199 protein-coding genes, 5 tRNA genes, 1 other RNA gene, 9 pseudogenes and 2 riboswitches (2 of these 216 only partly in view) are annotated in these 230,686 nt (G+C 40.1%); of the genes and pseudogenes, 110 read left to right on the top strand and 104 right to left on the bottom strand.

The annotated features are described in order from the left end of the window. Both EXH44_RS01330 and EXH44_RS01325 read right to left on the bottom strand, forming a co-directional pair. Positions 1-1,311, bottom strand: partial view of a bifunctional 2',3'-cyclic-nucleotide 2'-phosphodiesterase/3'-nucleotidase gene (locus EXH44_RS01330; RefSeq protein ID WP_162855939.1) — the 5' portion only. It extends 642 nt beyond the left edge of the window; 1,311 of the gene's 1,953 nt are visible here — the first part of the coding sequence; the start codon lies at positions 1,309-1,311; its stop codon lies off the left edge, out of view. A 65-nt stretch (positions 1,312-1,376) separates the two neighbouring features. Then, complete coding sequence (locus EXH44_RS01325; protein WP_135673644.1) at positions 1,377-1,886, bottom strand: peptidylprolyl isomerase; 510 nt, start codon at positions 1,884-1,886, stop codon at positions 1,377-1,379. A 140-nt stretch (positions 1,887-2,026) separates the two neighbouring features. Here EXH44_RS01325 and EXH44_RS01320 point away from each other — a divergent pair, with 140 nt between their 5' ends. From EXH44_RS01320 to queF, 9 genes and pseudogenes are all read left to right on the top strand, one after another. Next, a complete protein-coding gene (locus EXH44_RS01320; protein WP_162855938.1) occupies positions 2,027-2,203 on the top strand; it encodes a hypothetical protein in 177 nt (58 codons plus the stop codon). A 316-nt stretch (positions 2,204-2,519) separates the two neighbouring features. Continuing rightward, positions 2,520-3,899 (top strand): cysteine--tRNA ligase, encoded by a 1,380-nt coding sequence (gene cysS, locus EXH44_RS01315; protein ID WP_162855937.1) that lies wholly within the window; start codon positions 2,520-2,522, stop codon positions 3,897-3,899. Between the two features lie 287 nt (positions 3,900-4,186). After that, the gene (locus EXH44_RS01310; RefSeq protein ID WP_162855936.1) at positions 4,187-5,416 is read left to right on the top strand and encodes a serine/threonine transporter; all 1,230 of its coding nucleotides are present in this window, start codon (positions 4,187-4,189) and stop codon (positions 5,414-5,416) included. Between the two features lie 78 nt (positions 5,417-5,494). Continuing rightward, positions 5,495-6,874, top strand: coding sequence for an L-serine ammonia-lyase (locus EXH44_RS01305; protein ID WP_162855935.1), 1,380 nt, complete (start codon positions 5,495-5,497; stop codon positions 6,872-6,874). A 205-nt stretch (positions 6,875-7,079) separates the two neighbouring features. After that, positions 7,080-8,189 (top strand): radical SAM family heme chaperone HemW, encoded by a 1,110-nt coding sequence (gene hemW / locus EXH44_RS01300; protein WP_244238734.1) that lies wholly within the window; start codon positions 7,080-7,082, stop codon positions 8,187-8,189. A 273-nt stretch (positions 8,190-8,462) separates the two neighbouring features. After that, a pseudogene (gene bcp / locus EXH44_RS01295) lies at positions 8,463-8,926 on the top strand (thioredoxin-dependent thiol peroxidase). A gap of 5 nt (positions 8,927-8,931) precedes the next feature. Beyond that, positions 8,932-9,477: a D-glycero-beta-D-manno-heptose 1,7-bisphosphate 7-phosphatase gene (gmhB, locus tag EXH44_RS01290; RefSeq protein ID WP_162855934.1), complete on the top strand. Its 546-nt coding sequence runs from the start codon at positions 8,932-8,934 to the stop codon at positions 9,475-9,477. Between the two features lie 424 nt (positions 9,478-9,901). Beyond that, entirely contained in the window at positions 9,902-19,813 is a 9,912-nt protein-coding gene (locus tag EXH44_RS01285; RefSeq protein ID WP_162855933.1) for a YadA-like family protein, read from the top strand. 113 nt (positions 19,814-19,926) lie between these two features. Then, complete coding sequence (gene queF, locus EXH44_RS01280) at positions 19,927-20,766, top strand: NADPH-dependent 7-cyano-7-deazaguanine reductase QueF (RefSeq protein WP_162855932.1); 840 nt, start codon at positions 19,927-19,929, stop codon at positions 20,764-20,766. Positions 20,767-20,807: 41 nt separating this feature from the next. Here queF and EXH44_RS01275 read toward each other — a convergent pair whose 3' ends face one another. Then, positions 20,808-22,343, bottom strand: a complete 1,536-nt coding sequence (locus tag EXH44_RS01275) for a phosphoethanolamine transferase (protein ID WP_162855931.1) — start codon at positions 22,341-22,343, stop codon at positions 20,808-20,810. A gap of 141 nt (positions 22,344-22,484) precedes the next feature. Here EXH44_RS01275 and pyrH point away from each other — a divergent pair, with 141 nt between their 5' ends. From pyrH to EXH44_RS01240, 7 genes are all read left to right on the top strand, one after another. After that, positions 22,485-23,198, top strand: coding sequence for a UMP kinase (pyrH, locus tag EXH44_RS01270; RefSeq protein WP_162855930.1), 714 nt, complete (start codon positions 22,485-22,487; stop codon positions 23,196-23,198). 68 nt (positions 23,199-23,266) lie between these two features. Then, positions 23,267-24,091, top strand: coding sequence for a D-alanyl-D-alanine carboxypeptidase family protein (locus tag EXH44_RS01265; protein WP_162855929.1), 825 nt, complete (start codon positions 23,267-23,269; stop codon positions 24,089-24,091). A gap of 769 nt (positions 24,092-24,860) precedes the next feature. Continuing rightward, complete coding sequence (locus tag EXH44_RS11100) at positions 24,861-25,802, top strand: sigma 54-interacting transcriptional regulator (RefSeq protein WP_162857505.1); 942 nt, start codon at positions 24,861-24,863, stop codon at positions 25,800-25,802. After that, the gene (locus tag EXH44_RS01255; RefSeq protein ID WP_162855928.1) at positions 25,803-27,455 is read left to right on the top strand and encodes an ABC transporter substrate-binding protein; all 1,653 of its coding nucleotides are present in this window, start codon (positions 25,803-25,805) and stop codon (positions 27,453-27,455) included. Between the two features lies 1 nt (position 27,456). After that, positions 27,457-28,419, top strand: coding sequence for an ABC transporter permease (locus EXH44_RS01250; RefSeq protein ID WP_162855927.1), 963 nt, complete (start codon positions 27,457-27,459; stop codon positions 28,417-28,419). 20 nt (positions 28,420-28,439) lie between these two features. Beyond that, positions 28,440-29,330 carry an ABC transporter permease subunit gene (locus EXH44_RS01245; RefSeq protein WP_162855926.1) on the top strand — a complete coding sequence of 297 codons (891 nt, stop codon included), beginning with the start codon at positions 28,440-28,442 and terminating at the stop codon, positions 29,328-29,330. Positions 29,331-29,338: 8 nt separating this feature from the next. Beyond that, positions 29,339-30,376, top strand: coding sequence for a peptide ABC transporter ATP-binding protein (locus EXH44_RS01240; RefSeq protein WP_162855925.1), 1,038 nt, complete (start codon positions 29,339-29,341; stop codon positions 30,374-30,376). A gap of 27 nt (positions 30,377-30,403) precedes the next feature. Here the strand turns inward: EXH44_RS01240 and EXH44_RS01235 are convergent, their stop codons facing one another. Then, positions 30,404-31,294: a LysR family transcriptional regulator gene (locus tag EXH44_RS01235; RefSeq protein WP_162855924.1), complete on the bottom strand. Its 891-nt coding sequence runs from the start codon at positions 31,292-31,294 to the stop codon at positions 30,404-30,406. A 137-nt stretch (positions 31,295-31,431) separates the two neighbouring features. Between EXH44_RS01235 and topA the strand changes: the two genes are divergently transcribed. Next, positions 31,432-34,044: a type I DNA topoisomerase gene (gene topA, locus EXH44_RS01230; protein ID WP_162855923.1), complete on the top strand. Its 2,613-nt coding sequence runs from the start codon at positions 31,432-31,434 to the stop codon at positions 34,042-34,044. Positions 34,045-34,149: 105 nt separating this feature from the next. Here topA and nth read toward each other — a convergent pair whose 3' ends face one another. From nth to proB, 3 genes are read right to left on the bottom strand one after another with little or no spacing between them, the layout of a single operon-like run. Beyond that, positions 34,150-34,785: an endonuclease III gene (nth, locus tag EXH44_RS01225; RefSeq protein ID WP_162855922.1), complete on the bottom strand. Its 636-nt coding sequence runs from the start codon at positions 34,783-34,785 to the stop codon at positions 34,150-34,152. A gap of 3 nt (positions 34,786-34,788) precedes the next feature. Next, the gene (locus EXH44_RS01220) at positions 34,789-35,562 is read right to left on the bottom strand and encodes a TSUP family transporter (protein WP_162855921.1); all 774 of its coding nucleotides are present in this window, start codon (positions 35,560-35,562) and stop codon (positions 34,789-34,791) included. 22 nt (positions 35,563-35,584) lie between these two features. Beyond that, positions 35,585-36,685 carry a glutamate 5-kinase gene (gene proB / locus EXH44_RS01215; protein ID WP_162855920.1) on the bottom strand — a complete coding sequence of 367 codons (1,101 nt, stop codon included), beginning with the start codon at positions 36,683-36,685 and terminating at the stop codon, positions 35,585-35,587. A gap of 80 nt (positions 36,686-36,765) precedes the next feature. On the opposite strand from proB, the gene EXH44_RS01210 reads away from it, so the two are divergent. From EXH44_RS01210 to EXH44_RS01195, 4 genes are all read left to right on the top strand, one after another. Beyond that, positions 36,766-37,254 carry a dihydrofolate reductase gene (locus tag EXH44_RS01210; RefSeq protein ID WP_162857504.1) on the top strand — a complete coding sequence of 163 codons (489 nt, stop codon included), beginning with the start codon at positions 36,766-36,768 and terminating at the stop codon, positions 37,252-37,254. Between the two features lie 76 nt (positions 37,255-37,330). Beyond that, positions 37,331-38,062 (top strand): (Fe-S)-binding protein, encoded by a 732-nt coding sequence (locus tag EXH44_RS01205; protein WP_162855919.1) that lies wholly within the window; start codon positions 37,331-37,333, stop codon positions 38,060-38,062. Between the two features lies 1 nt (position 38,063). Beyond that, complete coding sequence (locus tag EXH44_RS01200; protein ID WP_044008905.1) at positions 38,064-39,470, top strand: LutB/LldF family L-lactate oxidation iron-sulfur protein; 1,407 nt, start codon at positions 38,064-38,066, stop codon at positions 39,468-39,470. A 4-nt stretch (positions 39,471-39,474) separates the two neighbouring features. Continuing rightward, entirely contained in the window at positions 39,475-40,176 is a 702-nt protein-coding gene (locus tag EXH44_RS01195; RefSeq protein ID WP_162855918.1) for a LutC/YkgG family protein, read from the top strand. Between the two features lie 43 nt (positions 40,177-40,219). On the opposite strand, the gene pyrD is transcribed toward EXH44_RS01195, so the two are convergent. The 8 genes from pyrD to EXH44_RS01155 form a co-directional block, all read right to left on the bottom strand. Continuing rightward, on the bottom strand, positions 40,220-41,224 hold the full coding sequence (gene pyrD, locus EXH44_RS01190) for a quinone-dependent dihydroorotate dehydrogenase (protein ID WP_162855917.1): 1,005 nt from the start codon (positions 41,222-41,224) through the stop codon (positions 40,220-40,222). 44 nt (positions 41,225-41,268) lie between these two features. Continuing rightward, the gene (locus EXH44_RS01185; RefSeq protein WP_162855916.1) at positions 41,269-42,219 is read right to left on the bottom strand and encodes a ribose-phosphate pyrophosphokinase; all 951 of its coding nucleotides are present in this window, start codon (positions 42,217-42,219) and stop codon (positions 41,269-41,271) included. Between the two features lie 23 nt (positions 42,220-42,242). Beyond that, positions 42,243-43,088 (bottom strand): 4-(cytidine 5'-diphospho)-2-C-methyl-D-erythritol kinase, encoded by an 846-nt coding sequence (ispE, locus tag EXH44_RS01180; RefSeq protein WP_162855915.1) that lies wholly within the window; start codon positions 43,086-43,088, stop codon positions 42,243-42,245. Then, positions 43,088-43,720, bottom strand: coding sequence for a lipoprotein insertase outer membrane protein LolB (gene lolB, locus EXH44_RS01175; RefSeq protein WP_162855914.1), 633 nt, complete (start codon positions 43,718-43,720; stop codon positions 43,088-43,090). The genes ispE and lolB overlap by 1 nt, the downstream gene beginning before the upstream one ends. Positions 43,721-43,784: 64 nt before the next feature. Further along, on the bottom strand, positions 43,785-46,355 hold the full coding sequence (gene glnD, locus EXH44_RS01170; RefSeq protein WP_162855913.1) for a bifunctional uridylyltransferase/uridylyl-removing protein GlnD: 2,571 nt from the start codon (positions 46,353-46,355) through the stop codon (positions 43,785-43,787). Between the two features lie 79 nt (positions 46,356-46,434). Then, positions 46,435-48,087 (bottom strand): bifunctional UDP-sugar hydrolase/5'-nucleotidase UshA, encoded by a 1,653-nt coding sequence (gene ushA / locus EXH44_RS01165; RefSeq protein ID WP_162855912.1) that lies wholly within the window; start codon positions 48,085-48,087, stop codon positions 46,435-46,437. Positions 48,088-48,123: 36 nt separating this feature from the next. Then, positions 48,124-48,714 (bottom strand): L,D-transpeptidase family protein, encoded by a 591-nt coding sequence (locus EXH44_RS01160; RefSeq protein ID WP_162855911.1) that lies wholly within the window; start codon positions 48,712-48,714, stop codon positions 48,124-48,126. A 1-nt stretch (position 48,715) separates the two neighbouring features. After that, a complete protein-coding gene (locus tag EXH44_RS01155; RefSeq protein WP_162855910.1) occupies positions 48,716-49,078 on the bottom strand; it encodes a diacylglycerol kinase in 363 nt (120 codons plus the stop codon). A 271-nt stretch (positions 49,079-49,349) separates the two neighbouring features. Here EXH44_RS01155 and sstT point away from each other — a divergent pair, with 271 nt between their 5' ends. From sstT to EXH44_RS01135, 4 genes are all read left to right on the top strand, one after another. Then, positions 49,350-50,558, top strand: coding sequence for a serine/threonine transporter SstT (sstT, locus tag EXH44_RS01150; protein WP_162855909.1), 1,209 nt, complete (start codon positions 49,350-49,352; stop codon positions 50,556-50,558). A gap of 136 nt (positions 50,559-50,694) precedes the next feature. Continuing rightward, complete coding sequence (locus EXH44_RS01145) at positions 50,695-52,971, top strand: DNA internalization-related competence protein ComEC/Rec2 (protein WP_162857503.1); 2,277 nt, start codon at positions 50,695-50,697, stop codon at positions 52,969-52,971. A 48-nt stretch (positions 52,972-53,019) separates the two neighbouring features. Continuing rightward, entirely contained in the window at positions 53,020-53,346 is a 327-nt protein-coding gene (locus EXH44_RS01140) for a type II toxin-antitoxin system RelE/ParE family toxin (protein ID WP_162855908.1), read from the top strand. After that, complete coding sequence (locus tag EXH44_RS01135) at positions 53,339-53,626, top strand: addiction module antidote protein (protein WP_162855907.1); 288 nt, start codon at positions 53,339-53,341, stop codon at positions 53,624-53,626. Before EXH44_RS01140 ends, EXH44_RS01135 begins: the two co-directional genes overlap by 8 nt. On the opposite strand, the gene queA is transcribed toward EXH44_RS01135, so the two are convergent. From queA to EXH44_RS01115, 4 genes are all read right to left on the bottom strand, one after another. Continuing rightward, entirely contained in the window at positions 53,618-54,712 is a 1,095-nt protein-coding gene (gene queA, locus EXH44_RS01130) for a tRNA preQ1(34) S-adenosylmethionine ribosyltransferase-isomerase QueA (protein ID WP_162855906.1), read from the bottom strand. The two genes, EXH44_RS01135 and queA, sit on opposite strands and share 9 nt — an antisense overlap. 102 nt (positions 54,713-54,814) lie before the next feature. Beyond that, positions 54,815-55,723 (bottom strand): gluconeogenesis factor YvcK family protein, encoded by a 909-nt coding sequence (locus EXH44_RS01125; protein ID WP_162855905.1) that lies wholly within the window; start codon positions 55,721-55,723, stop codon positions 54,815-54,817. Between the two features lie 3 nt (positions 55,724-55,726). After that, the gene (locus tag EXH44_RS01120; protein ID WP_162855904.1) at positions 55,727-56,797 is read right to left on the bottom strand and encodes an AI-2E family transporter; all 1,071 of its coding nucleotides are present in this window, start codon (positions 56,795-56,797) and stop codon (positions 55,727-55,729) included. Positions 56,798-56,869: 72 nt separating this feature from the next. After that, positions 56,870-57,625, bottom strand: a complete 756-nt coding sequence (locus EXH44_RS01115) for a class I SAM-dependent methyltransferase (RefSeq protein WP_162855903.1) — start codon at positions 57,623-57,625, stop codon at positions 56,870-56,872. A gap of 208 nt (positions 57,626-57,833) precedes the next feature. Here EXH44_RS01115 and EXH44_RS01110 point away from each other — a divergent pair, with 208 nt between their 5' ends. After that, a complete protein-coding gene (locus tag EXH44_RS01110) occupies positions 57,834-58,067 on the top strand; it encodes an alternative ribosome-rescue factor A (protein ID WP_162855902.1) in 234 nt (77 codons plus the stop codon). Here EXH44_RS01110 and ispF read toward each other — a convergent pair. From ispF to ftsB, 3 genes are read right to left on the bottom strand one after another with little or no spacing between them, the layout of a single operon-like run. Continuing rightward, entirely contained in the window at positions 58,050-58,526 is a 477-nt protein-coding gene (gene ispF, locus EXH44_RS01105) for a 2-C-methyl-D-erythritol 2,4-cyclodiphosphate synthase (protein ID WP_135673329.1), read from the bottom strand. The genes EXH44_RS01110 and ispF overlap by 18 nt on opposite strands. A 4-nt stretch (positions 58,527-58,530) precedes the next feature. After that, positions 58,531-59,211, bottom strand: a complete 681-nt coding sequence (gene ispD / locus EXH44_RS01100; RefSeq protein ID WP_162855901.1) for a 2-C-methyl-D-erythritol 4-phosphate cytidylyltransferase — start codon at positions 59,209-59,211, stop codon at positions 58,531-58,533. After that, complete coding sequence (gene ftsB, locus EXH44_RS01095; RefSeq protein ID WP_162855900.1) at positions 59,211-59,492, bottom strand: cell division protein FtsB; 282 nt, start codon at positions 59,490-59,492, stop codon at positions 59,211-59,213. The genes ispD and ftsB overlap by 1 nt, the downstream gene beginning before the upstream one ends. Positions 59,493-59,672: 180 nt before the next feature. On the opposite strand from ftsB, the gene pckA reads away from it, so the two are divergent. Beyond that, positions 59,673-61,283, top strand: a complete 1,611-nt coding sequence (gene pckA, locus EXH44_RS01090; protein WP_162855899.1) for a phosphoenolpyruvate carboxykinase (ATP) — start codon at positions 59,673-59,675, stop codon at positions 61,281-61,283. A 58-nt stretch (positions 61,284-61,341) separates the two neighbouring features. Here the strand turns inward: pckA and EXH44_RS01085 are convergent, their stop codons facing one another. Both EXH44_RS01085 and yjgA read right to left on the bottom strand, forming a co-directional pair. Continuing rightward, complete coding sequence (locus EXH44_RS01085; protein ID WP_162855898.1) at positions 61,342-61,686, bottom strand: SirB2 family protein; 345 nt, start codon at positions 61,684-61,686, stop codon at positions 61,342-61,344. A gap of 6 nt (positions 61,687-61,692) precedes the next feature. Then, on the bottom strand, positions 61,693-62,226 hold the full coding sequence (gene yjgA, locus EXH44_RS01080; RefSeq protein WP_162855897.1) for a ribosome biogenesis factor YjgA: 534 nt from the start codon (positions 62,224-62,226) through the stop codon (positions 61,693-61,695). A 130-nt stretch (positions 62,227-62,356) separates the two neighbouring features. Here yjgA and pmbA point away from each other — a divergent pair, with 130 nt between their 5' ends. The 10 genes from pmbA to lacD all read left to right on the top strand — a co-directional run bounded on the left by pmbA (position 62,357) and on the right by lacD (position 72,264). After that, complete coding sequence (gene pmbA, locus EXH44_RS01075) at positions 62,357-63,706, top strand: metalloprotease PmbA (RefSeq protein ID WP_162855896.1); 1,350 nt, start codon at positions 62,357-62,359, stop codon at positions 63,704-63,706. A gap of 369 nt (positions 63,707-64,075) precedes the next feature. Further along, positions 64,076-64,837, top strand: a complete 762-nt coding sequence (gene agaR, locus EXH44_RS01070; protein WP_162855895.1) for a transcriptional repressor AgaR — start codon at positions 64,076-64,078, stop codon at positions 64,835-64,837. Positions 64,838-64,888: 51 nt separating this feature from the next. Continuing rightward, a complete protein-coding gene (locus EXH44_RS01065; protein WP_162855894.1) occupies positions 64,889-66,019 on the top strand; it encodes an SIS domain-containing protein in 1,131 nt (376 codons plus the stop codon). Positions 66,020-66,035: 16 nt separating this feature from the next. After that, positions 66,036-66,509, top strand: coding sequence for a PTS sugar transporter subunit IIB (locus EXH44_RS01060; RefSeq protein WP_016528132.1), 474 nt, complete (start codon positions 66,036-66,038; stop codon positions 66,507-66,509). 13 nt (positions 66,510-66,522) lie between these two features. Beyond that, the gene (locus tag EXH44_RS01055) at positions 66,523-67,398 is read left to right on the top strand and encodes a PTS mannose/fructose/sorbose/N-acetylgalactosamine transporter subunit IIC (protein ID WP_012621601.1); all 876 of its coding nucleotides are present in this window, start codon (positions 66,523-66,525) and stop codon (positions 67,396-67,398) included. Next, complete coding sequence (locus EXH44_RS01050; protein WP_005713835.1) at positions 67,385-68,221, top strand: PTS system mannose/fructose/sorbose family transporter subunit IID; 837 nt, start codon at positions 67,385-67,387, stop codon at positions 68,219-68,221. Before EXH44_RS01055 ends, EXH44_RS01050 begins: the two co-directional genes overlap by 14 nt. Positions 68,222-68,381: 160 nt before the next feature. After that, the gene (locus tag EXH44_RS01045) at positions 68,382-68,975 is read left to right on the top strand and encodes an HAD family hydrolase (protein WP_162855893.1); all 594 of its coding nucleotides are present in this window, start codon (positions 68,382-68,384) and stop codon (positions 68,973-68,975) included. Between the two features lie 2 nt (positions 68,976-68,977). After that, complete coding sequence (locus EXH44_RS01040) at positions 68,978-70,768, top strand: glycoside hydrolase family 35 protein (RefSeq protein WP_162855892.1); 1,791 nt, start codon at positions 68,978-68,980, stop codon at positions 70,766-70,768. A gap of 160 nt (positions 70,769-70,928) precedes the next feature. Beyond that, positions 70,929-71,315: a PTS sugar transporter subunit IIA gene (locus tag EXH44_RS01035; RefSeq protein WP_021110571.1), complete on the top strand. Its 387-nt coding sequence runs from the start codon at positions 70,929-70,931 to the stop codon at positions 71,313-71,315. Positions 71,316-71,325: 10 nt separating this feature from the next. Beyond that, positions 71,326-72,264: a tagatose-bisphosphate aldolase gene (lacD, locus tag EXH44_RS01030; RefSeq protein ID WP_162855891.1), complete on the top strand. Its 939-nt coding sequence runs from the start codon at positions 71,326-71,328 to the stop codon at positions 72,262-72,264. Positions 72,265-72,365: 101 nt separating this feature from the next. Here lacD and EXH44_RS01025 read toward each other — a convergent pair whose 3' ends face one another. Continuing rightward, a complete protein-coding gene (locus EXH44_RS01025; RefSeq protein WP_162855890.1) occupies positions 72,366-74,030 on the bottom strand; it encodes an ABC transporter substrate-binding protein in 1,665 nt (554 codons plus the stop codon). 375 nt (positions 74,031-74,405) lie between these two features. On the opposite strand from EXH44_RS01025, the gene pnp reads away from it, so the two are divergent. From pnp to tadA, 4 genes are all read left to right on the top strand, one after another. After that, positions 74,406-76,535 (top strand): polyribonucleotide nucleotidyltransferase, encoded by a 2,130-nt coding sequence (pnp, locus tag EXH44_RS01020; protein WP_162855889.1) that lies wholly within the window; start codon positions 74,406-74,408, stop codon positions 76,533-76,535. 101 nt (positions 76,536-76,636) lie between these two features. Further along, entirely contained in the window at positions 76,637-77,566 is a 930-nt protein-coding gene (nlpI, locus tag EXH44_RS01015) for a lipoprotein NlpI (protein ID WP_162855888.1), read from the top strand. 310 nt (positions 77,567-77,876) lie between these two features. Beyond that, the gene (locus EXH44_RS01010) at positions 77,877-79,715 is read left to right on the top strand and encodes a DEAD/DEAH box helicase (RefSeq protein ID WP_162855887.1); all 1,839 of its coding nucleotides are present in this window, start codon (positions 77,877-77,879) and stop codon (positions 79,713-79,715) included. 132 nt (positions 79,716-79,847) lie between these two features. Continuing rightward, positions 79,848-80,378 (top strand): tRNA adenosine(34) deaminase TadA, encoded by a 531-nt coding sequence (tadA, locus tag EXH44_RS01005; RefSeq protein ID WP_162855886.1) that lies wholly within the window; start codon positions 79,848-79,850, stop codon positions 80,376-80,378. Between the two features lie 6 nt (positions 80,379-80,384). On the opposite strand, the gene priC is transcribed toward tadA, so the two are convergent. Beyond that, the gene (gene priC / locus EXH44_RS01000) at positions 80,385-80,897 is read right to left on the bottom strand and encodes a primosomal replication protein PriC (protein WP_162855885.1); all 513 of its coding nucleotides are present in this window, start codon (positions 80,895-80,897) and stop codon (positions 80,385-80,387) included. 464 nt (positions 80,898-81,361) lie between these two features. On the opposite strand from priC, the gene EXH44_RS00995 reads away from it, so the two are divergent. From EXH44_RS00995 to cmoB, 4 genes are all read left to right on the top strand, one after another. Further along, entirely contained in the window at positions 81,362-82,426 is a 1,065-nt protein-coding gene (locus EXH44_RS00995) for a porin (RefSeq protein WP_162855884.1), read from the top strand. A 663-nt stretch (positions 82,427-83,089) separates the two neighbouring features. Then, positions 83,090-83,187: signal recognition particle sRNA small type (gene ffs, locus EXH44_RS00990), an RNA gene on the top strand. Positions 83,188-83,309: 122 nt separating this feature from the next. Next, the gene (locus EXH44_RS00985; RefSeq protein WP_162855883.1) at positions 83,310-84,176 is read left to right on the top strand and encodes an acyl-CoA thioesterase; all 867 of its coding nucleotides are present in this window, start codon (positions 83,310-83,312) and stop codon (positions 84,174-84,176) included. Positions 84,177-84,680: 504 nt separating this feature from the next. Further along, the gene (cmoB, locus tag EXH44_RS00980) at positions 84,681-85,643 is read left to right on the top strand and encodes a tRNA 5-methoxyuridine(34)/uridine 5-oxyacetic acid(34) synthase CmoB (RefSeq protein WP_162855882.1); all 963 of its coding nucleotides are present in this window, start codon (positions 84,681-84,683) and stop codon (positions 85,641-85,643) included. A gap of 334 nt (positions 85,644-85,977) precedes the next feature. Here the strand turns inward: cmoB and EXH44_RS00975 are convergent, their stop codons facing one another. The 3 genes from EXH44_RS00975 to EXH44_RS00965 all read right to left on the bottom strand — a co-directional run bounded on the left by EXH44_RS00975 (position 85,978) and on the right by EXH44_RS00965 (position 90,467). Continuing rightward, positions 85,978-86,844 (bottom strand): tyrosine-type recombinase/integrase, encoded by an 867-nt coding sequence (locus EXH44_RS00975; RefSeq protein ID WP_021112578.1) that lies wholly within the window; start codon positions 86,842-86,844, stop codon positions 85,978-85,980. 27 nt (positions 86,845-86,871) lie between these two features. After that, entirely contained in the window at positions 86,872-88,797 is a 1,926-nt protein-coding gene (mobH, locus tag EXH44_RS00970; RefSeq protein WP_021112557.1) for a MobH family relaxase, read from the bottom strand. Positions 88,798-89,567: 770 nt separating this feature from the next. Continuing rightward, a complete protein-coding gene (locus EXH44_RS00965) occupies positions 89,568-90,467 on the bottom strand; it encodes a tyrosine-type recombinase/integrase (RefSeq protein WP_021112548.1) in 900 nt (299 codons plus the stop codon). A gap of 161 nt (positions 90,468-90,628) precedes the next feature. Here EXH44_RS00965 and EXH44_RS00960 point away from each other — a divergent pair, with 161 nt between their 5' ends. Next, positions 90,629-91,063 (top strand): DNA-binding protein, encoded by a 435-nt coding sequence (locus EXH44_RS00960; protein ID WP_042905715.1) that lies wholly within the window; start codon positions 90,629-90,631, stop codon positions 91,061-91,063. Here EXH44_RS00960 and EXH44_RS00955 read toward each other — a convergent pair. From EXH44_RS00955 to EXH44_RS00920, 6 genes and pseudogenes are all read right to left on the bottom strand, one after another. Then, positions 91,053-91,364: a helix-turn-helix domain-containing protein gene (locus EXH44_RS00955; RefSeq protein ID WP_052157455.1), complete on the bottom strand. Its 312-nt coding sequence runs from the start codon at positions 91,362-91,364 to the stop codon at positions 91,053-91,055. The two genes, EXH44_RS00960 and EXH44_RS00955, sit on opposite strands and share 11 nt — an antisense overlap. Before the next feature lie 331 nt (positions 91,365-91,695). After that, a pseudogene (locus tag EXH44_RS00950) lies at positions 91,696-92,572 on the bottom strand (IS30 family transposase). A 193-nt stretch (positions 92,573-92,765) separates the two neighbouring features. After that, positions 92,766-93,557: an ANT(3'')-Ia family aminoglycoside nucleotidyltransferase AadA1 gene (aadA1, locus tag EXH44_RS00935; RefSeq protein WP_001206316.1), complete on the bottom strand. Its 792-nt coding sequence runs from the start codon at positions 93,555-93,557 to the stop codon at positions 92,766-92,768. A 72-nt stretch (positions 93,558-93,629) separates the two neighbouring features. Then, a pseudogene (gene estX / locus EXH44_RS00930) lies at positions 93,630-94,406 on the bottom strand (macrolide esterase EstX); the annotation flags it as partial. A gap of 195 nt (positions 94,407-94,601) precedes the next feature. Further along, on the bottom strand, positions 94,602-95,576 hold the full coding sequence (locus EXH44_RS00925; RefSeq protein ID WP_162855879.1) for an IS30-like element ISApl1 family transposase: 975 nt from the start codon (positions 95,574-95,576) through the stop codon (positions 94,602-94,604). Between the two features lie 180 nt (positions 95,577-95,756). Beyond that, positions 95,757-96,767: a hypothetical protein gene (locus EXH44_RS00920; protein ID WP_021112546.1), complete on the bottom strand. Its 1,011-nt coding sequence runs from the start codon at positions 96,765-96,767 to the stop codon at positions 95,757-95,759. 40 nt (positions 96,768-96,807) lie between these two features. On the opposite strand from EXH44_RS00920, the gene EXH44_RS00915 reads away from it, so the two are divergent. Next, positions 96,808-97,530 (top strand): C45 family autoproteolytic acyltransferase/hydrolase, encoded by a 723-nt coding sequence (locus EXH44_RS00915; protein WP_021112540.1) that lies wholly within the window; start codon positions 96,808-96,810, stop codon positions 97,528-97,530. 153 nt (positions 97,531-97,683) lie between these two features. Here the strand turns inward: EXH44_RS00915 and aph(3')-Ia are convergent, their stop codons facing one another. Next, a complete protein-coding gene (aph(3')-Ia, locus tag EXH44_RS00910) occupies positions 97,684-98,499 on the bottom strand; it encodes an aminoglycoside O-phosphotransferase APH(3')-Ia (protein WP_000018321.1) in 816 nt (271 codons plus the stop codon). 136 nt (positions 98,500-98,635) lie between these two features. On the opposite strand from aph(3')-Ia, the pseudogene EXH44_RS11095 reads away from it, so the two are divergent. Further along, positions 98,636-98,737, top strand: a pseudogene (locus tag EXH44_RS11095) (IS5/IS1182 family transposase); the annotation flags it as partial. A gap of 97 nt (positions 98,738-98,834) precedes the next feature. Here EXH44_RS11095 and EXH44_RS00900 read toward each other — a convergent pair. From EXH44_RS00900 to tet(B), 13 genes and pseudogenes are all read right to left on the bottom strand, one after another. Continuing rightward, positions 98,835-99,671 (bottom strand): aminoglycoside O-phosphotransferase APH(6)-Id, encoded by an 837-nt coding sequence (locus EXH44_RS00900; protein WP_000480968.1) that lies wholly within the window; start codon positions 99,669-99,671, stop codon positions 98,835-98,837. Continuing rightward, a pseudogene (locus EXH44_RS00895) lies at positions 99,671-100,273 on the bottom strand (APH(3'') family aminoglycoside O-phosphotransferase); the annotation flags it as partial. The pseudogene EXH44_RS00895 and the gene EXH44_RS00900, both read right to left, overlap by 1 nt. A gap of 126 nt (positions 100,274-100,399) precedes the next feature. Further along, complete coding sequence (gene aac(3)-IId / locus EXH44_RS00890; RefSeq protein ID WP_000557454.1) at positions 100,400-101,260, bottom strand: aminoglycoside N-acetyltransferase AAC(3)-IId; 861 nt, start codon at positions 101,258-101,260, stop codon at positions 100,400-100,402. A 132-nt stretch (positions 101,261-101,392) separates the two neighbouring features. Next, positions 101,393-102,133, bottom strand: a pseudogene (locus EXH44_RS00885) (IS3-like element ISAba14 family transposase); the annotation flags it as partial. Further along, a complete protein-coding gene (gene aph(3'')-Ib, locus EXH44_RS00880; protein ID WP_001082319.1) occupies positions 102,109-102,912 on the bottom strand; it encodes an aminoglycoside O-phosphotransferase APH(3'')-Ib in 804 nt (267 codons plus the stop codon). The gene aph(3'')-Ib and the pseudogene EXH44_RS00885, both read right to left, overlap by 25 nt. A gap of 69 nt (positions 102,913-102,981) precedes the next feature. Further along, positions 102,982-103,623, bottom strand: a complete 642-nt coding sequence (locus tag EXH44_RS00875; RefSeq protein WP_005826111.1) for a type A-3 chloramphenicol O-acetyltransferase CatIII — start codon at positions 103,621-103,623, stop codon at positions 102,982-102,984. Positions 103,624-103,689: 66 nt separating this feature from the next. Then, positions 103,690-104,505 (bottom strand): sulfonamide-resistant dihydropteroate synthase Sul2, encoded by an 816-nt coding sequence (gene sul2, locus EXH44_RS00870; protein ID WP_001043260.1) that lies wholly within the window; start codon positions 104,503-104,505, stop codon positions 103,690-103,692. Positions 104,506-104,725: 220 nt separating this feature from the next. Further along, positions 104,726-104,947 (bottom strand): annotated as a pseudogene (locus tag EXH44_RS00860) (helix-turn-helix domain-containing protein); the annotation flags it as partial. Positions 104,948-105,068: 121 nt separating this feature from the next. Beyond that, positions 105,069-105,986 carry a broad-spectrum class A beta-lactamase ROB-1 gene (locus EXH44_RS00855; RefSeq protein ID WP_005618523.1) on the bottom strand — a complete coding sequence of 306 codons (918 nt, stop codon included), beginning with the start codon at positions 105,984-105,986 and terminating at the stop codon, positions 105,069-105,071. Positions 105,987-106,043: 57 nt separating this feature from the next. Next, positions 106,044-106,385, bottom strand: a complete 342-nt coding sequence (locus tag EXH44_RS00850) for a DUF5713 family protein (protein WP_025288854.1) — start codon at positions 106,383-106,385, stop codon at positions 106,044-106,046. Positions 106,386-106,435: 50 nt separating this feature from the next. Beyond that, positions 106,436-106,912: an acetyl-CoA carboxylase biotin carboxyl carrier protein gene (gene accB / locus EXH44_RS00845; protein ID WP_025288853.1), complete on the bottom strand. Its 477-nt coding sequence runs from the start codon at positions 106,910-106,912 to the stop codon at positions 106,436-106,438. A gap of 160 nt (positions 106,913-107,072) precedes the next feature. Next, positions 107,073-108,047 carry an IS30-like element ISApl1 family transposase gene (locus EXH44_RS00840; protein WP_012478345.1) on the bottom strand — a complete coding sequence of 325 codons (975 nt, stop codon included), beginning with the start codon at positions 108,045-108,047 and terminating at the stop codon, positions 107,073-107,075. A 161-nt stretch (positions 108,048-108,208) separates the two neighbouring features. After that, positions 108,209-109,414 carry a tetracycline efflux MFS transporter Tet(B) gene (gene tet(B), locus EXH44_RS00835; RefSeq protein WP_001089068.1) on the bottom strand — a complete coding sequence of 402 codons (1,206 nt, stop codon included), beginning with the start codon at positions 109,412-109,414 and terminating at the stop codon, positions 108,209-108,211. A gap of 81 nt (positions 109,415-109,495) precedes the next feature. On the opposite strand from tet(B), the gene tetR(B) reads away from it, so the two are divergent. Further along, the gene (gene tetR(B), locus EXH44_RS00830; protein WP_000088605.1) at positions 109,496-110,119 is read left to right on the top strand and encodes a tetracycline resistance transcriptional repressor TetR(B); all 624 of its coding nucleotides are present in this window, start codon (positions 109,496-109,498) and stop codon (positions 110,117-110,119) included. Here tetR(B) and EXH44_RS00825 read toward each other — a convergent pair. From EXH44_RS00825 to EXH44_RS00815, 3 genes are all read right to left on the bottom strand, one after another. Next, on the bottom strand, positions 110,097-110,720 hold the full coding sequence (locus EXH44_RS00825; protein ID WP_001280391.1) for an ArsR/SmtB family transcription factor: 624 nt from the start codon (positions 110,718-110,720) through the stop codon (positions 110,097-110,099). The two genes, tetR(B) and EXH44_RS00825, sit on opposite strands and share 23 nt — an antisense overlap. Positions 110,721-110,790: 70 nt before the next feature. Further along, positions 110,791-111,177 (bottom strand): hypothetical protein, encoded by a 387-nt coding sequence (locus tag EXH44_RS00820; RefSeq protein ID WP_000460651.1) that lies wholly within the window; start codon positions 111,175-111,177, stop codon positions 110,791-110,793. After that, the gene (locus EXH44_RS00815; protein ID WP_000562370.1) at positions 111,170-111,490 is read right to left on the bottom strand and encodes an antibiotic biosynthesis monooxygenase family protein; all 321 of its coding nucleotides are present in this window, start codon (positions 111,488-111,490) and stop codon (positions 111,170-111,172) included. Before EXH44_RS00815 ends, EXH44_RS00820 begins: the two co-directional genes overlap by 8 nt. 158 nt (positions 111,491-111,648) lie before the next feature. On the opposite strand from EXH44_RS00815, the pseudogene EXH44_RS00810 reads away from it, so the two are divergent. Together EXH44_RS00810 and EXH44_RS00805 are read left to right on the top strand one after the other, a co-directional pair. After that, positions 111,649-112,230 (top strand): annotated as a pseudogene (locus EXH44_RS00810) (IS6-like element IS26 family transposase); the annotation flags it as partial. Between the two features lie 235 nt (positions 112,231-112,465). Then, the gene (locus tag EXH44_RS00805) at positions 112,466-112,858 is read left to right on the top strand and encodes a pyridoxamine 5'-phosphate oxidase family protein (RefSeq protein ID WP_000084745.1); all 393 of its coding nucleotides are present in this window, start codon (positions 112,466-112,468) and stop codon (positions 112,856-112,858) included. 319 nt (positions 112,859-113,177) lie between these two features. Here EXH44_RS00805 and bleO read toward each other — a convergent pair whose 3' ends face one another. Continuing rightward, a complete protein-coding gene (gene bleO / locus EXH44_RS00800; protein ID WP_063102497.1) occupies positions 113,178-113,564 on the bottom strand; it encodes a bleomycin binding protein in 387 nt (128 codons plus the stop codon). Between the two features lie 265 nt (positions 113,565-113,829). Further along, a pseudogene (locus EXH44_RS00795) lies at positions 113,830-114,927 on the bottom strand (IS4 family transposase); the annotation flags it as partial. 136 nt (positions 114,928-115,063) lie between these two features. Between EXH44_RS00795 and EXH44_RS00790 the strand changes: the two are divergent. From EXH44_RS00790 to EXH44_RS00775, 4 genes are all read left to right on the top strand, one after another. Further along, a complete protein-coding gene (locus EXH44_RS00790) occupies positions 115,064-115,954 on the top strand; it encodes an RHS repeat protein (RefSeq protein WP_162855877.1) in 891 nt (296 codons plus the stop codon). A gap of 51 nt (positions 115,955-116,005) precedes the next feature. Beyond that, positions 116,006-116,434, top strand: coding sequence for an RHS repeat protein (locus EXH44_RS00785; RefSeq protein ID WP_162855876.1), 429 nt, complete (start codon positions 116,006-116,008; stop codon positions 116,432-116,434). 124 nt (positions 116,435-116,558) lie between these two features. Next, complete coding sequence (locus EXH44_RS00780; protein ID WP_416118546.1) at positions 116,559-117,449, top strand: IS256 family transposase, variant Zn-binding type; 891 nt, start codon at positions 116,559-116,561, stop codon at positions 117,447-117,449. A gap of 31 nt (positions 117,450-117,480) precedes the next feature. Continuing rightward, the gene (locus EXH44_RS00775) at positions 117,481-117,744 is read left to right on the top strand and encodes a hypothetical protein (protein WP_042905580.1); all 264 of its coding nucleotides are present in this window, start codon (positions 117,481-117,483) and stop codon (positions 117,742-117,744) included. Positions 117,745-117,973: 229 nt separating this feature from the next. On the opposite strand, the gene EXH44_RS00770 is transcribed toward EXH44_RS00775, so the two are convergent. From EXH44_RS00770 to hflD, 8 genes are all read right to left on the bottom strand, one after another. Continuing rightward, positions 117,974-118,552: a hypothetical protein gene (locus EXH44_RS00770; protein ID WP_021112589.1), complete on the bottom strand. Its 579-nt coding sequence runs from the start codon at positions 118,550-118,552 to the stop codon at positions 117,974-117,976. 189 nt (positions 118,553-118,741) lie between these two features. Beyond that, complete coding sequence (locus tag EXH44_RS00765; RefSeq protein ID WP_052157437.1) at positions 118,742-119,053, bottom strand: hypothetical protein; 312 nt, start codon at positions 119,051-119,053, stop codon at positions 118,742-118,744. Between the two features lie 302 nt (positions 119,054-119,355). Continuing rightward, positions 119,356-119,907, bottom strand: coding sequence for a ParA family protein (locus EXH44_RS00760; protein ID WP_162855875.1), 552 nt, complete (start codon positions 119,905-119,907; stop codon positions 119,356-119,358). Positions 119,908-119,964: 57 nt separating this feature from the next. After that, positions 119,965-120,050: transfer RNA gene (locus EXH44_RS00755), tRNA-Leu, on the bottom strand. Between the two features lie 126 nt (positions 120,051-120,176). Continuing rightward, on the bottom strand, positions 120,177-121,049 hold the full coding sequence (gene ubiA / locus EXH44_RS00750; protein WP_162855874.1) for a 4-hydroxybenzoate octaprenyltransferase: 873 nt from the start codon (positions 121,047-121,049) through the stop codon (positions 120,177-120,179). Positions 121,050-121,051: 2 nt separating this feature from the next. After that, positions 121,052-121,816 (bottom strand): DeoR/GlpR family transcriptional regulator, encoded by a 765-nt coding sequence (locus EXH44_RS00745; protein ID WP_162855873.1) that lies wholly within the window; start codon positions 121,814-121,816, stop codon positions 121,052-121,054. A gap of 84 nt (positions 121,817-121,900) precedes the next feature. After that, positions 121,901-123,271: an adenylosuccinate lyase gene (gene purB / locus EXH44_RS00740; RefSeq protein WP_162855872.1), complete on the bottom strand. Its 1,371-nt coding sequence runs from the start codon at positions 123,269-123,271 to the stop codon at positions 121,901-121,903. Between the two features lie 14 nt (positions 123,272-123,285). Continuing rightward, positions 123,286-123,915, bottom strand: coding sequence for a high frequency lysogenization protein HflD (gene hflD / locus EXH44_RS00735; RefSeq protein ID WP_162855871.1), 630 nt, complete (start codon positions 123,913-123,915; stop codon positions 123,286-123,288). Positions 123,916-124,062: 147 nt separating this feature from the next. Here hflD and lon point away from each other — a divergent pair, with 147 nt between their 5' ends. Beyond that, positions 124,063-126,468: an endopeptidase La gene (gene lon / locus EXH44_RS00730; protein ID WP_162855870.1), complete on the top strand. Its 2,406-nt coding sequence runs from the start codon at positions 124,063-124,065 to the stop codon at positions 126,466-126,468. Between the two features lie 57 nt (positions 126,469-126,525). Here lon and EXH44_RS00725 read toward each other — a convergent pair whose 3' ends face one another. The 3 genes from EXH44_RS00725 to znuC form a co-directional block, all read right to left on the bottom strand. Next, complete coding sequence (locus EXH44_RS00725) at positions 126,526-127,323, bottom strand: class II glutamine amidotransferase (RefSeq protein WP_162855869.1); 798 nt, start codon at positions 127,321-127,323, stop codon at positions 126,526-126,528. Positions 127,324-127,487: 164 nt separating this feature from the next. Then, positions 127,488-128,273: a zinc ABC transporter permease subunit ZnuB gene (znuB, locus tag EXH44_RS00720; protein WP_162855868.1), complete on the bottom strand. Its 786-nt coding sequence runs from the start codon at positions 128,271-128,273 to the stop codon at positions 127,488-127,490. Between the two features lie 9 nt (positions 128,274-128,282). Continuing rightward, a complete protein-coding gene (gene znuC / locus EXH44_RS00715; RefSeq protein ID WP_162855867.1) occupies positions 128,283-129,068 on the bottom strand; it encodes a zinc ABC transporter ATP-binding protein ZnuC in 786 nt (261 codons plus the stop codon). Positions 129,069-129,222: 154 nt separating this feature from the next. Here znuC and mepM point away from each other — a divergent pair, with 154 nt between their 5' ends. From mepM to dapA, 7 genes are all read left to right on the top strand, one after another. Then, on the top strand, positions 129,223-130,815 hold the full coding sequence (gene mepM / locus EXH44_RS00710) for a murein DD-endopeptidase MepM (protein WP_162855866.1): 1,593 nt from the start codon (positions 129,223-129,225) through the stop codon (positions 130,813-130,815). A 15-nt stretch (positions 130,816-130,830) separates the two neighbouring features. Beyond that, complete coding sequence (gene dsbC, locus EXH44_RS00705; RefSeq protein WP_162855865.1) at positions 130,831-131,520, top strand: bifunctional protein-disulfide isomerase/oxidoreductase DsbC; 690 nt, start codon at positions 130,831-130,833, stop codon at positions 131,518-131,520. 73 nt (positions 131,521-131,593) lie between these two features. Further along, a complete protein-coding gene (gene recJ, locus EXH44_RS00700) occupies positions 131,594-133,309 on the top strand; it encodes a single-stranded-DNA-specific exonuclease RecJ (RefSeq protein WP_162857501.1) in 1,716 nt (571 codons plus the stop codon). A 133-nt stretch (positions 133,310-133,442) separates the two neighbouring features. Further along, a complete protein-coding gene (locus EXH44_RS00695) occupies positions 133,443-134,291 on the top strand; it encodes an OmpA family protein (RefSeq protein ID WP_162855864.1) in 849 nt (282 codons plus the stop codon). An 83-nt stretch (positions 134,292-134,374) separates the two neighbouring features. After that, entirely contained in the window at positions 134,375-135,190 is an 816-nt protein-coding gene (locus tag EXH44_RS00690) for a pyridoxal phosphatase (RefSeq protein ID WP_162855863.1), read from the top strand. An 11-nt stretch (positions 135,191-135,201) separates the two neighbouring features. Beyond that, a complete protein-coding gene (locus EXH44_RS00685; protein ID WP_162855862.1) occupies positions 135,202-135,717 on the top strand; it encodes a GNAT family N-acetyltransferase in 516 nt (171 codons plus the stop codon). Between the two features lie 117 nt (positions 135,718-135,834). After that, on the top strand, positions 135,835-136,722 hold the full coding sequence (gene dapA / locus EXH44_RS00680; RefSeq protein ID WP_162855861.1) for a 4-hydroxy-tetrahydrodipicolinate synthase: 888 nt from the start codon (positions 135,835-135,837) through the stop codon (positions 136,720-136,722). Between the two features lie 133 nt (positions 136,723-136,855). Here the strand turns inward: dapA and EXH44_RS00675 are convergent, their stop codons facing one another. From EXH44_RS00675 to dacB, 3 genes are all read right to left on the bottom strand, one after another. Next, positions 136,856-137,368, bottom strand: a complete 513-nt coding sequence (locus EXH44_RS00675) for an IS256 family transposase, variant Zn-binding type (protein WP_244238733.1) — start codon at positions 137,366-137,368, stop codon at positions 136,856-136,858. 20 nt (positions 137,369-137,388) lie between these two features. Beyond that, the gene (locus EXH44_RS11160; protein WP_244238732.1) at positions 137,389-137,784 is read right to left on the bottom strand and encodes an IS1/IS1595 family N-terminal zinc-binding domain-containing protein; all 396 of its coding nucleotides are present in this window, start codon (positions 137,782-137,784) and stop codon (positions 137,389-137,391) included. Positions 137,785-137,890: 106 nt separating this feature from the next. Then, positions 137,891-139,330 (bottom strand): serine-type D-Ala-D-Ala carboxypeptidase, encoded by a 1,440-nt coding sequence (gene dacB, locus EXH44_RS00670; RefSeq protein ID WP_162855860.1) that lies wholly within the window; start codon positions 139,328-139,330, stop codon positions 137,891-137,893. A 115-nt stretch (positions 139,331-139,445) separates the two neighbouring features. Between dacB and greA the strand changes: the two genes are divergently transcribed. The 3 genes from greA to murQ are packed head-to-tail and all read left to right on the top strand — an operon-like array spanning position 139,446 to position 142,021. Then, positions 139,446-139,922 carry a transcription elongation factor GreA gene (gene greA / locus EXH44_RS00665; protein WP_135673363.1) on the top strand — a complete coding sequence of 159 codons (477 nt, stop codon included), beginning with the start codon at positions 139,446-139,448 and terminating at the stop codon, positions 139,920-139,922. Positions 139,923-139,976: 54 nt separating this feature from the next. Then, positions 139,977-141,092, top strand: a complete 1,116-nt coding sequence (locus EXH44_RS00660; RefSeq protein WP_162855859.1) for an anhydro-N-acetylmuramic acid kinase — start codon at positions 139,977-139,979, stop codon at positions 141,090-141,092. Between the two features lie 11 nt (positions 141,093-141,103). Beyond that, entirely contained in the window at positions 141,104-142,021 is a 918-nt protein-coding gene (gene murQ, locus EXH44_RS00655; protein ID WP_162855858.1) for an N-acetylmuramic acid 6-phosphate etherase, read from the top strand. A 28-nt stretch (positions 142,022-142,049) separates the two neighbouring features. Here murQ and EXH44_RS00650 read toward each other — a convergent pair whose 3' ends face one another. Further along, complete coding sequence (locus tag EXH44_RS00650) at positions 142,050-142,673, bottom strand: histidine phosphatase family protein (protein WP_162855857.1); 624 nt, start codon at positions 142,671-142,673, stop codon at positions 142,050-142,052. A 61-nt stretch (positions 142,674-142,734) separates the two neighbouring features. On the opposite strand from EXH44_RS00650, the gene EXH44_RS00645 reads away from it, so the two are divergent. Together EXH44_RS00645 and EXH44_RS00640 are read left to right on the top strand one after the other, a co-directional pair. Next, a complete protein-coding gene (locus tag EXH44_RS00645) occupies positions 142,735-143,349 on the top strand; it encodes a TIGR01621 family pseudouridine synthase (protein WP_162855856.1) in 615 nt (204 codons plus the stop codon). A 204-nt stretch (positions 143,350-143,553) separates the two neighbouring features. After that, complete coding sequence (locus tag EXH44_RS00640; RefSeq protein ID WP_162855855.1) at positions 143,554-144,201, top strand: OmpW/AlkL family protein; 648 nt, start codon at positions 143,554-143,556, stop codon at positions 144,199-144,201. A 95-nt stretch (positions 144,202-144,296) separates the two neighbouring features. On the opposite strand, the gene EXH44_RS00635 is transcribed toward EXH44_RS00640, so the two are convergent. The 4 genes from EXH44_RS00635 to EXH44_RS00620 all read right to left on the bottom strand — a co-directional run bounded on the left by EXH44_RS00635 (position 144,297) and on the right by EXH44_RS00620 (position 148,360). Continuing rightward, a tRNA-Val gene (locus EXH44_RS00635) sits at positions 144,297-144,373 on the bottom strand. 69 nt (positions 144,374-144,442) lie between these two features. Then, the gene (gene apaH, locus EXH44_RS00630; RefSeq protein WP_162855854.1) at positions 144,443-145,261 is read right to left on the bottom strand and encodes a bis(5'-nucleosyl)-tetraphosphatase (symmetrical) ApaH; all 819 of its coding nucleotides are present in this window, start codon (positions 145,259-145,261) and stop codon (positions 144,443-144,445) included. A gap of 95 nt (positions 145,262-145,356) precedes the next feature. Further along, a complete protein-coding gene (locus EXH44_RS00625; protein ID WP_162855853.1) occupies positions 145,357-147,336 on the bottom strand; it encodes an exoribonuclease II in 1,980 nt (659 codons plus the stop codon). Positions 147,337-147,571: 235 nt separating this feature from the next. Further along, positions 147,572-148,360 (bottom strand): enoyl-ACP reductase FabI, encoded by a 789-nt coding sequence (locus tag EXH44_RS00620; RefSeq protein ID WP_005714049.1) that lies wholly within the window; start codon positions 148,358-148,360, stop codon positions 147,572-147,574. A gap of 268 nt (positions 148,361-148,628) precedes the next feature. On the opposite strand from EXH44_RS00620, the gene rlmE reads away from it, so the two are divergent. Together rlmE and ftsH are read left to right on the top strand one after the other, a co-directional pair. Further along, entirely contained in the window at positions 148,629-149,255 is a 627-nt protein-coding gene (gene rlmE, locus EXH44_RS00615; RefSeq protein ID WP_135673620.1) for a 23S rRNA (uridine(2552)-2'-O)-methyltransferase RlmE, read from the top strand. Between the two features lie 73 nt (positions 149,256-149,328). Further along, entirely contained in the window at positions 149,329-151,260 is a 1,932-nt protein-coding gene (gene ftsH, locus EXH44_RS00610) for an ATP-dependent zinc metalloprotease FtsH (RefSeq protein WP_162857500.1), read from the top strand. 119 nt (positions 151,261-151,379) lie between these two features. On the opposite strand, the gene ispA is transcribed toward ftsH, so the two are convergent. Then, on the bottom strand, positions 151,380-152,273 hold the full coding sequence (ispA, locus tag EXH44_RS00605; protein WP_162855852.1) for a (2E,6E)-farnesyl diphosphate synthase: 894 nt from the start codon (positions 152,271-152,273) through the stop codon (positions 151,380-151,382). After that, positions 152,273-152,497, bottom strand: a complete 225-nt coding sequence (gene xseB / locus EXH44_RS00600) for an exodeoxyribonuclease VII small subunit (RefSeq protein ID WP_135673614.1) — start codon at positions 152,495-152,497, stop codon at positions 152,273-152,275. The genes ispA and xseB overlap by 1 nt, the downstream gene beginning before the upstream one ends. Before the next feature lie 100 nt (positions 152,498-152,597). Here xseB and EXH44_RS00595 point away from each other — a divergent pair, with 100 nt between their 5' ends. Beyond that, the gene (locus EXH44_RS00595; RefSeq protein ID WP_162855851.1) at positions 152,598-153,386 is read left to right on the top strand and encodes an MOSC domain-containing protein; all 789 of its coding nucleotides are present in this window, start codon (positions 152,598-152,600) and stop codon (positions 153,384-153,386) included. A gap of 5 nt (positions 153,387-153,391) precedes the next feature. Then, positions 153,392-155,332 (top strand): LTA synthase family protein, encoded by a 1,941-nt coding sequence (locus EXH44_RS00590; RefSeq protein WP_162855850.1) that lies wholly within the window; start codon positions 153,392-153,394, stop codon positions 155,330-155,332. 60 nt (positions 155,333-155,392) lie between these two features. Here the strand turns inward: EXH44_RS00590 and EXH44_RS00585 are convergent, their stop codons facing one another. The 4 genes from EXH44_RS00585 to efp all read right to left on the bottom strand — a co-directional run bounded on the left by EXH44_RS00585 (position 155,393) and on the right by efp (position 157,919). Next, complete coding sequence (locus EXH44_RS00585; RefSeq protein ID WP_135673601.1) at positions 155,393-156,154, bottom strand: FNR family transcription factor; 762 nt, start codon at positions 156,152-156,154, stop codon at positions 155,393-155,395. Positions 156,155-156,365: 211 nt separating this feature from the next. Next, a complete protein-coding gene (locus EXH44_RS00580; RefSeq protein ID WP_162855849.1) occupies positions 156,366-156,944 on the bottom strand; it encodes a thymidine kinase in 579 nt (192 codons plus the stop codon). A 60-nt stretch (positions 156,945-157,004) separates the two neighbouring features. Beyond that, positions 157,005-157,223: a cell division protein ZapB gene (gene zapB / locus EXH44_RS00575; RefSeq protein WP_162855848.1), complete on the bottom strand. Its 219-nt coding sequence runs from the start codon at positions 157,221-157,223 to the stop codon at positions 157,005-157,007. Positions 157,224-157,352: 129 nt separating this feature from the next. After that, positions 157,353-157,919 carry an elongation factor P gene (gene efp / locus EXH44_RS00570; protein ID WP_016528144.1) on the bottom strand — a complete coding sequence of 189 codons (567 nt, stop codon included), beginning with the start codon at positions 157,917-157,919 and terminating at the stop codon, positions 157,353-157,355. A gap of 161 nt (positions 157,920-158,080) precedes the next feature. Between efp and EXH44_RS00565 the strand changes: the two genes are divergently transcribed. The 6 genes from EXH44_RS00565 to EXH44_RS00540 all read left to right on the top strand — a co-directional run bounded on the left by EXH44_RS00565 (position 158,081) and on the right by EXH44_RS00540 (position 164,188). Continuing rightward, positions 158,081-158,626, top strand: coding sequence for a hypothetical protein (locus tag EXH44_RS00565; protein ID WP_162855847.1), 546 nt, complete (start codon positions 158,081-158,083; stop codon positions 158,624-158,626). Between the two features lie 24 nt (positions 158,627-158,650). Further along, the gene (gene epmB / locus EXH44_RS00560; RefSeq protein WP_162855846.1) at positions 158,651-159,655 is read left to right on the top strand and encodes an EF-P beta-lysylation protein EpmB; all 1,005 of its coding nucleotides are present in this window, start codon (positions 158,651-158,653) and stop codon (positions 159,653-159,655) included. A gap of 99 nt (positions 159,656-159,754) precedes the next feature. Further along, positions 159,755-161,770, top strand: coding sequence for an excinuclease ABC subunit UvrB (gene uvrB, locus EXH44_RS00555; protein ID WP_162855845.1), 2,016 nt, complete (start codon positions 159,755-159,757; stop codon positions 161,768-161,770). 1 nt (position 161,771) lies between these two features. Next, complete coding sequence (locus tag EXH44_RS00550; RefSeq protein WP_162855844.1) at positions 161,772-162,317, top strand: tetratricopeptide repeat protein; 546 nt, start codon at positions 161,772-161,774, stop codon at positions 162,315-162,317. A 169-nt stretch (positions 162,318-162,486) separates the two neighbouring features. After that, positions 162,487-163,710, top strand: a complete 1,224-nt coding sequence (locus EXH44_RS00545; protein ID WP_162855843.1) for an ATP-binding protein — start codon at positions 162,487-162,489, stop codon at positions 163,708-163,710. Between the two features lie 133 nt (positions 163,711-163,843). Continuing rightward, the gene (locus EXH44_RS00540) at positions 163,844-164,188 is read left to right on the top strand and encodes a YegP family protein (protein ID WP_135673769.1); all 345 of its coding nucleotides are present in this window, start codon (positions 163,844-163,846) and stop codon (positions 164,186-164,188) included. 47 nt (positions 164,189-164,235) lie between these two features. Here the strand turns inward: EXH44_RS00540 and trmJ are convergent, their stop codons facing one another. Continuing rightward, on the bottom strand, positions 164,236-164,949 hold the full coding sequence (gene trmJ / locus EXH44_RS00535) for a tRNA (cytosine(32)/uridine(32)-2'-O)-methyltransferase TrmJ (RefSeq protein ID WP_162855842.1): 714 nt from the start codon (positions 164,947-164,949) through the stop codon (positions 164,236-164,238). 124 nt (positions 164,950-165,073) lie between these two features. On the opposite strand from trmJ, the gene EXH44_RS00530 reads away from it, so the two are divergent. Next, positions 165,074-166,111, top strand: a complete 1,038-nt coding sequence (locus EXH44_RS00530; RefSeq protein ID WP_162855841.1) for an ABC transporter substrate-binding protein — start codon at positions 165,074-165,076, stop codon at positions 166,109-166,111. A gap of 43 nt (positions 166,112-166,154) precedes the next feature. Here the strand turns inward: EXH44_RS00530 and EXH44_RS00525 are convergent, their stop codons facing one another. Together EXH44_RS00525 and EXH44_RS00520 are read right to left on the bottom strand one after the other, a co-directional pair. Further along, complete coding sequence (locus EXH44_RS00525) at positions 166,155-166,925, bottom strand: Nif3-like dinuclear metal center hexameric protein (RefSeq protein WP_162855840.1); 771 nt, start codon at positions 166,923-166,925, stop codon at positions 166,155-166,157. A gap of 41 nt (positions 166,926-166,966) precedes the next feature. Continuing rightward, positions 166,967-168,886, bottom strand: coding sequence for a MacB family efflux pump subunit (locus EXH44_RS00520; RefSeq protein WP_162855839.1), 1,920 nt, complete (start codon positions 168,884-168,886; stop codon positions 166,967-166,969). A gap of 448 nt (positions 168,887-169,334) precedes the next feature. Between EXH44_RS00520 and EXH44_RS00515 the strand changes: the two genes are divergently transcribed. Further along, positions 169,335-171,341, top strand: coding sequence for a BCCT family transporter (locus tag EXH44_RS00515; RefSeq protein WP_425266849.1), 2,007 nt, complete (start codon positions 169,335-169,337; stop codon positions 171,339-171,341). Positions 171,342-171,387: 46 nt separating this feature from the next. Then, entirely contained in the window at positions 171,388-173,277 is a 1,890-nt protein-coding gene (locus tag EXH44_RS00510; RefSeq protein ID WP_162855837.1) for a BCCT family transporter, read from the top strand. Between the two features lie 77 nt (positions 173,278-173,354). Here the strand turns inward: EXH44_RS00510 and cpxA are convergent, their stop codons facing one another. The 3 genes from cpxA to mazG all read right to left on the bottom strand — a co-directional run bounded on the left by cpxA (position 173,355) and on the right by mazG (position 176,409). Then, on the bottom strand, positions 173,355-174,731 hold the full coding sequence (gene cpxA / locus EXH44_RS00505; RefSeq protein WP_162855836.1) for an envelope stress sensor histidine kinase CpxA: 1,377 nt from the start codon (positions 174,729-174,731) through the stop codon (positions 173,355-173,357). Between the two features lie 70 nt (positions 174,732-174,801). Beyond that, positions 174,802-175,527, bottom strand: a complete 726-nt coding sequence (locus tag EXH44_RS00500) for a response regulator (RefSeq protein WP_162855835.1) — start codon at positions 175,525-175,527, stop codon at positions 174,802-174,804. Positions 175,528-175,632: 105 nt separating this feature from the next. Beyond that, on the bottom strand, positions 175,633-176,409 hold the full coding sequence (gene mazG / locus EXH44_RS00495) for a nucleoside triphosphate pyrophosphohydrolase (RefSeq protein WP_162855834.1): 777 nt from the start codon (positions 176,407-176,409) through the stop codon (positions 175,633-175,635). Between the two features lie 121 nt (positions 176,410-176,530). Between mazG and pepP the strand changes: the two genes are divergently transcribed. From pepP to hisC, 3 genes are all read left to right on the top strand, one after another. Then, positions 176,531-177,850, top strand: a complete 1,320-nt coding sequence (gene pepP / locus EXH44_RS00490; RefSeq protein ID WP_162855833.1) for a Xaa-Pro aminopeptidase — start codon at positions 176,531-176,533, stop codon at positions 177,848-177,850. A gap of 66 nt (positions 177,851-177,916) precedes the next feature. After that, positions 177,917-178,999, top strand: coding sequence for a 3-phosphoserine/phosphohydroxythreonine transaminase (gene serC / locus EXH44_RS00485; protein ID WP_162855832.1), 1,083 nt, complete (start codon positions 177,917-177,919; stop codon positions 178,997-178,999). A gap of 32 nt (positions 179,000-179,031) precedes the next feature. Further along, a complete protein-coding gene (gene hisC / locus EXH44_RS00480; protein ID WP_162855831.1) occupies positions 179,032-180,129 on the top strand; it encodes a histidinol-phosphate transaminase in 1,098 nt (365 codons plus the stop codon). Between the two features lie 131 nt (positions 180,130-180,260). On the opposite strand, the gene EXH44_RS00475 is transcribed toward hisC, so the two are convergent. Continuing rightward, a complete protein-coding gene (locus tag EXH44_RS00475) occupies positions 180,261-180,578 on the bottom strand; it encodes a DUF496 family protein (RefSeq protein ID WP_162855830.1) in 318 nt (105 codons plus the stop codon). A 217-nt stretch (positions 180,579-180,795) separates the two neighbouring features. Between EXH44_RS00475 and EXH44_RS00470 the strand changes: the two genes are divergently transcribed. Beyond that, positions 180,796-181,437 (top strand): glutathione S-transferase N-terminal domain-containing protein, encoded by a 642-nt coding sequence (locus EXH44_RS00470; RefSeq protein ID WP_162855829.1) that lies wholly within the window; start codon positions 180,796-180,798, stop codon positions 181,435-181,437. After that, complete coding sequence (locus tag EXH44_RS00465) at positions 181,437-181,853, top strand: ClpXP protease specificity-enhancing factor (protein ID WP_162855828.1); 417 nt, start codon at positions 181,437-181,439, stop codon at positions 181,851-181,853. Before EXH44_RS00470 ends, EXH44_RS00465 begins: the two co-directional genes overlap by 1 nt. A 50-nt stretch (positions 181,854-181,903) precedes the next feature. Here EXH44_RS00465 and EXH44_RS00460 read toward each other — a convergent pair whose 3' ends face one another. Then, positions 181,904-182,689 carry an alpha/beta fold hydrolase gene (locus tag EXH44_RS00460; protein WP_162855827.1) on the bottom strand — a complete coding sequence of 262 codons (786 nt, stop codon included), beginning with the start codon at positions 182,687-182,689 and terminating at the stop codon, positions 181,904-181,906. A 107-nt stretch (positions 182,690-182,796) separates the two neighbouring features. Between EXH44_RS00460 and seqA the strand changes: the two genes are divergently transcribed. The 6 genes from seqA to EXH44_RS00430 all read left to right on the top strand — a co-directional run bounded on the left by seqA (position 182,797) and on the right by EXH44_RS00430 (position 192,391). Continuing rightward, a complete protein-coding gene (seqA, locus tag EXH44_RS00455) occupies positions 182,797-183,357 on the top strand; it encodes a replication initiation negative regulator SeqA (protein ID WP_162855826.1) in 561 nt (186 codons plus the stop codon). A 6-nt stretch (positions 183,358-183,363) separates the two neighbouring features. After that, a complete protein-coding gene (menE, locus tag EXH44_RS00450) occupies positions 183,364-184,779 on the top strand; it encodes an o-succinylbenzoate--CoA ligase (RefSeq protein WP_162855825.1) in 1,416 nt (471 codons plus the stop codon). Continuing rightward, positions 184,772-188,068, top strand: a complete 3,297-nt coding sequence (mscK, locus tag EXH44_RS00445; RefSeq protein ID WP_162855824.1) for a mechanosensitive channel MscK — start codon at positions 184,772-184,774, stop codon at positions 188,066-188,068. Before menE ends, mscK begins: the two co-directional genes overlap by 8 nt. A 12-nt stretch (positions 188,069-188,080) precedes the next feature. Then, positions 188,081-189,172: a chorismate synthase gene (aroC, locus tag EXH44_RS00440; protein WP_162855823.1), complete on the top strand. Its 1,092-nt coding sequence runs from the start codon at positions 188,081-188,083 to the stop codon at positions 189,170-189,172. 228 nt (positions 189,173-189,400) lie between these two features. Then, positions 189,401-190,903: a lysine--tRNA ligase gene (gene lysS, locus EXH44_RS00435; protein ID WP_162855822.1), complete on the top strand. Its 1,503-nt coding sequence runs from the start codon at positions 189,401-189,403 to the stop codon at positions 190,901-190,903. Between the two features lie 96 nt (positions 190,904-190,999). Next, positions 191,000-192,391, top strand: coding sequence for a DHA2 family efflux MFS transporter permease subunit (locus EXH44_RS00430; protein ID WP_162855821.1), 1,392 nt, complete (start codon positions 191,000-191,002; stop codon positions 192,389-192,391). A 44-nt stretch (positions 192,392-192,435) separates the two neighbouring features. Here EXH44_RS00430 and lysC read toward each other — a convergent pair whose 3' ends face one another. After that, a complete protein-coding gene (gene lysC / locus EXH44_RS00425) occupies positions 192,436-193,788 on the bottom strand; it encodes a lysine-sensitive aspartokinase 3 (protein ID WP_162855820.1) in 1,353 nt (450 codons plus the stop codon). Between the two features lie 91 nt (positions 193,789-193,879). Then, a riboswitch (Lysine riboswitch) is annotated at positions 193,880-194,066 on the bottom strand. A gap of 215 nt (positions 194,067-194,281) precedes the next feature. Here lysC and mepA point away from each other — a divergent pair. The 4 genes from mepA (at position 194,282) to EXH44_RS00405 (ending at position 197,587) form a co-directional block, all read left to right on the top strand. Then, entirely contained in the window at positions 194,282-195,106 is an 825-nt protein-coding gene (gene mepA / locus EXH44_RS00420) for a penicillin-insensitive murein endopeptidase (protein ID WP_162855819.1), read from the top strand. 7 nt (positions 195,107-195,113) lie between these two features. Beyond that, entirely contained in the window at positions 195,114-197,033 is a 1,920-nt protein-coding gene (locus tag EXH44_RS00415) for a DNA topoisomerase III (RefSeq protein ID WP_162855818.1), read from the top strand. A 125-nt stretch (positions 197,034-197,158) separates the two neighbouring features. Next, the gene (gene secG, locus EXH44_RS00410) at positions 197,159-197,488 is read left to right on the top strand and encodes a preprotein translocase subunit SecG (protein ID WP_162855817.1); all 330 of its coding nucleotides are present in this window, start codon (positions 197,159-197,161) and stop codon (positions 197,486-197,488) included. Between the two features lie 13 nt (positions 197,489-197,501). Continuing rightward, positions 197,502-197,587 (top strand) — tRNA-Leu (locus EXH44_RS00405). Between the two features lie 176 nt (positions 197,588-197,763). On the opposite strand, the gene metF is transcribed toward EXH44_RS00405, so the two are convergent. After that, positions 197,764-198,645 carry a methylenetetrahydrofolate reductase gene (gene metF, locus EXH44_RS00400; protein ID WP_162855816.1) on the bottom strand — a complete coding sequence of 294 codons (882 nt, stop codon included), beginning with the start codon at positions 198,643-198,645 and terminating at the stop codon, positions 197,764-197,766. 297 nt (positions 198,646-198,942) lie between these two features. On the opposite strand from metF, the gene icd reads away from it, so the two are divergent. The 3 genes from icd to EXH44_RS00385 all read left to right on the top strand — a co-directional run bounded on the left by icd (position 198,943) and on the right by EXH44_RS00385 (position 204,369). Beyond that, positions 198,943-200,193 carry an NADP-dependent isocitrate dehydrogenase gene (gene icd, locus EXH44_RS00395; RefSeq protein ID WP_162855815.1) on the top strand — a complete coding sequence of 417 codons (1,251 nt, stop codon included), beginning with the start codon at positions 198,943-198,945 and terminating at the stop codon, positions 200,191-200,193. A gap of 204 nt (positions 200,194-200,397) precedes the next feature. Beyond that, a complete protein-coding gene (acnB, locus tag EXH44_RS00390) occupies positions 200,398-203,001 on the top strand; it encodes a bifunctional aconitate hydratase 2/2-methylisocitrate dehydratase (RefSeq protein ID WP_162855814.1) in 2,604 nt (867 codons plus the stop codon). A gap of 84 nt (positions 203,002-203,085) precedes the next feature. Then, positions 203,086-204,369 (top strand): citrate synthase, encoded by a 1,284-nt coding sequence (locus tag EXH44_RS00385; RefSeq protein ID WP_162855813.1) that lies wholly within the window; start codon positions 203,086-203,088, stop codon positions 204,367-204,369. 48 nt (positions 204,370-204,417) lie between these two features. On the opposite strand, the gene fdhD is transcribed toward EXH44_RS00385, so the two are convergent. Next, a complete protein-coding gene (gene fdhD / locus EXH44_RS00380; RefSeq protein ID WP_244238748.1) occupies positions 204,418-205,191 on the bottom strand; it encodes a formate dehydrogenase accessory sulfurtransferase FdhD in 774 nt (257 codons plus the stop codon). A gap of 259 nt (positions 205,192-205,450) precedes the next feature. Between fdhD and fdnG the strand changes: the two genes are divergently transcribed. From fdnG to EXH44_RS00365, 3 genes are read left to right on the top strand one after another with little or no spacing between them, the layout of a single operon-like run. Beyond that, positions 205,451-208,516, top strand: coding sequence for a formate dehydrogenase-N subunit alpha (fdnG, locus tag EXH44_RS00375; protein ID WP_162855811.1), 3,066 nt, complete (start codon positions 205,451-205,453; stop codon positions 208,514-208,516). Between the two features lies 1 nt (position 208,517). Beyond that, complete coding sequence (gene fdxH / locus EXH44_RS00370; protein ID WP_162855810.1) at positions 208,518-209,426, top strand: formate dehydrogenase subunit beta; 909 nt, start codon at positions 208,518-208,520, stop codon at positions 209,424-209,426. Next, positions 209,419-210,093, top strand: coding sequence for a formate dehydrogenase subunit gamma (locus tag EXH44_RS00365; protein ID WP_162855809.1), 675 nt, complete (start codon positions 209,419-209,421; stop codon positions 210,091-210,093). The genes fdxH and EXH44_RS00365 overlap by 8 nt, the downstream gene beginning before the upstream one ends. A 302-nt stretch (positions 210,094-210,395) precedes the next feature. Here the strand turns inward: EXH44_RS00365 and EXH44_RS00360 are convergent. Both EXH44_RS00360 and EXH44_RS00355 read right to left on the bottom strand, forming a co-directional pair. Beyond that, positions 210,396-210,469, bottom strand: a tRNA-Cys gene (locus EXH44_RS00360). Positions 210,470-210,483: 14 nt separating this feature from the next. After that, positions 210,484-210,559, bottom strand: a tRNA-Gly gene (locus tag EXH44_RS00355). A 206-nt stretch (positions 210,560-210,765) separates the two neighbouring features. On the opposite strand from EXH44_RS00355, the gene efeO reads away from it, so the two are divergent. From efeO to EXH44_RS00340, 3 genes are read left to right on the top strand one after another with little or no spacing between them, the layout of a single operon-like run. Continuing rightward, positions 210,766-211,578, top strand: a complete 813-nt coding sequence (gene efeO / locus EXH44_RS00350; protein ID WP_162855808.1) for an iron uptake system protein EfeO — start codon at positions 210,766-210,768, stop codon at positions 211,576-211,578. Positions 211,579-211,587: 9 nt separating this feature from the next. After that, a complete protein-coding gene (gene efeB / locus EXH44_RS00345) occupies positions 211,588-212,784 on the top strand; it encodes an iron uptake transporter deferrochelatase/peroxidase subunit (protein ID WP_162855807.1) in 1,197 nt (398 codons plus the stop codon). Beyond that, the gene (locus EXH44_RS00340) at positions 212,741-214,459 is read left to right on the top strand and encodes an FTR1 family protein (RefSeq protein ID WP_162855806.1); all 1,719 of its coding nucleotides are present in this window, start codon (positions 212,741-212,743) and stop codon (positions 214,457-214,459) included. The genes efeB and EXH44_RS00340 overlap by 44 nt, the downstream gene beginning before the upstream one ends. A 49-nt stretch (positions 214,460-214,508) precedes the next feature. Here EXH44_RS00340 and glnS read toward each other — a convergent pair whose 3' ends face one another. Further along, positions 214,509-216,197, bottom strand: a complete 1,689-nt coding sequence (glnS, locus tag EXH44_RS00335; protein WP_162855805.1) for a glutamine--tRNA ligase — start codon at positions 216,195-216,197, stop codon at positions 214,509-214,511. Positions 216,198-216,379: 182 nt separating this feature from the next. On the opposite strand from glnS, the gene glpX reads away from it, so the two are divergent. Continuing rightward, positions 216,380-217,399 carry a class II fructose-bisphosphatase gene (gene glpX / locus EXH44_RS00330; protein ID WP_162855804.1) on the top strand — a complete coding sequence of 340 codons (1,020 nt, stop codon included), beginning with the start codon at positions 216,380-216,382 and terminating at the stop codon, positions 217,397-217,399. Positions 217,400-217,541: 142 nt separating this feature from the next. Here the strand turns inward: glpX and EXH44_RS00325 are convergent, their stop codons facing one another. From EXH44_RS00325 to moaA, 11 genes are all read right to left on the bottom strand, one after another. After that, positions 217,542-218,477, bottom strand: coding sequence for an IS256 family transposase, variant Zn-binding type (locus EXH44_RS00325; protein ID WP_244238730.1), 936 nt, complete (start codon positions 218,475-218,477; stop codon positions 217,542-217,544). A 151-nt stretch (positions 218,478-218,628) separates the two neighbouring features. Then, complete coding sequence (gene mglC / locus EXH44_RS00320) at positions 218,629-219,639, bottom strand: galactose/methyl galactoside ABC transporter permease MglC (RefSeq protein WP_135673527.1); 1,011 nt, start codon at positions 219,637-219,639, stop codon at positions 218,629-218,631. A gap of 17 nt (positions 219,640-219,656) precedes the next feature. Beyond that, positions 219,657-221,174 carry a galactose/methyl galactoside ABC transporter ATP-binding protein MglA gene (gene mglA / locus EXH44_RS00315; protein WP_162855803.1) on the bottom strand — a complete coding sequence of 506 codons (1,518 nt, stop codon included), beginning with the start codon at positions 221,172-221,174 and terminating at the stop codon, positions 219,657-219,659. Between the two features lie 54 nt (positions 221,175-221,228). After that, a complete protein-coding gene (gene mglB, locus EXH44_RS00310) occupies positions 221,229-222,221 on the bottom strand; it encodes a galactose/glucose ABC transporter substrate-binding protein MglB (RefSeq protein ID WP_162855802.1) in 993 nt (330 codons plus the stop codon). A gap of 126 nt (positions 222,222-222,347) precedes the next feature. Next, the gene (locus EXH44_RS00305) at positions 222,348-224,207 is read right to left on the bottom strand and encodes a GNAT family N-acetyltransferase (protein ID WP_162855801.1); all 1,860 of its coding nucleotides are present in this window, start codon (positions 224,205-224,207) and stop codon (positions 222,348-222,350) included. A gap of 1 nt (position 224,208) precedes the next feature. After that, positions 224,209-224,862, bottom strand: coding sequence for a hypothetical protein (locus tag EXH44_RS00300; RefSeq protein ID WP_162855800.1), 654 nt, complete (start codon positions 224,860-224,862; stop codon positions 224,209-224,211). Between the two features lie 95 nt (positions 224,863-224,957). Further along, entirely contained in the window at positions 224,958-225,446 is a 489-nt protein-coding gene (gene ybeY / locus EXH44_RS00295) for an rRNA maturation RNase YbeY (RefSeq protein WP_162855799.1), read from the bottom strand. A 31-nt stretch (positions 225,447-225,477) separates the two neighbouring features. Beyond that, positions 225,478-225,930, bottom strand: a complete 453-nt coding sequence (moaE, locus tag EXH44_RS00290; RefSeq protein ID WP_162855798.1) for a molybdopterin synthase catalytic subunit MoaE — start codon at positions 225,928-225,930, stop codon at positions 225,478-225,480. Further along, positions 225,931-226,176 carry a molybdopterin synthase sulfur carrier subunit gene (gene moaD, locus EXH44_RS00285; protein WP_012621727.1) on the bottom strand — a complete coding sequence of 82 codons (246 nt, stop codon included), beginning with the start codon at positions 226,174-226,176 and terminating at the stop codon, positions 225,931-225,933. A gap of 99 nt (positions 226,177-226,275) precedes the next feature. Then, the gene (gene moaC / locus EXH44_RS00280) at positions 226,276-226,755 is read right to left on the bottom strand and encodes a cyclic pyranopterin monophosphate synthase MoaC (RefSeq protein ID WP_162857498.1); all 480 of its coding nucleotides are present in this window, start codon (positions 226,753-226,755) and stop codon (positions 226,276-226,278) included. A gap of 271 nt (positions 226,756-227,026) precedes the next feature. Further along, entirely contained in the window at positions 227,027-228,046 is a 1,020-nt protein-coding gene (moaA, locus tag EXH44_RS00275; protein WP_162855797.1) for a GTP 3',8-cyclase MoaA, read from the bottom strand. Beyond that, positions 228,036-228,171: riboswitch (molybdenum cofactor riboswitch) on the bottom strand. (Overlaps the previous gene by 11 nt.) 120 nt (positions 228,172-228,291) lie before the next feature. Between moaA and EXH44_RS00270 the strand changes: the two genes are divergently transcribed. The 4 genes from EXH44_RS00270 to alaS all read left to right on the top strand — a co-directional run. Further along, positions 228,292-228,690, top strand: a complete 399-nt coding sequence (locus EXH44_RS00270) for a DUF423 domain-containing protein (RefSeq protein WP_162855796.1) — start codon at positions 228,292-228,294, stop codon at positions 228,688-228,690. Further along, positions 228,690-229,766 (top strand): 23S rRNA (cytidine(2498)-2'-O)-methyltransferase RlmM, encoded by a 1,077-nt coding sequence (gene rlmM / locus EXH44_RS00265; RefSeq protein WP_162855795.1) that lies wholly within the window; start codon positions 228,690-228,692, stop codon positions 229,764-229,766. The genes EXH44_RS00270 and rlmM overlap by 1 nt, the downstream gene beginning before the upstream one ends. 125 nt (positions 229,767-229,891) lie before the next feature. Next, positions 229,892-230,317, top strand: a complete 426-nt coding sequence (uspA, locus tag EXH44_RS00260; RefSeq protein ID WP_162855794.1) for a universal stress protein UspA — start codon at positions 229,892-229,894, stop codon at positions 230,315-230,317. Positions 230,318-230,540: 223 nt separating this feature from the next. After that, positions 230,541-230,686, top strand: partial view of an alanine--tRNA ligase gene (gene alaS, locus EXH44_RS00255; protein ID WP_162855793.1) — the start only. It continues 2,479 nt past the right edge of the window; the window shows 146 of its 2,625 coding nt (coding positions 1-146); the start codon lies at positions 230,541-230,543; its stop codon lies off the right edge, out of view.

Below are 230,686 nucleotides of genomic sequence, written 5' to 3'. Positions count from 1 at the left end.
ACGGAAGCTTAAATCACCTTTTGGCACTTCAACGAATGCAGTTGCATCATTTTTACGGCCGCCTGATTTAAATGGTGCAGCCGCACTTAATACAGGAATACCTTTCAATTCAGGCAAATTCTGAACTACTTTTTCCACATAATCTTTTTGTGCAAGACTTACGATTTGTACCGTAGGATCATCTTGCACTAAAGAGAGATAGCTATACATATCTGCAGAAGATTTACCGATAGGTTGAGAGACGAATTCACGGGTCGCATCGTGGTAAGGTTTCATTAAATCCACTAAACCTTGATCGTTTTCAACCAACGCTTTCTTCTCTTTACCATCAAAGATAGGACGGATTTGTGCTTTACCCTCTACCACTTGCCATTTACCCGATTTATCACTTAAGGTTAAATCGATCACACCAATGTGGCTACCAAATTGACCTGGCATTGTTGCTGGTGTGCCGTTGATTGTACCTTTCGCAATATCTACGCCAGCTTTGCCTTCAAAATCTTTGCCTGGGAATTGACCGTGAGAGTGGCCAAAGGCAATCGCATCAATGCCTTTCACATTACTTAATGCGACGGTGGTATTTTCTTGACCTTTTTCATAAGGTTTATCAAAAGAACCTGAACCGCTGTGGTTTAATGCAATAATGACATCAGCGCCTTCCGCTTTCATTTTTGGCACATATTTTTCTGCGGTTTCAACAATATCGGCTACCACCACTTTGCCTTCAAGATTCGCTTTATCCCAAATTAAAATTTGTGGTGGAACAAAACCGATAATCCCCACTTTGATTTTATGTTTTTTACCTTCTGTATCAGTCATTTCACGTTCTTGAATGAGATACGGCGTATATTTCGGTTCATTGGTTTTTGGATCAAGCACGTTAGCACTTAAAACTGGCACTTTCGTATTTTTTAATGCGGTGTCTAAAAAATCTAAACCATAGTTAAATTCATGGTTACCTAATGTACTTGCGACAACATCTAAATATTCAAGTGCGATATAACTAGGGTGTGCATCTTTCTCTTTTAAGCCTTTATTGGCAACATAGTCACCGATTGGCGCACCTTGGATTAAATCACCATTATCGACATAAATGCTATTTGGCACTTCCGCTTTTGCTTGTTTAATTAAGGTAGCAGAACGAGTTAAGCCATATTTTGCATCTTGTTTATCTTTGTAGTAATCAAAGTCTGTTAAATTGGTGTGAATATCAGATGTTTCAATCACACGGAATTGAATATCCGCTGCGAATGCGTTAACAGAAAGAAAAGAAGAAACAGCCAATGCTGCACAAGAAAGTTTAAACTTCATAATAATGTCCTTTGTAAAACAAATGAAAAAAACGACCGCTTGTTACCAAGCAGTCGTTTGGAAAATTAATCAACAGTGACAGAGTTAATGATCACATCTTCTTTTGGTACATCCGCGTGCCAGCCTTTGTTACCTGTTTTTACGCCTTTGATTTTATCGACAACGTCCATGCCTTCAACCACTTCACCAAAGACCGCATAGCCCCATTCTTGAACCACAGTTTTACCGAACATCTCTTTTGAACGGTAATCTAAGAAGGTATTATCTGCCACGTTAATAAAGAACTGTGCTGAAGCAGAGTGTGGATCTGAAGTACGAGCCATCGCAAGTGTGCCACGTTTATTGCTTAAACCGTTACTTGCTTCATTTTGAATTGGTGCGCGAGTCGTTTTTTCTACCATACCCACTTCCATACCACCGCCTTGAATCATAAAACCATCAATCACACGGTGGAAAATCGTGCCATTATAGAAACCGTCTTTACAGTAGGTTTCAAAGTTTTCTGCGGTAATTGGTGCTTTTTCATAATTTAAAGCGATTTTAATATCACCAAAATTGGTATGTAATGTAATCATTTATTATTCCTTATAGGGATTGAAGTAAATTTCGGGTGGTATTATTAAAAAGTTTGGCAGAAATTGCAAAATTTTTCCCAAAACAGACCGCTTGTTTGTTAGAATTTTGTGGAGTTTCGCTGAAAGGTAGGAGACATATTATGTTGAAAGAAAAAGGTTATGATGAATTTTTAGCAGAAAAAGTTCGTCAAGGACTTAGTGATGTTGAAATGCAAAGAGGATTATCCCTTGAACAATCGAAAGAACGAGCAAGAAAGGTGATTGAGCGTAAAGCTCAAGAATTAGCAACGTTTGATCGAGAAAATGTCTATGTCTAAAATACCAGTATTATGTAGTAGTTGCACAAAAGTCAATTTTAGGAAAATTTATGTAGGGGCGGGGTTTATCCCCGCCCGTAAGTCCTGATGTTTGAACGAGATTCGGGCGGGGATAAACCCCGCCCCTACGAAAACATTTAATGTTTGTGCAAGTACTACATAATACCGCTAAAATCTAAAAAAGAATTTGATGATGAAGTATGGATTATTACCGTGATTCATAGCAGTCGAATTTATCCTAGACCATCATAGCCAATGAATAAGGCAGATTAACGAACCGCCCCTTAAAACAATTATACGAAAATACGAGGAACCTATGCTCAAAATTTATAACACCTTAAAACGTGAAAAAGAAGAATTTAAACCGATCCACCCTGATCACGTTGGAATGTATGTCTGTGGTGTCACGGTTTACGATCTCTGTCACTTTGGGCACGGGCGGACTTTTGTTTCTTTTGACGTGATCGCACGTTACCTTCGCTATCTCGGCTATAACTTACGCTATGTGCGTAATATTACCGATGTGGACGACAAAATCATCAAACGTTCGTTGGAAAATAATGAAACTTGCGATCAGCTTGTGGATCGTATGATTACCGAAATGCACAAAGATTTTGATGCGTTAAATATCCTTCGCCCTGATGTTGAACCTCGTGCAACGCAACATATCCCTGAAATTATTGCGATTGTCGAAAAACTCTTAGCGAAAGGCCACGCTTATGTGGCGGAAGATGGCGATGTGATGTTCAATGTCGAGTCTTTCCAAAAATACGGTGCGTTATCTCGCCAAAATCTTGAACAGCTTCAAGCAGGGGCAAGGGTTGAAATTAAGTCGGTCAAACGCAACCCGATGGATTTCGTGTTATGGAAAATGTCAAAAGCGAACGAACCAAGCTGGGATTCCCCTTGGGGCAAAGGTCGTCCAGGTTGGCATATCGAATGTTCGGCGATGAACAGCAAAGAACTCGGCAACCATTTTGATATTCACGGTGGCGGTTCGGACTTAATGTTCCCACACCACGAAAACGAGATTGCACAATCTTGCTGTGCTCACGGTGACGATTATGTGAATTATTGGCTACACACGGGAATGCTTACGATCAACGAAGAGAAGATGTCAAAATCGCTCAATAACTTCTTCACTATTCGTGATATTTTAAACAAATATGATTGTGAAAGTGTTCGCTACTTCTTCTTAACTGCCCAATACCGTAGCTTGTTGGATTACAGTGAAGAAAATATCGGCTTGGCTCGCAAAGCGTTAGAACGTTTATATACGGCATTGCGTGGCTGTGATTGGAATGTCGAACTTGCAGAAAACGATCAGTATGTGACCGCTTTCAAAGAGTCGATGGACGATGATTTCAACACTCCAGGGGCTTTAGCGGTGTTATTTGAGTTAGCCCGTGAAATCAACAAACTCAAAGCAGAAAATCAGGCGGAAGCGAACAAACTTGCCGCACGTTTAAAACAACTTGCAGGCGTACTAGGTTTATTAGAGCAAGATCCAGAAACCTTCTTACAAGGCGATGCCAATAACGATGAAGTCGCAGAAATCGAAGCTTTAATTAAACAACGCAACGAAGCAAGAGCCAGCAAAAACTGGGCTGCTGCCGATGAAGCACGCAATAAGCTTACCGCAATGGGCATTGTGCTTGAAGATGGAGCAAATGGCACGACGTGGCGTAAGGCATAATTAAGATAATACAAGCGGTCGGATTTGATGAAAATTTTACAAATTCGACCCTTTGTTTATTTGGGCAATTATCTTCTTTTTCAATCATAAAACATTGCTTTTAATCAAAACTCACTCATATTCTGAGATTTTTGTTTTCATTTCTTTACACGCTTCACATTTTTGACATTTTTTGGTTGTGAATTCAAACAAAACCATTAAGATCGCGACTGATTTGGTGGTTTGAGTTATGTTTGCATTGTTGACCCAATCCTCCAAACGATAAATCTAATTATTCAGGAGGATCTATGGATCAACATTCATCTAAACGTTTTTCGCTTACATGGGTATTAAACTTATTCGGTACCGCAGTAGGGGCTGGCGTACTTTTCTTACCGATAAATGCGGGTATGGGTGGTTTTTTACCACTTGTTGTGATGACAATTTTAGTCGGGCCAATGACCTATTTAGCGCACCGCGGTTTAGCGCGTTTTGTGCTATCTTCTAAAACACCGGGAAGCGATATTACGAATGTGGTACGTGAACACTTTGGTGACGGTGCGGGCAAATTAATTACATTACTTTACTTTTTAGCTATTTTTCCTATTTTATTAATTTATGGTGTGGGTATTACCAATACAGTTACTTCATTCTTAGAAAATCAATTACACGTGGCTGCGCCACCAAGAGTGATCCTTTCTTTTATTTTGATTGCGATCATGATTGGGGTTATGTTGTTAAATGAAGAGATGATGCTGAAAATTACGACTTATTTGGTTTATCCATTAGTCGCAATTTTATTTGGCTTATCTATTTACTTAATTCCAGAATGGAATGGTGCAGCGCTTAGCCAAGTTCCACAAGCGAGTGATTTCTTAGTCACTTTATGGCTGACGATTCCGGTTTTAGTCTTTGCTTTCAACCATTCTCCAGCAATTTCATCTTTTGCCCTTTCACAACAAAAATTCTATAAAGATCCAGAGCAAACCGATAAACAAGCGAGCAATGTATTACGCTCAACGGCGATGATTTTGGTCTTGTTTGTGATGTTCTTTGTCTTTAGCTGTGTGTTAACCCTAACACCAGAAGAATTACTGCAAGCCAAAGCACAAAATATTTCGATTTTGTCTTACTTAGCGAACAAATTTGATAACCCAATTATTTCTTACTTCGGCCCATTAGTTGCATTCTTAGCGATTGGTAGCTCTTTCTTTGGTCACTATCTTGGCGCACGTGAAGGTTTAGAAGGATTGGTCAATCAAATGCGTAAAGAGCCGATTGAGCCTGCGAAATTCAAAAAAATCACCGCCGTTGTTTTCTTAATTACCTTATGGATTGTGGCAACCTTGAACCCAAGTATCCTTGGTTTCATTGAAAGCCTTGGTGGCCCTGTTATTGCGATGATTCTATTTATCATGCCAATGTACGCTATCCATACAATTCCAGCGTTACAAAAATTTAAAGGTAAATTTAGTAATGTGTTTGTGGTAGTGATGGGTTCAGTAGCAATTTCAGCAATAGTGTACGGATTATTCTAAAACCGTTACAATAGCCGAAATTTTTCTTCCCCCTGCCACTTTGGGTAGGGGGAATTTATTTTAAAAAGTGTGGATATTATGATTAGTGTATTTGATATGTTTAAAGTGGGAATTGGGCCTTCAAGTTCCCATACCGTTGGCCCGATGAAAGCGGGTAAGGAATTTATTGATCTCTTAGTTGATTGCAAAAAATTGGCAGAAACTGACCGCTTGCAAGTCGATGTCTACGGCTCGTTAGCGTTGACTGGGCGAGGGCACAGTACGGATACTGCGATTATTATGGGATTAATGGGCTATTTGCCAGACAATGTAGATATTGAGCGTATTGATACGGTCGTAAGCGATGTCAAACAGCATCAAAATTTATGCCTTGCAGAAGCTCGACCAGAACACGCTAAAACAATTACCTTTGATTTTTTTGCGGATATGCCGTTCCATTATGACTTTTTACCACGCCATGAAAATGGGGTGACTTTTAATGCTTTCTCTAAAGGGGAATTGGTATTGAGCAAAACCTATTATTCGATTGGCGGTGGATTTATTGTGGATGATGAAAACTTTGATAATGTCAAAAACAGCAGTGTGGAAGTGCCTTTCCCTTATAAAAATGCAGAAGATATTTTGAAACATTGTAAAGCCAATGGCTTGCCAATTTCGAGCCTTGTTTGGAAAAATGAATTAGCATTACGCCCAAAACAAGAGATCAGCGATTATCTAGCAAAAGTATGGAAAACCATGGATGACTGTATTGAACATGGTTTACACACCGAAGGGTTATTACCTGGTCCGTTAAAAGTGATTCGCCGTGCGCCATCGCTACGCAGAACATTAGAAGCAACGAGTAAACTCAATAACGATCCAATGCAAATTATTGACTGGATCAATATGTACGCTTTAGCGGTGAATGAAGAAAATGCTGCGGGGGGCAGAGTAGTGACTGCACCAACCAATGGCGCTTGCGGTATTGTACCAGCGGTATTGGCTTATTATCGTCAGTTTGTCGGCGAATTAACCCAAGAAACAACAGAACGCTATTTGTTAGCGGCGAGTGTGATTGGTTCACTTTATAAAATGAATGCGTCAATTTCAGGGGCAGAAGTCGGTTGTCAAGGTGAAGTGGGCGTGGCTTGTTCTATGGCTGCGGCAGGTTTAGCCGAGATTATGGGAGGCACACCAGACCAAGTTTGTATGGCGGCAGAAATTGCGATGGAGCATAATCTTGGTTTAACTTGCGATCCTGTGGGTGGACAAGTTCAAGTACCTTGTATTGAACGCAATGCGATTGCATCGGTGAAAGCAATTAACGCAAGCCGTATGGCACTGCGTCGTACAACTCAACCACGTGTTACTTTGGATAAAGTGATTGAAACTATGTACGAAACAGGCAAAGATATGAATGCGAAATACCGTGAAACATCAACGGGCGGATTAGCGATTAAAATCGTACCTTGTGATTAATTTTTTTAGTATGATGTAACACGTTATACAACGTTTAAATATCCATTTGTAGGGGCGAATTACATTCGCCCTGATGTTCTTATGATTGTTTTGGGGCAAATATCATTTGCCCCTACATGTGATTTTACGCTTTCCAATATAACTCAATGAAAACAATGAACCTAACCCTCCCCCCCTAAGCCTTTATATCCATATTCCATGGTGCGTGCAGAAATGCCCTTACTGTGATTTCAACTCTCATGCCCAGAAAGGCGTTATTCCTGAACAGGAATATATCCAACATCTGTTAATGGATTTAGAGCAGGATCTAGCCACCTATAAAACAGCGATTGGCGAACGTAAAATTCACTCGATTTTTATCGGTGGCGGTACGCCGAGTCTTTTTTCGGCGGAAGGCATTGCTTATTTATTGGCTGAAATTCGTCAGCGAATTGCTTTTAACGAATATTGTGAAATTACCTTAGAAGCCAACCCAGGTACGGCAGAAGCAGAGCGTTTTATTGGCTATGCTCAAGGCGGTGTTAATCGAATTTCAATGGGGATTCAAAGTTTTGAACCTGAAAAATTGTTGAAACTAGGGAGAATTCACGACAGTCAAGAAGCGATACAAGCGGTCAGATTTGCACAAAATTCTGCAAATGCAGGGCTGAAAAGTTTTAACATTGATCTGATGCACGGTTTGCCAAATCAGTCGGTGGCACAAGCGTTAAATGATTTAGGTCAAGGGATTGCGTTAAATCCTCCCCATTTGTCGTGGTATCAACTGACGATTGAGCCGAATACGATGTTCTATTACCGTCAGCCAACCTTGCCCGATGATGACGAACTGTGGGAAATTTTTGAGCAAGGACATCAGCTTTTAACACAAGCGGGTTACGAACAGTACGAAACGTCTGCCTATGCGAAAAAAGGCTATCAATGCCAACATAATCTCAATTATTGGCGGTTTGGCGATTATTTAGCGATTGGCTGTGGCGCACATGGGAAAATCAGCTATCCAACGGGGGAGATTTACCGCTTCAGTAAAACTAAGCACCCTAAAGGCTATATGCGTGGTGAATATCGCTATCAACAAGAGCTGATAGCATTGGATGATCGACCGTTTGAATTTTTTATGAACCGTTTCCGCCTACTTGAAGCTACACCAAAAGCAGAATTTGAAGCCTATACAGGATTAGATAGACATATCGTTCAACCGACAATGGATTGGGCATTAGCGAAAAATTTCATCACTGAAACGGCAACCCATTGGCAAATCACCCAACACGGCAAACTGTTTTTAAATGAATTGTTGGAAGGGTTTTTGGCAGATTAAGCCTAGGTGCTTTATAAACAAAAGGAAATTTGCAGTATTATGTAGCACTTGCATAAACATTAAATATTTTCGTAGGGGCGGGGTTTATCCCCGCCCGAATCTTGTTCTAACATCAGGGCTTACGGGTGGGGATAAACCCCACCCCTACATAAATTTTCCTAAAATTAATTTTTTGCAACTGCTACATAATGCCGGAAATTTGCAAAACTTTGTCCAAAACAGACCGCTTGTGTAGTAATATACAAGCGGTCTGTTTTTAATGGAATTTTACCAATGAATACACTTAAAGTAGGCGATACCGCCCCCAATTTACCTTACTGAATCAAAATGGCGAAAGCGTCTCTCTTTCCCAATTTCAAGATAAATATGTTCTCGTTTATTTTTATCCAAAAGCACTAACCCCTGGCTGTACCACACAAGCGTGTGGCTTAAGGGACAGCAAAGATGAACTAGATGCATTAAATGTGGTTGTGTTAGGCATAAGCCCTGATCAGCCAAAAAAATTAGCGCAGTTTGTGGAGAAAAAAGCTCTGAATTTCGCCCTACTATCCGATCCTGAACATCAAGTCGCAGACGCTTTTGGTGTATGGGGAGAGAAGAAATTTTTAGGAAAAACCTATGACGGCATTCATCGTATCAGCTTTTTGATTGATACAAGCGGTAAGATCGTGGCGGTATTTGACAAATTTAAAACGAGCCAACATCACCAGCTCATTGTCGATTTTTTAAAAGGGTAATAATGATGGCAAAGAAAGCAATTTTTTTGGATAGAGACGGCACGATCAACATCGATCACGGCTATGTACATACAATTGATGATTTCCAATTCATTGAAGGAGTAGGCAACGCATTAAAAAAACTCCAAGACAAAGGCTATTTACTTGTCCTTGTCACCAACCAATCGGGCATTGCAAGGGGGTATTTTAGTGAAGCACAGTTTCACCGATTAACTGAATGGATGGATTGGTCGCTGGATGAAGATTATGGCGTTGTGCTGGATGGTATTTACTATTGTCCACATCACCCTGAAGGGAAAGGTGAATATCGGGAAGAGTGTGACTGCCGTAAGCCGAAGGCTGGAATGTTTTTGCAAGCGATAAAGGATTTGGATATCGACCCTGCACAATCGGTGATGGTCGGTGACAAATTGGAAGATATGTTGGCAGCAGAAAATGCAGGTGTAAAAACCAAAATTTTAGTTCGTACAGGCAAAGCGGTAACGGATGAGGGCATCGCGAAAGCAGATAGAGTCATCGATAGTTTGGCTGATTTACCTAAGTTTATTTAAGCTACGTAGGGTGGGTATGCTTGCTCACCCTATAGAATATAAATATGGATAGAAGCACGATATATATATTTTTTGATTAATAATAGTGCGTTTAAGTCATAAAAAATAATCATTTGTCATTATTGTAAATATTTGCTAATAGGTTGTTTATTAATCTTTAATTGTGTTTTTTTATTTGCATTTCGTTTAATAAATATGCAATTCTCATAGAATTGTAATATCTTGTATTTCCCTTTGCTATCTTTTTGATTCTTTTGTATAGTTATATAGACCAATTCTATTTGTATTTTTTCAAATAGATTTGATGTATAGACAAATGCAGTTGAAGTTTGTCTTCATGTTTATTTTTCTATTTTCTAAAAATCTAAAAAATAGAAAAACAATTAATAACCCTTCTTTTAATTAGTTAGGAAACATTAATTTAATGAATAAAATTTTTAAAGTGATTTGGAACCACGCAACGCAAAGTTGGGTGGCGACGTCTGAACTTTCACGTTCAAAAGGCAAAACAAAATCATTACGCACAGCGAAGTCTGCATTAGCAGCGGCAATCGCTGTAGTAGCAACATCAGGTTCTGCTTATGCGGCGATGGCTGTGGGTGGTGATCCTGTGAGTGGTTTGGGTGAAGTTAAGGTAGGCACATGGTCTGCCACAAACCCAACTGTCAGTGCTGGTGATATTGCAACATCAAGTGGCGCATCTGTAACCAATCAAGATAGAGGTACAGCAATTGGTCAGGGTGCCAAAGTTTCGTTTGATACCACTAACGTAGGCTTAATCAGACAGTCAGGCGGCACCGCGATTGGTAATAACGCATCAGTTGTAGATTCCCTGAAAGGCGTCGCAATTGGTATGGATGCCAAAGTCGCAAACTCAAGTGCAGTTGTGGTTGGTACAAATGCAACAGCGGCGCAAAATGCAGCAGTGAGAAACCAAGCAGGCTTGGTGGTTATTGGTACCGACGCATTAATCCGCAATACTGCTAACGGTCAAAGCAAGGGTTCAACTGCTATTGGCTCTAACTCATTAGGTGGATTACTGACTGGCGCAGCTGATTCTACTATTAGCACTACCAACGCTGATTATAATACCGAATCAGGTGGCCTTACTGCTGATAAGCTAATGTACCGTGCAGGTATTACCGATGCTGCTGGCACCAGAGTTGGTACTTTGGTATCAAATGAAGTGACTGCAATTGGCTTTGATTCTCGTGCTATTGGTGATCAGTCAATTGCTATTGGTGCTCAAACAGTCGCGGGTCATTCATCGGTTGCTATCGGTGGTAATGACATGGGTACTGCAGCTAACCAAACTAATAAGGATAAGTACCAAGGCATTGTTGGAGTACCGCTTGCTGAAAACGGTATTGACCTAGATGGTGACGGTCGCATGACTGCTGCTGACTGGTGGGAAACTACTTACGCCAAAGACGGTTCTGTGGCCATCGGTCAAAAAGCTCACTCAAACGAACTATTTGGCACGGCGATTGGTACATCAGCATTTGTTGAAGCAGGTGCCGAACTAGGTACTGCGATTGGTACAGGTGCTCGTGTTGGTAATCAGACTGTATCTACAGCAGGCGCTATGACTGCAAAGTCTGAAAAATCAACCAAAGGTGGTGTGGCAATCGCAGCAGGTGCAGTCGCAGAAGGTGACTTCACTACCGCAGTGGGTACAGGTGCCAATGCTCTAGAAGTAAACGCAACGGCTCTAGGTTATAAAGCACTTGCTAACGCAACTAACGCAACCGCAGTTGGTGCGGCAGCCATTGCAGCAGCTGACAATGCTCTTGCTTATGGTGCGAACGCTACTGCGTATGCAGCGAACTCTGTCGCTATCGGTACGAATGCCACCGTTACTTCTACTGGTGAATCGTCTATCGCCTTTGGTTCAAATACCAATGTATCAGGCGAGCGTTCAGTTGCACTAGGTAATAACATTACTGCTCTAAGCACTAATGGCTCAGTTGTGCTAGGCGATAGCTCTACCGAAGTCGTTACTACTCAGCAGACCGAAGCTGATGGCACAGTTAAAAATGTTACAGCAGGCACAGATGGTATGACCGTCACCCCTGTGGAAACTGTTAAATCAGTTACCATCGGCTCAGGTGCAGCGACATTGACTTATGATGGCTTTGCAGGTCAAGTGTCAGATGCAGGTCAATATGTCTCAGTTGGTCGTAAAGATGCAGAGCGTCAAATCAAGAATGTCGCACCGGGTGCAATCACCAATGTATCTACCGATGCCATCAACGGCTCACAGCTATATGCAGCCCTAGATGTATTGGGTAGCCAAGTTGGTCAAATCTATTTCCACACCAATAACGGTACTAACGCCAATACTGGTGATAAAGTAGAAAACATCGGTAACATCACCGAAGCAGCAGGTGCACAAGGCCTATACTCTACCACTGCAGGCGTGAAATCAACTGCTACATCTGAATATGGTATCGCATACGGTTATAACTCAACCGCAAAAGGTTCTAGTGGCAAATCTGGTGGTGCTATCTCTCTAGGTAGTAATACCCTTGCTTATGATGGCTCTATCGCTCTGGGTATTAACACTACAGTGAAAGGTAATGATGCAACTGGTGCGATTGGTGCGATTGCTATCGGTCGTAATGCACATATCGATGTAGAGGATGGCTCAGCATCATCAAGTATCGCTATCGGTAATGGTACTTTTGCATCAGGTTCTCGTACAGGATATGCAACAGCGTATAATAAGGATCGAGTAGCTCTGGGTGTATCTACCGCTGTCGGTGACCATGCTTATGCAACCAATGGTGCAGCAGCATTTGGTCAAATTGCCAATGCAATAGGTCAAAACGCAACCGCACTAGGTCATGTTGCTACTGCATCTGGTAACTGGTCAACAGCGACAGGTTATACAACGACTGCATCAGGACAACATGCAACAGCAACAGGTGCGTATTCGGTTGCATCTGGTGATAGTTCAAGTGCTTTCGGTCATCGCGCTACTGCTGAAGCTGGTCTATCATTTGCAGCAGGTCCAGGTGCTCGCGTGATTGAAAAAGCAGGTGAAGGTATCGCTATCGGTATGAATGCCTTGACCGAAGATAAGCTTTCGACTTCTATTGGTTCAAAAGCGAATGCACGTGGTCAAGGCTCTATTTCATTTGGTGCCAACTCACAAACCACCGAAAATGCCAACGCTTCTATCGCTATGGGCTCATGGGCTTTTGCTAATGGCTTCTCGTCAATGGCAACTGGTCACAATTCAGCAGCATGGGCTAACAGATCTATGGCTGCAGGTAACCAGTCAATGGCTGTCGCAACCAACGCAAGTGCTTCTGGTGTACAAAGCGTAGCATCAGGTGAGCGTGGTATCGCAATTGGTACAGATGCAGCAGCTGGTTTGAGCCGTGCTGACGCAGATGCACTACCGGGTATGCAATCTACCTATGTTCGTAACCGCAACTCATATCTGTCTGCACAAAATGCTCTAGCGACCAGAAATGAAGAACTAGCGGCAGCACAAGCAAATGCAACAGAAGCTGATGCAGCAGCGGCAGCAGCGGCAGCGGTAGCAGCCCTAGACCCAACAAATGCTGATGCGATTAAGAATGTTGAGAACACAGCAGCAGCAGCAGCAAAAGCAAAAGAAGCGCTACAGAAAGCAACGGCTAATGCAACAAGTGCACAAGGTAATTTGACCACTGCACAAGCTAATTTTGAGAATATTGAGAAGCAGTTGACAGCCAAGCTTGATGCACTAAAAGCTTCTTCGAAAGTTGATACCATTGCTATTGGTACAAATACCACTGTAACAGGCGAAGCATCTATTGCTATCGGTAGAAATTCAAATGTTACTGGTACTGAGTCTATCGCTGTTGGTGTTGGTCACGTTGTTGAAGCAAACAATGCAGGTACATTCGGTGACCTGAACTACATCCGTGCAGGTGCTGACCGCTCTTATGCGTTTGGTAACAACAACACCATTACGACAGCAGATACCTTTGTACTAGGTAGCAATGTTAGCCGTAATGCAGACGGCACAGATAATGCTGTTGGCACAGTCGCAAACTCTGTGTATCTAGGTAACGGCACTGAAGCGACTGCGGGCGCAGCTGTTGGTACACCAGTACTAAACACTGACCAAGTAGCAGGTACTACTACGACTGCAGGTGATAAAGGCACTGTAACTGAAGCGAAAGTAGCTAATATCACTTATGGCGGCTTTGCTGGTGCGACAGCGAATGGTGTGGTGAGTGTTGGTGCAGCAGGTGCAGAACGTCGTGTCCAAAACGTCGCTGCAGGTGAAATCTCTAAGACTTCAACTGACGCAATCAACGGCTCACAGCTATACTTTGTTTATGAACAAGCAGCTAAACCATTAACAATCACAGCTAACACCAATAAAGATACCGATGCTGAAACGCTAGATAAAACTTATAAAGCTGGTGACGGTACACAGCAACAACTTGGTGAAACATTAGCGATTATCGGTGCTACAACAGCAGTTGCAAATATTGCACGTGATACAGCAGCACCAACAGCGGGTACTTACTCTGCGAAAAATGTACAAACTGTTGTTTCTGACAATGAAGTACAAATCCAAATCGCTGAAAAACCTGAATTCAAAGAAATCACAGTTAAATCTGATGTAACAGATACCAACCCTGTTGTTATCTCAAGCGGTACAGGCAATACTGGCGGTACGATTTCTAACCTAACCACTACACTACCAGAACCAAGTACAATCAATGGTGGCGAATCAGGCACTGCACCGGCTAACCCAGTAACGACTAATGCAGCAACATTAGGCGATGTGCTAAATGCAGGTTGGAACTTACAAGGCGATACCAAAGCAGTTGATCTTGTTAAACCGTATGACACAGTTAACTTTATTGACGGTATGGGTACAAATGTCACCGTATCAACGGGTGACCAAAAAACCAGCACTATCAAAGTTGATATCAACCTTGCTGATCCAAACCTAACAACCACTGTTGGCGATACCAAACTTACAGATGGCACAGATGGTAAAGATGGTAAAGTTGAAGCACCAACAACAGGTGGCGACAAACTTGTCAATGCAACGACTGTTGCTGATGCAATCAACGCATCAGGCTGGAATGCGAAATCAGGTGGCAACAAAGCTGATGGCGATATGGCTGATGCAACATTGATCAACCCAAGTGAAGAAGTGACATTTACAGCAGGTAAAAACTTAACAGTTAAACGTGTGAATAATGAGTTCACTTTCGCAACTGCAGAAGATGTTGATTTCAACAGCACTACTGTAGGTAATGCAGGTGACAAGATCACTATCGGTAATGTTGGTGGTAAGAATGTTGTTGGCAATTTAGATACAACGATTGCAGCTCCAACGACTTCAAACAACCCTGCTGATAAACCAACAGGAAATGCATTAAAGAATGCAGCGACATTAGGCGATGTATTAAATGCGGGTTGGAACTTAAAAGAAAACGGTACACCTAAAGATGTAGTAACACCATATGACACGGTTAACTTCGTGAATGGTAACGGCACAACTGTAACGGTAACACCAAGCGCTGATGGCACTTCAAATGAAATTAAAGTGGACGTTAACCTTGCTGATCCAAACTTAACAACAACTGTTGGCGATACTAAACTTACAAATGGTACAGATGGTAAAGATGGTAAGATTGATGCACCGGCAGCAGCGGATGGCAACAAACTTGTCAACGCAACGACTGTGGCTGACGCAATCAATGCATCAGGCTTTACATTGAAGTCATCTGAAAATGGCGGTACTAAAGTTTCTGGTACTGACGAAGTCATCAACCCAGGCGATGTCATCGACATGGCAGCTGGTAAGAATATGACTGTTAAGCAAGATGCTGACGGTAAGATTACCTATGCAACAGCTGAAGATGTAGATTTCAACAGCGTGACTGTATCTAACGGTACAACACCAGCTGTGAAGTTAGTGAACGAAGGTCCATTGGCGGCGAATAACAACCCTGTTGCACCAACATCTTCATTGAATATCACCAATGTTGATGGTAAACCAACACAGCTAACAGGTGTGGGTTCTGTATTGAACACAACACCAGTGGGTACTAACGTTAATACTGGTGGCACAGCTACCCCAGGTACTTCACCGTTAGTGAATTTAACTGGATTAGCGGGTAACATCTTAAATTCAGCAGCGACTGTTCGCGATTTAGCGAATATGGGCTGGGTAGTATCTACCGAAACTGGTGGCTACAAAGACACTGTGAAGAATGCAAACGAAGTGAAATTCATCGCAGGTAGCGACCGTGTATCAGTTACTGGTGAAACTAATGCAACATCAGGCGTTCGTGAAATCACGATCGATCTTGCTGATGTCAAAGCAACAGAAGTTACTGACCCGAACAATGCAACCACTGCAACTGGTGACATTAACTTTGCAGATACAGCAACGACTAACGTAACAGTAAATCCAAACACTGGCGTAATCACTGTAGATGCTAAGACAACTACACTTGAGCCAAAAGCTAACGGCAGCATCACTTCGCCTGCTGATGCAACAGAAGGTGCGAAGTTAGTTAATGCAACGACAGTAGCGAATGCAATTAACAACTCAGGCTGGAATGCGAAATCAGGTGGCAACAAAGCTGATGGCGACATGGCTGATGCAACCTTGATCAACCCAAGTGAAGAAGTGACATTTACAGCAGGTAAAAACTTAACAGTTAAACGTGTGAATAATGAGTTCACTTTCGCAACTGCAGAAGATGTTGACTTCAAGAGCGTAACTGTGGGCAATCCAGGTGACAAGATCACTATCGGTAACGTTGGTGGTAAGAACGTTGTTGGCAACCTAGATACAACTATCCAAGCGCCAACCACTTCAAACAACCCTGCTGATAAACCAACAGGAAATGCATTAAAGAATGCAGCGACATTAGGCGATGTATTAAATGCGGGTTGGAACTTAAAAGAAAACGGTACACCTAAAGATGTAGTAACACCATATGACACGGTTAACTTCGTGAATGGTAACGGCACAACTGTAACGGTAACACCAAGTGCTGATGGCACTTCAAATGAAATTAAAGTGGACGTTAACCTTGCTGATCCAAACTTAACAACAACTGTTGGCGATACTAAACTTACAAATGGTACAGATGGTAAAGATGGTAAGATTGATGCACCGGCAGCAGCGGATGGCAACAAACTTGTCAACGCAACGACTGTGGCTGACGCAATCAATGCATCAGGCTTTACATTGAAGTCATCTGAAAATGGCGGTACTAAAGTTTCTGGTACTGACGAAGTCATCAACCCAGGCGATGTCATCGACATGGCAGCTGGTAAGAATATGACTGTTAAGCAAGATGCTGACGGTAAGATTACCTATGCAACAGCTGAAGATGTAGATTTCAACAGCGTGACTGTATCTAACGGTACAACACCAGCTGTGAAGTTAGTGAACGAAGGTCCATTGGCGGCGAATAACAACCCTGTTGCACCAACATCTTCATTGAATATCACCAATGTTGATGGTAAACCAACACAGCTAACAGGTGTGGGTTCTGTATTGAACACAACACCAGTGGGTACTAACGTTAATACTGGTGGCACAGCTACCCCAGGTACTTCACCGTTAGTGAATTTAACTGGATTAGCGGGTAACATCTTAAATTCAGCAGCGACTGTTCGCGATTTAGCGAATATGGGCTGGGTAGTATCTACCGAAACTGGTGGCTACAAAGACACTGTGAAGAATGCAAACGAAGTGAAATTCATCGCAGGTAGCGACCGTGTATCAGTTACTGGTGAAACTAATGCAACATCAGGCGTTCGTGAAATCACGATCGATCTTGCTGATGTCAAAGCAACAGAAGTTACTGACCCGAACAATGCAACCACTGCAACTGGTGACATTAACTTTGCAGATACAGCAACGACTAACGTAACAGTAAATCCAAACACTGGCGTAATCACTGTAGATGCTAAGACAACTACACTTGAGCCAAAAGCTAACGGCAGCATCACTTCGCCTGCTGATGCAACAGAAGGTGCGAAGTTAGTTAATGCAACGACAGTAGCGAATGCAATTAACAACTCAGGCTGGAATGCGAAATCAGGTGGCAACAAAGCTGATGGCGACATGGCTGATGCAACCTTGATCAACCCAAGTGAAGAAGTGACATTTACAGCAGGTAAAAACTTAACAGTTAAACGTGTGAATAATGAGTTCACTTTCGCAACTGCAGAAGATGTTGACTTCAATAGCGTGACTGTGGGCAATGTAGGTGACAAGATCACTATCGGTAACGTTGGTGGTAAGAACGTTGTTGGCAACCTAGATACAACTATCCAAGCGCCAACTACTTCAAACAACCCTGCTGACAAACCTACTGGTGATGCACTAAACAATGCAGCTACTCTAGGTGACGTACTAAATGCTGGCTGGAACCTAAAAGAAAACGGTACAGCTAAAGACGTAGTAACACCATACGACACTGTTAACTTCGTTAACGGTACAGGTACTACTGTAAACATCACTAACACTGATGGTGCAACCAGCGTTGTTAAAGTTGACGTAAAAGTTGATGATAAAACAATCAAAGTGAACCAAACTACAGGTGCACTTGAAGCTGTGAAACCAACCATCACTTCTGGTGCGGATGGTGATATCAACTTCACTAATACCACAACAGCGAATGTTACTGTTAGCCCTGCTGGCGATATTTCTGTTAATGTGAATACAGGTACATCTTCAGTAAGCGATGGTACAGCGAAAGATGCTGCAGGTAATACTATCCCAGCAGGTAAAGCGGTTGCAGATATTACTAACGGTACTGTAGCAACGATTTCTGATGTAGTGAACACAATCAACAACGTTTACTGGAACACAGTTGCAGGTAAAGTAGCTGGTTCAACAGGTGAATCTACATCTGATGCGACAGCGAAAGTGAAAGCGGGTGACACAGTAACTCTCAATGCGGGTAACAATATTAGAATTGAGCAAACAGGCACAACCTTTAATATCTCAACCACAGAGAACGTGACATTCACTAATACAAATGTAACCAACAACTTAACCGTTGCAGGTAACACAACAGTAAGTAACTTTACTGTGAAACCAAGTTCAACCATTGATATGGGTAACAATATCATTGGTAATGTTTCTGCAGGTGTTAAAGATACGGATGCTGTGAATGTTAGCCAGTTAAATGCGACGACAGCTGCATTGAAGTGGAAGATGACAGGTAACAATAATGCTACTAATGCAACTGCGGTGGGTAGCCAAACTGTAAGCTTCAACAATGGTAACGGTACAACAGCTGTTGTTGACGGTACTAACGTCACTTACAATGTGGACTTTGGTTCAGCAAATGCGAACACGACAACAGGTCTTGTTAATGAAGGAGATATTTCTCCAACTAAAGTGGCATCAACGCAGACTGTTGCAGATGCAATCAATGGCAGTGGTTGGAAAACAACTGACAAAGATGGCAATACGCTTCTTGTAAACCCAGGCGATACTGTGAACTATGTAAACGGTAACGGTACAACAGCGAACATCACAACATCGAAAGATGCAAGTGGTAAAGATGTTGTTAATGTGACATTTGATGTGAAAACAGCAAATGCAACAACGACAAATGCAAACGGTAGCATTGCAGCGCCAACAGACGGTGCAAACTTCGTGAATGCAACTACACTTGTTAATACTGTAAACAACGCAAGTTGGAACGTGAACTCAGCAGCAGTTGAAGGCACAACAGGTAAACTTGTTGACACAAGCGATAAGACAGCAAGCAAAGTGAAAGCTGGCGATACTGTAAATGTGAACGCGGGTAACAACATTGAAATTACACGTAATGGTAATAACATTGCGGTTGCAACTTCAATGACTCCAACATTTACGAGTGTTCAAGTTGGCGGCGCTACTGGTCCTGTGATCAGCGGTGATGTGAATGGCGATGTGAAAGTGGCTAAGAAAGATGGTTCAGCAGCGAAAATTACTAACGTTGCACCAGGTACAATTTCTAGCACAAGTACTGATGCTGTAAATGGTAGCCAGTTATATAGCCTAGCAGGTGACATTAACAATAAATTTGGTGATGTTCACAACAAGATCAACCGTAACAACAAAGACTTACGTGCAGGTATCGCAGGTGCGAACGCAGCAGCAGGTTTACCACAAGTTTACATCCCAGGTAAATCAATGGTTGCAGCATCAGCTGGTACCTTCAAAGGTCAATCAGCGGTGGCAGTGGGTTACTCACGTGCTTCTGACAACGGTAAGCTAATCCTTAAATTACAAGGTAACGCGAATACCCGTGGTGATGTCGGTGGTTCTGTGGGTATCGGTTACCAATGGTAATCACCCTTTAACCTAGCATTAAAATCCCCCTCTTTGTAGGGGGATTTTTTTATTTTGTGTCCTAAGGATTTTTACGGTAGCATAATTCCTTTTTTTGAATATGAGGAAATAGGATGAACTACAATGATGAGAGTCTTTCAGGCTTAACACTTGGGCAAAAAACAGAATACAAAAGCGAATATGATCCCAATTTATTACAAGCAGTTCCTCGTCGTTTAAACCGTGATAGCTTAGGCATTACAGTGGAACAACCCTTTACGATAGGGGCAGATATTTGGACGCTCTATGAGCTTTCATGGCTAAATCCACAAGGCGTTCCCCAAGTTGCTATTGCTGATGTGTCTATTGATTTTCGCAGTGAAAACTTAATTGAATCCAAAAGTTTTAAGCTCTATTTAAATAGCTTTAATCAAACCCGATTTGCCTCTTTAGAAGAGGTTCAACAGCGCATCCAAGCGGATTTAACAAAATGTGCAAGCGGTCAGATCAGCGTGAAAATTTACAAATTATCAGATTTTACACAGCAACCTATTGTTGATTTTGCGGGCGAATGTATTGATGAACAAGATATTCATATTGATAGCTATCAATTTTCGACTGAAGCTTTGCAAAATATTGCAAGCGGGGAAGTGGTTGAAGAAAGATTGGTCAGCCACCTTTTGAAGTCAAATTGTTTGATTACATCTCAACCAGACTGGGGAAGTGTACAGATTCATTATGTCGGCAAGCGGTTAGATCGAGAGAAACTTTTACGCTATATCGTGTCATTCCGTGAGCATAACGAGTTTCATGAACAATGTGTGGAGCGGATTTTCTGTGACTTAATGCAGTTTGCGAAACCTGAGAAATTAACTGTATATGCACGTTATACCCGCCGTGGTGGGCTAGATATTAATCCGTTCCGTTCTAATTTTGAATCGCTACCTGAAAATCAAAGAATGGCTCGTCAGTAAGATTTTTCAAAGGGTGGGCGTTATTTCACCCACACTTTGATTTATGGAATTGGCACAGCCGGATCGACTTTCGCATCAAAGCTCTCAATTAATTTTTTCAACCCATAATCGTCTTTGTCTGGCGTTGGGCTAAATAAATCGGCTTCGGCATTTAATTTAGGATTACTGATCCCTATCCATTTTGCAATGCCATCTGTGAAGTTTAAGCCCGATTTCATCGCTTTATACGCTTTTCTTTCAGTGTCATCGCTTGATATTTTAAATAGGGGAATATCGAAGTGAAGTTTGCTTTTTCCACTGCTGTTATGAATAGCAATTTCCTCTTTACTCATATCATGGGCTAAACCGTGGTCAGCAAAGTAAACCATGGAGAACAAGCGGTTAGATTGTTGCTGATTTTTACGAAGTGCTTCATATAAGCGTTTTAAGACTTCGTCTGTTTTCTTAATAGAAGAAACATAGCAGTTTACGTTTGCATATTTTTTACCGATTTTTTCATCATCGAACATTTTTGGATAGTCCGTTAAGCGATCACAGCTGATCGGGTGAGAGCCGTATAAATGCACGACAATAAAACGTTTTCCCGTAGCCTTTTGTTCAATGATTTGTTCAAACTTTGGTAATAAATCAAAATCACTGATATTTTGGTTAAAAGAATCCCCTGATTTTAAGAAGAATTTTTCTTCACTCTTATTGGCAAGGGATGAAACAGGGGTATCAAAGGTCCCGATGTAGCCTTGGTTAGAGAGCCAGTAGGTTTTGATTCCAGCGGATTTCACCAGATCGACCATACTTAATCCATAGTCGCCTTCCCATTTTTCTATGTTAGGTTTGGTGAGCATTAATTTGAGTGAAGCAATGGTATTTGTTCCGCCCGCCGTTAAGCCGTCAATTAAGACTCCATTTGCGCTACTCATAAATGGCGTATTTTCCGCAGGGTAGCCATAGGCATGATGGTAATCTTTACGGGCACTTTCGCCGATGACAAGAATATAATCATCATAGCGACTGTCTGCCGTGAGGTGTGATGTTCCCCATTGGCTTTCAATCGTCATGCTGTTTAGCCTATCAAGTTCCGTTTTGACTTCTAGGGTAGATTCCACACTTTCTTGTAAAAATTTAAAGGGTGGAGTAGATGCAAACACTAATGCGATACCCAGCACAAGTAAGGTTTTATTGCGATGAAATTGAATTTGCCATTTTTGCGTTATCCAACGAAATGCAATAAGTGCAATAAAAATCGTAAAACAAGCCACAAAGTTCATGAATGGAATTTGGCTAAAGAACTCTTTGCCTTCTTGAATATCTGTTGCAAAAACAGAGGCAACATATTGATAAGAAGGCGGCCCGAACGTTAAGCCAACGGGCGTGTATAAGGCGTATAAAGTGGCAATCGGGAAAAAGAGATAATAAAACGCCTTCTTAGAGACATTTGCCAATAGGATAACAAAGGTTAATAAAAGAATATTACTGATTTCAGGCGTTGGAAAAAAGCCTGAACCGAGTAGCATTAAATAGCTAGCTAAAATGGCTAAGCTCAGACTAGTTAATGTCGCAATAAGTTTAGATGTATTCATTGTTATGATGGAATAAATAAAGAAGTGGCGATTTTACCGAAAATAAAAAAGAAATTCTATGTGGCACCCTACTTTGATCTCCGTTGAAGATAATCTATAATAGTCCGATTTTTTCCCAAAACCCGTTATACAGAGGTCAAGATGAGCAATCCAATTTATAAACGTATTTTGTTAAAGTTAAGTGGTGAAGCATTACAAGGTGATGAAGGCTTTGGTATCGACCCTTCTATCTTAGATAGAATGGCATTAGAAATCAAAGAGTTACTTGCAATGGGCGTCGAAGTTGGCGTGGTACTTGGTGGCGGTAACTTATTCCGTGGTGCAAAATTAGCTAAAGCAGGAATGAACCGTGTTGTTGGCGATCACATGGGGATGTTAGCGACTGTCATGAACGGTTTAGCAATGCGTGATGCGTTACATCGTGCGGATGTGAATGCAAAATTAATGTCAGCGTTCCAATTAAACGGGATTTGCGATACCTATAACTGGTCAGAAGCGATTAAAATGTTACGTGAAAAACGTGTGGTTATTTTCTCTGCGGGTACAGGTAGCCCATTCTTTACTACGGATTCAGCAGCTTGCTTACGTGGTATCGAAATCGAAGCCGATGTTGTGTTGAAAGCAACAAAAGTTGATGGCGTGTATGATAAAGATCCAGCGAAATATGCAGATGCAAAACTGTATCAAAATCTCACTTACGCAGAAGTGATTGATAAAGAGTTACAAGTAATGGACTTAGCGGCATTTACTCTTGCTCGTGACCATGGTATGCCAATTCGTGTATTTAATATGGGTAAACCTGGTGCATTAAAAGAAGTGGTAACAGGAACAGCAGAAGGCACTACGATTTCTTAATTTATCCTATTATTTTTTCAATCCAACTTAATGATCTTATTAAGTTGGATTTTTATTTTTAAAAAATTATGTTAAAAAAATTATTTCCTTATTTATTTTGTTTGCCAGCATTTGCCATGGCTCAATCTTATGTCGTCTATGACTTTACACACGATAGAGTGTTAGAAAGTCGTGCGCCAAATAATGTTCAACCGATTGCCTCTGTGACGAAACTGATGACGGCAATTATCTTTTTAGAGAATAATGAGAACAAAAATTGTGCTGTCGCTATTTCTAGTGAAGATGCTGATTATATAAAAGGGACTGGAACGAAGTTGCCTAAGAATACGCCGATTGCGTGTAAGGAATTATTAACGGCAATGTTAGTACATTCAGATAACTATGCTGCCCATGCTTTAGCAAGAGCAACAGGGATGAGCAAAGCGCAATTTATTCAAAAAATGAATCAAAAAGCGCAACAGTTAGGAATGCGTTCCACCCGTTTTCATGACAGTTCTGGCTTGTCGAGTCTGAATATTTCAAGTGCGATTGATTTAGTCAAATTAACAAAATATTCATTAAATTATCCGCAAATTCATACCTTATCCAATACGCGAGCGGCCTATATTAAGGCTGGACATCGTAATGTATTTGTTCAAAATACCAATAGATTAGTGCGTGAAGAGATCTTTGATGCGGCCGTTAATAAAACCGGCTATATCCGTGAGTCGGGCTATAATTTGGTCTTTGTAAATAAACATCACTGCAATAATGCCATGATTGGTGTGATTAGTTTGAATAATCAGAGTTCGGCAGCGCGTTCTAATTTCACTAAACATAAGTTAGAACAATATGGATGTTCAGCGATAAACCATGACGAGTATCATGGTTATGATGATGAAGATGATAGCTAAATTGATGCCGCGTTAAGCGGCATTTTTGTAAACAAAAGTTTCCAAATTACTTTTTTAAGAGTATGATAAGCGGTCAGATTGACGGCTTATTTTGCATAAGTAAGGATGAAACATGAGATTTGCGATTGAATGTATTGAACGTGTCGGTGTCGCTCAAGATATTTTAGGTTTACTGGCAACCCAAGGGATCAATTTAGAAGGCATTGAGCTTCAGAAACTTGATGAAAAAGGCTTAGTATATTTACGTACGGAAGCCATGGAAGAGGCTCAAAAAGCCAATTTTGTGAGTCAATTAAAGAATATTCCAAGTATTACCGCCGTACAAGAAATTTATCACTTACCCCAAGAACGTAAGAATCTTGAGCTACGTGCATTAATTGAAGCCTTACCAAACCCTGTTTTATCCTTAGATTTGAATGGCAAAATTGCCTTTGCCAATTCTCAAGCCTGTAAACTATTGTTACCAATTTATCGTCAATCACTGCCTAAGAAAAAGCAACAAGATATTCTTTCTTTAGAAGGCGTTGAGTTAAATGAGATCATTGTCAATTTGAATCGCACCAAATGGTATCAATGGGTTTTACAGCAAGGGCGTTCGATTTTACCTACCACCTTACAACCTGTTTCTCATCCAATTCAATTTAATGACCAAGTTTGGCGTATGGATTTGCTCCCCATTGAGCTTTGGGAATATGCACAAAACCGTCCGTTAGGTTATGTGGTGACCCTACAATCTCAACAAACCATGCAATTAGATTTGCGTCAGTTTATGGCAAATCAAAATAGCGATTTCGATCATATTTTGACAAAAAGTGCCAAAATGAAGGCTGTAATTGAACAAGCGAAGAAGTTTGCTACCTTAAATATGCCTTTACTTATTCAGGGGGAAACGGGGACTGGAAAGGATCTGTTTGCCAAAGCGTGCCATCAGTTCAGTTTCCGCCGAGATCAAAAATTTATTGCGGTGAACTGTGCAGGACTTCCAGCAGAAGAAGCCGAGAGTGAAATGTTTGGGCACCATGGTGGTGATCGTACTCATGTGGGCTTTTTTGAGTATGCCCATGGGGGAACAGTCTTACTTGATTCTATTTCTGAATTATCGCTTGAAATGCAAGGGAAATTACTGCGTTTTCTCAATGATGGCTCTTTTAGACGTGTTGGAGAAGATAAAGAAATTCAAGTAGATGTTCGGGTCATTTGCACCTCACAGAAACCGTTGAATATATTAGTTGGGGAAGGAAAGATTCGAGAAGATCTCTATCATCGTTTAAATGTATTAACCCTGAATTTACCGCCTTTAAGGGAACGACAAGGCGATTTAACCTTATTGGCTGATTATTTTATTACGCAAATTAGCCAGCAATTAGGGATTCGTAAACCGAGCTATGATGAGCAATTTATTAAAGCATTGCAAGGTTATCATTGGCCAGGCAATTTACGTGAATTATATAATGCCATTTATCGAGCTTGCTCTTTGGCGCAAGATCATTTACGTGCGGTCGATTTAAACTTACCAGAAGAAGTGGTCAATCATTTTGAAATTACGCATTTAGAACAAGGCTCACTAGAAGAATTGGTGAATCGTTTTGAAGCTTCATTGTTACGTAAGTTTTATGCGGAATATCCAAGTACTCGTAAACTCGCACAACGTTTAGGGGTTTCTCATACTGCGATTGCCAATAAACTACGCACTTATGGGATTGGTAAGTAAATGAAAACAGTTCGACAAGCGGTCAGATTCTGTGGTTTTTTTGCAATTTTTTTAGCAAATCTACCCGCTTACGCATCGCCTAAAATTCCACAGCCGTTATTGAAAGACAGTTTAGTTTACTGTACGAGCGCTTCAGGTTTTTCCTTTAATCCACAAAAAGCGGATGCAGGCTCCAATATGAATGTCGTGACGGAACAGATTTATGACAAATTAATTGAGTTTGATCCTGTGCAGAATCGCTTAAAACCTGCATTGGCAGAACGTTTTGAAGTGAGCGAAGATGGTTTAACAATTACGTTTTATTTACGGAAGAAAGTTTCTTTTCACCATACTAAATGGTTTACGCCAACCCGTTATTTAACCAGTGAAGATGTACTGTTTTCATTAAATCGAGTATTAGGAAAAGTTGATGAACTTCCCGAGTTAAATCAAGAAGTTACACAAAAAATTCGTCATCCTATGACTGCAGATCGTGCGCATTTCTCTTATTTTGAAAGTATTGATTTAAGAAATAAAATTGCTACGGTTTCTGCACCGTCGGCTCACATGGTAAAAATCAAACTATCTGAGCCTGATAGTTCTATTCTGGCGCATTTGGCTAGTCAATATGCGGTGATTTTATCTAAAGAGTATGCGTTACAGTTAAATGCCGATGAAAATTTGATGCAACTGGATATTTTGCCTGTGGGAACAGGGGTATATCAGTTAGAAAATTATGTGCAAAATGATTTTGTCCGCTTACAGCCGAATCCACGTTATTGGGGTGAAAAAGCCAATATTGGCAATATGGTTGTTGATTTTTCTACGTCGGGCACAGGGCGTATGGCGAAATTTATGAATAAAGAGTGTGATATTTCGGCATTTCCTGAACCTAGTCAAATCGCTTCACTAAAAAAAGAGCAAGGCTATGTCGTTGAAACAGCAGGGGCCAATTTAGCCTTTTTAGCCTTTAATTTTCAGAAGGATAAAATCAAAGATCCTGCGTTACGGCAGAAAATTGCACAGAGCATTGACCGTGAACGTCTTGCTCGAATTCTATTTTATGGAGTTGCAGATATACCACAAAATGTGTTACCGAAAGCATTATACCAAGAAGCGAATCCAACAAGTTATCCTTATCAGCCGGATATTCGTAAAAAAAATGCAGAATCTGACCGCTTGATCCTATGGGTGATTGATGAGAAACGGGTTTACAATTTACATCCGTTAAAAATGGCGGAATACATTCGCTCAGAATTAGGAAAAGTGGAGATTGAGATTGATGTGAGACAGGTCAGTCGGGCTTATTTGATTCAACAGTTGGAGAAAGGAACGGCAGACTATGACTTAATTTTAAGTGGATGGTTGGCGAATAACTTTGACCCCGATAGTTTTCTTTCTTCTATTTTGAGCTGTCGCCTTAAAGATGCAGTGACGAATTTGTCAAACTGGTGTAGTTTGGAATTTGATGAATTATTAAATCAAGCAGAAAAAGAGAGTGATCCTAACTTGCGTTTGCCTTATTATCGGCAGATTCAAGCGTTACTCGAAGAGCGTTTACCTTTATTTCCGTTGTTGAATGTCAAGCGGTTACTGGTAGTGAACAATGCCGTAGAAAATGTCAAAATCAGTCCTTTTGGGCAAGTAGAATTATCTAAAATTAAGGTGAAATAATATGTTGCTTTCTGTGATTCGTAAGCTATTTTTGGTCATTATTTCCTTGATGATTCTTTCCTGTATTAGCTATCTGATTTTGTTAAGAAATCCCCATTATTCCTTTATTGAGCAAGGTGTTTCGGGCTACTGGCTCTATCTTCAACAGCTTCTAGATGGAAATTTGGGGTTGAGTGAAATGACAGGTGAGCCATTAACTAAACTGATTTTAAGCGTGTTCCCTGCGACGATTTCTCTCTGTTTGTCGGCTTTGGTATTATCGTTGGTTTTAGGTATTCCATTAGGTTTTTTATCGGCGGTTCAGCATAAAAATATTGTCGGTAAATTACTTGGCACTTTGGGTTCACTAAGTCTTGCTGTGCCAGTCTTCTGGCTAGCGATTGTCCTACTTGCTTATGCATCTAGTCATGATTGGGCAATTTCTGCGGTGGGAGAATTGCATCCGATTTATCATGTGCCTTCAATTACAGGGGTGAAGACCTTAGATATCTTCTTATCGGACTCGCCTTATAAGTTAAAAATGATACAAAGTGCTTTACATCATCTCGCTTTACCAACGTTAGTTTTAGCCGTGCCTGCAACCCTTGAAATGATGCGAATCACAAAATTGCGGACGGAATATGTGTTAAAGCAGAATTATGTGAAAGTCGCGAGAACAAGGGGCTGGTCACCGATGAGAATCTGGTGGGTACACGTGTTAAGAAATACATTACCACCCTTGATTCCGATGATTGCTCGTAATATGACGCTGATTTTTGCTTTCGCTATGCTGATTGAAAATGTGGTGAGCTGGGGCGGCGTTGGGCGTTGGATGATCAACGCTCTTGCGTTGAAGGATTATCATGCCATTTCTGCTGGCGTGATGGCGATTGGGATTTTTGTTTTAAGTGTCGATTTATTGGCAAGTTTATTGACGGGCTTGCTTGACCCATCTCAGAAAAAAGATTGGTACACCAATCAATAAGATAAAGAATAGTGAATACGATGTTAGTTAACCAAGATCCAGAACAATTTAGAGAATCGGCCTATTTACGCCAATTTTGGATAGAGTTGAGAAAAGATACCTTTGCGTTGATCAGTGTGAATTTATTTCTGTTGTTAATCGCATTGGTGTTTTTTGGCTATTTTTTCGCCCCTTATTCTGCCGATCTGCAATTTGCAGGTAAGGAACTCATGCCACCATCATGGAGTGATAATGGGCAAATTAGCCATTTTTTTGGTACAGATGATTTAGGTCGAGATATTTTTAGCCGTATTCTTTATGGTTTTTATTATACCGTTGGCTCTGCTTTAGTGATTACCCTTGCGATTGGGATTTTGGGTGGCATTATTGGTGTTATCGCAGGGACGAAAAAAGGCGGTTCGATTTTTATTTTAAGCCATCTGTTTGATACCTTTTTATTTACGCCTATTCTTTTGATCGCCATCATTATTGCGACGTTAATGGAACCTTCATTAGTGAATGCAATGCTTGCCATTTTCTTAGCTATGTTGCCCCATTTTATTCATAAAATTTATCAAATGACGCAACGTGAGCTAAAAAGGGAGTATGTGATTACCTTACGTTTAGAAGGAGCAAGAAAGCGGGATTTGATTCGTGAAGTGGTGTTGCCGAATCTTACAGTGATTGCGGTAAAAGAGCTTTCTCATATTTTTGTGATTGCTGTGCTTGATATTAGTGCCTTAAGTTTCATTTCACTAGGAGCAACAAGCCCTACGCCAGAATGGGGAGCGATGATTCGTGATTCCCTTGAGTTGATCTATATTGCCCCTTGGACCGTGATTCTTCCAGGTATTGCGATTATTTTTACTATTTTGATTATTACTATGCTAGGCAATAGCATTGTAAGAGTCCTTGAAAGATATCGTTATTAGGAGGAAAGATGGCATTACTCGATATTCGACATTTAAGTATTGAAATCAATACCCCAAATGGACGTATTAAAATGGTTGATGATGTGAATCTCACACTTGATAACGGTGAGATTTGTGGGCTTGTCGGGGAATCTGGTTCAGGAAAAAGCTTAATCGCAAAAGTGATTTGTGGTTTGGTGAAGGATGAATGGATTATTACGGCTGATCGCTTTCGTTTTAATGATATTGAATTATTAAAACTCTCTCCTTATCAACGTCGAAAATTAGTGGGGGATCAAATTTCGATGATCTTCCAAGATCCACTTTCGTGTTTAGACTCGAGTGAACGAATTGGTAAACAATTAATGGAAACTATCCGCTTTAAAGGCAAGTGGTGGGAGCGTTTTGGATGGAAAAAGAAAAAAGCGATTGAGTTATTGCATAAAGTTGGGATTAAAGATCATAAAGATATTATGCAAAGCTATCCAACGGATATTACCGAAGGTGAAGCGCAAAAAGTGATGATTGCGATGGCGGTCGCAAATCAACCACGTTTATTAGTCGCTGATGAACCAACAAATACGATGGAAGCCACGACACAGCTCCAAATTTACCGATTACTTTCAAGTATGAATAAAAATCTAGGTACATCAATCATTTTGGTAAGCAATGATATGTTGAGTGTGTATAAATGGGTGGATTCGTTTAACGTTCTGTATTGCGGACAGACTGTTGAAATAGCCAATAAAGAAACCATAATGGAAACCCCTTATCATCCTTATACATCCGTACTTTTACATAGTGTGCCAGATTTTTCTAAACCGCTACCATTTAAAGGGCGTTTAAATACCTTGAAAGGAACTGTACCGATGCTCCAAGATATGCCGATTGGGTGTCGTTTAGGTCCACGTTGTCCTTTTGCTCAGAAAAAATGTGTAGTAAAACCGCCATTACGCAAATTCCGCCAACATGAGTTTGCTTGCCATTTTCCGATTAACTTTAGAGAGCAGAATTTCTTACGTAAGGAAGAATTAATTCCTGTAGTAGTGAATGATAAAGTTGAATAGAGACGCAAGGAATGCGTCTCTTATGTCTTAAATAAACTCTTTTTGCTCTTGCATTAACTGACTAAAAAATTCAATCGCTACTTTAACTTTAGGGGAAAGATAACGGCGATTAGGGTAGAGAAGGCTAATATCCAAAGCCTCTTGATCTAAATGATGTAGAATCGGAACCAACTCTCCTGCTGAAAGCTCATCTTTAATCAAAAATTTAGGAATATTAATAATCCCTTGACCTGATTTTGCCATTTGCACTAGTGCATAACCGTTATTGCTATATACTTGACTTTGAGGCTTAAATTTAATCTGCCGTCCATTTTCATTAAATTGCCAAAAATATTGTGTTTCATAAAGTAAGCATTGATGTTCTTGTAGCTCTAAGGCGGTTTGTGGTGTGCCAAATTTAGTTAAATAGTCGGGGGATGCAACAACTAAATGTTTAGATTGGCCAATTTTTTTTGCAACAATAGAACTATCTTCAAGTTTGCCTATTCTAAGCACTAAATCATATCCTTCAGAGACAACATCAACTCGTCGATCATTAAATTCTAAATTGAGCTGTAAATGTGGATAGGTTTCAGTAAATTTACTTAAATGTGGGGCAATAAAACGAGAACCAAAATCCATCGGCAACGACATTGTGAGCTTCCCTTGTAGTGTTGAGGTAATGTTCGTTACACAGGCTTCAGCGTCTTTAAGTTCGTTTAAAATGGGCTGACAGCGTTGGTAAAAGAGTAAACCTGCTTCCGTTGGACTGATACGGCGTGTGGTACGTTGTAATAAGCGAACGTTGAGGTGTTCTTCTAATTGAGCAACCAGTTTACTCGCCATCGCGAGAGAAATCTGTTCTTGTTGTGCCGCTTGGGTAAAACTTTGGGTTTCAATGACTTTACAAAAGAGATTTATTGCGTTGAGTTTATCCATAGTATTCTGCTTTATATTGTCTTTTAGGAAAATGCTTGCTATTGTTACAAGAATTTTAATGCAATTCAATTTTAATATTTACTTTCAAGAAATAATTTCAATATTATTTATATCATTATTTAATTTAGGTGTTCTCAATGGGAAAATCATTAGTAATTGTCGAGTCGCCGGCTAAAGCCAAAACTATCAATAAATATTTAGGCCGTGATTTCGTCGTTAAATCCAGTGTCGGACATATCCGTGATTTACCAACAAGCGGCGCAGAAAAAGAAGAAAAAACCGAAAAAGCTAAAGCGGTTTCAACTAAAGGTATGAGTGCAGAACAAAAAGCCTTAGTAAAATCAGAGAAAGAACGTACCGCTTTAGTGAAGCGTATGGGCGTGGATCCTTATCACGACTGGAATGCCACTTACCAAATTTTACCAGGTAAAGAAAAAGTGGTTTCAGAGCTGAAATCCCTTGCCAAAAAAGCCGATCATATCTATCTCGCCACCGACTTGGATAGAGAAGGGGAGGCGATTGCGTGGCATTTGCGTGAGGTGATTGGCGGTGAGAACGAGCGTTTTAGCCGTGTGGTGTTCAATGAAATTACCAAAAATGCGATCAAACAAGCCTTTGAAAAGCCTGAACAGCTCAATATGGATAGAGTAAATGCTCAACAAACACGTCGTTTCTTAGATCGTGTGGTGGGCTTTATGGTGTCGCCGTTGCTTTGGAAAAAAGTGGCTCGTGGCTTATCGGCAGGGCGTGTACAATCTGTGGCTGTGAAATTGTTGGTTGAGCGTGAACGTGAAATCAAGGCGTTCCAGCCTGAAGAGTTTTGGGATATTTTAGCCAAAACTTCTGCGAAAAAAGGCGATCTCGCTTTAGAACTTGTACAGCATAAAGGCAAAAAATTCTCAGCGAAAAACCAAAAAGAAGCAGAACAAGCGGTAAAATCTTTGCAAAATTCTGCATTTATCGTCACTGAAATTGATAAAAAACCAACTTCATCAAGAGCGAAAGCGCCGTTTATTACTTCCACCTTACAACAAACGGCAAGTACCCGTTTAGGCTTTAGTGTGAAGAAAACGATGATGTTGGCACAGCGTCTGTATGAAGCTGGCTACATCACCTATATGCGTACCGACTCAACTAACTTGAGTCAAGATGCACTGACGATGGCTCGTAGCTATATCGAAAAGCAATTTGGTGAGCGTTATTTACCTGAAAAACCGAATTTCTATGCCAGCAAAGAGAAAGCGCAAGAGGCTCACGAAGCCATTCGTCCATCTGATGTGATGGTGAAAATGCAAGATCTAAGCGGTATGGAAAAAGATGCAGAACGCCTATATGACCTGATTTGGCGACAATTCCTTGCTTGCCAAATGACCCCTGCAGAATATGACTCAACCAGTTTAACGGTAACAGCAGGGGATTACGAACTCAAAACCAAAGGGCGTGTATTACGTTTTGACGGTTGGACAAAAGTATTGCCAATTCAAGGCAAAACAGCGGAAGATCAAGAGTTGCCAGAAGTTAGTCTGAATGAAACCTTGAAACTGAACGCCGTTGAACCTAGCCAACACTTTACCAAACCGCCAGCACGTTATAGCGAAGCGGCGTTGGTGAAAGAGTTGGAAAAACGAGGGATCGGTCGCCCATCAACCTATGCTGCGATTATCTCAACCATTCAAGAGCGTGGCTATGTGCGAGTAGAAAACCGCCGTTTCTATGCAGAGAAAATGGGCGAGATCGTGACAGATCGCTTAAACGAAGCCTTTAGCGATTTAATGAACTACGATTTTACGGCAAATATGGAAGATACTCTTGACCAAATTGCGTCGGGCAATAGCAACTGGAAAGTCGAATTAAACCGCTTCTTTGCCGATTTCTCAGAAAAATTAACTACCGCAGAGCTTGATGAACTTGAAGGCGGAATGCGTCCGAATAATTTAGTGCCAACAGACATTCACTGTCCGACTTGCCAACGCCAAATGGCGATCCGCACCGCAAGCACAGGCGTGTTCTTAGGCTGTACAGGCTATGCTTTGTCACCAAAAGAGCGTTGCAAAACCACGATCAACTTAATTCCAGAAGCGGAATTGCTAAACGTGTTAGACGAAGATTCGGAAACGAACGCATTAATGAAACGCAAACGTTGCCCGAAATGTGATACGGCAATGGACAGCTATGTGATCGATCCACAACGTAAAATTCACATTTGCGGTAATAACCCGAATTGCGATGGCTATGTGATTGAAGAAGGTTCTTTCAAAATTAAAGGCTATGACGGCCCGATTGTCGAATGTGACAAATGCGGTTCGGATATGCACTTAAAACTTGGACGTTTCGGCAAATATATGGGCTGTACCAACTGTGACAACACTCGCAAAATTCTCAAAAATGGCGAAGTCGCACCACCACGAGAAGAACCAGTGGCATTCCCTGAGTTAAAATGCGAAAAATCGGACGCTTATTTTGTGCTACGAGATGGCGCAAGCGGTGTATTTATGTCGGCACACAACTTCCCGAAATCCCGTGAAACACGCGCCCCGAAAGTGGCAGAATTAGCCTTATACCGTGATCGTCTGCCTGAAAAACTACAATACCTTGCAGATGCACCACAACAAGACCCTGAAGGCAATGAAGCCATTATCCGCTTTAGCCGTAAAGAAAAACGTCAGTATGTGACCTCTGAGAAAAACGGCAAGGCAACCAAATGGATTGTGGATTACCTTGATGGCAAGTGGGTTGAGCGTAAGAAATAATGAGAAAAGCGGACTGATGTCCGCTTTTGTATTTTTAGCCTTACAAGCGGTCACTTTGTGCTTAGCATTTGCAAATTTCTATCCTAAACTGACCGCTTGTGTTGTTTAAATTTCTGTTTTTTCTTTATATTCACATAAATCTTCAATGATACAAGAGCCACAGCGAGGCTTGCGAGCAATGCAAGTGTAGCGACCGTGTAAAATCAACCAATGATGAACATCCACCTTAAATTCATCAGGCACCACCTTCAGTAACTTTTCTTCCACCTTAACCACATCTTTCCCTGGGGCAAAATTAGTACGGTTAGAAACACGGAAAATATGCGTATCGACCGCAATGGTCGGCTGCCCAAAGGCGGTATTCAGCACCACATTTGCCGTTTTACGCCCCACACCAGCAAGGGCTTCTAATTCTTCACGGGTTTGAGGTACTTCGCCATTGTGTTTTTCAATTAAATCACGGCAAGTTTTGATGATGTTTTCCGCTTTGCTGTTATAAAGCCCAATAGTTTTAATATACTCTTTTAGCCCATCAAGCCCTAAATCTAAAATCGCTTGAGGTGTATTTGCCACAGGATAAAGTTTAGCCGTAGCTTTATTGACACCCACATCTGTCGCTTGAGCAGATAAAATCACCGCAATCAATAATTCAAAAGGGGTAGAATACTGCAACTCGGTAGTGGGGTGTGGGTTTTCATTGCGTAAGCGAGTCAGTATCTCAATACGTTTTTCTTTATTCATCTGTTATCCTAAAAAAGCAAAATAGCCTTGATCCCATAGCATTTTAGCAACCATAGTAAAGGACATCACCACAATTAATGGGCGAATAATTTTTTTCCCTTTGGTCATAACCATTCTTGCGCCAAGGGATGCGCCAATAAATTGACCGATCATCATAAGAAAACCTACTTTCCACAAGATCGCACCGCCGAGCATAAAAAAGATCAGAGAAGCAATGTTGGATGTAAAATTCAATATTTTAGCATGAGCAACACTTTGGGTCAGGTTAAATCCAAGAAGTAAAACAAAGGCAAGGGTAAAAAATGAACCTGTAGCAGGGCCGAATAAGCCATCATAAAACCCAATTCCCATCGCTGCGGTACAAGCGAACATTGGATAACTCATTCTTTGGCGACGTTGTTCATCGCCTAAACTTGGACTTAATAAAAAGTAAAATCCAATAATTAAAATAAGAAAAGGAAGAACAACTTTTAGTGCATTGACATCAATGAGTTGTACTAAAATTGTACCAATTGCCGCACCAATAAAGGTGAGGAGGATTAAGAGCCAAATCTCTTTTAAATTAACGGCTTTTTTGCGTACAAAATAGAGTGATGCGGAAAAGGAACCTCCACACGCTTGCAATTTATTGGTTCCAAGTGCCATAGCGGGAGGAATTCCTACAGAGAGTAGGGCTGGGATAGTAATTAATCCGCCACCACCTGCAATGGCATCAATAAAACCAGCCACGAAAGCTGCAACAAATAAGATAATCGCAATATCAAGTCCAAGTTCCATATTTTTCCTTACACTTTATGCATTAATAATGCACCACCATTTCATCTCGGTGGAACACCACTGAACCAAATTCATAGCCCAAAATAGTTTCAATATCGCTAGATTTTTTGCCTTTGATTAGCGCAAGGGCATCGCTGTTATAACGGCTAATGCCAAGAGCAAGCACTTTGCCGTCAAGGTTGCAAATTTTTGCCACTTCGCCCCGTGCAAATTGCCCTTCGATTTTGGCAATACCTGCAGGTAAAAGCGATTTATGCTGTTCCACTAACGCTTTTTCTGCCCCTTGATCGATATAAATTGTGCCAGCAGGTGGTGCGCCAAAGAGCCACTGTTTGCGACCTTCGATTTTGTCGTGTTGGGCTAAGAAGTGTGTGCCAATTTCCGCTCCTTGTGCCACTTCAAAAATCACATTCGGACGTTCACCAGAAGCAATCGCGGTTTCAACGCCAGAACGAGTGGCAATATCGGCAGCAGTGATTTTGGTACTCATACCGCCTGTGCCTAAGGTTGTGCCACTTCCCCCTGCCATTTGGCGAATTTCAGGGGTGATTTTTTCAACAACAGGAATGCGTTTGGCATTTGGGTTTGAACGTGGATCACTGTCGTATAACCCTTCTTGATCGGTGAGCAAAATCAATAACTCTGCTTGAGCTAAAATCGCTACGAGTGCCGATAAATTATCGTTATCGCCGATACGAAACTCTGCTGTTGCCACCGCATCATTTTCATTGATAATCGGGATAATTTGTTGATCGAGCAAGGCGGTGAGCGTATCCCTTGCATTTAAGAAGTGATCTTTATTTTCAATATCTGCACGGGTTAAAAGCATTTGCCCGATTTTGATGTTATAAATGGAAAAGAGGCTTTCCCACACTTGAATGAGCTGGCTTTGTCCGACTGCGGCTAGAAGCTGTTTGGTTGCCAACGTTTTTGGCAATTCACGATGCCCTAAGTAATCACGCCCAGCGGCGACTGCCCCAGAGGTCACAATAATAATGCGATGTCCCTGTTCGTGCAGTTGAGCAACTTGTTTTACGATTTCTAGCATATGTGGACGGCTTAAACTTTTGGTGCCGTGGGTTAGGGTGCTAGTGCCTAATTTTACTACGATTGTTTTTGCCATAATAATTTGTAAAAAGAAAAGAAACTGTTTGCTATTATCTGCTAAAATCCTTTTCATTTCAAAAGAGTTATGTTGTTATGATTCAAATTAATGTAATTGTTGCCCGCACTTTGAATAAAGTGATTGGTAAAGATAATGCAATGCCTTGGCATTTACCTGTTGATCTCGCACGGTTTAGATCAAATACTGTAGGTAAACCAGTCATTATGGGCCGAAAAACCTATGAATCTATCGGCAGACTGTTGCCGAAACGCCCGAATATTATTCTTTCTCGCACAGGCTTCAGTGTAGAGGGGGCTTATTCTGCGACAAGCCTTGAACAAGCGGTCACTTTAGCGAAAAGTTTTGCAAATATAGATGAGATTATGATTATTGGTGGTGTAGAGCTATTTAAACAAGCCATGCCATTAGCGAACAAACTTTATCTTACGGAAATTCAAGCAGAGATTGATGGTGATACGTTTTTTGAGTTTGATGAGACTCAATGGAAAATAGTTGAAGAAAAATGGTCGGAGATTGATGAGCAAAATCCGTTTCGTTGTCGGTTTATGGTATTAGAAAGGAGATAGTAAGCTGATAAGATTTGCAAAATAAGGTGTCGATCTTACCGCTTGTTTTTCATTTTAATTATATTGTGGGGATATTATGAACGTGAACTTTTATGTGACTTGCCTTGCAGATGTACTTAAAGCGAGTATTGCCAAAAACAGTGTATTACTGTTAGAAAAACTAGGCTGTAAAATCACTTTCCTTGAAAAACAAGGGTGTTGCGGACAGCCTGCAATTAACAGTGGTTATACAAAACAAGCCCTTGAGGGAATGAAAAAGTTAGTGGAAACTTTTGAAGTCAATGATTATCCAATTGTTGCCCCTGCAGGTTCTTGTGTTTATGCAATTAAAACCTATCCTGACCATTTTGAACGCTTTGGCGAACCAGAATGGGTGGCTCGTGCGAAAAAAGTCGCTGACCGTTTTTATGATTTAACAGATTTTATCGTCAATAAACTGGGTGTTACCAATGTTGGTGCAACCTTAACAGGCAAAGCTGTTTATCACCCATCTTGCAGCCTATCTCGTAAATTAGGCATTGTGAATGAACCGATCACCTTATTACAAAACGTCAAAGGCTTAGAGCTGTTACCAATTCAAAATCAACAAACCTGTTGCGGTTTTGGTGGCACTTTCTCGGTCAAAATGGCGGAAATTTCAGGCGAAATGGTTAAAGAAAAAGTAGAGCATATTGCTGATGTTGAGCCAGAATACTTGATCGGGGCAGATGTGAGCTGTTTGATGAACATCGGTGGACGTTTGAGCCGTGAAGGGAAAAATATTAAGGTAATGCACATTGCCGAAGTATTAATGCAGGAGGGCAAATAAGATGTCATTAAAAACTAGCAATCTTGCCTTTAAAAAACGAGTGGACGATCAAATCCACAACGCAATGATGCGTAAAGCTGTAGTGAAAGCCCAAGAAACCATCGGGGCGAACCGTCAAAGAATGGTAGACGAACTTGGTCATTGGGAAGAGTGGCGTGACGCGGCAAAACAGATCCGTAACCACGTTCTTGCCAATTTAGATGCTTATCTCTACCAATTAAGCGAAAAAGTGCAACAAAACGGCGGTAAAGTCTTTTTTGCAGAAACTGCCGAAGAAGCGACCGCTTATATCCGTCAAATCGCCTTAGAAAAAAATGCCAAGAAGATTGTTAAATCCAAATCAATGGTGACGGAAGAGATCGGCTTAAACCACGTCCTTGAAAACGAAGGTATTAAAGTGGTTGAAACGGACTTAGGCGAATATTTACTGCAAATCGTTGGCGATAAGCCATCTCACATCGTTGTACCTGCAATTCACAAAGATCGCTATAAAATCCGTCAAGAGTTACACGAACAGCTAGGCTATAATGGCTCAGAAACGCCAGAAGAAATGACCGCTTTTGTGCGTCAAGTGATCCGCAAAGATTTCTTAGAGGCAGACATCGGTATTAGTGGCTGTAACTTTGCCGTAGCGGAAACAGGCTCTGTCTGTTTAGTCACTAACGAAGGTAACTTACGTTTAGCAACAACGGTGCCAAAAACTCATATCGCTGTAATGGGTATGGAACGTTTAGCCCCAACTTTCCAAGAAGTTGATGTGTTAATCACAATGCTAGCGAGAAGTGCGGTTGGTGCAAAACTCACTGCCTATAACACTTGGCTAACAGGACCACGTCTTGAAGGCGAAACGGACGGGCCAGAAGAGTTCCATTTAGTTATCGTGGATAACGGACGTTCAAAAATCCTTGAAAGCGAATTTAAAGAAGTTTTACGTTGTATCCGTTGCGGTGCGTGTTTGAACACTTGCCCTGCGTATCGTCAAATTGGCGGACACGGCTACGGCTCGATCTATCCAGGACCAATTGGATCGGTGATCTCGCCATTACTCGGTGGCTATGAAGAATTTAAAGAACTGCCTTATGCTTGTTCGCTTTGTACCGCTTGTAACTCCGTTTGCCCAGTGAAAATTCCACTGGCACAGCTTATCTTAAAACACCGTGAACATATCGCTCAAAATGGTATGACGCCAACGGCAGAGCGTTTGTCGATTTTCGGCTTCAACTTTGCTAACTCACACCCAACTTTATGGAAAGTCGGGGTGAATATCGGGGCAAAAGTGGCAGGTAAATTCATTAAAAACGGCAAAGCTCCAATTCAAGTAGGCGCACTTGCAGAATGGACAAAAGCCCGTGATTTACCGTCAGCTGAAGGCGAAAGTTTCCGTGAATGGTTCAACAACAGAGGATAAGAGAATGGATTTACAAAACCGTGAAAATTTTCTAAATAAACTGGCGGAAAGAATGGGCAGACCACGTCAGCTCGTACCTGAACCAATGCCGAAATTAGTCAATGATTATCCAACGACACGCTTAACGGATCGCACTCAAGCTCAATTAGTCGAGGAATTTGTTAGCTTTGCTAAAGTGATGATGACCGATGTGGCGGTGGTGAAAGAAGAAAATCTGATTGCAGAAGTGACCGCACTTTGTGATAAATATGGCGGTGGCTCGGTGATTATTAATAACGACAGCCGTTTAGTTGATTTAGGCATTACGCCAGCATTGCAAGCTAAATACGACAGCTATGTTTGGGATCACAATACAGATGGCAGTGTGAATATCGATAAAGCGGAAAAAGCCAATATCGGCGTGGTTTACGGCGAATACGGCTTAACGGAATCTGGCGGTATTGTACTGTTTTCAGATAAAGAATTTGGACGTTCAGTCAGCTTGTTACCTGAAAAATCCATTGTCGTCTTGCGTGCCAGCACCGTGCTACCCCGTGTGGCACAGTTAGCTAAAATCCTACACGACAAAGCGCAACAAGGTGAAAGGATGCCATCTTGTGTAAACATTATTTCAGGACCAAGTGCTACGGCAGATATTGAGTTAATCAAAGTTGTTGGCGTACACGGACCTGTGAATAAGGTTTATGTGGTGATTGATGATCTATAATTTACTTTTATCCTAGTACGCCTATCCGTACTAGGATAAATTTTTATAGCTTAATTCCTTTCACTAATTGATGAATTAATGTAGGACCTTGATAAACCATAGCAGAGTAGAGTTGTAATAGACTTGCTCCAGCATCAATTTTAGCTTGCCCTGATTCTACCGAATGAATACCACCGCTTCCAATAATTGGAATTTGTCCTTTTAATTCCTGTGAGAGTTGATGAATGACTTGAGTGCTTAAGTGATGTAGCGGTTTACCGCTCAATCCACCTTGTTGATCGGCAAAAGGAAGCCCAGCAACCGTATCTCGTGAGAGTGTAGTGTTTCCAGCAATCACGCCATCAATTTGATGACGGATTAAACTATCTGCCACAGAAGCAATCTCTTCATGAGTTAAATCTGGCGCAATTTTCAATACAAGCGGTCGGTAAACAGCAAATTTTTGCGAAAGCTCCGCTTGCTCCGCTTTGAGTGCACGCAGTAAATCATCTAAAGCTTCGCCATACTGTAAGGTACGAAGATTTTTAGTGTTTGGTGATGAAATATTGACAGTGATATAGCTGGCGTGTGGATAGACCTTACGCAAACAGATTTGATAGTCATCCAAACTCTTTTCAATCGGTGTTGTGGCATTTTTACCGATATTGATACCGAGTACGCCATCATATTTTGCTTGTTTCACATTCTCAATAAGGACATCGACACCGAGATTATTAAAGCCATTACGGTTAATAATGCCTTCAGCTTCTAGAATACGGAATTGACGTGGACGTGGATTGCCATCTTGTGCAACAGGGGTGACAGTCCCAACTTCAATAAAGCCGAAGCCTAATTTCGCAAATCCATCAATCGCTTCGCCATTTTTATCTGCCCCAGCGGCAAGACCAATCGGATTTTTAAAGCGTAAGCCCATGACTTCTACTGGATTGTTAGGTAAAGAACAGCTAGAAAAGGGTGTTTTCCCTAATAGTTTTAACGATTGAATTGCAAATTGATGGGCATTTTCCGCATCAAGTTGGAAAAGAAATTTTTTAATCAGTGAATACATAAAATGATATATGAAAAAGCCCAACCTTTCGGCTGGGCTTTAAATTAATGACTAAACATAGCAGAAATAGATTCTTCGTTGCTAATACGACGAATCGCTTCTGCAAGCATGCCTGACAAGGTTAATACACGAACTTTATTTAATGCACGAATTTCTGCAGATAATGGGATAGTATCTGTAACGATCACTTCATCTAATGCTTCATTGGCAAGGTTTTTCGCTGCACTTCCAGAGAAGACGGCATGAGTTGCATAAGCAAATACACGACGAGCTCCACGCTCTTTTAATGCTTCTGCTGCTTTAACTAAAGTACCACCCGTGTCGATCATGTCATCAACCAGGATACAATCACGACCAGCAACATCACCGATAATATGCATTACTTGAGCTACATTCGCTTTTGGACGACGTTTATCAATGATTGCCATATCAGAATCGTTTAATAATTTTGCAATCGCACGTGCACGTACTACACCGCCAATATCTGGAGAAACTACAATTGGGTTAACAAGATCTGTTTTCTTTAAGATATCTTCAATTAACACCGGTGAACCGAATACGTTATCTACTGGTACATCAAAGAAACCTTGGATCTGTTCTGCGTGAAGGTCACAAGTTAATACACGGTCAACACCTACGCTAGATAAGAAGTCTGCAACAACTTTTGCTGTAATAGGCACACGAGCAGAACGTACACGACGATCTTGACGAGCATAACCGAAGTAAGGAATTACAGCGGTAATACGACCTGCTGATGCACGACGAAGAGCATCAACCATCACGATTAATTCCATTAAGTTATCGTTTGTTGGTGCACAGGTTGATTGCACAATAAAAATGTCACCACCACGTACATTTTCATTGATTTGTACTTGAATCTCACCGTCGCTGAAACGACCTACTGTTGCATCACCGAGAGAAATATAGAGACGTTCAGCAATTCGTTTTGCTAATTCAGGGGTTGCGTTTCCAGCGAAGAGTTTAATATCAGGCATTTTGGATAAACCTCAAGTATAGATTAGGGAGATAAATTAAGGGTTTGATGTAAAGGTGAAACGTTTTTGCCTTGAGCTACAAAGCCTTCAACATCGGCTGGTTTCAGTGCAAAAACACGACGAGCCTCTTCTTCACAATCAAATTCGGCAAATACACAAGCACCAGTGCCTGTTAGCCGAGACGGTGCATATTGTACCAACCAATTAAGCAGATCATCAACCTTTGAATAATGATCTCGGACAACTTTTTCGCAATCGTTTGCCCAAGTTGAGTCTAATAATTGATCTAGAGTACGTTTTGGGGTATTTCGTGGTAGATCTAGATGTTTGAAAATGAGTGCCGTAGAGATAGATTCATCGGGTTTTAATACCAAATACCATTTTTCAGCAGGTTTACAAGGGGTGAGTTTTTCACCAACACCTTCAGCAAAAGCGGACATTCCACGCACGAAGATCGGCACATCTGCACCTAAACTTAATCCCATCTCAGCGAGTTGGATTAAGGAAAGCCCTGCTTGCCAAAGGTGATTAAGTGCAACTAAAACTGTTGCTGCATTGGATGAACCACCACCTACGCCACCGCCCATGGGTAAGCGTTTAGTGATGCTGATGTTAGCACCGAGTTTACAAGCGGTCTGATCTTGCAATAATTTTGCAGCACGATAAATCAAATTTTGTTCCGTAGGCACGCCTTCAATCTGATTAAGTAAGGTGATTGTTGGATCTTGGGTGATCTCAATCTCAATTTCATCGCCGAAATCCAAAAACTGAAAGAGCGTTTGCAATTCATGGTAGCCATCTGCCCGCTTGTTTGTGATATATAAAAATAAGTTTAGCTTGGCAGGGCTTGGAAACGTAAATTTAGCCATTAGTAAGCCCAGTTATCAATACGAATTTTTAAGGTTTGAGCACCGTTTTCAAGAACAATTAATTTCGGCAGATTTGGGGTGCGATCTTCATGATATTCCACAAAACTTGCCTTCCAAACTGTTCCATTCACGGCATAATCAAATTGTGACAGTTGGCGTTTTTCATTAACGATATAGTTAGCATTTTTTTCAGGTTGGCCTTTTACCCAATAAGCAAATTGATCAATAGGGAAAGAAACACCAATAATTTCTTCCATTAATGCTGCAACATCGGCTTCTGTGCGAGAACGTCCTTCGCTGTCCGAAATAGTCATACCGTAACTATTACGTTGTAATTTCAAAGATTTGCTTGAAAGATTTGATGACATGGTTAAACCGAAATTTGTCGGCATTTTATATTGCCAATCAAAATGAGATGAAAAGCGTTCTTCGGGGGAAATATATCCAAATTGTCCTTTAGCTGAATAAGCTTTGATTTGGGCTAATTGTGCAAGATGTTGTTGCCATTGTACATCATTATGGGGAATTTCTACCGTTGGTTTAGCTACTTCCGTAGGCGCATTCAGGACAGAATTACAGCCTGTCAGGGCAAGTAAGGTAGCAAGAGATAACAGTTTAACAATTTTTTTCATTGTAATCCTTCAAGGTTAAATTGAGATTAAATCTATAAAAAGTATAACATATTCAGCCGTACATCTATTCAAGTTCTGTGATTAAACGTGCTTTTAATGCACTTTTTTCATCATCAGACAGAGACAATCCTTGCTGGTTACTTACCACAAAGAAATCTTCCACTCGTTCACCAATAGTCGTAATTTTAGCATTGAGCAGATTTAATTTGAGTTCACCAAAAATATAACTGATATGATCTAATAATCCTTCTCTATCTAGTGTAAATAACTCAAAAGCGGTTTGATTTGGCTGAGAATTTGCTAAAAAACGGAGCTTCGTTTTACGTTTAAAAGATTGGTGTTTTACGGGTTTTTTATGAGAACTAAAGCTTTTAGTCGATGCTTGCGTTAATGCGTTCATCAATGCCGTATGAATTTGAGCACTACGCTCATCATCCAACGGTTGCCCATGGGTTTCACTGATAATAAAGCTATCCATGACAAGCCCATTTTCGCTCGTTAAAATTTGTGCATCGTGAATAGAAACTTTCTTTTGACTGAGCGTTTGGGCAATACGTGCAAAAAGTTGAGCTTGGTCTTTGCAATAAATAAAGATTTCCGTTGCGCCACGGGCATATTGATTGCTAATCAGCACCATCGGTAGTTGCGGATTTTGCACATAATGTAATGCATGCCAATAGAGTTGGGTAGGGCTGTGGCGGATAAAATAACCGTCAGGACAAGATTGCCAAAACTGTGTTAATAAGTCGTGGTGTTCTGCAGAAATGACTTGAGTTAATTGTTCAAAAGCCTGTTGGCGATGTTCTTGGCTTAGTTTTTGTTGATCGAGAGCTTGCTCATCACCCAACTGTAATTGCTGTTCGGTAAACTGAAAGAGTTTGATAAAAAGTGAACGTTTCCAGTCATTCCAAAGGGTTTCATTAGTTGCACAAATATCTGCCACAGTAAGACAAGTGAGTGCAGATAAAGCGGTCGGATTTCCGACAATTTTTGCAAAGGTTTTAACGATATCGGGATCGTGAATATCACGACGTTGTGCAGTAATTGACATGGTCAAATGTTCTGCGACCAGCCATGACATATAATCAGTATCTGCTTGGTTAAAACCGTGTTGTTCAGCAAAGGCTTTCATATCTACGGCACCTACTGTTGCATGATCGCCTTCTCTGCCTTTGGCAATATCATGAAAAAGAGCAGCTAGATAGAGTAGTGGACGATTTGGCAATAAAGGGAAAATTTTACAACAGAGCGGATGCTGTTCTGCATTCTCTGCTTGTAAAAAACTTTCCAGTTTTAGCATGACTCGAATAGTGTGCTCATCTACGGTATAAATATGGAACAGATCAAACTGCATCAGCCCTTGGATACCTTTCCATTGTGGCAAATAGGCAGTGAGTACGCCAAGTTGGTGCATGGGGACAATCGCTCGTTTAACGACTTGTGGCTGAGAAAAAAGCTGAATAAAGCGAGTTCGAGCCTGTGGGAGTTCACACAGAGGCTGAGAGATACTTTGTAACGCCAAGCGGAGCTGGCGCAAAGTGGTTGTTTCTGCAACGGCTTGAGTGTGTTCTGTTAAATGGAAAAAGAGAGCTAAAATCGATTCTGGTTGTTGTTTAAATAGTTGTGGGTTGCTACAAATTAAGGTATTTCCTTGAAGATAAAAGTGGCGATCAAGCGGTTGCTTTAGCTCATTTTTTTGCAAAGGGCGCAAGGTTTCTTGTTCAAAATGATCAAGTAGCAGTTGGGTCAATATCGAGATGGATTGAGTCGCTTGGAAGAAAGCTTTCATCATCGTTTCAACGGGTTGATTTCCTTCCCCTTGATAGCCAAGTTGTTCACTTAATTGTAGTTGGCGATCAAAGCGCAGGCGGTTATCGTAGCGTTTAAGTTGCAGATGTAGGGCAAAACGCATACGAAATAGTGTCTGTTGTGCTTGTTGTAGTTCAAGATATTCTTCGGGATAGAGTAATCCTTTTTCAAATAGGCTTTCTAAACTGTGAAGCCCATAATGACGTAGCATAATCCAAGAGAGTAGATGTAGATCTCGTAATCCACCTGGACTATGTTTTAAATCGGGTTCAAGGTTATAGCTGGTATTATGATAGCGGGCGTAACGCTCATTTTTTTCTTCAACTTTTGCGGTGAAAAAGTCTTGAATTGGCCAAAAATCTGCATGAAATAGGCGTTCCATTAGCTGCTGCCAAAGCTGTTCATTGCCGATCAGAAAACGGCTTTCAAACATATTAGTTGCCACAGAAATTTCCGCTTTGCCGACTTCAATACACTCAGCTAATGTGCGAATACTTGCGCCTAATTGCAACTTACTATCCCAAAGTAAATTAAATAGCGTATTGAGTTGTGATTGAGTTTGTTCATCTAAAGCTGTTTCACTTAACACCAAAATATCAAGATCAGAGAGCGGAAACATCTCTTTTCTACCATAGCCACCGACAGCAACTAACGCGAGATCCGTACGATCACTAAAACCAAATTGATGCCATAGTTTGAGTAGCAAGGTATCATAAAAGTCACTACGTTGTTTAAGTAAATCAAGGACATTTTGGCTCGTAAAATGTTGTTTTTGCTGGAGTGTGAATTCGATAAGCTCAGTTTTAAGTGATTGACAGTCGATCATAGCGGTGAGTTTTGGATAAAATTTTGCAAATTGATAGTAAATAAGATTAGGGCGAGCACATCGGCTCGCCCCTACATGATTATTTGAAGATTACATCATCTTTTGGATCGTATTTTGATACGTCAATAGATTTATTTTCTTCAAAGTATTTTTTCAACATTTCAGCATCAATAAAGCCCGTATTTACATAGCTTGGGTGTTTTTTCAGGATTGGATAACCGTCACCACCTGCCGCACAATAATCTGGTACAGACACTTTATATTTTTTGTTGAGATCGAGCGGTTTACCACCAATTTTCACCTCTGAAACTTGTTTTGCAGTACGGTCAACCACCATTGAGATTCCTGCAAATTGTGGATATGCACCCATATCAACATCTTTTAATGCCACCACATTTAAGTAATCAATTAACTCTTGGCCAGTAAGATCAACAGTCGCAATCATATTCCCGAAAGGTTGAACCGTTAAAATATCTTTATAAGTAACATCACCCTCGTTAATTGAAGCTCGGATACCACCTGAGTTCATAATACCAACATCAGCTTTAACACGTTCCATTTGTGACTGTGCAATTAAGCGACCTAAGTTCGTTTGGTGGAAACGGATCACTTTACGATCACCTTCTAATTTTCCACCTTTGACTTCACCCACTTTCACACCTAATAGTTTATCGCCTTCATCTTGATATTTTTTCAAGTGGTCGAATACGGCTTTGTCTTCAGGGATTTCAGCCTGGTAGAGTTTATATTCGCTCTTACCATCTGCTAATTTCACTTTCTCTTTTAAGTTGATTGGAATTAATTCATATTTAACAAGTTTCGTTTCGCCATTTTTGAATTCAAAATCCGCACGACCTAAGAATTTACCCCATTCGCCCGCTTGAACAATCCAAGTTCCGTTTTGGAAATCAGGTTTACACTCTTCACCTGGGGTATATTTAGCTTTAAATACGCCTTTTTCATCAACACAAACGGTATCGTGAGTATGGCCACCCACAATCACATCAAATGCACCTTTTTCTAAAGTTCGTGCTAAGGTCACATCACCTGGTGCATTCATACCGTGTTGTGCATCGTAATAATAGCCCATATGTGTTAATGCAATACGCACATCAGGCTGTTCTTTCATTTTATTTAGTTTGGCTAATGTTTTTTTCGCAGTTTCAATTGGATTTTTGAAAATAACATTATCAGTAACATCGGGATTACCTAATTTGGCAGTATCTTCCGTCGTTAAGCCTACCACTGCAAATGTCAAGCCATTTTTATGGAGTGTAGTGTAAGGTTCTACTAAAGTTTTATTGGTTTTTTTATTAATTACGTTTGCAGATAATAGCGGGAATTTAGCCCATTTTTCTTGCATATCTAGGATTTGAAGAGGAAAATCAAATTCATGGTTACCTAATACAGCTGCTTCAACCCCTAACATATTTAAACCTTCAATATCTGGTTTTGCATTTTGCATGTCAGATTCAGGTACGCCTGTATTGAAATCCCCAGCATGAAGTAGAATCACATCACCACCTTTCTCAGAGACCTCTTTACGGATAGTTTCAATGGCTGTTTTTTGTGCAGCAAAACCATATTCATCTTTATCATTTTTCCAGAAATGACCGTGAGTATCGTTTAAATGCAAAATAGTAAATTTATAGGTTTTATCCGTTTCATAAGCTACAGCAGCGGTTGCTGAACTAATGAGAGCAAGAGAGAGAAGTGTTTTTTTTAATTTCATAAAACCACCTTAATATTATGAATTAGCTGTGATATTTTAAGGACGAATATCTATAATCGCATTATGTACGACATGTTCATATAACTCGTCCATTTCTTCATTGGTAACGGCAATACAACCGTGAGTCCAATCTTTTAATAAATGTAAGCGGCCAATTGAACCACTGCCATTTCTTAAACCATGTATTTTGATTAAGCCACCCGCTGATTTATTATGTAAAGCAGCATAGGCTTTATCTTCTTCATTAGGATATGAAATTCCTAAATTTTTATGGTAAGCACTATTGGGGTTTCGTTCATTAATTTTGTAAACCCCTTCTGGTGTTTTTCCATCGCCTTCAAATTGTTTATGCCCAATAGGGCTAAACCCAAGAGAAATAGGATATATTTTGACTAAAGTTTCTCCTTCATAAGCCCACATTTGTCTTTTTGATTTAAAAACAACTAAACGATCAATGTTTGTGGAGGTTAACATTTTTTCATTCATTAATAATGGTTGTGTTGGTTGTTCCTTAAGAATAATCTGATCTATTCTTATATGAGTTTGATAATAAAAATATCCCCAAATGGAAACTAAACCAATTAAGAATATGGCTAATATTTTTAATATTATTGGAGAACGGAACATTTTAGAAAAACAAAATTAACAACCAAGTTAAGGCTGTAATGAGCATAGCAACAAAGACTGCTGCAGAACCAATATCTTTTGCTCGACCTGATAATTCGTGATACTCAGAACCGATACGGTCAACAACAGATTCTACGGCACTATTAAGCAATTCAATCACAAGAACTAACAATACAGAACCAACTAATAAAATCTTTTCAATTGATCCATCTCCCAAATAAAAACCGAGCGGAATCATAAAAAAGGAAAGCCACACTTCTTGACGAAATGCAGCTTCATGAATATAGGCACTCTTCAGGCCTTTCATTGTATAACCTGTTGCGCGAATGATGCGTTGAAAATCGGCTTTATTTTCGGGTTTCATTAAATACTCGTGATAAATGTAAAAAAATTGCCAACATTTTACCTGAAATAAAAGCATATCGGAAATAGATTATTGATGAGTTGAGTGAAATATTGAGTATAATTTTTACGAAAAATCCTTTTTTAAAAAAGTTCTATCTTTGCAAAAATCTTTACAAAAATTACCGCTTGTCTATTCCATTCTGACATTTTTTCCGCTAATCTCACAAACTCCTTTATTTAGGTAAATAGACGGCTAGCCGTTTATTTTGTTTTGTCTTACAGGAAATTTTATGAGTAACTCTTTATCTTCCAAAATCTTAGGCGGTAATTTAGTTTTACGTATCGCTATTTTTCTTGTACTCGGTATTCTACTCGCATTAGTAAATCCTGAGTGGGCGAAAAGTGTTGGCGTATTAGGCCAATTCTTCGTGAAATCATTGCGTGCAATCGCACCAATCCTTGTTTTTGCATTAGTTATTTCAGCGATTGCAAATAAAGAGATTGGTACAGATGGCCGTTTAAAACCGATTTTAGTCATGTATGTGTTAGGTACCTTTATTGCAGCTGTGACCGCAGTTGTATTAAGCTATCTTTTCCCAACAACATTAGAACTCGTTGCAAGTCCAGATGGTTTAGCTCCACCGCAAGGCGTAGGTGAAGTACTAAAAACCGTCATTTTTAACTTAGTAGATAATCCATTAGGTGCGATTACTAACGGTAACTTTATCGGTATTCTTGCATGGTCTATTGGTTTAGGTATTGCATTACGTCATGCAGCACCAAGTACAAAAGTGTTCTTAAATGATATTGCCGATGCGGTTTCATTTGTGGTTAAAGTGGTTATCGCTTTTGCACCAATAGGGGTATTTGGCTTAGTTGCTGAAACCATGGCTACGAATGGTGCAGATGCCTTTGTTGGCTATGCTCGTTTACTCGCTGTATTACTTGGTGCAATGGCGATTGTGGCATTTATCCTCAATCCATTATTAGTCTATTGGAAAATTCGTCGCAATCCATATCCACTAACTTTCACTTGCTTACGTGAAAGTGGTGTAACTGCATTCTTTACCCGTAGTTCTGCAGCAAACATCCCTGTAAACATGGGATTAGCAAAACGTTTAGGTTTAAAAGAAGAAATCTATTCAGTTTCTATTCCACTTGGTGCAACCATTAATATGGCTGGTGCAGCAATCACCATTACTGTACTAACACTTGCAGCAGCTTATACTCAGGGTATTACACCAGATCTTTGGACGGCAATTTTATTAAGCTTTGTAGCTTCAATCTGTGCTTGTGGTGCATCAGGCGTAGCGGGTGGTTCATTATTGTTAATCCCACTTGCATGTAGCTTATTCAATATTCCAAATGATATTGCAGCACAAGTTATCGGTGTAGGTTTCATCATTGGTGTTATCCAAGACTCAGCTGAAACAGCACTTAACTCATCAACGGACGTACTATTTACCGCAGCGGTAAGTATGGCGGATGAGAATAAGTAATTTCTACTAGTTTTATAAAGGGGCAATAGCCCCTTTATTTATTTTTGTGATCCCCGTCGAAAAACGTCATTTTTCTACTTTTCTCTCTCTTTTCGTCATTGGCATACTGTGATCTCTTTGATTAGGTATATTGATGATGTCTATTGATCGTGTCTGTTTAACGCTATTGTTCGGTTTATTGCCGTTGATTGTTCTGCCTGCTTCGTGGCTTGGCTATGTGGTGGTATTTTCTCTTGCCCTTGCATTATGGGGATTATTGCGTGAGAAATTGGGGATCTTGCTGTTGGGCGGTGTGCTAGCGGTGAGTTACGCTCATATTCTGCAACTTGCAAAAAAACATCAGGAACAGACCGCTGTTAAGGTGCAAGAGCTGGTGTTAGTTAAGCAAATTTTAAAACAGCAGGAGTATCAAACTGCTATCGTAGAGCGTGCTAATGGGGGCTATGTTTATGTTAATTGGCAAGCAGATACGCCATTGATACTGGAAGCAAGTTATAACGCGGAACTGGCATTGAAGCCTTTGTCCGCTCGCTTAAATGATGGCAATTTTGATCGACAAAAATGGTATGTGGCTCAGCATATTTCAGCAACAGCTACGGTCAAAAAAGCAGTAAAAGTAGGTGAACAACAAAGCTGGCGTGCAACTTGGTTTGATCGTATGCGAGAGCAGACCGCCCCTTTTGCAACACAAGGGTTACTGCTCGCCCTTGCTTTTGGTGAACGGGCGTGGTTAAGTCAAAGCCATTGGGCGATCTTTCAACAAACAACAACCGCACATCTAATTGCAATTTCAGGCTCACATATTGTTCTGGTGTATCTGTTAGCTTTTTGGGTGGCGAAAGCTGGGCAGTGGCTATTATTGCGGTTTCGTTGCCTGAAAGCGGTGGGATTGTCCTTGTATTTTGCAAGGGGAGTAGGGTGGTGTGTGGCGTTGGGATATAGCTTTTTGGCAGGCTTTCAAATTCCAACGGTACGGGCAATGGTGGCGATTTCATTGGTTTTGCTGGTGCAATATGCTCGTCGCCATTATACACCGTGGCAGTTATGGCTTCGTGGCGTGGTGTTGTTGGCTGTCTTTGATCCGCTGACGTTACTGTCCGATAGTTTTTGGCTTTCTGTTTTGGCTGTTGCTAGTCTAATTATTTGGTATCAGGCTTTTCCACTCAAGCGGTTTGATTTTGTCAAAAATATGCAAAATCGAGTGATGAAGTTGCTGTTAGAGCTGTTTCATTTACAGTTAGGCATTTGGCTGGTGTTTTCGCCGATCCAACTTAGTTTTTTTGATGGCACATCGCCTTTTGCTTTGTTAGCCAATCTTATCATTGTTCCACTTTATAGCTTTATTCTTATCCCATTGATTTTATTTAGTTTATTAACAGATAACCTATTTCAAACTTGGTGGCTTTGCCATCAAATTGCAACGTGGGGAATAGCGTGGATTGAGCCATTTTCCCACCATTGGCTCTATTTAAGTGTCGCTCAACAATGGGGATTAATATGCCTTAATTTATTGATTTTAATGGGATTATATGGTGCTGTTCAGCAACGTTTTTCTATTCGTTATGGGGTGGCAACCGTAGCATTGCTTTTAGGATTGTGGATCGGATTTCATTTTGTAAAAGATACACTTAAACCACCGCTTGTAAAATGGGTGAATTTTGATGTGGGGCAAGGGTTGGCAATGGGATTGATTTATCAACATCAAGGCAAACAGAAAGCTATTCTTTATGATACAGGTGTTGCGTGGCAAGGTGGCACAATGGCGGAATTGGAAATACTGCCCTATTTACGCCGTGAAGGGATAGTGGTTGAAGCTATTTTTGTTAGCCACGATGATAACGATCACGCAGGGGGCGTTTTGCCATTACTGCAAGCCTACCCAAATGCACGTTTGATCCTTTCGGGTAAAAATCATTATAGTCGCCAAGTTGCAGAGCCTTGTGTAGCAGGCAATCAGTGGCAATTCGGCACAATGTACCTTGAGGCGATTTATCCTTTGCAACTCAGTGAGCGAGCTAAAAATGAACACTCTTGTGTATTACGAGTGTCGATAGGGCAATATAGATTGCTTCTTGCTGGGGATAGTGGGATTGCGGAAGAACGACAATATGCAAGCCAGATCGGTAAGATCGATTTTCTTCAAGTAGGACACCACGGCAGTAAAACCAGTACCAGCCAAACTTTGTTAGCTCACACCCAACCCACTTGGGCGATTATTTCGGCTGGGCGTTGGAACCCGTGGAAAATGCCAAATAGTCAAGTTATTCAACGGCTTGAGCAGTATCAAGTGAAGTGGCTTAATACTGCTCAAGTGGGAATGATCCAAGTCGATTTTTATTCAGATAATTACAACATTTCCACCGCAAGAAACCGCTTTAGTCCTTGGTATCAGGGGATAGGGGCAAATGAATAAGTTGAGTTTTGTAGCCAAACGATTACAATATAACACTAGGAAGAAAAAATGAATGTTATTGAAACCACATCTATCTTTGACAATTGGTTAGATAATCTTAAGGACTTAAAAGCAAAAGTACAGATTGCAACACGGATCCGTCGCGCTCAAAATGGAAATTTTGGCGATCATAAATTATTACCTAATACAGGCGGAGTTTATGAGATGAGATTGGACATCGGACAAGGTTATCGGATTTACTATGGGCAAATAGGTAAAATTACCTATATTTTAACGAATGGTGGTGACAAATCTTCTCAATCTTCTGATATTGAAAGAGCAAAAGTACTTTTTGCACAATTAAAGTTACAAAATGTAGGAGAAAAAAATGATTGAAACAAATCGTTTTGACATTGTGAAATATCTTGATAGTGACGAAGCAATTGCTATCTATTTGACAGAAATTGCTGAAACAGGAGATAGCAATGATTTTATTGTTGCTTTAGGTGATATAGCAAGAGCAAAAGGTATTACAGAGATTTCACAAAAAACAGGTTTAGCACGAGAAAGCATTTATAAATCCCTTTCAAACGGTGCTAAACCACGTTTTGATACTGTGATGAGAATAATGCAAGCACTTAATCTTAAACCACAATATGCTGTTTCCTTAAGATAAGGCTGGAACATCCCCCAACGCATTTTCATTTTTCGTAATAAACATCGCATCGCCGTAGCTAAAGAAACGGTATTGACTTTCAACGGCGTGTTGATAAGCGTTCATACAGTTTTTGAAGCCAGCGAAGGCAGAAACTAGCATAATTAGGGTGGATTCTGGCAAGTGGAAGTTGGTGACTAGGGCATCAACGATACGGAATGTTTTTCCTGGATATAGAAAAATTGCCGTGTCTGAATAGAATGGGGTGATTAATTTACCTTCTTTTTCTGCCGCTTGTGCTGCACTTTCGATAGAGCGAACCGAAGTTGTGCCAACGCAGATCACTCGTTTGCCCTGTGCTTTGGTGGCAAGAATTTTATCGACAACGTCCTGCGATACTTCGGCATATTCTGCGTGCATTTTATGTTCTTCGATTGTTTCTACTCGCACGGGTTGGAATGTGCCAGCCCCGACGTGTAAGGTAACAAAGGCGGTTTGTACCCCTTTTTCTTGTAGTTTTTGTAGCATTTGATGGTCAAAATGCAAGCCTGCCGTTGGGGCTGCTACTGCACCTAACACTTTGCTATACACCGTTTGGTAACGCTCTTGGTCGGCATCTTCATCTGGACGGTCGATATAAGGCGGTAGTGGCATATGCCCTGCCTGTTGTAGCAGATCGAATAAAGGCTGTGCTTCTTCAAATTTTAGCTCAAATAACGCATCGTGACGAGCCACCATTATCGCTTTAAAGCCATTTCCTTCGCCTAATTTATCTTCCCCTAGAAAGATTTCAGCATTCTCTTTCGGGGCTTTTGATGAACGGATATGGGCTAAACAGCGATGTTCGTCTAATACACGTTCCACCAATACTTCTAACTTACCGCCACTGGCTTTGCGTCCATAAAGGCGAGCAGGGATAACACGAGTGTTATTAAAAATAAGTAAGTCACCGCTATGGATATGTTCAAGTAAATCATTGAATTGTTGATCTTGATATTCGCCTGTATTGCCGTTGAGATAAAGTAAACGGCTTGCACTTCGTTCAGCCGTTGGGTAACGAGCGATAAGTTCATCAGGTAGGTCAAAATGGAAATCGGTTACACGCACAACAGTTCCTTAATTAATCAAATAAAGCGGGACACTCATGAAGTGTCCCTAAGTGAAATTTAAAATTTGCAAATTTATAGTGAAATCTTACCGCTTGCAAGTTTAAAGTGAACTCGCGATTTCATCAATAGCCTTGCTGAGTTTATATCGATCATGGCGATACGTGACATCATCGGCATGTAAATCTCGTTGTAATACCTTGATATAGCTAGGTAATTCACTATTTTCACTAGGGGTTGTGATAACACCATTTAATCGGCCTAATCCAATTTGGTTTTCAATCCAAGTTACGCGTTCAGATAAAGAAAAATCCCCTGCAACCCCTTTTTCTTTACCAATATTGTCGATAAAAATCACTTTAGCATGACTTTCATTAATCATCTGTGCAACTTCTTGTAACAGAAGTGTTGGCATGATACTCGTTAGAAAACTGCCAGGACCTAAAATAATAAGCTCTGCCTGTTTGATGACATCAAGGACTTCAGGTGTCGCCTCTACGCAAGGTTCTAAGGAAAGCGCTAATGGTTTTTCTGATGAAGCATCTATAGAAACTTCACCGAATACTGTTGTTCCATCATGAATATGGCTAACTAAATGAACAGGAGATTCTGACATCGGCATTAAGCCCACTTTAACGTGTAATAAGTCTCTGACAAGATTTAGAGCCTCTAAAGGGCGGATTTTCATATCTTCCAATGCTTTGAGAATCAAATTACCCAAATTGTGACCTGACAATTCTCCAGAACCACTAAAACGATATTCAAAAAGCGCTGAAGCTACGGTAGGTTTTACGGTAATTTGGGTTAAGCAATTGCGTAAATCTCCCCATGCAATTCCACCATGTTGATGGCGAATTCTGCCTGTTGAACCCCCATTATCGGTTGTTGCGACAATACCTGTTAAATTTTCTTTCAAAAATGAAAGAGAAGAAAGGACACGACCTAATCCATGTCCGCCACCAATAGCAACAACACGATTTATAGATTTTAAATGTGGATGACGAGGCAGCATGTTTTATCCTTGTTCTTCAATGTCTGTATTTGCGGGTAAAGCATTAATGACCGCTTTTACCAAGGTTGCCAAAGGAATAGCAAAAAATACCCCCCAGAACCCCCAAAGGCCACCGAAAATAATCACGGCAACGATGATCGTTAATGGGTGTAAATTTACCGCTTCTGAGAATAAAAATGGCACAACAAGGTTGCCATCTAAAAGTTGGCTAATCACAAAAGCAAGTAGCAAGTAGTAGAAATCAGGGGATAAGCCAAATTGAAAGAGTGCAACTAACGCAACAGGAATTGTCACTAATACCGCACCAATATAAGGCACTAATACCGATAAACCGACCGCTACTGAGAGTAATAATGGATAGCGTAAATCAAAGAAAAGGAAAATAATATAAGTTGCAACGCCAACAATGAGAATTTCTAAAAATTTTCCACGAATATAGTTGGCGATTTGTAATTGCATTTCCCCCCAAACACGAGTAGCCAATCGGCGATTTTTCGGCATAAAGCGAGAAACAGAGCGTAAAAATAGGGCTTTATCTTTAAGTAAGAAAAAGACCATCAACGGTACTAAAAATGCATAAATACCTAATCCGACAAGGCTAACAAGGGAATTGAATGAAAACGATAATAAGGAGTCGCCAAAGGTAAGGATCTTTGTTTTTGCCGTTGCCATTAAGGAATCAAGCATTGCATAGTCAATCAATTCTGGATAATGCTCTGGCAGTGCTTCTAGCCATGCATTGAGTAAATTAAACATGCTAGGCAGATCTTTTAGGAAGGTCATTGCTTGATTCCACAGGCTTGGAAGCATTACCACAAACAAAAAGACAGAGAGAGAAATAAATCCGCCTAAGACAATCACTAAGCTGAGTATTCTTGGTAATTTGAGTTTGGTGGTTAGAAAGCGGATAGGCCATTCTAAAAGGTAGGCAAAAACAATGGCAATCAAAAGGGGCATTAAGAGATCACTAAAAAAGTAGATCGTCCCAAAGCCGATAATTAAAATGGCAAGAAGTGCGACAATTTGTGGATCAGTAAATTTCTGTTTATACCAATCCTTGAACATTTCAAACATAATCTATCCTGTCGTGTTTTGCGTTTATTTATTGTTATGATGATAAAAGGGTACGCCCAGCGTACCCATTTTTTATTTTTGACTACAAACTGCAATAAAGCCCAGTTGATTTTCAGGGTCATTAAAGGTCTGGAACATTTTCTTGAAAGTATCACGGTTTTCTGGTTTTAACGCATTACCGACCACTTTCATTGCCCCTAATACACCTTCATCTTGGATCAATCCTTTTGGCGATAATAAGCTCATCTCACCGCTAAAGGTTTCAACATTGCGGAAGCCACAATGAAGGAATGTATCTTTCCAATCCTGCTTATTTAATGGTGCTACGGTGATATTAATCGCATCACGTAACTTAGCGATCACTTCGTCTCGATTATCTCCATCAATAAGTAAATCGTGAGTGAGTAATAAACCATTTGGCTTTAATACGCGCAGGTATTCACGAATTGCCTTTTCTTTGGCCTCTTGCGGTAGCATGGTCAGCATTGCTTCGTTGATAATAATATCGAAACTATTATCTTCAAATGGCAGTTTGGTGGCATTTGCACGCTGAACTTGCACTAATTCTTCAACTTTATGCTCTTTAATGTTTTGTTGTGCTTTTTCTAAGGCTTCTTCATCAAGATCGATACCGATCACTTGGCAACCAAATTGTTGAGCAATTTCGATTGCGGTCGTTCCCATATTACAAGCAACTTCAAGCACTTTTTTATCTTTACGAAAATCGCCATTTGCAATGAGCCAGTCCGTTGCTACTTTGCCACCTGGGCGTAAACGTGTTTTACCCAAACGAGCTAAGAAATGGTGTCCAACTTCTTCTTTTTTCATATTCACCTCTTTGGATTTTGTAAAATTCTGCTTAATTCAGACCGCTTGTATTGAAAAGAAGTTCAATTTAGGCGGAATAATGTAATAGATTATACCGTTTTTTTATCTGTGCATATATACAATTAAACAGAAATTTGGCAAAATTTCGCACATATCTTCTAACAACAACGAAGATATATCATTCTTGTTTTAACAAAAAGGAAAAATAATGAAAAAATCAACAAAATCAGAATGCTACGCCCATCAGCGTGGTGAAATTCAAGAGAGTGCAATTAAAGCCTTGGTGACGGATAAACTGTTTAGAAGTCGAATAGAGCGAAACCGCAAAGGTAAAGGAAGTTATCAGCGTAATGCGAAACATCGCAAAGGGGAAAACCCATTTAAAAGTGTTCAGCAGAATGTTTTTAAATGGGTTTTTTCTTTGCTATTTTTTGACAAGTAATGCCACTGCTTCACAAGCAATGCCTTCGCCACGTCCAGTAAAACCTAATTTTTCCGTGGTTGTGGCTTTTACATTGACGCAAGAAATATCGCAGTTGAGATCGTCGGCGATCACTTGACGCATTTGGTCAATATAAGGTCGCATTTTCGGGGCTTGAGCGATAATTGTCACATCAACATTCCCCACTACATAACCCGTTGCTTGAACTTGGCGGTAGGCTTCAATCAATAATTTACGGCTGTCGGCATTTTTGTATTGCATATCCGTGTCAGGAAAGAGCTTACCAATATCCCCAAGAGCAGCAGCGCCAAGCAGAGCATCGGTTAAAGCATGTAGAGCAACATCACCGTCACTATGGGCGATAAAGCCTGTATGATAGGGAACGGCAACGCCGCAAATCATTAATGGACGATCTTGTCCAAAAGCGTGAACATCAAAACCGTGTCCAATTCTAATCATCTTATTATCCTCTTGTTAGATAAAATTCTGCGAGAGCTAAATCTTCAGGACGAGTGACTTTAAGGTTATCGCTACGCCCATTAATTAATAACGGGTGGAAGCCTGCAAATTCCATCGCAGAAGCCTCGTCAGTGATGGTTAAGCCTTGCTCAAAAGCCGATTGTAAAGCCTCTTTGAGCGATTTCGCTGGAAAGAACTGTGGCGTTAAGGCGTGCCATAGGGTTGAACGATCTTCCGTATGAGCAATCTGCGAGCCATTAGCCCGTTTCATCGTATCAATTGCAGGGGTTGCTAAAATTGCCCCTTGATTATCTTCAATCTGTAAAAGTTTGTCTAAATCTGACCGCTTAAGGCAAGGGCGAGCCGCATCGTGCACTAATGCCCAAGCGGTTTCATCTGTGATAGCATTGAGAGCATTAAAAACCGAATTTGCGCGTGTTTCGCCCCCAAACACAATCTGGATTTTGTCGGATTTAAGCAGATCAATATCGCCATAATAGCGATCCTCTTTAGATACCGCCACAATAATTTGGCTAATCGCAGGGTGTTCCAGAAAAGGTTGTAGCGTATGTTCCAACAGCGTTTTACCCAACAAAGTCAAATACTGCTTAGGCACAGCCACATTCATTCGGCTACCTACGCCAGAAGCAGGAATGATCGCAATGATTTTTCTCTTGCTATTCATTAACGTTGCTCTCTTGGGACAATGCGATAAAACGTTTCATCCGGTTTAACCATTTCACGATCAAGCCTTGCCCGTTCTTCAAGGGCATTTACGCCATGTTTTAAATCCTCAATTTCTGCTTGTATGAGTTGATTACGAGCAACTAATTTTTCGTTTTCAGCTTTTAGTTCTGCCACATTTTGTTCAATCTGTTGGTAATCAAACCAACCATTTTGCCCAAACCAAAAAAAGTATTGAAATATGCCCAAAATGAGAGCAAGTGAGACAATTAATAATCGCATAATGATTTCCTATAAAAAGACAACACTATTTTACAACGAAATGCAGAAAAACCTATCTAGATCAAAAAAATTATTTACAGATGTTTAAAAATTTGAAGTATGTAACATTTTTTTTTGGAGAATCACTCTATAATTACCCTAGTTTTTAAATTTAATCTTTAATCATAATGAGGTGAATCTATGTTAAATCGTGTTGAACAAGAACTTGCACTTTTAGGCATTACTAACGTTAAAGAGATCGTTTATAACCCAAGTTATGAACAACTCTTTGAAGAAGAGATGAAACCTGAGTTAGAAGGTTTTGAAAAAGGACGTTTAACGACTTCAGGTGCGGTCGCTGTTGATACAGGCATTTTCACTGGTCGCTCACCAAAAGATAAATTCATCGTATTAGATGAAAACACCAAAGACACTGTTTGGTGGACAAGCGATGCAGTGAAAAACGATAACAAACCAATGAGCCAATCAACTTGGCAAAGTATCAAAGAACTTGTTACCAATCAATTATCAAATAAACGTCTATTTGTTATTGACGCATTCTGCGGTGCGAACAAAGACAGCCGTGTTGCAGTGCGTATTGTAACAGAAGTTGCGTGGCAAGCACACTTTGTAAAAAATATGTTTATCCGTCCATCAGAAGCGGAATTAGCGAACTTCACACCAGATTTCGTGGTAATGAATGGTTCAAAAGTAACTAACCCGAACTGGAAAGAGCAAGGTTTAAATTCTGAAAACTTCGTAGCATTCAACATTACTGAGAAAATCCAATTAATCGGCGGTACTTGGTACGGCGGTGAAATGAAAAAAGGTTTATTCTCATTGATGAACTACTGGTTACCATTAAAAGGCATTGCATCAATGCACTGTTCAGCAAACGTGGGTGAAGATGGCGATGTAGCGGTATTCTTCGGCTTATCAGGCACAGGTAAAACTACATTATCAACCGATCCAAAACGTAAATTAATCGGTGACGATGAACACGGTTGGGACGACGATGGCGTATTCAACTACGAAGGTGGTTGCTATGCGAAAACCATTAACCTTTCTGAAGAAAATGAACCGGACATCTATCGTGCGATTAAACGTGACGCATTGTTAGAAAACGTTGTTGTTCGTGAAGATGGTTCAATTGACTTCGCAGATGGTTCAAAAACAGAAAATACTCGTGTTTCTTACCCAATTTATCACATTGATAACATTGTTGAGCCGGTATCAAAAGCAGGTCACGCAACGAAAGTGATCTTCTTAACTGCTGATGCATTCGGTGTATTACCACCAGTATCTAAATTAACGCCAGAGCAAACCAAATACTACTTCTTATCTGGTTTCACAGCGAAATTAGCAGGTACAGAGCGTGGCGTAACTGAGCCAACTCCAACATTCTCAGCGTGTTTCGGTAAAGCATTCTTATCATTACACCCAACACAATATGCTGAAGTGTTAGTAAAACGTATGGAAGCAGCAGGTGCGCAAGCATACTTAGTGAACACAGGTTGGAATGGTACTGGTAAACGTATCTCAATCAAAGATACTCGCGGAATTATTGACGCAATTTTAGATGGTTCTATCGAAAAAGCAGAAACCAAACAGTTACCAATTTTCGATTTAGCTGTTCCAACAGCATTACCAGGCGTAGATCCAGCAATCTTAGACCCTCGTGATACCTATGCAGATAAAGCTCAATGGCAAGCGAAAGCGGAAGATCTAGCGGGTCGTTTCGTGAAAAACTTTGAGCAATATGCAACAAATGATGAAGGTAAAGCATTAGTTGCAGCAGGTCCAAAACTCTAATTTAATCAATTAGATATGAAAGGCTAGGTTGTTACCTAGCCTTTTTCTTTTATCTTTATTATTTGACTGTTGCTACCATCATAATCATCATGAAGCTGACAACGGAAAGGATAAAATGTTTGAGAGAGAACGGTTGCCCTTTTTTAAAGGCTTTAGTTGCAAAGTAGATATACATCACTAAGAAGAAGAGTTTTGCCAAAATCCAAGGCTGAAACCCCAGTGCAAAGTAAAGCCAAATCGCAATACCAGAGACTAACAGTAAAGTGTCTGTGATATGCGGTGCAATTTTTAATAATTTATAGGCACGCCAATCGACCATTTTGGCTGAAAGTATGCCACGAAGTAGCAATAGCATTAAGCTGATATATGCTAGACCAATATGCACATAAAAAATATTTTCCATTTGCAATTATTCCTGTTCAACAATGACTGATTTTAAATATTGAAAAATTTCGCGATAGTTTTTAGGTGGTTTATTCGCTTGTTTTTCCTTTTGAGTTGCACGTACTAAATTACGCAAATGCTGACGATCGAGATTTGGATATTCATCGACCAAGGCATTGACGGCATTGTCCCCATTTTCAACAAGATCATCACGAATCAATTCGAGTTTATGCAGTAACGCTTGTTGTTGATTATGGCGATTTTCCACTTTATCCAATGCTTCTTGAATTGGCTCATGATCAACATTTCTTAATAATTTACCAATATATTGAATTTGGCGACGGCGTGCTTCTAAACGTAAACGTTGGGCTAATTCGATTGCATCACGTAGCGTATCGTCAATAGGCATTTTCGCTAAATTTGCTGAATTCAGTTCAATGAGACTTGCTCCCAGTTTTTTTAAATGTTCTGCATCTCGTTTAATTTCACTTTTACTAACCCAGATAATTTCTTCTTCATTATCTGTCCAATCAATTTCATCGCGCTGTTTTCTAGCCATGATAATTCCTTCACTTTCATAAAAATTTGCATAGTCTAGCAGAAATTTCAGGTAGAATGACGGGATTCGTTAAAAACAAGCCAATTTTGCAAAAAAATAGCGGAATCTGACCGCTTGCATAGGAAAAATTATGTCATTGACTACAAAAGAAGAACTCCAATATCAAGAAAAAACCTTAAGAGATGCCGTGGCAATGGCATTAGAATTCGCTCAAAAAGCAGGTGCGACGGCAGAAGTGGGTGTGACAAAAGTCGCAGGGCTTTCTGTTTCAACACGTTTAGAACAGACAGAAAATATTGAATTTAACAATGATGGTTCATTGGGTATTTCGGTTTATGTGGGCAAACGTAAAGGCAATGCTTCGACATCAGATTTGCAACCAAAATCCATTCAACAAGCGGTCGAATCAGCCTTAGCGATTGCAAAATATACATCAGAAGATGAGTGTGCAGGGTTAGCAGATAAAGAGCTGATGGCATTCGATGCACCTGATTTAGATTTATATCACCAAGCCGAGATTAATGTCGATCAAGCGGTAGAGCTTGCGATTGAAGCTGAACATTATGCACTACATAGTGATGAACGCATTGTAAATAGTGATGGTGCAACCTTTAATTCTCATAGTGGTATTCGTGTTTATGGGAACACACATGGGTTGTTGCAAAGCTATTTATCAAGCCGTTATTCCCTTTCTTGTAGTGTGATTTCTGCCTATGAAGATCAGCTAGAACGAGACTATGAATACACCATTTCTCGCCAATTTGAACAGTTAGCTTCGCCTGAATGGGTTGGTTGTCAAGCGGCGATAAAAGCGGTTGATCGTTTAAATCCACAAAAATTATCCACCTGTGAAGTGCCTGTTATTTTTTACAATGACATTGCAACAGGGCTCATTGGGCATCTTGCGGGGGCGATTAGTGGCGGTGCTTTATATCGTAAAGCGAGTTTTTTACAAGATAAATTAGGTGAGCAAATTTTACCTGAATGGTTTGAATTAGAAGAAAAACCACATCTTCTACGCCAGCTTGCTTCATCACCGTTTGATAGTGAAGGCGTTTATACCCGAGATCAGCAAATTATTAAAAATGGCGTGTTACAAACTTATTTACTAACGACATACAGTGCTAAAAAGTTGGGAATGAAAAGCACAGGGCACGCAGGAGGAATCCATAACTGGCTGGTTAAGCCTAATCGAGTGGGTGGATTAGATAGCTTGTTAAAAGAGATGGGAACTGGGCTATTGGTGACGGAGATGCTTGGCAGTGCTATCAATGGGGTGACAGGGGAATATTCCCGTGGCGCAGCAGGTTTTTGGGTTGAGAATGGTGAAATTCAATATCCGGTTGCAGAAATTACGATTGCAGGGAAACTACAAGATATGTTCAAAAACATGGTTGCCGTGGCGGATGACATCGAGCATCGTTCAAATATTCAAACTGGTTCGATTTTATTAGAAAGTTTGAAAATTTCAGGAGAGTAAATTTATTTTTTTAAGTGGAATTGTAAATTTTGCGTTTAAATTAAGCATATCATTATCTTAACAACAGATGTTGATCTTTTTATAATCGTTCAAAATGGTTTGTTATTGACTTTAAAATACATTTGTTTACAATGTTGTTGTTTTGTTAGGACACCTGTCACCGCAGAACAACAGTCGTTAACTAAGAAAATTTTATTCATTTTTCCTTACGCCAAACACTCCCTGTTTGGCTTTTTTTATTTTTATGTAAATTAATGTGATCTAGCCCTCATTTTCGAATGTTTACGATTGCTTTTGTTTTTGGCTTAAATAAACTTAACTTCGAAAGCAATCGTAGTTTGTAGTGGTTGTTTTGATGTAGGAGAGAAAATGAAAAGTGGCGTAGAAAGACGTTCTGATATTTTAGCGTTATTACAGAAAACAGGCAGTCATCGAGTTGAAGCATTATCTCAGCATTTTGGAGTGTCAGCGGTTACTATCCGTTCAGATCTAAATATGTTAGAGCAACAAGGCTACATTACGAGATCACACGGCTTTGCTGTATTAAATTCTAGATTAATTGCAGAACTTTCTGTTGCCGATAAACGTAATAATTATCCCGAACTCAAACAACGGATTGGAAAACTTGCAGCGTCTTTATTAAAAGAAGGCGAACGAGTAATTTTAGACTCAGGAACAACAACGAAAGCAATCGTAAATCATATCAATGATCTTAACTTGACAGTATTGACAAACGGACTTGATGTCGCAATGGCATTGGTTTCTTGTCCAAACGTTGAAGTAAGAATGACTGGTGGGGTTTTACGGAAAAATGCGATGTCGTTTTCGGGAGTAATGGCAGATAACAATTTGCAACACTATCGCTTTGATAAAGTCTTCTTAGGTGTTGATGGCTTTGATTTGCAAAAAGGAGTAACAACCTTTAATGAGCAAGAAGCTCAATTAAACCGTTTAATGTGTGATGCCGCAGATCAAGTGATTGTAGTCGCTGACTCAAGTAAATTTGGGCAGTATAGTAATTTCGTTATTTGCCAAGCAAATCAAATAGATGTATTAGTTACAGATAATAACATCCCACTAAGCTATCAAGAATATCTTGAAAATATGGGTGTTCAAGTATTAATTGCGTAATTTCATTCTCTTTCCTTATAAATAAATCCATTTATTTGTGAGGGAAATGCAATGATTCTCCATATTGCTAACCAAACATTAGAAAAACAGAACGCTTTTTGGACAGCAAAAGAAATCGCTCAACAGCCAGCAACTTGGCGTGAAACCTTTTCTATTGTAACGTCTTCGGATGTCGTTTCATTTACTCAACCACTTGTAGAACGAGCAAAAAAGGGTGAGCTTCGGATTATTTTCACAGGTGCAGGCACATCGGCTTTTATTGGTGATGTTGTTGCCCCCATTCTCAGTGAAAAATTAGGTTGTGTCGTCGAAGCTATTGCAAGCACAGATTTAGTTTCAAGTCCTTATCAATATCTTTTTGCAGATAAACCAACTTTACTTGTTTCATTTGGTCGTTCTGGTAATAGCCCTGAAAGTATCGGTGCAGTGGAGCGTGTCAATGACATTGTCAAAGAAGCCTATCATCTTGCGATTACGAATAATGTCAATGGTGCATTATTTGCAAAATGTACACAAAATCCGACCGCTTACGCCTTAGCATTACCTGATTCAACCCACGATAAAGGCTTTGCGATGACATCCAGTGCAAGCAATATGATGCTTGCAGCCTTGTTATCTCTTGCTCCAGATGCCTTTAGTGAAGAATGGGTAGAAAGTTTTGTTACGGTAACAGAACAACTTTTAGAACAGGATCTACTCGAAATCCAACGTTTAGCCCATCTTCCATTAAAACGGATCGTCTATCTAGGCAGTGGACATTTCCAAGGGCTTGCCCGTGAAACCTCTTTAAAACTGCTTGAGCTGACCGCAGGTGAACGCCTTGGCTTCTTTGAGTCGTCAATGGGCTTCCGTCACGGACCAAAATCCCTTGTTCAAGATGAAACCCTAATTTTTATCTTCTTATCTCAGCAACCTTATACCGCACAATATGACCGTGACCTGTATCAAGAGTTAGTCAGAGATAAAAAAGCCAGAGAAGTGGTGTTATTAGGCGATACAAGCGGCTCGATCCACGCTGAAATTCACAAATTAGATGACGCAGCACGGATTTTCCCATTCTTAGTAATCGGGCAACTCTATTCATTTTATAGCTCGCTCTATCTTGGCTACACCACGGATAACCCTTGTCCGACAGGCGAAGTTAATCGTGTGGTGCAAGGTGTAACGATTTATCCATATTGATATACAGGAGGAAAAGATGGCAATTTTAAATGTACGCATTGATGGACGTTTAATCCACGGTCAAGTGGCAAACTTATGGACGTCTTATCTCAATATCACTCGCATTATGGTCGTCGATGAAGTCGCGGCAAATAATGACATTGATAAAGCAGGCTTACGCTTGGCTTGCCCAGCAGGGGTGAATTTAAGCGTGTTGCCTGTGGAAAAAGCAGCTGCCAACATTAACGAAGGGCGTTATGACTCTCAACGTGTTTTGTTGGTGACAAGAACCCCACAAACGATCTTACAGCTTGTGGAGGCAGGCGTAAATCTGCCGGAAGTAAATGCAGGGAATATGCCTAAAACGGATCTAACACGTCCTATCAGAAAAACAGTACACGTGACTGAAGACGATGTGGAAGTGTTTAGAAAACTTTCTGAAAAAGGCGTGAAGCTCACCGCTCAGTTAGTGCCTAATGAAGAAAAAGTCGATTTAATGAAACTTTTATAGAGGAGTAACGATTATGATCGAATGGTGGCAAATACTTTTGATAACGCTCTATGCGTTCTATCAAATCCTAGATGAAATCACGATTGTATCTAGTGCTGGTTCACCTGTGTTTGCAGGCTTTATCACAGGTTTAATTATGGGCGATTTAACAACAGGATTGTTAATCGGCGGTTCAATGCAATTAACTATTTTAGGTGTAGGTACTTTCGGTGGTGCATCTCGTATTGATGCAAACTCGGGTACTGTTATCGCAACAGCATTCTCTGTTGCAGCTGGAATGGATCCACAATTAGCTTTAACGACCTTAGCTGTTCCAATCGCAGCGTTAATGGTTTATACCGATATTTTAGCGAGAATGTCTAACGTATTCTTCGCTCACCGTATCGACAAAAATATCCAAGACCACGCTTATAGTGCAATCACAGTAAACTATCTCTGCGGTGCAATCGCTTGGGGTCTATCTCGTGCATTACCAATCTTCTTAGCGTTAGTGTTTGGTGGTCCATTTGTGGCAAGCCTGGCAGAAGCAATGCAAACAGGCTTCTTAAAAGTTATCGCAGATGGCTTAACCCTTGCAGGTGGCGTATTACCGGCGTTAGGTTTCGCAATCTTACTTCGTTACTTACCGACAAAACGTCACATTGCATACTTAATCCTTGCATTCTCACTCACAGCAATCTTCATTACTCTCTTCGGTAACATCAATGCTGTCGGTGCATCAACAGGTGTAAGCAACTCAATCAGCAGCGTACCAATGCTTGCAATGGCAGCAATCGGATTTGCATTCGCCTACATTGTTTACCAACGTAGCGTAGAAGGTGGCTCAGCCCCAGTTGCAAAACAAAATACCACTTCTGACAAAGGAGAAATTGAAGATGACGAACTCTAATCAACAAGTCGGAAATCCAAAAGGCTACAAATTAACAGATGCGGACTTCCGCCAAATCAATATCCGTAACTTATTCTTCAACCAAGTTGGTTGGAACTACGAACGTATGCAAGGCTCTGGCTATTTATGGATTATGTTGCCACAGCTACGCAAAATGTATGGCGACAACACACCTGAATTACAAAAAATGATGGTGATGCACAACCAATTCTTCAACACCAGCCCATTCTTTAACACCATTGTTAAAGGTATCGACTTGGCACTTGAAGAAAAACAAGGGGTGAAATCACTTGAAGCCGTTGCAGGTATCAAATCAGGTTTAATGGGACCATTTGCCGCTATCGGTGATGCCCTATTCGGCTCACTCGTCCCAGCAATTATGGGGGCGATTGCTGCAACAATGGCAGTAAACGGCAACCCGCTTGGTGTCGGCTTATGGGTTGCGGTAGCGATTGCCACAATGGTATTCCGTTGGGTACAACTCAAAATCGCTTATCGTGAAGGGGTAAATTTAGTGACCAACCTAAGTCACCGCTTGAACGCATTAACCAACGCTGCAACAGTGCTTGGGGTATTCGTTGTGGGGGTAATGTGTGCCACGATGGTGAATGTCAAAGTACCGTTTGTCGCCACTATCGGTGAGAAAGTCGTTTCCGCCCAAGCGAACTTAGACCTTATCTTACCAAGATTAGTCCCTGCGTTAGTCGTGTTCTTCATCTACTGGTTACTCGGCAGACCGAAAATGAACTCTAACAAAGCGATTATGATCATCATCGCCCTCTGTATCTTGCTCTCTTGGGCTGGATTGTTGGCTAAGGGCTAATAAAAATTCGTAGGGGTGGGGTTTATCCCCACCCGTTACCACCCATTTGGACGGGCGGGGATAAACCCCGCCCCTACAAGAACTGTAGGGACGCCACGCTTGGCGTCCTAAAACAAGCGGTCAAATCCATTCAATATTTTACATCTAGAGGTAAAACCTAATGAAAGCAATTTATATCTTTGATTTTGATGGCACACTTGCAGATACACTTCCATTAGCTTTTATGTGCTTTAGAGAAACATTTCTAAAATTTAATGGTGAATTACTGAGCAATTTAGAGATTGAACAACATTTTGGCGGATCGGAACAGGCTATTATCGAAAAAGTCGTAAAAGGTAGCCCTGAGCAAAAACAACAAGCGGTAGAGTTTTTCTATCAACTTTATCAAGCCAACCATTCACTTTATGCGGATTGCCCTGAAAAAATTCGCACAATGCTTAGTAAGCTTAAACAAAAAGGGAAAAAAATTGCGGTATTTACGGGAAAAGGCAGACGTAGCCTTGACTACTCTCTAACGGCTTTAGGCTTAACCGATTATTTTGATTTAACTGTCAGCGATGATGATATTGAACATTCAAAACCAGCCCCAGATGGATTGTTAAAAATACTTGATCATTTTGAATTAACTTCCGAACAAGCTATTTATTTTGGTGACAGCCAAGCAGATGTAATTTCAGGGCAACAAGCTAATGTAGAAACAATTAAAATTGAATGGATTAGTAATCCAACTTCGCAAGTAATTATTAAGGAGTAACTATGCCTTTCCAAATCGGCGAAAAGGATTTCCTACTCAACGGAAAACCGTTCAAAATCCTGTCAGGTGCAGTACATTATTTCCGTATCGTACCGGAATACTGGTATAAAACACTCTATAACCTAAAAGCAATGGGGTGTAACACGGTAGAAACTTATGTGCCGTGGAACTTACATCAACCACAGCCTGATCAATTTAACTTCAGCAAGCGGGCGGATTTAGTCAAATTTTTGCAAACAGCAAAAGATCTAGGGCTGTACGTTATTCTTCGCCCAACACCCTATATTTGTGCGGAATGGGAGTTTGGCGGATTGCCTGCGTGGTTGCTCAATATCCCGAATATCCGCTTACGCCAAAACGATCCGTTGTTTATCGCTGAAATCGACCGCTATTTCCAAGAACTGCTTCCACGCATTGCTCCCTATCAAATCACCCAAGGCGGTAATATCTTAATGATGCAGATTGAAAACGAATACGGCTCGTTCGGCAACGACAAAAACTACTTGCGAGCCATTCGGGCGTTGATGTTAATTCACGGGGTGAACGTACCGCTTTTCACGTCAGACGGTGCGTGGCAGAACGCCTTAGAAGCTGGAGCGTTGATCGAAGATGATATTTTGCCGACGGGCAACTTCGGCTCTCGTGCTAATGAAAATTTAGATGAGTTACAACGTTATATCGACAAGCACGGCAAATCTTACCCGTTGATGTGTATGGAATTTTGGGACGGCTGGTTTAACCGTTGGAAAGAGCCTCTGATCCGCCGTGATGCTCAAGATTTGGCGGACTGCACCAAAGAGCTACTTGAACGGGCGAGTATCAATTTCTATATGTTCCAAGGCGGAACGAATTTTGGCTTTTGGAACGGCTGTTCCGCACGGTTAGATACCGATTTACCGCAGGTGACCAGCTATGATTATGATGCCCCTGTTCACGAGTGGGGCGAGCCGTCAGAGAAATTCTACCTGCTACAAAAAGTGTTAGGGCAGTACCCTGATGCCAGCCCGATTGTCGATCCGATTTTGCCAAACATCACTGCTTACCCACCGCTTGCAGTACAAAATGAAGTGTCGCTGTTTGGTACTTTAGACACAATCAGTGAATGTTACGAAAGTCCATTCACTCAAACAATGGAACAGCTAGGGCATTACTACGGCTACCTGCTTTATCGAGCCAAACCGACGGCATACAGCGGTGAGATCAAGCTGAGAATTTACCAAGGCAGAGATCGTATTCAAATTTTCAACGATAAACAAAAAGTCGCCACCCAGTACCAACACGAGATCGGCAATGAAGTGATGTTACAGACACCCAATGGTGAGTTTCAACTTGATCTGTTAGTGGAAAATATGGGACGGGTTAATTACGGCGGTAAGTTGCTTGCACCGACACAACATAAAGGGATCGGTGCAGGGGCGGTGCTTGATCTGCATTTCCACACAGGCTGGCAACAGTATGCGATTGATTTTGACCGCTTGGAAGAGATTGATTTTGATGGCGAAAAAGATAGTCAAGCTCCGTCGTTCTATCAATTTAAGTTACACCTAGACCAAGAACCGCAAGATACCTTTATTGATACCCGTGCATTCGGCAAGGGGGTGATTGTGGTAAATGGTGAGAACTTAGGGCGTTACTGGAATGAAGGCCCGACTTGTTATCTCTATCTACCAGCCCCGTTACTGCATAAAGGTGAAAATGAGATTATCGTCTTTGAAACGGAAGGAGTGAAGATCGATACCTTAACATTTAGCGATAAGCCGATTTATAAAGAGTTGAATACGAAGAATTTATAAGGACAACCAAAAAAATATCGTCAAACTTCCCCCTTTGAAAAAGGGGGATTGAGGGGGATTTAAAGATCTAAACAGTTAATCGCACTATCTTAAAATCCCCCCTAGCCCCCCTTTTTCAAAGGGGGGAATAAAAAATTCAAAACTACCAAAAGGAGCAACTATGAGCTTAATTTTAATCAGTCACGGAGAGTTTGCGGAAGGCTTACTGGATACTGCCGAAATGATTTTAGGCAAAATCGACAATGCTCAAACCGTCTGCTTATATCCACACGAAGGCAGTGAAGATTTCCAAGTGAAATTTGAGCAAGCACTGGCGAATGCAAGCGGTGAGATTGTGGTTTTTTGCGACATTATGGGCGGTACGCCGTGTAATGTGGCAATGCGTTACTTGCCAAAATTATCAGGACTATATAGCGGAATGAATTTACCGATGGTGATTAGCTATGTGAGTGAAGAAGGCACGGACGGCTTGCTGGAAAATGCCAAAGAGCAAATTCACGATGTGGCTCAACAACTTAAAAACTTAGCGTTAGGCGATGATGAATAGGAGTAGCAGTATGTCTAAACAAGATTTAATGAAAAAACTTTGTACCAAAGAGGGCATTATTGCTGCTCTTGCGATTGACCAACGTGGTGCATTACGTCGAATGATGGGCGATGATATTACCGCACAACAGGTCAGCGAATTTAAAACGTTGATTTCTCAAGAATTAACCCCTTATGCGTCGTCGATCTTGCTTGATCCTGAATTTGGCTGGGCGGCTTCAGAGAAACGTGATGCAAATTGCGGATTAATTATGGCATACGAAAAAACAGGCTACGATAAAACCGCTGTGGGTCGTTTCCCTGATTTGATTGATGATGTGTCTGTCTATCGCTTAAAAGAAAAAGGGGCGGAAGCGGTTAAATTGTTGATCTATTTTGACATTGATGAACCGCACGAAATTAACGATCGCAAAGCTGCCTTTGTTGAACGTGTTGCTTCTGAGTGTAATGCAGAACAAATTCCGCTGTTCTTAGAAATTTTGACCTACGACGGTTCAAACGAAGATAAAGTCTATAACGCCAAAGTGAAACCACGCAAAGTGATCGAAGCGATGAAGTTCTTTGCGGATAAACGTTTTGGGGTAGATGTCTTGAAAGTAGAAGTACCTGTGGTAATGAGTTATGTGGAAGGCTTTACTGACGGTGAAGTGCTTTACAGCCAAGCGGAAGCCGCAGCATTCTTTAAAGAGCAAAGCGAAGCAACGGATCTACCGTTTATTTTCCTAAGTGCAGGGGTGTCAGCCAAACTGTTCCAACAAACCCTTGAATTTGCTCACCAAGCAGGTAGCCAGTTTAACGGCGTACTGTGCGGACGTGCAACTTGGGCTGGCGGTGCGGAAGCCTATAAAGCCGAAGGTGTTGAAGCTGCTCGCCAGTGGCTTAAAACACAGGGTAAACAGAATATCAGTGAGTTGCTTGAAGTGTTAAAGCATACGGCAACACCGATTTAGTCGTTTATAGGTATAGTAGACAAGTGGTCGGATCTTGTAAATTTTTTACAAAATCCGACCGCTTGTTGATCTGTCTTAATTGTGTTTATCAGTGTCCAGCGCTATTTTTCGACATAAAAATCTTTAATGTAGTAAGTCCCTTGCGGGCTTTTACCTTCATAGCCTTTTACTTTCGGATTTTTAATAAATAATCCCGCATAGTGATAAATTGCGACAAACGGATGATGACTATTTAATTCCGCTTCTGCTTTGGCATAGATTTCCGCACGTTCAGCTTCATCTTTCGCATAGTAAGACTCATTGATTAACTGATCAAATTTCTCACTTTTGAAACCAATTTTATTTTGGTCACTGTTTGAGAGATAGTAGGTTAAGAACGTACTCGCATCATTATAGTCTGCCATCCATGCACTGAAAGCTAAGGTGTAATTTTTCTGAGCTTTGGTATCTAAGAACGTTTTCCATTCCATATTTTTCAGCGTGATGTCTGTCATTCCATCTAAGTTTTTCTTCCACATAGAGGTGGCAGCTACCGCAATATTTTTTAAGCCTTCGTTTGTGTTATAAAGCAACTCAGTTTTGAGCGGATTAGCTTTGCTATAACCTGCTTCAGCGAGTAATTTTTTTGCTTCTTCATTACGTTGGGCTTGCGTCCAGCTTGCATATTCAGGCTGTTTGATTTTTTCACCTGCGCCAATGTAATGTGGTGTAAAGGTAAAAGTTGGCGTTTGACCGAAACCAAGCACTTTATCCGTAATCACTTCACGTTCAATCGCAAGATCTAAGGCTTTACGCACACGAATGTCATCAAACGGTGCTTTAGCTAAGTTCATCTCATAAGTGAATGTACCGAGTTTGCGTGATTTATGAATTTGCGGATCATATTCTTTACGGAATTTCGCATCTTTATAGAGTGTTGACGGAATATTCGCAATATCTAAATCACCTGAACGGAAACGTGCAATACCTGAACTCTCATTTAATACATAGAAGGTGACTTTATTAACCACGGTTTCTTTATCGTTCCAGTAAGTCGGGCTACGTTCAAAGGCAATTTTTTCATTAAGAACCCGTTCAGCAATTTTATATGCGCCGTTACCAACGAAATTTTCAGGGCGAATCCAGTTATCGCCATGTTTTTCAACGGTTGCACGATGAACAGGGTAGAGTGATGCATGTTGAGTTAAATCTGCTGCATAAGGCACTGGAGCGGTTAAGGTGAGCAATAAAGTATGCTCATCAACCGCTTTTACCCCTAAGGTGTCTGGTGATTTTTTGCCCGCCACAATATCCGCTACATTTTCCATTTTCATAAATTCTAAGTAGGTCGCATAAGGCGAAGCGGTTTTCGGATCGACTAAACGTTGCCAAGCATAGACAAAGTCATGGGCGGTAACAGGATCGCCATTTGACCACTTAGCATCTTTACGTAAATAGAAGGTCAATGATTTATTTTCAGGACCATATTCCCAACGTTCTGCGACACCGGGTACAAGATGATCTTGTTCATCTGTATTGACCAATCCTTCAAGAAGCTGGCGGGCTAATAAACTTTCCCCTGTGCCTTCCATTTTTTGTGGATCAAGCGTAGCCGCTTCAGCAGTGGTTTGAATACGTACTTCTTGTTTATCAGCAAGGACAACGCCTTCAGGTACTTTAGCCGCAAGTGCATTGCCATTGATAGCAACGAAAATGGCGCAACTTAGCGCAGAAAGATTGACAAGGCTTTTACTTTTAGTCCAAATAGTGTGTTCTGTGTTCTGCATAAATTATTCCTTTTTGCAAGTAAAATATTCAGAAAATGTCGAAATGACAACCATATAAATAACTAATTTTTAAAGAAATGTAAATGTTTTTGTTTGTGTTTGTTATAGGTAAAAAGTGTCAGCATGTTTTCTAGGGAGATAGTCGATATTTAATTTTTACAAGCGGTCACTTTGCGTAAATTTCTTACAAATTCCGAAATAACAGGCGATTTTTCAGAAAATCTCTGTATAATAGTCAAGTTTTATTTCTTCGCATTTAATAAGGCGGCTATCAAAAGTAATCTTGATGGAAGATAAGATTACTTTTGCTAGTCGCAATTTTTAGGAAATAAAACCAACAATAAACCATTCCAAAAAATTCAAAGGAACATAACAATGACTCCAATCGTCAAACAATTTAAATACGGTCAACATACCGTAACATTAGAAACAGGCGCAATCGCTCGTCAAGCGACAGCTGCTGTGATGGCAAGCATGGACGACACCACTGTTTTCGTAACAGTAGTAGCAAAAAAAGACGTGAAAGAAGGTCAAGACTTCTTCCCATTAACTGTAGATTATCAAGAGCGTACTTACGCAGCAGGTCGAATCCCTGGTGGTTTCTTTAAACGTGAAGGCCGCCCGTCTGAAGGCGAAACCTTAATCGCTCGTTTAATTGACCGTCCAGTTCGTCCACTTTTCCCTGAAGGTTTCTTCAACGAAATTCAAGTGATTGCAACAGTGGTTTCTGTTAACCCACAAATCAGCCCAGATTTAGTAGCGATGATCGGTGCTTCAGCTGCATTATCTTTATCTGGTGTGCCTTTCAACGGTCCAATCGGTGCGGCTCGTGTTGGTTTCATTGATAACCAATTCGTCCTAAACCCAACAATGTCTGAGCAACGTTTAAGCCGTTTAGATTTAGTGGTTGCAGGTACAGACAAAGCGGTATTAATGGTTGAATCTGAAGCAGATATTTTAACTGAAGAACAGATGTTAGCTGCGGTGGTGTTTGGTCACGAACAGCAACAAGTGGTGATTGAAAACATCAAAGAATTCGTGAAAGAAGCGGGCAAACCACGTTGGGATTGGGTTGCTCCGGAACCAAATACAGACTTAATCAATAAAGTTAAAGCGTTAGCAGAAGCACGTATTGGCGACGCTTACCGTATTACTGAAAAACAAGCACGTTACGAACAAATTGACGCAATCAAAGCAGAGGTTATCTCAACATTAACTGCTGAAGATGAAACCGTATCTGAAGGCAAAATCATTGACATCATCACTGCATTAGAAAGCCAAATCGTACGTAGTCGTATTATCGCAGGTGAACCACGTATTGATGGTCGTACCGTTGATACCGTTCGTGCATTAGACATTTGCACAGGCGTTTTACCACGTACGCACGGTTCAGCGTTGTTTACCCGTGGTGAAACACAGGCATTAGCAGTTGCAACATTAGGTACAGAGCGTGATGCACAAATCATTGATGAATTAACAGGCGAAAAATCAGATCGCTTCTTATTCCACTACAACTTCCCTCCATATTCAGTAGGCGAAACAGGTCGTATCGGTTCGCCGAAACGTCGTGAAATTGGTCACGGTCGTTTAGCGAAACGTGGTGTGTTAGCTGTCATGCCAAGCGCGGAAGAGTTCCCGTATGTTGTGCGTGTGGTTTCTGAAATTACCGAATCAAACGGTTCTTCTTCAATGGCTTCTGTGTGTGGTGCTTCTCTTGCGTTAATGGACGCTGGTGTGCCAATCAAAGCGGCTGTTGCTGGTATCGCAATGGGCTTAGTAAAAGAAGAAGAGAAATTTGTGGTACTTTCAGACATCTTAGGTGATGAAGACCACTTAGGCGATATGGACTTTAAAGTAGCGGGTACCCGTGAAGGTGTGACTGCATTACAAATGGACATCAAAATTGAAGGGATTACCCCTGAAATTATGCGTATCGCATTAAATCAAGCAAAAGGTGCACGTATGCACATTTTAGGCGTGATGGAACAAGCGATCCCAGCACCTCGTGCTGAAATTTCTGACTTCGCGCCTCGTATTCATACCATGAAGATCGATCCGAAGAAAATCAAAGATGTGATCGGTAAAGGCGGTGCGACAATTCGTGCATTAACTGAAGAAACTGGCACATCAATTGACATTGATGATGACGGTACCGTGAAAATTGCAGCAACAGACAACAATGCAGCAAAACGTGTGATGGAACGTATCGAAGAGATCGTTGCAGAAGTCGAAGTCAATGCGATTTACAAAGGTAAAGTCACTCGTGTAGTTGATTTCGGTGCATTCGTATCTATCCTTGGTGGAAAAGAAGGCTTAGTGCATATTTCTCAAATCACTGACGCTCGTGTAGAACGTGTGGCAGACTACTTATCTGTAGGCCAAGAAGTCCAAGTGAAAGTGGTAGAAATCGACCGTCAAGGTCGTATCCGTTTAACTATGAAAGAGTTAAATGGTGAATCTTCAACATCAGAAGTTGTTGAAGAAATTCAAGAACTTGCGGAATAATTTCATTCGGGGTACAGACGCTGTACCCCTCAATATGACGCAATTTAATTTTCGCTAGATATTTTTATCTCAAATCAAAATTTCACCTAAGGTTTTATTAAATGCAGCAACGTATTAAGTTGTTTAATTTTCGTTTTTACTTACTTAATTTTCTTGCATTACTCTTTTTGACGGGGTGTGTTAATCGTGCCTCTGATATTATTGCGCCAGAAAAATTGCCTCTTGCAGAGTTAAACCCACAGCTTCGTTTTGAACAAGAGGTGATGGTTGTTCGTTTAACTCAGGTATTACAAGAAGCAAAATTAAGTCAGGCAGAACGAGCAGAATTACTCTTTGAAAGAGGCGTAATTTATGATAGCTTAGGACTTTGGTCTTTAGCTCGCTATGACTTTACACAGGCTGTAGAATATAATCCTAAAATGGCAGCAGCTTATAACTATTTAGGTTTATATTTGTTGCTTGAAGATGATTACGATAGCGCAATCGATGCGTTTAATGCCGTATTAGAATTAGACCCTAATTATGACTATACTCGTTTAAATCGTGGCTTAGCGTTCTATTATAGTGGTCGTTATTCTGAAGCAGAGCGTGATCTTCAAAAATTCTATGAAGCAGATAAGACAGATCCTTATCGCGCTTTATGGTTATATTTCAATGAGTTAGAAATTGATTCTATAGATGCTAAACAAAAATTAGTCGAACGCTCAAAAAGCTTATCGAAAGATTTTTGGGGAACAAACATTGTTTCTTACTTCTTAGGAGAATTTACTCTTGAACAACTTCGTTTAAAAATGAATGCACAAGCTGAAGCAAATACTGCCACTTATGCAGAAATTTTAACCGAAACTTATTTTTATCTTGCAAAACAAACACTCAAAATGAATCAAGTTGCGGAAGCTGTGAGTTTCTTCCGTCTCGCAATTGCAAATCAGGTGTATAACTTTGTTGAGTATCGTTTTGCGTTGTTTGAATTAGCTCAATTAAGAGCGAAACAAACACAAACAGATCCCGTTGTTGTTGGGAAAAATTAGGACGACTCAAGCGGTATGATTTGTAAAATTTTTTGCAAATCTCACCGCTTACACTGTGTGACAAGTTATATAAGGCATTGATTTGCTTTCTATTTATTTTTCTTACCTAAAAAGCTCAACAATATAATTTTTATTCTATGTTCACTTCCCCTCTCCCGTTTACGGGAGAGGGAGGAGCAAATCTGTAAGATTTGCGGAGGGAGAGGGCATCACCCTCTCTCTGCTCAAAATAGCCTTATGCTATTTTGAGCTGTCTCTCCCCCGTAAACGTGGGAGAGTAAAGTGAACTTCCATTCTATTTTGGAATTTTATGACTGAAACAACTTTAACTTTTGCCGACTTAGGCTTACCACAATCTATCCTTAACGCTGTCACTGAAATGGGCTATGTAACTCCATCTCCAATTCAGCAAGCTTGTATCCCACATCTTTTAAATGGTCGTGATGTACTGGGTATGGCACAAACGGGGAGTGGTAAAACAGCGGCATTCTCTTTACCTTTATTAGCCCAAATCGATCCAGAACAACGCCATCCTCAAATGTTAGTCATGGCGCCAACCCGTGAATTAGCCATTCAAGTGGCTGATGCTTGTGAGCAATTTAGCAAAAATATGAAAGGCATTCGCACGGTCACGATTTACGGCGGTCAGCGTTACGATATTCAAATTCGTGCATTAAAAAACGGTGCGCAAGTTGTGGTGGGAACCCCTGGGCGTATTCTTGACCATATTCGTCGTGGCACCTTAGATCTTTCTATGTTGAAAGCGATTGTACTAGATGAAGCGGACGAAATGTTACGTATGGGCTTTATCGAAGATGTGGAAACGGTCATGGCGGAACTGCCTGAAGATCACCAAACGGCACTTTTCTCAGCAACGATGCCAGAGCCAATTCGCCGTATTACCAAGCGTTTTATGAAAGATCCGCAAGAAGTTAAAATTCAAGCAACCCAACGTTCTGCACCAGATATTGCACAAAGCTACTGGTTAGTGAACGGCTTCCGTAAAAATGATGCGTTATTGCGTTTCTTAGAAGTGGAAGAATTTGATGCGGCGATTATCTTTACACGTACTAAAACGGGCACCATTGATATTGCTGAACTCTGTGAACGTAATGGCTATCGTGCTGCCGCATTAAACGGCGATATGACCCAACAAGCGCGTGAGCAAGCATTGGACAAATTAAAATCAGGCCGTTTAGATGTGATTGTCGCAACAGATGTTGCTGCGCGTGGTATTGATATTGAACGTATCAGCCTAGTCGTAAACTACGACATTCCACTTGACGCAGAGTCTTATGTTCACCGTATCGGTCGTACTGGTCGCGCTGGGCGTTCAGGTCGTGCATTATTATTTGTAGAACCGCGCGAACGCCGTTTATTAAAAAATATTGAACATTTAATCAAAAAGCCAATTGATGAAGTGCCAGTACCAAATCACGAAATTTTAATGGAAAAACGCCGTGAGAAATTTAAAGCACGCATTTCATTACAATTAGAACATCACGATTTAGAGCTTTATCGTGAATTATTAGAAGATTTATTCACGGCAGACCAAGATCACGAAGAGTTAGCGGCAGCAATGATGATGATACTTCAAGAAAAACAAAAACTCATTCTTCCGCCAGATCCTGAAATTCGCCCAGCACGCGGTGAACGTGGAAAAGGCCGTGAAAATCCACGTTCTGCTGAACGTCGTGGCGGTCGTGAACATCGTGATAATAACGGTGTTGCAATGGATCTCTATCGTATTGAACTTGGTCGTGAAGATGGCGTTGAAGTACGTCACATTGTCGGAGCAATTGCTAACGAGGGCGATATTAACAGCCGTTATATTGGCCATATCAAACTTCATGACACATATTCGACCATTGAATTACCGCAAGGTATGCCGAAACATTTAGTTGAACACTTTGCCCATAAGGCACGTGTATTAAGCAAACCGATGCAGATGTCACTTTTAGGTTCAGCAGGTAGTGCAACTAATGCAACACCTTATGAAGATAAAGGCGGTAGAGGAAAAGGTCGAGGCGATCGTAACGAACGCGGCGGACGTGGTGGCAGAGATGGTCGTCGTGAAGAACGTGGCTTTAAAGACCGTAAAGAAGGTGGATTTAAAGAAAAACGTTTTAACGACCGTGGTCGTCGATAATCTGAAGTATTGACAAACCTCAAACAAATAACGTTATTGTAGGGACGCCACGCTTGGCGTCCTTTACAAAGACAAAGTTCGGTTTATGTTCACGGACGCCAAGCGTGGCGTCCCTACCATCTTAATTCAATTATGTTCATTCAACCCACCCAATCCCATTGCGATTTAACCTTAACCGAACAAGATTTTCACTTTATGCAATACGCCTTATCCCTTGCAGATAAAGCCGAAGCGGAAGGGGAAATTCCCGTTGGGGCTGTGTTAGTCGATAAAATGGGCAATATTATAGGGGAAGGGTGGAATCGTTCCATTATCTTATCTGATCCAACTGCTCACGCAGAAATTCAAGCAATCCGAATGGCAGGAGAGCAATTGCAAAATTATCGTTTATTAGATACAACGCTTTATGTCACCTTAGAGCCTTGCACCATGTGTGCCGGTGCGATTTTGCATAGTCGTATTGGGCGTTTAGTCTTTGGAGCGTCTGATTATAAAACAGGTGCTGTCGGCTCCCGTTTTCACTTTTTTGAAGACTATAAAATGAACCATTTTTTGCATATTCGAGGTGGCGTAATGGCTACGGAATGTAGCCAAAAAATCAGTGCGTTTTTTAGAAAAAGAAGGGGAGAGCAAAAACAACAAAAAGGCTTACAAGCGGTCTGATCTTGTCTAATTTTTGCAATTTTGGGTAATCAAATCTTCAATTGCATCAAGACATTTCTTTTTTCGATATTCTGTTTCTTCAATTTGTGCAAGATAGTAAGGGCGATCTACATCACTGGCTTGCTGGCTTTGTTCAATCAACCACGAAATTTTATCATTTAAAGCTCTTAACGCCTTTTGATATTCTTCCAATCGCTTTTCATAAGGAAGACGATGAATATTTTTCGGAAAGCGATAGCTTGAGCGAAATGTCTTGATATTTTGTTTATGTGTGATTTGGGTTTCAATGGCTTTTTGTAAGCTGTCAAATTGCTCGACAAGTCGTTGAGTTTGAAATGCAAGTAAATGACTATCCCTTTGCGTTTCAATTTGCTGACTGGTTGCTAAAATTTCTTGAATAAATTGCACTACACGACCTTGATTGAAAGAAAAACAAGGGTGTGAAATGTTGATATTTTGCTCTGAAAAGGCTAAAAAGGGCGCCAGTTTTTGTTGTATCTGTTCGGTAAATCTTGTCATTTTTCATCTCTTTTTCTTTTTTCTTATTATAAATTAAGCATTAAAGGATTACTAATCTTAAATTTTTGTATAAAAAAACGGCTTAGGCTCAATTAAATTGTAAAATTGTGAATTAGTTCACATAAATTTTTAAAATAAAAATTGAACTATTTTAAATACATGATTTGTCTTTATAATCAAATAGTTACGCTATTTTTCAATGTGGAGTAATGCTCAAAAAAAGCAAGGAAAAATACTCTCTTTGAAGTGTTGTTTTATATAACTGTATGATTTTAAATGAAAAAGTTATATTTAAAACCATAAAAAGAATATATTGACACGATCATCCAAATTTGCCATTATTCGCCCGCAATCAGCATTTACCCAAACTTACATTACGGATGTAAATGTCAGATACGGAGAATTACTCTTTTACCTTAACGAGAGTAATTTTAGCTAAACTAAAAATATTTAAGGTGAACATTATGAAAAAAACACTAGTAGCATTAGCAGTAACAGCATTCGCAGCTTCAGCATCAGCGGTAACTGTGTATGAGAATGAAGGTTCAAAAATCGATTTTGATGGTTCTCTTCGTTTAAAATTAGATAAAAACTGGACTAAAGTATCAGGCGAGAAATCACAAGCTGGTCACACAGGTTTAGGTAATGATGGTTCACGTTTTGGTGTACGTGCTAAACACCAAATTGCTGAAGATTTCTACGCATTAGGTCGTTTAGAATTTCGTTTCGATAGTAATGTAAAAACATCAGATAAATTTGGTGATTTAAATACTAAACGTGCTTATGTGGGTTTAGGTAGCAAACAATATGGTGAATTAACATTCGGTCGTCAAATTACTATCGCAGATGATATTGCACAAGTTGGTTTCGACTATGTATATGGTGCATTTGATAACAACTTAACAACAGCGGGTAACTCTGTTGTTCGTTATGACTACAAAGGCATTGATGGTTTACAAGTTGGTGTGAACTATAACTTCGGTACTGAATATAATAAAGATAAAGATGGTAACTTTACCGATATTGCTAAAGGTAAAACTAAAAATGGTTATGGTGCAGGTGTAGTATATTCATTTGCTCCAGCAGAAGGTCAATCTGCAACGGTAGCAGCAGGTTACACACGTGATAACTATGTAACTGAAGCAAATGGTCGTCATTATAAAGATGCATGGGCAGTAGGTTTCAAATATGGTATTAATCAATTAACTGCAGGTTTCGATGTAGCTGGCGATTATACTAAAAACCGTCCAAAAAATGAAGATATTCGCCACTTAGGATTCCGCGTAGGTGCGAAATATCAAGTGACTCCAGCAGTATCTATCTATGGTAACTACGGTCACGGTCAACAAAAAGTTAAAACTACTTCAACTGAAACAACTAACTATGATCGTTTCATGTTAGGTACAGACTACCAATTACATAAAAATGTGTTAACTTACTTAGAAGGTGCAATTACAACAGCTAAAGTTAAAGGTGGTGACAAAACTACTAATAGCGGTGTTACTGTAGGTTTACGCGTATTCTGGTAATCAAACCATAGCTTATTAAGCTGATAAAGACCAGCAACTTCGGTTGCTGGTTTTTGTTTTTGTGGAAAGTGTAATTGAAAATTTCCCTCTCTCCCGCTTGCGGGAGAGAGACAGCTCAAAATAGCGAAGGCTATTTTAAGCAGAGAGAGGGCTTTCGGAGATAAAAAAAGGACTACAAGCGGTCAGATTTCAGAAAAACTTTGCGAAACCCTCTCCCTCCGCAAATTCTGGAGAATTTGCTCCACCCTCTCCCGCAAGCGGGCGAGGGGATTTTACTTCAACATTTTACGATAATCCCTCTCCCACAAGCGGACGAGGGGAATGGTACTTCAACGTTTTGAAATACATTACTCTCTCCCGCTTGCGGGAGAGAGACAGCTCAAAATAGCGTAAGGCTATTTTGAGCAGAGAGAGGGCTTTCGGAGATAAAAAAGGACTACAAGCGGTTAGATTTTTGAAAAACTTTGCGAAGCCCTCCCTCTGCAAATTCTGGCGAATTTGCTCCACCCAATACTCGCTACGCTTGCTAGCTTTAGAGGGGGAGTGTTTTAATAGCATCTTTTTAAGACGATCAACCCGCTTACATTGTTTTTTGCTTGTATTACGAGAACAGCCACACTATAATTAGAACCCTTACACAATCTGTGTAATCCTATGAGAGCACTTCTGGTTTCTCGCAATAGCGTTCGGTTTACTTGGTCAGGTTCGGAAGAAAGCAGCCAAAATTGAAATGTCTGTGTGCCGAGAGTTGGCTGGAAGTGCTCTCACCCTTTTGGTTACACCTATTTGCAAAAAATTTAACATATCCGACCGCTTGTTGTTGTCTTTCCTTTTGTCTATCTTTCTTTTACACTGACATAAAATCATTGAAAGAGGAAGCATCATGTCACAAGCATTAAATCGATTAATTCAACTCCTAACTTTAGAGCATTTAGACGATAATTTATTTCGTGGAGAATGTGAAGATGATGGCTTACCGCAAGTATTTGGCGGACAAGTCGTTGCTCAGGCACTATCGGCAAGTATGAATGTGGTTGATGAAAGCCGTCATCTACATTCCTGCCATTGCTATTTTTTACGTGCAGGAGATGTTCATTACCCTATTATTTATGAAACAGAGATACTACGAGAGGGCAATAGTTTTACGGTGGTATCAATTAATGCAAAACAGCACAATGAAATTATTTGTCGAGTAATGGCTTCTTTTCAGGTTAAAGAGAAAGGATTTGAGTATCAGGTTCACTCTCCTGTTGCGGAGCGACCAGATTCATTAGTTTCAGAAAATGCGTTAATTTCATCTCTCGCAATGATGTTGCCTTCGCCGATGAAAGAAAAATTTCAAAAAGAGCGAGCATTTGATGTGCGTTTAAAATATGCTAATAACCCTTTTAAGGGTGAAAAATTACCCTCAGAGCAGTTAGTATGGGCAAAAACTAACGGTCTTGTACCAAAGGATAATCGCTTGCAACAATGTTTGCTAGCGTATTTTACCGATTTTCATTGTATCCTCACTATGCTACAGCCACATGAACGAGGATTTCTTCAACAGGGATTAAAAGTTGCAACGTTGGACCATAGTATTTGGTTTCATCGTGATGTGGATTTAAGTGATTGGACTCGTTTTCAATTAGATACGCCAAATGCATCGGGATCTAGAGGGCTTGCAAGAGGGCAGGTTTTTGACCTAGCAGGCAATTTGGTCGCAAGTTATCAACAAGAAGGGTTAATTCGCGATCAACATCAAAATTAAAAAAATGTGAATTAATATAATTTTTTCTTGATTTATTTTTTTTTTTTTTAGAATCTGGAAGTTTTTCATCGTAATCATGGAAAACAGTCAAATTACTTAATTAAAAATTTTATTCAAAAACTTTTTGCCTAAGCAGGATGTTTAGGCATTTTTCTTTCTCATTTAAATCCTCAATTTAATTTAAACTTCCATACATTTATTTCTTATTTTTCATAATATGATTAATTTATCTCCTATTATTACGTCTATTATGATTTATTTATTACTAAATTGGCTTAAAAATAAACTAAATGTAAATAAAACTTTTTAAGTTCTTGATTTTTATGCTTGATTTATTTTTTTTAGAATGGATAAGTTTGTCGTGAGTCATCTCGACAAACAATCAGATAATATTAAACATTTTATTCATAATACCTTTTGCCTAAGCAGGACTGCTTAGGCTTTTTTGATCTCATCACAAATTTCCTTTAAAATCGTATAAGTTTATTCTTTATTTTTTATAATATGATTGATTTTCGTCCTTTTTATCAGCAAATTGCGACTAGTCGTCTTTCAGACTGGCTAGATACCTTACCTTTACAACTCAAACAATGGGAAAAACAGACACATGGCGATTATGCTAAATGGGTTAAAACCATTGAACATTTACCAAATTTGTCTGCAACATTAAATTTATCCAATAAAGTTGAATCAATTTCTACACAGCCGTTAAGTGTAGGAGAAACACAACGTTTAGTTCACCACTTAAAGCAGTTGATGCCTTGGCGAAAAGGCCCTTACCATTTACATGGTATTCATATTGATTGTGAATGGCGATCAGACTTTAAATGGGACAGAGTGTTGCCACATCTTTCGCCTTTAAAAGATCGTATTATTTTAGATGTAGGCTGTGGTAGTGGTTATCATATGTGGCGTATGGTGGGGGAAGGAGCAAAAATGGTAGTGGGAATTGACCCAACAGAGCTGTTTTTGTGTCAGTTTGAAGCAGTACGTAAGCTACTTAATAATGACCGTAGAGCGAATTTAATTCCTTTGGGAATTGAGCAGATGCAACCACTGCACGCATTTGATACAGTATTTTCAATGGGAGTACTTTATCACCGTAAATCGCCACTAGATCACCTTTCTCAGCTGAAAAATCAGTTAGTCAAAGGGGGAGAGTTGGTGTTAGAAACATTAGTGATTGATGGTGACGTGAATGATGTGCTTGTTCCAGCCGATCGTTATGCAAAAATGAAAAATGTTTACTTTATTCCTTCCGTGCCAGCATTGATTAATTGGTTAGAAAAAGTAGGCTTTAAAAATATTCGCTGTGTAGATGAAGCTGTCACGACATTAGATGAGCAACGTAAAACAGAGTGGCTTGAGAATGAGTCATTAATTGATTTCTTAGACCCACAAGATCATTCAAAAACCCTAGAAGGCTATCCTGCTCCAAAACGTGCAGTGATTATTGCGAATAGTTAATCTAATCTTTTCACTATTTGTAAAACGATTCTGAAGGCACTTATTCTTATTAAGTGCCCGAAGGATATTATTTGTTTATAATAAAAAATCCCCTGTCTTTCGACAAGGGATTAAAATGTGGTGCCAGTGGTCGGACTCGAACCGACACGCTTTATGGGCGGCGGATTTTGAATCCGCTGTGTAATCATCGTCTTTGCACAAAAAACTCAAAGAATAAAGGAATAAATCCTGCTCCCAACAACAGTATGAAGAGCAGGATTTATTCTACTTCTTTCTGTTTTCTTGTAAAGTCTAGAAATAGATTTTTGTGTAAAATTTACAGAAGATCACATTTTTATAGAGAATCTACACAATTTCGGATCATTTCACAATTATATTCTATATAGCTTAATGTTACTTTTATGTCACTATGCCCTAATAACTGTTTAACATTGTATACATTGTCTACATTTTTCATTAGTTTGGTTGCTATTGTATGCCTGAAACGATGGCTAGAAATAGGGAAACCAACATTTTTTGAAATGACTTTAGTTAAATGACTAATTTGATCCCTAGTTGTTTTTTTATGCCTACTTCTTGTATGAGATGATACGAGATTTAGGTTAAATAATTGATCTGCTTGTGTTGCATTTCTTTGACGCAATTCAAAAATAAGCCTATTTAAATAAGGTAACAGTTTTCTCGAAATCGGGATTTCATGGTAATTATGATTTTTATTGATATGAGATGAAATCTTTATGATCTTATTATCTAAATCAATATCCCCTATTGTAAGCTGAATAAGCTGACTTCGCCTCATACCTGTATATCTTAATGTTTGGATCAGTGCTAAGCTAAACCAGTTAGGTTGTAATATTTCAGGAAGCTCTCTACTATTGGATAAAAAGTCGATAATACGGATAACTTGGTCATCAGTTAATGTTTTCTTTTTAACCCTATCCTCAGTAATAAACACTTTGGAAAATGGATTCTTTTCTAGAGATAAAAATCCATTTTCTATACCAAAATTATAAACACTTCTCAGATGCCTTGCATACCCATTCCAAGTTATTGGTTTGGCTGTTTGTAAAACCTTATTTCTCCAGTTAATGACAAACTCTATTGTGACATCGTTTGGATTCACCCCTGGGTAGGTTTTTTCTAGTAGGTTGAATATCTTGCGATATCCCAATTCAGTATAAGGACGTAATTTTTTGTACAAAAAAATTTTCTAACAATTGATGGAAGGTCATTGTAAATCTCCTTGTAATTTTAACCACTGATTATTTAACAATATCTTATCTCCAATAAACAATTTCACATCTTCAATCAGATATCCATTTAAAAATGATTGTTTATTAGGACCAACAATAGAACAAGTCCAAATATTTCTGCTATCGTCACTTGTATGCTGACGTTTATGTACGCCTAAATTTTGGAATTGCTTTTGTAGTAACTCCCAAGATTTTTTATCTGTAGAATTAGCTACTTCCTTTAAATATAGCTGAAATATACTTGGAGTAACAAGAAATATATGCTTTTCTACAATATGTAATTTAGCATTTGGTCTATTGATGACCAGTCTTCCAGAAAGAACCCCTGCCTTAACCCACTGTATGAACTTCTGAGCATCTATGCTGTGTTCATTGTAAATTTTAGGACTATCTTGAGTAAGTTGAGCGACATCGCCTAAGTATTTTTGTTCTGAGGTAGTAATTTGTGTACTGTTTTCTTGAGTAATATTTACAGTTTCATTGAAAGCAGGCTCATAAATATTGGAATCCTGTAGAACTCTCTCAGTAACTGGAGAAAACATATCAAGTACATAATCTATTTCCATAGATTCATTTGATTTATGAAAATTTTCGCCACTTAATACTAAGTCATTTGATACAGTCTTTGTTGTGGTTATGAACTGTTCTTGTTCTTCATTTTGGACGACTAACTCTGATGTTTCAGTTTCTAGGGTTTCGGTTGGTTCAAACTTAAGAGCTGTGGCAGTTGTGACTTCACCTTTTTCATTAACAATATCAATTCGACCATCAAATACTTCGGGCCTATCATCTAAGTTATCCCAAATAATTTCTGGAGAAACTTTTAACAAAGTAAAAGGTTTTGGTGGAGCCCATCCAGCATTAGATATAACTCTACCATTCCAAATGGCAGTAGCATTATCTGTTTTTTGAATCAATCTATGAGTTTGTAATTCATCAAATATTTTTCCATTTTGAGCTGGAACTGATACTCCTTGTAACATTAAATATGAACGAATATTATCAGCTGTACTTTTGCTCATTAGCCATAAACCATCCTCTGTTAGCCATCCATCACAGCCCCCTTTAGGTGAATTAAGCTTAAATTTTTCCACTACATTTCTTAATGCTATGTGTAGTTGTTTCGCAAAAGATAATTTCGTTTTTTCAGATAATTTCGATGGATCACCGCCCAATGCCATGGTAACGCTAATTTGATCTGCTCTTTGTATAATTTCTGATAGAACTCCTGACTTATCAGGGTGTCCAGAAATGAAATACATTAAACTCGAAAAAGCTTGTGGAAAAGGAGCAACCCAGTCAAACGCTTCTTTAGGGATAAGATTATTTGCAAAGAAGCTGCCTAATATAGAGTGTAATGAATAGTCTCTATTTTTAATATATCGGAAATTATATGGTTGTGCAGGCTTACCTTGCCAAGGAAACCACCTTGCACCATTTTGTAGAATAATCTCAATATCTACAGCAATTTTGCCTATATCGTGTAATAATGCAGCATAAATTACAACTGCAGTCCATACGTCTCTTTGTTTCGCTTGTTCCTCGGGAGCTGAGTTCTGAGGTAAAATGTAGCTTTGTCTTAGTTTAGTTGCAATAGATATTACTTCAAGCCCGTGATCAAGCATTCCGCCTATATGAGAGTGATGATGAGATTCTGATGCTGGAAGAAGCTGAACTATTTCAGCATATTTTTCTATAGGAGTCTTATACAAAACATTGAACATTTGTGGCTCCATAGATACGTTCTGCCAAATAGTTTTTAGATACTGTTGACGTAAAGGAGACGAGAGTAATTTATTAGCAGATAAAGGCTCGTACCATCCTATAGATAATTGTTCCATTGATGTGTTTGTTGCTACTGATTTTGTTTTTTTTATAAGTGTTCTTAGAATCTTTATCATTATTTAACTTCCTTATAACTTTTAGATTATTAGAGCAATTTTTTAGAAGTGAAAAAATGATAAATTAATGAAACTATTTTATCATTTTCTTAAAATATATATTTAATCTACTATGAAGGATATACTATGATTAATTCCTCTCAATTAAAATCTAATCTCATTCAAACTCTAAAATTCTTTAAGTACCGATATGTTGAGAAAAAGGGGTTAGAAAACTACTTCAATCTTCGCCTTTCCAAGTGAATGTAAGAACGTTTTGGTTTAGGAAATAGGCACTTTTTTTTGGAAACATCTAAGTAGGCATTGTATTGAGTGGAGTTTCCGTAAAAGTCAGGGGATTCGTAGCTCTTTTGAAGGGAATGAACTTGCACAATTATTTAGTAAATTAAGTCATACACACATTTGGATACCTAACTCTAAAAAATCTCTAGAGGAAAATACAACACTATTCTCAAAATGTTGAATTTTATGTTTAATCTGTTGAGCTACTAGCATAACTATCCCATATCATAAAAAGTAATATAATTCATGCTATATTAGCATTTAAAAAATGAAATTAATTCTTTCTAGTTTTTTATAGGGAAAAAGCATTTAATATGAAGAAAATAAATGAGAATGTATGTAAAATAGCTATTAAATCGTTTTAGTATATAAGATTTATGTAAAAATATAGAATACTTTAGAACATCAATATTTACAAAGCTATAAAAATATAGAGATTTATAGGTGAATCTTTTAACTATTTTATTTAGAGAAAAATTCAATTTTAACTATAAGGAATTTACATGTTTTCTTAGCATTTCAGGATCATTATGAATATATGTTAACGTTACAGTAAGATCTTTATGCCCAAGTAATTGCTTTACTGCATAGATATCTCCAGATTGCTTTAAAACCTCTGTCGCTGTAGTATGTCGAAAGCGATGTGATGTTACTCTAAATCCTATAAATTTGGAAATATGGCGAAAAAAATGAACTAGTTGCCCTTCTGTCATATTCTTATTTCTTGATGTAGTGACTAGTGAAAAACGATTAATATTAAACAATTGCTCATCAGAAGTAACACTTCTAGCTCTTAATTCTAATATTAATCTTTTTAAATATGGGTATAATTTATCTGAAATTGGAATTTCATGGTGTTCATGATTTTTATTTGTTTCAGCTCTTATATTTATAATTTTACTTGTCATATCTATATCAGAGATTTTTAGCTGTAAGAGTTGAGATTGCCTAATAGCAGTATATCTCAAAGTGTAGATTAAGGCCTTGGTAAAATAAGCTGGTTGCAAATAATGTGGTAATTTTTCTTCATTTTCTAAAGAGATTTCTAAAAAATGAATCTGCCTCTCAGTTAATAGCTTTTTCTTTGGTTTATCAGGTCTTACCATAAGACCTTTAAATAAATTTTTAGGATACTCAAATAACTCATTATCTATAGCATAATTAAAAATGGCTTTAAGGTGTCTAACATAGCTATTCCAAGTAATTGGAGTCATTTTACCTAGACAGTGTTTTCGCCATTCTAACAAGTCAAATTTAGATAATTGTTCTGGTTCCTTGTTTGGATAAAATTTAATAATCTGTACTATTACATTTTGATAAGAGCGTCTAGTTGCAGGTCTGTGATTTCGCTCCAAGAAAAATAGACACAATAATTGCTCAAAACTCATATTACACCCCATAACTAAGTGGTCTTTAAATAACGGTAAATTTAATGTAGACTAAGGGAATATTCTTAGGTTAGACTTAATTCTTTAACTTAAATAAATCTATGTTTAAGTTAAATCAAAACAACTTTAACTTAAATGAAAGGTAAAGTCAATGAGGTAATATGAAAGAATGGTACACTCTTAAAGAGCTTTTGGCTGTTGGTGGACTCCCTTCCACTCCACAGGGTATAATCTTGTATGCTAAACGAGATAAGTGGCGTAGACGACGTGTCGCAGGAGTTAAAGGTAATATTTTTGAATACTATGTTTATGATATGCCAAAATCTGTACAATGTAGTTTAGGTGTGACCCAGGAGGCTTTATTACAGCAAGAGGTAATTGATGATATTCAAAAAGAAAATGAGAATTTCCTAAACAAAATACTCTCTGATATAAAGAATGTTTTAGTTAATAATGGGGTATCTAAAATTAGAGAGAATTCAAGTGTCACTAAAGAAGAGGAAGCTTTATTAAGTTATTATAGAAAGAGTTCAGAAAAGGATAAGACAATAATTCTTAATATGGCAGAAACAATATATAAAACATCTAACAATTAGACTTTAATTCTTTTATACCACCAAGTATAAAGTTTTTTATAGCACTAGAAGTTCTAATAGCTGTTAAGATGCTAATTTCATTTTCTGTAAGAATTATAGGGTTAGAATAACCTAGCAAGATATAGTTAATATCCACACCAATATTTTGAATCTTTAAAAGATAATCAATACGAGGTAGAGATATATTTTTTTCATACTTAAATTGAGCTTCTGCACTAATATTAATTAGTTTACTAAAATCCCGTTGAGAGAGCTTAAGTCTTAGTCTCTCAGTTTTGATACGCTCTCCTACAGTTGTCATACCCCTCCAAAAAAATAATCTGAAATATTTAGGCTAATTTACCCGAGAGAAACAAGTGGCTCTATAAAAAACTCTTTTTAGCTTTTAGAGAAATATTTTATCTACTATGCCTACTAATTCGACAATCTTTTGTCTAAAAATTGACATTTATCAATAATAATATTATCAGCTGGTTGTGTGGTTCAACTTTTTTGAGGGGTGAATAATGTTAAAACTAACTCTCCAATGACACATTCTCCCCATTCACAGCAACCATTTTATCTCCTTGTACCAAGATTTTATCTTTAGATATAGAGATATAAGCTCCTTTTGTTTTCAATACCTTGAATTGTCAAACCAAGTGCAACGATTTTTTGAAGTAAACTTCATAAGGTGTTTTCCAACCCAAACATTTACGCGGTCGTAAATTCAGTTTATTGACCACCTGTTGAATATCAACTTCGCTCCACTGATTGATGTCTTGGTGCTTCGGAAAGTATTCACGAAGTAACCCATTTGTATTTTCATTCGTTCCCCGTGTCCACGGTTGATGCGGCTCGGGGAAGTAAAATTCTACACCCAGTGCTTCTGTTACCAAACGATGTTGGGCAAATTCTTTACCACGGTCTGGCGTAATTGACCGCAATATATGTGAATCCAGCAATTCAATCATGGCTTTTTGGACTGCTTCGGCTTTTTTGGCAGGAATTTTCTTCACCAACTCAAAACGACTTTTGCGTTCCGTCAGCGTCAGCAAACAAGCTCCACCCGCTTTACCCAGTACGGTATCGGCTTCCCAATGTCCAAAGCGACTGCGATTTTGCGCCGAAATGGGACGGTCGTTCAAATGGTTGGATATCTGAATTTTGCCACGTTTTTCATGATGATTTTTTGTATGCCGTGTTTTGCCTTTTTTTCCAATTTTAATCGTGCGCTGATTTGTTCAGGCGACCAGTTTTGCGTCAAGAACTTTTCTTGCACCAAATTGAAATATTCAGGCTGCTCTAATTTGCGCTGTGCTTTGCTATTTTGACGATGCTTCAAATAGCTGTTTTGTGCGTTCGTTGCACTGTAGCTTTCTAGAGCGTGTCGTTTCAGCTCGCGAGAAATGGTGCTGGAGCTACGTCCAGTGCTTTGGCAATTTCTGCTTGTTTTTTGCCCTGTGCGAGTAAAATCATTATCTTTTCTCGCTCGTTTATTGTAAGATGTCGGTAGGAAGTACTCATCATTTGGAAGTGGTTTTTGTGTGGAAACAAAATTATATTCTAGTTGATGAGTACTTCTTTTTTGTTGCACTTGGATTGTAAATTCAGCAGCCATTTTACTCTCCGTTGTAGTTTATGGTTGATTCTCGATTGGTTGCCTAACGCTTGAGTTAAGCCGCGCCGCGAAGCGGCGTCGGCTTGAACGAATTGTTAGACATTATTTGCCGACTACCTTGGTGATCTCGCCTTTCACGTAGTGAACAAATTCTTCCAACTGATCTGCGCGCGAGGCCAAGCGATCTTCTTCTTGTCCAAGATAAGCCTGTCTAGCTTCAAGTATGACGGGCTGATACTGGGCCGGCAGGCGCTCCATTGCCCAGTCGGCAGCGACATCCTTCGGCGCGATTTTGCCGGTTACTGCGCTGTACCAAATGCGGGACAACGTAAGCACTACATTTCGCTCATCGCCAGCCCAGTCGGGCGGCGAGTTCCATAGCGTTAAGGTTTCATTTAGCGCCTCAAATAGATCCTGTTCAGGAACCGGATCAAAGAGTTCCTCCGCCGCTGGACCTACCAAGGCAACGCTATGTTCTCTTGCTTTTGTCAGCAAGATAGCCAGATCAATGTCGATCGTGGCTGGCTCGAAGATACCTGCAAGAATGTCATTGCGCTGCCATTCTCCAAATTGCAGTTCGCGCTTAGCTGGATAACGCCACGGAATGATGTCGTCGTGCACAACAATGGTGACTTCTACAGCGCGGAGAATCTCGCTCTCTCCAGGGGAAGCCGAAGTTTCCAAAAGGTCGTTGATCAAAGCTCGCCGCGTTGTTTCATCAAGCCTTACGGTCACCGTAACCAGCAAATCAATATCACTGTGTGGCTTCAGGCCGCCATCCACTGCGGAGCCGTACAAATGTACGGCCAGCAACGTCGGTTCGAGATGGCGCTCGATGACGCCAACTACCTCTGATAGTTGAGTCGATACTTCGGCGATCACCGCTTCCCTCATGATGTTTAACGCCGTTTGCCCCTTAATCGCCTGGATAATCCTCGGCCAGTCTTCATGATGCAACTCATGTCCCGTGCCTTCGAGTGTCAGCATTTTTGAACCACGAATCGCATCTTTCAGTGCCAACCCATGCACATAAGGAAGTACAGGATCCTCCGTGCCGTGAATGATCAAAGTTGGTACAGCTATCTCATTTAATCTCCCGAGCCATCTCTCGCCACCACCTAAAGTAGTGTGGTTGAATGTTGTCAGGATATTCGGAGTGCGATCAAAATTTAACTCAGCGATATTTTGTATCTTCTCAGCGTCAAAAGCATGCGCAGTACCTGAGTTGATTCGCCACGCTCCGACCTGATACGCGACGACAGCATCTCTATCAGACCAATCCAGCGATTCCGCCCGTTGGTGATACTCAATGATGGCAGGATCAAAAGCGGGCATATCAGGATCTGCATCTGCAAGCCGTTCTGAAGCAATCAGCGTCAAGCTCTTCACACGTTTCGGATACTTGAGAGCTACAAGCTGGGAAAGAAATCCCCCCAAAGACATGCCGACTAAATGAGCAGCTTCCAGACCATAACCATCAATGACGCGAACCACATCATCTGCTAATTCTTCAACGGAATATGGAGCTTGACCTGGCTCATAGCTTGTTGATTTCCCGGTATCACGGTGGTCGTACCGGATCACATAGCGACCCATTTTGGCTAGTTGGGAGCAAAACTCATCAGGCCACCACACCGCAGACGACATTGCCCCCATGATCAGGATAATGGGTTCATGGGCCGGGTCGCCGAATGATTCGGTATAGAGTGAAATCGCTTTATCAACAACTACCTTTTCTTTCATACTAAAATTGCCTTCGAGTTTTACGTACAACATTTGAATATCGCGCATGCGCGTTTTCCGCCTCATATTTCCCATCAAGATGTATTCGTAATTAATTAATATCCTTAGTGAAATTCCTGAATCCGAAGAAAGTCACAAGGACGCAAACGTGCATGCGCGATATACTTCTATCATTGCACGTTATCCCTTGAATTGTCAAACCAAGTGCAACGATTTTTTGAAGTAAACTTCATAAGGTGTTTTCCAACCTAAACATTTACGCGGTCGTAAATTCAGTTTATTGACCACCTGTTGAATATCAACTTCGCTCCACTGATTGATGTCTTGGTGCTTCGGAAAGTATTCACGAAGTAACCCATTTGTATTTTCATTCGTTCCCCGTGTCCACGGTTGATGCGGCTCGGGGAAGTAAAATTCTACACCCAGTGCTTCTGTTACCAAACGATGTTGGGCAAATTCTTTACCACGGTCTGGCGTAATTGACCGCAATATATGTGAATCCAGCAATTCAATCATGGCTTTTTGGACTGCTTCGGCTTTTTTGGCAGGAATTTTCTTCACCAACTCAAAACGACTTTTGCGTTCCGTCAGCGTCAGCAAACAAGCTCCACCCGCTTTACCCAGTACGGTATCGGCTTCCCAATGTCCAAAACGACTCCGATTTTGCGCCGAAATCGGACGGTCGTTCAAATGGTTGGATATCTGAATTTTGCCACGTTTTTCATGATGATTTTTTGTATGCCGTGTTTTGCCTTTGTGGCGTAGTTTACGACTGGCTTTGCGTTCTCCTATATCAAACAGCCCTGAATAAATACCACGATAAATGGTTGAATAACTGATTGATAAATTAGATTGTTCTAATTTCAATCGTGCGCTAATTTGTTCAGGCGACCAGTTTTCTGTCAGAAACTTTTCTTGCACCAAATGGAAATATTCAGGCTGCTCTAATTTGCGCTGTGCTTTGCTATTTTGACGATGCTTCAAATAGCTGTTTTGTGCGTTCGTTGCACTGTAGCTTTCTAGAGCGTGTCGTTTCAGCTCGCGAGAAATGGTGCTGGAGCTACGTCCCAGTGCTTTGGCAATTTCTGCTTGTTTTTTGCTCTGTGCGAGTAAAATCATTATCTTTTCTCGCTCGTTTATTGTAAGATGTCGGTAGGAAGTACTCATCATTTGGAAGTGGTTTTTGTGTGGAAACAAAATTATATTCTAGTTGATGAGTACTTCTTTTTTTGTTGCACTTGGATTGTAAATTCAGCTTTTTAATTTTTTAAAAAAGATTAAAATTTGTTCATCATGATAGTAGATTTGGTTTTGTGGTTCTTATGTTGTTTTTAGAAGACAAAAGAAAAATTAACGCCCTTTGCCCTTGTCTTGGTCGTGTTCTTGTTGTGGTGTTCTCGTTCTGATTTCATAGTCTTGTTGAATGCTATATGATTTCTTATCAGCACTTAGACTAAGTGTGTAGCCTTTGCCGACTTCAAGTTCGCCAATTCTGTGAAAAACAATGCCGTCCGTTGTTTCTTGTAGGCTCATCTTATCATCTGATTGGATAATCTTACCTCTGTAAGTTTGTCCTGCTCTTGCGTGTTTGTCTGCTCCGTGTTGTTTGGCAAGGTTATCCAGCTCCGCCAATTCGTTTAGCTTGATTGACAAAAACGCCTGTTTGCCCCTTTCGTGGTAACTAGGGTCATCTTTGGCTAGTTGTTCGTTAGCCTGTTTTCGGTGTTCGTCTGTAATGCCATTGGCTTTCATCTTGTCGTGTTGCTCTTTGACTGCGTTGTAAGCATTCAAGGCTTGTTGTTTATCTTGTCGCCATTTGTCTTTACCAAAGAATAACGGTTCATTGTCCCTTAGTTTTTCAAAGGTGGCTAGGATTGGTTTAGCCTTAGTTCTCAATGCTTTTAGCTGATTTTCTAGGATATTTTGGGCGATTTGCTCCAATCGGTCGTTAAATTCTCGCAAAAACTCCATAGTCTGCCGATACTGTTCTGATGACAATAGATTAGAATTTGCGTTATTTTGCGTTTTAGGCGTGTTTGTTGGTGTGGGTGCTACCTTACTACCATTTTTATTTTTGATAGGTCTTGTAGGCTCTATGAGAGCGTTTTCAGACGTTTTATTAGTTAATCTTTCGCCTGATTTTGATATTTGGCGATATTCTTGGCTAGAATTGCCTGAATATCCTGTCCGCTGTTCGTTGCTCGTTTGGCGACTTCCTGACGAAATTTCTCGTCCGTTGCCATTCTCTCGCTCGCTTTCGCTGACTTGTTCAACCACTCTTGAACCCAAGAGTTGTTTTGCTCGTTCATCTGATTTTTCCTGTGTCTGTGATTGTGTGGATTTTAAGGTTTGGTAAGCCAAAACTTGCTCGTTATACGCCAAGGAGGACACCCGGCGCAAGGTGCTGGTAGGCGCGTGGATACTCGGCAAGGTTGAAAGCGGCGAGTGGCCAGAACAGCGCCTGCTCGATGGGTTGGATAGCTACCTAGAGCGCGACCATGATCGGGCGCTGTTCGGACTGCCACCCAAGGGGTCGATTTGCGGCCACACCTTTGCGGTAAATGAAAAAGGTATCGTTAACACGGTGAATAACATCCGTGCAGTGTATCGTCCGCAGGGATTACCGCGTCAGATCCTGGCTCGCGCCTCGCTGAATGCGAACACCCTCGACGAGGCCATCACTATACTTACCGGCCAGCCGCGATCCGGGGCGTTTCACCATACGCTCGGGCAGCTGGGCGATGCGCGGCTGTTCAGCGTTGAGGCCACCGGTCAAGGCTGTTCCGTTCTACCCCTGACGACGGTAACCGGGCATGCCAACCATCTGGTGCATGCGGCACTGGCTGGCGTTGAGCAGATCGTTACCGACAGTTCAGCGTCGCGGCAGTTACGCCTCGTGCAGTGGCGGGAAACGCAACCTCCGTTTGACGCCGCGGCGGCAAAAACCATTCTCTCAGATACCCATGACGCAGAACTGCCAATTTACCGGCTGGCTGCCGACGATCCGGATGAGGAGAACACCCTCGCCACGGCAGTTTTCACCCTCGATGCCAACCACGTCAGGTGGCAAATTTTCGACATTAACCGCGACGATGCTAAATTTCATGGAGAAGTGCGTGGGTGAAATAGCCGGTCGTCAGTCATAAAGGGCAGGGGAGTACCGTTGGCCCGGCGTTCGATAGTACCGTCCGGATACTGCCAGATATCGGCGTCCAGGGAGATGTCCTGAAGCGCGGTGTCCGGAATTTCAGGTTTGTGTCTCTACAAAGACTAACTATCAGAAAAACTCATCGAGCATCAAATGAAACTGCAATTTATTCATATCAGGATTATCAATACCATATTTTTGAAAAAGCCGTTTCTGTAATGAAGGAGAAAATTCACCGAGGCAGTTCCATAGGATGGCAAGATCCTGGTATCGGTCTGCGATTCCGACTCGTCCAACATCAATACAACCTATTAATTTCCCCTCGTCAAAAATAAGGTTATCAAGTGAGAAATCACCATGAGTGACGACTGAATCCGGTGAGAATGGCAAAAGCTTATGCATTTCTTTCCAGACTTGTTCAACAGGCCAGCCATTACGCTCGTCATCAAAATCACTCGCATCAACCAAACCGTTATTCATTCGTGATTGCGCCTGAGCGAGACGAAATACGCGATCGCTGTTAAAAGGACAATTACTAACAGGAATCGAATGCAACCGGCGCAGGAACGCTGCCAGCGCATCAACAATATTTTCACCTGAATCAGGATATTCTTCTAATACCTGGAATGCTGTTTTCCCGGGGAGCGCAGTGGTGAGTAACCATGCATCATCAGGAGTACGGATAAAATGCTTGATGGTCGGAAGAGGCATAAATGCCGTCAGCCAGTTTAGTCTGACCATCTCATCTGTAACATCATTGGCAACGCTACCTTTGCCATGTTTCAGAAACAACTCTGGCGCATCGGGCTTCCCATACAATCGATAGATTGTCGCACCTGATTGCCCGACATTATCGCGAGCCCATTTATACCCATATAAATCAGCATCCAGGTTGGAATTTAATCGCGGCCTCGAGCAAGACGTTTCCCGTTGAATATGGCTCATAACACCCCTTGTATTACTGTTTATGTAAGCAGACAGTTTTATTGTTCATGATGATATATTTTTATCTTGTGCAATATAACATAAGAGATTTTGAGACACAACGTGGATTTGTTGAATAAATCGAACTTTTGCTGAGTTGAAGGATCAGATCACGCATCTTCCCGACAACGCAGACCGTTCCGTGGCAAAGCAAAAGTTCAAAATCACCAACTGGCCCACCTACAATAAAGGGGTCGTTTGCGGGAGAGGGCGAAATCCTACGCTAAGGCTTTGGCCAACGATATTCTCCGGTAAGATTGATGTGTTCCCAGGGGATAGGAGAAGTCGCTTGATATCTAGTATGACGTCTGTCGCACCTGCTTGATCGCGGCCGCGATAGCTAGATCGCGTTGCTCCTCTTCTCCATCCGCGTTCCAAGCTGCGGAAAGGCACCCATAAGCGTACGCCTGGTCGAGCAGGCGACGCGGATCGACGTCCAGCGCACGAGAGAATGCGTCCGCCATCTGTGCAATGCGTCTAGGATCGAGACAAAGGTCGTCTCTGTCAGCCGGATCGTAGAACATATTGGCGGCGCCAAAGCCCACTTCACCGACCAGACCGACGGGATCTATCACCAGCCAGCCGCGACTGGAGAACATGATGTTTTCATGATGCAGATCGCCATGTAGCCCACGCAGTTCCGAGGCATTGCTCATCATTTGATCGGCTATAATCGCCGCGTGGACGTAGTCAGTTTGACAACCTGCGTTTTGATCATCGCGCGCCCGCTGAAACAAAGCTGCAAAGCGATCCCGGATCGGGAGAAGGGCAGAAGGCAGGGGTTCCTCAGATGCGGCATACAGCTTCGCCATCAGTTCCGCTGCAATTTCGGTCGCCTGGTAGTCGCCGTGCTCGGCAACGATGTGAGAGAGCATTCGCTCCCCGGCATATTCGAGCAACATCAGATTGTTCTCACGACCGAGCAACCGGACTGCTCCCCTCCCATTGCGCCATACCAGATAGTCGGCCCCGCGCAGTTCATCAGCAATGTCTTCTATAGGTTTCAATCCCTTGACGATTGCAGGAGTCCCGTCTGGCAATGAAACTTTCCAAACGAGGCTGGAAAAGGTGTCCGCAATGAGAACAGGTTGCGAAACGTGCCAATGAGCAGGAAAAACAGGCGGCATGAACATCAACCCCAAGTCAGAGGGTCCAATCGCAGATAGAAGGCAAGGCGTTCGCGGTCGGGGGCTTCGATCCCCAATACATTGAATAGGACAGCGAAGGCGCGCTCTGCTTCATCTGGCGCTGCCCAGTTCTCTTCGGCGTTAGCAATCATGAGTGCCAAATCGGCATAGCGATCTGCTGTTCCGAGCCGCCCAAGGTCGATCAGACCCGTGCATTGAAGAGTTTTAGGGTCCACCATGAAGTTCGGCATGCAGGGATCACCATGGCAAACAACCATATCGGTGCGCTCTTGGTCGAGCCGCACCGGTAGCTCTCGTTCGACACGAGCCAAAAGATCGAGCTGCGGCGTACTCTTGTCCTCGTCCGGTAAGAAGTCGGGATTGACGGCATTGCGGGACACCACATCAACGGCGCGTCCGAACATTCGCGACAGCCTGCGCTCAAACGGACATTGATCAACCGATAGGCTGTGAACAGCGCCAAGTTGCTGCCCCATTGACGGCCACGCTTTGAGCAAATCCGCTCCAGACAGATCAGCCGCCGGTACTCCCGGAATTGCCGTTATCACCAAGCATGCACCCTCCTGTTCCTCCTGCCAGTTGATCACCACGAACCCGATTTCCTCGGGGTCAAAGATCAGCGATTTGGAACGCCGATCGCGCAGCCGCTTAGCGAGCGTCGTCTTTCCGGCGCCGAAAGGTCCGTTGATCCAGATTATCATTGTCGACGGCCTCTAACCTGAAGGCTCGCAAGAGCGCTCGACGGCCTCGTGCGGAGGCACGATCGGAGTGGTTCCGAAATGCTTCTCAAGATAGGTGACGCCGAACGTCACGATGTCCTGCGCGTCGAACAGGTAGCACTGAGCAAAGCCCACGACACCTTCTCGATGGCGACCGAGCTTCACGTAAGCATTTGCTATAGTTTCAACCGCATCCGGCTTTCCTTCGATAGCAAAGCAATCGAGAATGCCGTTTGAATCGTAATCCGATGCCGTTTTCCAGGCGACTTCACCGTCTCTTCCAAGCATCGGCATCTCATACGTCACCCACCGTTTGTTGGGGATATCGGCAACCGCCTCGGCGTAGTGCAATGCGGTAACGGAGTTTAGCGGCGCACCCAACAGCAGGGCCTTCCCGCCAAGGCGAACGAACCGCTCGACGGGCGATCCTTCCCCCAAGGCGTGACCGAGTTCGTGAGGCTCCGTCAGCGTTTCAGCCAGCGGACCAACCGCGACCATCGATGCATCGGGGTGCGCGCTGCGCCGCGCGCCGGGGGCTTGAACCAGAAATTGATTCAGCAGGCCGAACCCACGGTAAGTCCCGGCTGTTGCGGGATCGAACGGCAGCCAGGTACGGCGGGCTTCGTCATCCAGCCGAGCGCCATTCAGAGTCTCCTCGTAGGGTGATCGGTCCCACGACGCGTATCCCATCACAGTGCCAGTCGGCCCAACCGCGGAGCGTAACGCGGCAACGACCGTCTCCGCTCCTCCTTCGACCGGACCAATCGCTTTAAGTGAGGCATGTACCATCAAGAGGTCACCGGTTTGGACTCCGAGTTTTTGAAGCGCCTCCGTTATTGCCTTCCGCGTATGCATCGCGATATCTCCTCTAAACTGCAAAACACTATACCTATCGAGATATCACTCTACTATACCTATCGAGATATAGAGGTGGTCCCACTTGTTTGAACAACTAAAAGCGTATTTATAAGTGATATTCCGCTCTAGTTAAGCCACCTTGTTTTGTTGGGGTAGCTGATCATAGTAAAACTCATTTGGTGTCATTTTGTCTAGACTCGAATGAGGTCGTTTCAAATTATAAAACTCAAAATATGCACTTAATTGCTTTTTCGCATCTGTGACACTGCTATAAGCTTTGAGATACACCTCTTCATATTTAACGCTCCGCCATAATCGTTCAACCATCACATTATCTACCCATCGACCTTTACCATCCATACTGATTTGAATGCCATTTGATTTCAATACATCAATAAATGCATCACTGGTAAACTGGCTGCCTTGGTCTGTATTAAATATTTCAGGTCGACCATATTTTTCAATCGCTTCATTTAAAGCCGAAATACAAAAATCCACCTCCATACTAATCGATACCCTATGCGCAAGTACCTTGCGGCTATGCCAATCAATCACAGCACATAAATAAACAAAGCCTTTTGCCATAGGGATATACGTTATATCCGTAGACCACACTTGATTACTGCGCTGAATAGCCAACCCTTTGAGCAGATATGGATATTTACGGTGAGCTTGATTAGCCTGGCTTAAATTTGGTTTGCAATATAACGCCTGAATACCCATTTTCTTCATTAAAGTACGTGTATGACGTCGTCCTATATGATGTCCTTGACGATTCAACAAATCACGCATCATACGACTGCCTGCAAAAGGATATTGCATATGTAATTCATCAATACATCGCATCAACCCCAAGTCAGAGGGTCCAATCGCAGATAGAAGGCAAGGCGTTCGCGGTCGGGGGCTTCGATCCCCAATACATTGAATAGGACAGCGAAGGCGCGCTCTGCTTCATCTGGCGCTGCCCAGTTCTCTTCGGCGTTAGCAATCATGAGTGCCAAATCGGCATAGCGATCTGCTGTTCCGAGCCGCCCAAGGTCGATCAGACCCGTGCATTGAAGAGTTTTAGGGTCCACCATGAAGTTCGGCATGCAGGGATCACCATGGCAAACAACCATATCGGTGCGCTCTTGGTCGAGCCGCACCGGTAGCTCTCGTTCGACACGAGCCAAAAGATCGAGCTGCGGCGTACTCTTGTCCTCGTCCGGTAAGAAGTCGGGATTGACGGCATTGCGGGACACCACATCAACGGCGCGTCCGAACATTCGCGACAGCCTGCGCTCAAACGGACATTGATCAACCGATAGGCTGTGAACAGCGCCAAGTTGCTGCCCCATTGACGGCCACGCTTTGAGCAAATCCGCTCCAGACAGATCAGCCGCCGGTACTCCCGGAATTGCCGTTATCACCAAGCATGCACCCTCCTGTTCCTCCTGCCAGTTGATCACCTCGGGGCAAGCCACACCTCGACCTTTGAGCCAAATGAGGCGGTCACGCTCTCCAGCGAGCTCACCGCGGCGGGAAGCAGGTGCGATTTTCGCGAAGGCATGCCCGTCACCACGTCGAAAAACAAAATCACCGGATTCTCCGCCTCTGACAGGCAACCAGTCAGAATGCGATTCACCAAAAAAAATATTAGTTCGATTCAATGGAGGTTCCTTCAGTTTTCTGATGAACAGGGCTTCACTAGATATGAAACCCTTTAATTTAACCTGAGCTTATTTTAATTTACTGTTACACAACTCTTGTAGCCGACTAATAAAGCGTGCAACATGGAAGCCATCACAAACTGCATGATGAACCTGTACTGAGAGCGGCAATAACAGTCTATCCCCTTCTTGCTGATATTTTGCCATTGTTATAATGGGTGCAAAATAATCGGTAAAATTAGCAACATTTAAATTAAAGCTATCAAAATTAACCCAAGGTAATGCTGAAATATTTAAATGATTTTCTGGTGTTACCCCTTGAGGAAATAACTTGGTATCACTTTTATAACGTTCCATTACCGATAAATAATTCACCATAAATTGATCAATATCGGATGAGTATGGGCAACTCAGTGCTGAAAATGTCTCTGTTTCTTGATGGAATACGGTGAATTGTGGGTCGACTGAATCCCATACGATCAATTCATCATCTTTTATCGCCATTCTCAACTCATCAAATTGATTCACGGCCTGAGCAATCAGATAGATCATTACCGGATAAAACTTATACGCTGAATCATCCAATGACTTTTTTAACGTCGTGATATCAATTTTGCTTGTTAAGCTAAAACCACATGGTAAACGATGCCGATAAAACTCAAAATGCTCACGGCGAACCCAATTTTTTACATCAAATTTTGTATAGTTCATAACATATCCCTTCTGAATTTTTTTTCTGATGAAGCGCGAATATAGAGAAATATCCCGAATGTGCAGTTAACGAATTCTTGCGGTTTCTTTCAGCGCCGCCAATACCGCCAGCCCGTCGCGCAAGGGGCGCGGCTCGTGTGTGCGGATGAAGTCAGCTCCACCTGCGGCGGCGGCAAGCTCTGCAGCGAGTGTCGCGGCCCCGACATCCCCCGGACCACGGCCTGTGAGCGCGCGCAGAAAGGATTTGCGCGAAACAGACAGAAGCACCGGCAAATCGAAGCGCAGCCGCAATTCATCGAACCGCGCCAGCACCGAGAGCGAGGTTTCGGGAGCAGCCCCCAGAAAAAACCCCATGCCGGGATCAAGGACAAGGCGGTTGCGTTTGATACCGGCACCCGTCAGCGCCGCGATGCGCGCGTCAAAGAACGCCGCAATGTGATCCATGATGTCGCCAGCGGGTGCCTCGCGCCGATCTGCCTGCCCGTCTTGCACCGAATGCATAACGACGAGTTTGGCAGATGATTTCGCCAATTGCGGATAGAACGCAGCGTCTGGAAAACCGCGAATATCATTGAGATAGGCCACACCACGCGACAAGGCATAGGCTTGCGTCGCGGGTTGATAACTGTCGAGCGAGACGGGAATGCCATCTGCCTTGAGCGCGTCCAGCACCGGCGCGATACGCGCGATTTCTGTGTCGGACGAAACAGGCGCGGCGTCGGGATTGCTGGATGCCGGACCGAGGTCGATCACATCTGCCCCCTCGGCCATCAGCTTACGCGCCTGCGCAATGGCTGCGTCTGGCGCCAGATACCGGCCTCCATCGGAGAAACTGTCCGAGGTTATGTTGACGATGCCGAAAATGATGAGCGATTTATTCATGGGGGCTTCTATAATAATAATAATAATAATAATCGAGCATGAGTCTCATACGGATGCTCGGGTCGAAAGGGAATCCCCAGGCGAGTAACCTGTTTGCGGTGATCCATTAGCTGCAGGAGCAGAATAGCATACATCTGGAAGCAAAGCCAGGAGTTTTTTAATATCTATGGGGCTAATTGACTTTGAAGAATCTAGCCTAACTTCAACCTAAAACCTTAGATTTGCGCTGTGCTTTGCTATTTTGACGATGCTTCAAATAGCTGTTTTGTGCGTTCGTTGCACTGTAGCTTTCTAGAGCGTGTCGTTTCAGCTCGCGAGAAATGGTGCTGGAGCTACGTCCCAGTGCTTTGGCAATTTCTGCTTGTTTTTTGCCCTGTGCGAGTAAAATCATTATCTTTTCTCGCTCGTTTATTGTAAGATGTCGGTAGGAAGTACTCATCATTTGGAAGTGGTTTTTGTGTGGAAACAAAATTATATTCTAGTTGATGAGTACTTCTTTTTTTGTTGCACTTGGATTGTAAATTCAGCCCTAAATTTTCACTTTTTCTAACAAAATGAATTTGTTAGTTGAGCTGTAAAGTATGAAATACTTGCTTTGCTGCATCTTCTACTAATTTATTGTTGAATTTGGCTTCTTCGGTAAATTGCGTACTCATGATTGCCATCACAATCGGTTTGCGATTTGGTATGCGAACCACCGCAATATCATTGCGTACACCATATTTACCCGCCCCGCTTTTATCGTACACTTTCCACGATGTTGGCGTAGCAGCGCGAATCAATGGATTGCCTGTTGCGTTATTGTCCAACCAATTCCACAAAATCGTTTTTTGCGATTCGGTTAATGTGTTGCCCAATAAATACGCATTTAAATTCATCGCCATTTGTTTGGGTGTACTCGTATCACGAATATCGTTGGGTTTGGCTTGATTTAAATCGGGTTCTAGCCGATTGGTATGGGTTACGTTATCGCCTAATTGTCGCAAAATACGTTGATATTGTTCCACGCCACCCAATTCTTTGAGCAGCAAATTGGTCGCGCTGTTGTCGCTAAACCGCACGGCTGCTTCACATAATTGGGCAATCGTCATGCCTTTGCCAACGTATTTTTGGGTTTCGGGAGAATAACTAACCAAATCTTTTTGGCTATATGAAATGGTACGATTTAAATCTTTTTCAGGCAGCGATTGCAACACCGCCCCAGCCAACAACGCCTTGAAAGTGGACGCATAAGCAAAGCGTTCATCTGCACGATAAGACAAAGAATGTCCCGTTTCTGTATCCCATACATAAACGCCAATTCGGGCTTGATACTGCTGTTCCAAATTCGCCAAAGTCTGTTGAAAGGTGGCTTGTGTGGCTGATTGTTGCACAGGCGCACTAGCAGGCTGCGGATTAGACGTTACCGAATGAACAGAATTGGGCGAACAAGCCGTTAATGTCAGCAATAATAATGTGCCGATTTTTAACTTATTTAACATAAATTATCCTTTGATTTTACTAAATAAATTTCTTTTCAGGCAGCCTGAAAAATAATTTTACCAATCACGCGGGGCAATCAATTCTTCACCATCTGCGTCATCAAAACCATAAGCTTGGGCAATAAATTCCATGGTTTCGCCAAAACAATCACGCGCAACCGTTTCAATTTCGCTGTCATTTTCATCAAATTCATCTTGCAATTCATTGAGTTGCTCGGTGGCTTCGTGCGTGATGGCATACAGCGCGTCTAAATTGTCGGGTTGTTCTTGTTCAATGCGTTGGCACACATTCAAAAAAATGGCTTTGCATTTGTCCACCAAAAAATTGGGAAAATAGCCGTCATCATACATGCCACGCAGAAAATCGTATGATTGAATTTGCGGATTTTGAATGTTCATCTTGTTTCCTTATTTTATGGGTTATGAATGTTCAGGCAGCCTGAAACGTATTATTCAATAATAAACAAAGGTTCGCCAAATTCCACAGGCTGACCGTTTTCCACCAAAATTTCTTTAATCACGCCTGATTTTTCGGCTTCAATTTCATTCATCAATTTCATGGCTTCAATAATGCACAGCGTGTCGCCTGCTTTAACCGTTGCGCCTACTTCCACAAACGCAGGTGCGCTTGGGCTTGGTGCGCGGTAGAACGTGCCAACCATAGGCGATTTTTGCGCTTGGCTCAAATCACGCGCAGCAGGGGCTGACGGTGCAGCCGCCGCAGCAACAGGCGCAGCCGCTACGGGTGCAGGGGCAGGCGCAACAGGTGCAGCCATTGGCGCAGTCGCATAAATGGTTTGAGCAGGTGCTGGCGCAGCCACGGTGCGCGTAATGCGGACTTTTTCTTCGCCTTCGGTAACTTCAATCTCGGCAATTCCTGATTCTTCAACCAAATCAATCAGTTTTTTTAATTTGCGTAAATCCATTTTCAATATTTCCTATTAACAAGGTTTTGTGTGGGGCGCAACGCATTTCAGGCAGCCTGAAACGTACATTGCGCGGAAATTCGGATAATTTGTTTGTAGAACAAAAAAACAGATTTTGGCGAATTTAAGCGCAAAAGTCTAGCAATTTAGCCTTGAATTGTCAAACCAAGTGCAACGATTTTTTGAAGTAAACTTCATAAGGTGTTTTCCAACCTAAACATTTACGTGGTCGTAAATTCAGTTTATTGATCACCTGTTGAATATCAACTTCGCTCCACTGATTGATGTCTTGGTGCTTCGGAAAGTATTCACGAAGTAACCCATTTGTATTTTCATTCGTTCCCCGTGTCCACGGTTGATGCGGCTCGGGGAAGTAAAATTCTACACCCAGTGCTTCTGTTACCAAACGATGTTGGGCAAATTCTTTACCACGGTCTGGCGTAATTGACCGCAATATATGTGAATCCAGCAATTCAATCATGGCTTTTTGGACTGCTTCGGCTTTTTTGGCAGGAATTTTCTTCACCAACTCAAAACGACTTTTGCGTTCCGTCAGCGTCAGCAAACAAGCTCCACCCGCTTTACCCAGTACGGTATCAGCTTCCCAATGTCCAAAGCGACTGCGATTTTGCGCCGAAATGGGACGGTCGTTCAAATGGTTGGATATCTGAATTTTGCCACGTTTTTCATGATGATTTTTTGTATGCCGTGTTTTGCCTTTGTGGCGCAGTTTGCGACTGGCTTTGCGTTCGCCTATATCAAACAACCCTGAATAAATACCACGATAAATGGTTGAATAACTAATGGATAATTCAGATTTTTCCAATTTTAATCGTGCGCTGATTTGTTCGGGCGACCAGTTTTCTGTCAGAAACTTTTCTTGCACCAAATTGAAATATTCAGGCTGCTCTAATTTGCGCTGTGCTTTGCTATTTTGACGATGCTTCAAATAGCTGTTTTGTGCGTTCGTTGCACTGTAGCTTTCTAGAGCGTGTCGTTTCAGCTCGCGAGAAATGGTGCTGGAGCTACGTCCCAGTGCTTTGGCAATTTCTGCTTGTTTTTTGCCCTGTGCGAGTAAAATCATTATCTTTTCTCGCTCGTTTATTGTAAGATGTCGGTAGGAAGTACTCATCATTTGGAAGTGGTTTTTGTGTGGAAACAAAATTATATTCTAGTTGATGAGTACTTCTTTTTTTGTTGCACTTGGATTGTAAATTCAGCCGTAAAAAATGCCCTCTTGGGTTATCAAGAGGGTCATTATATTTCGCGGAATAACATCATTTGGTGACGAAATAACTAAGCACTTGTCTCCTGTTTACTCCCCTGAGCTTGAGGGGTTAACATGAAGGTCATCGATAGCAGGATAATAATACAGTAAAACGCTAAACCAATAATCCAAATCCAGCCATCCCAAATTGGTAGTGAATGATTATAAATAACAGCAAACAGTAATGGGCCAATAACACCGGTTGCATTGGTAAGGCTCACCAATAATCCCTGTAAAGCACCTTGCTGATGACTCTTTGTTTGGATAGACATCACTCCCTGTAATGCAGGTAAAGCGATCCCACCACCAGCCAATAAAATTAAAACAGGGAAAACTAACCAACCTTCAGATATAAACGCTAAAAAGGCAAATGCACTACTATCTGCAATAAATCCGAGCAGTACTGCCGTTTTTTCGCCCCATTTAGTGGCTATTCTTCCTGCCACAAAGGCTTGGAATACTGAGTGTAAAAGACCAAGACCCGCTAATGAAAAGCCAACCATCATGCTATTCCATCCAAAACGATTTTCGGTAAATAGCACCCACACCGTTGCGGGAATTTGGCCTATCAATTGCGCTGAAAAATAAATAATCAACAAAATGGGCATCGTTTTAAATAAAGTGATGTATACCGAATTCGATTGCGTCTCAACCCCTACTTCGGTATCTGTATTATCACGTGTATTTTTGGTTTCACGGAACCAAAACATAACCACAAGGAAAGCGACAATATTTAGCAACGCAGCGATAAAAAAGGGACTATGCGGTGAAATCTCTCCTGCAAAACCACCAATAATAGGCCCCGCTATTAAACCAAGCCCAAAACTTGCCCCTAACCAACCGAACCACTTCACGCGTTGAGAAGCTGAGGTGGTATCGGCAATGACCGATGCCGCGACAGCCCCAGTAGCTCCTGTGATCCCTGAAAGCAAACGGCCTAAATACAGCATCCAAAGCGCACTTGAAAAAGCCAGCAATAAGTAATCCAGCGATGCGCCTATTAATGACAACAACAGCACTGGGCGCCGACCAAATCGGTCAGACATTTTTCCAAGCCAAGGAGCAAAGATAACCTGCATTAACGCATAAAGTGCAAGCAATACGCCAAAGTGGTTAGCGATATCTTCCGAAGCAATAAATTCACGTAATAACGTTGGCAAGACTGGCATGATAAGGCCAATCCCCATGGCATCGAGTAACGTAATTACCAATGCGATCTTTGTCGAACTATTCATTTCACTTTTCTCTCTCACTGATAGGGAGTGGTAAAATAACTCTATCAATGATAGAGTGTCAACAAAAATTAGGAATTAATGATGTCTAGATTAGATAAAAGTAAAGTGATTAACAGCGCATTAGAGCTGCTTAATGAGGTCGGAATCGAAGGTTTAACAACCCGTAAACTCGCCCAGAAGCTAGGTGTAGAGCAGCCTACATTGTATTGGCATGTAAAAAATAAGCGGGCTTTGCTCGACGCCTTAGCCATTGAGATGTTAGATAGGCACCATACTCACTTTTGCCCTTTAGAAGGGGAAAGCTGGCAAGATTTTTTACGTAATAACGCTAAAAGTTTTAGATGTGCTTTACTAAGTCATCGCGATGGAGCAAAAGTACATTTAGGTACACGGCCTACAGAAAAACAGTATGAAACTCTCGAAAATCAATTAGCCTTTTTATGCCAACAAGGTTTTTCACTAGAGAATGCATTATATGCACTCAGCGCTGTGGGGCATTTTACTTTAGGTTGCGTATTGGAAGATCAAGAGCATCAAGTCGCTAAAGAAGAAAGGGAAACACCTACTACTGATAGTATGCCGCCATTATTACGACAAGCTATCGAATTATTTGATCACCAAGGTGCAGAGCCAGCCTTCTTATTCGGCCTTGAATTGATCATATGCGGATTAGAAAAACAACTTAAATGTGAAAGTGGGTCTTAAAAGCAGCATAACCTTTTTCCGTGATGGTAACTTCACGGTAACCAAGATGTCGAGTTAACCACCCTTTAGATTCATAAAGCGAAAATAATGCGGCTCCAACGTACCCACCTAAATGGAAACGGCGTTCACTCCAATCTAAACACGCACAACAGATTTTACGTGAATGTTTGGAAGGAACGTCAATTCCCATTTCATGAAAATATTGAATACCACTTAATGTGATCATTGAACCATTTTCAGTGATCCATTGCTGTTGACAAAGGGAATCATAGATCTTAACGGCAACTTCGCCAGCTAAATGATCATAGCAAGTACGTGCTTTTCGTAAATGCACTGGCGTGGAAACTTTGGCATGTACGCCATGGTTTAAGGAGATCCCCATCATACTTTCCATCAATTCAGCAATATCTTTTCCTGCTAGCCGAAAATAACGATGCTTGCCTTGAGCTACTACTGTGATTAGCTGGCAATCTAATAATTTAGATAAATGACTGCTCGCCGTTGAAGCTGATATATTCGCCACAGAACTTAGCTCAGTGGCCGTCCAAGCTCGCCCATCCATCAAAGCACTGAGTATTTTAACTCGTGAAATGTCAGACATAGCCGCCCCTATCGCGGCTATTGAGGACTCAAAGGTAACCTCTTTTCGTATTAAATTAGCCATCGCAAGTTCACTTTATTGCCCAAGGGAGCGTAACAGATGCAGCCATACTATCATTGTCCGTTATTAATATCAGTTGGTTAGCATGGTCACTGTATTGCACTAAAATATTAATGTTATTCTCCGCCAATACTCGTGCTATTTCGCCAAGTTCCCCCGGTTTTTCCTGTTTTAACTTACGAATTAATGGTGTCCGGATCGCAAGTACTAACAGTCCAGCTTGCTCTAGCGCTATTTTAGCTTCCTTTCCTTGTTCAACAAGAAAATGAGCATGGCATTCATCACCAACCGTAAATATCCCTCCCCCTTCCAATCCAATACCTTTATTACCTAATGTTTTTCCTAGTAATGCTAATTGTCCTATTTGATTATCTAAAACAACGTGAACATCAAACATTATCCTTGTCCTTTTTAAATGAATATTCGCGAGTAATATGAGCAATACTAATTTTGTAAAAATCAAATATTGACTCTCGCCCTTCTTGTTGAGCTTTCGCATGTAAAACATGATTTTTCCATTGCAGAACTGCGTATTCGTTTTCCCACCAAGATAGCGATAACATTTTTCCTTCTGTAGCTAGACTTTGAAAACGTTCAATTGAAATAAAACCAGCTACATGACTTAATAGTGGTCTTAACTCCTCAGCTAAAGTCAAATAGCGAGTTTGTTGGTCGGGTTGTATTTGCACCTCAAATATTACAGCAATCATATTTTTCTCCGTTATTAATCAACAAACAGAGTAATCCACCCGAAAATTAACACTTCGATAAGCAACGAAATATAGAAAGGTCATGCTGCTGTTTTATGTTGTATATCACACTTCTTTAAATTGGCACTGTTGCAAATAGTCGGTGGTGATAAACTTATGTCGATCACTCCACGATTTACCGCTGGGTTCAGCGTTATGCGCCTGAAATGGAAAAACGGCTGCGCTGGTACTGGCGTAACCCTTCCGATCTTTGCCCGTGGCACATGGATGAAACCTACGTGAAGGTCAATGGCCGCTGGGCGTATCTGTACCGGGCCGTCGACAGCCGGGGCCGCACTGTCGATTTTTATCTCTCCTCCCGTCGTAACAGCAAAGCTGCATACCGGTTTCTGGGTAAAATCCTCAACAACGTGAAGAAGTGGCAGATCCCACGATTCATCAACACGGATAAAGCGCCCGCCTATGGTCGCGCGCTTGCTCTGCTCAAACGCGAAGGCCGGTGCCCGTCTGACGTTGAACACCGACAGATTAAGTACCGGAACAACGTGATTGAATGCGATCATGGCAAACTGAAACGGATAATCAACGCCACGCTGGGATTTAAATCCATGAAGACGGCTTACGCCACCATCAAAGGTATTGAGGTGATGCGTGCACTACGCAAAGGCCAGGCCTCAGCATTTTATTATGGTGATCCCCTGGGCGAAATGCGCCTGGTAAGCAGAGTTTTTGAAATGTAAGGCCTTTGAATAAGACAAAAGGCTGCCTCATCGCTAACTTTGCAACAGTGCCCTCAAAAGTTGCAATCAATAATTTATTGAAAAAGATTGAAAGGTGGTGGTAAATAATGTTACAATGTGGGAGTATCAGTTTAAATTCTTCGTGAAATAGTGTTCTTTTAAGCTAATAAAAAATGCACGTGGAATTTAGGTCAAAGAAAAGTAAAGAAAAATTTATTTATGGAGGTAAAAAAGGATGAGTCAAGTTGTTGATTTTTTAAATGAAGCAAAAACTTTTTATTTTGCAACCGTTGAAGGAGACCAGCCAAGGGTCAGACCGTTTAATGCAGCCATGGAGAGGAATGGCAAGGTCTATCTTGGTACAACCAATCAGAAAAAAGTTTATCAGCAGTTATTGGCAAATTCAAAGGTGGAAGTCTCAGGTATGGCAAAAGGAAAATGGATTCGGCTCACCGGCGAAGCCGTAATTGATGATACCGTGGAAGCAAGGGAAGCAATGCTTGAAGCAAATCCGCCTTTGAGAGATTGGTATAGCGCTGATGATGGGAAATTCACCGTATTTTATTTGAAAAACATGCAGGCAGTTTTATATTCCTTTACAGGAGATCCGGAGATATTAGATAATTAATCAAAACATGCAGCCCAAGTGTAGAATGAACTGACCCCCATAAGTTAGACTAAAAATCTAACTTATGGGAGGTCATTTTTTATGGCAAAATACAGTTATGAATTTAAGTTACAAGTTGTTCAAGCATATTTAGATTTTTATTTTGTCCGTTTTGTCTAGCTTACCGAAAGCCAGACTCAGCAAGAATAAAATTTTTATTGTCTTTCGGTTTTCTAGTGTAACGGACAAAACCACTCAAAATAAAAAAGATACAAGAGAGGTCTCTCGTATCTTTTATTCAGCAATCGCGCCCGATTGCTGAACAGATTAATAATAGATTTTAGCTTTTTATTTGTTGAAAAAAGCTAATCAAATTGTTGTCGGGATCAATTACTGCAAAGTCTCGTTCATCCCACCACTGATCTTTTAATGATGTATTGGGGTGCAAAATGCCCAAAGGCTTAATATGTTGATATAATTCATCAATTCCCTCTACTTCAATGCGGCAACTAGCAGTACCAGCAATAAACGACTCCGCACCTGTACAAACCGGTGAATCATTACTACGAGAGCGCCAGCCTTCATCACTTGCCTCCCATAGATGAATCCGAACCTCATTACACATTAGAACTGCGAATCCATCTTCATGGTGAACCAAAGTGAAACCTAGTTTATCGCAATAAAAACCTATACTCTTTTTAATATCCCCGACTGGCAATGCCGGGATAGACTATTATTCTCCCCGGAGCCACTACGCTGACCCGGTTGATTTCAGAGGTAAGGGAAAAGGCGACGTTGCGCCTGTGGAACAAACTGGCACTGATACCGTCAGCCGAACAGCGTTCACAGCTGGAGATGCTGCTGGGGCGGCACTGTTGCAAAGTTAGCGATGAGGCAGCCTTTTGTCTTATTCAAAGGCCTTACATTTCAAAAACTCTGCTTACCAGGCGCATTTCGCCCAGGGGATCACCATAATAAAATGCTGAGGCCTGGCCTTTGCGTAGTGCACGCATCACCTCAATACCTTTGATGGTGGCGTAAGCCGGGAAGTGCTTGTCCCAACCTTGTTTCTGAGCATGAACGCCCGCAAGCCAACATGTTAGTTGAAGCATCAGGGCGATTAGCAGCATGATATCAAAACGCTCTGAGCTGCTCGTTCGGCTATGGCGTAGGCCTAGTCCGTAGGCAGGACTTTTCAAGTCTCGGAAGGTTTCTTCAATCTGCATTCGCTTCGAATAGATATTAACAAGTTGTTTGGGTGTTCGAATTTCAACAGGTAAGTTAGTTGCTAGAATCCATGGCTCCTTTGCCGACGCTGAGTAGATTTTAGGTGACGGGTGGTGACAATGAGTCCGTGTCGAGCGCTGATTTTTTCGGCCTTTAGAGCGAGATTTATACAATAGAATTTGGCATGAGATTGGATTGCTTTTAGTCAGCCTCTTATAGCCTAAAGTCTTTGAGTGACTAGATGACATATCATGTAAGTTGCTGATAGGTTTCCAGTTTTCCGCTCCTAGGTCTGCATATTGTACTTTTCCTCTTACTCGACTTAACCAGTACCAACCCAGCTTCTCAACGGATTTATACCATGGCACTTTAAAGCCAGCATCACTGACAATGAGCGGTGTGGTGTTACTCGCTAGAATGCTCGCAAGGTCGGCTAGAAATTGGTCATGAGCTTTCTTTGAACATTGCTCTGAAAGCGGGAACGCTTTCTCATAAAGAGTAACAGAACGACCGTGTAGTGCGACTGAAGCTCGCAATACCATAAGCCGTTTTTGCTCACGAATATCAGACCAGTCAACAAGTACAATGGGCATCGTATTGCCCGAACAGATAAAGCTAGCATGCCAACGGTATACAGCGAGTCGCTCTTTGTGGAGGTGACGATTACCTAACAATCGGTCGATTCGTTTGATGTTATGTTTTGTTCTCGCTTTGGTTGGCAGGTTACGGCCAAGTTCGGTAAGAGTGAGAGTTTTACAGTCAAGTAAGGCGTGGCAAGCCAACGTTAAGCTGTTGAGTCGTTTTAAGTGTAATTCGGGGCAGAATTGGTAAAGAGAGTCGTGTAAAATATCGAGTTCGCACATTTTGTTGTCTGATTATTGATTTTTGGCGAAACCATTTGATCATATGACAAGATGTGTATCTACCTTAACTTAATGATTTTGATAAAAATCATTAGGGGATTCATCAGCACGGAGTTACTATTCAGACCAACTTGGTGTGGGCTGGTTGGGACAAGGCTGGTCGGTACCGGGATGTCAGCGTGTTGAGCGTCAATCTCGAGGTTTTGTGTATATTGATGAACAAGGTCGAGAGATATTACTTCCTGAATTAACGGCAGGTGGTGCCGGTGTGTTTATTCAGGCAGAGCAAATGTGGGTAACGTTGTTGGCGAATGGCGAGATTGAAATCAGTGGTTTAGACCGGTCTTTGACGTTCTGTTTTAAATCGTTGCGTGGGGATTATCGCCATTTTGCCTTAGTGCGAGTGTATGACAGTCACGCCAATCAACAGCAGTTTTACTATGATGAACGAGGTTTGCCGCACAAAATTATGGATGGTAACGGTCGGGTTTTCCGATTGGTATTTGAGGCGGTATCTGAAAACCGCTTACGTCTTGTGTCGGTGGCGTGGCAGCAAGCAGAAGATACGGCATTAACGCATTTACTGGTACGTTACCGCTATAACCTTGAGGGGGATTTAATTGCTGTTGAAAATGCACAAGGCGAAAAGGTACGTCAATTTGCTTACCAACATCATTTATTAACCTCACATCAAAATGCGGCGGGTTTGGTTTCTCGTTATGAGTACGATAAATATGAGCTGGGTGGCAAGGTCATTCGCAACCGCACGAATTTAGGCGAAGATTGGCAATTCCGTTATTTCCCGAACTATACCGAAGTGACGGATAATCTAGGTCGCATTGAACAATACCACTTTGACCATCATCAAGCGTTGGTCAAACGGGTGTTTGCAGATGGTAGCACACAGCAATTTGAACGAGACAAGTTAGGGCGGCTACTGTCACAAACGGACCGTGCCGGACGAAAATCCGAATTTCGCTACAATGCACAAGGGCAGTTGGTTGAACAGATACGTTCAGACAATTAAAGACAGTATTATGGTTATGACAACCAAGGTCGCTTAATTGAGCAGATTGATATGATGGGACATACAAGCCGTTATGCTTATGACGGGCAAGGCAATCTGATAATGTTTACCAATGCAGAAGGGGAAAGTCAGCATATTGTGTATAACGAGAAAGGTTTACGCACGGCAGTGATAGACCCTTTAGGCAACCGCACGCATTTTCGCTACAACGCCCAACACCAACTGGTGGAAACGGAAGATTGCTCGGGCAATCGCACCGCTTTCCGTTACAATGAATGGGGACAGCTTACGGGCATCACGGATGCGGAAGGAGATCACACCACTTACTGTTATGACGAACGACACCAGCCGGTACAGGTCACTTACGCAGACGGTAGCACGGCACATTTTCACTACGACTTCGCCGGCAGACTGACCACTTATACGGACAGCAAGGGGAATAGCACCTACTATCGCTACAGTCTTGATGATTTCAAGTGAAATTAAAAGGGGCATAGTAGACAAAAGTGTTGGTAAAAAGTGGGCTAAAGCCTTATAGTACAAGACTTTAAGCCCACTTTTTGAAATATGAACAAAAAACTGTCCTTTTTGCCTTAAGAACAATATCCAAAAGTATGGAAAGAAAAATAATATTCAGAGATACTTTTGTTCATCCTGTCATAAAACCTTTTCTTCCACAAATAAATTAAATCCAATAGATATTTGGACTGATTACACCATAGGAAAACAAACCTATAAACAATTAGCCGAAAAATATCGCTGTTCCATTAGAACTATTCAACGTTATATTGAAAAATCCCCCAAAGCTAAATTAATTCCTTTACAACAAACCTATCTCAAGATTATTGCAGACGTGACCTTCTTTGGTCGTGAATTTGGTGTATTAGTTTTAATAGATACCTTATCTAAAAAAGTCGTTTATCATCGTGTCGTAAAAACAGAAAAAGACCTCTATTATAAGCTCGCATTGAATATACTTCGAGAAAAAGGCTATATGATTCAATCCATTACAAATGATGGACGTAGAGGGCTATTAAAGGATTTATTTAATACACCAATTCAAATGTGCCACTTCCATATGGTCGCCATTGTGATGAGAAAATTAAGAAAAAAGCATCAATCACAAGCAGGTAAAGAATTAAAGATTATTGTAAAAACGCTAAAAGAAAGCCACAAAAATGAATTTTATTTAAGATTACATCAATGGTATTTAAAACATAAAGAGTTTTTAGATGAACGGTCTGAATATCCCAATGAGAAAGGATATTTTCCTTATAAACACCGTAATGTAAGAGAGGCTTATACCAGTTTAAAATACTATATGAAATATTTATTCACCTTTGAAGAATATGCTCACTTAAATATAGAAAAAACAACAAATAGGTTGGAAGGGTTATTTAAAGAACTGAAACAGAAATTATCGGTTCATAGCGGATTAACGAAAAAGCATAAGATTATGTTTATAAAGGATTTTTTAAATAAAAAGAGTTGGTAATAATTAGGAAAAATAATTAAAACCAACACTTTTGTCCATTAGAGGCATAGTTTGCAAAAAAACCAACACTTTTGTCTACTATGCCTTATTTTTCCAATATGACCAAAACCGTGAGCAGGAGCGTTATACCTATGATAGTTGTGGCTATCTCACCCAACAGGCACAGGCAGAATATGGTTTTACCCGAGATGAACTAAACCCTGAATACTCACAACAACGCCTTATTCAACACAATGATATTTACCAACAAGGGCATAAACTTAATCGGTTAAATCATCATTATTGCTCACAATAGAAATGTAAATTTGATTTAAGAGAATTTAAAAAACTATAAGGAGTTGCATAAAAAAATAATATCTCTATAATACTCATAGGGTGGATACAGGGACTCTTTCTACGAGTCGCACCCCGCTGCTTCAGAAATGGAGTTTGCCCAGAGCATATTTTAATAGCGACCTGCCCTATACTTGTTATCTATAAGTGTAGCTGAGCCCCGACCAGTCTAGATTGGTCGGGGCGATATTTTATCTATATCCTTCTTTAGCTCCTGAACTACTGGATTTTGGACTTTTTATAAGATCAGAAAGCAGTTTAAAAATAGTAAATGATGGAGTATTTGAGGGGATTGGATTATCTTCTGTTCCTGTTCCTTCTCTCACAAAATAGGCTGTCAGAACGTGCAATCGCAATAAACGGTTTTCTTTAAAAAAAGTCACGCATATCTTATATGGTTCAATTTTGTTAGTAAAATTATTCATTTTATGAATCGTGAAATACCGTTTTTGATCACTTTTATAAAATCTCAACTGTCCTAAAATATCTTCGGAAAATAATATATTCCTCAACTCTTTGGATGCTAAGTATCTTTCAACGTCAAATTGACGAGTATCTCCAGAAGAATCCTTTACTAATATAGGTAGTGAAAATGGTGAATCATTCTTCGTAAAACAGTGCAATCCGTAAGTAACAACGAGTTTATAATCCATTTTTTTACTATGAATGATTAGTTCGTGTGCATTAAGATGACTCATATCAAAAGAGGTATTCTCGTACTCTTGTGATTCCCACTTCTGTATGGCTTCTATATGAAATTTTTTTGTCATTCTTTTTTATAGTTCAAATATTCGCTTGATAATATTGTGTGACACTTTAGATGTTTTATCAAGCCTTTTAGCCCTTTAGCCTTTTCATAAGTAAATGAACCTTTTTGGGTAAGCCCGCTCCACTTCAGTGGAGCGGGTTGCCCTTGAAAAATTTACCCTTATTATCCCTTAGCCTTTTCCTTTTTGCCACTATTCTTCATATATATAAATTTCAAGCTCATGGTCAGTTTCATCATCTATGTTATTGTCATAAGAATCTTTATTATCTAACCGTGATCCAAAACGTAACTCAATAGCCTCCTTTTTTTGCTCGTCTGATAAAAACTGCCAATAGTTACACTGTAGTTTTCCGTCGTCCCCAAGTTCCCAAAGCCCCGCATAATTATAATTAGAGTACTCTGGTTCAGCATGACATATTTTTCCAATTCTTGGTTCAATATTTTGAGCATGAGAAAAATTTTCTAAACAGCACAGTACGGGAAATATGAGTAAATATTTCATAATAGAAAGATATGTTGTAATTTTGTTGTGACAGTCTAAAAGTTTGTCATTCTGTTTAAGAGAGAAAAGTAATCATAGATTTGGAATGATTCTTGGGGAAAACTATAAAATTTGTGTGAAGAGTTTATGCTGGTTCAGCATGTTTAAAAATATCAAAATTAATACTGTCATTTGAGTATAGTTCAAAGCTACTAGCATAAATAACTTAAATACTACCACCATATAGCAATTAAATAGAGTTAAATGGTACAGGCATAATTTATAGATCTAAATGAAGGTACATAAATGTTAACCGCACGAATTTATATAAGAGTACCGTAGTCTGTAAAAATGTTTAGATTTTTATATATACCTAAGGTAGCACGCATAAATTCACGAGCAGATACCAACTCTGGTCTTAGTGGAGAAAGGATAAGATCGCTAGCAAGGACTGTCATATCAACCGTAATGCCCCGTGTACCTCTAGTGTCAACTATGATTAAATCATAGCCATCAATTTTTTTAACAAGTTGATTGAACTTTAGGATACCACCTGGTGTACTTGTAAGAACGGTAGAGAGCTTATCTAGTGGGTCGTTAGATTGGATTAAATCCAAATTAGAGAATTCTGTCCGAGATATGATCTCATTTAATGGAAGATCAGGTCGAGTGAAAAATTCATATAATCCAAAAGGTGCGGAATCTTCAATATGATAATAAGACGATAGGGTAGCTTGAACATCAGTGTCGATCATTAAAGTTTTAATACTGTGATCAGCACAGAAAGCACCTATATTTGCGACATTAGTTGATTTTGTTACTCCACCTTTAGTGGACATTACAGTAACAATAAACGGTTTGATAGACTGTAGCATACAAATCTCTCCATTTTAATTAGTAAAGAAATCTGTTTTTTGTGCAGTCTAGTACGATGGTGCCTGAGGTCGGACTCGAACCGACACGCTTTAGGGGCGACGGATTTTGAATCCGTTGTGTCTACCGATTTCACCACTCAGGCATTGAGGTGGTATTTTGGATTTCTGCCAGATTTACTAGCAAGATGAATGGGTGCATTATAGGGGGCTTCGGTTAAGGTTGCAAGTAAAAATCGTGTGGTTTCAATCGGTTGTTTTTATTTTCAACACTAAGCAGTATAAATGCCGATTAAAATCGCAATGAAGATCCCCATGCCTACATAATGATTATTTAAAAAGGCTTTGAAACAAGCTTCTCGTTCACGTTGTTTGGTGAGTTTACATTGATAGATAAATAAGGTAGCAGTTAGCCCTAATGCAACGAAATAAGCGGTTGAATAATGGCTTATTTTTCCAAAAATCGTAAGTAGGATTAATGCGGTAGCTTGTAATAAGGCAATGATTTTATTGTCGTATTGAGCAAATAAAATTGCGGTTGATTTTACGCCGATTCGTAAATCATCATCTCTATCCACCATTGCATATTGGGTGTCGTAGGCAACCGTCCAAGCGAGATTAGCAAAAAAAAGTAACCAACACTCTAGGGGTAATGTTTCAGTTACTGCTCCGTATGCCATTGGAATTGACCAACCAAATGCCATTCCCAGTACAAATTGGGGTAAATGGGTGTAACGTTTCATAAAAGGATAAACGGTGGCTAAACCAACAGCAATCACAGATAAGCCGATAGTATAAAGGTTTAGCTGTAATACCAATAAAAAAGCAACCAAAATCAGTGTAACAAAGAGTATTTTGGCTTCTTTTGCCGTTGCTCTACCTGTGGCGAGTGGGCGTTGTGAAGTTCTTTGTACGTTACCGTCAATATGGCGATCGGCATAGTCGTTGATGACACAGCCTGCCGCACGCATGATAATCACGCCAAGAACAAAAATGATTAAAATAGGTAAAGGCGGAATGCCATCTGCCACCGCAAATAACGCCCATAAGGTCGGCCAAAGTAATAAAAAAGTACCGATTGGCTTATCTAAACGCATTAATTGCATATAAGCCAACCATTTGTCTTGACTAAAATGTGATTTCATTCTTATTTTTCGTTACAAATATGCACAGTAACATCACTGTGAATAAGATGGTTTTGCAATTCTATTGGTAATGGGCGATCGGTAAAGAGATAATTCACCTCTCTGACATCACCTAAACGCACAATCGCATTGCGAGTAAATTTAGAATGATCGGTAACAAGAACCACATTGCGGGCATTTCGCATTAACGCACGTTTAACTTGCACTTCGTGGTAATCATAATCCATCATTGAACCATCTGATTCTATCGCACTAATACCTAAAATGCAGTAATCTAAACGAAATTGATTGATGAAATTGACAGTTGCTTCACCAATAATACCACCATCGGGACGTAGTCCTCCGCCTGCAATCGTAATTTGAAAATCCTCTTTCTCTTTGAGGATATGGGCAGCATTTAAGTTATTGGTGACAATACGTAGGTCTTTGTGAGAGAGTAATGCAAAAGCAACCGCTTCAGGTGTTGTACCAATATCGATAAAGAGAGAAGAACCATTCGGAATCAGTCTAGCGACACGCTGACCAATATATTCCTTTTGCTCTGAAAAGAAATATTTTCTTTCAGTGTAGTCACTATTCTCACTATTCGAAGGAACTCCAGCACCACCGTGATGGCGGCGAATTAAATTATTTTCGGCAAGTTCATTCAGATCACGTCGGATCGTTTGAGAACTCACATTTAATTGTGCGACTAGCTCTTCCGTGCTGACATAACCTAATTGATTAACCAATTCGATAATTTTATTATGGCGAATGGACTGTTTCATTTTTATTCTCCCAATTCACATTTGCAAAATTTTTCCTAAAAGTGACCGCTTGTATTGATAAAGCAGTCACTTTTCAGCAAAACTTTACAGCTTTTCAACAAGTTCCACTGCATAGCCAATATAGCTTGCAGGGGTCATCTGTTTTAAGCGATCTTTCTCTGCTTGTGGCAATGCCAATCCATCAATAAATTGACGCATCGCCTCGCCATCTACACGTTTACCACGGGTTAGCTCTTTGAGTTTTTCATACGGCTTTTCAATACCATAACGGCGCATCACCGTTTGAATTGGCTCTGCTAACACTTCCCAGTTTTGATCTAACTCCTCTCGCAAATGTTGCTCATTCACTTCTAACTTACTGATCCCTTTTAGCGTAGAAGCATAAGCAATCAACGCATAACCTAAACCTACGCCTAAGTTACGCAATACGGTTGAGTCGGTTAAATCACGTTGCCAACGAGAAATCGGTAATTTTTGCCCTAAATGGTTCATTACCGCATTGGCTAAACCTAAGTTGCCTTCTGAATTTTCAAAGTCAATTGGATTGACTTTATGTGGCATTGTAGAAGAACCAATTTCACCTGCGATAGTACGTTGTTTAAAGTGATTTAATGCAATATAGCCCCACATATCACGGTCAAAGTCGATCACAATCGTATTGAAGCGAGCGACACAATCAAAAAATTCTGCAATGTAATCGTGCGGTTCAATTTGAGTGGTGTATGGGTTCCAAGTTACGCCTAAAGATTCTGTTACAAACTCTTGGCTGAAAGTGTGCCAATCTACATCAGGATAAGCAGATAAATGTGCATTGTAGTTACCTACTGCCCCATTGATTTTAGCTAAAATTTCTAAGTTTTCTAACTGCTTATATTGACGTTTTAAACGATACGCAACATTTGCCATTTCTTTACCAATTGTGGTTGGGCTGGCAGGCTGACCGTGCGTGCGAGAAAGAAGCGGAATATCTTTGTAGCGATTCGCAAGCTCTACGACCGCATCAATCACTTTTTTCCATTCAGGCAATAAAACTTCTTGACGAGCCGTTTTGAGCATCAAGGCATGAGAAGTATTATTGATATCTTCAGAAGTACAAGCAAAGTGAATAAATTCATTGATTTTTTGTAGTTCAGGCAAGGCTTCGCACTTCTCTTTTAAGAAATATTCAACGGCTTTAACATCGTGATTAGTGGTACGTTCAATCGTTTTAATACGCTCGGCATCTTCAATAGAGAAATTTTTAACGATCTGATCTAGGTAATCGTTTGCTTTTTCAGAAAAAGCAGGAACCTCGTTGATTTGTGCGTGAGAAGCCAGTTTTTGTAACCAACGAACTTCTACGGTAACACGAAATTTAAGCAAGCCAAATTCACTGAAAATCGGGCGAAGTGCGGCAGCTTTGTCTTGGTAGCGACCGTCAATCGGGGACAATGCAGTTAAAGCATTAAGTTGCATAGGGGTTTTCTCCGTTAGAGTTGTGAATATAAATATTGTGTTGCATTCAGAATTTTTTTGCGGGAAAAGAAAAATTGCCAACGACTTCCTCCCACTTGTTGCCATAAAATACCAGCGCGAATACCCGCCAGTAGCGATGCTCTTACTCGATTTTGAATATCAGGACGAGTGAGATAATTATGTACACCTAAAACATGAATTCGAGAACCTAGCGGGCTAATAATATCGCTATAAATACTCGCAATATTGGCAATCATTTGCTCATGTAAAATATCATTGTCATAAAGGGATAACTGACGTTCTAATTGTTGTAAGCGTTGAGCTAAATTTGCTTTTGCTTGGGGATTTTTATCAAGTTTTTGACTTAAAGCTAACACGCCAATCCAATAGCGACCAATTTCAGTATCCAATTTACCTTTTGCTCCACCAAACTGAGCTAATGCTGTTTCAAGCCCTTGTTTTAAATGAGATAAATTCCCTTGAAAAACATCCAGTGTTGAATCTGGTTGGGTAATAAATAAACTTTCTAAAGAATGTTTAAATGTATCACGATCAGCAATACCTTTATGTGCAAATTGTTGTACGAGGCTTGCAGATTGGCACACCCCTGCTAATGCGATAGAAATATCTTGATAATGCGTCATTTTTCTTTGAATTTATTGGCAAAATTTTACTGAAATATAGCATTTTTTCACTAAATGTTGAATGCTTTTATTTTATTACGTTTTCCACTTGTATTTCCAAAATCTACCCCCATAATGTGAGAATTCTATTTTTAGGAGAGCAATCCAATGGCAAGAAAAAAGAAATTAATTGAATTACCTCTATTACCACTACGAGATGTTGTCGTCTTTCCTTATATGGTAATGCCGTTATTTGTTGGACGTGAAAAATCAGTCCAAGCGTTACGTGCGGCGATGGATACCAACAAACAACTATTTTTAGTGACACAAAAAGATCCGAATAAAGAAGACCCAACTACTGAAGATATTTATGATGTTGGTGTTATGGCAAATATCATTCAAATGTTAAATCTTCCTGACGGCACCGTAAAAGTATTAGTCGAAGGTCAGGTGCGTGGCAAAATTGAGCATATTCAGGATGATGAAAATGGCTTTTGGGCTGGCGTTTCCCCAATGCCTTCTGATTATCAAGACGATAACGAAGAGTTAAAAGCGATTGCCAAAACTGCACTCAATGAGTTTGAAAATTACGTTAAAAGCAATAAAAAAGTCCCTGCAGAAATTTTACCAAAATTGCAAAAAATTACCTTTGAAGACCGCTTGGCAGATACGATGTCTGCAAATTTGATTGCTTCGGTAAAACAAAAACAGGCGTTGTTGGAAGAGCCTAATCTTATTGCTCGTTTTGAAGCCTTGTTGTTAGCGATGGCAACGGAAATGGACACAATGGAAACCGAAAGCCGTATCCGTAACCGTGTTAAACAGCAGATGGAAAAAAATCAGCGTGATTATTATCTGAATGAGCAAATTAAGGCAATTCGTAAAGAGCTGGGTGGCGAAGAAGAAGCGGAACAGAGTGAGTTAGATAAGCTCAAAGAAAAAATTGCCGAAGCAAAATTGCCAAAAGAAGTGCAAGAAAAGGTGGATAGCGAATTTAATAAGCTGAAAGCAATGCCACAAAGTTCTGCTGAAGCAACAGTTGTGCGTAGTTATATCGACTGGATTTTACAAATGCCGTGGCACAAGCGGTCTGTTGTGAAGAAAGATTTGCAAAAAGCTCAAGAAGTGCTGGATAAAGATCACTACGGATTAGAGCGTGTTAAAGAACGTATTTTGGAATACCTTGCGGTACAAAGCCGTTTGAACAAGCTCAAAGGCCCGATCCTTTGCTTAGTTGGACCACCGGGCGTGGGTAAAACGTCACTGGGTCAGTCGATTGCGAATGCAACAGGCAGAAAATATGTGCGTATGGCATTAGGTGGCGTACGTGATGAAGCGGAAATTCGTGGTCATCGCCGTACTTACATCGGTTCAATGCCAGGTCAGTTGATGATGAAAATGGCAAAAGTTGGCGTTAAAAACCCGCTTTTCTTACTCGATGAAATCGACAAAATGGCACAAGATATGCGTGGTGATCCTGCGTCTGCACTGCTTGAAGTGCTTGATCCTGAACAGAATAAAGCCTTTAACGATCACTATTTAGAAGTCGATTACGATCTGTCTGATGTGATGTTTGTGGCGACATCAAACTCAATGCACATTCCACCTGCATTGTTAGACCGTATGGAAGTTATTCGCCTTTCGGGTTATACGGAAGATGAAAAAATGCACATTGCTAAAGATCATTTGATTGCGAAACAGCAAGAGAATAACGGCTTGAAAGCTGGCGAACTTGTGATTGATGATAGTGCGATTTTGGGCATTATTCGTTACTACACCCGTGAAGCTGGGGTGCGTAGCCTTGAACGTGAGATTGCGAAAATTTGTCGTAAAGCGGTAAAAGCGTTAGTGATGGATAAGAAACTCAAATCGATCACCGTTAGCCAAGAAAACTTAAAAGATTACTTGGGCGTACAGCGTTTTGATTACGGCAAAATGGATAGCCAGAACCGTATCGGTGAAGTGACAGGTTTAGCGTGGACGGAAGTCGGCGGTGATTTATTGACGATTGAAACCGCTTCTGTGGCTGGTAAAGGGAAGTTCTCTTACACAGGTTCTCTTGGTGATGTGATGAAAGAGTCCATTCAAGCGGCAATGATGGTCGTGCGTGCAAGAGCTGAAAAATTAGGTATTGCGAGCGATTTCCACGAAAAACGTGATATTCATGTTCACGTTCCTGAAGGCGCAACGCCGAAAGATGGCCCAAGTGCAGGTATTGCAATGTGTACTGCGTTAGTCTCTAGCTTAACGGGCAATCCAGTGCGTGCAGATGTGGCAATGACCGGTGAAATTACCTTGCGTGGTAAAGTCTTGCCAATCGGTGGCTTAAAAGAGAAATTGTTAGCGGCACATCGTGGTGGCATTAAGACTGTGATTATTCCAAAAGAGAATGAAAAAGATTTGGAAGAAATCCCTGAAAATGCAAAACAAGCTCTAGCCATTCACGCGGTGGAAACCATTGATGAAGTGTTGGCAATTGCGTTACAAAATCCACCTGAAGGGATTGAGATTGTGCCTCAAGCCACTAATCCAATAAAAATTAAAAAATCAAAAGTCACAACTTCAGTGCAATAAAATAAATAAGGTCTAGCATTTTGCTAGACCTTATTCATATAAACACTGAAATATTCATTAGACATGTGGTTTACAGTCAGGTAATGTACCCTCGACTTCAAATAACACATCACCGTCTTTAAAAAAGACATAGCCACCATTTTTCATCTTTGTCCAATTCTCATTTTTGGTAAGTGGTTGAGTGGTAATAATGGTCACTTTGTCAGACTCCTTAGTGTATTCACGGAAGTCAATCATCACATCATCATCACGTAATGCCGTTCCAAATGGCGCTTTGCGACAGACGTAATGTAAATTCGTTGAGCAACGAGCAATCATCCAATGTCCGTTCGACATAATAAAGTTAAATACGCCATGAGTTGCAATTTCACTGGCAATTTCAATCACGGCATCAAAAATCTCTTTTTCACTTGGTTTTTGTGAAAAGCGTTTTTTTAAGCTTGCGGCAATGCAACAAAATGCGGCTTCTGAATCTGTGGTTCCGATAGGTTGATAATGACTATTTGGGCAAACTTTGACATCAACGGTCCCGTTGTGTGCAAAAACCCAGTTTTCGCCCCAAATTTCACGCATAAAGGGGTGGGTGTTTTCTAAATTAATATCGCCACGCGTCGCTTTGCGGATATGGGCGATAACATTAAAAGATTTAATTCGATATTGGCTAACAAGATCAGCCATTGGGGAAGAGGCTCCAGGGCGGTTATCTCGAAAAATACGCACGCCCTTTCCTTCAAAAAAAGCAATACCAAATCCATCTGTATGATGATCGGTTAAGCCCGCTCGCCGTCGAAAACCTTCAAAGGAGAAGGTAATATCCGTTGGTGTATTACAATTCATTCCTAATAATTGGCACATATACTACTTCTTATGTTTGTTGTCGTTAATCTAGATTTTTATATTCTCTTGAGAGAAAGATAAAAGGATGCCTGTCTAGCATCCTTTTATTTTGTCTAACAAGCGGTATGATTTAAGCGGAAATTTACAAAAAATTCAATAGGCTAAATCAGAATTTCTTGATCTTAATTAGATTCTTTTTTGAATAACGACATAAGGAATAAACTGCCTGCACAAATCACGACGGATGGGCCCGCTGGCGTATCTTTAAATGCAGAAAATAATAGTCCTCCAGTCACCGCAATAATGCTAAAGAAAATAGCATAGATGACCATCATTTCAGGGGTTTTAGCAAAACGTCTTGCGGTCGCAGATGGAATGATTAATAAGGAGGTAATGATTAACGCGCCAACAAATTTCATGGTAAGTGCGATAGTAAATGCGGTCAGTAGCATTAATAATAGGCGTAAACGGGCAATGTTTAGCCCTTCAATTTGGGCAAGTTCTGGACTGACGGTCATAGAGAGGAACTTTTTCCAGAAAAAAGCCAAAATAATTGCAATACAAGCCACGCCGATGGCAATAAAAAAGACATCATCTACATTAATGGCAAGTAAATCGCCAAAGAGATAGGACATTAAATCTACTCGGACATTGTCTAATAGGCTTATCGTAATAACACCAAGGGATAAGCTACAATGGGCAATGATACCCAGTAGGGTGTCAACGGAATGGTTTGAACGTTGTTCTAACCAGACTAAGCCTAATGCGAGCAGTAATGTCATGCCGATTACTGCAAAATAGGGATCGATTTCAAGAAAAAAGCCAAATGCAACACCAAGTAATGCCGAGTGAGAGAGTGTATCTCCAAAATACGCCATTTTTCGCCAGACGACAAAAGCCCCTAAAGGGGCGGTGATGAGCGATAATAAAATTCCAGCGATCCAAGCAGGAAATAGAATATCAAACATAAAACCTCGTTAGTGTTGTCCGTCACATTTGCAGACATTGCCATGTAAATCGTGATGATGATTGTGTTTGTGTGAATAAAAGGCGACATTTTTTGCAAATTGGTCACCAAAAAAGTGGATAAAGCTAGGATCAGACGAGATCATTTCAGGTGTTCCCTCACAACAAATATGTCGATTGATACAAAGCACCTCATCGGTATTTGCCATCACAATATTTAAATCATGGGAAACCATTAAAATCGCACAATTTAGCCATGACCTTGTTTTATTTAATAGTTGATAGAGTTCCGTTTGCCCTGTAATATCCACACCTTGCATGGGTTCATCTAAAACAAGTAATTGTGGGCGATCTAGTATTGCTCGTGCTAACAGTACACGTTGTAGCTCACCACCGGATAATTTTTGCATACTATTTTGGGCAAGATGGGTAATAGAAAAGAGAGTTAATGCTTCATCAATAAGACTTTTTGTACTATTAGGTTTGAGCGACAGAAATTTTTCTACCGTGATTGGAATCGAGTGATCAAGGTAGAGTTTTTGAGGAACATAACCAATTTTTAAATTTTTTTGGTGGATAACATTTCCTGAGGTTGGTTTTTGTAACTTCAGTAATACTTTTAATAAGGTGGATTTCCCTCCACCATTTGGCCCCACAATGGTCGTAATAGAATTGGGATAAAGACGTAAATGGATATGTTCTAATGCGGGAACTTCATTGTAATAGACATTAATATTGTCTAATTGAACGAGAGGTTCTTGCGAAGAAGGATGTTTCCGAATTTGCTTGATCTGCATAACAATAATAAAATTAAGGATATAAGTTATGCAAGGTAACGGATTTTTTTATCTTTGACAAGATAGAGATGAATTTTTCATGTTTCTTTCGGTCTATACGAAACTTGATATGATTTATAAGAAAGAAATATAAAAATAACTTAGGAAAAATATTTTGCAACACGTAATATTTGCGAGAGATCGTCGCCGAAAAAAGAATCGCTTTAAAGCCTTTATTTTTTTGTTAGCGTTATTATGCATTTTTATTGGCATTGTATTAACGTTAAAGAATCAAACGGCTGAATCGATAAATTCAGTACCTGTAAATGTTTCCACAGAACAGAATGTTGAGCCAGCTAAATCAGACATTGTGTTGAGTGAAAATCAACCATCGACAACTGAAAATAATTTAAGGAAAGAAGAGAGTCAAGAGTTGCCTGTAGATTCAAACTCGGCAGTTGCAAATCTTGCAGATGATATTGCTGGAGAGTTAACCTATATTGATATTGATGCAGCAAAATCAGAGGAAGAGGCACAATCATTAAATGAACCTGTTGATGAAAATGCGACCTCCTATGAAGATGAATTGACTGATATCGATGATGAAGTTGAGGCCATGGCGGGTACTGAGGCTAAGCCTGAAGATAAACTCCCAGAAGAAGCTGAAAATATTTTAGAAGATGTACTAGATGTCGCAGATCAAGCAATCCGTATCCAAAATCAATTTAGTTATACGGTAACACGTGGTGATAAATTGAAGGATGTCTTAGAGCAATCAGGACTAGGAAGTGCGACTGCAAAAGCACTAGAGAAAAAATTCCCACAATTAACGAATTTACAAGCCGGCCAGCAGTTCTATTGGATTTTGGATAATGAAGGTGAGCTAGAATATATGAACTGGCTTATCTCAGAAAAAGAAGAGAAAATTTTTGAACGTAAAGGCAAAAATCAATTTTCAGTACAAACGATTGAAAAACAAGGTACTTGGAAACAAGATGTGGTGAAAGGCTCGATTAAAGGTGATTTTACTTCAAGCTTAAAAGAAGTCGGGTTATCTCAACGTCAAATTAATCAGCTTGCGAGCGGATTGCAATGGCAAATTGCAACGAATAAGCTGAAAAAAGGTGACCGTTTTGCGATTTTAGTTAAGCGTGAATATATTAATGGTAAGGTCACAGATTTGGGGAATGTCGAAGCGATCCATATTATTAGTGGGAAAACGAGCTATTATGCGATTCAGGCTGATAATGGTCGTTATTATAGTCGCCATGGTGAAACCTTAGGTAAAGGCTTTTCTCGCCATCCATTACAATTTACTCCGAGAGTATCATCAGGATTTAACCCCCGTCGTCTGCATCCAGTGACACGCCGTGTTGCTCCGCATAAAGGTGTTGATTTTGCGGTACCAAGTGGTACACCTATTGTTGCTCCAGCTGATGGTGTTGTGGAGCATGTTGCTTACCAAGCCAATGGGGCTGGGCGCTATATTAAAGTTCGTCATGGCGGGCAATACACAACAGTATATATGCACTTAAGTAAGTCGTTGGTTAAAGTTGGACAAAGCGTTAAAAAAGGGGAGCGTATAGCGCTTTCAGGCAATACAGGTCGTTCAACAGGAGCGCATTTACATTATGAGTTCCACATTAATGGACGACCAGTGAATCCAATGACAGTAAAACTGCCAGGAACGGGTTCTGGAATGCCAGATAAAGAACGCAAAGAGTTCTTAGCAAAAGCAAGAAATATTGAATCAAAATTAAAATTGTAAATTGAGGACATTTAGATGCAATTTAAACAGAAACTTTTTACCCTTGGAGCATTATCTTTAGTGGCACTATCTTCAATGGCAAATGATAAGTTACAAGCCTTTTTAGAGAAAATTGGTGCAACAAATGTGAAAATTAGCGATTCTGTATTACCAGGGTTTAAAACAGCAATTTCTGATCAAGGAGTCGTACAAATTAGTAATGATGGTCGCTATGTTGTGCAAGGACAAATTTTTGAATTGAAAGACGGAAAAGTGGTAGATATTACAAACCGTGCGCTATTAGCAGAACTCAATGCATTAGAAAAAGAGATGATTGTTTATTCTGCGAAAAATGAAAAACATGTTGTAACCATTTTTATGGATATTACTTGCCATTATTGCCAAGTGTTACATTCAAAAATGAAAGAGTATAACGATTTAGGTATTACGGTTCGCTACTTAGCTTTCCCTCGTGGTGGTTTAAATACACAAACAGCAAAACAGATGGAAGCGATTTGGACTGCACAAGATCCAGTGTTTGCGTTAAATGAATCAGAAAAAGGCAATTTACCGAAAGAAGTGAAAACGCCAAATATTGTTAAGAAACATTATGAGTTAGGGATTAAATTTGGGGTAACAGGAACGCCAAATATTGTTACTCAAACAGGTGAGCTTATTCCTGGTTATATTGAGCCAAAAGAATTACTCAAAATGTTAAGTGAATAAAATTCGCAAGCGGTAGGATTTTGCAAATTTTTTGCAAGATCTGACCGCTTGTATTGCATTAAATATAAGAATCGTGAATAAATTAATCAAACGTCGTTTACCTCTGACAACAAATCATCTTTCAGATCATCCTTTACTTAATCGTATCTATCAGTCTCGAGGTATCACATCTCCTCAAGAGCTAGAGCTGAGTTTACAACGATTACACTCTCCAATGCTTCTCGCCAATATTGAGAAAGCGGTTGAGTTATTACAAACGATCTTAGAAAAACAAGGAAAGATTGTCGTTGTTGGGGATTTTGATGCTGATGGGGCAACTAGTACAGCATTAGCTATTTTAGCATTACGCCAATTTGGGTTTAAGTATGTCGATTATTTAATCCCTGATCGATTTTCTCAAGGTTATGGATTAAGCCCGAGTGTTGCTGAGATAGTGATTGCAAAAGGCGCAGATTTGGTATTGACCGTGGATAATGGGATTTCTTCCTTTGAGGGAATTACGTTATTGAAAAGTCATCATATTCAGGTTCTCGTGACAGATCACCATTTACCTGGAGATGAATTACCCAATGCGGATGCAATGGTAAATCCTAATTTATCAGACTGTGAATTTCCTTCAAAGTCTCTGGCAGGTGTCGGCGTGATTTTTTATGTCATGATGGCATTGAGAGCTGGATTAAGAAATGCCGGATATTTTAAAGAAAAAGAGCCGAATATTGCGGAATTATTGGACTTAGTTGCTTTAGGGACTGTGGCGGATGTCGTTCCTTTAGATCACAATAATCGTATTTTAGTGAATCAAGGTCTAAATCGTATCCGAGCAGGTTATTGTCGAGTTGGGATTCAAGCATTAGTCGAAATTTCTAAGCGAGAGTTAAGTACATTACAAGCCAGTGATCTTGGTTTTGCGATTGCACCACGATTAAATGCCGCAGGGCGTTTGGATAATATGGCACTAGGCGTTGAGTTGTTGATTTGTGATGATCTGAATCGCGCACGTCAAATTGCTTTAGAATTAGATTCATTAAATCAAACCCGTAAAGAATTTGAACAAGAGATGAAAACAGAAGCCTTGGCAATTTGTGCTAAATTACCGAAGTTAGCACAACAAGATCAGGCTCATGGGATTGTTTTGTATCAATCTGACTGGCATCAAGGGGTTATTGGGATTCTTGCATCACGTATTAAAGATCAATTTCACCGTCCTGTGATTGCGTTTGCTCAAGAAAGTGATGAGAGTGAATATCTAAAAGGTTCAGCGCGTTCTATTTCTGGACTTCATATGCGCGATCTTTTAGAGAGAATAGATAGCCAACATCCTGACTTGATTGTGAAATTTGGTGGACATGCCATGGCTGCAGGTCTTACCCTTCATAAATCAAACTTAAGCCATTTCCAGAAAGCGTTTGATGAAACTGTAGAAAATTTGGTTGAGCCAGAGCAGTTACAGGGCGTTATTTATACGGATGGTGAATTGGTTGCAAATGAACTTAATTTATCTACTGCAGAGCTATTAAAACAGGCAGGTCCTTGGGGACAACATTTTGCAGAACCCACATTTGAAGGTGATTTTAGAATATTGCAACAAAAACTATTGGCGGGAAAACATTTGAAAATGATGGTAGAAACGGAGCAAGGAATGTTGCTGGATGCTATTTGGTTTAATGTTGATTTACGTAACTACCCTGATTTTTCGATTAAAGTCGCTCGACTTGTTTATAAGTTAGATATAAATGAATTTAGAGGGAATCGGAATATTCAATTGTTAGTTGAACATTTATATGTGTGATTACTATCTAAATACTGGAATTAGCCAAATTTATATTGTATAATAAAAAAGCGTCTATGCTGGAAATGAAAGAAAGGCTACTTTATAGTCGCTTTAAGGTTTTTAAATAAATATTTTTAAGGAACATCCAAAAATGAAAAAAACGACTGTTTTTCGTGGATTATTATTATCAAGTGTTGCATTAGCAGTAGCAGCATGTGGTAACTTAAGTAATGTATCTGATGAAGGTACAACTGATAACCCAGTATTCCCAAAAATCTCTGAATCTGAATTCAATCACGATGGTTCACAATTTGGTTCATGGCCAAACTGGGAAAATGTTCGTCAAATTGAAAAAGGGATGAACAAAGATCAACTTTACTACTTAATTGGTCGCCCACATTTTGAAGAAGGCCTATATGGTGTTCGTGAATGGGATTATGCATTCAACTATCGTGAAAACGGCGTTCATAAAATTTGTCAATTCAAAATCTTATTTGATAAAAACATGAATGCGCAAAGCTTCTTCTGGTATCCGAACGGTTGTAACGGTAATGCGTCTTACAACTTAAGTGGTGACTTCTTATTCGATTTCGATAAAGATGTATTAACTGCTAAAGGTAAAGAAGTTGTTGATAATGTTGCTGCACAATTAAAATCTTCTGGTGCAGAAAAAGTGAAAGTGGCTGGTTATACAGACCGTTTAGGTTCAGAAGCATATAACTTAGACTTATCACAACGTCGTGCTAACATGGTTAAAGCTCGTTTAGCACAACAAGGCGTAACAGCACAAATCGAAGCTGTTGGTTATGGTAAAGCAAACCAAGTTAAAGCATGTGATGGCGAATCAGGTCAAGCATTACGTGATTGTTTACGTCCAAACCGTCGTGTAGAAATCACTGCTAACGGTGGTGTATTAAAACAAAGCGAAGGTGGTAACGTTGCAGGTCCTAACGGTCCAGCGCCACTTTACCAAACTCCAGCATACAACGGTAATAAATAATTTACTGATGTAATACGTATAGCGTAAAATAAAGGGACAATTCTAAGGGAATGTCCCTTTTTTATTTTATATGGAGTTTAAGAATGTCTTACCAAGCTATTGCGTTTGATCTTGATGGTACATTACTCTCTAGCCAAGCGACTATTTTGGCATCAAGCAAACAAGCGATTCAAAAAGCGAGAGAATTAGGATTAAAAGTGTTTATTGTCACAGGACGTCATCACACGGCAGTACGTCCATATTATGTTGAATTAGGTTTAGATACGCCAGTTGTATGCTGTAACGGCACTTACTTATATGATTTTCAACAAGATAAAGTGCTTGCCTCTAATCCTTTAACAAAACAACAAGCATTAGATTTAATTCAATCGGCTAAAGCGCTTAATATCCATACGGCAGTTTATACAAGGGATGCCATGACCTATGAAGTGCTTAACCCACATTTCACAAAATTGCTTAAATGGGTTGAAAGTTGTCCTGAATCTGTTCGTCCTGATGTTCATCAAGTCGAAAGTTTTCAAAAGCTTGTTGATGATGGCATCACGATTTGGAAAGTATTAATTAGCGATCCTGATTTAGCTAAAATGCAACAATTTGTCGGTAACCTTTCTTCCGAATTAAGTGCCGAATGGTCGTGGGTTGACCGTGTAGATATTACCCGAGTAGGAAATAGTAAAGGCGCTTGTCTTTCAGAGCTACTTAAACAAGAGAACATTGACCCAAATAATGTGATTGCTTTTGGTGATAATTTTAATGATATGAGTATGCTCAAATTGGTCGGCATGGGAATTGCTATGGGCGAGTCAGCACTAGATGTTCAACAAAGTGCAAAACGTGTTATTGGTTCTCATAACGAAGATAGTATTGCGACAACATTATCAGAATTACTTGGAGTTTAAGGATTATTTTCATGCAGATTCGTAAATCTATTCCTTCTGATTTTGAGACGATTTTAGCTATCTACAATCAAGCGATTCCAACACATCAAGTAACGGCGGATCTTTATTTAGCCACGACAGAAAGTCGAAAAGCGTGGTTTGAGTTTCACTTAGCCAGTGAAAAATATCCCCTTTGGACAGTAGAAGATGAAGAGGGGATTGCTGGCTGGTTTAGTTTCTCGCCTTTTTATGAGCGCCCAGCGTTTGTGCATACTTCAGAGATCAGTATTTACCTTGATCAAGGTGCAAAAGGCAAAGGCTACGGTTCGCAAATCATTCAATTTATGCAAGATTGTATGTTAGATCATGGCATCAATACGTTAATGGCTTATGTGTTTGAATTAAATCAAGTGAGTATGAATTTGATGAAAAAACATGGCTTTGAGTGTTGGGGGCGTTTTCCTAATATCGCAAATATGGGGAAAGATGATTCGGGAAATGACAAGTGGCGAACCCTTGTGATGATGTCTTTCCAAAAAGGCATTTAACAAGCGGTAGGATTTTATAAAAATTTTGCAAAATCAGTGGAAAATGCTTGCATATTTGAGCTGAATTTTGCAATCTATGAACGTGATTGACAAAATATAAATATACAGGAGCGAGTTATGTCAAAACCTCTTTTCTATGGCAGTATTGTTGCATTAATTACCCCCATGAAAAATGGTGAAATTGATTTTGATGGATTAAAAGATTTAGTGGAATTTCACATTAAATCAGGTACGCATGCGATTGTTTCAGTAGGTACAACAGGGGAGTGTAGCACACTCAGTATTGATGAGAATGTGAAGGTTATTAAGAAAACCGTAGAGTTCGCCGCTGGACGTATCCCTGTCATTGCTGGTACAGGCTCAAATGCAACAAGTGAAGCGATTGTGATGACCAAATTACTTGCGGATAGCGGTGTTGCAGGATGTTTAAGTGTGGTTCCTTACTACAATAAACCAACCCAAGAAGGTTTGTATCAACACTATAAAGCGATTGCAGAATCAACGGATTTACCACAAATTCTTTATAATGTACCAGGCCGTACAGGGACAGACTTAAAACCAGAAACCATTGCTCGTTTGGCGAAGATTCCAAATATTGTAGCTGTAAAAGAAGCGACAGGTGATGTGAGTCGAGTTGCAAAAATCAAAGAACTTGCAGGTGAAGATTTCATTTTCTTAAGTGGTGATGACGCAACAGGATTAGAGTCAATGAAACTTGGCGGTCAAGGTGTCATTTCTGTAACGAATAACCTCGCCGCAGCGGACATGGCAAAAATGTGCGATCTTGCATTAGCAGGTAAATTTGAAGAAGCTGAAGAGATCAACCAACGTTTAATGGATCTACATAAGAATCTATTCGTTGAAGGCAATCCAATCCCAGTAAAATGGGCAGCGCATAAAATGGGATTAATTAGTGATCCGTGCTTACGCTTGCCGTTAACTATTCTATCAGAGCAGTATCATCCAGTAATTACTGCTGCATTAGAAAAAGCGAAATTAATTTAGGTATAACGATTATCGGCATTGAGTTCTCTCAATGCCGATAAATTAAGGCATAGTAGACAAAATGGTTGCTAATTTCGTGAAAACACTATGCCTATATGACAAAGTGGTTGCTAATGAATATTTTTAATTATTCTTAGCAACTCTTTTTATTTAAAAAATCCTTTATAAACATAATCTTATGCCTTTTCGTTAATCCTGCATGATGCGATAATTTTTCCTTTAGTTGTCCAAATAAGTTTTCAAGTCTATTTGTCGTTTTTTCGATATTTAAATCGCCATACTTTTCATAGGTAAATAAATAATCCATATAACGTTTAAAACTATGATAAGCACTTCTTACATTCCGATGTTTATAAGGATAATAGCCCTTTTCATTCGGCTTATCTGACCGTTCTTCTAAAAATGCTTTATGTTTTAAATACCAATGATGTAATCGTAAATAGAAGTCTTTTTTAGAACTTTGCTTAAGTGTCAATGCAATAATTTTTAATTCTTTTCCTGCCATAGACTGATGCTTTTTTCGTAATGCTCTCATCACAATAGCTACCATATGAAAGTGGCACATTTGTGTCGGTGTATTCAATAAATCTTTCAATAAACCCCGTCTACCGTCACGGGTAATTGATTGAATTTTATAGCCTTTCATACGAAGTGAATTGAATGCTATTAAACATCTTTTTCCGTTTTGATGACACGATGGTAAACCACTTTTTTAGAAAGCGAATCTATCAAGACTAAAATACCAAATTCACGACCAAAGAAGGTGGTATCCGCAATAATATTCAAATAACGTGATAGTGGTGGATTTAATGCTGTTTTAGGGGCTTTTTCGAGATATCTTTGAATTGTTCTAATTGAACAATGATATTTTTCGGCAAGTTGTTTATAGGTTTGTTTTCCTATTGAATAATCATTCCAAATATTTATTGGATTTAATTTCTTTTTAAGGGTAAATGTTTTATTACAGGCATTGCATTTATAGCGTTGAATATTATTTCTTATACCATGTTTGCGAATGTCGCTACTGTGGCAAAAATGACATTTTTTGGGTTCATAATTCAAAAAAGTGGCTTAAAGCCCGTAATATAAGGCTTTAAGCCACTTTTTAGCAACCATTTTGTCTACTATGCCTTTATTTTGTAAAAAATAACTCAAAACGTACCGCTTGTTAGTCGTTATAAAGCCCCATAAAAAGCTGGTTTTCAAATTGATTCAATGGTGCTCGTTTGGTTTTACTCTCTAATTCACCCGTTGAATAGCCATTAATAAACTGCACAAAAGCGATGCGTTCACCACGGGCATTTGTCATAAATCCAGCCAGATTGTAAACGCCTTTCAATGAGCCTGTTTTGGCTATCACGTTTTTAGCTAAAGGCTCAACGGCGATAGAGCCACGCCCTGAAATCGTACCATCCACGCCTGCAATCGGGAAGGTTTCAAAGAGGTGTAAGGTTTCTTCATTTTTAGCGATAGCTTCTAAGGCTTGTAACATTGTTACCGCATTGACTAGATTATGTCGTGAAAGCCCTGAGCCATCTGCCACTACGCTATTCTCAAATTGAACACCTGCTTTGGTTTTTAATAAATTGCGAACAGTATGGCTCGCTAAAGGAAAGGTGGCAGGGCGATTGTGTTGCTGATAAGCAATGGTTCTAAATAGAGAATCAGCAATTTGGTTATCTGATTTTTTCATCATTTTTTTGAGCAAGTCAGCCAGTGGGGCAGAGAAGTGTTCGGCTAGTAGTGTGCCTGACTGCGCTTTATTTGAAACTTGAATATCACCCTCAAATTGAATCCCTGCACGTTTTAAATACATTTTAATTAAGTTTGCACCATAGCTTGTTGGATCTTGAACCGCAAAACTCAATCCAAAAGGTTTATCTTGGCGAGCTAAGCAACCTTTGATGTGATAGCGATTATTATCGTTTACCACGGCATCCAGTTCACAATAGCCTGCTTCAGCTTTATCAGCGACATAGGCGGAGCTAAACACTTGCACGGGATAAGCTGCTGGCACATCCACTTTGATAGGGCTTCCAACAGGTTGATTCGCATCTAAATTGGCATAAAAACAGTTTTGATCGATATTGACTGCCGCAGGTGGCGCACTAAAACAGATGCTTAAATCGTTCCAAACCCAACCCGCTGCTTTATCATGGCTAGTAAATACAGCGGTATCCATAATGAGATTACCATCAATACGGTTAATCCCTTGTTTCTTTAATTGGGAAATTAATTGGAATAACTGACCGCTTGTTAAATCAGGATCGCCTGTAAATTTAGCAATTAAATCCCCTTTTAATAGCCCATTTTCCACTTGACCACGAGAGAGTAAAGCTGTGCGAAATTTGAAATCTTCAGGAAGTGCAAGTTTAGTGGCTAATGCTGTAAAAACTTTTTGTGTACTGGCGGGGAGCATAAAATTATGGCTTTGGTATTCAGCAACAATTTGATCGGTCGTTAAATTTTTGGCAAGTACGCTGACAGTTGCACCTGCTGGTAATTGACTGACGAGTTGGGCAACATCGACTTGTGCATTGGCTACGCTCGATAGACAGAGAGAAGACAAGAGTACAATTTGAATCGGTTTATTAAAAAATGAAATCATAGTAGGTTGATATTTTTATAAAGAAAATGAATAATAGCTACTTTGAATTTATTATATACCGTTCTGCCAAAACAACCTTCTGTTTTGGCAGGAATTTTTTGTACAAGGATAAAGAATGCAACAAATTCCTATGACAGTTCGTGGTGCGGAATTACTTCGTGAAGAACTTGATTTTTTAAAGAATGTACGTCGTCCTGAAATTATTGATGCCATTGCAGAAGCACGTGAACACGGTGACTTAAAAGAAAATGCGGAATATCATGCAGCTCGTGAACAGCAAGGATTCTGCGAAGGTCGTATCAAAGAGATCGAAGGCAAATTAGGGAATGCACAAATTATTGATGTGACTAAAATGCCAAATACAGGCAAAGTCATTTTTGGTGCAACCGTGACTTTAGTTAATACCAATACTGATGAAGAAGTGACTTACCGAATTGTAGGTGATGATGAAGCGAATATTAAAGAAGGCTTAATCTCTGTTAATTCGCCGATTGCACGTGGTTTAGTCGGTAAAGAAGTGGATGATACTGTGAATATCAAAACGCCAGGTGGTAATGTCGAGTTTGATATTATTGAAGTTCAGTATGTTTAATTAATGCATTAAAAAGGGAAATCGTCAGTTTCCCTTTTTTTATAAGGAAATCTTATGTCTGCTCAATATTATATTGGTGTAATGTCTGGCACAAGCCTTGATGGCGTAGATTTGGCGCTCGTCGATTTTAACCAAACACCCAAATTGATTGCCGCCGACTTTACTCCAATGCCCGATACACTTCGTGTTGCCCTGTCGCAGTTAGTCAAAAAAGGGGAAACAAGCCTACAAACATTAGGCGAACTCGATCACCAATTAGCCTTGCTATATGCTAATAGTATTCAGCGGTTTTTAGCTAAACATCAACTCAATGCAGATGATATTGTGGCAGTGGGTTGTCACGGGCAAACCGTTTGGCATTCACCCAAAGGGCAGTACCCCTTCACAATGCAAATTGGCGATATGAATTTATTGGTTGCTAGAACAGGTATAACGACTGTCGGTGATTTTCGCCGTCGGGATATGGCTTTTGGCGGACAAGGCGCACCGCTTGTTCCTGCTTTTCATCAAGCAGTGTTTAGTTCCCCTGAACGCCTAACCGTTGTGCTAAATATCGGCGGGATCAGCAATATTTCTGTGCTTAATCCTAATCAGCAGACCATCGGCTATGATGTCGGGGCTGGCAACACCTTATTAGATATTTGGATCGAAAAACATCTAGGCAAGCGGTATGATGCGAATGGCGAATGGGCAAGAACAGGGAAAATTCATTCCGCTTTACTTTCGTTGTTGTTAAATGAACCCTTTTTCCAACTCCCACCGCCAAAAAGTACAGGGCGAGAGCTGTTTAATTTAGAATGGTTAGAAGATAAATTAACTCAGATTGAACCGCTTCCCGCTGAAGATGTGCAGGCAACGCTGGTTGAATTTACCGTGCAGAGCATTGTGCAAGCCTTACGGCAAATTGAAAATCCAAACGCTTATCCTTGTGTGTTATTGGTATGTGGCGGCGGAGCGAAAAATCCATTGATAATGGAACGGCTGCAAACTCATTTAGCAGACTGGCAAGTTTCCACCACAACGGAATATGGCTTAGATGTCGATTATGTGGAAGCAGCCGCCTTTGCGTGGCTTGCCTATCAACGACTACACAATTTACCTGCGAATTTACCTAGCGTCACAGGAGCGACACAAGCGGTCAGTTTAGGGGCAATTTTTCCCAATATATAAAAGGAGCAACAATGGCAGAACAAGATCTTTTAAAAACCTTAGGGCAATTGATTACTGAACAGCGTAATCCAAACAGTATGCAGATTGATACACTTTCTGCCTATAAAATTGTACAAATCATCAACAACGAAGATAAACAAGTGCCATTGGCAATTGAAAAAGTGTTGCCGCAGATAGCCCAAGCTGTTGAGAAAATTGTCGAAGCCTTTCAGCAAGGTGGACGGTTAGTCTATATCGGAGCGGGCACAAGTGGACGACTTGGCGTGCTAGATGCGTCGGAATGTCCGCCTACTTTTGGGGTATCGCCTGAAATGGTCAAAGGCATTATTGCAGGCGGAGAGCGAGCCTTGCGACACCCAATCGAAGGGGCGGAAGATAACAAAGAAGCGGGTAAACAGGATTTACAGGCGGTCGAATTTAGCCAAAAAGATGTCTTAGTCGGCATTGCAGCCAGTGGCAGAACGCCTTATGTGTTAGGCGCGTTAGCATATGCTAAACAGCTTGGTGCAACGACGGTGTCAATTGCCAGCAACCCTAATTCTGCAATGAGCCAAATCGCTGATATTGTGATTGATACCGTTGTTGGTGCAGAAGTATTGACGGGTTCTAGCCGAATGAAATCGGGAACGGCACAAAAATTAGTGTTAAATATGCTTACCACGGCAAGTATGATCTTAATCGGTAAATGCTATCAAAATTTGATGGTAGATGTGCAAGCAAGTAATCAAAAACTTGTTGCGCGAGCCATTCGGATTGTAATGCAAGCAACGGAATGTTCTCGTGAAGTTGCGGAAAGTACATTAGCCTTAGCAGAGAATAATGCGAAATTGGCGATTATGATGATCTTGGCGGATCTAGGTAGAGAAAGAGCAGAGCAGTTGTTGGTACAAAATCAAGGTAAACTTCAACAAGCGTTAATGCAATCTTAAAGCAATAAGGGGCAAAGCCCCTTATTCTTTAGTCTAAATGTTCCACATCATTAAATTTAATTAATTCAATTTTGCCGTTTTCTACTTTGGCAATACTGATTGCTGTATTAAAAATAAAACTGTGATGTTCAGGATCTCGGAAATCATGCCAGTGAATTCCTTTTAATACGGCGGTTAAGAGTGTCAATGTCATACCGTGAGAAACAATTAATACATTTTCTCCGTCTTTGTGGCGTGCGATGATCTGCTCCAATGCTTTGGTGACACGTTGATACAGTTGTTCGTAAGTTTCGCCTTGATTTTCAATCGCTAGGTAAAGTTTTGGCTGTGTTTTCAATAAAATATATTCAGGGTGATCGACTAAATCAGCGGATTTTTGTCCTTCCCATAAACCAAAACTAAATTCATTAAAACCACGGTGATGAAAATGAGGAATATCACGATCGCCAATAATATAATCTGCCGTATCTTGAGCACGTTTCATTAAGCTTGAATAACAAGCCGAAAAAGGAATATGTGCAAGCGCTTCTCCCGTTTTTTTCGCTCCCAGAATGCCTTCTTCAACTAATGGGGAATCTCCAACGCCTTGTAAACGTCCTTCTAAGTTCCATTCAGTTCGTCCGTGACGAATTAAATAAAGATGTAATGCCATTTGCTTTCCTTTTTGATCAATAATCAGTTATGCTTTCATTTTATTTGGAGTATAACAAAAAATGACGACCTTTACCCTTTGTTATCAACATTCTGATTTTGTCATTATTGATAAACCCGCAGGAATAAGTGTGCATAAAGATGATGAAGCTGTTGGCTTAACTCAACAAGTTGCTAAGCAACTGGGTGTAGCGCAAGTTTGGCTTGTTCATCGCTTGGATAAAGAGACATCGGGCCTGCTTATTCTGGCGTTAAATAAAGAGACAGCGGGTAGATTTTATGATTTATTTGCAAATCATCAAATTCAAAAGACCTATTGGGCATTGTCTAACTATAAACCTAAAAAGAAGCAGGGAAAAATTGTGGGGGATATGCAAAAAAGTCGTAATGGATGTTGGAAATTATGTCATTCAAAAGAGAACCCTGCGATTACCCATTTTAGTTCTCAAGCGATTTCACCGAATTTACGTTTGTTTGAATTAAAACCTAAAACAGGTAAAACACATCAATTACGTGTTGCGATGAAAAGTTTAGGAAGCCCTATTTTAGGGGATAAACGTTATGGTGGCGATGAATCCGATAGGCTCTATTTACATGCTTATCAATTAACGTTTTGCTATTTAGGACAAACGATTCAAGTCTCGGTAATGCCTTCGGGGGAGTGTTGGCATATATAGAAAAAATGGATTAATTTTGAATGCTTTTGTTTTGGATCAAATTTCAAAAAATAAAAAAAATCCATTTTCAAAAAAGTTTCAAAAAGTATTTCAATTTTTTGATTTTTATCAAATAGATTTTACGTTCTCATTTTTACAATAATTCTCGTTTTGTAACAGAAACATTACTTTATGTGTTTAACGATAACAAATGAGGGATTATTGATGAAAAAATCAGTTTTAGCAGTAGTTTTAGGAAGTGTTTTAGTATCAGGTGCTGTAACTGCACATGAAGCAGGAAGTGCACTGTTACGTGTTGGTGGAGTGTTTGTTGAAGCAAACTCATCATCAAAAGGAGTTACCTCGCCAGAAGTCAAACTTGATGTAAGAAATAATGCACAGTTAGGCTTAACTGCGACTTATATGTTAACCGATAACCTAGGTGTTGAATTATTGGGAGCAACGCCTTTCAAACATAAAATTAGAGCAACTGTACCTGCGGCAGGGCTTAATTTAGGTAATGTAGCAACAGTTAAACATCTTCCGCCAAGTTTATATTTACAATATTATTTTTTAGATAAAGATGCAGGATCACGCCCTTATATTGGTGCGGGTTTAAACTATACTCGTTTCTTCAGTGCTAAATCTACACATTCAGCAGTGACAAATTTACAGGTGAAAAAACATTCTTTTGGTCCTGTATTAAATGCGGGTATTGATATTAAATTGACAGATAAAGTGTCATTAAATGCTGCTATGTGGTACACCAAAATTAAAACTACCGCAAAATTTGAAGCCTTAGGCTTAAATCACGAAGTTAAAATTAAATTAGATCCATTTGTCTATTTTGCTGGTGTAACTTATAAATTCTAGGAATAACATTGCCCTATTAGTTAAATGAATTAATAGGGTAATTATTATATTTTTGACATGAAAAATCCCCTGTCAGTAGACAGGGGATTAAAATATGGTGCGACTAGCTGGACTCGAACCAGTGACCCCCACCATGTCAAGGTGGTGCTCTAACCAACTGAGCTATAGTCGCATAAAAACGAGATGAATTTTAGAGAAAAATCTTAAATGGCGCAATAGCTAAAACATCAAATGCTTGTTTTTAATCCAATTTTAAACGTTTTTGGGTAAAAATTTGCTTATCTTCCCAACGTAGCATGGTTAAATGATTTCCCCAAACACAGCCAGTATCTAAAGCATAAATGTTTTTGGGTGTTTCATAGCCAATTAAACTTGCCCAATGTCCAAAAATAATGGATTGTGTTTTAAAGAGTGGGTTTTCTAATTCAAACCAAGGTTTTAACTCTGTAGGAGCATCTTCCGCAGGTAGTTTACAGTCAAAATCAAGGCGATTATCGGCGTAGCAAAAACGCATACGAGTAAAAACATTAAGGGTATATCGCCAACGTTCGATACCTTGTAAATGATTATCCCACCGATCTGGCGTATTAGCATACATTTGGGATAGCAATTCTATATAGTTCTCACTTTGTAAAATGGCTTCCACTTCTTTAGCACAATGGAATGTCGTTTCTAAATCCCATTCGGGGCTGATGCCAGCATGAACTAAGATGAATTTATGTATCGGGTGTTGGGCAACAAGCGGTCGGTTTCGTAGCCAATTTTGCAGATCGTCGCGATCTTTCGCTTGAAATATTCCATCGACTTTATCTTTAGGTTTGACTGATTTTATACCTTGAAGCGTTGCCAATAAGTGTAAATCATGATTGCCTAATACGACAGTCGCCTTGTCACCAAGTAATTTAACATATCGAAGACAAGAGAAAGAATCATCGCCACGAGCAACCAAATCACCCGTTAGCCAAAGTTCGTCTTGGCTTGGGTCGAAATTCGCTTGTTTGAGCAGTAATTGAAATTCTTCGAAACAGCCGTGTAAATCACCAATGATATAAGTTGCCATCGCTTCTCCAGATAAATATAGAATAACAAGCGGTAAGTTTTTCACAAAATTTTGCAAATTTTTGCCATTATCTTACCGCTTGTAAAGGTACAACACTAGATAACCAATTCACCCACAATCGATCGTGTTTCTACACGAACTTCTTTAAGCTTCACTTTTACCGCTTGCCCGATTTGGTAAGCTTTCTCGCCCTTGATGTAGAGTGCAATCTCTTCTGGGCTAAATAACATTTCTTCTTTGTTATTGTGTAATGTTGAGAACGGAACAAAAATCGAAGCTCCATTTTCAATTACTTTAACACGCAAGCCACCACGAGAAACATCGTGGATTTCACCGTCAAATTCTACGTTTTGTTCCACCATGGGTTCAAGGTAACGAGCATAAAGCCAGTCAGCAATATCACGTTCAACCATACGATTTTGCTTACGGGCTTCTTGTAAGCGAGCTAAAACGGTTTCTTCGACAGGTTTTGCCGTTTGATTGGATAACACTTGTTTGATCAAACGATGATTAACCATATCGCCATATTTACGAATTGGTGATGTCCAAGTCGCATAATGACTGATGCCTAAGCCTAAATGCGGAGCTGAGGTTGCTTTAAACTCAGCAAAGGTTAAATAGCGGCGTAAACGCATTTCTAGGAAGTTTTCAGGGAATTGCTCAATATCACGACGCATTTCGCAATAGCCTTCAAGGGTACTTAAACGTTCAGGGGAGTATCGTTCAGATAAATGTTCACGATTTTCATCATTGGCAAGGGTATCCAGTAAGAATTTACGAGCTGGCTCTAAGTTTTTGCTATCAAAACCTGAGTGTGTATTAAATACGCCTGTGTGTGCATATTTATCTAAAAACTGTGCTGCACAGATGTTGGCGATAATCATTGATTCTTCGATCATTTGGTTAGCGATACGGCGATAGTCAATGTGAATTGCTTTGACCGCACCGTCTTCAGCTAACTCAAAGCTGTAATCGCCTTGTTCTTTAAATAGCAGTGCATTTTTGCTACGCCAGTCGATACGAGCAAGGGTAAATTGGTGTAACCAGTCGATTTGTTGTGCGGTTTCATCACAGTCTGGTGTCCAGTGGTTTTCGACTTTTTCGAGATAATCAGACACTTCATCATAGACCAAACGCGCTTTAGATTCGACCCAAGCCGACACAAAGCGAGCTTCACTTACCACATTGCCACTTAAATCTGTTTCAATATAACCGACTAAGGCTGGACGTTTTTCATTCGGTACGAGAGAGCAAAGATCATCAGACAGCTCTCGTGGCAACATCGGAATGTTAAAACCAGGGAGGTAGTTGGTGAAACAGCGTTGGCGAGCCGCTTTTTCAATCGCGGATTGCTCAGGAATGTAAGCGGTCGGATCGGCAATCGCAACCACTAAACGCCAGCCTGTTTGCGTACCGTTTTCGCTAATCGGCTCAACATATAACGCATCGTCCATATCTTTCGTGCTGGCACTATCAATGGTTGTAAAATAGAGATGAGTGAGATCTTCTCGCTCAATCTGATCGTGTAGTGCATAGCTTTTTTCATTTGCAACTGGTTCACGAGGCTGCTCGTGGCGAGCTAATGTTACCCACCACGGAGCGAAATTATCGTCCGCTTTGCAGATAAATTGAGTGACTTGAGCAAAGAAAAAGCGATCATCACGCAGAGGGTGTGTTTTCAACTGTGCCACCACCCAGTCCCCATTTTTGAGGGTTTCTGTGACTTTTTTCTGCGTATTGGCCGGAATAAAATTATTGATACTTGGGTGATCAACGGCTAATTGCAATTTCCCATCTTTGTTAAAACGCACTTGGGCGATAAAACGTTCCAGCATCGGTTCCAATAACGAGTCAATTTCAACTTGCTCTTTATCTCCATCACGCTTTACAACGGCTTTGACTTTGTCGCCGTGCATCACTTTTTTCATTTCCGAAGGGGGAATGAAATAGCTGTTTTTCTCACATTCTAAAAAGCCATAACTTTTATCTGACGTTTTTACCACGCCTTCAACATATTCTTTGCTTGCTTCAATCTGTTGTTTTAATTGAGCTAATAGGGGGTTATTTTGGAACATAGTTTCTCGTGTTGATAAAAATAAAAAGCGGTGCGTAATGCACCGATATAACTGAAAAATTATAGCGGATTTCAAGCGAGCTGTCTGAGAAATTTATGATTATTTCGATCGCTATCTAGAAAATAATAAGGCAAGCTAGCGTTTTGCAAGCGGTAGGATTTGATGATTTTTTTGCAAATTGCAGATAAAAAAGGACAGGCATAAACCTGTCCTTATAAATCAATTTAAAAAGCAATTACTCTTCGCCTAGCTCACCCATTGCTGTGATGCTAAAGCCTGCATCTACGTGCAATACTTCGCCTGTTACGCCTGAAGCAAGATCAGAACATAAGAATGCAGCTGAGTTACCCACATCTTCAATCGTTACAGTACGGCGTAATGCTGCGGTTTGTTCGAATGCTGCAAGCATTTTCTTGAAGTTTTTGATGCCTGATGCTGCAAGCGTACGGATTGGACCTGCAGAGATCGCATTAACACGGATACCTTCTTTACCTAAATCCGCTGCCATTACGCGTGTTGCTGCTTCAAGTGATGCTTTGGCTAAACACATAACGTTGTAGTTAGGGATCGCACGTTCTGCGCCTAAGTAAGAAAGAGTTAATAATGCAGCATCTTTGTTTAAGAATGGACGAGCTGCTTGTGCCATTGCCACGAAGCTGTATGCACTGATGTCGTGGGCAATGCGGTAGCCTTCACGGGTTGCGGCATTGACATAGTCGCCGTCTAATTGATCACCTGGTGCAAAGGCGATTGCGTGAACAAAACCGTCAAATTTTTCCCATTTTTTGCTTAATTCTGCAAAGCAGTTTGTGATGCTTTCATCTGTCGCTACATCTAATGGTAATACGATATCTGAACCAAACTCTTTGGCAAACTCTTCAACACGTGGTTGAAGTTTGTCGTTTAAATAGGTAAAGGCTAATTCTGCACCTTGTGCTTTCATTGCTTTTGCAATACCGTAAGCAATCGAACGGTTGCTTGCTAAACCTGTTACTAAAATACGTTTTCCAGCTAAAAAGCCCATAAATCTGTCCTCTGTTTAAATAAAAAGATGCCCAAAAGGCAAAAATTTTGGCGATTATAACGAAAAATTACGGTATCGAGCAAATACAAGCGGTCAGATCCGAGCTGTTTTTTGCAAATTCAATCATTTCACCACAAAATTTTAACTTTTCCCTTGAAATCAGCTATTTCACCCTTATTATAGACGGCAATTTTTATAGATTTATATTTAAATGTAGGGACACACTGAGTGTGTCCGTTTAAATTGATATAGCAGACTAGAGTAGATAATGGGTAGAAAACGCAGTGCAAGTTCATCTCGTTGGCTTGCAGAACATTTCAAAGATCAATTCGTTCAAAAGGCACACAAGCAGAAGCTTCGTTCCCGTGCCTATTTTAAATTAGATGAAATTCAACAATCTGACCGTTTATTTAAACATGGGATGACAGTGGTGGATTTAGGTGCAGCACCAGGCGGATGGTCTCAATATGTAGTCACACAGATTGGTAGCTCAGGGCGTGTCATTGCGTGCGATATTTTGGATATGAACCCGATTGTGGGGGTGGATTTCTTACAAGGGGATTTCCGTGAAGAAAGCGTTCTAAATGCGTTATTAGAGCGAGTTGGTGAAGGCAAAGTAGATGTGGTGATGTCCGATATGGCACCGAATTTCAGTGGTATGCCTTCTGTGGATATTCCTCGTGCAATGTATTTAGTAGAATTAGCGTTAGATATGTGTCGTCAAGTATTGGCACCAAAAGGTAGCTTTGTTGTCAAAGTATTCCAAGGGGAAGGATTTGATGAGTATTTGCGTGAAATTCGTTCGCTTTTCAATGTAGTAAAAGTACGTAAACCAGAAGCTTCTCGAGATCGTTCTCGTGAAGTTTATATTGTGGCGACAGGCTACAAAGGATAATGTAGCGTATCCCGTGAAATTATAGTAATCTTGACAAGTTTTTTAATAAAAAGAGGTAATCGCCTTGAACGATATGTTTAAAAATATTTTGCTTTGGGTTGTGATCGGTATTACGTTGATGACGGCATTCCAGGGCTTTAATACCAATTTTGGTAACACCAATACCGTTGACTATTCGACTTTTATTAATGATTTAAAACAAAATCAATTAAAAGAAGTGAATTTCAAAAGTAATGATGAAACCATTACCGTTAAAAAAGTGACGGGTGGGGAATATCAAACGGTAATGCCGATGTATGACCGTGATTTATTAAATGATTTGTTAAATAAAAATGTGACAGTCATTGGTGAACCGGCTGAGCGTCGTGGTTTATTATCCCAAATTCTAATTTCTTGGTTCCCGATGATTATTCTTATCGGGTTCTGGGTATTCTATATGCGCCAAATGCAAGGTGGCGGTGGTCGTGGGGCTATGGGCTTTGGTAAGAGCAAAGCGAAGATGATCGCACCGGATCAAATCAAAACACGCTTCAGCGATGTTGCAGGTTGTGACGAAGCAAAAGAAGAAGTGGCTGAAGTGGTTGATTTCTTACGTGACCCGAGTAAATTCCAAAAATTAGGCGGACGTATTCCAAAAGGCATTTTGATGGTCGGCCCACCGGGAACAGGTAAAACTTTGTTAGCTAAAGCGATTGCTGGTGAAGCGAACGTGCCGTTCTTTACTATGGCAGGTTCTGATTTCGTTGAAATGTTCGTGGGCGTAGGTGCTTCTCGTGTGCGCGATCTCTTCGATCAAGCGAAGAAAAATGCACCTTGTATTATCTTTATTGATGAGATTGATGCGGTTGGTCGTAAGCGTGGTGGCGCAGGTTTTAGTGGTGGTCACGATGAACGTGAACAAACTTTAAACCAAATGCTTGTGGAAATGGACGGTTTTGAAGGCAGTGAAGGGATCATCATCATTGCAGCAACTAACCGTGCGGATGTATTAGACAACGCTTTAACTCGTCCAGGACGTTTTGACCGTCAAGTTATGGTCGGTTTACCGGATGTGAAAGGTCGTGAGCAAATTTTGAAAGTTCACATGAAAAAAGTACCGCTTGCACCAGATGTTGATCCAATGATTATTGCACGTGGCACGCCAGGCTATTCTGGTGCAGAATTGGCGAACTTAGTGAATGAAGCTGCACTTTTCTCAGCTCGTGCAAATCAACGTGTTGTGACCATGAACGATTTTGAAAAAGCAAAAGACAAAATCAACATGGGACCAGAGCGTCGTTCCATGATTATGACTGAAGAGCAAAAAATCTCAACGGCATATCATGAAGCAGGTCATGCGATTGTTGGTTATTTAATGCCAGAACATGATCCAGTACATAAAGTGACAATTATTCCACGCGGACGTGCCTTAGGTGTCACTTTCTTCTTACCAGAAGGGGATAAAGTCAGCATTAGCCAAAAACAACTGGAAGGCAAATTAGCGAGTACCTATGGTGGTCGTTTAGCGGAAGAGTTAATTTATGGTAAAGAAAATATTTCAACAGGTGCTTCAAGCGATATTCAAGTAGCATCAAACATTGCTCGTCGTATGGTGACAGAGTGGGGCTTCTCCGAAAATCTTGGACCGATTCTATATAAAGAAGAAGAAGGTTTTGGTGCACCACGTGTTGTATCAGAAGCAACAGCGAAGCTGATTGATGAAGAAGTGCGTAAGATTATCGACCGTAACTATGAGCGTGCAAGACAAGTCTTAACGGACAATATGGATATCTTACACGCGATGAAAGATGCGTTGATGAAGTATGAAACGATCGATGTTCCACAAATTAAAAACTTGATGGAGCGTAAACCAGTGGGTGAGCCAGCAGGTTGGAACGATTCAAGCAGTAACGATAACAATACAACAACACCGCCTTCTGAAGAGAAAACAGAAGAAAAACCAACGGTAACAGAAGATCAAAACTTAGGGGATTCTGTTGCACAGAGCGAAGCAGAAAATAAATAAGCTGTTTATCTAAAAAGAAAACCGAGTCAGATCAAAATGACTCGGTTTTTTTGTCTTTACAAGCGGTCAGATTGTGTTAGAAATTTGCAACATTTCAGATATATCTCACCGCTTGTCAATTAACTTTCTCGTTTAACAATAAACTCTGCTAAGGCTGAGAGCGCAGTAGTATCAAATGGCAAACTGTCTAATGCCGCAATCGCAGTTTGGTACAAACTTTCTGCTTTCTGTTTTGCACCGTCTAAGCCTAATAATTTAGGATAGGTGCTTTTATCTAATGCTTGATCTGAACCTACGGTTTTGCCGATGATGTCACTATTGCCAATGACATCTAAAATATCGTCTTGCACTTGGAACGCCAGTCCGATAGCTTCCGCGTATGCGACTAATTTTTGTTGGATGTCAGTGTTATTGGCATAGTTTGAAAGATTAAAACCCATCATGACAGACGCTAAAATCAATGCTCCTGTCTTATTGCGGTGAATAAGCTCTAATTCATTCAGCAAGATTGATTTGTTTTCAGATTGCAAATCAAGGCTTTGACCTAAGCACATTCCTTTTGCGCCAGCAGATTTTGAGAGCCATTGCATTTGAGCCACTTTTTGTTCTGCATTTAATGTTGGGTCAAAAGCAAGGAGTTCAAAGGCAAAACTTTGTAAGGCATCTCCAGCAAGAATCGCGGTAGCTTCATCAAAGGCGATATGGCAAGTGGGTTTGCCACGGCGTAAGGTGTCATTATCCATCGCTGGCAAATCATCATGCACAAGGGAGTAAGCATGAATGGCTTCCATCGCCGCAGCAGAATGGTCGAGTTGTGTTAGGGGAACACCGAGCATTTTGCCTGTGGCATAGATTAAAAACGGTCTGACACGTTTGCCACCCAGTAACACCGCATAAGACATGGCATCAACAAGCGGTGTGTTATGAGCATAATATTGCGAAAGTTGCTTTTCAAGAAATTGATTAACACGTTGTTGGTATTGGGTTAATTCCGTAGAAAGATCGTAATTCATTATGCGTAATCCGTTAGCGTCGCGTTTTCGTCTTTTTGTAATAAAATTTGGATGCGTTGTTCTGCTTTTTGTAAACGCTCTTGCCCTTGTTGTACAAGTTTGATTGCTGTTTCAAATTCCGTTAGCGCTTCTTCTAGGGGAAGGTCGCCCGTTTCAAGTCGGCTGACAATCTCTTCAAGCTCTTTTAGGGTACTTTCAAAATCTTGGGTCGGTTTCTTTGCCATAGGATATTCCTTTTATAAAAATCTCTATTATTTTACTTTAGAATTCTATAAAAGTAGATGCTTTTCTGTTATTGTTCGCATCCAAAATTGGAGATACTTTATGCAAGTCACACAACTTAACCTTTATCCGATTAAATCAACACGAGCTTATCAGGTTGGGCAAGCATTTGTTTTACCCCAAGGGCTGAATTTTGATCGTGAATTTATGATCACTGAAATGGATGGTACTTTTATTACTGCGCGTAAAGATCAAGTGCTATATCGTCTTTCAGCTTTTCCGATTCCGACGGGCGTGGTGATTCAATATGATAATGGTGAACAATGTGTAGCCTTGTATCAAGATTTTGTGGAACAACAAACAAGCGAAGTATGGGGAACGCATTTTCCATCATGGGTAGCTCATGATGCGGTAAATCAATGGTTAAGTGAGCGGTTTGGGCGTGATGTGCAGTTACGTTGGATTGGTAAAACATCTGAACGTATGGTACAGAATTTTGAGCCTAATCCGTTAAGCTTTGCTGATAGTAATCCTTTATTACTGGTGTCAGAAAAATCTTTAGCACAGGTGCAGGCTTGGTCGCCCGTGCCTGTGGTTATGGAACAGTTTCGGGCGAATGTTGTCATAGACGGCGTTCAAGCCTTTGAAGAAGAAGGGTGGCGACGAATTAAAATTGGTGATGTTGAGTTTGAATTTGCTCAATGCTGTACTCGTTGTATTTTGATTACTCGCCATCCGACAACCCTTGAATTAGATCCGAAAGCTGAACCCTTTCGGACGCTAAAACAGAACCATACCAATGAGAAAGGCAAACCTATTTTTGGCATACATTTAGTGCCGAAAAGTAGTGGCGCAATTCGAGTTGGTGATTTTATTACGATTTTAGAGTAACGTTTATGCAGAGATCTTCTCGTTCTATTCTCTTTCCAATATTTTTCTTTGTTGGATTAAATATTGTTATTTTTACCTTATCACGTTTAGGACTATCTATTTGGCAAGCAGATCGTGTATCTGCTGTGGATGGTTGGTTCTCCCTTTTCTTACAAGGTTTACGCATTGATATTGTAGCCCTATGCTACTTATTCGGTGTACCTGCTTTATTTACGGTGTTATTTTTACACAATAATGGCTTAGGGAAACTTTGGAAAAAAATATTGAGAGTATGGCTCACCATTGGCAGTGTGTTTATTCTTTTTATGGAAGTAGCGACCCCTGCTTTTATTGAAACTTACGATTTCAGACCAAACCGTCTATTTATCGAGTACCTGCTTTATCCAAAAGAAGTATTCACCATGTTGGCAAATGGACATTTAGTGGCTGTGGTCAGCAGTTTGGTTGTGACTGTGATTGCGTCTTTAGTCTATTGGAAATTGGCTGGCTGGGCGGTGAAGGATTTACGTTTACCAAGCTGGAAAGTTCGCCCTGTGATTGCGTTATTAGTTATTGCAGTTGCGTTTGCGGGAGCTCGTTCATCGTTAGGACATCGTGGTATCAATCCTGCGATGGTGGCATTTTCAAGCGATCCGTTAGTAAACTCTTTGGTGCTTAACTCGGGTTATTCAGTCCTTTATGCCGCACAACAGCTCAAAGATGAAGAAAAATCTTCAGAGCAATATGGCAAAATGTCAGAAGAAGAGATGTTGGATATTGTAAAAAATAGCCGTAATCGCCCCGCTTCTGACTATATTTCCAAGGAGATCCCGACTTTAACGAAAAACAGTGCAAGCTATCAAGGTAAACCTAAAAATATCGTGATTGTGCTTGAAGAGAGCTTAGGTGCTCAGTTTGTCGGTACATTAGGTGGAAAACCATTAACACCGGAATTTGACAAACTCGCTAAAGAAGGTTGGTTATTTGAAAATATCTATGCCACAGGAACACGTTCCGTACGTGGTATTGAAGCAGTCACCGCAGGCTTTACACCAACGCCAGCACGTGCAACGGTAAAATTGACCAAAAGCCAGAATGGTTTCTTTACCATAGCAGAGTTATTACGTCGTCAGGGGTATAGCACATCCTTTATTTATGGCGGTGAGAAACACTTCGATAATATGGCAAGCTATTTCTACGGAAACGGTTTTGAAACGATTGTAGATGAAAAAGATTATAAAAACCCGAAATTTGTCTCAACGTGGGGAATGAGTGATGAAGACTTATTCGATAAAGCGAATGAAACATTCACAGAGCTTGCTAAAGGGGATAAGCCTTTCTTCAGTTTAGTCTTTACTTCAAGTAACCATGATCCATTTGAATTCCCAGATGGCAAAATTGAGTTATTTGATAAAGAGAAGCAGACCCGTAACAATGCAGCGAAATACGCAGATTATGCATTAGGGCATTTCTTTAAGTTAGCCAAACAGTCAAACTACTGGAAAGATACCATTTTCCTTGTAATTGCCGACCACGATTCACGTGTGGCAGGGGATAGCTTAGTGCCTATCAAAAACTTCCATATTCCTGCGTTAATTCTTGGGGAGAATATTGAACCACGTAGGGATAATCGTTTAGTGAGCCAAATTGATATGCCAACAACTTTGCTTTCTGTGGCGGGAATTAGTGGTGAATATCCGATGATCGGTTATGATTTGACCCAAGACGTTAACCCAAATCGTGCGTTTATGCAGTACGATCAAACACAAGCGATGATGAAAGGCTCTGATGTCATTATTCTAAAACCAAATTTAGAGCCTCAAGGCTACGAATATGATAAAGCAAATGAAAAGCTGAATCCGAAAGAGCAGCCTGAAGCCATGAAGAAAGAAGCATTAGCTCATGCGTTATTAGGCAGTTATTTATATAAAAATCAGTTATATAAACTTCCTAAAGTAGAAAATTAAGATAGATAAAAGGCATAGAATTATATTCTATGCCTTTTTAATAACTAGGAAATTTTAATTTTATGCACAACAAGACATTTTAGGTTTTGTTACACCAGCCATTTCGCTAAGCTCATCCATACGGTTAATCGTAATATATTTACCTTGAACGCTGATCATGCCACTTTTTTGGAAACGCCCGAGTAAACGGCTAATGGTTTCGATGGTTAAACCAAGATAGTTTCCAATATCGCCACGAGTCATTGTTAGACGGAACTCACGAGCAGAGAATCCGCGTGCGGCATATCGTTGAGATAAATTATAAATGAAGGCTGCGAGTTTTTCCTCGGCACTCATTTTTGAAAGTAATAAGATCATTTCTTGATCACTTTTGATCTCATTACTCATTAAACGCATAATTTGATGACGAATTTTGGGCATTTTACCTGCTAAGTCGTCTAGAATATCAAATGGAATTTCACAAATCATGGAGGTTTCAAGTGCTTGTGCAAACCCAACATGTTTCATATCCATGATTGCATCAAAACCCACTAAATCGCCAGGTAAGTGAAACGCGGTAATTTGCTCTTCACCATTTTCGCTGATGGTGTAGCTTTTGATAGTGCCTGAACGAATTGCATAGATAGAGCGGAGCTCGTCACCCGATTGGAAAATAATTTGAGATTTTTGAACAGGTTTTTTACGTTCAATAATATTATCTAACTGAGTGAGTTCATGATCATTGAGTGTAAACGGTAAACACAATTGACTGATACTGCAATTTTGACAGTGAATTGTGCATGCTGTTCTTCCATTTGCTTTAAAATCAGATACAATTTTCATAAGAAACTATCCTAAAGTTTGATTTAGGGCAAATTTTAACATTTTTTTAGGGAATTATGAATAGAATAATTCTTATTTGGAGTGAAAATGGCAGCTGAAAAATTAACCAAGAAAAGACTGATTCAGATTATTATCATGTTAGTTATTTTAATTAGTGCATTTCTTTATCGTACCTATACCTATTAAAAAAGATGCCTCTCGGCATCTTTAGTTATAAACCTAATTTCTCTTTATAGTGTTGTCGGCAGACAGATAGATAGGTATCATTGCCACCAATTTGGATTTGATCACCATCTTTTACGGCCTCGCCTTTCTCATTCATGCGAATCACGAAGCCTGCTTTACGACCGCAGTAGCAAATGGTCTTAAGTTCTTCTAATTGATCTGCCCATGCGAGTAAATAGCGACTTCCTTCGAATAATTCAGCTTGGAAATCAGTACGTAATCCATAGCACAACACAGGAATTTTCAATTTATCGACAACTTCTGTTAATTGATAAACTTGCTGTTTCGTTAGAAACTGTGATTCATCAATTAAGATACAGTGTAATTTTTCTTTAGCAAGGTGTTGTGAAATATCTGCAAATAAATCAGTTTGTCCATTAAATAAGAGTGCTTCTTGTGAGATACCAATACGTGAAGCCACTTTGCCTACACCATAACGATCATCAATAGCCGCAGTATAAACTAAGGTATTCATACCACGTTCCTGATAGTTATAGGAAGATTGTAATAACGTTGTTGATTTCCCCGCATTCATTGCGGAATAATAAAAGTAGAGTTTAGCCATAGGGAAGAAAAATTATAAAAAACGGCTAATTACTTAGCCGTTTTATTAAAAATGATGTAATTAAACGTTATCGATTTGACCTAAAAGTGAACGTAAACGATCTTGGAATCCTTGATGTTCCGCTTTTAATTGTTCGTGCTCTTGACGTAATGTTTCATTTGCACGATTTGCTTCTTCATTTTTGCCTTTTAATTCTTCAACTTCTAATTGAAGTAGTTGGATCGTTTCTACGGCTTGTTTAATTTTGTCTTCAAGTTGGTCTAAAATGGTTACTGACATAATATGTTCCTCTAAATTAGGTGATTCAAATAATGTAAAAATTTTACCTTAATTAGAGAAATTTTTCATTATAAAGTTCTGATTTATAGATAAAAAAATCCCCTAACAAATTGTCAGGGGATTGCGAGATTATTTCACGCGAGAAACATATTCGCCTGAACGGGTATCCACACGGATAACTTCGCCGATTTGAACGAAAAGTGGAACACGAACTACTGCACCTGTGCTTAATGTCGCAGGTTTACCACCTGTACCAGCGGTGTCACCTTTTAAGCCTGGATCAGTTTCGATAACTTCTAATTCAACAAAGTTTGGTGGAGTAACGCCGATTGCAGAGCCATTCCATAATGTAATGATACATTCTGCTTGATCAACTAACCATTTATCGTTGTCGCCTAATGCTTTTGCATCTACAGAAATTTGCTCGAACGTTTCTGGGTGCATAAAGTACCAGAAATCTTCATCTTTATAAGAGTAAGTGTAGTTGTAATCTACAACATCTGCCGCTTCAACAGTTGAGCCTGATTTGAAGTTGATCTCTAATACTTTACCAGAGATTAATTTACGGATTTTAGTACGGGTAAATGCTTGACCTTTACCTGGTTTTACGAATTCGTTTTCAACGATGACACAAGGTTCGCCATCTTGGATAAATTTTAAACCCGGTTTGAAATCATTAGTGCTGTAACTAGCCATTGTTATCCTCAGAATTTTAGATATAAAGTAATGCCCAAAGGGCTAAGGTATAAAAAGGCGTATATAATACACTAAAATCCTTAAAGATTTAAAAATTTATTTAGGCTTTAGCGATGAAGAAGGTATAATCCACGCGTTTTAACCAACCTAAAGGAATAATAATGAAAAAAATCATGACATTAACTGCTGTGTTAGCACTTTCTTTTGCAACCGTGGCTGAAGCTAAAAAAGTAGGTGGAAAAGTAACAAGAGCAAAAACACCTGCGACAGTACAACAATCAACTACGCAACAAAAAGCCGATGCAGATTTTAACAATACCCCAAATCAAACTGCACCAACTGCTGGAGCAGCTCAACAAGCGCAAGGTAACCGTTTAGGGAACTTCGCAACAGGTGCGGCTGCGGGTTATTTATTAAGTGAAGTGCTTTCACCAACAGAAGCACAGGCTCAAACTCAAACAACACCTGCAACTCAAGCGCCAACAGAGCAATTAACTCAACAAGTACAACAAGTTGCACCTGCGATTCCAACCTTTAAAGCCGTTGACCCACAAAACGATCCTTATCTTATTGAAAAAACACCGGGCTATTTACGCTACTGCTTAAACGGCGTGCAATATATGGTGGGGACAAACAACAGCCAATTACCACCAACATTGATGGTTGATAAAACGAATGCACCAGTGCAGTGTGTGATTAGCCAATAATCTCATCAATAAAAAGGGGTAAACTTGAACATCTCATTTTACGATGCACCAACAAAAGCTCAATGGCTACAAGATTTGGCGGAAGCCTTTAATCGCCCTGAAGATCTGCTCAGTTACCTTGAGCTAGACATTGCAGATTTTGAGCAAGATCTTACCGCTCGTAAACTGTTTGCCTTAAGAGTGCCACGCCCCTTTGCCGAAAAAATGAAAAAAGGGGATCGTAATGATCCCCTTTTTTTACAAGCGGTCACTTTACGAGAAGAATTTGCAAAAGTTGATGGTTTTGTTACCGATCCCCTTGAAGAGCAGCATTCGCCTGCACCTAATATTTTGCATAAATACCATAACCGATTGTTATTTATGGTAAAAAATAGCTGTGCGATTAACTGTCGCTACTGCTTCCGTCGCCATTTTCCTTACGATGAAGTCAAAAGTGGCAAAGCTACATGGCAGAAAAGTCTTGACTATATTTCAGCTCATCACGAAGTAGAAGAAGTGATTTTATCGGGTGGCGATCCCTTGATGGCAAAAGACCACGAAATTGATTGGATTTTCACCCAATTAGAACAGATTCCCCATGTCACTACCGTGCGTATTCATAGCCGTTTACCTGTGGTTATCCCAAATCGTGTCACAGACGAATTGTGTGAACGGTTGTCGCAAAGCCGTTTGAATGTCGTGTTAGTGACACATATCAATCACGCGAATGAAATAGATGATATTTTTGCTGAAAAAATACAGAAGTTAAAGCAAAGTAGTGTTGTATTGCTCAACCAATCTGTTTTGCTCAAAGGAATAAACGACAACGCTCAAACTCTGAAAGCCCTAAGTGATAAATTATTTCGCTACGGCATTTTACCTTACTATCTGCACCTACTAGATAAAGTAGATGGTGCGAGTCATTTTCATATTGAAGATTATCAAGCCTTTGAAATTTACCGTGAATTACAACGCATTACATCAGGCTATTTAGTCCCAAAACTAGCTCGTGAAATTGCAAAAGAGCCAAATAAAACTTTAATGGGATAACAAGCGGTGAGATCCGCTCTATAATTTGCAAAATTTTCCCCCAATCCCACCGCTTGCTTATGCTAAAATCCTAGCAAATTTTCAGACTAGGATTTTTCAATGAACAAGCAAGGCAAACCTTTTATTCTCCATTCTCCTTTCAAACCTTCGGGCGATCAGCCGACTGCGATTGCAAAATTAGTCGAGGGGTTGAATGACGGCTTGGCACATCAAACCTTGCTAGGTGTAACAGGGTCGGGTAAAACCTTTACCATTGCCAACGTGATTGCAACCTTAAACCGTCCGGCAATGGTGCTTGCCCCTAACAAAACCCTTGCGGCACAGCTTTATGCCGAGATGAAAGCCTTTTTCCCTGAAAATGCAGTGGAGTATTTCGTTTCCTACTACGACTACTATCAGCCTGAAGCCTATGTGCCTGCCAGTGATACCTTTATTGAAAAAGATGCGTCGATTAATGAGCAGATCGAACAGATGCGACTGTCTGCTACCAAATCTTTTTTAGAAAGACGGGACACCATTGTTGTGGCGTCGGTGTCGGCAATTTACGGCTTGGGGGATGTTGATGCCTATATGCAGATGATGTTGCATCTGCAAGTAGGCGAGATGATCGACCAACGCAAAATTCTCTCTCGCCTTGCTGAATTGCAATATACCCGCAACGATCAAGCCTTTCAGCGTGCGACTTTCCGTGTGCGTGGCGAAGTGATTGATATTTTCCCTGCCGAATCGGACGATGTTGCTTTGCGTGTGGAGTTGTTTGATGATGAAATCGAAAATCTGTCCTTATTCGATCCGCTTACAGGACATAGTTTAGGGCGTGTTCCCCGTTATACGATTTACCCGAAAACTCACTACGTTACACCGAGAGAGCGGATTTTAGAGGCGATTGAGCAGATCAAAGAAGAACTTGCCGAGCGTCGAACCTACTTTATCAAAGAGAATAAATTACTCGAAGAACAGCGGATCGCCCAGCGTACTCAGTTTGATATTGAGATGATGAATGAGTTGGGCTACTGCTCCGGCATTGAAAACTACTCACGTTATTTATCGGGCAGAAAAGAGGGCGAGCCGCCACCGACCTTGTTTGACTATATGCCGTCCGATGGCTTGCTGATTATTGATGAGTCCCACGTTACCGTGCCACAAATCGGCGGTATGTTTAGGGGCGACCGAGCAAGAAAAGAAACTTTGGTGCAATACGGCTTCCGCTTGCCGTCCGCTTTGGATAACCGTCCGTTGCGTTTTGAAGAGTTTGAACGCTTATCGCCACAGACAATCTATGTATCGGCAACCCCTGGGCCTTATGAATTAGAGAAAAATCCGGATGTAGTCGATCAAGTGGTTCGTCCGACGGGCTTATTAGATCCGATTATCGAAGTTCGCCCTGTAGCAACGCAAGTTGATGATTTGTTGTCAGAAATTCATAAGCGTGTGGCGGTGGACGAACGAGTGCTAGTCACAACGCTAACCAAAAAAATGGCGGAAGATTTAACGGACTACCTAGACGAACACGGCGTGCGAGTGCGTTATCTACACAGCGACATCGACACAGTCGAGCGGGTTGAAATTATCCACGATTTACGAATGGGAATGTTTGATGTGTTGGTCGGTATCAACCTACTGCGAGAAGGTTTGGATATGCCTGAAGTGTCGCTGGTGGCGATTTTAGATGCCGACAAAGAAGGCTTTTTGCGTTCCGAACGCTCTTTAATTCAAACCATCGGGCGTGCTGCCCGAAACCTCAACGGCAAAGCGATTTTATACGGCGACCGCATTACCAACTCAATGCAAAAAGCGATCACAGAAACCGAACGCCGTCGAGAGAAACAGCAAAAATACAACGAAGAACACGGCATTGTGCCACAAGCGTTGAACAAAAAAGTGGGCGAGTTGCTTGATATTGGACAGACGGATAAACCGAAACGTAGTAAGAAATCTGCAAAATCTACCGATGATCAGACCGCTTACACCCCGAAATCTCGTAAAGAGTTAGAAAAAGAACTGAAAGTGCTTGAACAACAGATGCGAGATTTCGCTAAAGATCTTGAGTTTGAAAAAGCGGCTGCGGTAAGGGATAAGATTCATCAGTTGAAGGCGTATTTATTGGAGATTTAAGATGAAAAAAATCAAAAAATATATTGTAGTAGCATCATTAAGTTTATTTTTACCGAATATGGGATTGGCTCAAAATACAACAAAATCTGAAATACAGAATATTGATAGCTTGTTGTATCCAGATGATATTTCTAAACAAAAGAATGGACTTAATGAAGTTGAAAAACTTGCGGAAAAAGGTTCTTTTTATGCTCAGGTAGCATTAGCGCAGTATTTTGAGCTTTCTACACCACCGAATTATAAAAAAGCAATTTATTGGCGTGAAAAAGCAGCCGATATGCATAATGATATGATTTCTGCTGGCTTTATTTTGGACTATTACCATAAAGGTTTGATTGACGGTTTTGACGATAAAAAACTATTTAAATGGCATAAATATTTTGTTGACGAGCATCACTTAGATAGATTTGCTTATTTTGTAGGAACAGGCTATTTATATGGCAGAGGTGTTGAGCCCAATAAAGCGTTGGCAAAAAAATATCTAACAATCGCTTCAGAATATGGAATTACAGAAGCAAAAGAGTTATTGATTGGTATTGATAAGTAACAAGGGATTCGCAAGCGTTTAAAGTTTTAATGGAATTCGACCGCTTGTTTGGGATTAAATCTAGTTTAATTTACGATACTATCTTAAATTAAACTAGATTTTTCTTTACTTACACTTCATTTTTTAGTTTAATTTACGATGTTATCTTAAATTAAACTAATTTCTGTCTATGAACTTCTACTCTCGCCAAATGAAACCGTTGTTGCAAACGGTGATTAAACAGTTTCCAGCAGTGTTGATAACTGGTCCAAGACAAGTTGGAAAATCGACATTGTTGCAACATATTAGTGAGGATTATCAATATGTTACCTTTGATGATCCAATGTTATTATCAATGGCTCGTAACGATCCGACTTTGTTTATGCTCAACTATTCGGGCAAGTTAATTTTGGACGAGGTGCAATATGTGCCGGAGCTATTTTCAAGTCTAAAACTGGCTATTGATAAACAGAAAACCGCAGGGCTTTATCTGCTTTCTGGCTCGCAGGCATTTGAGTTAATGCAAAATGTGACGGAGACTTTGGCAGGGCGAATTGCGGTGTTAAAATTGCAAGGTTTTTCGTTGCGCGAAATTCAGCGGATTGAATTTTATCAGCCTTTTGTCCCGAATTTAGATTATCTTACCGCTCGTGGAAAACATTTCCAACCCATTGAAAACATTTGGAAAATTATTCATCAAGGCTATATGCCTCGTCTGTATGAACAAGAGATGAACTGGGAAATTTATTATGCCTCTTATGTTTCAACCTACATTGAACGAGATGTACGATCCTTAACGAATATCTCAAATATCAGTGATTTCACTCGCTTTATGGTCGCTATTGCGGCTCGTAGTGGCGAGCTGTTAAATTACAGCAATGTAGCACAAGAAGTGGGTGTATCGGTGGATACGATCAAACGTTGGACAACGATTTTAGAAACTTCGGGCATTATCTATTTGCTTAAGCCATACAGCAATAATCATTTAAAACGGGCAATTAAAACCCCGAAAGTCTATATGTTGGATACAGGTTTGATAGCGTGGCTAACAAAATGGCTAACGCCTGAAACCATTCAACAAGGGGCAAAAAGCGGTCAGTTTTTTGAAACTTTTGTAGTCAGCGAAATTATTAAATCGTTCTATAACAGCGGTATTGAACCGCCTCTGTATTTTTATCGAGATACCAACCAAAAAGAGATTGATTTATTGATTGAGTACGACAGAACAATCTACCCCGTAGAAATCAAAACCACCGCAAGCCCCGATAAGAAAATGGCAAAAGCCTTCGGTATTTTGAAAGATAATTTGCCTAAAGAGGAAATCAAAATCGGCAATGGTGTAATTATTAACCAGTATCCACAGAAGTTATGGTTAGCCGAAGATTTAGTGGCTTTGCCAATTGGGATGATTTAGCGAAATACAAGCGGTCACTTTGTTTTAAAATTTTGCAAATTTAAGAAAATTCGTTGAAAATTTCATAAAAAGTTTTATGCTACGCAACGGAATTTTCCACATTACACTTTAACTTCTTCATAGGGAGAAATTTATGGCATTAGGTTGGTACGAACTTAAATTAGCAAAAGATGGACAATTTATGTTCAACTTAAAAGCGGCAAATAGCCAAGTTATTTTAAGTAGTGAATTATATAAAACTCGTGCAGCGGCAGAAAATGGTATCGCATCAGTACAAAAAAATGGTGTAGATGAAACAAAATTTGAAATGAAAACGACAAAAAGTGATCAACCGTACTTTATTTTAAAAGCGGGAAATCATCAGGAAATTGGTCGTAGTGAGTACTATTCTTCAAAAGCAGCTGCGCAAAATGGTATTAAATCCGTGATCAATAATGCAGCAACGACAGTGATTAAAGATAAAACTGTTGAAGCATAATATCAGAAGGCAACGTGATGTTCATGGCGTTGCCTTTTTTATTCTCATTAACGTTGATATTTTTCCACCGCAGTTAGCATGCCACGCAATAGATTTAATTCATTCGTTTCTAATTCAGCTCTTTGATATAAGCGACGCAGTTTGAGCATTACCGCCTCATTACGGATAAAACCCAGTTTTTTATAAAGTTGTTCTGTATGTTGAAAGAAATGTTCTAGCGCTTCTGCGCTCGGATAGTCTGCAAGCGGTGCGATTTGTGGATTATTTTGCAAATCCAACCAAGCCATACGAATTTCATAGCAAGCCAATTGGACCGCCATGGCTAAATTAAGAGAGCCATAGTCAGGATTTGTTGGAAAATGTAAGTGATAATGGCATTTCAACAATTCTTCATTGGTTAAACCAACACGTTCTCGTCCAAATACAACCGCTACTTTACCTTGTTCAGCGCGTTGCATCGCGATTTCTCCACATTTTCGAGGTTCAATTAGGCTATTTTGTAAATGTCGAAGCCTTGCACTTGTGCCAATCACTAATTGACAATCTGCAATTGCGTCATCAAAAGTTTCGTAAATTTGTGCATTATCTAAGACATCTTTTGCGCCAGCAGCAAGGGCAATAGCTTGTTCATCAATAGGCTGTTTGGGAGAGACTAATCTGAGATGATTCATACCCATTGTTTTCATTGCTCGAGCGGTTGAGCCGATATTACCGCTATGGGACGTTTCGACTAAAATGATTTGAATTTGATTAAGTTGCATAGCCAATTATTTTAATAGATTAAATTATTGTAATTCTACCATAAAATAGAGGGAGGCGTTATTGTAATGTGTAGCATAAATGTTACACTGCTCGCTCTTTTTTCCTCTTAAAATGCGGTACCTAATGAAATCATTCAATCTTAAAAAACTCGTTGCTAGTGTTTGTCTTTTGTATCCAGTAGTTATGACTAATGTGGCCCATGCAGAAGGTAAATTAACAGTCTATTGTGGTGTTCAAAATAAAGTCTGTGAAGATTTAACTAAACGTTTTTCTCAAAAATACAATGTAGAAACTCAATTTATCCATGGTGGAACAGGCACGATTTTAGGCAAACTAAAAGCGGAGAAAGATAATCCTCAAGCGGATATTTGGTATGGTGGAACAATCGAACCTCATTTTCAAGCTGGACAGTTAGGGTTACTTGAGGCATATCGTTCACCTTTACAATCTGAGATTTTGCCTCAGTTTAAATCTTTGATGGACAGTGATAGCGGAAAGTATACTTCAGCGGCTTACTTGATGATTCTTGGATTTGGTATCAATACGGAAAAACTAAAACAATTAGACATAGAAGCACCTAAAAAATGGCAAGATTTATTAGATCCCCGTTTAAAAGGCGAAGTGCAGTTATCAGATCCAAGAAGCTCTGGAACAATGTACACCATGATGGCGACATTGATTCAACGTTTAGGAGAAGAAAAAGCGTTTGAGTATTTAAAACAGCTGGATAGCAATATTTCTCAATATGTAAAAAGTACCCTTGTGACAACGAATCTTTCCCGTGGTGAAAGTGCAGTAACGGTAGGATTTGTTCATGGTTATGTGACAGAAAAAGAAAATGGTGCGCCTGTTGATTATGTCTTACCTGAAGATGGTGCTGGATATGCTTTAGGCGGTGTCAGTGTGATTAAAGGCGCTCGTAATTTAGAAAATGCTAAATTATTTATGGATTGGGTACTTTCTAAAGAGGTTCAAGAAATTCCTTGGCGCGATCATGGTGTATATCAAACGCCAACTAATGTTAATGCTGAAATTTCTCCATTATCGCCAAAATTAGAGAATATTAAATTAGTTGAAGTAGATTACAACCGTTTTGGTTCAAGTGAAGAAGGTAAACGTTTAATTGATAAATGGGTATCTGAAATTAAATTAGCCAAATAATTATGCTTAAAAGGCTCAGAAATCTCTGAGCCTTTTTACGTTATTATGCTGGATTATCAATATCAATAAATTCGACATCTAATCCGTACTCTTTTGCCAGCCATTCACCTAAGGCTTTCACGCCGTCTCTTTCGGTGGCGTGGTGTCCACAAGAAAAATAGTAAATCCCTTGTTCTCTTGCTGAATGGGTAGTTTGCTCTGAAATCTCGCCGCTAATAAAGGCATCAATCTGTTTACTTGCTGCTAAGTCAATATAACCTTGTCCACCGCCAGTACAGATAGCCACAGTCTTAATTAATTTTTGTGGAAAATCTGCAATAAATTCGTCACATAAAATCGGTTTACGATTAAGGGCTTTCTCTAGTCTGTTCGCTAACTCTTGTGCAGAAATGGCTTCGTCTAATTCGCCATAGACAGGAATAGAAAGCACCTTATCTTCCAAGCCTTGTAAGTGTTTAACCCCAATATGCTTTGCTAATTGAGCGTTATTGCCTAACTCAGTGTGTATATCAAGGGGAAGATGATAGCCAAATAGATTGATGTCGTTGACGAGCAGTTGTTTAATCCGTTTGCCTTTCATACCACGAATACAAGGGTTTTCGCTTTTCCAAAAATAGCCGTGATGAACAAGGATTGCATCGGCTTTTTTCGCAATAGCCTGTTCAACTAAGGGTAAACTAGCAGTGACACCTGTGATAATTTTGCGAATTTCACGGCGACCTTCAACCTGTAAGCCATTGGGCGCATAATCTGCGATCGCTTTACTGTTAAGTTTTTCATCGAGAATTTGTTCAAGTTGTATATTTGTAAGCATTTTTTATCCTTTGTTATTTATTTCACTAATCTGACCGCTTGTTATTCCTGTGCCAATGCAGTAATTGGGTTTAAGCGAGATGCGTTCCTTGCTGGGATATAGCCAAAAATGACACCAATCAAGGTAGAGCAGAGTACGGCAACGACAACAGAAGAAGTAGAAAGCACCATTTTGAAGTCCGATCCCCAATAGTTAAAACTTAAAATAATGGCGGTAGCAAGCAGGATACCAATAATTCCGCCTAATAGACAGATTAAGATCGCTTCGATCAAAAATTGTTGGAGAATATTCCCTTGTTTTGCACCAATCGCCATTCGGACACCGATTTCTTTGGTTCTTTCAGTCACGGAAACCAGCATAATATTCATCACACCAATACCGCCGACAACCAATGAAATTAAAGCAATCGATGAGATAAGCAGTGTCATTGTGTTAGTGGTGCTTTCAATCGTCTGTTTAATGGTATCGGTATTCATAACGAAGAAATCTTTCTTACCATGACGCGCAGTTAAGAGCTCAGTTAAGCTTTTTTCAGCCGTTTGGCTTTCAATCTCTGCTTTGATTTTCACGGTAATCGAATCAATTTTTTTCTCCCCTGAAATGCGTTGCATTAGGGTAGTATAAGGTGTCCATAGGTTTAGGTTTGTGGATTGTTGCATATTATTTTGTTTCGCTATCCCAATGATTTCAAGGGGCTTTTTGTCCACTAAAATAATTTGCCCTAATGGATTTTCTAAGCCCAATCCTTTTTGAGTATTGGGATCAATCACAACCACTTGAGCAGATTCTTTGACTTCCTGTTCATTAAACAACCTACCTGAAATTAATGAAATTCCCCTAACATCAAAATATTGTTCCCCTACGCCATTAACTTGTCCTGTCACAGCGGTATTCGCAAAAATTAACGTGCCGCTATAAGAGCTATTGGGGGTGGCACTTTCAATGTAGTTTTGATTTCCAAGCGCGGTTACATCTGCAATGGTTAAATTTTTGGTTAAATTGGCACGCCGATCCCCAAATCCTGTTCCGTTATAAATACTCATGGTATTTGTGCCTAAGTTATTGATATTAGAAAGAATCTGCTCTTGAGATCCCTTACCTAATGCCACCACAGAAATAACTGAAGTGATACCAATAATAATGCCGAGCATGGTCAGCAAAGCTCGCAGTTTATGTGCCATAATGGCACTTGTTGCCATTTTAAAGGATTCATAAAGTTGATCGAGAAAGCGTGGTGAGCCACTTTCACGTTTATGGGAATGGGTTGGACTATGTGGCGGTTGTTGTCGTTCATCACGAATAATCTCGCCATCTTTAATTTCAATAATACGTTGCGCATGAGATGCAATGTTCGGATCGTGTGTAACAAGAATTAATGTATGACCTTCTTTATGTAATTCTTGCAAAATCTCCATCACTGTTTCGCCACTATGAGAGTCAAGCGCCCCAGTGGGTTCATCAGCAAGAATGATTTCACCGCCATTCATCAGCGCACGTGCAATACTGACTCGTTGTTGCTGTCCGCCTGAAAGTTGATTTGGACGGTTAACTGTTTTGTCAGCTAAGCCTAGCTTCCCAAGAAGCTCTTTAGCGCGAGCCGAACGAGCGGAAGAGTCTATGCCAGCATAGATTGCGGGTAAAACAACGTTTTCTTCTGCGGTTAAGCTAGACAGCAAGTTATAGCGTTGGAAGATAAAGCCAAATTTACGTTGGCGTAGGTTAGAGAGCTGATCGGAACTTAAGCTTTGTGTCTCTTTTCCATCAATTTTATAAGAACCTGAACTGGCGGTATCTAAACAGCCTAAAATATTCATTAAGGTGGATTTTCCTGATCCGGATGCGCCAATAATGGCAACAAAATCCCCTTGTTCAATAGTTAAGTTGATGTTTTTAAGGATATGCGCTGGAGACTCAGGGTTTCCCACATATTTGTTGAGATTGGTGATTTTGATGAGTTTCATATATTCCGAGTAAAAAGATATTTTGAATATGGACAAGTGTAAGAATAGATTGGTTCAACAAGCGGTCGGATTTGTAAAATATTTTGCAAATCTTACAGCTTGGTATGACTTGGGTATTCTAAAATTAAGTTTTATATAGATAAATCTATTTTGGTTATATGAATTTGATTTTTTATATGTTTTTGGTATAATTTTACAGAATATGATATTATTGTTTACTATCTCTTTAATAATTTCATTCAATTTCATACTGTTAGAGTATGCTCCATGTGCTGAAAAATAGCGTTTATATTTTAACTAGCGATATATCATTTATTAGCTCAGTTACACCATTCAAACATGGTTTGAAATAACGTTTTCGTCTTTTTATAGTCGTTGTTATTAAGTATCTTTCTTTTAAATGATCTATCACAAACCGATAGGAGATCCTGTTTTGGCTTTTTCCAAAATGATTCAAAACAAATCGTCGTTCAATCCTTTTGTGATTAGTTTGACATTAATGATGGTAGTCAGTTTAGTCGTTGCGACTTTAATGATACCAACACAAATGACCGAAGCTTTTAATTGGGCTAAGGCCACTATTTTTGCTAATTTTAGTTGGTTTTATATTCTCGCATTCTCCATTTTTCTCATTTTTCTCATTATTCTATCCATCAGTAGCTTAGGGAATATCAAACTAGGCATGAATGAAGAAGAACCTGAATTTACATTCCTTTCTTGGTTAGCCATGCTTTTTGCTGCTGGCATGGGGGTCGGTTTAATGTTTTTTGGTGTTGCCGAGCCTTTAATTCATTATTTTGTAACTGCGGGTAGCCTTGAATATAGACAGCAAGAAGCTATGTTACATACCTTTTTCCATTGGGGAATTCATGCTTGGGCTGTCTATGCAGTGATTGCACTTGCATTGGCTTATTTTGGCTTCCGTTATAAATTACCTTTAGCATTACGTTCTTGTTTTTACCCTTTATTAAAAGACAAAATCAATGGACGTGTTGGTGATGCTATTGATGTTATGGCATTGATTGCGACACTATTTGGTATTATCACCACACTTGGTTTTGGTGCTTCTCAATTAGGTGCTGGATTAGCGCAATTAGGATGGATTGAAGAAAGTACTTTTTTAATTAAAGTGATCATTATTATTACTGTAATGAGCTTAGCCGTATTTTCAGCCATTTCAGGAGTAGGAAAAGGGGTAAAATTACTTAGTGAAATCAATTTAGGCCTCGCATTTTCTTTAATGTTGTTTGTCCTTATTGCCGGCCCAACATTGTATTTATTATCTGCTTTTAGTGATAATTTAGGTACTTATTTAACTCATTTGATCAGTTTAAGCTTTAAAACATACGCATACGAAACCGATAAAATAGGATGGTTTACTGACTGGACTGTTTTATATTGGGCTTGGTGGTGTTCTTGGGCTCCATTTGTTGGCTTATTTATTGCTCGAATTTCTCGAGGAAGAACGATCCGTGAATTTATTTTTGGGGTTTTAGCGGTTCCAAGTTTATTTTGTGTACTTTGGTTTACTGTATTTGGTAATAGTGCTATTTGGTTGGATACCTTTGTAGCTAATGGCGCATTAAATGAATTGACATCCTCACCAGAGAAACTGTTATTTAAATTCTTAGATTATTTACCTATTTCAGGTGTAACAAGTTTAATTGCTTTAGTGATTATTTCTCTTTTCTTTATTACCTCTGCAGATTCAGGTATTTATGTGCTAAATAACATTGCTTCTCGTGATAAAAGTTTATCCTCACCTCGTTGGCAAGCTACAATGTGGGGAATATTAATGTCTACCGTCGCCATTGTTTTAATGAGTGTTGGGGGATTAGCGACCTTGCAAACAATGACATTAATTGTCGCATTGCCATTTGCTATGTTGATGTTAGTGATGTGTTTAAGCCTCTGGAAAGGTTTAAATGCAGATAAAAAATACTTTGAAACCAAAACAACACCGAGTAGTGTATTTTGGACGGGTGATAAATGGAAAGATCGTTTAAGCCAAATGCTAAATCAAACGCAAGAAAAAGATATTGTTAAATTCTTAAAGCAGACTGCATTGCCTGCAATGAGAGAATTACGACAAGAGCTTATTGGCGTGCATAATTTAGATGTTGAAATTGTTCAATCTTTCGATAGTGAAGAGCCTTCAGTTGAATTCATTATACATAAAGAGTCAATGCGTGATTTTATGTATGGTATTAAATCTGTGGGGCATGAAGTCTCAGAACAATTGATTGAAGATCAGAATATGCCACATATTCAACATTCAATGACCTATCAACCGATGACATTTTTCTTTGATGGAAGAACAGGATATGATGTGCAATACATGACAAGAAATGAATTAATTGCTGATATTCTGAGACAATATGAACGTTATCTTTCATTACTTGATGATGTCGGCCAAGAGTTAATGGCTCATGAGCAAACGGAGTTGGGGGAATAATTAAGAAGTGCGGTAGAAATACCGCATTTTTACTATGGAATCATTGATGAAAATACATTCGACTTTTAACAAACCTGTTGTGGTTGTAAGTTTGCTATTTTGTAGCCTGATTATTGGATTAGTGTTATTTGATAGCCAACAATCCATTCATTGGCTTTTGAACGCTAGAGCTTTTATTTTCGAACGGTTTAATTGGTTATATGTTATCGTTAATGCTTTCTTTATTTTTTTCTTAGCTTTTTTGGTTTTAAGTAATTATGGCAATATTAAATTAGGTCTTGATGAAGAAGAGCCAGAGCTAAGTTTGAAGTCATGGTATGCTTTATTATTTACCGCTGGAATGGGGATTGGTGTCATTTTTTTAGGCGTAGCTGAACCGCTTTCTCACTCAATATTTCCCATTTCTGTTAATTATGTAGAGCGTCAAGCCGTATTTCAAAGTATTTTTCATTGGAGCATTAATGCGTGGGCAATATATGGAGTTATCGCTTTATCTATAGCCTATTTTGGCTTTCGTTATAAATTGCCTCTGTCATTACGTTCCTGTTTTTATCCTTTATTAAAGCAGAAAATAGATGGGAAATTAGGTGATATAATTGATATTTTGGGGCTTTGTACCACCATTTTTGGACTTATTACTACTCTTGCATATAGTGCAGTAAGATTAATTGCAGCATTTGAAGAACGTCAATTTTGGTTTAGTGATAAATTAACTATTCAAGTTATTATTGGCACTGTATTTATTATCGCAATCATCATATCAACTCAGCGGGTTACAAAAGGTTTAAGAATAGTCAGTGAGCTAAGCTTAGTGCTTTCACTTTTTTTAATGTTGTTTGTTTTATGTGTGGGGCCAACGGCCTATTTACTTTCAACGTTTACTGAAAATATAGGGTTTTATTTAAATAGTTTTATTGAATTGGGTCTCAAAACATATATTTATGAACCTGAACATCAAAAATGGTTTAATGAATGGACCATTCTATATTGGGCTTGGTGGTTTTCATGGGCGCCTTCTTTTGGCATTTTCATCGCTCGTATCTCTAAAGGTAGAACAATTAGAGAGTTTGTTTTAGGTGTGCTATTAGTTCCTAGCTTATTTTTTATTGCATGGTTTACCATTTTTGGCAATGGTGCAATTTGGGTTAATGAATATTTAGCAAATGGCAAACTAGGTGAAATATTAAATCAAACGGGTAAATTATTATTTGTTTTTCTTGATTATCTGCCTTTTTCAAGTTTTTCAAATCATATTGCTTTTATTCTTGTATTATTGTTTTTTATTACTACCGTTGATTTTGGCGTTTATATTCTTAATAACATTTCCATTAAAGATAAGAGTGTTATTTCTCCACGTTGGCAGATTGTTTTTTGGGGAGCAATTATTACCTCAATTACCTTTATTCTTTTTCAAATTGGTGGAATAGAGGCGATGCAAGGAACAATGCTGATGTTTTCATTACCTTTTGTCTGTTTAATGTTCTTAATGGTATGGAGTTTATATAAAGGATTGCGGTTTGATTATGTTGCCATGCATAAAAAAGAAGATAATCAGCGCTGGTTAACAGATAATTGGCGAGAGCAAGTGCAATATTTATTAATGCAGAGTGATGAACGTGATACTTTAAAATATACCAAGTCAACTATCATGCTTGCGATGAGAGAATTGCGTCAAGAATTGATAGGTGTTTATGGCGTTGATGTGCATTTAGAGAGTAATTTAGAAGGCGATAATAAATATGTGATTTTTATGATTGATCATTTTTATTATCGTATTGATCTTGAAAAAGAGGCTGAAGATAATACTGGAAATATGACTATTATGGCATCAACCAATATAAATTACGGTGAAAAGCATAATATTCAACATTTGAAAAAGGATGAATTAATTTTTGATATTTTAAAGCGTTATGATATTTATTTATCATCAAATTAACATGAACGTATCAACAAGCGGTCGGATTTGTAAAATATTTTGCAAATCTCACCGCTTGTTGTTTTACATGAAAGAGATTATCCAAACCAAAGTGGTAATTGTAGTCTGACTCTTAAACCACCTAACGTGCTTTTTTCTGCTTTTACAGAGCCGTGATGTTGTTGCATGGCATTGGCAACAATTGACAATCCAAGTCCAGTTCCACCTGTTTGGCGAGCTCTGTCTTCTTGTACTCGATAAAATGGTCGGAAGATTTCTTCATATTGGTCTTCTGGAACACCTTCACCATCATCATCCACTAAAAGGTAGAGACTATTGGAATCAATGTAACACATAATTTTGACGGTGGATTTTGCATATTTTTTCGCATTGCGAATAACATTTTCAATTGCACTTGAAAGTAGAGCGACACTGCCATTAATAAAGTAGCGTTCTGGATGCAAAATGCGTTGGCTAATGACAAATTCAAAGCCACTTTGCTCTAATTCAAATTTAGCGTCTTCAAACACTTCATCCCAAATTTTGTGAATAGGAAAGACTTCACGTTTTAGATGGTGATCACTTTCCTTTCTTGATAATGCAAGTAGGTCATGAATCATCGTATCCAATTTTTGAATTTCACCTTCAATACGTGTAATTTCGCTAGATTCTCCATTTCTACGGCGGAGTAGGGAAAGAGATAATTGCATACGGGTTAAAGGCGTTTTTAATTCATGAGAAATATCTGAAATAAGCCTTTGCTGATAACTGCTTAAACGTTCTAAGGCAATGATCATTTGATTAAAACTTGTTCCAACTTGGCGGAGTTCCATAATCCCTTCGGTTTCAAGTTTAGGGTTAACAGATAAATTTCCTCGAGCTACGGCATCAGCCGCTAGACGTAATGCTTTAACGGGTTTTGCGATTCGGTGAGATAACCAAAGCATAATAGGAATACTCACAAGTAAAAGCAGTACAAAGATTAGCCAAGGTGAGTCAAACATATCGTTGATATATTCTCGCTGAGCGTCTACTTTTTTCATAAAGTAGAGATTGTATTGTTTATTATCAGAACGAGCTAAAAAAGGTCCATAAAATTCAATATCATCAAAACGTCTTTGGAAAGGTGAATAGTAATTTCTCGCTTTATACATAAATACATAGAATTCATCTAAATTCTGGTCCCTCATTCCTGCTATATGTGACGTGATGGGATCTACTAAAATAATTTCAAATCCATTAACAGAGGTGACAGATAAGTTACGACGAGAGATTTCATCTAAATTATATTCTTGTTCCACGTATTTAGTTTCTTGCACCATAAAACGAAATTGAGAATCTTCAATTTTTTTGAAAATCCGTGCATCCAATTTTGGTAGTAAAATAGCCAAGGTTAGCACAATGGCAATTATGATCATAAAAGATGCAAATATTTGATAGGCAAGATAAGTTCTAAAATTTCGGAGTTTTAACATAATAGACCTCGCTAAATAATAAATCCCTCAACAATGCAAGCAGAGTGAGGGATTTTATGTTCAGTGCTATTTATTTTTCTGTGACAAGTAAATATCCACGTCCACGTAGGGTTTTAAACCAAGGTAAGTCATCATTACGCTCAGGAAGTTTTTTGCGTAAATTAGAAATATGCATATCAATAGCACGATCGTACGGTGTTAAGCGTTTTCCTAAGATTTCTAAACTGAGCAATTCACGTGAAAGAATTTGCCCTGGGTTACGCATTAAAATTTGTAATAGAGCAAATTCGGTACCAGTAAGATCGAGATCTTTGCCCTCAAAAATTGCTTGTTGACGACCAGGGTGTAATTCAACACCACCAAATTGAAGATGTTTACGATCATCTTCGGCATTATGATCAATAAATGCCTCTGATACACTGGTAGGTTTTATCGTTGCAGAACGACGTAAAATAGCTTTAATACGGGCGACTAATTCTCGGTCATTAAATGGTTTTGGTAAATAATCATCGGCACCTAATTCCAATCCCAAAACCCTATCAATTTCATCATCACGCGCACTTAGCATAAGTACCGGGGTGGAATATTTTTGTCTTACTTGCTTTAAGGTTTCAATACCATTAAGTACAGGCATCATGACATCAAGTAGAATTAAATCATAAGTCTGAAGCTCTAACTCATTTAATGCTTCCTGACCATTATGTACCGTATGAATATCAAAACCCTCAAGTGAAAGTAACTCAGCAAGAAGTTCTGTTAAATCAATGTCATCATCAACAAGTAAAATTTTTGGCATAGCTCTATTTCCTATTCCATCTAATATTATATTTATAGTTTATAGTTTATGGTTATTTCTTTACACAAACTAATCTAACCCGACACTTTACCGAATTTTGTCAATTTATTCCACTTTTTTTATTTCATTCCAAATAAAATCTAATTCAGTTAAAGTACATTGTTCAGGTTTTTTGCCTTGTTGTATAAGGTGTTGCTCTACTTTTCTGAATCGATTTTCAAATTTTACATTCGCATTGCGAAGTGCGGTTTCTGAGTCAATTTTGTGATGACGACAAAGATTTACTGTCGCAAATAGCAAATCGCCTAATTCTTCCGCTAATTTTTCGGGCTGCTGTTGTCGAATTTCTTCTCTAACTTCTTCCAGCTCTTCTTCCACTTTGGCAAAAACATCTTGCGGATTATCCCAGTCAAAACCGACTTTAGCACAACGCTTTTGCAATTTGTCTGCACGAGTAAGGGCAGGCAGAGCAAAAGGCAGATCATCTAATATAGACGTTTGCTGTTTTGCTTCTTTCTCTTTGGCTTTTTGTGCTTCCCAGTTTTGTAGGGCTTCTTCACTGTTTGTAGCAGTAGTGTTCCCAAAAACATGTGGGTGGCGATAAATCAGTTTGTCGTGGATATCGCTTAGTACATCCTCAAAGGTAAAGGTTCCTTCTTCTTTGGCTAATTGGCTAAGAAATACCACTTGTAGCAACAGATCGCCTAATTCTTCACGCAAAGCGGTACGATCTTTTGTATGAATTGCTTCTGAGACTTCATAGGTTTCTTCCAATAGATTCGGTAGCATGGTGTCAAAGGTCTGTTTAATATCCCAAGGACAGCCAGTTTCTTTGTCGCGTAAACGCTCAACGATGTCTAAAAATTGCTGAATGGTTGCCATAGTGTTTTCCTCAAATAAAACTATTTTCTGTCTATGCTAATAAAATGTCTATAACATTTGTCAATTTCAGTGAAGATAGGTATGCTTATTAATGTTCAAAAATCAATTTTAAGGAATGGTTATGGATCTCGCCTATTTACAAAAACTCCCCCAAGAAGAATTTCACACTCGTCGTCAGCGTTTGTTTGAACAAATGCAAGACAACTCAACCTTGATTGTCTTTACCGAAACAGAAAAGCGTCGCAATAACGACTGCGACTATTTATTCCGCCCAGACAGTTATTTTTGGTATCTCACGGGATTTGCTGAACCAAAATCAGCGTTGGTGTTGCTGAAAAAAGCAGGGCAGTGTGAGAGCTTGATTTTTTTACGCAAAAAAGATCCACTAATGGAAACGTGGAATGGTCGCCGTTTAGGCGTTGAAGTCGCACCGCAGACGTTAAATATCGATAAAGCCTATGACATCGACGATATTCAAACCATTCTTGCAGAAAAATGGACAGATTTGACCGCTTGTTACTACGCAAGAAATGTGCAAGCGTGGGGCGATCAGATTGTTTTTACAACCCTTGATGCCATCACCGTAAGCCGTAAAAAAGCCCCAACAGCCTTGATTGATTGGCAACCGATACTCTCTGAAATGCGATTGTTCAAGTCCGAAGCCGAAATTGCCTTATTACAACAAGCCTGCCAAATTTCAGCCTTTGGACATTTACGAGCAATGAAACAAACTCGCCCAAATCGTTACGAAATGGAAATCGAAGGGGAAATCCAACACGAATTTTCTCGTTTTGGCTCTCGCTTTGCGTCCTACAATCAAATTATTGCAGGGGGCGATAATGCGTGCATTTTGCACTACAACGAGAACGATCAGGTGTTAAAAGACGGAGATTTACTGTTAATTGATGCTGGGGCAGAGTTTGCAATGTATGCAGGCGACATCACCCGAACTATTCCTATCAATGGCAAATTTTCTACGGCTCAGAAAGAAGTGTATGAAATTGTTTTGGAAGCCTTAAAAGAAGCGACCAAACTGCTTGTACCGCAAAGTTCAATCAAACTGGCTAACGACAAAGCTGTGCGTATTATGACAGAAGGAATGGTGCGTTTAGGCATATTAAAAGGCAATGTAGATGAATTAATTGAGAATAAAGCCTATCGACAATTTTATATGCACGGCTTAGGGCATTGGTTAGGCTTAGATGTCCACGATGTCGGCGACTACGGCAATGAACGAGATCGACCGCTTGAAATCGGTATGGTGCTTACCGTTGAACCGGGATTATATATCCCGAAAGATGCCGATGTGCCAGAGCAATATAAAGGCATTGGTATCCGAATTGAAGATAATCTCTTAATCACCGAATATGGCAACAAAAATCTCACATCTGGCGTGCCGAAGGAGATTGGGGAGATTGAAGAAATTATGGCGAACGTGTGAATGTTTTGACACACCCCATATTTCCGCTAGAATGCAAAGCACCATTTTTTATAAGAGGCAAACACAATGACACAAGTTTATAATTTCAGTGCAGGCCCGGCGATGATGCCGACTGCCGTATTAGAAAAAGCACAAGCAGAATTGTTGAATTGGCAAAATCAACAGACTTCAGTAATGGAAGTGAGCCATCGTGGCAAATTGTTTATGGAAATGATTGCAGAATGTGAACAAGATTTCCGTAAGCTATATAACATTCCTGAAAACTACAAAATTTTATTCCTACAAGGCGGTGCGAGAGGGCAGTTTGCGGCAATTCCGATGAACTTAATCGGCGAAAAAGGCAAAGCACTTTACTTAACCAGCGGACACTGGTCAGCAACAGCAGCAAAAGAAGCTCGCAATTTCTGTGAAATTGATGAAATCAATATTTTAGAGCAGGGTGATGAACTTAAAGTGGGCAACCTTGATTTTAGCGAGATTGCAGAGCAGTACGACTACGTTCATTACTGCCCGAACGAAACCATTAGCGGTGTGGAAATTTTTGATGAGCCGAAAGTAGGCAATGCAGTGTTAGTGGCGGATATGTCGTCTAACATTCTGGCTCGCCGTATTGACATCAGCAAATTTGGTATCATTTATGCTGGCGCACAAAAGAATTTAGGTCCTGCGGGGATCACGCTTGTGATTGTGCGTGAAGACTTGATTGGCAAGGCTCGCAAAGCAACGCCATCTATTTGGAATTACGAAACCCAAGCTAACAATGATTCAATGATCAACACCCCACCAACATTTGCTTGGTATCTCTGTTCATTGGTCTTTAAACATCTGCTTGAGCTAGGCGGTTTAGCTGAAATGGAAAAACGCAATCAAGCCAAAGCGGAACTGCTTTATCGCTATCTTGATAACAGCAATTTCTATCGCAATACGGTCGCTAAAGCGAACCGCTCTTTAATGAATGTCACCTTTACTACAGGCAACGACGAACTTAATGCAAAATTTGTAGCGGAAGCGACCGCTTGCGGATTACAAGCCTTAAAAGGTCACAAAGTGTTAGGCGGTATGCGAGCGTCAATCTATAACGCCATGCCGATTGAAGGCGTACAAGCGTTGATTGCGTTTATGCAGAAGTTTGAGCAAGAAAACCAATAGGGTTTGAACTTATTTTTGTTTAGGAAAGAATTATGCAATTTATCAACATCGCCAATGAGGGCGTGAAAACCCTTGCCCCTTATCAAGCAGGGAAGCCGATTGAAGAACTTGAGCGTGAGCTTGGAATTTCAAATATTGTGAAACTTGCTTCCAATGAAAACCCGTTTGGTTTTCCTGAAAGTGCGAAACAAGCGATTTTAAAGCAGTTGAATGATTTAACTCGCTATCCTGATGCCAATGGTTTTGAGCTGAAAGCGACCATTGCGAAAAAGTTTGGGGTTCAACCGAACCAAATTACGTTAGGAAATGGCTCAAATGATCTACTTGAGCTGTTTGCCCATACGTTTGCGAGTGAAAAAGATGAAATTATCTATTCACAATATGCCTTTATTGTCTATCCGCTTGTCACCAAAGCGATTAATGCGGTGGCACGCGAAATCCCTGCAAAAGATTGGGGACACGATTTGGGGGCGTTTGAGCAGGCGATTAATGATAAAACCAAGTTGATTTATATCGCGAACCCCAATAACCCAACGGGGAATTTTTTATCTCAGCAAGAAATTGAGCGCTTTTTAGCCAAAGTGCCTGTGAATGTGATTGTGGTATTGGATGAAGCTTATACAGAATTTACCGATCCTGCCGAGCGGTTAGATTCGTTTGCTTTAGTGCAAAAATATCCGAATTTAATCGTTTCTCGTTCGTTATCTAAAGCCTATGGTTTGGCGGGTTTACGTATTGGTTATGCAGTTTCGAACCCTGAAATTGCGGATTTATTAAATCGTGTTCGTCAGCCGTTTAACTGTAATAGTCTTGCGCTAGCGGCTGCGATTGCAGTTGCTCAAGATGATGATTTTATTGCGAAAGTGGCAGAAAATAACCGCAATGAAATGAAGCGTTATGAAGCATTTTTTAAGGAAAATCAGTTGGAATACATTCCATCGAAAGGTAATTTTATTACGGTAGATTTAAAACAGCCGGCACAGCCGATTTATCAGGCGTTGTTGCACGAAGGCGTGATCGTTCGTCCGATTGCAGGTTATGGTATGCCAAATCATCTTCGTGTGAGTATCGGGTTGCCAGAAGAGAATGACCGTTTCTTTGACGCGTTATCAAAAGTATTACAATTGTAACGCTATATAACAGCATATTTATGCTGAAAAGAATTTACCGATAAAAGAAAAGGGCTGAGTTCGATATTTCATTGAACTCAGCCCTTTATGTCACTATTCAATTTATAATTGACTATTTTCAATAAGGCGTTCTACTTTTTACTGGTATGCTCAGCCATTTTACGACGGATTTCACGGCGTTCTTTCGATAATTCCGCATTACGAATCATATAATCATCGACACGATTTTCATAGTCATCGCGCATATTATGAATAATTGCACGAATTTCTTCGACAGACATCGTGTCTGTAATATATTGATTGAGATTTTCTAAAAGTAACACACGTTTCTGATTATCACGAATTTTACGATCATTATCAGCGGTTTCCCTTAATAGCTTGTTTTTTAAGCGATATAGGTGTACATAATCCAACATGTCTTGGAAAGATTGCTTTTTGTTACTGTCCATTTACATTTCCTCTTGGTAGATAAAATTAAGTATGTAAATCCTAGACTGTTTAGCTTGGAGCGTCAAAAGTTTTATGCAAAATTAGATGAATAAGTTGATAAAATTTAAGGAATTATCTGAATTGTATTGGTGTAGAAAATAGGACTATGCCCGATATGATTAGATATGCTAGAATAGTAAGATTAAATTTGATAAGAATTTTTATTGGGAGAAATCAATGACAAGTGCGAATAAACGTTCAGTGCCTACACTTTTTTCATCAAAAACAGATATTTACAGTCATCAAGTACGAATTGTTTTGGCAGAAAAAGGCGTGGCTTATGAAATTGAAAATATAGCACCCGGCTCTATTTCTGAAGATTTAGTTGAAGTCAATCCACGTGGAACAGTACCAACATTAGTTGATCGTGATTTGGTTTTATCCAATGCTCGAATCATCATGGAATATTTAGATGAACGTTTCCCACATCCACCACTGATGCCTGTTTATCCTGTATTACGCGCTCAGTGTCGCCTTAATATGCATAGAATCCAAAATGATTGGTATTCATTAATGGATTTTATTGATCGCGACCCAACTACGCCTGAAGCACAAAAAGCGTTAAATCAACTCAAAGAAGAAGTACTCGCTTTAGGCCCAGTATTTGCAGATTCAACCTATTTTTTAAGCGAAGATTTTAGTTTAGTGGATTGCTATGTAGCACCACTACTTTGGAAAATGAGTAGCTTAGGTGTTGAATTCACAGGGGCTGGTGCAAAAGCAGTTAAAGCTTATATGAGCCGTGTTTTCAAAAGAGAAAGTTTTGTGCAGTCAATTGGCGGAAGTGTGCCTAAAAATCTAATGGATGATAAAGATTAATGAAAGCATTACGTCCTTATCTTTATCACGCTTATTACAACTGGATCATTGATAACGATAATACACCTTACCTTTTAGTCAATGCAGAATATCCAGATGTAGATGTGCCTACGGAGTTTGTGCGAGAGGGTAAAATTATTTTAAATATATCGCCTCGTTCTATTGGGCAATATATTGTCAATGATGAATTTATTAGCTTTAGTGCACGATTCCAAGGTATGTTACGTGATATTTACATTCCATTTGGTGCAGCAGAAGCGATTTATGCACAAGAAAATGGTGACGGTGTCATGTTTCAGGAAGAGCCTTATTACATGGCTGAGAGCTATTTGGCTCGCTCAGAAACCAAACAGGCGAGTGTAGAAAAGAAAGCGCCAGTGAAGAAAAAAAGTTCGCACTTAAAACTGGTCAAATAAGTAAAATGCTAAAATCCTCTGATTTAGAAAAAAATCAGAGGATTTTTTGTTTAAGATAAAAACTTCTGAATAGCTCGAATGACAGCATCAGGTTTTTCTGCATGAACCCAGTGATCTGCATTACTGACGACAAAAGATCGAGCTTTTGGAAATTGCGCTAATATTGTTTGTGTATCTTTATCTTGCAAATAATCAGACAGCGCACCTTTGATAAAGAGAGTCGGCTTATCGACAAAAACCGATTGCCAGCCCATTAAGTTTGCATAGTTTTGTTTTAGCCCTGATAAATTAAACTTAAAAGAGTCTGGACTTTGTGGATCAAAAGATTTCAACATAAACTGCTGAATACCCTCATCGGTAATCCCTTTCGCTATCGCTGATTTCGCCTCTTGTCGATTTGACGGTTTCTCCGCTTTAACCGCAAATAATCCTGCAAAAATATCATCATGGCGATGAAGATGATAAGCCACAGGCGCAATATCAATCACGATTAGTTTATCAACCAATTCAGGCGTAATGTGTGCGAGTGTCATCGCCGTTTTTCCCCCCATGGAATGCCCCACGAGAATAACATTACTGAGCTGTAAATGGATAAGGAGATCTCGCAGATCTTCCGCCATCAAGGTATAGTTCATTTCATCGGAATGGAATGATTGTCCGTGGTTACGTAAATCCACTCTTAGAATATTAAATTGCTCTGCAAAGGCCCTCGCAATCACACCTAAGTTATTGAGATCACCGAATAAACCATGAATAAAGACCATCGTTTGAGCTTGATTATCTTGTGGAAGTATCGCTTTTTGAAATTGATGATGAAGGAACATTTTTTCTGCCATAATTTATCTAAATTTTATCCAAATATCGTGTTTAGATCCTGTCAAAAAGATCGGAAATGCGTATAATGCCTAGAATTTTTCTGGAATCAAGTTATTTAGGGGACAAGATGAAAACAATCGAAGTTGATGATGAATTATACCACTATATTGCAAGCAGAACTCAGTCTATTGGTGAAAGTGCATCAGATATTTTACGTCGTTTATTACGTTTACCTGCATCACCACAGCCATTTGTACTTGTGCAAGAAAATATGATTAATGAGTTAAAAGATCTTGCGAAATTACCAAAGAAAAAACAGCCACTTAATCAGCAAGAGAAGATCGTAAAACAAATTGAATTTGCCTTAGCCTCGAGTGCTTTTATCAATGAAAAAAAAGGTGTAAATCGCTTTTTACAATTATTATCCGCAATTTACCGTGCCGATCCTGAAGGATTTGCTCATGCTACGGAAAATGTGCAAGGTAGCGAACGCATTTATTTTGCTCGTGATGAGCAAACTATTTTAGCGACGGGATCGAGCGTTAAAGCAAAACAAATTCCTGATTCGCCATTTTGGGTCATTACCAATAACAACACGGAACGTAAGGGCATTATTCTTTGCGCATTAATGAATGCCATGGAATTACCTGAAGAATTAGTGGCACGTATTAAAGCGCAATTTAATTAATATTCTATGTCTAGCGTAGCATTTCCTGTATTTCCCATAGATTATTGGGCTGAAAAAAAAGCTCAAGTGCGATCGATTGTGTGGGAAAAAGGAGATTCTACGTTGCTTTCCTCTCTTTCTGCTACACTTTCTTGGCAAGATCTGGCTTTACTTATTGATCAAGCGGTCACTTTAATTGATTTTTTTGCAAAAAATCAGCCGATGATCGCTTATTCAGGAAATCATCGTTTTGTTGGATTGCTCTGTTATCTAGGCTGTTTAAAAAGTGGCAGACAGATCATGATGCTAAATCCTGCGATGACAGCCGTACAACGCCAACAAGTGTTATCCGACAACCATATTCAGGTTTTGATGACCGATCAGGATTTTGCAAAAATCGGGGAGAATCTGACCGCTTGTAACCTCGAATCGAAGCCCGATTTTCTCTCACGCCCAGCAACATTCACCTTAACATCAGGTTCATCGGGTAAACCCAAGGCGATTATTCACTCTATCGCTCAACATCTTGCGAATGCTCGAAGTGTTTGCGATTTTATTCAATTTAATGAAATGAGTGCTTGGCTATTAAGCTTACCCCTTTTCCATGTTTCAGGTCAGGGGATTGTATGGCGTTGGTTATCACAAGGCGCGACATTATATCTCACAGAAAAGAAAGAAAATGTGTACTCGATGCTATCTCAGGTTAGCCATGCATCCTTAGTTCCGACACAATTACAACGATATTTAGCATGGCTAGGAGAGAAAAAAGTCTCACAACACATTTTGTTAGGTGGGGCATCCATCCCTCAAGAGCTTATTAAGCAAGCTCAACAACAGGGGATAACGACTTATGCGGGTTACGGTATGACAGAAATGGCTTCCACTATTTGTGCTGTAAAAAACGATGTAGATAATGTTGGTAAGCCGTTGATGAATAGGGAAGTGAAAATTGTTGGGCAAGAAATTTGGGTAAGAGGAGAGAGCCTGGCTTTAGGTTATTGGCATAAAGGTGCCATTTTACCTTTGACGAATCAAGAAGGATGGCTTGCCACCAAGGATCGTGGGCGTTGGAATCGGGATGGCAAATTAGAAGTGCTTGGACGGTTAGATAATATGTTTATTTCTGGGGGAGAAAACATTCAACCAGAAGAGATCGAGCGAACATTATCACAACATCCGCAGGTTCATCAGATATTTATTGTGCCGATTTCTGACAAAGAATTCGGTGAACGCCCTGTAGCAGTTGTAGAATTCAGCGAACCATTTAATCTACAAGCGGTCAGTTCATTACAATATTTTGCAAATCACTCTTTAGAAAAATTTAAACAACCCATTCGATATTTACCATTAAGTCGAGAGATTGAGCAAGGAAGTGGGATAAAAATATCCCGACAGCAAATAAAAGCTTATGTAGCACAACAGATAAGAGATCACCATGTTTAAGAAATCATTTTGGTTAGCACTGTGTTTATATTTATTTTCAGTGGCGGTACAGTCAGCCCCTGAAGATTTTATTTCAGCCGATGATCTAAAAGTACAGCTAGATTCGGTTAAAGCAGACACCTCTGGAGAATATGCTCAATTAGCAAAAAACTTAGAGGGTGCATTGAGCTTTCTCGAAAAAGCGAAGAAACAAGAACAAGATTTAGAGGCTTTACAAAGTAAAGTGGCTAATGCCCCTAAAGCCTTGGCGACTTATCAACAAAGTATCAGTAAGTTGACCGATGATCTTAAAGAAAACAACAACAGCTTTACACAATTTGAAACGGCAGAATTAGAAAAGAAACAAGATAGTATTCATCAAGAACTCAATGAATTACAAACTGCCCTTAATGAAGTTAATGCAAGTTTAACCAGCTATCGTTCTGCGACAGAACAAACCCGTAAGCAAACGGCAGAAAATAACCAACAAGCAGAAAAGCTAACCCGTTGGAAATACAACAGTAAAGCCAGTAAATCATTAATTGATAAATATAATGCTGAGCTTAAATTTATCGAGGCCAATAATAAATATAACCTTTATTTAGGCCAAAATGTCGATTTATTGCTCTCTGTGGATGAAGCAAAACGATCTGAATTAACCCTAAAACAGCAACTGCTACAAAAGCAATTAACGGATTTACAAGAAGTCTTAAATGCCAACCGTTTAAAAGCCTATGAAGCACAGGCAAAGCAGGCAGAAGAACTGAAAGCGAGTAATAAGGTTGAGAATCCTGTGATTCATGATGAGCTCTCGATCAACACGGATCTTAGCCAATTTTTAGTAGAACAAACACAGAAGTCCAATTCGCTTTCAAGAGATAATCTACGCGCCAAAAATGTCTTAGACAGTTTGATTCAAACTCAGCGTAACATTGAAGAGCAGATCAGTGCGCTTCAAGGTACGCTTGTGCTTTCTCGCATTATCAATCAACAAAAACAGGCGTTACCGACAGACAGCTTGATTAAAGGACTAGCGAACGATATTGCGAATCTTCGTGTAGAAATCTTTGATTTATCACAGAAACGTGATGAGTTGTACAACATCAATAATGTGATTTCAAAGCTAGAAACAACAAATAAAATCCTCTTTGATGACAGTGAAAAGAAAACGTTAACGAATATTTTATCGGAACGTGAAAAAATCATTGTAGATTTGATTAAAACCTTAAATTTACAACTGAATCTTTCAAATGAAATTGAGGCAACACAGCGCCAAATTATTACCATTAGTGATAATTTACAAAATCAATTACAACAGCAAAGCTTTTGGGTTCAAAGTAATAATCCGATTGATCTTTCTTGGATAGAAACCTTTCCAAAGCAAGCGATTGTAGAAGTAGCAATGCTCACCCGTTATTTAGGGTTTGAAAATTTAGGGCAGAACTTACCTTCAACATTGGCATTTATCGCAATCCTATTGCTCATTTATGGTGGGATTTTATGGAAAAAACCAGCCATAAAAGAAAGATTAGCGGTTCTCGGAAGTCAGATTAATACACTTAAAAATGACAGCCACTGGCATTCCCCAGAGGCAATGTTTTGGACAATTGTATTAGCCTTACCGAGTGGGCTTATGTTTTTAGCGGTGGCAACCATTGTACTCTATCTTTTCTTCCCAGATCCGCTTGCAGCATCCGTTTGGGTGACCAAAGCTTTTGGCTATTGGCTCTTCTTTGCGACTGTTTTATCGTTATTACGTCCAAATGGATTAGCCTACCGCCATTTTGGAATGCCACAAACCAGTAACGAAATTTTCCAACGTATTATTAAACAATCCGTATGGATCGTGGTGTTACTTCTTGTGTCCTCCATCTTTTCTCAAGTTGAGGTGATTGGATTTACCAACGATGTAATAGGGCAAGTGGTAACGATTGTGGCATTAGCATTGTGTACCTTTGTGGTTCGCCCATTATTAGATCGCGGTATTCAAGAGTATGAAAATGCGAAAACAGAAGATGGCAAAAAACGCAGTGTAAGTTTATTTAAACTTTTGCGTTTTGTGCTCTTTATCGTACCGCTTACCCTGATTGTGCTAATTATTTTAGGTTATTACTATACCGCGGTTTATCTGATCGAACATATTATTAAAACCTATTTAGTCGCACTCGTTTGGGTATTTGGGCGTTATTTCGCTTATCGTTCTTTAACTATTTCTTCACGTCGAATGGCATATCGCCGTTTACAGAAAAAACGTGAAAAATTAAGAGAACAAAATTTAGAACAAAATAAAGAAGACGCAAAAGAAAAACCAGAAGAAGTCATAAAAATCTCAACGGTGAATGAGCAAATTTTCCGTATGGCTGATTTAATTGGCTGGGTCGTTTTATTTGTTTCTTTATATGCAATTTGGTCAGATCTCATCAGTATTGCGTACTATCTCAACAACGTGATTTTATGGGAACAAGTTGAAACAACTTCCAAAGGCACTGTGGTGGAGTCAGTGACTCTACTCAATATTTTACGCTCAGTACTTTATGTAACGGTGACTTATGTCTTGGTGAAAAATATCAAAGGGATCTTAGAAGTGACCTTCTTCTCCCGAATCAAACTCTCAAAAGGCACGCCCCATACCATTACCGCCGTATTAACTTACTTTATTGTCTGTTTTGGTAGTATCTCCGCATTTACCGCTTTAGGTATTTCATGGAGCAAAATCCAGTGGGTATTTACCGCACTATCTGTCGGTTTGGGTTTCGGAGTACGAGAAATCTTTGGTAGCTTTGTTTCTGGGACTATTTTATTATTTGAACGCCCAATTCGCGTGGGTGATAAAGTGACGGTTGGGAATTTTACTGGGGTTATCACACGGATTCGTTTAAGATCGACGACTTTAGTCGATGATGAACATAAAGAAGTGGTATTACCAAACCAAGCCTTTGTGACAGACCGCTTTATTAACTGGACTTATAATAATACGATTACCCGTTTACAAATTATTATTAAGATCAGTACCGATGCAAATTTAGAATTAGTCCGCTCCTTGTTATATCAAGCAGCAAATGAAGCACCTAAAGTGATGGAAGAACCCTCGCCAAATGTCAATCTAATGGGCTTTGGCGATGGTTGGATTGAACATGATTTTACCGTGTATGTCCCAGAACTTGATGATCGAAGTGCGACACGTAATTTCCTTTATAAAAGAATTACGGAATTATTTAACCAACATCACATTAAAATTGCCTTTAATCAAATGGATGTGCATCTGCACCAACCACAAGAAAAAAGAAGGCTCATTAAATCATTCAAATAAGGAAACGAATAAATGGCAGGCAACAGCATTGGACAACTTTTTAAAGTCACGACATTTGGCGAATCACACGGTATCGCCTTAGGTTGTATCGTAGATGGCGTTCCACCTAATATGGAATTAAGCGAAGCGGATTTACAACCCGATTTAGACCGCCGTAAACCGGGTACATCTCGTTACACCACACCACGCCGTGAAGATGACGAAGTTCAAATTCTTTCAGGGGTGTTTGAAGGTAAAACGACGGGTACAAGCATTGGATTAATTATCAAAAATGGCGATCAACGCTCACAAGATTATGGCGATATTATGCATAAATACCGCCCAGGCCATGCCGATTACACCTACCAACAAAAATATGGAATCCGTGATTACCGTGGTGGTGGTCGTTCATCTGCACGTGAAACAGCAATGCGAGTGGCAGCAGGGGCGATTGCTAAAAAATATTTAAGAGAGCAATTCGGCATTGAAGTGCGTGGTTATTTATCACAAATTGGCTCCGTCAAAATTGATCCAAATACCGTTGCAGATATTGAAAAGATTGATTGGCAACAAGTCAATAGCAATCCATTTTTCTGCCCAGATCCTGTTGCCGTTGAAAAATTTGATGAACTTATTCGAGAATTAAAAAAAGAAGGAAACTCTATCGGGGCAAAATTAACCGTCATTGCAGAACAGGTACCAGTTGGTTTAGGCGAGCCTGTTTTTGACCGTTTAGATGCAGATCTTGCTCATGCGCTTATGTCGATTAATGCAGTAAAAGGTGTTGAAATTGGCGATGGCTTTGATGTGGTTGAACAGAAGGGCAGTGAGCATCGAGATGAAATGACACCTGAAGGATTCTGCTCAAACCACGCAGGCGGTATTTTAGGTGGCATCAGCTCAGGGCAACCGATCATTGCGCATATTGCGCTAAAACCAACGTCGAGCATTACCGTACCGGGTAAAAGTGTCGATATTCATAATCAGCCAGTAGAAGTCGTCACCAAAGGAAGACACGATCCTTGTGTGGGTATTCGTGCCGTACCTATTGCTGAAGCGATGATGGCTATCGTATTGCTAGATCATCTTCTACGCTTTAAAGCGCAATGCGCACCTAATCGCTAATCACAATATTGAGTATTCCAGTTGGCACTTGCAATTCAAACAAGTGCCACATATAACACAGAAAGTGTTTAGTCATATTTTCAATGTTCAATCATACATTTTGCAAATTTTTCAAAGAAAGTGACCGCTTGTTTTCTACCAAAATCTTCCAAAATCGCTTATAATCTGGCCCTTTCAAACTTAAATGAATTAAACCGAATTTATTTTTAAAAATCTTAAGGTAATACAATGTCAGAAGTCGAAAACCAAGAATTAGATCTCAATGGCGAAATGATCGCTCGCCGTGAAAAATTAGCTCAATTGCGTGAGCGTGGTAATCCGTTCCCAAACACATTCCGTCGAGAAGATAAAGCGGAAGAGCTTCACGCAAAATATGATGAAGTGGATGGCGAAGAACTTAAAGCTAAAGAAATTCCTGCGGTAGTGGCAGGGCGTATTATGTTACGTCGTGTGATGGGTAAAGCGACATTTGTTACTATCCAAGATGTAAGCGGTCAGATCCAGCTTTATGTTGCACGTGATAATTTGCCTGAAGGTGAATATGAAAACACGGTGGGCTTATTAGATTTAGGTGATATTGTCGGCGTAAAAGGTACACTATTTAAAACCAAAACAGGTGAATTAACCGTTCGTGCATCTGAATTACAACTGCTAACTAAAGCACTTCGTCCGTTACCAAACAAACATAAAGGCTTAACTGACCAAGAAACTCGCTATCGCCAGCGTTATTTAGATCTTATTGCGAACGAAGAATCTCGCCGAGCCTTTGTTATCCGCTCAAAAGTGGTATCAGGTATCCGTCAATTCTTCTTAGAGAAAGATTTTATTGAAGTGGAAACCCCGATGTTGCAGGTGATCCCGGGTGGTGCAGCGGCGAAACCGTTTATCACTCACCATAACGCATTAGATGTGGATATGTACCTGCGTATTGCTCCAGAGCTTTACTTAAAACGTCTTGTGGTTGGCGGTTTTGAGCGTGTATTTGAATTAAACCGTAACTTCCGTAACGAAGGGGTTTCTGTTCGTCACAATCCTGAATTTACCATGATCGAATACTACCAAGCCTATGCGGATTACCACGATTTAATGGATAACACCGAAGAATTATTACGCAAATTAGCCTTAGATATTCTTGGGACAACGACTGTACCTTACGGTGAATATGTATTTGATTTCGGCAAACCGTTTGAACGTATCACCATGCACGAAGCGATTGTGAAATATGGCAACGGTATTTCAATGGACGATCTACTCGATTTCGACAAAGCAGTGGCGATTGCCAAAGGCTTAAACATTGAAATTCAAAAATCGTGGGGATTAGGTTCGATTGTTAATGCAATTTTTGAAGAAGTGGCAGAACATCAATTAATTCAGCCGACTTTCTTAATGGCACACCCTGCAGAAATTTCACCGCTTGCACGCCGTAATGATGAAAATCCAGAAGTGACAGACCGCTTTGAATTATTTATCGGCGGACGTGAAATCGGTAACGGCTTCTCAGAATTAAACGACGCTGAAGATCAAGCGGAACGTTTCCAAGCACAAGTTGCAGCAAAAGAAGCAGGGGATGATGAAGCGATGTTCTACGATGATGATTTTGTCGTCGCCCTTGAACACGGTTTACCACCAACAGCAGGCGAAGGTTTAGGTATCGACCGTTTAGCGATGATTTTCGCAAACGCCCCATCCATTCGTGATGTGATCCTATTCCCAGCGATGCGTCAAAAATAATTTATCATTACCATTCGGGGCGTTTTATACGCCCTGAATTTTTTCTACAAGCGGTCAGATTTTTATAAAATTTTGCAAATTTATTGCGAGGTGAAAATGACAGAGCAGACCAATTATCGTGCATTAGCTTGGACGACTGCCATTGCGTTTTTTATGCTGATGCTCGATTCCACCATTCTGAATACTGCGCTCCCAGCCATTTCCCAGAGCTTAAATGAATCACCTCTTGAAATGCAACTTGCTATTATTAGCTATGCATTAAGTGTCGCAACCTTTATTCCACTCACTGCATGGTTATCTGATCGCATTGGATCATTAACCCTATTCCGTTTTTCGGTGGTGTTATTTGTTTTAGGATCGATTGCCTGTGCTTTGTCCAATTCATTGGTGATGCTAGTTTTATCTCGTATTATGCAAGGGATTGGTGGGGCTTTTATGATGCCCGTTGCTCGGCTAGCTATTTTACGTGTGGTACCCAAATCAGAGTTATTAGCCATTTGGAATTTAGTGGCTATGGCGGGGTTAATTGGGCCTGTTATGGGGCCTATTGTTGGCGGTTGGTTGGTAACCCATACTTCTTGGCGTTGGATCTTCTGGGTCAATGTACCTATGGGGATCATTGGACTTTGGGCTGCGAGCCGTTTTATGCCGAATGTAAAAGGTGATACAACGCGGTTAGACAGTGTTGGCTTTGTATTGCTTGCCTTTGGTTTAGTCGCATTCACTTATGGATTAGAGCGTATTTCCATGAGTTTAGAGAATGTAATTTCAGCATTAGTCATCATCTTTGTGGGAATCATGGCTACATGGAGTTATGTTCTTCACGCTAAAAAAGTAAAATCACCTCTTTTTCCACTAGAACTCTTTGAAATTCGTACTTTTCGGATTGGGCTAATCGCTAATTTATTATTTCGTTTAGTGACTTTTTCTGTTCCTTTCTTGTTGCCAATTATGTTGCAGGTTTCTTTCCATTATAGTGCTGAAATGGCTGGTTGGATGCTTGCGCCATTAGCGGTAAGTTCTATTTTAATGAAAACGCTAGCCTCACCAATTTTAAATCGTTTTGGATATAAAAATACGCTCTTAGTCGCTTCGCTTATCACTGGCTTATCTACAGCAGCTATGGGGTTATTAGGGCAAGAAAGCTCTATCTCATTAACTATTCTTACTATTATGAGCTTTGGTGCAGTGACTTCGTTGATGTTTACTTCTATTAATACGCTATGTATAGGGGATTTAACGCAGAGTAATTCTGGTTCTGGAGCTACGATGTTGAGTATGGTTCAGCAGGTTGGGAGTGGTATTGGCGTGGCTGTTGCTGCAGTAATTTTGAGCCTGTATCGCTATCATTTTGGTGAAATGTCACCTGAACAATTACAGAAAGCCTTTAGTTACACTTTTTTCAGTACTGCGACATTTTGTGTTTTTCTTCTTTGGGCTATTAGTCGTCTTCATCCGTCAGATGGTGAAAATTTAAGACGACATTAAAATAAAAGCAGCGTATAAGCTGCTTTTACTTTGTTTATTATACATTATTCAAATAATGCTAAGTGTAGAGCTCGAATCACATCATCCGCTTCACTATTTTGAACAAGGGTACATACATTATTTTTACTTGCACCGTAGCTAATTAAGCGTACATTGTAAGGCGCAAAAGTAGTAAATAATTGTTTCGCAATACCCGCTTGTGAATCTAAGTTATTACCAATAATAGCGACTAAAGCCAAGTCTGTTTCTACTTTTACATTGCAATATTGGCGTAATTCATCTAATAATGCCTCTGATAGCATATCTGCACCAGAAGAGGCCGAGCCTGTTTTATCTAAGGTGATTGCCACACTGACTTCTGACGTCGTAATTACATCTACAGAAATTTTGTGTTTTGCTAAAATGCCAAATACATTTGCGAGGAAACCTTGCGCATGTAGCATACTGAGGCTTGAAAGGGTGAGTAAAATTTGATTACGGCGTAATGCTAACGCTCTGAATGTTGGGCGAGGTTGAGGATCACGAGTTACCCATGTACCACCTTGTTCAGGCGCTTTACTTGAGCCCACATAAACAGGGATATTACTACGTACGGCTGGAAGTAATGTCGCAGGGTGCAATACTTTTGCTCCGAATGTTGCCATTTCTGCTGCTTCATTAAAACTCATGGTGTCAATGCGTTGTGCAGCTGGAACGACTCGAGGGTCGGTGGTGTAAATGCCTGGTACGTCTGTCCAAATTAATACATCATTTGCATTTAAGACTTCCGCTAATAATGCTGCCGAGTAATCACTACCTCCACGACCTAAGGTTGTTGTTTTACCTTCATCGTCACGTCCAATAAAGCCTTGAGTAATCACGACTTTTCCGTCATCAATTAATGGTTTAATCACAGCATCTGATTGTGCTTGGGTTTTTTCATCATTGGGAGCTGCTTTACCATAGTGGTTATTTGTTGCCACCACATCTCGTACATCTACCCATACCGCAGGAAAATCACGCTCTTTTAATAATTGAGTAAAGATTTTTGTCGACATCATTTCGCCATGGCAAATCAATTCATCTGTAAGTGCAGCTGAGGTTGCTAAACTTGCGGATTCAGCTAAGGCAGTAATGTGTGCGAGAAGTGCATCAATTTCGTTAGAAACTGCTTCAGGATGTTGTAATTTATCAATGATATTGTATTGAATAGTACGTACTGCAGAAAGAATTTCTTCACGGCGTGCGGTTTCACAGCCATTCGCTAATTCGACTAAAAAATTGGTTACCCCAGCAGATGCTGATAAAACCACAACACGTGTATTTGGATCTGCGGTCACAATGTTAGCGCAAGCAGTCATTGCATCAAAATTTGCAACACTTGTTCCACCAAATTTAGCAACAGAAAGATGAGACATATTAAAATTTCCTATGTATTAAATATATGGTTACTATAGGGTGGAATAAGAGATAGGAAATTATTTGAGATACTTTTGGTTTGTTAAAAACAAATTTAAGAGCACTCCATTTAAAACTAACCGAGTTTTAAACGACAGCTGATGGGATTCAACCTACACAGCCGATGATCATTCCAGTCTAGTGAATTCACACCTCGGCAATCACTCCCGTCACTTATTCTTCAAACGGTCTAGTTCCCTAAAATAAGCTATCTGAGTGTTGCGCCTCTCCCGCTATAATGTTCATTATAACTTTCTTTCGTAAAGCAACGAAAAACGTGTATAGAAATAACTTTTTCTTATGATGATGTCAAATAGAATTTATGAGATAGGGAGAATTTATTATTAAATGAGTAAACTCTGTACAAGTCGGTATATCAGATGCTTTTTGCTTTTCACAAGCGGTTAAATTAGAATAGAAATTTGCAAATTGCTTTAGTTTTAGGAAAGTTATATGAAATTCATCAAAGTTGCACTTCTATCAAGTTTAGCTGTTTTTTCTGCGAATATATATTCAACCCAATGGGAACAAATTCGCACGCCTGTTGTAGGTCAAGCACAACCTATCGGTGGATATAGCAACGGCTGTATTATCGGCGCTCAACCGCTCGCATTAAAAGGCGAAGGCTACCAAGTGATTCGTTCTGTTAAAAACCGTTATTACGGACACCCACAATTATTAAGCTACCTACAAACCTTAGCAAAAAATGCCAAAGCGTCAGGTATTCCACCGATTTTAATTGGGGATATGGGGATGCCAGCTGGGGGGCGTTTTTCATCTGGACACGCCAGCCATCAAACGGGGTTAGATGCAGATATTTGGCTACGTTTTGGTCCGATGGACGATGAAACCGCTCGCAATCCAGCAGGTTTAGCGACCATTATGGTTGACCGTAATACTAACGTAGTAGATGAACGTTTATGGACAGCAAACCATACGAAGCTACTTAAACTTGCAGCTTCAGATCCAAGAGTCGATCGTATCTTTGTTAACCCAGCGATTAAAGTAAAACTCTGTAATACCGCTGGCACTGATCGCAACTGGCTACGCAAAATTCGCCCGTGGTATGCCCACGACTCGCATTTCCACGTTCGTTTAACTTGCCCTGCAGATGCAGCGAACTGTGAAAATCAAGCCCCAGTGCCTGCTGGCGATGGCTGTGGTGAAGAACTTTATTCTTGGTTTGAGCCTGCACCGCCGTCAGCAACGCCAAAAGCAAAAACCATTCCACAACCGCCACAGCTTTGCCAAATGATCTTATCATCACAAGGTCTATAAGCAACTTATGCGTTTATTCATTGCAGAAAAGCCAAGTTTAGGGCGTGCGATTGCTGATGTATTGCCGAAACCCCATACCCGTGGGGACGGCTTTATTCAATGTGGCGACGACAACGTGGTTACTTGGTGTATCGGTCACTTGTTAGAACAAGCCGAACCTGATGCTTATGATGAACGTTTCAAAATATGGCGAATGGAACATTTGCCGATTATCCCTGAACAGTGGAAACTGATCCCCAAAAAAGAGACGCTCAAGCAGTTTAAAGTGGTAGAGCGTTTGATTAAGCAAGCGGATATTTTAGTCAATGCAGGCGACCCTGATCGTGAAGGGCAACTGTTGGTGGACGAAGTTTTTGGCTACTTAAATTTATCCCCTGAACGTAAATCCCAAATTCAACGGTGTTTGATTAGCGATCTCAACCCTAATGCCGTCAAAAAAGCGATTGAAAAATTGCAATTTAATCGAGATTTCGTACCGCTTGCTACATCGGCTTTAGCTCGAGCAAGGGCAGACTGGCTATATGGGATCAATATGACCAGAGCCTATACGTTACAAGGACGTTGGGCTGGTTATAAAGGCGTGCTTTCTGTTGGGCGAGTTCAAACGCCCGTGTTGGGCTTGATTGTTCGACGGGATCTTGAGATCGAAAATTTTATCCCAAAAGATTATTTTGAAGTGTTGGCAAATGTAGTTGTTCCTGAAACCCAAGAACGTTTTCAAGCACAATGGCAACCAAGTAAAGCCTGCGAAGATTATCAAGATGAAGATGGACGGGTGCTTTCTCGCCCACTTGCTGAGAATGTGGTAAAACGTATCACGGATCAAGCCGCTTGCGTTACCGAATATCAAGATAAAATGGAAAGTGAAGCAGCACCACTCCCTTATTCGCTCTCAGCCTTACAAATTGATGCGGCTCGCCGTTTTGGTTTATCTGCACAAGATGTGCTCGATATTTGCCAACGGTTGTATGAAACTCATAAATTGATTACTTATCCCCGTTCTGATAACCGTTATTTGCCAAATGAACATTTTGCCGATCGCCTAAAAGTGATGGCGGCGATTGCACATCATCTGCCTGAGTATGCTCAAAAGCCTGATGCCGTTGATCCGAATAAGAAAAACCGTTGTTGGAATGACAGCAAAGTAGAAGCCCACCACGCCATTATCCCAACGGCACGTCAAGGGCAAGTTCACTTAACCCAAAATGAACAGCGGATTTATCAGCTTATTGCTCGACAATATTTAATACAGTTTTGCCCTGATGCAGAATATCGTAAAGGTAAAATTGTGTTAAATATCGCAGGGGGAACTTTTGTCGCACAAGCCAGAAATCTTGTTGTTGCAGGTTGGAAGTCCTTGTTAGGTAAAGAAGATAATGATGAAATCGTTGAACCTTTGCTTCCTGTGGTGAAAAAAGATCAGCAATTATGGTGTGAAAGCGGTGAGATCGTCAGCAAAAAAACACAGCCCCCACGCTATTTTACTGATGCGACCTTGTTATCAGCGATGACGGGCATTGCTCGCTTTGTACAGGATAAACAGCTCAAAAAAGTGTTGAGAGAAACCGACGGATTGGGGACAGAAGCAACTCGAGCTGGTATTATTGAATTATTATTCAAACGTGGCTTTTTAATCAAAAAAGGCAGAAACATTCATAGTACAGAAGCAGGGCGAACCCTTATCAGTGCTTTGCCAGACGTAGCAACACAGCCTGATATGACCGCCCACTGGGAAATGCAACTAACAGACATCAGCAAAAAACAAGCCAGTTATCAACAATTTATGGCAGATTTAAACCAACGGTTACCGAGTTTATTACGTTCGCCAAATCAGCAGATTTTGCAAAATTTAGCGAAGATCACACCGCTTGTAATGAGTTCTAAACCTCGCAATATCCGTAAATCTTCGCAAAATGTTGAAAAATAAATCGAATACACAGAAATTGATAAAATCCACTTGCAAGGAAAAGTAAAGATAGCTATTATTCACGCCATCGAAAGTCAATTCCGCAACCTGCGGAATTTTATTTTGAACAGATTAAAGAGAAAACGATGTTAATTAATGTACTAACTATTGTCTATCTTGTTGTTGCAATCTTACTTGTTGGTTTTATTTTAATGCAACATGGTAAAGGTGCAGATGCTGGTGCTTCATTCGGTGCTGGTGCAGCTGGAACAGTATTTGGTTCAGCCGGTTCTGCAAACTTCTTATCAAGAACAACAGCAGTTTTAGCTATTATCTTTTTTAGCGTAAGCTTAGTAATTGGTAACTTAAATTCTCACAATGTTGCGCCAAAAAGCCAATTTGAAGATTTAAGTAATGTAGAGCAAAAACAAGAAGTTGCTCCAGCTAAAACAGAAAATAGCGATATCCCGCAATAAAAATAGAATTTACGCTCTGGTGGTGGAATTGGTAGACACGCTATCTTGAGGGGGTAGTGTCCAGAGGATGTGCGAGTTCGAGTCTCGCCCAGAGCACCATTAACTAAAAGCCTAGTTTAACAACTAGGCTTTTTTGTTTTTAGAAAATTATTAATTACACTAATAAAAAAATTGCTAACATTTAAAGAAAATAAACATTAGCAACTATTTTATCTACTATGTCTTAAATGTATCTGTTTCGTATACTAAATACCTACATTGTTTTGTTGTATAAATTATTCAGGTCTTACGCCTAATGTATGGCAAATCGCATAACTTAATTCGGAGCGATTTAACGTATAGAGGTGAAAATCTTTAACTCCTTCTTTTGAAAGAATTTTTACCATGTCCATGGCAATACTTGCACCGACAAGATTACGTGTAGTTTGATCATCATCTAATCCTTGATACATTTTACTCATCCAGCTTGGGATTTTAACATTAGTAATTTTTGCCATTTTTTCTAATTGTTTGAAATTCGACACAGGGAGAATTCCCGGAACTATTTCAACATCAATACCTACTGTGGCACAACGATCTCGGAAGCGTAGGTAACTATCAATATCAAAAAAGAATTGTGTAATAGCGCGACTTGCGCCTGCATCAATTTTTTGTTTTAAATAAAGCAAGTCAGATTGTGCGGATTTTGCTTCTGGGTGAACTTCAGGATAGGCAGCCACAGAAATCTCAAAGTCTGCAACATCTTTTAATAATGCGACTAAATCAGAAGCATAAAAAGGTTTTTTGGTATAACCTGGTGGCTCATCTCCGCGTAATGCGACAATATGGCGAATACCGCTGTCCCAATAATCTTTAGCAATCGTTCTCAATTCATCGGGTGTGGCATCAATCCCTGTTAAATGCGGTGCAGCAATAATGCCTGTTTCTTGTTGAATCGTTTTGACAATAGAGTGTGTACGATCACGTTCACCTGAGTTTGCTCCATAAGTGACAGAAACAAATTTAGGCTTTAATACTTTAAGTCTATGAATAGAGTCCCAAAGCATCGTTTCCATTTTTTCATTTTTAGGTGGAAAAAACTCAAAAGATACATTGATTTTGCCGTTTAGATCAGCAACGCTTTGATTTAGAAGGTCAATTTCTCTTGCATAACTCATATCATACTCCTGATGAGAGTTTTGGGTTTGTATAATGTTTAATTTGCATACTGCACGCCTTTTTATTATCTCTTCTAGACGTTTAGATGGCTAAATTCTAAAGGTCATATCTTATTATGTCAATTCTATTATTTTCATTTAACGATGAAGTAAATTCATAGCATGAAGGATTAGATGCATATCTCATCAAAATGTAAATTTTTTGTAAAATTAGTGGCAAAGTATTATGATCACATTGTTCATTAAAGAGACAAAAATTGCTCTTTAATTATTAATTTTGTTATTGGGAGGAGATGTATGTCACATCAAGTAAAAAATATAGCCGCAGGAAATCCAATTACATTAAATAGCGATGGATCATTAAATGTGTCAAATCATCCGATTATTCCGTTTATTGAAGGAGATGGAATAGGTGTTGATGTTACGCCTGCGATGCAAGCGGTGATTGATGCAGCGGTTCAAAAGGCTTATGGTGGGGAGAGAAAAATCGAGTGGTTAGAAATATATGCGGGAGAAAAAGCGAATAAACATTATGGTAAAGATATTTGGCTTCCCGATGAGACTATTGAATTAATTAGAAAATATCACGTTGCGATTAAAGGTCCATTGATGACCCCTGTGGGTGGAGGGATTCGTTCGCTTAACGTAGCGATGCGCCAAGGGTTAGATCTTTATAATTGCTTACGTCCAATTCGTTACTACGAAGGGACGCCAAGCCCAGTTAAACACCCAGAACTTGTGGATATGGTTATTTTCCGTGAAAACTCAGAAGATATTTATGCAGGGGTAGAGTGGGTAGCAGGTTCTCCTGAAGCAGATAAAGTGATCGCTTTTTTACAAAATGAAATGGGTGTTAAAAAAATTCGTTTTACCCAAGATTGTGGTATTGGAATTAAACCGGTTTCGAAAGAAGGTACACAACGTTTAGTTCGTGCTGCACTACAGTATGTGATTGATAATGATCGTCACTCTTTAACCCTAGTTCACAAAGGCAACATTATGAAATTTACAGAAGGTGCTTTTAAAGAGTGGGGTTACCAAGTAGCAAAAGAGTTTGGTGCTGAGCCGATCGATAATGGTCCTTGGCATAAATTAACCAATCCAAAAACAGGCCGTGAAATTATCATTAAAGATAGTATTGCAGATGCGTTTTTACAGGAAATTTTATTACATCCAACAGATTATGATGTGATTGCAACTTTAAACTTAAATGGCGATTACATTTCAGATGCGTTAGCCGCACAAGTGGGAGGGATTGGTATTTCGCCTGGGGCAAATATTGGTTTTGAAGCGGCGATTTTTGAAGCTACGCATGGAACAGCCCCAAAAATTGCAGGGCAAAATAAAGCAAATCCTGGTTCAATTATTTTGAGTGGTGAAATGATGTTACGTCATTTAGGCTGGGTTGAAGCTGCAGATTTAGTTGTTAATGCTGTGTCTAAAACTATTGCGAATAAAACAGTGACCTTTGATTTTGCAGAAACATTAGAGGGGGCGACATTGCGTTCAACCTCAGAATTTGCGAATGATATTATTGCAAATATGTAAAGTATTGTTCTAATCCAACCGCTTGTATTTATATTTGCCGTTTATTTTTTGTGATAAACGGCTTCCATTGAGATATTTATGCAGTAAATTGTGATTTTGTTAACAAAATGTGAATTTTGTTAAAAATTATATTGTTGTTTTTATTCTCTCTGTTATGATTATCTCATCTCTTATGTACCTATTTTTTGAAGTGGAGATCTTTTTATGTCTTTTCTGACCCAATATCAAGCTCATGTTGCTGAGCGTGCTTTACAAGGTATTGTCCCTTTACCTCTAAATGCTGAGCAAACTGCACAGTTAATTGAATTACTAAAATCCCCTCCTGAATCAGATGCACAATTTTTATTAGAACTGTTTGAAAATCGTATTCCTGCGGGGGTAGATGAAGCTGCTTATGTTAAAGCTAGTTTTTTAGCGGCAGTAGCAAAAGGTGATGTGATTTCACCATTGATTACCCCTCAAAAAGCAGTAAAACTGCTTGGTACTATGCAAGGTGGTTATAATATTGAACCTTTGCTTCATGCCCTTGATGATCCAAACCTTGCGCCTTTAGCTGTTGATGCACTTTCCTATACTTTATTGATGTTCGATAACTTCCACGATGTTGCTGAAAAGGCAAAAAATGGCAATACCTTTGCACAACAGATTTTGACTTCTTGGGCTAATGCAGATTGGTTCTTATCTCGTCCAAAACTCGCAGAAAAATTAACGTTAACCGTTTTCAAAGTCACGGGTGAAACTAATACAGACGATCTTTCCCCAGCACAAGATGCTTGGTCTCGCCCTGATATTCCATTGCACGCATTAGCCATGTTAAAAAATGAACGTGATGGCATTATTCCTGATGAAGCAGGCGTAATTGGTCCAATGAAACAGATTGAAAGTCTGAAAGAAAAAGGTTTTCCACTCGTTTATGTTGGGGATGTTGTGGGTACAGGTTCTTCCCGTAAATCTGCAACAAACTCAGTATTGTGGTTAATGGGAGATGATATTCCTTATATCCCAAATAAACGTGGTGGTGGCGTAGTATTAGGTGGAAAAATTGCACCTATTTTCTTCAATACTATGGAAGATGCAGGTTCATTACCAATTGAAGTGGATGTGAGCAAGCTGAATATGGGGGATGTTATCGATCTTTACCCATATGCAGGAAAAATTTGTAAACATAATAGTGATGAAGTCTTAGCCGAATTCAGTTTAAAAACTGATGTACTTTTAGATGAAGTCCGTGCAGGTGGCCGTATTCCACTAATTATTGGACGTGGCTTAACACATAAAGCCCGTGTGGAATTAGGTTTACCTGAAAGTGATGTCTTTGTTAAACCACAAACGGCTTCGGCGAATAACAAAGGCTATACCCTTGCACAAAAAATGGTGGGTCGAGCTTGTGGTGTTGAAGGGATCAGAGCTGGACAATATTGTGAACCAAGAATGACAAGTGTCGGTTCTCAAGATACAACGGGCCCAATGACGCGTGATGAATTAAAAGATCTTGCCTGTTTAGGCTTCTCAGCAGATTTAGTCATGCAATCTTTCTGTCATACAGCAGCGTACCCTAAGCCTGTCGATGTTGTGACTCATCACACTTTACCAGATTTCATCATGAATCGTGGCGGTGTTTCGTTACGTCCGGGCGATGGCGTTATTCATTCATGGCTAAACCGTATGTTATTGCCTGATACCGTTGGAACAGGTGGCGACTCGCATACTCGTTTCCCTATTGGTATTTCATTCCCTGCTGGTTCTGGATTAGTTGCCTTTGCGGCTGCGACAGGTGTGATGCCATTAGATATGCCTGAATCGGTTTTAGTCCGTTTTAAAGGTGAACTTCAACCCGGTATTACACTTCGAGATCTTGTACATGCCATTCCATATTATGCGATTCAACAAGGTTTATTAACCGTAGAAAAAGCAGGTAAGAAAAATATTTTCTCTGGTCGTATTTTAGAAATTGAAGGCTTAGAGCATCTCAAAGTAGAACAAGCCTTTGAACTTTCTGATGCCTCTGCAGAGCGTTCAGCGGCTGCATGTACGATTAAATTAGATAAAGAGCCTATCATTGAGTATCTCAATTCGAATATTGTGTTATTGAAATGGATGATTGCAGAAGGCTATGGCGACAGACGTACTTTAGAAAGACGTGTCAAAGCGATGGAAGCTTGGATTGCTGATCCACAATTGATGGAAGCGGATGCAGATGCTGAATATGCGGCGATCATTGAGATTGATTTAAACGAAATTAAAGAGCCGATCCTTTGTGCACCAAACGATCCTGATGATGCGAGAAAATTATCAGAGGTACAGGGCGATAAAGTAGATGAGGTCTTTATTGGTTCTTGTATGACAAATATCGGTCACTTCCGAGCAGCGGGTAAATTGTTAAATCAGCATCAAGGCATGATTCCAACTCGTTTATGGATTGCACCACCAACAAGAATGGATGCAGCACTATTAACAGAAGAAGGTTATTACAGTATTTACGGTAAGAGCGGAGCACGAATTGAAATTCCAGGTTGCTCTCTCTGTATGGGTAACCAAGCACGTGTTGCCGATGGTTCAACCGTAATTTCAACGTCAACTCGTAACTTCCCTAATCGTATGGGTAAAGGTTCCTTTGTTTATCTTGCTTCTGCGGAGCTTTCTGCAGTATGTGCCTTGCTAGGTCGAATTCCGACAGTAGAAGAGTACTTACAATATGTGCAAAGCCTAGAGGGTGATAAAGCGGATACCTATCGCTATATGAATTTTGACCAAATTAATAGCTATACCAAAAAAGCCGATGGACTTATTTTCCAGTCAGCTGTGTAGCAATGTAATCTATGTCTTATTTACTCTCTCCTCAATTTATAGGGGAGAGTAGAATAAAAGAATGAAAAATAACAGGAGAATAATATGCCAAAACTACATCCAACGTTGACTGCGGAACTTCATTTAAACGATGGTCGTAAAATTCCTTTGCCTGTGTATCAAAGTAATTTAGGCTTTGATGCGATCGGGGTAGAAGCGCTACAAAAGCATCATCTTTTTACTTATGACCAAGGTTTAACATCTACAGCACTTTGTGAATCAAGTATTACTTATATTGATGGTGAGCAAGGGATCTTATTACATCGTGGTTATCCGATTGATGAATTGGCGAGAAAGAAAACTTATCTTGATGTAGCATATTTATTGCTTAAAGGTGAATTACCTAACCCAGAAGAACGAGCTGCATTTAAGAAAGAAATTACTTCTTACTATATGGTAAATGAACAATTTACCCGTTTATTCCAAGGTTTTCGCCGAGATTCTCATCCAATGGCAATCATGGCCGCAGCAAGTAGTGCCTTAGCTGCATTCTATAATGACCTTGATTGTGATAATGAAGAGCATCGTAATAGAACTGCATTACGTTTATTAGCAAAAATGCCAACACTTGCAGCGATGTGCTACAAATATAATATCGGTCGTCCGTTTATGTATCCGCAAAATAATCTGACTTATGCAGGTAACTTTTTACATATGATGTTTGCAACACCTTGTGAGCCTTATGTGGTTAATCCTGTATTAGAAAGAGCAATGGATCGAATCTTCACATTGCATGCCGACCATGAACAAAATGCGTCAACCTCTGCGGTTCGTGGCGTTGCATCTTCTGGGCCAAATCCATTTGCGTGTATTGCGGCGGGTATTGCATCTCTTTGGGGACCTGCACATGGTGGAGCGAACGAAGCTTGTATTAAAATGTTGGAAGAAATCGGTACTGTAGATCGTATTCCAGAGTTTATTGCTCGTGCAAAAGACAAAAATGACCCATTCCGTTTAATGGGCTTTGGTCACCGAGTCTATAAAAACTACGATCCTCGTGCGAAAGTGATGCGTGAGACATGTCATGAAGTATTAAAAGAACTTGGCGTGAATACTCCACTACTTGAAGTAGCTATGGAATTGGAGAGAATTGCACTTAGCGATCCATACTTCATTGAGCGAAAATTATATCCAAATGTTGATTTCTATTCTGGTATTATTTTACAAGCAATTGGTATTCCAACATCTATGTTTACGGTGATCTTTGCATTAGCTCGTACGGTTGGTTGGATTGCAAACTGGAAAGAAATGTATGAGGATAGCCTGAAAATTGTCCGTCCAAGACAAATTTATACAGGACATACAGAGCGTCATATTGAAGACAAATAATTCATAGATAATAAGAGGGGATAAGATGATATTTTATCCCCTTTATTATTAAGAGATTTGTAGCCTGTGCGAGCCAGAATAAATAGTTGTTTTTCCTTTACGTGTAAAAGCAAGTAATGTGAAATGATTTTCTCTTGCTATGGATACGGCCATTTCTGTGGTAGCAGAAATAGCACATAGCATTTCTATACCGCAAGCTAAACATTTTTGAACCATTTCATAACTTGCACGGCTTGTTACAAAGATAAATCCTAAAGGTTGGTTGTTGATTGCATACCAACCTAATAATTTATCAAGTGCAACATGCCTACCGACATCTTCACGAATGGCTAAAAGCTTTCCTTCGGGTGTAAAAAAAGCTGCAGCATGACTTGCTCCTGTTAGCTTTGAAAGAGATTGAGCTTGCTCAAGTTGTAGTAATGCATTTTCTAATATTTGAGGATGAATATGATGCAAGCGGTGAGATTCAGGAAAATTTTTACAACTTTGTTGGACTTGCTCTAGCTGTTCTACACCGCAAATACCACAGCCTGTTCTTCCAACAAGGGAACGACGTTTCTCTTTTAATTCATTAAATCTTCGAGTTGAAATCTCCAATTGAACCTCAATCCCATAACAACCTTCCACAATATCAATACCATAAACTTCTTGTTTATGTTGAATAATATTTTCAGTAAGCGAGAAGCCAATGGCAAAATCTTCTAAATCTTCCGGTGTACACATCATTACGGCATGAGAAATTCCATTGTAAATTAGTGCTACAGGAACTTCTTTGATGAGATTATCCTCTCTATTTTCAATGTATAAAGAACCATTCTCAATAACTAGGCGATTTACATTAAATTTTGTGATCTGCTTCACGATATTCCTCAAAAAATTAGCGTTATTAAGTAGTTTATTTTGTTAAAAAATTGTATCATTTACGGAATTTTGGCTTATATCAAATAAGATAGTATTAATTTGCTCAAATTGTGTAATTCATGCGCATTTAGTGAAATAATACCATTAAATATTTTATTGGATAGGCAAAAATTTTATCTTTTGTTAATAAACACCACAAATGTGGTTTTAGGAGTGATTTATGCAGGTCAGTAGAAGAAAGTTCTTCAAGATCTGTGCAGGTGGTATGGCAGGAACTTCTGCTGCTGTGTTGGGATTTGCGCCAGCAACAGCATTAGCGGCTCCTCGCGAATACAAACTGTTACGTGCAAAAGAAACACGTAATACCTGTACTTACTGCGCTGTAGGCTGTGGTATGTTGCTATATAGCCTTGGTGACGGTGCAATGAATAGTAAAGGGAAACTTATTCACATCGAAGGTGACCCTGACCATCCAGTTAGTCGTGGGGCGTTGTGTCCAAAAGGTGCGGGTGCGTTAGACTATGTTAATAGTGATCGTCGTGTTCGTTACCCAGAGGTTCGTGAGCCAGGCTCAAAAGAGTGGAAACGTATTTCATGGCACGAAGCGATTGAACGTATTGCACGCCACATGAAAGATGACCGTGATGCAAACTTCGTTGAGAAAAATGAAGCGGGTGAAACCGTTAACCGTTGGATGACAGCAGGTTTCTTAGCTGGTTCTGCATGTAGTAATGAAACGGGTATTCTGACTCAGAAATTTGTACGTTCTCTCGGTATTGTTTTTACAGATAACCAAGCGAGTATCTGACACGGACCAACGGTAGCAAGTCTTGCTCCATCATTTGGTCGCGGTGCGATGACCAACCACTGGGTTGATATTAAAAACTCCGATCTTGTTATTGTCATGGGCGGTAACGCTGCAGAGGCACACCCTGTAGGTTTCCGTTGGGCGATTGAAGCGAAAAAACAAAATGGCGCGAAGTTAATGGTGGTTGACCCACGCTTTAACCGTTCTGCAGCTGTTGCTGACATTTATATGCCAATTCGTGCTGGTACGGATATTGCTTTCCTATCAGGCGTTATTCGCTATTTGCTCAAAAATGACAAAATTCAACACGAATACGTTAAACATTACACGAACTCGACATTCTTAGTGAATGAAAACTTCAAGTTTGAAGATGGTCTTTTCTCTGGCTATAACCCAGAAACACGTACTTATGATCGTTCAACTTGGGGCTATCAATTTGATGAAGAAGGTCAGCCAATCCGTGATATGACTTTACAGCACCCACGTTGTGTTCTCAATATGTTAAGAGATCACGTGGAACGCTATACGCCAGAAATGGTTGAACGTATTACAGGTACCCCACAAAAAGATTTCCAAATTTTCTGTGAAGAGATTGCAAAAACCTCTGCGCCAGATAAAGCGGCAACTTTCTTATATGCATTAGGTTGGACTCAACATACTGTAGGGTCACAAAACATTCGTTCTATGGCAATTATCCAATTACTTTTAGGTAACATTGGTGTTGCAGGTGGCGGCGTGAATGCATTACGTGGACACTCAAACGTTCAAGGTATTACTGACTTAGGTTTATTCCCTAACCGTTTACCAGCTTACTTACCACTTCCAGGTGAAGCAGATACGTCATTAGAAAAATTCTTAGGCCGTATTACACCGAAACAGTTGATGAAAGATCAAGTGAACTATTGGGCTAACACACCTAAATTCATGGTGAGCATGCTTAAATCGTTCTATGGTAATAAAGCGACGAAAGAAAATGAGTTTGGATTCCACTATTTACCAAAAATACCAAAAGGCGGTATGGATCATCTGAAATATATTGAGCAGATGTATCAAGGTAAAGTGAATGGCTATTTCTGCCAAGGTATGAACCCGATTGCTTCTTACCCAGATTCACAAAAAATTATTAAAGCATTAAGTAACTTAAAATATCTCGTTATTTTTGATCCATTAATCACCGATACTTCAGAGTTCTGGAAAAACTACGGTGAATTCAATGATGTGAAAACTGAAGAGATTCAAACAGAAGTCTTCCGTTTACCAACCACTTGTTTCGTTGAAGAAGATGGTTCAATCGCTAACTCAGGTCGTTGGTTACAATGGCACTGGAAAGGTGCGGAGCCACCAGGTGAAGCGAAGACTGACGGTGAAATTCTGTCTGAAATTCGTGCAGAGTTAATCCACCTCTATCATAAAGAAGGCGGAAAAGCACCGATTGAACCATTAGAGGCGATGAGCTGGAATTATGCTAACCCACTTGAGCCTAAAGCGGAAGAAGTGGCGAAAGAAAATAACGGCTATGCGTTAGAAGATTTACTTGATGCAGATGGTAACGTGATTCTCAAAAAAGGTCAGTTACTTTCAAGCTTCGCACAAATGCGTGATGATGGTACAACTTCAGGTGCATGTTGGATCTATACAGGTCAGTGGACTGAAAAAGGTAACCAGATGGCTAACCGTGATAACTCAGACCCATCGAACTTAGGTAATACGCTAGGCTGGGGCTTTGCATGGCCAATGAACCGCCGCATTATCTATAACCGTGCATCAGCAGATTTATCTGGTAAACCATGGAACCCTAAACGTCAATTAGTGAAATGGAATGGTAAAAACTGGAACTATGTGGATGTAGCAGACTTCGGTACTGCACCACCAGATAGCCCGACATTACCATTTATCATGCAACCTGAAGGTGTGAGTGGCTTATTTGTTCGTGAACGTATGACAGACGGTCCGTTCCCAGAGCATTATGAGCCAATGGAAACACCAATTGGTACGAACCCACTACATCCTAACGTGGTTTCAAGCCCAGTTGCACGTATGTTTGATAGTGATAAAGCACAATTAGGTACTTCTGCGGAGTTCCCTTATGTTGCAACAACCTATCGTTTAACAGAACACTTCCACTATTGGACGAAAAACGTATTACTCAACGTTATCGCTCAACCAGAGCAATTCGTTGAAATTGGCGAAGCCCTAGCGAAAGAAAAAGGCATCAACAATGGTGATACAGTGAAAGTAAGTTCTAAACGTGGTCACATTAAAGCCGTTGCGGTTGTAACTAAACGTATTCGTTCACTTGTTTCAGATGGTAAACCAATCCATACGATCGGTGTTCCGATCCACTGGGGATTTGCGGCAACAACTGGTGCGAAGAAAGGTTACTTTGCAAATAACTTAACTGTTCGTGCAGGGGATGCGAATACATTTACACCTGAATCGAAATGTATGTTAGTTAACATTGAGAAAGTGGGGGCATAATATGGGTGCTGTACAATCACAAAACATTATTAAAGCCTCTGCAACATCATTTTTGACACCTGCACCTCATGCACGTGATCATCAAGTTGAAGTGGCAAAACTTATTGACGTAACAACTTGTATCGGCTGTAAAGCATGTCAGGTAGGTTGTTCTGAATGGAATGATATTCGCTCAACGCCAGAAGATTGCGTTGGTGTATATGACAACCCGATTGACTTAAATGCGAAAGCATGGACGGTGATGAAATTCAACGAAGTTGAAGAGAATGACCGCTTAGAATGGTTAATCCGTAAAGACGGTTGTATGCACTGTTCTGAACCGGGCTGTTTAAAAGCATGTCCAGCACCAGGTGCAATCATTCAGTATGCCAACGGTATTGTTGACTTCCAGTCAGACAAATGTATCGGTTGCGGTTACTGTATTGCAGGCTGTCCATTTAATATTCCACGAATGAATCCAGAAGATCATCGTGTGTATAAATGTACGCTTTGTGTGGATCGTGTCACGGTAGGTCAAGAGCCAGCATGTGTGAAAACCTGTCCAACAGGTGCAATCCGCTTTGGTAGCAAAGAAGAGATGAAAGAGTATGCATCTAAACGTATTGATGACTTAAAATCTCGTGGCTACGAAAATGCAGGTTTATATGACCCTGAAGGTGTTGGTGGTACACACGTTATGTATGTATTACACCATGCAGATAAACCAGAACTTTATTCAGGTTTACCTAAAGATCCGAAGATTGATCCAACGATTACCCTTTGGAAAGATGTACTCAAACCAGTTGCAGCGGTTTCAATGGCTGGTTTAGCGATCAGTGCGGCTGCGCATTACATCTCAATGGGACCAAATACAGAAGAGTTTGATGAACACGAACATGATGAAGAACATAAAGGAGGCAAAGATGAGTAAGGTTCAAATTCCTAACGATTATAAAATCGTCCGTCATAAATTGCCTGCTCGTTTAAGTCACTGGACATTAGTGTTCTGTTTCTTCGTAACAGGTTTATCGGGATTAGCATTCTTCTTTCCTGATTTTTCATGGTTAGTGGAAATTTTAGGTACGCCTCAGCTTGCACGAATGATCCACCCATTCACAGGGATTATTATGTTCCTTGCCTTTTTAAATATGGTTCGTATTTATTGGCATCATAATATTCCAGAAAAAAATGACTGGGTATGGTTGAAAAATATTGTTGAAGTATTAAAAGGTAATGAACACGCAGTTTCGGACAATGGTAAATATAACCTTGGACAAAAATTGCTGTTTTGGACATTGATTCTTGCAATGTTCACTTTACTCATCACTGGAATTATTATGTGGCGTCAATACTTCGCCCATAACTTCTCTATTCCTGTAGTGCGTATTGCGATCTTATTCCACTCAGCTTGTGCTTTCTTGCTATTTACAGGCATTATGGTGCATATGTATATGGCATTCTGGGTGAAAGGTTCAATTCGAGGCATGGTAGAGGGTTGGGTGACAGTCCGCTGGGCGAAAAAACATCACCCACGTTGGTATCGTGAAGACGTATTACCTGAACTTGAAAAAGAGTTAGCAGAAAAAACGAAAAGATAGTATTCAAACAACGATGATATTAATGCCGATCAGTTAAGCTGATCGGCATTTTTTATAGCTAATTTGTTTTTATTTCGAAGTGAAGAAAGGTAATTTATGGAAAATTTCAGGTAGATATAGGTGGTATTTTAAGGTAGTTATGATCTTACAAAATGTAGAAATTCTAGAAGCACATGCAGTGAAATCTCATATTCATACATTACAGAATGACCTGAATTAAGCCTTTAAGACTATAAATGGACATTATTTTTTGATTAAAATAGAGTATCTAGAGAATTAAGCGCAGTTATGAAATTAAATAATGGAGGCGCGTCCCGGAGTCGAACCGAGCTACATGGATTTGCAATCCAGTGCATAACCGCTTTGCTAACGCGCCATTGGATAAGAATATGGAGCGGGAAACGAGGCTCGAACTCGCGACCCCGACCTTGGCAAGGTCGTGCTCTACCAACTGAGCTATTCCCGCATTTGAGTTGTCGTTGAAAACGCTGTGCATTTTACGGATTTCTGCATAGCTGTCAAACATTTATTTTAAAAATAAAATTAACTGACGAAAAAAAGGGCATTACGTCGATTTTTTAGTAAATTCGATTGTAAAACGTGAATGAAAGATTTATTCTTATTGATAATAAGTTGTATTTATATTTATTAATAAAACAAAAGGAGCTTTCTATGCGTTTAAAATCTCTCACCCTTGCGATTTCAAGTTTATTTGTTGCCACTTCAGTTTTTGCAACGGATTTATCTAAAGAAACCCAAACTTATAAGGAATTTGTAGTTGGGCAAATCGATCAATTAGTGACAGATACCGAGAAATTTGTAGGGTATTTGAAAGCAGGCGATGTGGAAAAAGCGAAGCAAATCTATCCGCTTGCACGTATGTACTTTGAGCGTTCAGAGCCGATTGCAGAGAGTTTTGGCGATTTAGATCCACGTATTGATGCTCGTCTTGCGGATTTAAGTGAAGAAGGAAAAACCGAGAAAGATTGGTCGGGTTTCCATAAAATTGAGAAAGTGCTTTGGGAGCAAAATACCACAAAAGGCACAGAAGCGACCGCTGATCAGTTGATCAAAGATGTGAAAGAATTGCGTGCGAAAATTCCAACGGCGGAAGTGACCCCTGATTTAATGATTACCGGTGCGGTGGATTTGTTAAATGAAGTATCTACCACAAAAGTAACGGGCGAAGAAGAGATTTTCTCAAAAACTGACCTTTATGATTTCAAAGCCAACATCGAAGGGGCGGAAAAAATTTATGAGATCTTTAAGGCAAAATTAGAGCAAAAAGATGCGAAATTGGCAAAAGAGATTGCTGATCGCTTCCAAGATGTGAATGTGTTATTGGCGAAACATAATAAGTCAAAAGACGGCTATGATTATGTGCCTTACAACACGTTGACAGACAAAGATATTAAAGCACTGGCGGAAGCAGTAAACAAATTAGGCGAGCCTTTAGCTCAAATGGGTATTCTTCTTGGCAAATAGGGATAAGTTATGAGCGGAACAAATTCTACTGCTCGTCGTGACTTCCTTAAACAAGCTGCGGTATTGGGCGCTGGCGTGATGGCTAGCACCGCTTTTGCCTTGGAGCCGAGAGCAACCCCTAAAATTAAAAATATCTATTCATTTTACGGAACACATCAACAAGGTATCGCTACACCTGCACAAAAAAACATCTATTTTATGGTGTTAGATCTACATTCCACCGATCTCAATAAAATCAAAGAGATGTTTAAAATGTGGACGGATTATAGTGCGAAATTAACGCAGGGGCTGAATGTGAAAAGCTACCCTGACAATGCCTATATTCCGCCAACCGATACGGGCGAAGCGGACAGTTTAAATCCGTACAATCTCACCCTGACCTTTGGTGTCACTGCGTCTTTCTTTGATAAGCTTGGCATTGCACAGTTCAAGCCAAAACAGCTTAAAGATCTACCGCACTTTCCACGAGATCAGCTCAAAGAGCATTACACCGGCGGCGACATCTGTATCCAAGCCTGTGCCGACGATCCGCAAGTGGCATTCCACGCCGTGCGTAACTTGGTGCGTGCCGCTCGTGCGAACATTACAATGCGTTGGAGCCAAGCGGGTTTTAATTCCTTTGAAGGGGGCGATACGCCACGTAACCTGTTCGGATTTAAAGACGGCACGGGTAATCCGCAAGGCAAAGCACTTGATGAAACCGTCTGGTATCAGGACGATAACTGGTTGAAAAATGGCACATTTTTAGTGGCTCGCCGTATTCAAATGCACTTGGAAACTTGGGATCGCACAAATCTCAACGGGCAAGAAGAAACCTTTGGTCGCCATCGAGACAGCGGTGCGCCGATTGGGAAGAAACAGGAGTTTGATACGGTTAATCTTGAGCAGAAAGATGAAAAAGGCAATCCTGTTATCCCTGAAATTTCCCATTTGCATTTGGCGAAAAAGACAGGGTTACAGATGTTAAGACGTTCCTTCTCTTATGCCAGCGGTGTTGATCCGAAAACAGGGCAGTTTGATGCAGGTTTGTTGTTTATCTCGTTCCAAAAAGATCCGCAACAGTTTATCACCATTCAAAACAGCCTTGGCAATATCGACAAGATGAACGAATACATTACCCATATCGGTAGCGGATTATTTGCGTGCTTTGCAGGAGTTAAAGATGAAAATGATTACTTGGGTAAATCATTGTTTGAACAGCTTTAACCGCTTTTTTGCCATATTTACGCTCAGCTTAACGCTGGGCGTTTGTGCTTATGCAAAGGTGGAAACCAGTCACTTATTTGTGCATTTATCCGATGCGATGGCGGAAGTGAAAAAAGGGGAAAGTGCAAAATCTCAGCCTTATCTCACCGCTTTACAGCAAGAGTTTGAAGCGATCCCAAGCCATCAATCGCAAGCAGGACAAGCGGTCAGTTCTTCGCTGAAAATTGCGATTGCTCAACCTGATTTAGCCCATTTTGAACAGCTTTCCAAAGCCCTTTATGCCTTTGAGAAAGAGCAAAATCCCGTAGATTACGAGCAGAAGCGTCAGCAATTTGCCAAACGGGTGATGCCTGTTTATCAAAAACTGTTGCAAGCAACTCAACAACAGGATCTCGATGCGGTTCAACAAGCCTATAAACGTTTTAACCAAACTTGGACGCTGAATGAAAAAGTGGTGCGAGAAACCAGTCTAGGGCATTATGGGCAGATTGAAACGGCGATGACCTTGCTGCGTATTGCGATGTTGTCCGAGCCAGCAAATTTCCCTGAAATGCAGACACAAGCGGTCAAATTAGGCGATGCGTTAGAGGATTTTAAATCGGGCAACCAGTTACAACCGCAAGCAGTGCAAGCCGATGCCCCAACAACATTGAAAGACGGCATTGCGTTATTGGAAAAAAGTTATCAAGCCTTTAGCGAAAACCAAATTTCGCAAGGGCAAGCGGACATTATGCTCTTTATTCAGCAATGGGCAGTCTTTGAAGGGGAAGTGCGAACACGGGATGGTGCGTTATATAATCGGGTGGAAAGCGATTTGCCGATCATTTTGGTAAAGGGCAATCAGGTGGAAAATCTGTCGCATTTCAGAACCTTGCTTGACGATCTGCAACGGCTTGATTTGGCTTCAAGCTATGGCATTGTTGATGCGATGTTGATTTTATTGCGTGAAGGAACGGAAGCTCTGCTGATTATTATGGCGTTGCTCACCACCCTAAATGTTGCCAACCAACCCCAAGCAAGACGCTGGGTTTATACAGGGGCAGGATTGGGCGTTGTGGCGAGTATTGGCGGAGCTGTTGCCTTACAGCAACTTTTCCCAGCGATTTCTGCTGGCACAAACCGTGAAATTCTCGAAGGTGCGGTGGGAATTGTGGCAGTTTTGATGATGCTTTTTGTCGGGGCGTGGTTACATAGCAAGGCTTCGCTCAAAGGCTGGCAAAACTTTATCAATAAACAAGTCGCCCAAGCCCTTGCCACAGGGAGCTTATTCTCAATGCTGGCGTTAAGTTTCTTGTCGGTCTTTCGAGAAGGGGCAGAAACGATTTTATTTTACGCGGGAATGTTGCCGTTAATGACGATGCAAGATTTCTTGCTGGGGATTTTGTCGGCACTTATTTTGCTAGCGATAATGGCGTGGGTAATGCAACGCTTTTCCCACAAATTGCCGATCCATCATCTGTTCAAAGTGATGACAGTCTTAATTTATGGGCTTGGTTTTAAAATCCTTGGGGTCAGTATTCAAGCCTTGCAACTGACACAAATGCTACCTCGCCATATTATTGACGGACTACCCAATATCACCGCCATTGGCTTTTACGCCTCAATGGAAGGACTAGTAGCACAGCTGGTTTATTTGGCGTTAATTCCGGTGGTGATGAAAGTGATGAATAGATAGAAAAAAGAAAACCACCTGAAAAGGTGGTTTTCATTATGATTTATGCAGCTTAAAACGCTACGCTCTCTTTTAAACTTACCGTTAAGTTAAAGACGAGATTATCTGCACTACCGTCTTTACTGTCTAAACAGTAATAACCTTCACGTTCAAATTGATAACCTTGTTCTGCTTTTGCATTCGCTAAACTTGGCTCAACAAAACCTTGTTTAACCACTAACGATGTTGGATTTACCACAGAACAAATATCTTCTTCCGCACCTGGATTTGCAACAGTAAAGAGTTTATCGTAAATACGGAATTCCGCAGGTTTATTATGTACCGCAGATACCCAATGAATTACGCCTTTCACTTTGCGTCCGTCCGCAGGGTTTTTGCCTAAGGTTTCAGGATCGTAGGTGCAATAAATTGTCGTGATCTTACCGCTCGCATCTTTTTCTACACGTTCTGCTTTAATCACATAAGCATTACGCAAACGGACTTCTTTGCCTAATACAAGGCGTTTATACTGTTTGTTCGCTTCTTCACGGAAGTCTGCTTCATCAATGTAAAGTTCACGGGTAAACGGCAATTCACGGCTACCAAGCTCTTCACGATTTGGGTGATTTGGTGCAGTTAGCCACTCTTCGCCCTCAAAGTTTTCAATCACTACTTTAACAGGGTTAATTACAGCCATTGCACGCGGTGCGTTGGTATTGAGGTCATCACGAATACAAGACTCTAACGCACTGTATTCCACTACGTTATCTTGTTTTGTCACACCAATACGACGGCAAAATTCACGGATAGAAGCAGGGGTATAACCACGACGACGTAAGCCCGAAATTGTTGGCATACGAGGGTCGTTCCAACCATCAACAATACCGTCATTTACCAATTTCAACAGCTTACGTTTAGAGGTTAATGTGCCTTCTAAATTTAAACGTGAAAATTCATACTGATGAGGTAGTGGACGTTCAATCGAAATATTTTCTAATACCCAGTCATACAAACGACGATTGTCTTGGAACTCCAATGTACAAATTGAGTGAGTAATACGCTCAATCGCGTCCGAAATACAGTGGGTAAAATCGTACATCGGGTAAATGCACCATTTATCGCCTGTTTGGTGGTGGCTCGCAAATTTGATACGATATAACACAGGATCACGCATTACGATAAATGGTGAAGCCATATCAATTTTCGCACGCAAGCTCATTTTTCCTTCTTCAACTTCACCGTTTTTCATCTTCTCGAATAACGCTAAGTTTTCTTCAATCGGGCGATCACGATATGGGCTGTTTTTACCTGGTTCAGTTAATGTACCACGATATTCACGCATTTCATCAGGCGACAGTTCATCAACATAGGCTAAACCTTTGTTAATTAATTCAATCGCATAGCCGTAAAGTTGATCGAAATAATCAGACGCATAACGTGGTTCACCTTCCCATTCAAAGCCTAACCATTTTACATCTTCTTTGATTGAATCAACGTATTCCACATCTTCTTTAACAGGGTTAGTATCGTCAAAACGTAGGTTACATAAGCCTTTGTAATCTTCCGCAATTCCGAAGTTTAAGCAGATAGATTTGGCATGGCCGATATGTAAATAACCGTTCGGCTCAGGTGGGAAACGAGTATAGACGTTATTATGTTTTCCTGACGCTAAATCTTCATCAATGATATGGGTAATAAAGTTGGCACGAACATCGTGATGTTCATTGTTTAAAATCTCTTCGTTGCTCATATTTACTCTCATTTAATAAAAATATCACCGCATTCTACACTTGATTACGCTTAACGCAAAATGGTTCAAGTAATTACGATAAAAATTGACTAAAAAATCTCTAACGCCTACAATTTCGTTCCGCACATAACTTCCTACAAGCGGTAGGATTCCTCAAAAATTTTGCAAACACATCTCTATTTAAGGAACCTAAAATGAAAAGATCCCTTTCTATCGAATTTTCCCGTGTAACAGAAGCGGCGGCATTGGCTGCATTTGCTTGGCTTGGTCGTGGCAATAAGAATGCTGCCGATGATGCTGCGGTTAAAGCGATGCGTTTTTTGTTAAACCAAATGGAAATTCGTGGTGAAGTCGTGATTGGAGAAGGGGAGATTGACCAAGCTCCGATGCTTTATATTGGTGAAAAAATTGGTTTATGTCGCCCTGAAGATGAAGAAGTCAGTATTGCGGTTGATCCAATTGACGGTACGCGTATGACAGCGATGGGGCAAGCGAATGCATTATCGGTATTAGCAGCAGGGGGAAAAGAAACCTTTTTACAAGCCCCTGATATGTATATGGAAAAATTGGTGGTAGGCAGTGAAGCTAAAGGTATGATCGACTTAAGTCTTCCTATTGAGCAAAATCTACGCCGTGTTGCCTCTAAAAAAGGGAAATTACTTTCTCAATTAACCGTTGCTGTATTAGATAAACCACGCCATAAAGAGGTTATTGCTGAAATGCAAAAATTAGGCGTTCGTGTGATGGCGATTCCTGATGGTGATGTGGCAGCTGCAGTTCAGTGCTGTTTACCTGAAGCGGATTTAGATATGTTATATGGCATTGGTGGTGCACCAGAAGGCGTTGTTGCGGCGGCGGCAGTACGTGCTTTAGGAGGCGATATGCAAGCGAGATTAATTCCACGTAACCAAGTGAAAGGCAATACCTTAGAAAACTTCGCTTATGCGGAAAAAGAGATTAGTCGTTGCGAAGCATTAAATGTGCCGATTAATGAAGTATTGAAATTGGAAGATTTAGTGCGTGATGACAATTTAGTTTTCTCTGCAACAGGGATTACATCAGGCAGTTTACTTAAAGGAATTCAGCGTAAAGGCAATTTGGCGGTGACTGAAACGTTATTGATCCGTGGGCGTTCTCGCACGATTCGTAAAATCGAGTCTTATCACTATCTAGATCGAAAAGATACAGAGTTACACAGATTAATGGATGTATAAAAAGGGCATAGTAGACAACATGGTTGCTATACCAGCCTGTATTTAGTAATAAAAAGGCATAGTAGACAAAATGGTTGCTAATTTCGTGAAAACACTATGCCTATATGACAAAGTGGTTGCTAATGAATATTTTTAATTATTCTTAGCAACTCTTTTTATTTAAAAAATCCTTTATAAACATAACCTTATGTCTTTTCGTTAAGCCTGTATGATGCGATAATTTCTTCTTAAGTTGTCCAAATAAGTTTTCAAGTCTATTTGTCGTTTTTTCGATATTTAAATCGCCATACTTTTCATAGGTAAATAAATAATCCATATAACGTTTAAAACTATGATAAGCACTTCTTACATTTCTATGTTTATAAGGATAATAGCCTTTTTCATTCGGTTTATCTGACCGTTCTTCTAAAAACGCTTTATGTTTTAAATACCAATGATGTAATCGTAAATAGAAGTCTTTTTTAGAACTCTGTTTAAGTGTCAATGCAATGATTTTTAATTCTTTTCCTGCCATAGACTGATGCTTTTTTCGTAATGCTCTCATCACAATGGCTACCATATGAAAATGGCACATTTGCGTCAGTGTATTCAATAAATCTTTCAATATACCCCGTCTGCCATCACAGGTAATTGATTGAATTTTATAGCCTTTCATACGAAGTGAATTGAATGCTATCCTGTAATAAACATCTTTTTCCGTTTTAATAACACGATGGTAAACCACTTTTTTAGAAAGCGAATCTATCAAGACTAAAATACCAAATTCACGACCAAAGAAGGTGGTATCCGCAATAATATTCAAATAACGTGATAGTGGTGGATTTAATGCTGTTTTAGGGGATTTTTCGAGATATCTTTGAATCGTTCTAATTGAACAATGATATTTTTCGGCAAGTTGTTTATAGGTTTGTTTTCCTATTGAATAATCATTCCAAATACTTATTGGATTTAATTTCTTTTTAAGGGTAAATATTTTATTACAGGCATTGCATTTATAGCGTTGAATATTATTTCTTATACCATGTTTGCAAATGTCGCTACTGTGGCAAAAATGACATTTTTTGGGTTCATAATTCAAAAAAGTGGCTTAAAGCCCGTAATATAAGGCTTTAAACCACTTTTTAGCAACCATTTTGTCTACTATGCCAATAAAAAAATCTGCTCCTTAATCTGTTGGTTATTTAATCCAACTTTTGGGGAGCAGATTAATACTAAGTGCTATTTGTTGATTATTTTTTCTTCGCGTATTTAAGCGAATCAATTGCAACAGCGAAGATAATAATACTACCTTTGATGATATACTGCCAGTAAGGGTTTACACCGATATAGGTTAAGCCGTAGTTGATAACGGTGAAGATTAATACCCCTGTTACCACGCCGATTACCGTACCCACACCACCAGCGAAAGATACACCACCAACTACGCAAGCAGCAATCGCATCTAACTCGTACATAAAGCCTAAGTTGTTCGTTGCACTACCGATACGGCCAGCTTCTAACATACCGCCGAAGGCGTAGAAGATACCTGCGATCATATAGATAACCACTAAGTTACGCGCAACGTTTACCCCTGAAACTTTAGCCGCTTCTGGGTTACCACCGATAGCGAAGATATTTTTACCAAAGCGAGTTTTATTCCACATAATCCAAACAAGGATTGAGGCAATCGCGGCATAGATAGTAATGTAAGACAATCTAAAGCTACCAAATTGGAAGAAGCCTTGTGCGAAAGTAGAGAAACTGTCATTAAAGCCCGCAATTGGTGATGAACCTACAGCATCGTAGTAAAGAGAGTTAATACCATAGACGATGATCATTGTACCCATTGTCGCGATAAATGGTGTTACGTTGAGATAAGCAATCACTAAACCATTGACTAAACCGATAACCGCACCGATAGCACAAACGGTTAAAATGACCACAGGGATTGGAATTTCACCGAGATCGGGGAATACGCGGTTCATATTATCCATGGCTTGTAGCATGGTTGCTGCGACTACAGCGGCTAAACCTACTTGGCGACCAGCAGATAAGTCCGTACCTTGTGACACAAGTAAACCTGCTACCCCCAGTGCGATAATTAAACGTACAGAAGATTGGGTTAAGATGTTACTGAAGTTACGTAAACTTAAGAAACTTGGATCTTGAGCAATAATAATGATTAAAAGCACTAATAATACGAAGTAAATCGCATTTTGTTTAAGAAAATCTAAGGATTTTGTTTGAGTGAGACTAGACATAATTCACATCCTTCCTGTTATAAATATTTTGCAGCGAGCTGTAAAATTTCTTCTTGAGAGGTTTTTGCCGTTTCGACAATACCTGCGACTTTACCGTTACTCATCACGAGGATTCGGTCTGTCACCCCTAGCAATTCAGGCATTTCTGATGAAATCATAATAATGCCTTTATCTTTTTGGGCCAGTTGCATAATCAGCTGATAAATCTCGTATTTTGCGCCGATATCAATACCACGAGTTGGTTCATCCAGCATCAAAATCTCAGGTTGTGTTAATAGCCAACGCCCGATAACCACTTTTTGTTGGTTACCACCGGATAACGATCCGATATTCGTTTTATGGGATGGCGTTTTCACATTCATGGAATCGATTACCCATTGCGTATCGCTCTTCATTTTGGCACTACTAAGCAACCCAAATGATCCTAGGTAAGACTTCATGTTTGAAATTAGCGAGTTAAATTCAATACTTAAGTTCGCATAGATCCCTGTTGAACGGCGTTCTTCCGTCACAAGGGCAAAACCGTTATTGATTGCCTCTAAAGCGGTGCGATTTGCCATTTCTTTTCCATGTAGCTTCACCGAACCTTCTTTACGCTCACGCACACCGAAAATAGTTTCGACAATATCTGTACGTTTGGCACCGACTAAGCCTGCGATCCCTAAAATTTCGCCTTTACGCAATTCAAAATTAATATCTTGAATAGACGGCTGGTTTTTCGCAGTTAAATGTTCTACTTGTAGGATAACCTCTTTTGGCGTATTAATTTTAGGTGGGAAACGCTGAGTTAATTCACGCCCTACCATCATTGATACAATACCGTCCATTGTCGTTTCTTTTACTGGGACGGTATTGATCCATTTACCATCACGAAGAATGGTAATTTCGTCACAAATTTTGAAAATTTCATCCATCTTGTGAGAAATATAAATGATGCCACAACCTCGAGTTTTTAGTTTTTCAATAATTTTAAATAAATGTTCAACTTCTTTTTCCGAGAGAGAAGAGGTTGGTTCATCCATGATCACAATTTTGGCGTTATAAGAGAACGCTTTAGCAATTTCAATCATCTGCATCTGTGATACAGAGAGGTTTGCTACTTTTTCTTTAGGATCAATATTGATATCTAGTTCATCAAAAATTTCTTTTGTATCACGATACATTTTCGCATGATCCACAAAAAATCCTTTAAGTGGATAGCGACCGAGCCACAAGTTGTCCATTACATTACGTTGACGAACAAGATTAAGCTCTTGGTGAACCATTGAAATTCCATTCTCTAAGGCCTCTTTAGAGGTTTTAAAATTAACAGGTTTACCAAGGAAAAGAATTTCACCTTCATCTTTGGCATAAATACCAAATAAACACTTCAGTAACGTTGATTTACCCGCACCATTTTCACCCATTAAGGCATGAACAGAGTGAGAGCGAACGGTTAAATTTGCGTTATCTAATGCTTTTACACCAGGAAAGGTTTTACTGACATTCTTCATCGTTAGAAGAATTTCGCTGTTTTGCGGAGCATGTTCTGTCATATCCAACCTCACAAAATAGGGGGAGGTTTCCCTCCCCCAAACTACAACATTAAATTATTTTAAGAATTCAGAAAGATTATCTTTATCTACGCCCACATAAGGAATACGTAATACTTTCTCTTTTAATTCCCATTTAGTACCCTCAGTTGGTGCTTTCTCTGCAGCTAAGTTTTTCGATAAATGAACAACAGCTTTACCTTGGTTTACACCATCATTTAATACGGTACCTGCAATTTCACCTTTGCTGATTAATTGAAGCACTTCAGGTAATGCATCTACACCAAAGATAGGTAATTTTTTACCGTGTGCTTTTGCTGCTTCTAATGCACCCATTGCCATACCATCGTTATTTGCAATCACGACTTCAATGCTACCTGCTTTCGCACTAGATAACCACGCATCAACTTTGTCTTTCGCTAATGCTGCATCCCACATACCAGTATCTACGAAGAGTTCTTCTGTTTGGATACCTAATTTATTTAATTGCTCAACAGAGTATTTAGTACGAGCTTCAGCATCTGGGTGGCCTGGTTCACCTTTTAACATCACGTATTGGATTTTACCGTCTTTGTTTAAGTCATACGCTGGGTTTGCTTTCCAGTGTTTAGCAATTAATTCACCTTGAATTACGCCTGACTCTTGCGGGTTAGTTCCCACATAGAATGCTTTGTCGTAGCTACCGATTGCTTTATCACCAGGGTCTTTGTTAAAGAATACCACTGGGATACCTTCTGGTTTTGCTTTACCAATAATGGTTGGAGCTGCTGATGGGTCAACTAAGTTGATTGCTAAAGCTTTAACGCCTTTTGAAATTAAAACATCAACTTGGTCGTTTTGGATTGATTGAGCATTTTGAGAGTCGTTCATCAATAAATCGACACCACCGACTGTTTTTGCTTCTTTTTCAATCTCTTGGCGCATTAATGACATAAAGTTGTCATCATATTTATAGATTGTCACACCAATGCGGTCTGCCGCTTGTGCTGTTGATGCAAGTGCACCTAAACCGACTGCTAATGCAACTGCGCTTAGTACTGTTTTTTTCATAATCAGCTCCTATTGGATTTTTTTGAATTAAGTTTAAATTGTCACCTTTAGAGTAACTGATTGAAATTTTACTCCAAAAAAAGCCAAAAGAATGTGATCACACTCACAAAATCACAAACGATTACTTTACTTAATTTTAGATAAGTTTAACTTTTGAACAGTCTGGCGTACTTGTTGTACCCATAATTTATAATTTGATGGAAGTTCGCCATAAGGTTGAGAAAAAGCACGTTCAAGTAAATGAAGTTCTTTTGGATATTGGTTAAAAAGGCGTTTTAGACTGGCATAACAAGCAAGAAAGGTTCTTTGTTCATAAGCAAAACCATAAAGATTTTGTCGATCTTGCTCGTCAAGATCCATTGCGCCGTCATGACCGTGCAATAAAGGATAATCTCGTTCGAATTGTTTTCGCGCTTTTTGAACGAAATATTTACCTTGTTCGGAAATCGGATAGAGCATCATAGCACTTTGGTAGCCACTGCTGGCTTCGGCTGTCGGCGTGATTTGTACCAGTTCGAACCCGCAGGATTGCCAAAAGCGTAGAAGCGTTTCAGTCATTCCAAAACTGACGGAAACAAAATCCACAAGCGGTGCGATTTGCAAAATATTTTGCAAAACTAACCGCTTGCCGTAGCCTTGCTTCTGATATTCAGGCAGTACCGCAATACGTGAAATTCGCACCGATTTTAAACGGCAGGCATCAGGCAAATTACCTTGAAAACAGAGATATTGAGCCACCAAATTTCCTTGAGGACGGCGTTCGCCACGCCAAATGGCTTGAGTAAGTTCGTCATCTAACCCTCCTTCATTGACTGCCCAGCAACCTGCAATCAGTCTTTCTTGCTCTTCAAGATAAAAATAGTGCTGATCAGGTGCATCAAACAGACGGCGTAAATCCGTTGGCGTTGTTTTGTAATGGGCTTGAGCGAGTAGGTGATAGAAATTAATATATTGAGCTAAACTTCGCTCCCCCTGCTTGCGGGGGGAGCTGCCAAAGGCTGAGGGGGGGAAAGAGGGGATTTTATCTTCCAACAGCAATAATTGATTAATAAAGGCTTCCAACGGATCATTCTCTCCCCATCTCAACGGTTCACTCAATGTCCACTGTTTCGTAAAACGGGTTAATGTCGGCAGAAACTTCAAACAAAAACCACGCCCAGTACCTTCATAATTTTGAGTTGTTGTGGTTAGCACCACTTTATCAAAATAGGCACAAAACCGTTGTAACATCGGCAAAGGTAAACTCGTTGCTTCATCAATAAACAGCCATTGATTTGGCGAGATATTTTGCTGTTCTATCATCTGAATTAAACGATCAGGAGCAAAGAATTGTACTTTATCTCTTTCAATCCCTTTCCAAAAATTCGGTAAGGCTGAATGGCTACGGGCAGTAATGGATACCGCATATTGCTGAGAGAGCTTTTCTGCGAGCTTGCCCGATAATGTCGATTTGCCACGGCCACGGGGAGCGAGAATAAGATGAATATCGGCAGGATCAAGCGGTAAGTTATCGAAGATATTTTGCTGATCTTGTGTGAGGATACCAAGCGTTGCGTCCCCACAGCCACGTTGATTAACTTGTAGGGACACGACACTTCGTGTCCTTATAAATCCAAACTGTTCTACTAATCCTTTAAAATAAAGATAAAAATTCGGCGTAGCAATCGACTGTTGAGCGTTCCAACGTAACGCATCAAAATCGACTTGTTGCTCTAAATTATCCCATTCTGGACAGACCAAATAGAGCGTTCCACCTTCTTGAATAGTGCCTGCCACAATCGCTAATGCATCAAGATTAAGGCAAACACCGCCTTTGGCTCGCATATCGTAAATAGCACAGGAAAACTCTTGACCGAGTAAGGTTTTGGCGTTGGAAAACAGAATAATTGATTGTGACGGCGAATGAAAATCTGCTTTTTGATAAGCTAAATAAGGCACTTTTTCAGTGCCTAAACATAACTGGGATGTAACAACAAGTTGACGCATATTATTTTAATTGCTGGCGAAGTTTGTTTACTTGTGTAATCCACTGGGTATTTAAACGTTTAGCATGTTTTGGGAGTAAATTAATGTGTTCTTCAATTTGCTCCAAGGTTTGAAGTGCTTTTTCTATTTCATTCCAATGAATTAATGCTTCAACATAGCAAATTTGAGCTTCAAGACTTGGGTTTTGTTGAAAGAGTAATTCAAAATTTTTTACTGCTTGTTGCTTGTCATTTAAGAAAATAAGATTTTTTGTATAGAGAAGTAAGCTTTCTTCATTTTCTTGTATATGAGTTAACCCTTGTTGTTCCAATATTTCTTTTGAACGTTCAAATTGTTTTGTTTTAAATAGGGCAAAAGCAAAGTGAAGGTTAATATTTTTATCTTGTTGATATAGCGGTTGAGCTAATATACTTTCATATAAAGGGATCGCTTCTATTGCCCGTTCACTATCTACTAAAGCTTTAGCAAGTAGAAGTTGGTTTTGAACGGTTGGAGTCGCTTTATATGCCTTTTCTGCATCCTGTAGCGCTTTATATGGGTTCAGAGCTTTGCGTAATTTTGATTCCACTTGGTGACCTAAACGACTTTCACGCATTTCAGGTAAATAAACTGCGAGAAAATAAATTAAGCTGCCTAAAAATGGTGCACCAAGCATTAAACCAATCCAGTAGTATTCTCGCCCGGTTCGATAAACGTGGATAGAAAAATAAATCGCAATAAGTACACTTAAACCAATTAAAAAAGGCATCGTCATTCTCCTATTATTTTTTCTGCAATATAGGGATCATCAAATCCTAGCGACTGCATAATTTCCGTTTCCAGACTTTCCATTTCTTCCGCTTCTTCATCGGTTAAATGGTCGTAGCCAAGCAAATGTAATGTGCCATGAATGGCCAAATGCGCCCAGTGAGCTTCGAGCGGTTTTTCTTGTTCAACCGCTTCTTTTTCGACGACCTGACGACAGATAATTAAATCCCCCAACAGGGGTAACTCAATCCCTTCTGGCACTTCAAACGGGAAAGAGAGTACGTTAGTTGGCTTGTCTTTGCCACGGTAGGTTAAATTTAACTCGTGGCTTTCGGCTTCATCTACAATACGAATAGTGATTTCCGTTTCAGGATAATCCGTCGTTTTCGCTTCCATGGCTAATGCTTTATCCACCCAGTGTTGAAATTGAGCTTCCGCCGGTAAGCCTTCTGTATTTTCAGAGGCAATTTGGAGATCGATATATAAATTCATTTGCAAAATTTTCCTAAAATCTGACCGCTTGTTACCACTTATCCGCCGCTTGTTGATCGCTCTCACGCCCTTCAATCCAACGGTCGCCGTGGTTGGTGGTTTCACGTTTCCAGAATGGGGCTTTAGTTTTCAGATAGTCCATAATAAATTCATTGGCGTGATAGGCGTTGCCACGATGAGCGGAACTGACGCCGACTAAGACGATTTCATCGCCCGTATAAAGCTGTCCGATACGGTGAATAACCGCAACGCGTTGTAGTTCCCAACGGCTTCTTGCTTCATCAACAATTTCTCGCAAGGCTTTTTCGGTCATTGCAGGGTAGTGTTCCAAGTATAAACCTGACACGCTATCGCCCAAATTCATTTCACGCACTTTGCCGACAAAAAGGGTAGTTGCACCAACGGAATGTTGTTCACTCAACCATTTATAGATCGCATTTTGATCGAAGGGATCTTGTTGAACTTGAATAAGTGTTTGTTCCATTTAGCCCCCAGTTACTGGTGGAAAGAAGGCCACTTCATCGCCGTCTTTAATTTCAGCAGATAAAGGGGAAATGGTTTGATTAATGGCGACTAACAATTTCCCTGCTTGTAATGCTAATGCCCATTTGTTGCTACGTTCGGCTAAATGTTGGCGAAGCTGTTCAGCTGTGGCAAAGGTTGCTTCAACCTCTAAGCTATCTACGCCCACTAATTCACGGGTTTGGGCGAAAAAGAGTACTTTAATCATTTTTTAATTAATCTCATCGATAATTTGTAGGGGCGAATTACATTCGCCCTTGTGATATTTTGAATTATCGGGGCAAATATGATTTGCCCCTACAAAATGTTATGGTTTTGCAACAAAATCGCCCGATTTGCCACCGCTTTTACTGAGCAATCTAACTTGTTCGATTACCATATCTTTCTGTACCGCTTTGCACATATCATAAATTGTCAAAGCTGCAACACTGGCTGCGGTTAAGGCTTCCATTTCTACGCCGGTTTTGCCCGAGAGTTTGCATAGGGCTTCAATCCGCACCTGATTTTTTTCAGGCAAGGCTTCGAGTTGAACTTCCACTTTAGAAAGAAGAAGTGGGTGGCAAAGAGGGATTAATTCCCACGTTCTTTTTGCCGCTTGAATACCGGCAATGCGAGCAGTCGCAAAAACATCGCCTTTGTGGTGGTTGCCCGAAATGATCATCTGTAACGTTTCAGGGTTCATTGTCACAAAGGCTTCCGCACGAGCTTCTCGCACGGTGTCTTGCTTGGCAGAAACATCAACCATATTGGCTTCGCCGTTTTGGTTTATATGGGTAAAGGTGTTCATGGTCATTTTTCTTTCAATATAAATTGATCGGACATCTCGATCTTAACATTACAAAAAATTGATTAAAACTCACCGCTTATTACGGTGGATTGTCCCCTTCTGAACCGCCTGAGCGTGTTTAAATTTGTAGGAACATTTTTCTCTGAGCCAACGAAGTTGGCGAATTTAAAATGTTCCGTTAAGCAAATTTAAACTAAGCGAAGATAAGCGGTGAAGTAGGGTGTGTTTCTTTGGTTACTTTCTTTGCACAAGCAAAGAAAGTGACAATAATCTAGCCCCCAATCGACGCCAAATTATTTCTCACTCCACTATCGCCGATATGCAAATAATGGTGTTCACGCTTGCCTTGTAGGGCGGATTTTAATCTGGCTTCGAGTTGAAATTGTTGCTCGTCCGATTGCAATAAATCCCGAATATCAATACCTTCTTCGCCGAACAAACATAGGTGTAATTTGCCTAGTGCCGACACTCTCAAGCGGTTGCAACTGGCACAGAAATTCTTTTCATAAGGCATAATCAAACCGATTTCCCCTTGATAATCAGGGTGGGCGAGAACCTTTGCTGGTCCATCAGACATCGCTTTAGGTTGTAATTGCCAACCTTCTTGGGTCAATCGTTCTAAAATAGATTGCCCTGAAAGGTGCTGTTGTTGGAAAAAGTGATCCATTTCGCCGGTTTCCATTAACTCAATAAACCGCATTTGAATAGGGCGATCTTTAATCCAACGCAAGAAATCGTCCAAACCTTTAGCGGTATATTGTTTCATCAATACGGCATTCACTTTGACTTTTTTATAGCCAATCTCAAAGGCACGGTCGATACCATTTAACACCGTCGCCAGCTTATTTTCCCCCGTAATCAAATGAAATTGACGTGGGTCAAGGCTATCAACACTCACATTCAAATGGGTAATACCAGCCTGTTGCCACAACTCAACATCACGCTCCATTCGATAACCGTTAGTGGTTAATGCAATTTGGCGAATACCAACCGTTTGTGAAATACGATGAGCGATCTCTAAAAAATCCTTGCGTAAGGTCGGCTCACCGCCAGTAATACGGATTTTTTCTGTGCCTAAATTGGCAAAGGCTTGAGCAACACGTTGAATTTCATCGACAGACAGAAAGGTTTGTTTATGTGACGGCGGACGATAACCATCGGGCAAACAATAGTTGCAACGAAAGTTACAGACATCGGTAATAGACAGCCGTAAATAAGTGTATTGTCGTTGGAAACGGTCGATCAACGCAGATGTTGACTCGTTCCCCACATTTTTAATTGGGATTTGCATTTTGACACCTTTCTAAGTATGAGAGGAAAGCCAATTTCTCAACTTTCCCTGTGTAATCAACAAATTACAGGCACAGTTTCCATATCGCTAGACTTAGGAAAACAGGCTCGGGGTCTATTTAATAAAATTTCGGACATTTTAGAGTCTTAATTACATTAAGGCAAGTTTACAAGCAGTGAGATATTTTAAAAAAAATACAAATAATGGTACTATCCTATTAATTTTGTGAATTTAGTAAAAAAGCTATGAAAAACAAATTTCTTCTTTTTTCAGCCCTAAGTGGCTTTTTCTGTATCGCTTTCGGGGCTTTTGCGGCTCACGGTTTGGAGAAAGTCTTAGATCAGAAAGCGTTGGCGTGGATTGAAACAGGCTTGCAATATCAGATGTTTCATACGTTAGCATTGATGGCGTTGGGGCTGTTTCAAATTGCAAATTTTTCGCAAAATCCGCCCGCTTGTAGAGCCAAAGCCTTTAACATTATTGGCGGTAGTTGGGCGTTGGGGATTTTGCTGTTTAGTGGCAGTTTATATGCGTTAGCCTTAGGGGCAAGCCGAATTTTTGTTTGGACAACGCCTATTGGCGGTACGCTATTTTTAGTGGGTTGGGCGGCGTTGGTTTATATTAGTGCGAGAAATCATAAGTAATGAATAAATTAGCTTTATACTGCCGTGCAGGTTTTGAAAAGGAAGTGGCAGGTGAAATCAGTGATAAAGCGGCTCAGTTAGGGATTTATGGGTTTGCCAATCTCAAAGAGCACAGTGGTTATGTGATTTTTGAGTGTTATCAAGCAGGGGAAGCGGATAGATTAGCCAAAGAATTAGCCTTTAATCAGTTGATTTTTGTTCGTCAAATGATTGTGGTAGGCGAGTTGTTGCAGGATTTACCCGAAGGGGATAGGATTTCGCCGATTGTGGCACAATATCAACCCCTAAATCCGAAAAACAGCAGTGAGATTTTTGTTGAAACGCCTGATACGAATGAAGCCAAAGAACTTTTGACTTTCTGTCGCAAGTTTACCGTGCCGTTGCGTAGTGCCTTGAAAAAACAGGGCTGGTTAGGGGCAAAAGAAACGGCGAAGCAGAGTATCAGCTTGCATATTCTGTTTGTAGGATCGGGCAAGTGTTATGTGGGGTATGCCTATAACCATAACCGATCACCCTTTTTTATGGGGATACCCCGTTTGAAATTCCCGGCAGATGCACCAAGCCGTTCGACATTGAAATTGGAGGAAGCGATTTTGACCTTTGTTCCACAGGCAGAGGAGAAAAAACGTTTTACCGAGCAGATGTACGGTGTCGATTTAGGCGCTTGTCCGGGGGGCTGGACCTATCAATTAGTCAAGCGAGGATTGTTTGTCTATGCGGTCGATCACGGCAAGATGGCGGCAAGTCTGCACGACACGGGGCGTATTGAGCATTGTGCGGAAGACGGTTTTAAATTCCAACCGCCAAAACGTAAGCAGATCGATTGGTTGGTGTGCGATATGGTTGAACAGCCGTTGCGAATTAGTAAGCTAATCGCAAAATGGTTGATTAACGGTTGGTGTCGGGAAACGATTTTTAACCTGAAATTGCCGATGAAAAAACGTTATCAAGAAGTGCAACTTTGTTTAGAAATTATTTCAGAATTACTAGAGAAACAAGGGTTGAAATTTTCTATTCAAGCCAAACATTTATATCACGATAGGGAAGAAATTACCGTGCATATCCAAATAAAATAGATTGGTAAATTTTAAGAAATTTATTAAATTTGAGAAGTAGTTCAAATTTTATCTATTCAGACTGTGATAATATTTGTACAGAAATTAAAGACTGACTCAACAGCTTACATAACAAGGAGCTTATTATGTATAAACATGTCTTAGTTGCAGTGGACCTTTCAGAGGAAAGCTTAGTGTTATTACGTAAAGGGGCGAGTATTGCAGAAAAATGTGGAGCAAAACTATCTTTAATCCATGTTGATGTCAATTTCTCCGATCTTTATACAGGGCTCATTGATATTAATATGTCATCAGTGCAGGATTCTGTTTCAGAAGAAACAGTGAAAGCGTTGGAAGATCTATCTACCAAAGTTAATTATCCAGTCACTGAAAGACTAAATGGCAGTGGAGATTTTAGTCAAGTACTTGAAGAAGCCGTGGGAAAATATCAGGTTGATTTATTAGTAACTGGTCATCACCAAGATTTTTGGAGCAAATTTATGTCTTCTACACGTCAAGTGATGAATAGTATTACAGTGGATATGCTTGTCGTACCTCTTTCAAGTGAATAAGACTTGCTATTCGATTGGTAAATCGTTGTTAAAAAACCGCTTGTGTGCCTGAGCTATTCGCTTCCAGTTACTCAAGCGGTTTATTTTTAACACAAAATACACAATTTATTTCGTAAAAAATACACGTATTGAAAAAAATGTGTAGAATACGGGGGTTAATTACTAATATACTTTAGTAAAAACATAGATATACAATTTTTTATATATCCATTGAGTGACTTTAATGAAAACAACTTCAGAAATTAGACAAGCCTTTTTGGAATTTTTCCAAAGCAAAGGGCATACGATTGTGCCAAGTAGCTCGCTTGTACCTGAAAATGATCCCACCTTGCTTTTCACGAATGCAGGAATGAACCAATTTAAAGATGT

Source organism: Actinobacillus indolicus (genome assembly GCF_004519515.1).
Taxonomy (GTDB): domain Bacteria; phylum Pseudomonadota; class Gammaproteobacteria; order Enterobacterales; family Pasteurellaceae; genus Glaesserella; species Glaesserella indolica_A.
Note: the sequence above shows the minus strand (reverse complement) of the source record. Positions and strands in the feature narration are given on the sequence as shown.

Coding starts and splice junctions, on each gene's coding strand:
- xseB (WP_135673614.1), bottom strand. CDS start 152,497: ATGGCAAAGAAACCGACCCAAGATTTTGAAAGTACCCTAAAAGAGCTT.
- efp (WP_016528144.1), bottom strand. CDS start 157,919: ATGGCTAGTTACAGCACTAATGATTTCAAACCGGGTTTAAAATTTATC.
- EXH44_RS00595 (WP_162855851.1), top strand. CDS start 152,598: ATGCAAGTCACACAACTTAACCTTTATCCGATTAAATCAACACGAGCT.
- EXH44_RS01285 (WP_162855933.1), top strand. CDS start 9,902: ATGAATAAAATTTTTAAAGTGATTTGGAACCACGCAACGCAAAGTTGG.
- EXH44_RS01320 (WP_162855938.1), top strand. CDS start 2,027: ATGTTGAAAGAAAAAGGTTATGATGAATTTTTAGCAGAAAAAGTTCGT.
- hisC (WP_162855831.1), top strand. CDS start 179,032: ATGCAATTTATCAACATCGCCAATGAGGGCGTGAAAACCCTTGCCCCT.
- pyrH (WP_162855930.1), top strand. CDS start 22,485: ATGAGCAATCCAATTTATAAACGTATTTTGTTAAAGTTAAGTGGTGAA.
- nth (WP_162855922.1), bottom strand. CDS start 34,785: ATGAATAAAGAAAAACGTATTGAGATACTGACTCGCTTACGCAATGAA.
- fdxH (WP_162855810.1), top strand. CDS start 208,518: ATGGGTGCTGTACAATCACAAAACATTATTAAAGCCTCTGCAACATCA.
- znuC (WP_162855867.1), bottom strand. CDS start 129,068: ATGCAGATCAAGCAAATTCGGAAACATCCTTCTTCGCAAGAACCTCTC.
- EXH44_RS00645 (WP_162855856.1), top strand. CDS start 142,735: ATGACGACCTTTACCCTTTGTTATCAACATTCTGATTTTGTCATTATT.
- dsbC (WP_162855865.1), top strand. CDS start 130,831: ATGCAATTTAAACAGAAACTTTTTACCCTTGGAGCATTATCTTTAGTG.
- mglB (WP_162855802.1), bottom strand. CDS start 222,221: ATGAAAAAAACAGTACTAAGCGCAGTTGCATTAGCAGTCGGTTTAGGT.
- EXH44_RS01195 (WP_162855918.1), top strand. CDS start 39,475: ATGGATTTACAAAACCGTGAAAATTTTCTAAATAAACTGGCGGAAAGA.
- mglC (WP_135673527.1), bottom strand. CDS start 219,639: ATGTCTAGTCTCACTCAAACAAAATCCTTAGATTTTCTTAAACAAAAT.
- topA (WP_162855923.1), top strand. CDS start 31,432: ATGGGAAAATCATTAGTAATTGTCGAGTCGCCGGCTAAAGCCAAAACT.
- sul2 (WP_001043260.1), bottom strand. CDS start 104,505: ATGAATAAATCGCTCATCATTTTCGGCATCGTCAACATAACCTCGGAC.
- moaE (WP_162855798.1), bottom strand. CDS start 225,930: ATGGAACAAACACTTATTCAAGTTCAACAAGATCCCTTCGATCAAAAT.
- EXH44_RS00530 (WP_162855841.1), top strand. CDS start 165,074: ATGAAATCATTCAATCTTAAAAAACTCGTTGCTAGTGTTTGTCTTTTG.
- greA (WP_135673363.1), top strand. CDS start 139,446: ATGCAACAAATTCCTATGACAGTTCGTGGTGCGGAATTACTTCGTGAA.
- glpX (WP_162855804.1), top strand. CDS start 216,380: ATGAAAAGATCCCTTTCTATCGAATTTTCCCGTGTAACAGAAGCGGCG.
- EXH44_RS00960 (WP_042905715.1), top strand. CDS start 90,629: ATGAAAGAATGGTACACTCTTAAAGAGCTTTTGGCTGTTGGTGGACTC.
- ispA (WP_162855852.1), bottom strand. CDS start 152,273: ATGAATTACGATCTTTCTACGGAATTAACCCAATACCAACAACGTGTT.
- lolB (WP_162855914.1), bottom strand. CDS start 43,720: ATGAAAAAAATTGTTAAACTGTTATCTCTTGCTACCTTACTTGCCCTG.
- mobH (WP_021112557.1), bottom strand. CDS start 88,797: ATGATAAAGATTCTAAGAACACTTATAAAAAAAACAAAATCAGTAGCA.
- EXH44_RS00465 (WP_162855828.1), top strand. CDS start 181,437: ATGAAAGCATTACGTCCTTATCTTTATCACGCTTATTACAACTGGATC.
- EXH44_RS01040 (WP_162855892.1), top strand. CDS start 68,978: ATGCCTTTCCAAATCGGCGAAAAGGATTTCCTACTCAACGGAAAACCG.
- EXH44_RS00650 (WP_162855857.1), bottom strand. CDS start 142,673: ATGGCATTACATCTTTATTTAATTCGTCACGGACGAACTGAATGGAAC.
- EXH44_RS01045 (WP_162855893.1), top strand. CDS start 68,382: ATGAAAGCAATTTATATCTTTGATTTTGATGGCACACTTGCAGATACA.
- cmoB (WP_162855882.1), top strand. CDS start 84,681: ATGATTGATTTTCGTCCTTTTTATCAGCAAATTGCGACTAGTCGTCTT.
- EXH44_RS01060 (WP_016528132.1), top strand. CDS start 66,036: ATGGCAATTTTAAATGTACGCATTGATGGACGTTTAATCCACGGTCAA.
- ispE (WP_162855915.1), bottom strand. CDS start 43,088: ATGGCTAAATTTACGTTTCCAAGCCCTGCCAAGCTAAACTTATTTTTA.
- EXH44_RS00955 (WP_052157455.1), bottom strand. CDS start 91,364: ATGACAACTGTAGGAGAGCGTATCAAAACTGAGAGACTAAGACTTAAG.
- mscK (WP_162855824.1), top strand. CDS start 184,772: ATGTTTAAGAAATCATTTTGGTTAGCACTGTGTTTATATTTATTTTCA.
- EXH44_RS01065 (WP_162855894.1), top strand. CDS start 64,889: ATGATTCTCCATATTGCTAACCAAACATTAGAAAAACAGAACGCTTTT.
- glnD (WP_162855913.1), bottom strand. CDS start 46,355: ATGATCGACTGTCAATCACTTAAAACTGAGCTTATCGAATTCACACTC.
- EXH44_RS01160 (WP_162855911.1), bottom strand. CDS start 48,714: ATGTTCCGTTCTCCAATAATATTAAAAATATTAGCCATATTCTTAATT.
- proB (WP_162855920.1), bottom strand. CDS start 36,685: ATGGCAAAAACAATCGTAGTAAAATTAGGCACTAGCACCCTAACCCAC.
- ybeY (WP_162855799.1), bottom strand. CDS start 225,446: ATGAATTTATATATCGATCTCCAAATTGCCTCTGAAAATACAGAAGGC.
- agaR (WP_162855895.1), top strand. CDS start 64,076: ATGAAAAGTGGCGTAGAAAGACGTTCTGATATTTTAGCGTTATTACAG.
- lysC (WP_162855820.1), bottom strand. CDS start 193,788: ATGTCTCATCTTTCTGTTGCTAAATTTGGTGGAACAAGTGTTGCAAAT.
- EXH44_RS01085 (WP_162855898.1), bottom strand. CDS start 61,686: ATGGAAAATATTTTTTATGTGCATATTGGTCTAGCATATATCAGCTTA.
- EXH44_RS00540 (WP_135673769.1), top strand. CDS start 163,844: ATGGCATTAGGTTGGTACGAACTTAAATTAGCAAAAGATGGACAATTT.
- EXH44_RS00470 (WP_162855829.1), top strand. CDS start 180,796: ATGACAAGTGCGAATAAACGTTCAGTGCCTACACTTTTTTCATCAAAA.
- znuB (WP_162855868.1), bottom strand. CDS start 128,273: ATGTTTGATATTCTATTTCCTGCTTGGATCGCTGGAATTTTATTATCG.
- mazG (WP_162855834.1), bottom strand. CDS start 176,409: ATGGCAACCATTCAGCAATTTTTAGACATCGTTGAGCGTTTACGCGAC.
- EXH44_RS01310 (WP_162855936.1), top strand. CDS start 4,187: ATGGATCAACATTCATCTAAACGTTTTTCGCTTACATGGGTATTAAAC.
- EXH44_RS00785 (WP_162855876.1), top strand. CDS start 116,006: ATGATGGGACATACAAGCCGTTATGCTTATGACGGGCAAGGCAATCTG.
- EXH44_RS00725 (WP_162855869.1), bottom strand. CDS start 127,323: ATGTGCCAATTATTAGGAATGAATTGTAATACACCAACGGATATTACC.
- EXH44_RS00760 (WP_162855875.1), bottom strand. CDS start 119,907: ATGCTACAGTCTATCAAACCGTTTATTGTTACTGTAATGTCCACTAAA.
- mepA (WP_162855819.1), top strand. CDS start 194,282: ATGAAATTCATCAAAGTTGCACTTCTATCAAGTTTAGCTGTTTTTTCT.
- moaC (WP_162857498.1), bottom strand. CDS start 226,755: ATGAACACCTTTACCCATATAAACCAAAACGGCGAAGCCAATATGGTT.
- EXH44_RS00550 (WP_162855844.1), top strand. CDS start 161,772: ATGAAAAAAATCAAAAAATATATTGTAGTAGCATCATTAAGTTTATTT.
- EXH44_RS01185 (WP_162855916.1), bottom strand. CDS start 42,219: ATGCCTGATATTAAACTCTTCGCTGGAAACGCAACCCCTGAATTAGCA.
- metF (WP_162855816.1), bottom strand. CDS start 198,645: ATGAGTTATGCAAGAGAAATTGACCTTCTAAATCAAAGCGTTGCTGAT.
- nlpI (WP_162855888.1), top strand. CDS start 76,637: ATGCAGCAACGTATTAAGTTGTTTAATTTTCGTTTTTACTTACTTAAT.
- EXH44_RS00590 (WP_162855850.1), top strand. CDS start 153,392: ATGCAGAGATCTTCTCGTTCTATTCTCTTTCCAATATTTTTCTTTGTT.
- EXH44_RS01115 (WP_162855903.1), bottom strand. CDS start 57,625: ATGAAAAAAGAAGAAGTTGGACACCATTTCTTAGCTCGTTTGGGTAAA.
- EXH44_RS00690 (WP_162855863.1), top strand. CDS start 134,375: ATGTCTTACCAAGCTATTGCGTTTGATCTTGATGGTACATTACTCTCT.
- efeO (WP_162855808.1), top strand. CDS start 210,766: ATGCGTTTAAAATCTCTCACCCTTGCGATTTCAAGTTTATTTGTTGCC.
- EXH44_RS00765 (WP_052157437.1), bottom strand. CDS start 119,053: ATGAAATATTTACTCATATTTCCCGTACTGTGCTGTTTAGAAAATTTT.
- EXH44_RS00805 (WP_000084745.1), top strand. CDS start 112,466: ATGAGTCAAGTTGTTGATTTTTTAAATGAAGCAAAAACTTTTTATTTT.
- EXH44_RS00580 (WP_162855849.1), bottom strand. CDS start 156,944: ATGGCTAAACTCTACTTTTATTATTCCGCAATGAATGCGGGGAAATCA.
- moaA (WP_162855797.1), bottom strand. CDS start 228,046: ATGCAAATCCCAATTAAAAATGTGGGGAACGAGTCAACATCTGCGTTG.
- EXH44_RS00825 (WP_001280391.1), bottom strand. CDS start 110,720: ATGTCTGACATTTCACGAGTTAAAATACTCAGTGCTTTGATGGATGGG.
- EXH44_RS01205 (WP_162855919.1), top strand. CDS start 37,331: ATGAACGTGAACTTTTATGTGACTTGCCTTGCAGATGTACTTAAAGCG.
- serC (WP_162855832.1), top strand. CDS start 177,917: ATGACACAAGTTTATAATTTCAGTGCAGGCCCGGCGATGATGCCGACT.
- purB (WP_162855872.1), bottom strand. CDS start 123,271: ATGCAACTTAATGCTTTAACTGCATTGTCCCCGATTGACGGTCGCTAC.
- gmhB (WP_162855934.1), top strand. CDS start 8,932: ATGGCAAAGAAAGCAATTTTTTTGGATAGAGACGGCACGATCAACATC.
- aroC (WP_162855823.1), top strand. CDS start 188,081: ATGGCAGGCAACAGCATTGGACAACTTTTTAAAGTCACGACATTTGGC.
- secG (WP_162855817.1), top strand. CDS start 197,159: ATGTTAATTAATGTACTAACTATTGTCTATCTTGTTGTTGCAATCTTA.
- sstT (WP_162855909.1), top strand. CDS start 49,350: ATGAGTAACTCTTTATCTTCCAAAATCTTAGGCGGTAATTTAGTTTTA.
- acnB (WP_162855814.1), top strand. CDS start 200,398: ATGTCTTTTCTGACCCAATATCAAGCTCATGTTGCTGAGCGTGCTTTA.
- EXH44_RS00625 (WP_162855853.1), bottom strand. CDS start 147,336: ATGTTCCAAAATAACCCCCTATTAGCTCAATTAAAACAACAGATTGAA.
- EXH44_RS01035 (WP_021110571.1), top strand. CDS start 70,929: ATGAGCTTAATTTTAATCAGTCACGGAGAGTTTGCGGAAGGCTTACTG.
- EXH44_RS00525 (WP_162855840.1), bottom strand. CDS start 166,925: ATGCTTACAAATATACAACTTGAACAAATTCTCGATGAAAAACTTAAC.
- EXH44_RS01050 (WP_005713835.1), top strand. CDS start 67,385: ATGACGAACTCTAATCAACAAGTCGGAAATCCAAAAGGCTACAAATTA.
- EXH44_RS00620 (WP_005714049.1), bottom strand. CDS start 148,360: ATGGGCTTTTTAGCTGGAAAACGTATTTTAGTAACAGGTTTAGCAAGC.
- murQ (WP_162855858.1), top strand. CDS start 141,104: ATGGCAGAACAAGATCTTTTAAAAACCTTAGGGCAATTGATTACTGAA.
- EXH44_RS01220 (WP_162855921.1), bottom strand. CDS start 35,562: ATGGAACTTGGACTTGATATTGCGATTATCTTATTTGTTGCAGCTTTC.
- EXH44_RS00745 (WP_162855873.1), bottom strand. CDS start 121,816: ATGAAACAGTCCATTCGCCATAATAAAATTATCGAATTGGTTAATCAA.
- EXH44_RS00520 (WP_162855839.1), bottom strand. CDS start 168,886: ATGAAACTCATCAAAATCACCAATCTCAACAAATATGTGGGAAACCCT.
- EXH44_RS01200 (WP_044008905.1), top strand. CDS start 38,064: ATGTCATTAAAAACTAGCAATCTTGCCTTTAAAAAACGAGTGGACGAT.
- EXH44_RS00840 (WP_012478345.1), bottom strand. CDS start 108,047: ATGATGAGTACTTCCTACCGACATCTTACAATAAACGAGCGAGAAAAG.
- EXH44_RS00875 (WP_005826111.1), bottom strand. CDS start 103,623: ATGAACTATACAAAATTTGATGTAAAAAATTGGGTTCGCCGTGAGCAT.
- EXH44_RS00460 (WP_162855827.1), bottom strand. CDS start 182,689: ATGGCAGAAAAAATGTTCCTTCATCATCAATTTCAAAAAGCGATACTT.
- dacB (WP_162855860.1), bottom strand. CDS start 139,330: ATGATTTCATTTTTTAATAAACCGATTCAAATTGTACTCTTGTCTTCT.
- tadA (WP_162855886.1), top strand. CDS start 79,848: ATGTTCATTCAACCCACCCAATCCCATTGCGATTTAACCTTAACCGAA.
- EXH44_RS01240 (WP_162855925.1), top strand. CDS start 29,339: ATGGCATTACTCGATATTCGACATTTAAGTATTGAAATCAATACCCCA.
- EXH44_RS00585 (WP_135673601.1), bottom strand. CDS start 156,154: ATGAAAATTGTATCTGATTTTAAAGCAAATGGAAGAACAGCATGCACA.
- EXH44_RS11100 (WP_162857505.1), top strand. CDS start 24,861: ATGGCAAATCAAAATAGCGATTTCGATCATATTTTGACAAAAAGTGCC.
- EXH44_RS00815 (WP_000562370.1), bottom strand. CDS start 111,490: ATGATTGCTGTAATATTTGAGGTGCAAATACAACCCGACCAACAAACT.
- EXH44_RS00675 (WP_244238733.1), bottom strand. CDS start 137,368: ATGAAAGGCTATAAAATTCAATCAATTACCCGTGACGGTAGACGGGGT.
- EXH44_RS01055 (WP_012621601.1), top strand. CDS start 66,523: ATGATCGAATGGTGGCAAATACTTTTGATAACGCTCTATGCGTTCTAT.
- pmbA (WP_162855896.1), top strand. CDS start 62,357: ATGTCATTGACTACAAAAGAAGAACTCCAATATCAAGAAAAAACCTTA.
- EXH44_RS00925 (WP_162855879.1), bottom strand. CDS start 95,576: ATGATGAGTACTTCCTACCGACATCTTACAATAAACGAGCGAGAAAAG.
- EXH44_RS01235 (WP_162855924.1), bottom strand. CDS start 31,294: ATGGATAAACTCAACGCAATAAATCTCTTTTGTAAAGTCATTGAAACC.
- aadA1 (WP_001206316.1), bottom strand. CDS start 93,557: ATGAGGGAAGCGGTGATCGCCGAAGTATCGACTCAACTATCAGAGGTA.
- EXH44_RS01145 (WP_162857503.1), top strand. CDS start 50,695: ATGTCTATTGATCGTGTCTGTTTAACGCTATTGTTCGGTTTATTGCCG.
- cysS (WP_162855937.1), top strand. CDS start 2,520: ATGCTCAAAATTTATAACACCTTAAAACGTGAAAAAGAAGAATTTAAA.
- accB (WP_025288853.1), bottom strand. CDS start 106,912: ATGGATTTACGCAAATTAAAAAAACTGATTGATTTGGTTGAAGAATCA.
- EXH44_RS01305 (WP_162855935.1), top strand. CDS start 5,495: ATGATTAGTGTATTTGATATGTTTAAAGTGGGAATTGGGCCTTCAAGT.
- EXH44_RS00695 (WP_162855864.1), top strand. CDS start 133,443: ATGAAAAAAACGACTGTTTTTCGTGGATTATTATTATCAAGTGTTGCA.
- uspA (WP_162855794.1), top strand. CDS start 229,892: ATGTATAAACATGTCTTAGTTGCAGTGGACCTTTCAGAGGAAAGCTTA.
- EXH44_RS01125 (WP_162855905.1), bottom strand. CDS start 55,723: ATGCTGCCTCGTCATCCACATTTAAAATCTATAAATCGTGTTGTTGCT.
- dapA (WP_162855861.1), top strand. CDS start 135,835: ATGTCAAAACCTCTTTTCTATGGCAGTATTGTTGCATTAATTACCCCC.
- ispF (WP_135673329.1), bottom strand. CDS start 58,526: ATGATTAGAATTGGACACGGTTTTGATGTTCACGCTTTTGGACAAGAT.
- EXH44_RS01325 (WP_135673644.1), bottom strand. CDS start 1,886: ATGATTACATTACATACCAATTTTGGTGATATTAAAATCGCTTTAAAT.
- lon (WP_162855870.1), top strand. CDS start 124,063: ATGGCAAGAAAAAAGAAATTAATTGAATTACCTCTATTACCACTACGA.
- EXH44_RS01010 (WP_162855887.1), top strand. CDS start 77,877: ATGACTGAAACAACTTTAACTTTTGCCGACTTAGGCTTACCACAATCT.
- EXH44_RS00640 (WP_162855855.1), top strand. CDS start 143,554: ATGAAAAAATCAGTTTTAGCAGTAGTTTTAGGAAGTGTTTTAGTATCA.
- EXH44_RS01120 (WP_162855904.1), bottom strand. CDS start 56,797: ATGTTTGAAATGTTCAAGGATTGGTATAAACAGAAATTTACTGATCCA.
- EXH44_RS00855 (WP_005618523.1), bottom strand. CDS start 105,986: ATGTTAAATAAGTTAAAAATCGGCACATTATTATTGCTGACATTAACG.
- EXH44_RS00365 (WP_162855809.1), top strand. CDS start 209,419: ATGAGTAAGGTTCAAATTCCTAACGATTATAAAATCGTCCGTCATAAA.
- EXH44_RS00900 (WP_000480968.1), bottom strand. CDS start 99,671: ATGTTCATGCCGCCTGTTTTTCCTGCTCATTGGCACGTTTCGCAACCT.
- EXH44_RS00565 (WP_162855847.1), top strand. CDS start 158,081: ATGAAAAAAATCATGACATTAACTGCTGTGTTAGCACTTTCTTTTGCA.
- EXH44_RS01275 (WP_162855931.1), bottom strand. CDS start 22,343: ATGAATACATCTAAACTTATTGCGACATTAACTAGTCTGAGCTTAGCC.
- pepP (WP_162855833.1), top strand. CDS start 176,531: ATGGATCTCGCCTATTTACAAAAACTCCCCCAAGAAGAATTTCACACT.
- efeB (WP_162855807.1), top strand. CDS start 211,588: ATGAGCGGAACAAATTCTACTGCTCGTCGTGACTTCCTTAAACAAGCT.
- cpxA (WP_162855836.1), bottom strand. CDS start 174,731: ATGTTAAAACTCCGAAATTTTAGAACTTATCTTGCCTATCAAATATTT.
- queF (WP_162855932.1), top strand. CDS start 19,927: ATGAACTACAATGATGAGAGTCTTTCAGGCTTAACACTTGGGCAAAAA.
- EXH44_RS00770 (WP_021112589.1), bottom strand. CDS start 118,552: ATGACAAAAAAATTTCATATAGAAGCCATACAGAAGTGGGAATCACAA.
- seqA (WP_162855826.1), top strand. CDS start 182,797: ATGAAAACAATCGAAGTTGATGATGAATTATACCACTATATTGCAAGC.
- EXH44_RS00515 (WP_425266849.1), top strand. CDS start 169,335: ATGATTCAAAACAAATCGTCGTTCAATCCTTTTGTGATTAGTTTGACA.
- rlmE (WP_135673620.1), top strand. CDS start 148,629: ATGGGTAGAAAACGCAGTGCAAGTTCATCTCGTTGGCTTGCAGAACAT.
- ispD (WP_162855901.1), bottom strand. CDS start 59,211: ATGAATAGCAAGAGAAAAATCATTGCGATCATTCCTGCTTCTGGCGTA.
- pnp (WP_162855889.1), top strand. CDS start 74,406: ATGACTCCAATCGTCAAACAATTTAAATACGGTCAACATACCGTAACA.
- EXH44_RS01250 (WP_162855927.1), top strand. CDS start 27,457: ATGTTGCTTTCTGTGATTCGTAAGCTATTTTTGGTCATTATTTCCTTG.
- rlmM (WP_162855795.1), top strand. CDS start 228,690: ATGAATAAATTAGCTTTATACTGCCGTGCAGGTTTTGAAAAGGAAGTG.
- EXH44_RS00850 (WP_025288854.1), bottom strand. CDS start 106,385: ATGAACATTCAAAATCCGCAAATTCAATCATACGATTTTCTGCGTGGC.
- EXH44_RS01140 (WP_162855908.1), top strand. CDS start 53,020: ATGAATGTTATTGAAACCACATCTATCTTTGACAATTGGTTAGATAAT.
- EXH44_RS01265 (WP_162855929.1), top strand. CDS start 23,267: ATGTTAAAAAAATTATTTCCTTATTTATTTTGTTTGCCAGCATTTGCC.
- uvrB (WP_162855845.1), top strand. CDS start 159,755: ATGAACAAGCAAGGCAAACCTTTTATTCTCCATTCTCCTTTCAAACCT.
- EXH44_RS00965 (WP_021112548.1), bottom strand. CDS start 90,467: ATGAGTTTTGAGCAATTATTGTGTCTATTTTTCTTGGAGCGAAATCAC.
- EXH44_RS01245 (WP_162855926.1), top strand. CDS start 28,440: ATGTTAGTTAACCAAGATCCAGAACAATTTAGAGAATCGGCCTATTTA.
- EXH44_RS00995 (WP_162855884.1), top strand. CDS start 81,362: ATGAAAAAAACACTAGTAGCATTAGCAGTAACAGCATTCGCAGCTTCA.
- moaD (WP_012621727.1), bottom strand. CDS start 226,176: ATGATTAAAGTACTCTTTTTCGCCCAAACCCGTGAATTAGTGGGCGTA.
- EXH44_RS00985 (WP_162855883.1), top strand. CDS start 83,310: ATGTCACAAGCATTAAATCGATTAATTCAACTCCTAACTTTAGAGCAT.
- trmJ (WP_162855842.1), bottom strand. CDS start 164,949: ATGCAACTTAATCAAATTCAAATCATTTTAGTCGAAACGTCCCATAGC.
- EXH44_RS00500 (WP_162855835.1), bottom strand. CDS start 175,527: ATGCCAAAAATTTTACTTGTTGATGATGACATTGATTTAACAGAACTT.
- icd (WP_162855815.1), top strand. CDS start 198,943: ATGTCACATCAAGTAAAAAATATAGCCGCAGGAAATCCAATTACATTA.
- apaH (WP_162855854.1), bottom strand. CDS start 145,261: ATGGCAACTTATATCATTGGTGATTTACACGGCTGTTTCGAAGAATTT.
- EXH44_RS01255 (WP_162855928.1), top strand. CDS start 25,803: ATGAAAACAGTTCGACAAGCGGTCAGATTCTGTGGTTTTTTTGCAATT.
- EXH44_RS01110 (WP_162855902.1), top strand. CDS start 57,834: ATGAAAAAATCAACAAAATCAGAATGCTACGCCCATCAGCGTGGTGAA.
- ftsH (WP_162857500.1), top strand. CDS start 149,329: ATGTTTAAAAATATTTTGCTTTGGGTTGTGATCGGTATTACGTTGATG.
- EXH44_RS00820 (WP_000460651.1), bottom strand. CDS start 111,177: ATGTTTGATGTTCACGTTGTTTTAGATAATCAAATAGGACAATTAGCA.
- EXH44_RS00340 (WP_162855806.1), top strand. CDS start 212,741: ATGAAAATGATTACTTGGGTAAATCATTGTTTGAACAGCTTTAACCGC.
- mglA (WP_162855803.1), bottom strand. CDS start 221,174: ATGACAGAACATGCTCCGCAAAACAGCGAAATTCTTCTAACGATGAAG.
- ushA (WP_162855912.1), bottom strand. CDS start 48,087: ATGAAATTAAAAAAAACACTTCTCTCTCTTGCTCTCATTAGTTCAGCA.
- menE (WP_162855825.1), top strand. CDS start 183,364: ATGTCTAGCGTAGCATTTCCTGTATTTCCCATAGATTATTGGGCTGAA.
- EXH44_RS01025 (WP_162855890.1), bottom strand. CDS start 74,030: ATGCAGAACACAGAACACACTATTTGGACTAAAAGTAAAAGCCTTGTC.
- EXH44_RS00305 (WP_162855801.1), bottom strand. CDS start 224,207: ATGCGTCAACTTGTTGTTACATCCCAGTTATGTTTAGGCACTGAAAAA.
- ubiA (WP_162855874.1), bottom strand. CDS start 121,049: ATGAAATCACATTTTAGTCAAGACAAATGGTTGGCTTATATGCAATTA.
- yjgA (WP_162855897.1), bottom strand. CDS start 62,226: ATGGCTAGAAAACAGCGCGATGAAATTGATTGGACAGATAATGAAGAA.
- EXH44_RS00415 (WP_162855818.1), top strand. CDS start 195,114: ATGCGTTTATTCATTGCAGAAAAGCCAAGTTTAGGGCGTGCGATTGCT.
- EXH44_RS00510 (WP_162855837.1), top strand. CDS start 171,388: ATGAAAATACATTCGACTTTTAACAAACCTGTTGTGGTTGTAAGTTTG.
- zapB (WP_162855848.1), bottom strand. CDS start 157,223: ATGTCAGTAACCATTTTAGACCAACTTGAAGACAAAATTAAACAAGCC.
- lacD (WP_162855891.1), top strand. CDS start 71,326: ATGTCTAAACAAGATTTAATGAAAAAACTTTGTACCAAAGAGGGCATT.
- EXH44_RS00300 (WP_162855800.1), bottom strand. CDS start 224,862: ATGCTTGGTGCACCATTTTTAGGCAGCTTAATTTATTTTCTCGCAGTT.
- EXH44_RS00385 (WP_162855813.1), top strand. CDS start 203,086: ATGCCAAAACTACATCCAACGTTGACTGCGGAACTTCATTTAAACGAT.
- EXH44_RS00475 (WP_162855830.1), bottom strand. CDS start 180,578: ATGGACAGTAACAAAAAGCAATCTTTCCAAGACATGTTGGATTATGTA.
- ftsB (WP_162855900.1), bottom strand. CDS start 59,492: ATGCGATTATTAATTGTCTCACTTGCTCTCATTTTGGGCATATTTCAA.
- priC (WP_162855885.1), bottom strand. CDS start 80,897: ATGACAAGATTTACCGAACAGATACAACAAAAACTGGCGCCCTTTTTA.
- EXH44_RS01155 (WP_162855910.1), bottom strand. CDS start 49,078: ATGAAACCCGAAAATAAAGCCGATTTTCAACGCATCATTCGCGCAACA.
- lysS (WP_162855822.1), top strand. CDS start 189,401: ATGTCAGAAGTCGAAAACCAAGAATTAGATCTCAATGGCGAAATGATC.
- EXH44_RS00545 (WP_162855843.1), top strand. CDS start 162,487: ATGAACTTCTACTCTCGCCAAATGAAACCGTTGTTGCAAACGGTGATT.
- glnS (WP_162855805.1), bottom strand. CDS start 216,197: ATGAGAGTAAATATGAGCAACGAAGAGATTTTAAACAATGAACATCAC.
- EXH44_RS00685 (WP_162855862.1), top strand. CDS start 135,202: ATGCAGATTCGTAAATCTATTCCTTCTGATTTTGAGACGATTTTAGCT.
- pckA (WP_162855899.1), top strand. CDS start 59,673: ATGTTAAATCGTGTTGAACAAGAACTTGCACTTTTAGGCATTACTAAC.
- EXH44_RS00660 (WP_162855859.1), top strand. CDS start 139,977: ATGTCTGCTCAATATTATATTGGTGTAATGTCTGGCACAAGCCTTGAT.
- EXH44_RS00430 (WP_162855821.1), top strand. CDS start 191,000: ATGACAGAGCAGACCAATTATCGTGCATTAGCTTGGACGACTGCCATT.
- EXH44_RS01135 (WP_162855907.1), top strand. CDS start 53,339: ATGATTGAAACAAATCGTTTTGACATTGTGAAATATCTTGATAGTGAC.
- hflD (WP_162855871.1), bottom strand. CDS start 123,915: ATGACGCATTATCAAGATATTTCTATCGCATTAGCAGGGGTGTGCCAA.
- pyrD (WP_162855917.1), bottom strand. CDS start 41,224: ATGTATTCACTGATTAAAAAATTTCTTTTCCAACTTGATGCGGAAAAT.
- EXH44_RS00270 (WP_162855796.1), top strand. CDS start 228,292: ATGAAAAACAAATTTCTTCTTTTTTCAGCCCTAAGTGGCTTTTTCTGT.